The organism is Flavobacterium tibetense (genome assembly GCF_003293845.1).
Taxonomy (GTDB): Bacteria; Bacteroidota; Bacteroidia; order Flavobacteriales; family Flavobacteriaceae; genus Flavobacterium; species Flavobacterium tibetense.
This window is the reverse complement of the sequence record NZ_QLST01000001.1, coordinates 1-230,686: the sequence shown is the minus strand read 5'-3', so window position 1 is coordinate 230,686 and position 230,686 is coordinate 1. Positions and strand designations below refer to the sequence as shown.

The 230,686-nt window shown below is 32.7% G+C and carries 221 protein-coding genes and 2 tRNA genes (1 of these 223 cut by a window edge); 87 read left to right on the top strand and 136 right to left on the bottom strand.

What is annotated here, in order from left to right:
- From DPN68_RS01120 to DPN68_RS01095, 6 genes are all read right to left on the bottom strand, one after another.
- Nucleotides 1-2,514, bottom strand: the 5' portion of a protein-coding gene (locus tag DPN68_RS01120) for a VPS10 domain-containing protein (protein ID WP_113987740.1). The gene continues 2,187 nt to the left of window position 1, outside the view; the window shows 2,514 of its 4,701 coding nt (coding positions 1-2,514); it begins with the start codon at nt 2,512-2,514; its stop codon lies off the left edge, out of view.
- Between the two features lie 179 nt (nt 2,515-2,693).
- On the bottom strand, nt 2,694-2,975 hold the full coding sequence (locus tag DPN68_RS01115; protein ID WP_113987739.1) for a F0F1 ATP synthase subunit epsilon: 282 nt from the start codon (nt 2,973-2,975) through the stop codon (nt 2,694-2,696).
- A 72-nt stretch (nt 2,976-3,047) separates the two neighbouring features.
- Nucleotides 3,048-4,559, bottom strand: a complete 1,512-nt coding sequence (gene atpD, locus DPN68_RS01110) for a F0F1 ATP synthase subunit beta (RefSeq protein ID WP_113987738.1) — start codon at nt 4,557-4,559, stop codon at nt 3,048-3,050.
- Between the two features lie 151 nt (nt 4,560-4,710).
- On the bottom strand, nt 4,711-6,558 hold the full coding sequence (glmS, locus tag DPN68_RS01105; RefSeq protein WP_113987737.1) for a glutamine--fructose-6-phosphate transaminase (isomerizing): 1,848 nt from the start codon (nt 6,556-6,558) through the stop codon (nt 4,711-4,713).
- A gap of 6 nt (nt 6,559-6,564) precedes the next feature.
- The gene (locus tag DPN68_RS01100; RefSeq protein WP_113987736.1) at nt 6,565-8,223 is read right to left on the bottom strand and encodes a DUF4270 domain-containing protein; all 1,659 of its coding nucleotides are present in this window, start codon (nt 8,221-8,223) and stop codon (nt 6,565-6,567) included.
- Nucleotides 8,224-8,229: 6 nt separating this feature from the next.
- Nucleotides 8,230-9,036 (bottom strand): glycogen/starch synthase, encoded by an 807-nt coding sequence (locus DPN68_RS01095; RefSeq protein ID WP_113987735.1) that lies wholly within the window; start codon nt 9,034-9,036, stop codon nt 8,230-8,232.
- Nucleotides 9,037-9,144: 108 nt separating this feature from the next.
- Between DPN68_RS01095 and panC the strand changes: the two genes are divergently transcribed.
- From panC to radA, 5 genes are read left to right on the top strand one after another with little or no spacing between them, the layout of a single operon-like run.
- Nucleotides 9,145-9,993: a pantoate--beta-alanine ligase gene (gene panC / locus DPN68_RS01090; RefSeq protein ID WP_113987734.1), complete on the top strand. Its 849-nt coding sequence runs from the start codon at nt 9,145-9,147 to the stop codon at nt 9,991-9,993.
- A gap of 13 nt (nt 9,994-10,006) precedes the next feature.
- Nucleotides 10,007-10,357 (top strand): aspartate 1-decarboxylase, encoded by a 351-nt coding sequence (panD, locus tag DPN68_RS01085; protein WP_113987733.1) that lies wholly within the window; start codon nt 10,007-10,009, stop codon nt 10,355-10,357.
- A gap of 1 nt (nt 10,358) precedes the next feature.
- Complete coding sequence (locus DPN68_RS01080) at nt 10,359-11,327, top strand: lysylphosphatidylglycerol synthase transmembrane domain-containing protein (protein WP_113987732.1); 969 nt, start codon at nt 10,359-10,361, stop codon at nt 11,325-11,327.
- Nucleotides 11,328-11,360: 33 nt separating this feature from the next.
- Complete coding sequence (locus tag DPN68_RS01075) at nt 11,361-12,581, top strand: alpha/beta hydrolase (protein ID WP_113987731.1); 1,221 nt, start codon at nt 11,361-11,363, stop codon at nt 12,579-12,581.
- A 7-nt stretch (nt 12,582-12,588) separates the two neighbouring features.
- Entirely contained in the window at nt 12,589-13,950 is a 1,362-nt protein-coding gene (gene radA, locus DPN68_RS01070; protein ID WP_113987730.1) for a DNA repair protein RadA, read from the top strand.
- 134 nt (nt 13,951-14,084) lie between these two features.
- On the opposite strand, the gene DPN68_RS01065 is transcribed toward radA, so the two are convergent.
- From DPN68_RS01065 to DPN68_RS01045, 5 genes are all read right to left on the bottom strand, one after another.
- Nucleotides 14,085-14,678 carry a hypothetical protein gene (locus DPN68_RS01065; RefSeq protein WP_113987729.1) on the bottom strand — a complete coding sequence of 198 codons (594 nt, stop codon included), beginning with the start codon at nt 14,676-14,678 and terminating at the stop codon, nt 14,085-14,087.
- 172 nt (nt 14,679-14,850) lie between these two features.
- Nucleotides 14,851-15,891 (bottom strand): aldo/keto reductase, encoded by a 1,041-nt coding sequence (locus DPN68_RS01060; protein ID WP_113987728.1) that lies wholly within the window; start codon nt 15,889-15,891, stop codon nt 14,851-14,853.
- Nucleotides 15,892-19,158 (bottom strand): AsmA-like C-terminal region-containing protein, encoded by a 3,267-nt coding sequence (locus DPN68_RS01055; RefSeq protein WP_157958485.1) that lies wholly within the window; start codon nt 19,156-19,158, stop codon nt 15,892-15,894.
- A 33-nt stretch (nt 19,159-19,191) separates the two neighbouring features.
- The gene (locus DPN68_RS01050; protein WP_113987859.1) at nt 19,192-20,157 is read right to left on the bottom strand and encodes an OmpA family protein; all 966 of its coding nucleotides are present in this window, start codon (nt 20,155-20,157) and stop codon (nt 19,192-19,194) included.
- Between the two features lie 65 nt (nt 20,158-20,222).
- Nucleotides 20,223-20,984: an exodeoxyribonuclease III gene (locus tag DPN68_RS01045; protein WP_113987726.1), complete on the bottom strand. Its 762-nt coding sequence runs from the start codon at nt 20,982-20,984 to the stop codon at nt 20,223-20,225.
- 191 nt (nt 20,985-21,175) lie between these two features.
- Here DPN68_RS01045 and DPN68_RS01040 point away from each other — a divergent pair, with 191 nt between their 5' ends.
- Nucleotides 21,176-22,966: a GNAT family N-acyltransferase gene (locus DPN68_RS01040; protein ID WP_113987725.1), complete on the top strand. Its 1,791-nt coding sequence runs from the start codon at nt 21,176-21,178 to the stop codon at nt 22,964-22,966.
- A 136-nt stretch (nt 22,967-23,102) separates the two neighbouring features.
- Here the strand turns inward: DPN68_RS01040 and DPN68_RS01035 are convergent, their stop codons facing one another.
- The 12 genes from DPN68_RS01035 to serS all read right to left on the bottom strand — a co-directional run bounded on the left by DPN68_RS01035 (nt 23,103) and on the right by serS (nt 33,184).
- Nucleotides 23,103-23,768 carry a DUF3885 domain-containing protein gene (locus DPN68_RS01035; protein WP_113987724.1) on the bottom strand — a complete coding sequence of 222 codons (666 nt, stop codon included), beginning with the start codon at nt 23,766-23,768 and terminating at the stop codon, nt 23,103-23,105.
- 40 nt (nt 23,769-23,808) lie between these two features.
- Nucleotides 23,809-24,600, bottom strand: coding sequence for a M48 family metallopeptidase (locus DPN68_RS01030; protein WP_113987723.1), 792 nt, complete (start codon nt 24,598-24,600; stop codon nt 23,809-23,811).
- A complete protein-coding gene (locus tag DPN68_RS01025) occupies nt 24,584-25,030 on the bottom strand; it encodes a hypothetical protein (protein ID WP_113987722.1) in 447 nt (148 codons plus the stop codon). Before DPN68_RS01025 ends, DPN68_RS01030 begins: the two co-directional genes overlap by 17 nt.
- On the bottom strand, nt 25,027-25,440 hold the full coding sequence (locus DPN68_RS01020) for a DUF2752 domain-containing protein (RefSeq protein ID WP_113987721.1): 414 nt from the start codon (nt 25,438-25,440) through the stop codon (nt 25,027-25,029). The genes DPN68_RS01025 and DPN68_RS01020 overlap by 4 nt, the downstream gene beginning before the upstream one ends.
- Nucleotides 25,441-25,442: 2 nt before the next feature.
- Entirely contained in the window at nt 25,443-25,784 is a 342-nt protein-coding gene (locus DPN68_RS01015) for a TM2 domain-containing protein (protein ID WP_113987720.1), read from the bottom strand.
- A gap of 96 nt (nt 25,785-25,880) precedes the next feature.
- The gene (locus DPN68_RS01010; RefSeq protein ID WP_113987719.1) at nt 25,881-26,834 is read right to left on the bottom strand and encodes a 2-hydroxyacid dehydrogenase; all 954 of its coding nucleotides are present in this window, start codon (nt 26,832-26,834) and stop codon (nt 25,881-25,883) included.
- Nucleotides 26,835-26,865: 31 nt separating this feature from the next.
- Nucleotides 26,866-28,218, bottom strand: coding sequence for a magnesium transporter (mgtE, locus tag DPN68_RS01005; protein ID WP_113987718.1), 1,353 nt, complete (start codon nt 28,216-28,218; stop codon nt 26,866-26,868).
- On the bottom strand, nt 28,208-28,987 hold the full coding sequence (gene rsmA / locus DPN68_RS01000) for a 16S rRNA (adenine(1518)-N(6)/adenine(1519)-N(6))-dimethyltransferase RsmA (protein WP_113987717.1): 780 nt from the start codon (nt 28,985-28,987) through the stop codon (nt 28,208-28,210). Before rsmA ends, mgtE begins: the two co-directional genes overlap by 11 nt.
- A gap of 95 nt (nt 28,988-29,082) precedes the next feature.
- Nucleotides 29,083-29,409 (bottom strand): DUF4286 family protein, encoded by a 327-nt coding sequence (locus DPN68_RS00995; RefSeq protein WP_113987716.1) that lies wholly within the window; start codon nt 29,407-29,409, stop codon nt 29,083-29,085.
- A 15-nt stretch (nt 29,410-29,424) separates the two neighbouring features.
- Nucleotides 29,425-31,197: a tetratricopeptide repeat protein gene (locus tag DPN68_RS00990; RefSeq protein WP_113987715.1), complete on the bottom strand. Its 1,773-nt coding sequence runs from the start codon at nt 31,195-31,197 to the stop codon at nt 29,425-29,427.
- A 95-nt stretch (nt 31,198-31,292) separates the two neighbouring features.
- Nucleotides 31,293-31,811 carry a DMP19 family protein gene (locus DPN68_RS00985; RefSeq protein WP_113987714.1) on the bottom strand — a complete coding sequence of 173 codons (519 nt, stop codon included), beginning with the start codon at nt 31,809-31,811 and terminating at the stop codon, nt 31,293-31,295.
- Between the two features lie 101 nt (nt 31,812-31,912).
- Nucleotides 31,913-33,184: a serine--tRNA ligase gene (gene serS / locus DPN68_RS00980; protein WP_113987713.1), complete on the bottom strand. Its 1,272-nt coding sequence runs from the start codon at nt 33,182-33,184 to the stop codon at nt 31,913-31,915.
- Nucleotides 33,185-33,338: 154 nt separating this feature from the next.
- Between serS and DPN68_RS00975 the strand changes: the two genes are divergently transcribed.
- The 9 genes from DPN68_RS00975 (at nt 33,339) to DPN68_RS00935 (ending at nt 40,861) form a co-directional block, all read left to right on the top strand.
- Nucleotides 33,339-35,267, top strand: a complete 1,929-nt coding sequence (locus tag DPN68_RS00975; RefSeq protein ID WP_113987712.1) for a M1 family aminopeptidase — start codon at nt 33,339-33,341, stop codon at nt 35,265-35,267.
- A 70-nt stretch (nt 35,268-35,337) separates the two neighbouring features.
- Nucleotides 35,338-36,663 (top strand): RIP metalloprotease RseP, encoded by a 1,326-nt coding sequence (rseP, locus tag DPN68_RS00970; RefSeq protein ID WP_239986979.1) that lies wholly within the window; start codon nt 35,338-35,340, stop codon nt 36,661-36,663.
- A gap of 117 nt (nt 36,664-36,780) precedes the next feature.
- A tRNA-Asn gene (locus DPN68_RS00965) sits at nt 36,781-36,854 on the top strand.
- Nucleotides 36,855-36,913: 59 nt separating this feature from the next.
- The gene (locus DPN68_RS00960; protein WP_113987710.1) at nt 36,914-37,207 is read left to right on the top strand and encodes a GIY-YIG nuclease family protein; all 294 of its coding nucleotides are present in this window, start codon (nt 36,914-36,916) and stop codon (nt 37,205-37,207) included.
- 171 nt (nt 37,208-37,378) lie between these two features.
- Nucleotides 37,379-38,668, top strand: coding sequence for an NAD-dependent succinate-semialdehyde dehydrogenase (locus tag DPN68_RS00955; RefSeq protein ID WP_113987709.1), 1,290 nt, complete (start codon nt 37,379-37,381; stop codon nt 38,666-38,668).
- Nucleotides 38,669-38,742: 74 nt separating this feature from the next.
- Nucleotides 38,743-39,165 carry an endonuclease domain-containing protein gene (locus DPN68_RS00950; RefSeq protein WP_113987708.1) on the top strand — a complete coding sequence of 141 codons (423 nt, stop codon included), beginning with the start codon at nt 38,743-38,745 and terminating at the stop codon, nt 39,163-39,165.
- 63 nt (nt 39,166-39,228) lie between these two features.
- A complete protein-coding gene (locus DPN68_RS00945; RefSeq protein WP_113987707.1) occupies nt 39,229-39,726 on the top strand; it encodes a nuclear transport factor 2 family protein in 498 nt (165 codons plus the stop codon).
- Nucleotides 39,727-39,823: 97 nt separating this feature from the next.
- Complete coding sequence (locus DPN68_RS00940) at nt 39,824-40,261, top strand: hypothetical protein (RefSeq protein ID WP_113987706.1); 438 nt, start codon at nt 39,824-39,826, stop codon at nt 40,259-40,261.
- An 18-nt stretch (nt 40,262-40,279) separates the two neighbouring features.
- Entirely contained in the window at nt 40,280-40,861 is a 582-nt protein-coding gene (locus DPN68_RS00935) for a globin family protein (RefSeq protein WP_113987705.1), read from the top strand.
- Nucleotides 40,862-40,910: 49 nt separating this feature from the next.
- Here the strand turns inward: DPN68_RS00935 and DPN68_RS00930 are convergent, their stop codons facing one another.
- On the bottom strand, nt 40,911-41,867 hold the full coding sequence (locus DPN68_RS00930) for an NAD-dependent epimerase/dehydratase family protein (RefSeq protein ID WP_113987704.1): 957 nt from the start codon (nt 41,865-41,867) through the stop codon (nt 40,911-40,913).
- Between the two features lie 162 nt (nt 41,868-42,029).
- On the opposite strand from DPN68_RS00930, the gene DPN68_RS00925 reads away from it, so the two are divergent.
- From DPN68_RS00925 to DPN68_RS00910, 4 genes are all read left to right on the top strand, one after another.
- Nucleotides 42,030-42,662 carry a hypothetical protein gene (locus DPN68_RS00925; protein WP_113987703.1) on the top strand — a complete coding sequence of 211 codons (633 nt, stop codon included), beginning with the start codon at nt 42,030-42,032 and terminating at the stop codon, nt 42,660-42,662.
- Nucleotides 42,663-42,719: 57 nt separating this feature from the next.
- Nucleotides 42,720-46,019, top strand: coding sequence for a transcription-repair coupling factor (gene mfd, locus DPN68_RS00920; RefSeq protein ID WP_239986984.1), 3,300 nt, complete (start codon nt 42,720-42,722; stop codon nt 46,017-46,019).
- 64 nt (nt 46,020-46,083) lie between these two features.
- Nucleotides 46,084-46,602, top strand: a complete 519-nt coding sequence (locus tag DPN68_RS00915; RefSeq protein ID WP_113987701.1) for a hypothetical protein — start codon at nt 46,084-46,086, stop codon at nt 46,600-46,602.
- A gap of 29 nt (nt 46,603-46,631) precedes the next feature.
- On the top strand, nt 46,632-46,961 hold the full coding sequence (locus DPN68_RS00910) for a hypothetical protein (RefSeq protein WP_113987700.1): 330 nt from the start codon (nt 46,632-46,634) through the stop codon (nt 46,959-46,961).
- 297 nt (nt 46,962-47,258) lie between these two features.
- On the opposite strand, the gene DPN68_RS00905 is transcribed toward DPN68_RS00910, so the two are convergent.
- The 7 genes from DPN68_RS00905 to DPN68_RS00875 form a co-directional block, all read right to left on the bottom strand.
- Entirely contained in the window at nt 47,259-48,494 is a 1,236-nt protein-coding gene (locus DPN68_RS00905; protein WP_113987858.1) for a murein hydrolase activator EnvC family protein, read from the bottom strand.
- A 13-nt stretch (nt 48,495-48,507) separates the two neighbouring features.
- The gene (locus tag DPN68_RS00900) at nt 48,508-49,284 is read right to left on the bottom strand and encodes a DUF4292 domain-containing protein (protein WP_113987699.1); all 777 of its coding nucleotides are present in this window, start codon (nt 49,282-49,284) and stop codon (nt 48,508-48,510) included.
- A gap of 1 nt (nt 49,285) precedes the next feature.
- Complete coding sequence (locus DPN68_RS00895; protein ID WP_113987698.1) at nt 49,286-50,635, bottom strand: tetratricopeptide repeat protein; 1,350 nt, start codon at nt 50,633-50,635, stop codon at nt 49,286-49,288.
- Between the two features lie 24 nt (nt 50,636-50,659).
- Nucleotides 50,660-51,670, bottom strand: a complete 1,011-nt coding sequence (locus DPN68_RS00890; protein ID WP_113987697.1) for a sugar nucleotidyltransferase — start codon at nt 51,668-51,670, stop codon at nt 50,660-50,662.
- A gap of 136 nt (nt 51,671-51,806) precedes the next feature.
- Nucleotides 51,807-52,241, bottom strand: coding sequence for a dUTP diphosphatase (dut, locus tag DPN68_RS00885; protein WP_113987696.1), 435 nt, complete (start codon nt 52,239-52,241; stop codon nt 51,807-51,809).
- Nucleotides 52,241-53,695: a lipopolysaccharide biosynthesis protein gene (locus DPN68_RS00880; RefSeq protein ID WP_113987695.1), complete on the bottom strand. Its 1,455-nt coding sequence runs from the start codon at nt 53,693-53,695 to the stop codon at nt 52,241-52,243. Before DPN68_RS00880 ends, dut begins: the two co-directional genes overlap by 1 nt.
- 29 nt (nt 53,696-53,724) lie before the next feature.
- Nucleotides 53,725-54,189, bottom strand: a complete 465-nt coding sequence (locus DPN68_RS00875) for a hypothetical protein (RefSeq protein WP_113987694.1) — start codon at nt 54,187-54,189, stop codon at nt 53,725-53,727.
- Nucleotides 54,190-54,254: 65 nt separating this feature from the next.
- Between DPN68_RS00875 and DPN68_RS00870 the strand changes: the two genes are divergently transcribed.
- Entirely contained in the window at nt 54,255-56,381 is a 2,127-nt protein-coding gene (locus DPN68_RS00870) for a prolyl oligopeptidase family serine peptidase (RefSeq protein ID WP_113987693.1), read from the top strand.
- On the opposite strand, the gene DPN68_RS00865 is transcribed toward DPN68_RS00870, so the two are convergent.
- From DPN68_RS00865 to DPN68_RS00795, 15 genes are all read right to left on the bottom strand, one after another.
- Complete coding sequence (locus DPN68_RS00865) at nt 56,378-56,806, bottom strand: GNAT family N-acetyltransferase (RefSeq protein WP_113987692.1); 429 nt, start codon at nt 56,804-56,806, stop codon at nt 56,378-56,380. The genes DPN68_RS00870 and DPN68_RS00865 overlap by 4 nt on opposite strands.
- Nucleotide 56,807: 1 nt before the next feature.
- Entirely contained in the window at nt 56,808-59,150 is a 2,343-nt protein-coding gene (locus tag DPN68_RS00860; protein WP_113987857.1) for a S9 family peptidase, read from the bottom strand.
- A gap of 85 nt (nt 59,151-59,235) precedes the next feature.
- Nucleotides 59,236-60,096: an ATP synthase F1 subunit gamma gene (atpG, locus tag DPN68_RS00855; protein ID WP_113987691.1), complete on the bottom strand. Its 861-nt coding sequence runs from the start codon at nt 60,094-60,096 to the stop codon at nt 59,236-59,238.
- Between the two features lie 76 nt (nt 60,097-60,172).
- Entirely contained in the window at nt 60,173-61,747 is a 1,575-nt protein-coding gene (gene atpA / locus DPN68_RS00850; RefSeq protein ID WP_113987690.1) for a F0F1 ATP synthase subunit alpha, read from the bottom strand.
- 38 nt (nt 61,748-61,785) lie between these two features.
- Complete coding sequence (gene atpH, locus DPN68_RS00845) at nt 61,786-62,319, bottom strand: ATP synthase F1 subunit delta (protein WP_113987689.1); 534 nt, start codon at nt 62,317-62,319, stop codon at nt 61,786-61,788.
- Nucleotides 62,320-62,321: 2 nt separating this feature from the next.
- Entirely contained in the window at nt 62,322-62,822 is a 501-nt protein-coding gene (locus tag DPN68_RS00840) for a F0F1 ATP synthase subunit B (protein ID WP_113987688.1), read from the bottom strand.
- A gap of 89 nt (nt 62,823-62,911) precedes the next feature.
- Nucleotides 62,912-63,106 (bottom strand): hypothetical protein, encoded by a 195-nt coding sequence (locus DPN68_RS00835; protein ID WP_113987687.1) that lies wholly within the window; start codon nt 63,104-63,106, stop codon nt 62,912-62,914.
- Between the two features lie 41 nt (nt 63,107-63,147).
- Nucleotides 63,148-64,305: a F0F1 ATP synthase subunit A gene (gene atpB / locus DPN68_RS00830; protein WP_113987856.1), complete on the bottom strand. Its 1,158-nt coding sequence runs from the start codon at nt 64,303-64,305 to the stop codon at nt 63,148-63,150.
- A 117-nt stretch (nt 64,306-64,422) separates the two neighbouring features.
- A complete protein-coding gene (locus DPN68_RS00825; RefSeq protein WP_113987686.1) occupies nt 64,423-64,827 on the bottom strand; it encodes a hypothetical protein in 405 nt (134 codons plus the stop codon).
- Nucleotides 64,808-65,035: an AtpZ/AtpI family protein gene (locus DPN68_RS00820; protein WP_113987685.1), complete on the bottom strand. Its 228-nt coding sequence runs from the start codon at nt 65,033-65,035 to the stop codon at nt 64,808-64,810. The genes DPN68_RS00825 and DPN68_RS00820 overlap by 20 nt, the downstream gene beginning before the upstream one ends.
- The gene (locus DPN68_RS00815) at nt 65,010-65,402 is read right to left on the bottom strand and encodes a bactofilin family protein (protein WP_113987684.1); all 393 of its coding nucleotides are present in this window, start codon (nt 65,400-65,402) and stop codon (nt 65,010-65,012) included. Before DPN68_RS00815 ends, DPN68_RS00820 begins: the two co-directional genes overlap by 26 nt.
- Before the next feature lie 16 nt (nt 65,403-65,418).
- Entirely contained in the window at nt 65,419-68,055 is a 2,637-nt protein-coding gene (gene porW / locus DPN68_RS00810; RefSeq protein WP_239986976.1) for a type IX secretion system periplasmic lipoprotein PorW/SprE, read from the bottom strand.
- Nucleotides 68,056-68,160: 105 nt separating this feature from the next.
- Entirely contained in the window at nt 68,161-68,826 is a 666-nt protein-coding gene (locus DPN68_RS00805; protein WP_113987683.1) for an aspartate kinase, read from the bottom strand.
- 61 nt (nt 68,827-68,887) lie between these two features.
- Nucleotides 68,888-69,247 carry a YraN family protein gene (locus DPN68_RS00800; RefSeq protein WP_113987682.1) on the bottom strand — a complete coding sequence of 120 codons (360 nt, stop codon included), beginning with the start codon at nt 69,245-69,247 and terminating at the stop codon, nt 68,888-68,890.
- Between the two features lie 73 nt (nt 69,248-69,320).
- A complete protein-coding gene (locus DPN68_RS00795; RefSeq protein ID WP_113987681.1) occupies nt 69,321-70,217 on the bottom strand; it encodes a S66 peptidase family protein in 897 nt (298 codons plus the stop codon).
- Between the two features lie 212 nt (nt 70,218-70,429).
- Between DPN68_RS00795 and DPN68_RS00790 the strand changes: the two genes are divergently transcribed.
- The 7 genes from DPN68_RS00790 (at nt 70,430) to DPN68_RS00760 (ending at nt 76,139) form a co-directional block, all read left to right on the top strand.
- On the top strand, nt 70,430-70,849 hold the full coding sequence (locus tag DPN68_RS00790; protein WP_317047756.1) for a GxxExxY protein: 420 nt from the start codon (nt 70,430-70,432) through the stop codon (nt 70,847-70,849).
- Nucleotides 70,850-70,936: 87 nt separating this feature from the next.
- On the top strand, nt 70,937-72,994 hold the full coding sequence (metG, locus tag DPN68_RS00785; RefSeq protein ID WP_113987680.1) for a methionine--tRNA ligase: 2,058 nt from the start codon (nt 70,937-70,939) through the stop codon (nt 72,992-72,994).
- Between the two features lie 69 nt (nt 72,995-73,063).
- Nucleotides 73,064-73,747: an HAD family hydrolase gene (locus DPN68_RS00780; RefSeq protein WP_113987679.1), complete on the top strand. Its 684-nt coding sequence runs from the start codon at nt 73,064-73,066 to the stop codon at nt 73,745-73,747.
- A 59-nt stretch (nt 73,748-73,806) separates the two neighbouring features.
- A complete protein-coding gene (locus DPN68_RS00775) occupies nt 73,807-74,325 on the top strand; it encodes a ferritin (protein ID WP_113987678.1) in 519 nt (172 codons plus the stop codon).
- 57 nt (nt 74,326-74,382) lie between these two features.
- Complete coding sequence (locus DPN68_RS00770; protein ID WP_113987677.1) at nt 74,383-74,565, top strand: hypothetical protein; 183 nt, start codon at nt 74,383-74,385, stop codon at nt 74,563-74,565.
- Nucleotides 74,566-74,612: 47 nt separating this feature from the next.
- Complete coding sequence (locus DPN68_RS00765; protein WP_113987676.1) at nt 74,613-75,236, top strand: chloramphenicol acetyltransferase; 624 nt, start codon at nt 74,613-74,615, stop codon at nt 75,234-75,236.
- Nucleotides 75,237-76,139, top strand: a complete 903-nt coding sequence (locus DPN68_RS00760) for a histone deacetylase family protein (protein WP_113987675.1) — start codon at nt 75,237-75,239, stop codon at nt 76,137-76,139.
- 34 nt (nt 76,140-76,173) lie between these two features.
- Here the strand turns inward: DPN68_RS00760 and DPN68_RS00755 are convergent, their stop codons facing one another.
- From DPN68_RS00755 to DPN68_RS00740, 4 genes are all read right to left on the bottom strand, one after another.
- Entirely contained in the window at nt 76,174-76,611 is a 438-nt protein-coding gene (locus DPN68_RS00755) for an HRDC domain-containing protein (protein WP_113987674.1), read from the bottom strand.
- Between the two features lie 7 nt (nt 76,612-76,618).
- Nucleotides 76,619-76,942: a single-stranded DNA-binding protein gene (locus tag DPN68_RS00750; protein WP_113987673.1), complete on the bottom strand. Its 324-nt coding sequence runs from the start codon at nt 76,940-76,942 to the stop codon at nt 76,619-76,621.
- A gap of 114 nt (nt 76,943-77,056) precedes the next feature.
- Complete coding sequence (locus tag DPN68_RS00745) at nt 77,057-77,377, bottom strand: single-stranded DNA-binding protein (RefSeq protein WP_113987672.1); 321 nt, start codon at nt 77,375-77,377, stop codon at nt 77,057-77,059.
- 78 nt (nt 77,378-77,455) lie between these two features.
- Nucleotides 77,456-77,824 (bottom strand): four helix bundle protein, encoded by a 369-nt coding sequence (locus tag DPN68_RS00740; protein ID WP_113987853.1) that lies wholly within the window; start codon nt 77,822-77,824, stop codon nt 77,456-77,458.
- Between the two features lie 188 nt (nt 77,825-78,012).
- Here DPN68_RS00740 and DPN68_RS00735 point away from each other — a divergent pair, with 188 nt between their 5' ends.
- Genes DPN68_RS00735 through DPN68_RS00700 form a run of 8 tightly spaced genes read left to right on the top strand, consistent with a single transcriptional unit; the run spans nt 78,013 to nt 85,144 of the window.
- A complete protein-coding gene (locus DPN68_RS00735) occupies nt 78,013-79,539 on the top strand; it encodes a carbon-nitrogen hydrolase family protein (RefSeq protein WP_113987852.1) in 1,527 nt (508 codons plus the stop codon).
- On the top strand, nt 79,540-80,025 hold the full coding sequence (locus DPN68_RS00730) for a DUF6265 family protein (RefSeq protein WP_113987671.1): 486 nt from the start codon (nt 79,540-79,542) through the stop codon (nt 80,023-80,025).
- A gap of 2 nt (nt 80,026-80,027) precedes the next feature.
- Entirely contained in the window at nt 80,028-80,495 is a 468-nt protein-coding gene (locus DPN68_RS00725; protein WP_113987670.1) for a hypothetical protein, read from the top strand.
- A gap of 11 nt (nt 80,496-80,506) precedes the next feature.
- A complete protein-coding gene (locus tag DPN68_RS00720; RefSeq protein WP_113987669.1) occupies nt 80,507-81,649 on the top strand; it encodes a hypothetical protein in 1,143 nt (380 codons plus the stop codon).
- The gene (locus tag DPN68_RS00715) at nt 81,642-81,992 is read left to right on the top strand and encodes a hypothetical protein (RefSeq protein WP_113987668.1); all 351 of its coding nucleotides are present in this window, start codon (nt 81,642-81,644) and stop codon (nt 81,990-81,992) included. Before DPN68_RS00720 ends, DPN68_RS00715 begins: the two co-directional genes overlap by 8 nt.
- 8 nt (nt 81,993-82,000) lie before the next feature.
- Nucleotides 82,001-83,392: a hypothetical protein gene (locus tag DPN68_RS00710; protein WP_113987667.1), complete on the top strand. Its 1,392-nt coding sequence runs from the start codon at nt 82,001-82,003 to the stop codon at nt 83,390-83,392.
- Nucleotides 83,385-84,218 carry an SDR family oxidoreductase gene (locus DPN68_RS00705; RefSeq protein ID WP_113987666.1) on the top strand — a complete coding sequence of 278 codons (834 nt, stop codon included), beginning with the start codon at nt 83,385-83,387 and terminating at the stop codon, nt 84,216-84,218. The genes DPN68_RS00710 and DPN68_RS00705 overlap by 8 nt, the downstream gene beginning before the upstream one ends.
- A gap of 2 nt (nt 84,219-84,220) precedes the next feature.
- Nucleotides 84,221-85,144 carry a DMT family transporter gene (locus DPN68_RS00700; protein ID WP_113987665.1) on the top strand — a complete coding sequence of 308 codons (924 nt, stop codon included), beginning with the start codon at nt 84,221-84,223 and terminating at the stop codon, nt 85,142-85,144.
- Between the two features lie 4 nt (nt 85,145-85,148).
- Here DPN68_RS00700 and dprA read toward each other — a convergent pair whose 3' ends face one another.
- The 9 genes from dprA to hemA all read right to left on the bottom strand — a co-directional run bounded on the left by dprA (nt 85,149) and on the right by hemA (nt 95,059).
- A complete protein-coding gene (dprA, locus tag DPN68_RS00695; protein WP_113987664.1) occupies nt 85,149-86,261 on the bottom strand; it encodes a DNA-processing protein DprA in 1,113 nt (370 codons plus the stop codon).
- A gap of 347 nt (nt 86,262-86,608) precedes the next feature.
- Nucleotides 86,609-87,598: a porphobilinogen synthase gene (gene hemB, locus DPN68_RS00690; protein ID WP_113987663.1), complete on the bottom strand. Its 990-nt coding sequence runs from the start codon at nt 87,596-87,598 to the stop codon at nt 86,609-86,611.
- Between the two features lie 114 nt (nt 87,599-87,712).
- Nucleotides 87,713-88,621 carry an oxygen-dependent coproporphyrinogen oxidase gene (gene hemF / locus DPN68_RS00685; protein ID WP_113987662.1) on the bottom strand — a complete coding sequence of 303 codons (909 nt, stop codon included), beginning with the start codon at nt 88,619-88,621 and terminating at the stop codon, nt 87,713-87,715.
- A 63-nt stretch (nt 88,622-88,684) separates the two neighbouring features.
- Nucleotides 88,685-89,710: a uroporphyrinogen decarboxylase gene (hemE, locus tag DPN68_RS00680; protein ID WP_113987661.1), complete on the bottom strand. Its 1,026-nt coding sequence runs from the start codon at nt 89,708-89,710 to the stop codon at nt 88,685-88,687.
- 52 nt (nt 89,711-89,762) lie between these two features.
- Entirely contained in the window at nt 89,763-90,416 is a 654-nt protein-coding gene (locus DPN68_RS00675) for a uroporphyrinogen-III synthase (RefSeq protein WP_113987660.1), read from the bottom strand.
- Nucleotides 90,417-91,124, bottom strand: a complete 708-nt coding sequence (locus DPN68_RS00670) for a potassium channel family protein (RefSeq protein ID WP_113987659.1) — start codon at nt 91,122-91,124, stop codon at nt 90,417-90,419.
- Between the two features lie 10 nt (nt 91,125-91,134).
- The gene (locus tag DPN68_RS00665) at nt 91,135-92,877 is read right to left on the bottom strand and encodes a TrkH family potassium uptake protein (RefSeq protein WP_113987658.1); all 1,743 of its coding nucleotides are present in this window, start codon (nt 92,875-92,877) and stop codon (nt 91,135-91,137) included.
- 9 nt (nt 92,878-92,886) lie between these two features.
- Nucleotides 92,887-93,804 carry a hydroxymethylbilane synthase gene (hemC, locus tag DPN68_RS00660; protein WP_113987657.1) on the bottom strand — a complete coding sequence of 306 codons (918 nt, stop codon included), beginning with the start codon at nt 93,802-93,804 and terminating at the stop codon, nt 92,887-92,889.
- A complete protein-coding gene (gene hemA, locus DPN68_RS00655) occupies nt 93,797-95,059 on the bottom strand; it encodes a glutamyl-tRNA reductase (protein WP_113987656.1) in 1,263 nt (420 codons plus the stop codon). The genes hemC and hemA overlap by 8 nt, the downstream gene beginning before the upstream one ends.
- 230 nt (nt 95,060-95,289) lie before the next feature.
- Here hemA and DPN68_RS00650 point away from each other — a divergent pair, with 230 nt between their 5' ends.
- Complete coding sequence (locus tag DPN68_RS00650) at nt 95,290-96,162, top strand: AraC family transcriptional regulator (protein ID WP_113987655.1); 873 nt, start codon at nt 95,290-95,292, stop codon at nt 96,160-96,162.
- A gap of 4 nt (nt 96,163-96,166) precedes the next feature.
- Here DPN68_RS00650 and DPN68_RS00645 read toward each other — a convergent pair whose 3' ends face one another.
- The 3 genes from DPN68_RS00645 to DPN68_RS00635 are packed head-to-tail and all read right to left on the bottom strand — an operon-like array spanning nt 96,167 to nt 98,542.
- Nucleotides 96,167-96,994: a hypothetical protein gene (locus DPN68_RS00645; protein ID WP_113987654.1), complete on the bottom strand. Its 828-nt coding sequence runs from the start codon at nt 96,992-96,994 to the stop codon at nt 96,167-96,169.
- A 22-nt stretch (nt 96,995-97,016) separates the two neighbouring features.
- Complete coding sequence (locus DPN68_RS00640; protein WP_113987653.1) at nt 97,017-97,805, bottom strand: hypothetical protein; 789 nt, start codon at nt 97,803-97,805, stop codon at nt 97,017-97,019.
- Nucleotides 97,806-97,819: 14 nt separating this feature from the next.
- The gene (locus DPN68_RS00635) at nt 97,820-98,542 is read right to left on the bottom strand and encodes a hypothetical protein (protein WP_113987652.1); all 723 of its coding nucleotides are present in this window, start codon (nt 98,540-98,542) and stop codon (nt 97,820-97,822) included.
- Between the two features lie 215 nt (nt 98,543-98,757).
- On the opposite strand from DPN68_RS00635, the gene hemH reads away from it, so the two are divergent.
- From hemH to DPN68_RS00615, 4 genes are all read left to right on the top strand, one after another.
- Nucleotides 98,758-99,774: a ferrochelatase gene (gene hemH, locus DPN68_RS00630; RefSeq protein WP_113987651.1), complete on the top strand. Its 1,017-nt coding sequence runs from the start codon at nt 98,758-98,760 to the stop codon at nt 99,772-99,774.
- A gap of 74 nt (nt 99,775-99,848) precedes the next feature.
- Entirely contained in the window at nt 99,849-100,385 is a 537-nt protein-coding gene (locus tag DPN68_RS00625; RefSeq protein WP_113987650.1) for a CopD family protein, read from the top strand.
- Between the two features lie 116 nt (nt 100,386-100,501).
- Complete coding sequence (locus DPN68_RS00620; protein ID WP_239986974.1) at nt 100,502-101,971, top strand: sensor histidine kinase; 1,470 nt, start codon at nt 100,502-100,504, stop codon at nt 101,969-101,971.
- A gap of 88 nt (nt 101,972-102,059) precedes the next feature.
- Nucleotides 102,060-102,836 (top strand): enoyl-CoA hydratase/isomerase family protein, encoded by a 777-nt coding sequence (locus tag DPN68_RS00615; protein ID WP_113987649.1) that lies wholly within the window; start codon nt 102,060-102,062, stop codon nt 102,834-102,836.
- A 55-nt stretch (nt 102,837-102,891) separates the two neighbouring features.
- Here the strand turns inward: DPN68_RS00615 and DPN68_RS00610 are convergent, their stop codons facing one another.
- From DPN68_RS00610 to DPN68_RS00585, 6 genes are all read right to left on the bottom strand, one after another.
- On the bottom strand, nt 102,892-103,536 hold the full coding sequence (locus DPN68_RS00610) for an HD domain-containing protein (protein ID WP_113987648.1): 645 nt from the start codon (nt 103,534-103,536) through the stop codon (nt 102,892-102,894).
- A gap of 123 nt (nt 103,537-103,659) precedes the next feature.
- Nucleotides 103,660-104,658, bottom strand: a complete 999-nt coding sequence (locus DPN68_RS00605; RefSeq protein WP_113987647.1) for an acyl-ACP desaturase — start codon at nt 104,656-104,658, stop codon at nt 103,660-103,662.
- Nucleotides 104,659-104,664: 6 nt separating this feature from the next.
- Nucleotides 104,665-105,399, bottom strand: a complete 735-nt coding sequence (locus DPN68_RS00600) for a lysophospholipid acyltransferase family protein (protein ID WP_113987646.1) — start codon at nt 105,397-105,399, stop codon at nt 104,665-104,667.
- A gap of 89 nt (nt 105,400-105,488) precedes the next feature.
- On the bottom strand, nt 105,489-105,899 hold the full coding sequence (locus DPN68_RS00595; RefSeq protein WP_113987645.1) for a BrxA/BrxB family bacilliredoxin: 411 nt from the start codon (nt 105,897-105,899) through the stop codon (nt 105,489-105,491).
- Between the two features lie 100 nt (nt 105,900-105,999).
- A complete protein-coding gene (locus DPN68_RS00590) occupies nt 106,000-107,163 on the bottom strand; it encodes a lycopene cyclase family protein (protein ID WP_113987644.1) in 1,164 nt (387 codons plus the stop codon).
- Between the two features lie 42 nt (nt 107,164-107,205).
- Entirely contained in the window at nt 107,206-109,503 is a 2,298-nt protein-coding gene (locus DPN68_RS00585; protein WP_113987643.1) for a TonB-dependent receptor, read from the bottom strand.
- Between the two features lie 84 nt (nt 109,504-109,587).
- Here DPN68_RS00585 and DPN68_RS00580 point away from each other — a divergent pair, with 84 nt between their 5' ends.
- Both DPN68_RS00580 and DPN68_RS00575 read left to right on the top strand, forming a co-directional pair.
- Nucleotides 109,588-110,235 carry a metal-dependent transcriptional regulator gene (locus DPN68_RS00580; protein ID WP_113987642.1) on the top strand — a complete coding sequence of 216 codons (648 nt, stop codon included), beginning with the start codon at nt 109,588-109,590 and terminating at the stop codon, nt 110,233-110,235.
- A 2-nt stretch (nt 110,236-110,237) separates the two neighbouring features.
- Entirely contained in the window at nt 110,238-111,056 is an 819-nt protein-coding gene (locus DPN68_RS00575; protein WP_113987641.1) for a ZIP family metal transporter, read from the top strand.
- Here DPN68_RS00575 and DPN68_RS00570 read toward each other — a convergent pair.
- From DPN68_RS00570 to DPN68_RS00550, 5 genes are all read right to left on the bottom strand, one after another.
- Complete coding sequence (locus tag DPN68_RS00570) at nt 111,053-111,178, bottom strand: FeoB-associated Cys-rich membrane protein (protein WP_113987640.1); 126 nt, start codon at nt 111,176-111,178, stop codon at nt 111,053-111,055. The two genes, DPN68_RS00575 and DPN68_RS00570, sit on opposite strands and share 4 nt — an antisense overlap.
- A gap of 65 nt (nt 111,179-111,243) precedes the next feature.
- Entirely contained in the window at nt 111,244-113,469 is a 2,226-nt protein-coding gene (locus DPN68_RS00565) for a TonB-dependent receptor family protein (RefSeq protein ID WP_113987639.1), read from the bottom strand.
- A gap of 85 nt (nt 113,470-113,554) precedes the next feature.
- Nucleotides 113,555-115,663 carry a ferrous iron transport protein B gene (feoB, locus tag DPN68_RS00560; RefSeq protein ID WP_113987638.1) on the bottom strand — a complete coding sequence of 703 codons (2,109 nt, stop codon included), beginning with the start codon at nt 115,661-115,663 and terminating at the stop codon, nt 113,555-113,557.
- A gap of 8 nt (nt 115,664-115,671) precedes the next feature.
- Entirely contained in the window at nt 115,672-115,902 is a 231-nt protein-coding gene (locus DPN68_RS00555) for a FeoA family protein (RefSeq protein ID WP_113987637.1), read from the bottom strand.
- Between the two features lie 75 nt (nt 115,903-115,977).
- Nucleotides 115,978-116,643, bottom strand: a complete 666-nt coding sequence (locus DPN68_RS00550) for an SCO family protein (RefSeq protein WP_113987850.1) — start codon at nt 116,641-116,643, stop codon at nt 115,978-115,980.
- A gap of 112 nt (nt 116,644-116,755) precedes the next feature.
- On the opposite strand from DPN68_RS00550, the gene DPN68_RS00545 reads away from it, so the two are divergent.
- The 3 genes from DPN68_RS00545 to DPN68_RS00535 all read left to right on the top strand — a co-directional run bounded on the left by DPN68_RS00545 (nt 116,756) and on the right by DPN68_RS00535 (nt 123,010).
- A complete protein-coding gene (locus DPN68_RS00545) occupies nt 116,756-120,142 on the top strand; it encodes a T9SS type A sorting domain-containing protein (RefSeq protein ID WP_113987849.1) in 3,387 nt (1,128 codons plus the stop codon).
- Nucleotides 120,143-120,207: 65 nt separating this feature from the next.
- Nucleotides 120,208-122,289, top strand: coding sequence for a M13 family metallopeptidase (locus tag DPN68_RS00540; protein ID WP_113987636.1), 2,082 nt, complete (start codon nt 120,208-120,210; stop codon nt 122,287-122,289).
- A gap of 73 nt (nt 122,290-122,362) precedes the next feature.
- Nucleotides 122,363-123,010, top strand: coding sequence for a hypothetical protein (locus DPN68_RS00535; RefSeq protein ID WP_113987635.1), 648 nt, complete (start codon nt 122,363-122,365; stop codon nt 123,008-123,010).
- A gap of 92 nt (nt 123,011-123,102) precedes the next feature.
- On the opposite strand, the gene trpS is transcribed toward DPN68_RS00535, so the two are convergent.
- Nucleotides 123,103-124,071 (bottom strand): tryptophan--tRNA ligase, encoded by a 969-nt coding sequence (gene trpS / locus DPN68_RS00530; RefSeq protein ID WP_113987634.1) that lies wholly within the window; start codon nt 124,069-124,071, stop codon nt 123,103-123,105.
- 183 nt (nt 124,072-124,254) lie between these two features.
- Between trpS and DPN68_RS00525 the strand changes: the two genes are divergently transcribed.
- Nucleotides 124,255-124,989 (top strand): lysophospholipid acyltransferase family protein, encoded by a 735-nt coding sequence (locus DPN68_RS00525; protein WP_113987633.1) that lies wholly within the window; start codon nt 124,255-124,257, stop codon nt 124,987-124,989.
- An 89-nt stretch (nt 124,990-125,078) separates the two neighbouring features.
- Here the strand turns inward: DPN68_RS00525 and DPN68_RS00520 are convergent, their stop codons facing one another.
- The 4 genes from DPN68_RS00520 to recA form a co-directional block, all read right to left on the bottom strand.
- The gene (locus DPN68_RS00520) at nt 125,079-126,599 is read right to left on the bottom strand and encodes a hypothetical protein (RefSeq protein WP_113987632.1); all 1,521 of its coding nucleotides are present in this window, start codon (nt 126,597-126,599) and stop codon (nt 125,079-125,081) included.
- The gene (locus DPN68_RS00515; protein WP_113987631.1) at nt 126,596-127,138 is read right to left on the bottom strand and encodes an RNA polymerase sigma factor; all 543 of its coding nucleotides are present in this window, start codon (nt 127,136-127,138) and stop codon (nt 126,596-126,598) included. The genes DPN68_RS00520 and DPN68_RS00515 overlap by 4 nt, the downstream gene beginning before the upstream one ends.
- Nucleotides 127,139-127,151: 13 nt before the next feature.
- Nucleotides 127,152-127,559: a hypothetical protein gene (locus DPN68_RS00510; protein WP_113987630.1), complete on the bottom strand. Its 408-nt coding sequence runs from the start codon at nt 127,557-127,559 to the stop codon at nt 127,152-127,154.
- A gap of 92 nt (nt 127,560-127,651) precedes the next feature.
- The gene (recA, locus tag DPN68_RS00505; protein ID WP_113987848.1) at nt 127,652-128,656 is read right to left on the bottom strand and encodes a recombinase RecA; all 1,005 of its coding nucleotides are present in this window, start codon (nt 128,654-128,656) and stop codon (nt 127,652-127,654) included.
- Between the two features lie 187 nt (nt 128,657-128,843).
- Between recA and trhO the strand changes: the two genes are divergently transcribed.
- The 10 genes from trhO to DPN68_RS00455 all read left to right on the top strand — a co-directional run bounded on the left by trhO (nt 128,844) and on the right by DPN68_RS00455 (nt 138,651).
- Nucleotides 128,844-130,202, top strand: a complete 1,359-nt coding sequence (gene trhO, locus DPN68_RS00500) for an oxygen-dependent tRNA uridine(34) hydroxylase TrhO (RefSeq protein ID WP_113987629.1) — start codon at nt 128,844-128,846, stop codon at nt 130,200-130,202.
- The gene (locus tag DPN68_RS00495; RefSeq protein ID WP_113987628.1) at nt 130,202-131,443 is read left to right on the top strand and encodes a peptidase U32 family protein; all 1,242 of its coding nucleotides are present in this window, start codon (nt 130,202-130,204) and stop codon (nt 131,441-131,443) included. The genes trhO and DPN68_RS00495 overlap by 1 nt, the downstream gene beginning before the upstream one ends.
- Nucleotides 131,443-131,673, top strand: a complete 231-nt coding sequence (locus DPN68_RS00490) for a ferredoxin (RefSeq protein WP_113987627.1) — start codon at nt 131,443-131,445, stop codon at nt 131,671-131,673. Before DPN68_RS00495 ends, DPN68_RS00490 begins: the two co-directional genes overlap by 1 nt.
- Before the next feature lie 179 nt (nt 131,674-131,852).
- Nucleotides 131,853-133,022: a PSP1 domain-containing protein gene (locus tag DPN68_RS00485; protein ID WP_113987626.1), complete on the top strand. Its 1,170-nt coding sequence runs from the start codon at nt 131,853-131,855 to the stop codon at nt 133,020-133,022.
- Nucleotides 133,003-133,494 (top strand): gliding motility lipoprotein GldH, encoded by a 492-nt coding sequence (locus DPN68_RS00480; RefSeq protein WP_113987625.1) that lies wholly within the window; start codon nt 133,003-133,005, stop codon nt 133,492-133,494. The genes DPN68_RS00485 and DPN68_RS00480 overlap by 20 nt, the downstream gene beginning before the upstream one ends.
- 3 nt (nt 133,495-133,497) lie before the next feature.
- On the top strand, nt 133,498-135,792 hold the full coding sequence (locus tag DPN68_RS00475) for a penicillin-binding protein 1A (protein ID WP_113987624.1): 2,295 nt from the start codon (nt 133,498-133,500) through the stop codon (nt 135,790-135,792).
- 4 nt (nt 135,793-135,796) lie between these two features.
- Entirely contained in the window at nt 135,797-136,498 is a 702-nt protein-coding gene (locus DPN68_RS00470; RefSeq protein ID WP_113987623.1) for a CoA transferase subunit A, read from the top strand.
- 2 nt (nt 136,499-136,500) lie between these two features.
- Nucleotides 136,501-137,160, top strand: coding sequence for a CoA transferase subunit B (locus DPN68_RS00465; RefSeq protein ID WP_113987622.1), 660 nt, complete (start codon nt 136,501-136,503; stop codon nt 137,158-137,160).
- A 70-nt stretch (nt 137,161-137,230) separates the two neighbouring features.
- Nucleotides 137,231-138,397 carry a class I SAM-dependent rRNA methyltransferase gene (locus DPN68_RS00460; RefSeq protein WP_113987621.1) on the top strand — a complete coding sequence of 389 codons (1,167 nt, stop codon included), beginning with the start codon at nt 137,231-137,233 and terminating at the stop codon, nt 138,395-138,397.
- 11 nt (nt 138,398-138,408) lie between these two features.
- Nucleotides 138,409-138,651 carry a hypothetical protein gene (locus tag DPN68_RS00455; RefSeq protein ID WP_113987620.1) on the top strand — a complete coding sequence of 81 codons (243 nt, stop codon included), beginning with the start codon at nt 138,409-138,411 and terminating at the stop codon, nt 138,649-138,651.
- A gap of 301 nt (nt 138,652-138,952) precedes the next feature.
- On the opposite strand, the gene DPN68_RS00450 is transcribed toward DPN68_RS00455, so the two are convergent.
- Together DPN68_RS00450 and DPN68_RS00440 are read right to left on the bottom strand one after the other, a co-directional pair.
- Nucleotides 138,953-140,554, bottom strand: a complete 1,602-nt coding sequence (locus tag DPN68_RS00450; RefSeq protein WP_113987619.1) for a fumarate hydratase — start codon at nt 140,552-140,554, stop codon at nt 138,953-138,955.
- 283 nt (nt 140,555-140,837) lie between these two features.
- Nucleotides 140,838-142,277, bottom strand: a complete 1,440-nt coding sequence (locus DPN68_RS00440) for a nucleoside recognition domain-containing protein (protein WP_113987617.1) — start codon at nt 142,275-142,277, stop codon at nt 140,838-140,840.
- Between the two features lie 190 nt (nt 142,278-142,467).
- Here DPN68_RS00440 and DPN68_RS00435 point away from each other — a divergent pair, with 190 nt between their 5' ends.
- A complete protein-coding gene (locus DPN68_RS00435) occupies nt 142,468-145,422 on the top strand; it encodes a S8 family serine peptidase (protein WP_162298386.1) in 2,955 nt (984 codons plus the stop codon).
- 46 nt (nt 145,423-145,468) lie between these two features.
- On the opposite strand, the gene DPN68_RS00430 is transcribed toward DPN68_RS00435, so the two are convergent.
- The 5 genes from DPN68_RS00430 to DPN68_RS00410 form a co-directional block, all read right to left on the bottom strand.
- Nucleotides 145,469-146,182 carry a 3'-5' exonuclease gene (locus DPN68_RS00430; protein WP_113987615.1) on the bottom strand — a complete coding sequence of 238 codons (714 nt, stop codon included), beginning with the start codon at nt 146,180-146,182 and terminating at the stop codon, nt 145,469-145,471.
- Between the two features lie 83 nt (nt 146,183-146,265).
- Nucleotides 146,266-146,556, bottom strand: a complete 291-nt coding sequence (locus DPN68_RS00425; protein ID WP_133256546.1) for a hypothetical protein — start codon at nt 146,554-146,556, stop codon at nt 146,266-146,268.
- Nucleotides 146,557-146,567: 11 nt separating this feature from the next.
- Entirely contained in the window at nt 146,568-147,725 is a 1,158-nt protein-coding gene (locus tag DPN68_RS00420) for a serine hydrolase domain-containing protein (RefSeq protein ID WP_113987613.1), read from the bottom strand.
- A 62-nt stretch (nt 147,726-147,787) separates the two neighbouring features.
- Nucleotides 147,788-148,258, bottom strand: coding sequence for a methylated-DNA--[protein]-cysteine S-methyltransferase (locus DPN68_RS00415; RefSeq protein ID WP_113987612.1), 471 nt, complete (start codon nt 148,256-148,258; stop codon nt 147,788-147,790).
- Between the two features lie 94 nt (nt 148,259-148,352).
- Nucleotides 148,353-148,811, bottom strand: a complete 459-nt coding sequence (locus tag DPN68_RS00410; RefSeq protein WP_113987611.1) for a DUF1573 domain-containing protein — start codon at nt 148,809-148,811, stop codon at nt 148,353-148,355.
- A gap of 128 nt (nt 148,812-148,939) precedes the next feature.
- On the opposite strand from DPN68_RS00410, the gene DPN68_RS00405 reads away from it, so the two are divergent.
- Together DPN68_RS00405 and DPN68_RS00400 are read left to right on the top strand one after the other, a co-directional pair.
- The gene (locus DPN68_RS00405; protein ID WP_113987610.1) at nt 148,940-150,205 is read left to right on the top strand and encodes a sensor histidine kinase; all 1,266 of its coding nucleotides are present in this window, start codon (nt 148,940-148,942) and stop codon (nt 150,203-150,205) included.
- Nucleotides 150,198-150,887, top strand: coding sequence for a response regulator transcription factor (locus tag DPN68_RS00400; RefSeq protein ID WP_113987609.1), 690 nt, complete (start codon nt 150,198-150,200; stop codon nt 150,885-150,887). The genes DPN68_RS00405 and DPN68_RS00400 overlap by 8 nt, the downstream gene beginning before the upstream one ends.
- On the opposite strand, the gene DPN68_RS00395 is transcribed toward DPN68_RS00400, so the two are convergent.
- On the bottom strand, nt 150,884-151,276 hold the full coding sequence (locus tag DPN68_RS00395; RefSeq protein ID WP_113987608.1) for a c-type cytochrome: 393 nt from the start codon (nt 151,274-151,276) through the stop codon (nt 150,884-150,886). The two genes, DPN68_RS00400 and DPN68_RS00395, sit on opposite strands and share 4 nt — an antisense overlap.
- A 143-nt stretch (nt 151,277-151,419) precedes the next feature.
- Here DPN68_RS00395 and DPN68_RS00390 point away from each other — a divergent pair, with 143 nt between their 5' ends.
- Entirely contained in the window at nt 151,420-152,349 is a 930-nt protein-coding gene (locus tag DPN68_RS00390; protein ID WP_113987607.1) for an HU domain-containing protein, read from the top strand.
- Nucleotides 152,350-152,427: 78 nt separating this feature from the next.
- On the top strand, nt 152,428-152,940 hold the full coding sequence (locus DPN68_RS00385) for an acyl-CoA thioesterase (protein WP_113987606.1): 513 nt from the start codon (nt 152,428-152,430) through the stop codon (nt 152,938-152,940).
- 38 nt (nt 152,941-152,978) lie between these two features.
- Here DPN68_RS00385 and DPN68_RS00380 read toward each other — a convergent pair whose 3' ends face one another.
- The 3 genes from DPN68_RS00380 to DPN68_RS00370 all read right to left on the bottom strand — a co-directional run bounded on the left by DPN68_RS00380 (nt 152,979) and on the right by DPN68_RS00370 (nt 154,637).
- Nucleotides 152,979-153,683 carry a hypothetical protein gene (locus tag DPN68_RS00380; RefSeq protein ID WP_239986973.1) on the bottom strand — a complete coding sequence of 235 codons (705 nt, stop codon included), beginning with the start codon at nt 153,681-153,683 and terminating at the stop codon, nt 152,979-152,981.
- Nucleotides 153,680-154,180: a hypothetical protein gene (locus DPN68_RS00375; protein ID WP_133256545.1), complete on the bottom strand. Its 501-nt coding sequence runs from the start codon at nt 154,178-154,180 to the stop codon at nt 153,680-153,682. The genes DPN68_RS00380 and DPN68_RS00375 overlap by 4 nt, the downstream gene beginning before the upstream one ends.
- 121 nt (nt 154,181-154,301) lie before the next feature.
- Nucleotides 154,302-154,637, bottom strand: coding sequence for a PadR family transcriptional regulator (locus DPN68_RS00370; protein WP_113987603.1), 336 nt, complete (start codon nt 154,635-154,637; stop codon nt 154,302-154,304).
- A gap of 493 nt (nt 154,638-155,130) precedes the next feature.
- Between DPN68_RS00370 and DPN68_RS00365 the strand changes: the two genes are divergently transcribed.
- A complete protein-coding gene (locus tag DPN68_RS00365) occupies nt 155,131-156,183 on the top strand; it encodes a ferredoxin--NADP reductase (protein ID WP_113987602.1) in 1,053 nt (350 codons plus the stop codon).
- A gap of 40 nt (nt 156,184-156,223) precedes the next feature.
- Here the strand turns inward: DPN68_RS00365 and DPN68_RS00360 are convergent, their stop codons facing one another.
- Together DPN68_RS00360 and DPN68_RS00355 are read right to left on the bottom strand one after the other, a co-directional pair.
- Complete coding sequence (locus DPN68_RS00360) at nt 156,224-157,219, bottom strand: glycosyltransferase family 9 protein (RefSeq protein ID WP_113987601.1); 996 nt, start codon at nt 157,217-157,219, stop codon at nt 156,224-156,226.
- A gap of 51 nt (nt 157,220-157,270) precedes the next feature.
- Nucleotides 157,271-157,876: a DUF4254 domain-containing protein gene (locus DPN68_RS00355; protein ID WP_113987600.1), complete on the bottom strand. Its 606-nt coding sequence runs from the start codon at nt 157,874-157,876 to the stop codon at nt 157,271-157,273.
- A gap of 73 nt (nt 157,877-157,949) precedes the next feature.
- Here DPN68_RS00355 and upp point away from each other — a divergent pair, with 73 nt between their 5' ends.
- Entirely contained in the window at nt 157,950-158,603 is a 654-nt protein-coding gene (upp, locus tag DPN68_RS00350; protein ID WP_113987599.1) for a uracil phosphoribosyltransferase, read from the top strand.
- Here upp and DPN68_RS00345 read toward each other — a convergent pair.
- Nucleotides 158,598-159,527 carry a DUF6427 family protein gene (locus DPN68_RS00345; RefSeq protein WP_113987598.1) on the bottom strand — a complete coding sequence of 310 codons (930 nt, stop codon included), beginning with the start codon at nt 159,525-159,527 and terminating at the stop codon, nt 158,598-158,600. The genes upp and DPN68_RS00345 overlap by 6 nt on opposite strands.
- A gap of 46 nt (nt 159,528-159,573) precedes the next feature.
- Between DPN68_RS00345 and DPN68_RS00340 the strand changes: the two genes are divergently transcribed.
- Entirely contained in the window at nt 159,574-159,804 is a 231-nt protein-coding gene (locus DPN68_RS00340; protein ID WP_113987597.1) for a DUF6341 family protein, read from the top strand.
- Nucleotides 159,805-159,823: 19 nt separating this feature from the next.
- On the opposite strand, the gene purD is transcribed toward DPN68_RS00340, so the two are convergent.
- The gene (gene purD, locus DPN68_RS00335; RefSeq protein ID WP_113987596.1) at nt 159,824-161,095 is read right to left on the bottom strand and encodes a phosphoribosylamine--glycine ligase; all 1,272 of its coding nucleotides are present in this window, start codon (nt 161,093-161,095) and stop codon (nt 159,824-159,826) included.
- Nucleotides 161,096-161,207: 112 nt separating this feature from the next.
- On the opposite strand from purD, the gene DPN68_RS00330 reads away from it, so the two are divergent.
- Entirely contained in the window at nt 161,208-162,518 is a 1,311-nt protein-coding gene (locus DPN68_RS00330; RefSeq protein ID WP_113987595.1) for a phenylacetate--CoA ligase family protein, read from the top strand.
- A gap of 121 nt (nt 162,519-162,639) precedes the next feature.
- On the opposite strand, the gene DPN68_RS00325 is transcribed toward DPN68_RS00330, so the two are convergent.
- Genes DPN68_RS00325 through DPN68_RS00300 form a run of 6 tightly spaced genes read right to left on the bottom strand, consistent with a single transcriptional unit; the run spans nt 162,640 to nt 169,266 of the window.
- On the bottom strand, nt 162,640-163,392 hold the full coding sequence (locus DPN68_RS00325) for a glycosyltransferase family 2 protein (RefSeq protein ID WP_113987594.1): 753 nt from the start codon (nt 163,390-163,392) through the stop codon (nt 162,640-162,642).
- Nucleotides 163,392-164,744, bottom strand: a complete 1,353-nt coding sequence (locus DPN68_RS00320) for an exopolysaccharide biosynthesis polyprenyl glycosylphosphotransferase (RefSeq protein ID WP_113987593.1) — start codon at nt 164,742-164,744, stop codon at nt 163,392-163,394. The genes DPN68_RS00325 and DPN68_RS00320 overlap by 1 nt, the downstream gene beginning before the upstream one ends.
- Nucleotides 164,745-165,728 (bottom strand): UDP-glucuronic acid decarboxylase family protein, encoded by a 984-nt coding sequence (locus DPN68_RS00315; RefSeq protein WP_113987592.1) that lies wholly within the window; start codon nt 165,726-165,728, stop codon nt 164,745-164,747.
- A complete protein-coding gene (locus tag DPN68_RS00310; protein WP_113987591.1) occupies nt 165,725-167,065 on the bottom strand; it encodes an O-antigen ligase family protein in 1,341 nt (446 codons plus the stop codon). The genes DPN68_RS00315 and DPN68_RS00310 overlap by 4 nt, the downstream gene beginning before the upstream one ends.
- On the bottom strand, nt 167,007-168,113 hold the full coding sequence (locus DPN68_RS00305) for a DUF1972 domain-containing protein (RefSeq protein WP_113987590.1): 1,107 nt from the start codon (nt 168,111-168,113) through the stop codon (nt 167,007-167,009). The genes DPN68_RS00310 and DPN68_RS00305 overlap by 59 nt, the downstream gene beginning before the upstream one ends.
- A gap of 52 nt (nt 168,114-168,165) precedes the next feature.
- On the bottom strand, nt 168,166-169,266 hold the full coding sequence (locus DPN68_RS00300) for a glycosyltransferase family 4 protein (RefSeq protein ID WP_113987589.1): 1,101 nt from the start codon (nt 169,264-169,266) through the stop codon (nt 168,166-168,168).
- A gap of 73 nt (nt 169,267-169,339) precedes the next feature.
- Here DPN68_RS00300 and wecB point away from each other — a divergent pair, with 73 nt between their 5' ends.
- Nucleotides 169,340-170,461 carry a non-hydrolyzing UDP-N-acetylglucosamine 2-epimerase gene (gene wecB, locus DPN68_RS00295; protein WP_113987588.1) on the top strand — a complete coding sequence of 374 codons (1,122 nt, stop codon included), beginning with the start codon at nt 169,340-169,342 and terminating at the stop codon, nt 170,459-170,461.
- Here wecB and DPN68_RS00290 read toward each other — a convergent pair.
- The 18 genes from DPN68_RS00290 to DPN68_RS00205 form a co-directional block, all read right to left on the bottom strand.
- The gene (locus DPN68_RS00290; protein ID WP_157958484.1) at nt 170,433-171,515 is read right to left on the bottom strand and encodes an O-antigen ligase family protein; all 1,083 of its coding nucleotides are present in this window, start codon (nt 171,513-171,515) and stop codon (nt 170,433-170,435) included. The genes wecB and DPN68_RS00290 overlap by 29 nt on opposite strands.
- A 171-nt stretch (nt 171,516-171,686) precedes the next feature.
- Complete coding sequence (locus DPN68_RS00285; RefSeq protein WP_113987586.1) at nt 171,687-172,502, bottom strand: glycosyltransferase family 2 protein; 816 nt, start codon at nt 172,500-172,502, stop codon at nt 171,687-171,689.
- A complete protein-coding gene (locus DPN68_RS00280; RefSeq protein WP_113987585.1) occupies nt 172,503-173,777 on the bottom strand; it encodes a flippase in 1,275 nt (424 codons plus the stop codon).
- A gap of 61 nt (nt 173,778-173,838) precedes the next feature.
- Nucleotides 173,839-174,372 carry a hypothetical protein gene (locus tag DPN68_RS00275; RefSeq protein ID WP_113987584.1) on the bottom strand — a complete coding sequence of 178 codons (534 nt, stop codon included), beginning with the start codon at nt 174,370-174,372 and terminating at the stop codon, nt 173,839-173,841.
- A 24-nt stretch (nt 174,373-174,396) separates the two neighbouring features.
- Nucleotides 174,397-175,059 carry a class I SAM-dependent methyltransferase gene (locus DPN68_RS00270; RefSeq protein WP_113987583.1) on the bottom strand — a complete coding sequence of 221 codons (663 nt, stop codon included), beginning with the start codon at nt 175,057-175,059 and terminating at the stop codon, nt 174,397-174,399.
- 6 nt (nt 175,060-175,065) lie between these two features.
- The gene (locus DPN68_RS00265) at nt 175,066-176,922 is read right to left on the bottom strand and encodes a glycosyltransferase family 39 protein (RefSeq protein ID WP_113987582.1); all 1,857 of its coding nucleotides are present in this window, start codon (nt 176,920-176,922) and stop codon (nt 175,066-175,068) included.
- Nucleotides 176,919-177,887: a glycosyltransferase gene (locus tag DPN68_RS00260; RefSeq protein WP_113987581.1), complete on the bottom strand. Its 969-nt coding sequence runs from the start codon at nt 177,885-177,887 to the stop codon at nt 176,919-176,921. The genes DPN68_RS00265 and DPN68_RS00260 overlap by 4 nt, the downstream gene beginning before the upstream one ends.
- A gap of 3 nt (nt 177,888-177,890) precedes the next feature.
- Nucleotides 177,891-178,652, bottom strand: a complete 762-nt coding sequence (locus DPN68_RS00255; protein ID WP_113987580.1) for a GIN domain-containing protein — start codon at nt 178,650-178,652, stop codon at nt 177,891-177,893.
- Between the two features lie 35 nt (nt 178,653-178,687).
- A complete protein-coding gene (locus tag DPN68_RS00250; protein ID WP_113987579.1) occupies nt 178,688-179,794 on the bottom strand; it encodes an acyloxyacyl hydrolase in 1,107 nt (368 codons plus the stop codon).
- 3 nt (nt 179,795-179,797) lie between these two features.
- Entirely contained in the window at nt 179,798-180,673 is an 876-nt protein-coding gene (gene rfbD / locus DPN68_RS00245) for a dTDP-4-dehydrorhamnose reductase (protein ID WP_113987578.1), read from the bottom strand.
- On the bottom strand, nt 180,667-181,218 hold the full coding sequence (gene rfbC / locus DPN68_RS00240; RefSeq protein ID WP_113987577.1) for a dTDP-4-dehydrorhamnose 3,5-epimerase: 552 nt from the start codon (nt 181,216-181,218) through the stop codon (nt 180,667-180,669). The genes rfbD and rfbC overlap by 7 nt, the downstream gene beginning before the upstream one ends.
- Before the next feature lies 1 nt (nt 181,219).
- Nucleotides 181,220-182,080, bottom strand: coding sequence for a glucose-1-phosphate thymidylyltransferase RfbA (rfbA, locus tag DPN68_RS00235; RefSeq protein WP_113987576.1), 861 nt, complete (start codon nt 182,078-182,080; stop codon nt 181,220-181,222).
- Nucleotides 182,081-182,163: 83 nt separating this feature from the next.
- A complete protein-coding gene (gene rfbB, locus DPN68_RS00230) occupies nt 182,164-183,180 on the bottom strand; it encodes a dTDP-glucose 4,6-dehydratase (RefSeq protein WP_113987575.1) in 1,017 nt (338 codons plus the stop codon).
- 5 nt (nt 183,181-183,185) lie between these two features.
- Nucleotides 183,186-184,151, bottom strand: a complete 966-nt coding sequence (locus tag DPN68_RS00225) for a hypothetical protein (RefSeq protein WP_113987574.1) — start codon at nt 184,149-184,151, stop codon at nt 183,186-183,188.
- 6 nt (nt 184,152-184,157) lie between these two features.
- Nucleotides 184,158-185,849 (bottom strand): DUF6909 family protein, encoded by a 1,692-nt coding sequence (locus tag DPN68_RS00220; protein ID WP_113987573.1) that lies wholly within the window; start codon nt 185,847-185,849, stop codon nt 184,158-184,160.
- Between the two features lie 44 nt (nt 185,850-185,893).
- Nucleotides 185,894-186,715 (bottom strand): carboxypeptidase-like regulatory domain-containing protein, encoded by an 822-nt coding sequence (locus DPN68_RS00215; RefSeq protein WP_113987572.1) that lies wholly within the window; start codon nt 186,713-186,715, stop codon nt 185,894-185,896.
- Nucleotides 186,716-186,763: 48 nt separating this feature from the next.
- Nucleotides 186,764-188,269 (bottom strand): GH3 auxin-responsive promoter family protein, encoded by a 1,506-nt coding sequence (locus tag DPN68_RS00210; protein WP_113987571.1) that lies wholly within the window; start codon nt 188,267-188,269, stop codon nt 186,764-186,766.
- Nucleotide 188,270: 1 nt separating this feature from the next.
- On the bottom strand, nt 188,271-189,140 hold the full coding sequence (locus DPN68_RS00205; RefSeq protein ID WP_113987570.1) for a murein hydrolase activator EnvC family protein: 870 nt from the start codon (nt 189,138-189,140) through the stop codon (nt 188,271-188,273).
- A gap of 129 nt (nt 189,141-189,269) precedes the next feature.
- On the opposite strand from DPN68_RS00205, the gene tatA reads away from it, so the two are divergent.
- On the top strand, nt 189,270-189,470 hold the full coding sequence (gene tatA, locus DPN68_RS00200; RefSeq protein ID WP_113987569.1) for a twin-arginine translocase TatA/TatE family subunit: 201 nt from the start codon (nt 189,270-189,272) through the stop codon (nt 189,468-189,470).
- An 83-nt stretch (nt 189,471-189,553) separates the two neighbouring features.
- Here the strand turns inward: tatA and DPN68_RS00195 are convergent, their stop codons facing one another.
- Entirely contained in the window at nt 189,554-191,680 is a 2,127-nt protein-coding gene (locus DPN68_RS00195; protein ID WP_113987568.1) for a Tex family protein, read from the bottom strand.
- 103 nt (nt 191,681-191,783) lie between these two features.
- Here DPN68_RS00195 and DPN68_RS00190 point away from each other — a divergent pair, with 103 nt between their 5' ends.
- Nucleotides 191,784-192,059, top strand: coding sequence for a DUF1294 domain-containing protein (locus tag DPN68_RS00190; RefSeq protein ID WP_113987567.1), 276 nt, complete (start codon nt 191,784-191,786; stop codon nt 192,057-192,059).
- On the opposite strand, the gene DPN68_RS00185 is transcribed toward DPN68_RS00190, so the two are convergent.
- The 3 genes from DPN68_RS00185 to rpiB all read right to left on the bottom strand — a co-directional run bounded on the left by DPN68_RS00185 (nt 192,024) and on the right by rpiB (nt 194,304).
- Nucleotides 192,024-192,851, bottom strand: a complete 828-nt coding sequence (locus DPN68_RS00185) for an NAD(P)H-hydrate dehydratase (protein WP_113987566.1) — start codon at nt 192,849-192,851, stop codon at nt 192,024-192,026. The two genes, DPN68_RS00190 and DPN68_RS00185, sit on opposite strands and share 36 nt — an antisense overlap.
- Before the next feature lie 32 nt (nt 192,852-192,883).
- Nucleotides 192,884-193,786, bottom strand: a complete 903-nt coding sequence (locus DPN68_RS00180) for a cation diffusion facilitator family transporter (protein ID WP_113987565.1) — start codon at nt 193,784-193,786, stop codon at nt 192,884-192,886.
- 86 nt (nt 193,787-193,872) lie between these two features.
- Nucleotides 193,873-194,304 (bottom strand): ribose 5-phosphate isomerase B, encoded by a 432-nt coding sequence (rpiB, locus tag DPN68_RS00175; protein WP_113987564.1) that lies wholly within the window; start codon nt 194,302-194,304, stop codon nt 193,873-193,875.
- Nucleotides 194,305-194,392: 88 nt separating this feature from the next.
- Here rpiB and DPN68_RS00170 point away from each other — a divergent pair, with 88 nt between their 5' ends.
- Complete coding sequence (locus DPN68_RS00170) at nt 194,393-194,917, top strand: DUF1905 domain-containing protein (protein WP_113987563.1); 525 nt, start codon at nt 194,393-194,395, stop codon at nt 194,915-194,917.
- A gap of 540 nt (nt 194,918-195,457) precedes the next feature.
- Here the strand turns inward: DPN68_RS00170 and DPN68_RS00165 are convergent.
- Both DPN68_RS00165 and DPN68_RS00160 read right to left on the bottom strand, forming a co-directional pair.
- Entirely contained in the window at nt 195,458-195,697 is a 240-nt protein-coding gene (locus DPN68_RS00165) for a putative signal transducing protein (RefSeq protein ID WP_113987562.1), read from the bottom strand.
- A 47-nt stretch (nt 195,698-195,744) separates the two neighbouring features.
- A complete protein-coding gene (locus DPN68_RS00160) occupies nt 195,745-195,981 on the bottom strand; it encodes a DUF2007 domain-containing protein (RefSeq protein ID WP_113987561.1) in 237 nt (78 codons plus the stop codon).
- A gap of 124 nt (nt 195,982-196,105) precedes the next feature.
- On the opposite strand from DPN68_RS00160, the gene rnr reads away from it, so the two are divergent.
- The 5 genes from rnr (at nt 196,106) to DPN68_RS00135 (ending at nt 200,951) form a co-directional block, all read left to right on the top strand.
- Complete coding sequence (rnr, locus tag DPN68_RS00155; protein ID WP_113987560.1) at nt 196,106-198,283, top strand: ribonuclease R; 2,178 nt, start codon at nt 196,106-196,108, stop codon at nt 198,281-198,283.
- Nucleotides 198,284-198,370: 87 nt separating this feature from the next.
- On the top strand, nt 198,371-199,039 hold the full coding sequence (locus tag DPN68_RS00150; RefSeq protein ID WP_113987559.1) for a head GIN domain-containing protein: 669 nt from the start codon (nt 198,371-198,373) through the stop codon (nt 199,037-199,039).
- A gap of 72 nt (nt 199,040-199,111) precedes the next feature.
- The gene (locus DPN68_RS00145) at nt 199,112-199,807 is read left to right on the top strand and encodes a LysE family translocator (RefSeq protein WP_113987558.1); all 696 of its coding nucleotides are present in this window, start codon (nt 199,112-199,114) and stop codon (nt 199,805-199,807) included.
- A gap of 11 nt (nt 199,808-199,818) precedes the next feature.
- Nucleotides 199,819-200,304 carry a barstar family protein gene (locus DPN68_RS00140; protein ID WP_113987557.1) on the top strand — a complete coding sequence of 162 codons (486 nt, stop codon included), beginning with the start codon at nt 199,819-199,821 and terminating at the stop codon, nt 200,302-200,304.
- Nucleotides 200,305-200,315: 11 nt separating this feature from the next.
- Nucleotides 200,316-200,951 carry a GldM family protein gene (locus tag DPN68_RS00135; RefSeq protein ID WP_113987556.1) on the top strand — a complete coding sequence of 212 codons (636 nt, stop codon included), beginning with the start codon at nt 200,316-200,318 and terminating at the stop codon, nt 200,949-200,951.
- 147 nt (nt 200,952-201,098) lie between these two features.
- Here DPN68_RS00135 and DPN68_RS00130 read toward each other — a convergent pair.
- Together DPN68_RS00130 and folB are read right to left on the bottom strand one after the other, a co-directional pair.
- Nucleotides 201,099-201,169: transfer RNA gene (locus DPN68_RS00130), tRNA-Cys, on the bottom strand.
- A 161-nt stretch (nt 201,170-201,330) separates the two neighbouring features.
- Nucleotides 201,331-201,690 carry a dihydroneopterin aldolase gene (gene folB, locus DPN68_RS00125; protein ID WP_113987555.1) on the bottom strand — a complete coding sequence of 120 codons (360 nt, stop codon included), beginning with the start codon at nt 201,688-201,690 and terminating at the stop codon, nt 201,331-201,333.
- Between the two features lie 118 nt (nt 201,691-201,808).
- Here folB and DPN68_RS00120 point away from each other — a divergent pair, with 118 nt between their 5' ends.
- Nucleotides 201,809-203,491: a glutamine--tRNA ligase/YqeY domain fusion protein gene (locus tag DPN68_RS00120; RefSeq protein WP_113987554.1), complete on the top strand. Its 1,683-nt coding sequence runs from the start codon at nt 201,809-201,811 to the stop codon at nt 203,489-203,491.
- Between the two features lie 441 nt (nt 203,492-203,932).
- On the opposite strand, the gene DPN68_RS00115 is transcribed toward DPN68_RS00120, so the two are convergent.
- From DPN68_RS00115 to DPN68_RS00105, 3 genes are all read right to left on the bottom strand, one after another.
- Nucleotides 203,933-204,127, bottom strand: coding sequence for a hypothetical protein (locus tag DPN68_RS00115; protein ID WP_113987553.1), 195 nt, complete (start codon nt 204,125-204,127; stop codon nt 203,933-203,935).
- Between the two features lie 50 nt (nt 204,128-204,177).
- Nucleotides 204,178-204,363, bottom strand: coding sequence for a Thivi_2564 family membrane protein (locus DPN68_RS00110; RefSeq protein ID WP_113987552.1), 186 nt, complete (start codon nt 204,361-204,363; stop codon nt 204,178-204,180).
- A 170-nt stretch (nt 204,364-204,533) separates the two neighbouring features.
- On the bottom strand, nt 204,534-205,508 hold the full coding sequence (locus DPN68_RS00105) for an SPFH domain-containing protein (protein ID WP_113987551.1): 975 nt from the start codon (nt 205,506-205,508) through the stop codon (nt 204,534-204,536).
- Between the two features lie 264 nt (nt 205,509-205,772).
- On the opposite strand from DPN68_RS00105, the gene DPN68_RS00100 reads away from it, so the two are divergent.
- Both DPN68_RS00100 and DPN68_RS00095 read left to right on the top strand, forming a co-directional pair.
- Nucleotides 205,773-206,414 (top strand): PorT family protein, encoded by a 642-nt coding sequence (locus tag DPN68_RS00100; RefSeq protein ID WP_113987550.1) that lies wholly within the window; start codon nt 205,773-205,775, stop codon nt 206,412-206,414.
- Nucleotides 206,415-206,510: 96 nt separating this feature from the next.
- Nucleotides 206,511-207,476: a hypothetical protein gene (locus DPN68_RS00095; RefSeq protein WP_113987549.1), complete on the top strand. Its 966-nt coding sequence runs from the start codon at nt 206,511-206,513 to the stop codon at nt 207,474-207,476.
- Nucleotides 207,477-207,510: 34 nt separating this feature from the next.
- On the opposite strand, the gene gltX is transcribed toward DPN68_RS00095, so the two are convergent.
- A complete protein-coding gene (gltX, locus tag DPN68_RS00090) occupies nt 207,511-209,007 on the bottom strand; it encodes a glutamate--tRNA ligase (RefSeq protein ID WP_113987548.1) in 1,497 nt (498 codons plus the stop codon).
- A gap of 326 nt (nt 209,008-209,333) precedes the next feature.
- Between gltX and DPN68_RS00085 the strand changes: the two genes are divergently transcribed.
- The 6 genes from DPN68_RS00085 to DPN68_RS00060 all read left to right on the top strand — a co-directional run bounded on the left by DPN68_RS00085 (nt 209,334) and on the right by DPN68_RS00060 (nt 219,335).
- Nucleotides 209,334-212,654 carry a hypothetical protein gene (locus DPN68_RS00085; RefSeq protein WP_113987547.1) on the top strand — a complete coding sequence of 1,107 codons (3,321 nt, stop codon included), beginning with the start codon at nt 209,334-209,336 and terminating at the stop codon, nt 212,652-212,654.
- On the top strand, nt 212,647-213,066 hold the full coding sequence (gene ybeY / locus DPN68_RS00080; protein ID WP_113987546.1) for an rRNA maturation RNase YbeY: 420 nt from the start codon (nt 212,647-212,649) through the stop codon (nt 213,064-213,066). The genes DPN68_RS00085 and ybeY overlap by 8 nt, the downstream gene beginning before the upstream one ends.
- Before the next feature lie 56 nt (nt 213,067-213,122).
- The gene (gene mnmG, locus DPN68_RS00075; RefSeq protein WP_113987545.1) at nt 213,123-214,994 is read left to right on the top strand and encodes a tRNA uridine-5-carboxymethylaminomethyl(34) synthesis enzyme MnmG; all 1,872 of its coding nucleotides are present in this window, start codon (nt 213,123-213,125) and stop codon (nt 214,992-214,994) included.
- Between the two features lie 133 nt (nt 214,995-215,127).
- Entirely contained in the window at nt 215,128-215,976 is an 849-nt protein-coding gene (locus tag DPN68_RS00070) for a class I SAM-dependent methyltransferase (RefSeq protein WP_113987544.1), read from the top strand.
- A gap of 235 nt (nt 215,977-216,211) precedes the next feature.
- A complete protein-coding gene (locus tag DPN68_RS00065; protein WP_113987543.1) occupies nt 216,212-216,796 on the top strand; it encodes an OmpH family outer membrane protein in 585 nt (194 codons plus the stop codon).
- 259 nt (nt 216,797-217,055) lie between these two features.
- Entirely contained in the window at nt 217,056-219,335 is a 2,280-nt protein-coding gene (locus DPN68_RS00060; RefSeq protein ID WP_113987542.1) for a helix-turn-helix domain-containing protein, read from the top strand.
- A 26-nt stretch (nt 219,336-219,361) separates the two neighbouring features.
- On the opposite strand, the gene DPN68_RS00055 is transcribed toward DPN68_RS00060, so the two are convergent.
- Both DPN68_RS00055 and DPN68_RS00050 read right to left on the bottom strand, forming a co-directional pair.
- Nucleotides 219,362-219,745 carry a DoxX family protein gene (locus DPN68_RS00055; protein WP_317047752.1) on the bottom strand — a complete coding sequence of 128 codons (384 nt, stop codon included), beginning with the start codon at nt 219,743-219,745 and terminating at the stop codon, nt 219,362-219,364.
- Nucleotides 219,746-219,747: 2 nt separating this feature from the next.
- Nucleotides 219,748-220,896, bottom strand: a complete 1,149-nt coding sequence (locus DPN68_RS00050) for a DNA polymerase III subunit (RefSeq protein WP_113987541.1) — start codon at nt 220,894-220,896, stop codon at nt 219,748-219,750.
- Nucleotides 220,897-221,051: 155 nt separating this feature from the next.
- Between DPN68_RS00050 and DPN68_RS00045 the strand changes: the two genes are divergently transcribed.
- From DPN68_RS00045 to DPN68_RS00030, 4 genes are all read left to right on the top strand, one after another.
- Complete coding sequence (locus DPN68_RS00045) at nt 221,052-222,239, top strand: phosphoglycerate kinase (RefSeq protein ID WP_113987540.1); 1,188 nt, start codon at nt 221,052-221,054, stop codon at nt 222,237-222,239.
- Between the two features lie 58 nt (nt 222,240-222,297).
- A complete protein-coding gene (locus DPN68_RS00040; protein WP_113987539.1) occupies nt 222,298-223,800 on the top strand; it encodes a lytic transglycosylase domain-containing protein in 1,503 nt (500 codons plus the stop codon).
- A 10-nt stretch (nt 223,801-223,810) separates the two neighbouring features.
- Complete coding sequence (locus DPN68_RS00035) at nt 223,811-224,791, top strand: DUF4837 family protein (protein WP_113987846.1); 981 nt, start codon at nt 223,811-223,813, stop codon at nt 224,789-224,791.
- Between the two features lie 85 nt (nt 224,792-224,876).
- The gene (locus DPN68_RS00030) at nt 224,877-225,320 is read left to right on the top strand and encodes a GNAT family N-acetyltransferase (protein ID WP_113987538.1); all 444 of its coding nucleotides are present in this window, start codon (nt 224,877-224,879) and stop codon (nt 225,318-225,320) included.
- A gap of 216 nt (nt 225,321-225,536) precedes the next feature.
- On the opposite strand, the gene DPN68_RS00025 is transcribed toward DPN68_RS00030, so the two are convergent.
- The 5 genes from DPN68_RS00025 to DPN68_RS00005 form a co-directional block, all read right to left on the bottom strand.
- The gene (locus tag DPN68_RS00025; protein WP_113987537.1) at nt 225,537-228,197 is read right to left on the bottom strand and encodes a TonB-dependent receptor; all 2,661 of its coding nucleotides are present in this window, start codon (nt 228,195-228,197) and stop codon (nt 225,537-225,539) included.
- A gap of 40 nt (nt 228,198-228,237) precedes the next feature.
- Nucleotides 228,238-228,939, bottom strand: coding sequence for a GLPGLI family protein (locus DPN68_RS00020; protein ID WP_113987536.1), 702 nt, complete (start codon nt 228,937-228,939; stop codon nt 228,238-228,240).
- A 51-nt stretch (nt 228,940-228,990) separates the two neighbouring features.
- On the bottom strand, nt 228,991-229,248 hold the full coding sequence (locus tag DPN68_RS00015) for a hypothetical protein (RefSeq protein WP_113987535.1): 258 nt from the start codon (nt 229,246-229,248) through the stop codon (nt 228,991-228,993).
- A 201-nt stretch (nt 229,249-229,449) separates the two neighbouring features.
- The gene (locus DPN68_RS00010) at nt 229,450-230,166 is read right to left on the bottom strand and encodes a GLPGLI family protein (protein WP_113987534.1); all 717 of its coding nucleotides are present in this window, start codon (nt 230,164-230,166) and stop codon (nt 229,450-229,452) included.
- A 45-nt stretch (nt 230,167-230,211) separates the two neighbouring features.
- Nucleotides 230,212-230,466 (bottom strand): hypothetical protein, encoded by a 255-nt coding sequence (locus DPN68_RS00005; RefSeq protein WP_113987533.1) that lies wholly within the window; start codon nt 230,464-230,466, stop codon nt 230,212-230,214.
- Between the last annotated feature and the right edge of the window lie 220 nt (nt 230,467-230,686).

Here is a 230,686-nt window from a genome sequence, read left to right as displayed (position 1 = left end):
TAATTGAATTGTATAATTCCCTGAAGCAGTAAAGTTAACTTCTGGATTAGGCGAGTTTGCATTCGTTCCATTTGCATAACTAAAAGTACTTGGAGTAATTGTCCAAGTCCATGAAGTTGGTGAGAAATTAGAATTATCTGTAATTGGTATAATATTATCAATACAACCAACGGTGTTCTTCACATCGAAACAAGCTACTGGCGCCACATTTCCTGGATCTTTTAGATCAGAAACCCAAAGACCTTGTCCGTAAGTTGACGCATACAACTTACTATTACAATTAGTGGTATTGTAATGAATTTCTAATTCAGTAATTTCAACATTTGAAAGTGCATTAGAGTAACTTACCCAACCCGCTTGATTATTGTCTCTATAGTAAACTCCTACATCCATTCCCACGTACATTGCATTAACAGCGCTAGTTCTATCAATTACTATTGTATTTAGAGAAATATTAGGTAATGATGTTGAAAAATCAGTCCAACTTGTTCCACCATTTGTTGATCTATAAATTTTATTGCCTATTGCGATATATAAAATATCTGGATTGGTTGGATCAATTTCAATGTCTTTAACAATCCCTGATGCTGGTAAGGAACTAGTTAAATCTGTCCATGTTGGACTTGCTCCAAGAACATTTGTTGATTTATAAAATCTACTTGTAGCGTTTCTTGAAACATACATTACATTGCTATTTGAAGGAGCAATTGCCAAATCAACCATGTCTTGTGTACCTCCAAATGAAGATATTTGTGTCCAAGTGGTACCAACTCTAACATCTGTATTTCTCCAAATATTATCAAAACCTGCAAACATTGTATTTACATTGTTTGGATCTAATTTATATGGAGTAACCCATGCTCCTTGTTCAGGAATTGATCCCGCTATATTTCCTGAAAAAGTTACTCCTGCATTTGTAGATCTTCTAATATCCCCATAATATAATGCTCCATACATAAAATTATCATTGGTAGGATCAATTATACATTCCATTCCATCACCTCCAATTTCGGTTATAAAACTTGTACCTCTACTAACACCAGTTCCATTATCTTGGTACCCATTAATTACCAAATCATGCGTTTGTTGAGAAACCCCAATTTTATACACTTGAGCAATTGCTAAACCACTACTTACATCAACCCATTTAGCACCGCCATTTGCTGTGTAATATAATCCTCCATCATTTCCGTTGTATAATACATTGGTATGTGGAGAGAATTCCAAAGCATGTTGATCTGCGTGAACTGCTTCAATTCCACCTGAAGAACTTGTTGGAGCGACCCAATGTGATACACAAGTCATTGTAGTCCCACCATTTGTAGACTTCCACAAATTAACTCCTCCTGTATAAATAATATCAGCGTTAGTAGGATCGGCAACTAGTACCAAATCATACCAAGCTTGACTACCTGTTCCTGAACCATCAGTATTATATCCTAAAATATTGGGAGTTGTTGTTCTTGTTGAAAAGTTAGTTCCACTATCTGTAGATCTATAAATTCCTATTAAACCCGAAGAGCCACCTGCCAAAAGATAAACCCAATTTGGTTGGTTTGGAGAAACTGCAATTGCCATTCGTTGAGCAGTGGTAGGTAAAACACTAGCAATTTGAGTAAAAGTGGCACCTCCATCAATGGATTTATAAAATCTAGTACTTGATGCATAAATAGTATTTGAGTCTGTTGGATGAAAAGCAATATCTTTTGGATTTGTACCTAAAGATGCAGATTGAATCCAATTTGCACCTCCATCAATTGTTCTATAGATTCTTCCATTACTAGCTGCTGCAATTAATCTATTGGAATTCGTTGGATCCATCATAACTTCGTTCACAGTTATATTTCCCATTCCTGTATTTCTGGCGGTCCAAGTTTGTCCACCATCAGTACTTCTCCACACACCATATCCTGGTGCATCTCCTGCGTCTCTATCTCCTGTTCCTATATAAATAATATCTGGATTCGTGGGGTGAATCACAATACTTGAAACTCCTAAACGAATTAGTCCTGAAGACAATTCTCGCCAAGTCACACCATTATCTGTTGTTTTCCAAACACCTCCTGAGGGCGCACCTACAAAGATGATATTTGGGTCTATTGGATGAAATGCAATACAATTTAATCTCCCGTTTCCATTTAACTGCGTAGTACCATTGTATGGTAAAGCAGTTGGCCCTACCAATTGCCAATTGCCAGAACCAGTTGCGTATCTGTTAGCTGCATTTCTAGAAAGGTACTCTTGATATGCTTGTAATAAGCTTCCAGGCTTAGGAAAATCACCCTCTTGATCTACTCTTTGTGACCAATAGTATTCCCATCTTTTAAATTGCTTTATACCAATTCCTTTTGGAAATTGCTTTTGATCTTGAACATTTAGTTCATAATATTTATTAAAATCTTCAACAATATCATTAAAATTGTTTGACTGATCAAACATCATTGATTGCCAATTCTCCTGAGAAAATGAAAAAACTGAAAATAACAATAAGACTAAAAACTTGGCTACATTCATCTTTTATAGTTTTGAGGTTGGCCAAATGTAAATAATTATTAAAAAATAACATAAAATTTTATAAAGAAAATATATATTTAGATAAAAAACTGAAATTAAACAAAAAAGTCCTGCAAATTGCAGGACTTTTTATTGATAATTTTATTGTCTTAGTCAGCTAAAACGATAATTTTATTGTCTTAGTCAGCTAAAACGATAATTTTATTGTCTTTCATTTCTATTGTTCCCGAATTAATCGGTAACCAATAGGTTTGCTCATTCACTTTATTGAATTTAGAAACAAATTCTTTTTGAATTTTGATGTTCTGAGCATTTATTTTCACATTTCCCTTTGCTAATAACGACACGATAGGTGCGTGGTTATTTAACATTTGGAATTCACCATTAATCCCAGGAACAGCTACCGAAGTAACTTCTCCTTTAAATAATGTAGCTTCTGGTGATACTATTTCTAAAATCATTTCTTTTAGTTTTCAGTCTCAGTCTTCAGTCTCAGTTACTGCCAACTGCTACTGCTAACTGAACACTTGTTATTATGCCTCTGCTAACATTTTCTCTCCAGCTTTGATAGCATCTTCGATAGAACCTTTCAAGTTGAACGCTGCTTCTGGTAAGTGATCTAATTCACCGTCCATAATCATGTTAAATCCTTTGATGGTTTCTTTGATATCTACTAAAACCCCTGGAATTCCTGTAAACTGTTCTGCTACGTGGAAAGGTTGAGATAAGAAACGTTGCACACGACGTGCTCTTGATACTACTAATTTATCATCTTCTGATAATTCTTCCATGCCAAGGATAGCAATAATATCTTGTAATTCTTTGTAACGTTGTAAAATTTCTTTCACTCTTTGTGCGCAATTGTAGTGCTCTTTACCTAAAATTTCTGGTGTTAAGATACGAGAAGTAGAATCCAATGGATCTACTGCTGGGTAAATACCTAACTCAGCAATTTTACGAGACAATACAGTTGTAGCATCTAAGTGAGCAAAAGTTGTAGCTGGTGCAGGGTCAGTTAAGTCATCCGCAGGAACGTAAACCGCTTGTACCGATGTAATAGAACCTTTTTTAGTTGAAGTAATACGCTCTTGCATAGCTCCCATTTCAGTAGCTAATGTAGGTTGGTAACCTACCGCAGATGGCATACGACCTAATAAAGCCGATACTTCAGAACCTGCTTGTGTAAAACGGAAGATGTTGTCAACGAAGAAAAGAACATCTTTTCCTTGTCCGTCTCCAGCGCCATCACGGAAATACTCAGCAATTGTTAAACCAGATAAAGCTACACGAGCACGAGCTCCTGGTGGTTCATTCATCTGACCGAACACGAAAGTTGCTTTAGAATCTTTCATGATGTTTTTATCTACTTTAGATAAATCCCATCCTCCATTTTCCATAGAATGCATAAAATCATCACCATATTTGATAATTCCAGACTCTAACATCTCTCTTAAAAGGTCATTTCCTTCACGCGTTCTTTCACCTACTCCAGCGAAAACTGATAAACCTCCGTGACCTTTTGCAATATTATTAATCAACTCCTGAATCAATACGGTTTTACCTACTCCAGCACCACCGAAAAGACCAATTTTTCCTCCTTTTGCGTAAGGCTCAATTAAGTCGATTACTTTAATACCTGTAAACAAAACTTCTGTTGAAGTAGATAAATCTTCGAATTTTGGAGCTGGTCTGTGAATTGATAAACCATTTGATCCTGTTTTTGGTAAATCACCTAAACCGTCAATTGCATCACCAATTACATTAAATAAACGACCAAAAACTTCAGAACCAATTGGCATTTGAATAGGTGTTCCTAATGAAACTACTTCTTGACCTCTTGACAGACCATCAGTTGAATCCATAGAAATGGTTCTAACTGTGTCTTCTCCAATGTGAGATTGCACTTCTAATACTAATTTTGTTCCGTCTGCCTTAGTGATTTCTAATGAATCATAAATTTTCGGAAGTTCAGTATTTTCAGTGTTAAATACCACGTCAACAACTGGTCCGATAATTTTTGCAACTTTTCCTGTAACTTTAGACATTACTTATGTATTTATTTAATAGCTATTTAGTGTTGAAAAATAGATGTATTTTTTCGAGTGCAAAGATAGTTTTTTCTTGAACAATTTTGCAATTAAATTTTTGAATTTTTTGAAATAAAAAAGCGAAATAGTAAATTTCGCTTTTAAAATCTTATTCTACAGTAACCGATTTAGCCAAATTTCTTGGTTGATCCACATTACAACCACGTAGTACCGCTATATGGTAAGACAGTAATTGTAAAGGTATTGTAGTTAACAACGGAGTTAGCGCTTCAGTTGCTTCTGGTATTTCAATAACATGATCTGCCAATTCTTTTACTTGTGTATCCCCTTTAGTAACAACTGCAATAATTTTTCCGCTTCTAGATTTAATTTCTTGAATATTACTCACCACTTTATCATAATGCCCTTTGTTAGGCGCTATCACAATAACTGGCATGTGTTCGTCAATCAGAGCAATTGGTCCGTGTTTCATTTCTGCCGCTGGATATCCCTCAGCATGAATATATGAAATTTCTTTAAGCTTTAATGCTCCTTCCAAAGCTACGGGAAAGTTATATCCTCTTCCCAAATACAAACAATTTGTTGCATCTTTGTATATCTCCGCTATTTGCTTTGTAACATCATTTGTTAATAATGCTTCTTGTACTTTTTCTGGAATTAATTCTAATTCTAACAAATATCTTTGGTAATCAGAATTACTCATTGTTCCTTTTGCTTTAGCCAAACGAAGCGCTATGAGCGTTAGAATAGTAATTTGTGTAGTAAATGCTTTTGTTGATGCTACTCCAATTTCTGGCCCTGCATGTGTGTAAGCACCTGCATGAGTTTCTCTAGAAATAGATGAGCCAACTACGTTGCATACTCCAAACACAAATGCACCATTTTCCTTAGCTAATTTTATTGCAGCCAAAGTATCAGCAGTTTCTCCAGATTGTGAAATAGCAATTACCACATCATCTTTATTGATTATTGGATTTCTATATCTAAATTCGGATGCATATTCTACTTCAACTGGAATCCTTGAAAATTCTTCAATAATATATTCTGCTACCAAACCGGCATGCCATGAAGTTCCACACGCAACTATTAAAATTCGTTTTGCGTTTAAGAATTTTTCTAAATTATCGTCAACGCCAGACATCTTAATAATTCCATCATTAACTAAAAGTCTTCCTCTGTAAGTATCTTTTATTACGCTTGGCTGTTCGTAAATTTCCTTTAACATGAAATGGTCATAGCCACCTTTTTCAATTTGTTCCAAATTTAATTGGAGCTCTTGAATATAAGGATCAACTAATGAATCATCTTTTATTTTTCTTATTTTCAAAGGTTTATGCAATCGGACAATTGCCATTTCTTCATCTTCTAAATAAATAGCATTTGACGTATATTCAATAAACGGAGTTGCATCTGAGGCAATAAAAAATTCGTCTTCACCAATTCCTATTGCAAGTGGACTGCCTAAACGAGCAACTATTATTTCATCTGGATTTTCTTTGTCAAAAACCGCAATAGCATAAGCACCAACAACTTGATTTAAAGCTATCTGAACTGCTTTTCCTAGTTTGCAATTTTCTTTCTTTTTAACATCTTCAATTAGGTTAACCAATACTTCTGTATCGGTATCCGACTGAAAAATATAACCTCTTTTTATTAATTCCTTCTTTAATGGTTCATAATTTTCAATAATACCATTATGAATGATAACTAAATTTCCTGAATTTGAATAATGCGGATGAGAATTAACATCGTTTGGCACACCATGTGTAGCCCAACGCGTATGTCCTAAACCTATTTTCCCTACAAGTGTATTTTCTTTTTGAGCTTTAACCTCTAAATCCGAAACTTTTCCTTTGGTTTTTGATAATTTTAAATCGCATCCGTCGTACAAAACAATGCCTGCGCTATCATATCCTCTATATTCTAATCTGTGTAATCCTTTAATAATTACAGGATACGCATCTCTATGGCCTATATAACCTACAATTCCACACATACAATACTAGTTAGGTTTGGTGTAATAAATTTCTAGTTTCATTTTTTTCTCATCTGTGGTATTTGAACCAAACAATATTGTTCCTAATGGATTCATTACGTGAGAAACTGGCAATCTTGAAATCAATTGATCCGGACTACTTGAAGGCATAAAAACTGGAAGATTAAATGGATAACTTAGCGTTGAAAAATTTATATTATTTATATTTTCAGTAACAGCTATTCCTAATCTTATATTTTTCAGATCAACTTCATTTGTTCCGTTTATAATTTTATTTATATGATTTCTGATTTTAAATCTATACCTCACACCTTTCCCATCAGAATCAATTTCGATAATGCCTCCATGATTATTTTTATTTAATTTAGGATTAGCATTAGTTGAAATATCATCAATATAATCAATCAGTGGCCTTCTGTTATCTACATCATAAATAAAAATTCTTCTTGGCTCTTTTTGGTTTTGATTTTCAATATACAAAGTTAAAACCGCATCATTAATTAGCCAATTATTTAATCTTAGTTGATCTAATTCATCAGCAACTCCATTTCCATCAGTATCATTCTCTCCAAATAAATCAACAAATGCAACTGAACCATCTCCTCCTTTAATATATAGGTATTGATCTCCAGAACTAGGATTAGAACTTGTTAATGCAGTTTCATAATTTACGCTCCTAGTGAAATCAAAAAAATTAATTGTGTTACCTTTTAAATTTAATTTAAAACTATTTTTCTTGAGATCAGACGAGACATCCATTTTAGAGTGATATTGAATATCTATAAAACCTTTAGAAAAATCTAGTTGCGCCATCGCTCCAGTTTGTCCGGAATTTTGTTCAACCTGAAAATATAATCCTTTGAAAAACTCTTTAAAGTTGTTCTGATTAACTAAATCAGACGAGCTAGCTGATAAAATCTTATTGAAAAAGAAATCTTTATCTAAGTTTATCCACATTCCGGGCGCAAATCTTTCCTTAACAATTCTTTCTGCTTCAGGCACAATATTACCTTGATTATCAATATATTGCCCATTCCCATTAGTTTTATATATAATATGTTCTTGATTTGAAAAAACAAACTCTAAATTTTGAGCCAAATCAGATGAAGAATTTAATGGCAATCCGATTAAGTTGTTTTCAATTAAACTTTTTTCATTAGAAAAATATTTTTGAAACTCGCTAGGATCGTTTGCATCAAAATCTCTTATGTAATAACCACTTTCATAAATTTTCAAACTCATATTAGAATTTTGAAGACCATGAACAGAATCTAAAACAAAGGTATTTGCCTCATTACCTGAACCAACGGCTGTTAATTTACTAAAATAAGGAATGTATAAATAAACAGAATCATTAGTTTTTATTTCAATATCAATACCGAAACTTGGATTAGTATTCTCTAATTCCAATTGAGTTACAAAATTTGAAATGTTAGTGCCAAAATAAGAATCTTGATAGATTCCTAATGAATTTATTGGTAAATTATTAGACTGAACTGGACCAGTTGCTGCAGAGTAAGCTTTTAAATTTTGAACACTATACTTTTCAAACTCAAAATCACCATCTCCAATGATCTCTGAACCAATTGTATTGAAGTCTTTATCACAAGACAGCAATAATAAAATTGTACTTAAAACTACTATTTTCCCGAAAATTTTTCTCATAATCAATTAAATAACCTTTGTTCTTAAGAAATTTGTATACACTTCTTTTACTGTTTCTTTTGGCTCGAAAGGTAAAAAAGGTTTCCCTGAAGATTCTATATATTTTGTTAAAGTTGCAGTCAAATTATCAGACCCCATGATTATTGCATCTGAGTGATCAATAGTTAATTTCATCATGTTTTCGTATGTTGGAGACTCAACCACTTGTAAAATTGTTGCATCAATATTATCAAATTGCATCTTGTTTTTTAATTCCAAATCTATTGTGCCTTCAAAACCAGAATTATAAATGGATGTCACAATTTTAGTATCTGCAAAAATCCCTTCATTCTTATAATATTGCTTTAGATAAACAGGAAGTAAACTTGCCATCCAGCCGTGAACGTGTATTACATCTGGAACCCAATTTAATTTTTTCACTGTTTCTACTACTCCTTTTGCAAAAAAGATAGCTCTTTCATCGTTATCTGGATACAAAATTCCTTCTTCATCTGTAAAAGTTGCTTTTCTCTTGAAGTATTCATCATTGTCAATAAAATAAACCTGAATTCTTTCTTTTGGAATAGATGCCACTTTAATAATCAACGGCATATCCATGTCGTTTACTACCAAATTCATCCCCGACAAGCGAATAACTTCGTGTAATTGGTGTCTTCTCTCATTAATATTTCCATATCTTGGCATAAAAATACGAATTTGACCACCTAATTCGTTTATCATTTTTGGGAACTCATACGATTGTAGAGATACTTCATTTTCCGCTAAGTAAGGCACCACTTCAGATGATACATATAATATCCTCTTGTCTTCCATAATTCTTTTTGTTTATCTAATTGCATTTAAAAAACATGCAAAATTACAAAATTTTATGGACTTATTTATGAAAATAGTAAGTTTGCACCCTAAACAATACAAAATACTATGCTCATTTTTGATAACAAAGAAAGTTTGACCAACTTTTTAAGACCATTGCAAAGCCTAAATAAAACTACTGGTTTTGTTCCAACTATGGGCGCACTTCATGACGGACATTTATCGTTAATTAAAAATTCTCTAGACAAAAATCACGTTACAGTGGTAAGCATTTTTGTTAATCCAACGCAATTTAACAACGTTGAAGACCTAGAAAAATACCCAAGAACACTTGAAGCGGATGTTAAAAAAATCAAACAAATTAGTACTCAAGTTCTTGTCTACGCACCAACAGTTTCTGATATTTATCAAGAAAAAACTTCTTCCTCAAGTTTCTCTTTTGACGGATTAGAAAATCAAATGGAAGGCAAACACAGACCTGGACATTTTGATGGCGTAGGGACAATTGTAAAAAAATTATTCGAAATTGTAAATCCAACGAATGCTTATTTTGGAGAGAAAGATTTTCAGCAATTGCAAATCGTGAAAAAATTAGTTGAGAAAGAAAAAATGAATGTCGAAATAATTGGATGTCCTATTTTTAGAGAAGCAAATGGTTTAGCTATGAGTTCGAGAAACGAAAGACTTTCCAAAAGTGCTCGAGAACAATCAAGTTTTATCTACAAAACACTTCAAGCCGTTCAAGCAGATTTCAAAAAAAAGAGCCTAACAGAATTAAACGAATTTGTTAAAAATGCTTTTTCTGAACATCCAGAATTTAGTTTAGAATATTTTGAAATCGCAGAAGAATCAACACTTCTTCCCGCATTGGAAAAAGATAAAACAAAAAAATATCGTGCTTTTATCGCAATTTTTATTGAGAACATCAGATTAATTGATAATATTTCATTGAATTAATTACCTTTGCACCATGCATATTCAAGTAGTAAAATCGAAAATTCATAGAGTAACCGTAACGGGTGCCGATTTGAATTACATTGGTAGTATTACCATTGACGAAGCGCTTATGGAAGCTTCAAACATTATTGAGGGTGAAAAAGTTCAAATTGTGAACATAAACAATGGGGAACGTTTAGAAACGTATGCCATAAAAGGACCTAGAGATACTGGAGAAATCACCTTAAATGGTCCAGCCGCTAGAAAAGTTCACAGAGGCGATATCATCATCATCATTTCTTATGCTTCTATGGATTTTGAAGAAGCTAAAAAGTTCAAGCCAACATTAGTGTTTCCAAACGAAAAAGACAATTCGTTAACTTAGTTTGAAAAAGAAACTCAACAATATACTCAGCATCATACTCCCACTACTTTTGGGAGTATTTTTGATTATATACACTTACAATTCGTTTACCGAAGAACAAATTCAAAAAATGAAAAGTTACTTCGTAAACGCGAATTACTACTTTGTTTTTTTCTCTGGAGTTTTGGCTTTTATTGGTTATGTTTTAAGAGCTTATCGTTGGAAATACACATTAGAATACATTGGATATCCTTCTGATTTTAAATTTAATTTAGCAGCTGTAAGTATCGGTTATTTTTTGAATTTAACCATTCCGCGTTCAGGTGAAATTTCTCGCGCAGCACTTCTTACCAAATATAAAAATGTTCCTTTTGATAAAGGTTTTGGTACTATCATTTCTGAACGAATTGTAGATTTCATTATCCTATTGCTATTCATTTTTTCAGCAATTCTATTGGAATTTGCAACACTTAAAAACTTTCTACTAAAATATATTCCATTAAATAAATTGGTTTTCATTTTGGTATTGGGAATATTAATGGGAATCATTGGTTTGTATCTTTTAATTTATTCCAAAATAAAAATTATCGTAAAAATCAGAGAAAAAATTTCAGGCTTAACGGAAGGAATTTTAAGTGTTTTCAAAATGCCAAATAAATGGATTTTTTTAGGATACACTTTACTTATTTGGTTTACTTATGTCCTCATGTTTTACAGCGTAATTTTCGCTTTGGAAGAAACCAGAATCATTACTTTTAGTGCCGTTTTAGTGGCGTTTGTTATTGGAAGTTTAACCATAGCATTTACAAATGGTGGCTTTGGTTTTTTTCCTGTTTTGATTGCTGAAATCTTAGTTTTATACCAAATTCCAATTGAAGCTGGAAACGCTTTTGGATGGATTGTTTGGACATCTCAATTGGTCGTTACCATTGTCTTTGGCGGATTAGCATTTTTAATTTTACCAACTTTCACAAAAAAAGAAATTAATTAGTATATTGCTGTTCGAAAACTAAAACTTCATTTTATGAGAACCGCAGTATTTTTGTTTTTGAGTTTCCTTGCGCAACTTGGATTTTCTCAAGCAATTCCAGAATCAATCAATTCAAAAAAATTAGGTGAAGAACGTACATTCACGATTACTTTACCCGCGAACTACGAATCAAGTCCAGATAAAAAATATCCTACTTTATTAATTTTAGACGGAGAATATCTTGCAAGTCCGTTTCAGGGAATTCTAAAATATGGAAACTACTGGGATGACTTACCAGAAATGATTGTTATTGCAGTGAATCAAAACTATGGAGATAAACGTTTCCAAGACAGCGAATTTGACGAAACAGGTTTGCCGTCTGGAACTGGCGCCAACTTTTTTGAATTCATAGGTTTTGAATTATTACCCTATGTGGAAAAAAAATACCGCACACAACCATTCCGAATCATTGCTGGTCATGATACAACTGCAGGATTCTTAAATTTTTATTTATACAAAGACAATCCTGTTTTCAATGCTTACATTTCGTTAGCTCCAGAAATGGCTCCAGAAATGGAAAAAAGAATCGCAGAGCGTTTGGCAATTTTAACTAAACCCGTTTTTTATTACCAAGCTACTGGTGAAGGTGATTTGAAAGAGTTAAGAGAAAAAACAGCTGCTTTAGATCAAAATATTAAGGCAATTGGAAAGAAATCATTTAAATACCAATATGATGATTTTGTTGGCGCTACGCACTATTCTTTAGTGGCGCAAGCAATTCCGCAAGCGTTGTATTTTATTTTTGATGGTTACCAACCTATTTCAATGGTAGAATTCCAAGAAAAAATTGTAACATTAGACAAAGGTTACACCCAATATTTAATTGACAAATACAAAAATCTTGAGGAAAACTTAGGATTAAAAGTGCAACCTCGTTTAACTGATTTTAGAGCTATTGAAGCTGCTATCATGAAAAACAAGGCTTATCCTGAATTCCAAGAATTATCTAAATACGCCGAAAAACATTATCCTAAAACCACATTAAGTGTGTATCATCAAGCGATGTATTATGAAAAAATGGGTGAATTCAAAAAAGCAATCAAAGAATACCAAAAAGCTTTTACTAAAGAAGCCATCCGAGAACTTTCTAAAGATTTCATGTTAAATAAAGCCGATGCTTTAAAAGGCAAAAAAGATGATTCTAAAGTAGAAGAAATCGTAGTACCCGAAGTTGAAGAAGGTAGCGAAGAAAAGAAAGAAGGAGAAGAAGAATAAAAACGTAATGAGTAAAGTAAAAACATCTTTTTTTTGCCAAAATTGTGGCACACCATTTTCTAAATGGCAAGGACAATGTCACAACTGCAAACAGTGGAACACTATAGTTGAAGAAATTATTCAAAAAGAAGAAAAAGTATCTTGGAAATCGAATACTTCCGAAACCAAAAAAGCCGCAAAACCTTTACTTGTAAAAGAAATTGATAGCTCCGAAGAAGTTCGGTTAAACACTACTGATAACGAATTAAATAGAGTTTTGGGTGGCGGTCTAGTCCCTGGTTCGTTAACTTTATTAGGTGGCGAACCCGGAATTGGAAAAAGTACATTATTGTTGCAAATTTCTCTAAAATTACCTTATAAAACCCTTTATGTTTCAGGAGAAGAAAGTCAGAAACAAATTAAAATGCGCGCCGAACGCATTACTCCCAATGGAGACAATTGTTACATTTTAACCGAAACCAAAACCCAAAATATCTTCAGGCAAATTCAAGAAATTGAACCTGAAATTGTCATTATTGATTCCATTCAAACCTTACATACCGATTATATTGAATCTTCGGCTGGAAGTATTTCGCAAATCCGAGAATGTACAGCCGAGTTAATCAAATTTGCCAAAGAAAGTAATGTTCCTGTAATTTTGATTGGTCATATTACCAAAGATGGTACCATTGCTGGTCCAAAAATTTTGGAACATATGGTTGACACAGTTTTACAATTTGAAGGCGACAGAAATCACGTATATCGTATTCTACGTTCATTGAAAAACCGATTTGGCTCTACTGCCGAATTAGGAATTTATGAAATGCAAGGTTCCGGTTTACGTGAAGTTGATAATCCTTCGGAAATTTTAATTTCACACAAAGAAGAAGCACTTTCTGGAACTGCCATTGCCACTACTTTAGAAGGTATGCGTCCTTTGATGATTGAAATTCAAGCTTTGGTAAGCACCGCAGTTTATGGAACACCACAACGAAGCACAACAGGATACAACGCCAAACGATTGAACATGATTTTGGCAGTCTTAGAGAAAAGAGCTGGTTTCCGTTTAGGAACCAAAGACGTTTTCCTAAATGTTACTGGTGGCATTCAAGTAGATGATACGGCTATTGATTTAGCTGTGGTTGCTGCTATTTTATCTTCCAACGAAGATATTGCCATTCCAGAAGGATTTTGTTTTGCAGGTGAAGTAGGTTTATCGGGTGAAATTCGACCTGTGAATCGCATTGATCAACGCATTCAAGAAGCCGAAAAATTGGGTTTTACAACAATATTAGTTTCCAAACACAATAAAATTGCACTTCAAAAATCTAAAATTAATGTAGTTTTAGTTTCTAAAATTGAAGATGTAGTAAGTGAATTATTTGGATAAGAAGAAGGACCAATATGCAATTAATTAACAACCTGGACCACAAGTAGAAATTCGATTGAACTTTGAAAAGAAAATAATTTTAAAATAAATCTAAAAACCCTCATTTTTTTCAAACCGCTATTGGAAAATGGTTCTTATTTTTCATTTGTCCCATATTGTATACCACATACTTTAAAAAACTCTTTCAATAAGTCAAATTTCTGTATACATTCTTCTCCTAAGTTAATTTTATTATCATTTGTTCTATAATTTGAGCACTCAAAGCATATTTCAATAAAACCTATTATTTTGTTTTCATTATTATAGAATAAAATTGCGTTTCTTGGCATATAACAATTGATTGCTATTCTAAAATTTGATTCACTTTCATAACCATAATTAAAAATTATATCTGTAAGTTTTTCAATCTGTTGAAAATTTAGGACTTTAATTTCATCAAATTTATTTTCAATAATTGAATCTTTTTTTTCTACAAGTAAATTCAAATATTCTTGTAAATCTTCACCAACTACACCTTTTTCTTTGTTTCTATATGAAACAATTATGATTTGTGAAGTCAAATTATAAGGGAAGTTTGCTAGTCTTTTTTCTAACCTTATGCTTGTTTTTTTTGCACAATTTATCTTTTCAATTTCATCTTTATATTTCTTTTTCTTCACTTGAGAAAATGAAATATTGTGAGAACTGCCAATTATACATACTAATAAGATTCTTAATATAAATTTCATGATTTTTGATTATCTTTTTATCTGATTTTAATAATATCCCAGCCAACTTATTTGCTTTGTCAATTAAAGAAACTCAAAAAAAACTGAGTAAAACATTAAATTTCAATACTTTATTAGATTCCAAAAAAATTCCGGAATGACAAATTTGAAACTTCTAGTACAATCTCTTTTATTAAGGAGCTGGATTTGGAATTAACTCTTGTATTTTCTCAATTTCAGCTATAATTTCTTCATTTAACTGAATATCAAATGCAGCGATATTTTCTTTTAATTGTTCCATCGTTGTTGCTCCAATTATCGTTGATGTTACAAAATCTTGTTGATTCACAAAAGCCATAGCCATTTCGGTTAGTGTTAAGCCATTTTTTTCTGCTAATTCTTTATACAATTGGGTTGCTTTGAAACAATTTTCATTGGTATAACGCACAAAATTTCGGAACAAATCTAATCTGGAATTTTTGACAATTCCGTTTAAATGCTTGCCTGTTAAAAAACCAAAACCTAATGGTGAATACGCTAATAAACCTACATTTTCACGCATCGTCATTTCAGACAACCCAACTTCATACAAGCGATTTAACAACGAAAACGGGTTTTGAATGGTAGCAATTCTTGGTAAACCATGTTTTTCACTTTCTACCAAAAAACGCATAACACCCCATGGATTTTCATTGGAAACACCAATATGCTTGATTTTCCCTTCTTTAATTAATCCATCAAAAATGGTTAAAACTTCAAAAATATTGTCTTGCCAATTATCGTCTAATTTTTGAACACCTCTTTTTTGAAACATATTCATGACACGTTCTGGCCAATGCATTTGGTACAAATCAATATAATCCGTTTGTAAATTTTTTAAGCTTAAATCTACCGCTTCATGGATGCTTTTCTTTGAAAAATCTAAGGGTTGACGAATGTAATCTAACCCGCGGTTTGGTCCGGCAATTTTGGTAGCAATGACTAATTTTTCTCTTTCAGAAGCGCCAATTTTCTTAATCCAAGTACCAATATGTCTTTCTGTACTTCCAAAAATTTGTGCATTTCCTCCAATGGGATACATTTCAGCAGTATCAATAAAATTGATTCCTTGCGCAACGGCATAATCCAATTGTTCGTGAGCTTCAGATTCTGTGTTTTGGTTACCAAAAGTCATAGTACCAAGGCAAATGGTACTTACTTTTAGATTGGTGTTTGGTAAATTTGTGTATTTCATTTAATTGGCTGTTACTGTATTTTCTGTGGTTACTTCACTCGTATCGGTTTCTAAATTTTCAAATAGAAAAGTTTCATCTTTTACAAAGCCTTTTCCTTTTTTGAGGTCTTTATTTTTTTCCATAGAGATTTTGAAATTCGAAGGTGTTCCAGAAATTTTCAAATTCATATAATTCACTTTCTTATTTGGATCTTTATAAATGATTTCATCTTCTTGATCTGGATCAACAGCTTCTCGTTTTTTCCCGAAAAGCTTTTGGAAAGCAACATTGGTTACCATTTTGAGCGGAATTCGAAGGTAATATTCCATGTTCAAATCCATGTCTTGCGAACCAGAAAGTTCTATAAATCCAAGTGAGGAATTGACCACCATATTAGGTAAAATCAACTTTCCGTTTTCTAATTGCAAACGATTTTCTAGTTTATCAAATAAGATTTTGGATAAATTTTTGTCTTTAAAAAAATCGGCCATAGCATTCATTGGTCCAAAATTATCCAATCTTCCGTTATCGATAGCAATATCCATTTGTAAATTTGACTCGTCGATTCTTGGTGTTAAATCCGTATGTAATAGAATCTTTCCGGTAATTCTTCCCGTGAAAATACCGTGTAAATTTTCTGAAACCATTTTGTCTTGTCCAAAATTATCAAACTTAAACAATACTTGGTCTAAATTTACTTTTTGAATTTTTAAATCGGGGTTCAAATAAATGTGTTTTGGGTCTGAACCATTCAAATAGCCTTTAATATTCACCAAACCGCCAGCAGCATTGAATTGACAATCATCAAAATATACATAATGATTCTCTTTAACTCGCACTTTGGCATTTAAGGTTTTAATCAAATATTTATGGTAATTCAAATGACTAATTACCGCATCAATTTTCATGTTTTTAAACGGCAATTCAAACAAATTAAAGCCGCTGTCGTGATCTACCTTTTCTGTTGCATTTGCAGGTTTTTCTTGGTAACTAAACAACTCATCAAAATCTAAATAAGACGATTGAAAATTGAAATAATCGCCATTTTTCTTATAGGATTCATTCTTTTTTAAATGATATTTTCCGCTGAGTAAAAAGTTGCTTTTCCCAATTTTTCCTGAAAGTTTATTCAGTGTTAACACATTATTTTCGGCGTGAACATTTCCTTTGAATTGCTCGAATTTTACAGGATGAATTTTCATTTTTCCTTTGAACTCGTCCAAATAGAAATCCGTAGATTGCAGTGAATCTTTGTAATGAAGCGCTACTCTACCGTGTAATTTCAACTGTTTGATGTCTTCGTTTCGGTATTCTTCTGGAACAAAATTTTCGCCTTTATACGAGAACAAATCCTTAAAATGAATCACATTGGAAGTTAAATCAAATTCCATTTCGGTGTCGCCCATTTTTTTATCGGCTAACCACAAATTGTAATTTTTAATTTTTCCGTCGAAATGAAAATCGGTTGCATCAATTTCGCCATCAAATTTGGAAATAATAATATCGCTTTCTGTGATTTTAAGTAATCCATCAAAATCGTGAAAAGCGTGCGGATAATTTTCTAATTTGGCATAAAAATCTTGGATAAAATAACTTCCAATGGGTAATGATTTCGATTGTAAAAACGTATTAGCAGCACCTTTAAATGCCAAATCCAATTTTAAATTTCGGATTTTTTCATCGAAAGGTTTTTGTTTTATTGTATCAAAAGAAGTTAGTTCTTTGAAATCCAATAATTTTGATTTCATGTGAATTTCAGAAACCACTTCACCGTTGGTTTGATGAATTATAGCGGGAACATTATTGATTTTTCCGTCTAATTCAAGATTTGATTTTCCTAATTGCAAACGACAGTATTCCATTTTGAAATCATTGCCATCCATAGTTGCTTTTAGGTTCAAATTCTTAACTGGCAAATGGTAACTATCCGATTTAAAGTTTAAATTAGTAACCAATAATTCTGAAAAATACGCTTGATTGAGTTTTTCCAAGCTCTTTTCTGGTTGGGCTAAATCGATAATATCATGAAAATTCATGCTTAATTGCACGTTTCCTGTTAAATTGGATAAATCAGTCAAATTGAAAAACTTAGAAAGAAACTCCAAATCAAAATCAGAATCTAATTTCAAGTCAATTTCTGGTGAAACAAAGTTAATTACTTTTAAATTTCCTTTAAATTTTCCAGCTTCTGGTTTTGCAGTAAAATCAGTTAAGTAAAAAGCGCTGGTTTCTAAATTTCTTTTTTCGCCATTGGTAAAATAAGCGCTAAACGCCATTTCATCCAACTTTTTATGGGTAATAGTATTGTCGAAGAAACCATTTTTACAACCAAATTTTGCTTCAACAGCAGGAAGATTTCCATTTGAAGATTTTCCTTTGATTGTAGTTGAAAAGAAAATTTCGCCTTGGTTATCGTATTTTTCTAGAGTTGGAATTAAATCTTCTGGAGCAAACGCAATTAACAAATCGAAATTGGGTTTTTTGCCCGAAAATTCTAAATCCATATTGAAATCATCGTCAATATCGATACTTCCTTCCATACCAAAAAGTCCGTTCTCAAGTTTTACCGTAGAAGGTTCAAAATCTAACACATGCGTTTCCTTGTGAAAAGAAAAATCAGTAGCTATATCAAAATGTTTGTTTTTAACAAAAGTAGTGTCTTTATCTTTGATAATGTTGAATACAAAAGTAGCATCCAACCCCATTTTTATATACGTTTCGTCTTTCTTGAAACGAGTTTCTGCATTATTAATAAACGCTTCTAGAGTTAAGGTATCGGCTAAATTAGTTTTTAGAATATCTACATTTTTGATTTTGATTTTTTGTAAATCGATGTGAAATTCTTCTTCTAAATCTTCAACTTCTTTAACTGGTTCAAAAGCTTTTACGAGATTGAATGTATTGTCTTTGTATTGGGTAATATTGATTTTTCCATTGGCCAATTTAATCGTTTTAATGTCAAATTTTCCACGAATAATAGTCCACAAATCAAAACCAACATAAACGTCTTTTAGGTTGATTATAGGCTTTCCGTTAAGTTCTTTAGTTTCAAAAACCTGAAAATCCTTTAAATCGATGGAGATATAAGGAAAGTTTTCAAACGGTGAAATTTGTGTTCCCGAAAGTGCAATTTTTCCTTTAAAATCTTGGTTTGCTGTTGCCAATAATTCTTGAACAATAGCGTCCTTTTTGAACGTAATAACCAGCGTTATAATTATAAAAAGCAATAGAGGAATTCCTAAGAAAACCCCTATTGCTTTTTTCCACATTTTTTTATTCTTTACCATCTTCATTTCATTAAAATGTGCTTTGTTTTTCGATTACAATTCACCCATTAACTTGGTGATTTCGTCTAATTTTGGTGTTAAAATAATTTCAATTCTTCGGTTTTTAGCTTTTCCTTCAGCATTTGCATTATCAGCAATTGGTGAAAATTCTCCTCTACCAGCCGCTGTTAAATTCCTTTTATCAATTCCTTTGTTTTCAGAAAGAATATTTACAATTGCTGTTGCGCGTTTAGTGGATAAATCCCAGTTGTTTTCAACGCCACCACCAATGGTTCCCATGATTTTATCGTTATCTGTATGACCTTCAATTAGAACAGAAATTTCAGGATTTTGAGCCAAAACATCACCTAATGCTTTTACTGCTTTTTTTCCTTCAGTTCCTACAGTCCAACTTCCCGATTCAAATAACAATTTGTTTTCCATAGAAACATATACTTTTCCATTTCTTTGCTCAACTGTTAATCCTTTTCCTTCGAATGCATTTAAAGCTTTAGACAATGTGTCTTTTAACTTTTTCATTGCCGCTTCTTTATCAGCAATCATTTTTTCTAATTCTGTCAAACGATCTGAAGATGCTTGTAAATCGGCTTTCAATTTATTCAAACGTTCTTGTTCTGCATTTAGCGCTTTTTGTTTGCTTTCTAACTCCGCTAAAAGTTCACGATTTTTCTTCATGTTACTTTCCAATGCATCATTACTATTCTTTTCAAGTGCAGCATAAGAAGACTTTAAATTATCTAAACTCTTTTTAGTTGCCGCATAATCAGCAGCTAATTTATCGCGTTCTGCTTTTACTTTATCTAATTCGGTTTGTAGCGCATTTTTGTCTAATTCCAATTGATTTTTAGTTTTATTCAAATCTTCATTTTCATCAGCTAAATTGTTACGCTCTTTTTTTAAATCGGCATATTTACTTTCCAAATCTTGGTAAATCTTCTTAGAGACACATGATGTAGTTAATCCTAAAACTACACAAGCAAAGGCAATTTTTCTTATCATTTTATTGTTGTTTTTAATTTTTTGTAATTGATTTTCTGATTTTGAACTTGAATTTTGAACTTGTTTTACTCTATTTCCACATAAACCGGACAATGATCAGAATGTTTGGCTTCGGGCAAAATTAATGCTCTTTGTACTTTATCTTTTAAAGATTCTGTTGCCAAACAATAGTCGATTCTCCAACCTTTGTTGTTATTTCTAGCATTTGCTCTGTAACTCCACCAACTGTAATTGTGTGGTTCTTTGTTCAACATGCGAAACGTATCTACAAAACCACTTTTCATGAAACCATCAAGCCAAGCGCGTTCTTCAGGTAAAAACCCAGAAACTTTAGCATTTCTAATGGGATCATGAATATCTATTGCTTCATGACAAATGTTATAATCGCCACAAATAACCAAATTTGGAATCTCTTTTTTTAATTCATTTACATACGATTGAAAGTCATCCATGTATTGGAATTTATGTTCTAACCTATCAATATTTGTGCCAGAAGGCAAGTACAAACTCATTACAGAAAGCGAATCAAAGTCGGCACGTAAATTTCTTCCTTCAAAATCCATATGCTCAATTCCTGTTCCAAAAACTACATTTTTTGGTTCAATTTTAGACAAAATAGCTACACCGCTATATCCTTTTTTTTGAGCAGAAAAATAATATTGGTACGGATAACCCGCAGCTTCAATTTCTAATTTTGGAATTTGATCTTCGGTAGCTTTAATTTCTTGTAGACAAATTACATCTGGATTCGCTTGTTGTAACCAATCCAAAAAACCTTTGGTAATAGCCGCACGAATTCCGTTTACATTATAGGAAATTATCTTCATTTTTTGTTTTAGAGGTTTTGCTCAAATGTAGTAAAATCCATTTGAAATGAAAAATGCAATACCAGATATTTTTTAAGTTGCTAAAAACCAATAATTAACACCAAAATTCCTTAATTTTCTCGAAAGAACGAACAAAAACGCTGTGATAAATTAAATTTATTATCTTTGCTTTTAGCGTAAATTTAAAATAAATGGGATTAGTCACCGCCAAAGAAGTAGCAAAAGCTATCAATGCTGATAAATATGGTTTTCTAGGAACTTTTTCGGGCTGGTTACTGATGAAAGCGTTGAAAATATCGACACTGAACAAGATCTACAACCGAAACAAACACCTTGCTGAAGTTCCATTTTTGAATGCTATTTTAGACGAATTTCAGATTAAATTTGAAATTCCAGAAGAGGATTTGAAACGTTTGCCTAAAGATGGCGCTTATATTACTATTTCAAACCATCCATTAGGAGGAATTGACGGCATTTTGTTGTTGAAATTAATGCTAGAACGTGAACCCAATTTTAAAATCATTGCTAATTTCTTATTGCATCGTATTGAACCGATGAAACCGTACATTATGCCGGTAAATCCGTTTGAAAATCATAAAGATGCGAAATCTAGTGTTGTAGGTTTGAAAGAAACTTTACGTCATTTAAGTGATGGAAAACCATTGGGAATGTTTCCTGCTGGAGAAGTTTCTACCTATAAAGATGGTAAACTTGTGGTAGATAAACCTTGGGAAGAAGGTGCAATAAAAGTGATTAGAAAAGCCCAAGTTCCTGTTGTACCTATTTATTTTCATGCAAAAAACAGCAAGTTGTTTTACTTTTTATCTAAAATAAATGACACGCTGCGCACAGCTAAATTACCAAGCGAATTATTGACTCAGAAAAAACGCGTGATAAAAGTGCGTATTGGTAAACCAATTACAGTTGCCGAACAAAACGAATACCAAGACATTGAATCTTATGGCGATTTCTTGAGAAAGAAAACCTATATGTTATCTAACGCTTTTGAAGACGAAAGCAAAATAAATTTACCTAAATTATCTATTCCAAAGCCTCCAAAACAAATTGCTAAGCCTGCTAATCAGGAACAAATTTTGGAAGAAATGGCTTGTCTAAAACAAGGCGATTATCGTTTATTGCAAAGTAAAAATTATGAAGTTTATTTTGTTACAGCGGATAAAATTCCAAATATTTTACACGAAATTGGACGTTTGCGAGAAATAACCTTTAGAGAAGTGGGGGAAGGAACAAACGAATCTTTAGACTTAGACGCTTACGATAAATATTACCACCATATGTTTTTATGGGACGATGAAACCCAGTGCATTGCTGGCGCTTATCGTATGGGATTAGGTTCACACATTTATCCAAAATACGGAATTGACGGATTTTATTTGCATGAATTGTTTCGTTTTGAACCTGAATTGTATGACATGATGAGTAAATCCATTGAAATGGGTAGAGCCTTTATCATTAAAGAATACCAAATGAAACCAATGCCTTTGTTTTTACTTTGGAAAGGTATTGTTCACACTACATTGCATCATCCGGAACATAAATATTTAATTGGTGGTGTGAGTATTAGTAATCAGTTTTCAGATTTTTCTAAATCGCTGATGATTGAGTTTATGAAGTCGCACTATTATGATCCTTATATTGCGCAGTATGTACATCCGAAAAAAGAATACAAAGTAAAACTGAAAGATGCTGACAAAGACTTTGTTTTCAATGAAACGGAAGCAGATTTGAACAAGTTTGACAAAATTATTGACGAAGTAGAACCAGGCAATTTGCGTTTACCAGTTTTAATTAAAAAATACATCAAGCAAAATGCTCGAGTGGTTGCATTCAATGTAGATCCTTTATTTAATAATGCAGTTGATGGCTTAATGTACATCAAAATTGCTGATTTACCCGAAAGTACCGTTAAACCTGTAATGGAAGAATTTCAAGCAGAATTGGAGAGAAAAGAAAAAGGATAGTGTTTTAAAGTTAAAAACAATTTATCGATTTCATAGTGCTTTAATACTTTAGCACAAATAAAAATTGACAGAAATAAAGTTTGATTTAACTACTGAATAGCCAGTCTTTAGTAAGTACTGTTAAGTGTAGTTTTTATTATAATTGCTTAAAATGTTTTTCTATTTCTGGTCTGTGATACTCAACAATCCAATCATTTCTTTTTATATAAATATCCCTAATTTTGTCTGCTTTGTCGCTCCAAACATAACAACCTCTATCGTCGTACATTTGAAATGCTTTATCGGTTGTCGGGTTGAAAAAGAAAATTCTTTGATCTATACCTGGTTCAAAACCCATTTCTGTGTTTGCTATTCCTCTAAGAATATTTTTTATATTTATGTCCTCCACAGGAAGTTTTCCAATTATAATTCTGACTTCATTTTTCTCTATGACTTCATTATCGTTTTCGTCAGTTATTAAGTTTCGATTATTATTTTTCACTGTTTCCAATTGATTGTAGAATTTAACAAACCTGTCGTCTAAAAACTGTTTGTGTAAATAGTCGTTTGATGCATTGAAAATATTTTCGCATTGGTATTCATAAATTAAAATGAAAATTTCCTGTGTCGGGTCATTAAATATTTCTTTGAAAATTGTAAAAGCTCTTTCTGTTGACTGGTTTACTCTCTCAATTGTTCCATTTTCTTTCCCCTCACCAAGTTCAAACCTAATATGAACTTGCCCTCCGAGCGTATGTTCTAGTTCGATTTTGGAGTTTGGAAAAACTTTGTCAAAATATGCTTGTAATTCTTGTCTTAACATTTTGCTCTTGTTTTGTCTGTAGTCTTAAAATGGATTATAACTAATTGCTATCCTTTATTTTTTGTTTGAATTCCAACCAACTTTCCTTTGATAAAATAGTAGTGTTTTTAATCTTTTTCCCTTTCAAATAATTGAGAATGTACTTGGCTCTATCTTCTGATTCGGGATGTGTGGAAATCCAATAGGTGTATTTGTGTATTTCATTGTTCAATGATAATTCATACATAAAATCTGCAAATGGTCTTGGATCAATATTGGCGTTAATCATATAATTTACACTTTCCATATCGGCTTCTCTTTCTAAATTTCTGTCGTAAGCTGAAGATGATAATGTATGTAAAACTTCTTTAATCATGGTAGCATTGGCTCCTGTCATCGACATTAAAACCGAAAAACCAATCTCTTTCGAAAGCTTCTTCATTACGTGGTTTTTTTGCAAATGTGCAATTTCATGACCCAAAACACCTAATAAAGCTTGCTCATTTTTGCATTTCAAAATCAATCCAGTATAAACTACCAAATGATTGTCTGGCATAGCAAAAGCATTCACCTCATCCTTATCAATAATATGTACTTTCAAGCTATCGCGCTCTATAAAATTCTCTTTACATAATGGTGCCAAAAGTGAATCTAGTTTACTCACAATATCTTCATCATAAATTACATCTTCAGTAGCCTCAATTTGTTTCCAAATCAAATCGCCTATACTACTTTCTGTTTTCGATTTCACATTTTCGATTTTAAAAATTCGCACAAAATCAATTTGGGCTAATAAAATCCAAAGTCCAAAAAATAATACAATTATCAACAATCCTTTACTTAGTGCTTTCATTGGTTTTGCAAATTAAATTAGTAATATCAGCAAAGAAAAACAACTCAGCATGAATTCCTTTTCGTGTTCTTGATGCCAAAATTAACGTTGAAATAAATTCGGCTAAGTTAAAAAGCAACAAGGTAAACATGTAAGCAAAATAGTAATTGGTAGGGGTATCATCCATGAAAATTATTCCAATGGTCCACCAAAAACCCGCACTATTAAAGAAAAACAATCCTAATTGCGACAGTAAAGCCTGCGTACAATGCCATTTTACAAATGCCGTACTTTTTCTATTTCCTAGATAAAAGAAAAAAGTGGCTAATAAATTAAAAATCGGCAAAGGTAAACCAGCAATGGCAGCGACTAACGACATTAAATAACTGTTAGAAGCGCGCTCCATTTCGGAATCAACTGGTCGGTAATAAAATTTTTTATTTGCAATCATAATCCTTTTTTTATGTTCCAATACCAATTCAATAGCACTAAAATAACCAAAAAAACGGCTATCCATTTACGACTGATGAATTGTTCAGATTTTTTATAAAATTGAAAGAAAGTGTCTTTTTTTTGAATGTAATCAATACCAATCCAAATGGGCGCTATAATCATAATTAAAGCAACGAGAATTCCAAAAGGATTAATTAAAATTGAAGAAGAAAAATCGCCTTGAAACAAGTGCATCACTGCTCTAGTAGTTCCACAAGACGGACAAGGAACATTGGTTGTTTTTTTGAACAAACAAACTGTCATCTGACTAGTTTGAATTTCATTTTCATGATGTAATGAAAAAAACAACCAAATGTAGCCTACTAAACAAGCAACAAGTAAAAATTTGTATAACTTGTTTCTATTCATTATTAGTACATGAATGCACTATTGAATTTCTCCATGTTTTTCTCTTTGGTAGCACCTTGGATTAAAAACCAATCTACGATTGCCCAAATTCCCAAACCACCGCAAGTCAATAGCTTTCCAACACCCATTCCAGTATCTCCAATGTAGAATCTATCAATTCCGTATGCTCCAGCAAAAATTGAGATTAACAATGCCGTTGTTGGGTCTTTGTATTGAACCATTTGTAACATTGGCCATTTATCTTCGTCCATTGCTAATAATCTTTCTCTAATTGCGTTTAACTGATGTCCTTCGAAAAATTTTGAATTGGTCATCATGAACATGTCAACTTTTTGTGCTTCCATTTTTTGTTTAGTTTTTGGTTTATTTTGTAATTTAAAAAAAGCTAATTTAAACTTTTTTCATTTAATTAGTCGTAAAGTAAATGAAATGTTACAAGTTTACTTATACAAATGAAGAATTTTATCCACAATAGTTTGTGCCAATTTCTCATGGCTTTCGAATGCCCAACCTCCAATATGTGGCGTTAACAAGACATTATCCGCTTTTCGTAAGTATTCAAAAGCTTCGTTTTTAGTGTCTTCGTCAAACAAATTTTCGAATGATAATTTTTCGTATTCCAAAACATCTAATCCAGCACCAAGGATTTTTTTACTTTGCAATGCAACAACTAAATCGGAAGTTACGACGCATTTTCCTCTAGCTAAATTGAGTAACCAAAACGGTTTTTGGAAAGCATTAATAAAAGAAGTGTTTACCATTTTGTCTGTCAATGGCGTCCAAGGAACGTGCAAACTCAGCACGTCTGCTTTTTGTTGCAATTCTTGTAAAGGAACTTGTTTGGCATTGGCATCGGCTACATTGGGAAGAATATCGTAACACAACACTTCCACGTCAAAACCTTTTAATTTTTTAGCAAAAGCTTTTCCCATGTTGCCATAACCAATAATGCCAACTGTTTTTCCGTCTAATTCATGACCACGATTGGATTCGCGATTCCATTGACCACTTTTTACTTCTCTGTCTGCTTTATTTAAATTATTGAAAAGTGACAATAACATTCCTAAAGTTTGTTCACCAACAGCGTTACTATTTCCTTCTGGAGCAGAAATTAACTGAATGTTTTTGGAAATGGCATAATCATAATCAATACTTTCTAAACCAGCACCAACTCTAGCAATAAATTGCAAACTTGTAGCTTTATCAATGAAATTTTTGTCAATTTTAAACCGACTTCTGATGATAATTCCGTGGTAATTGGCAATTTTAGCTTCAATAGTTTCTTTTGAAGAAGTAAAATCGGCTTCATTTTGAAAACCTGCTGCTACTAATTGCTCCCACAACAAGTGATGATTGCTATCGATATGAAGTATTTTGATTGAATTTGGTTTCAAAAATTTAAATTTATGATAAGAAATAAGTTATTTAAAATCCTAAAATCACTTTAGCAATAGAAAAATATATTAAAATTCCGAAAATATCGTTGCTTGTTGTGATAAATGGTCCAGTCGCTAAAGCTGGATCAATGCCATATTTGTTTAATGTAATTGGAACAAAAGTACCAATGAGTGAAGCAATTACAATTACCGAGATTAATGCAATAGAAACTGTGATTCCAATAATATACTCAACACCAAGTAAGAAATGACTACCTAATAATAAAATAAGTGCTAAAATAAGTCCGTTTAACAAACTCAATTTCACTTCTTTAAACAATCGCTGCCAAACAGAACCACTCAGCGTATCATTTGCCAAACCTTGTACAATAATTGCGGAAGATTGTACTCCAACATTTCCAGCCATCGCAGCAATTAATGGAGTAAAGAAAAACAAAACTCCGTATTCTTCCATTGCACCTTCATAAAGACCGGAAACTTTTACCGCAATAAACCCACCTAACAAAGCCAAAACCAGCCAAGGTAATCTTGCTTTTGTAAGTTCTAAAATACTATCATCTGCTTCAACGTCTTGTGAGATACCCGCTGCTAATTGGTAATCTTTATCGGCTTCTTCTTTGATTACATCAATAATATCGTCAATGGTGATTCTTCCAACTAATCTTCCTAATTCATCAACTACAGGAATGGCTTCCAAGTCGTATTTTTGCATGATACGTGCTACCTCAACATCTTTGGTATCGACTTTTACATAATCTACTTTTGGAATATAGACATCACTAATTGGTGTTTTGGTAGAAGTTGTCAATAAATCTTTTAAGGAAAGTCGGCCTTTTAATCGGTTTTCGTCGTCAACAACATAAATGGAATGCACTCGAGTTACGTTTTCGGCTTGCAAACGCATTTCCTTTACACAAGTTAATACGTTCCAATTTTCATTTACTTTTACCAATTCTTTCGCCATCAAACCGCCAGCAGAATCTTCATCATAACGTAATAAGTCAACAATGTCTTTGGCGTGTTCCACATCTTCCAACTCCGAAATTACTTGCTCTTTTTTCTCTCTTGGCAATTCGGCAATAATATCGGCGGCGTCGTCAGTATTTAATTCGTCTAGCTCTTCTGCAATTTCTTTGGCAGATAATTTTCTTAGGATTTTTTCACGAACTTCTTCGTCTAATTCCAATAAAATTTCAGCTGTTTTCTCAGAATCTAAGGTATTAAAAACGTAATGAGCGTCAAACTCACTAAGTTCTTCCATAATTTCTGCGATATCAGCAAAGTGCATATCTTGAAGCAAGTGCAAAACGTCTTGCTCTTTGTTTTCCTGGATTAAAAGTTCCAGTTCTTTGATAAGTTCTTTACTGATTTTAAACTCCATCGGCAGCTATTTTTTGGGTTAATTCGATAAATTGCTCAACCGAAAGTTGTTCCGGACGCAGGTCAAAGATACTATCTTCTTTTAAATTATCAGAATGTATCATGCTTTTTAAGCTATTTCGCATGGTTTTCCTTCTTTGGTTAAAAGCTTGTTTTACCACTGCAAAAAACAATTTTTCATCACATGGCAACTGATAATTTGGTTTACGGATTAATCGCAACACACCTGATTTTACTTTTGGTGGCGGATTAAACACGTCTTCATTCACTGTAAATAAATATTCTGCTTCGTAAAAAGCTTGGGTTAAAACAGATAAAATTCCGTAAACTTTACTTCCTTTTTTTTCGCAAATGCGTTGAGCCACTTCTTTTTGAAACATTCCTGAAAACTCTGGAATTTGGTTTCGCATTTCAAGTGTTTTAAAAACAATTTGAGTTGATATGTTGTAGGGGAAATTCCCAATTATAGCAAACGGTTCTTGCTGAAAAACTTCGTTAATATTGTATTTCAAAAAATCCTTAGCAATAATGTGACCGTGTAGTTTTTGGTAGTTTTTTTCTAAATAATCTACCGATTCTGTATCGATTTCTACTACAAAAGTTTCTATTGGTTTTTCTAGTAAGTATTTGGTCAAAACACCCATTCCTGGACCAATTTCCAAAACTTTTTTGTAGCCGTTAAGCGTTAATGTGTCGGCTATGCGTTGGGCTACACTTTCATCGGTTAAGAAATGTTGGCCTAAGTGTTTTTTTGCTCTTACTGTCATTATTTAATTTAGAGGTTAGAAGTTAGAAATTAGATGTTAGAATTCTTGAAATACATCATTTGATTCTCCATTTTTTTTAAAAAAAGGCACCAAACGTTTTAATTTTCTACGTGAAAATGTTCGCTCAAAATTTCTAATTCGGTACGGAAAGCCAACATTTTATCAGCGAATAATTCCAAGCCTTCTTGGCGTAATCGTGGTGCGTGTTTTTCGTAATATTCTTCTAATTTGGCTCTAGAATCTGTGAAATATTGTATCGCATAAGTGGCGCCGCCCATTTCTTCTTCGACCATTACTTTTACCATTTTGGCATTTTTAAACAAACCTGTTGCCAGCACATCGCTAATGTGTTTTTGTTGCATCCAAGTTAGCCATTTGTCGTGCACACTTTCGTCTATGTTGATTGTAACGTTGTAAATAATCATGGTATAAATTTCGATTTATAAGTTAACATCACCGCGCAAAATTCGGTAATTAATTCTTGAATTGGTGAAATAAATGCTATCGGGATGGTTGAGCACCATTCGTTCGTAAAGTGGTTTCGCTTTTTCGGGTTGGTTCAGTTCAATTCTGTAAATTTCGGCTGAAAAATACAAAGCTTCATCTACAAAAATGCCATCGGCATGATCGGTTAAGATTTTGTTGTAATAATTCAGTGCCAAATCAAACTGTTTTTTTTGTTCGTAAATTTGGGCAATTCGCAATAGTGTGATGTCTTGAATGCTTTCACCTTTGTGTTTTTCTAAAATAGTCAAAAAGGCTTGAAGTGCTTCATCTTTTTTCTTTTGGTACAATTTCAAATCGGCTTTAGCAAATGCGGTTAAAGCAGTTTTAGTGCTATCTTCTACACTATTGTCTTGAATCAGCATAAACAACTCAATAGCATCATTAGCAATTAATAAACTCGACGATTGTTTCAGGTTTTTAACTTGTTGCAAGGTCCATTCGAAATCAGCTTTATAATAATTTGCTTTTGCCATTTTCATGCTGGCTTCGTGTGCTAATTCGTCGTTTTTCAAATTGTCTTCTACTTGCGCATAATACAAAATAGCTTGATTGAATTTTTCATCATACACCATAATATCTGCCAATTCCATTTTAACGGCTGCTGCTTCACGAAGATTTAAAGGTAATTCCAATGTTTTTTGCAATTGCTCAATCGCATTCTTTGGCTGGTTTCTATAAAAAGCTTCAAAGTTTGCTAACAACAATTGCAATTTCAATGAATACGGACTCACGCCAAATTTCTTTACCAATTCTTGTAATTCCAATTGAATTTGCGGATAGTCTTTTGCTGTTGCATTTTCAATTTTCATTTTCATTAAGAAATGATGTGCTTGCATTTGAAGTCCAACATCGCTAGTGTTTTCTAATACGAAAGCTAAAATGGTTTTTGCAGTTTCGTCTTGATTGTCTTCAATAGCCATTTGTGCTAAAGTTACAATTTCGTAGAAACTTTCAGGATTTCTTTTGTAAATAGCGCGCTCTTGAACAAAAGCTTTATCGTATTCTTTTTGTTGTACATAAAACCAACTCAAAAATTGGTTCCAAAAAATATCAGGTGTTTTTTGTGTTCGGATTAACAAAGTTTTTTTAACGTAGGCAGGAAAACTTTCATTGGCATTTTCCATTAAAAATCGGGATAAGAAACTTTGAACTGTTGGAACAAATTCAGGTTTAGCATAAGCGTAATCGAATAATTTATCAATCATTAATTCCACGTTGCCCATTTGCCCTTGTAACAACGCCATTTGGTAATCAAAATTTAGATTTGGATTGAATTTTTGTCCTAATTCATACGCTTTTAGTGCCCAATCTAACAAGGTTTTCTTTTCGAAATTGCTTCCCAATTGATACGCATAATTTGGTTCTTTTTGAATTTCGTCTAAGGCTAATTGGTAGAATTTATTGGCTTTTTCTTGTTGCTTTTGCAATTGATAAATATAGCCTTCTTCTACTAAATAAATTGGTCTTTTTAGTTTCGAATTTTGAGTGTTAATAAACGTAATAGCTTTGTCATATTGTTCCAATTGTTGGTAACAATGAAGTAATTTATCTTCATACAATCGCTTGTTTTTTTCGTATAATTCTTCATACAAAGTTACTGCTTTCTCGAATTCGCCTTTTTCGAAATAATCCAATGCCAATTCCTCATTTTGAGCCGAAACCCAAAACGAGAACAAACAACTGAAAAACAACAACAAACTTTTCATAATCTTTAAAACTTTCAGTCCGAAAGCAAAACTAAATTAATTAACAATTCTAAATCTTTAAAAATGAATTTCTATGAACAAAAAAACTTATTTTATTATTTAAATCGTTCAATATTATTTTTAACATAAGATAATACTAATTCACCAATGTTTTCATCATTACTGTAAAATTCATCTTCTAATAGCTTCCATTTTTCAGATACTTTTAAATCAATAGCAACTAAAATTTCTTGTCTTTTCTCGTTGTCTTTAGGAATCGGATTTTCGGGAAAATGACTGTAAGCTTCTTCAACTATTTTAGCGGTTTTAAATGCTCCAATCTTTTTCAAAGCTTCCAAAGCTTCGATAGCGTAATCTCCACTTGAATTAAAAAAATATTGGTCAAAACCTCCATTATTTATTTCCGCTTCCAAAATTTCTAAATAAAGAAAGTTTATTTCTTCTTCATTCAAATTTTCAAAATCATCGAATGGCTCTGTTTTCTTCCAAAGAATATCGTAAATTGTTAAAATAGATTCTGTTTGATCTTCAATTAATAAAGCTTTTTCTATTTCCGACATCTGATTACAATTGGTTAAAGTAAAAATGAATAAAATATAAATTATTTTTTTCAAGATTCTGCTCAATTTAATTTTGCAAACTATAACAAACAAATAATGTACTAAAGTAACACTTTTTAGTCTACTTTAGTACATCATTATAGTAAGATTAACTTTTAGTTGATAATATCAAATCCCGTATACGGACGCAATACTTCTGGAACCACAATTCCTTCTGGTGTTTGATAATTTTCTAAAATTCCGGCTAAAACTCTTGGTAAGGCTAGCGAACTTCCGTTTAGCGTGTGTGCTAATTGGTTTTTTCCTTCTTTATCTTTAAAACGCAATTTTAAACGGTTCGCTTGGAAAGTTTCAAAATTAGAAACCGAACTAATTTCTAACCAACGTTCTTGCGCAGTAGAATACACTTCAAAATCATACGTTAATGCTGAAGCAAAACTCATATCGCCACCGCATAAACGTAAAATTCTGTATGGTAATTTTAGTTCTTGTAAAATAGTTTTCACATGCTCTACCATTCCGTCTAAAGCTTCATATGATTTTTCTGGATGTTCGATACGAACAATTTCCACCTTATCGAATTGGTGCAAACGATTCAATCCGCGAACGTGAGCGCCATACGAACCCGCTTCACGACGGAAACACGGTGTATAACCCGTACAACAAACTGGCAAATCGCTTTCATTTAATAAAACATCTCTGAAAATATTGGTCACTGGAACTTCCGCCGTTGGAATCAAATACAAATTATCTTCACCTACGAAATACATTTGTCCTTCTTTATCAGGCAATTGTCCCGTTCCAAAACCTGATGCTTCGTTTACTAAATGTGGCACTTGGTATTCTTGGTAACCCGCTTCGGTATTTTTATCTAAGAAATACGTGATTAATGCACGTTGTAATTTGGCACCTTTTCCTTTATATACTGGAAAACCAGCTCCGGTAATTTTTACTCCCAATTCAAAATCAATCAAATCGTATTTTTTTGCCAATTCCCAATGCGGTAAAGCGCCATCAAATAATTTTGGGATATCACCTTCTTGAAAAACATTTAAATTTTCTTCAGGCGTTTTTCCTTCAGGAACAATTTCGGCTGGTAAATTCGGTAATTTGTATAATTCTTCTTGCAATTGATTGGCGTAAGCATTTAAAACTTCGGTCAGTTCTTTGTCTTTATCACGCAATTGCACTGATTTTTCTTTAAGAATTTCAGCTTTGGCTTTTTCGCCGCTTTTCATTAATTCACCAATGTCTTTGGATAGCTTATTGGATTCGGCTTTAATAGTATCTAATTCTACTTGCGTAGCGCGTCTTTTCTCGTCTAAATCAACTACTAATTCAATCAAAGTTGTGGCGTCCAAGTTTTTTTTGGCCAAACGTTTGATTACCTCCTCTTTGTTTTCTCTAATGTAAGCTATTTGTAACATAGTGTAAAAAATTTAAGTGGCAAATTTAAGCAATTTGAAACAAGTTCACCACAAAACCTCTTGAATTAATAAAAAATCGATTTTTAACTAAAAAACCATCAATAATTCTAAAATATTGCGCGTTTTTTATACATTAGCTAAATTTTTATCCCCAATGAAAAACCTTAACCTATTATTCATCCTTTTTATTTCGGTTTTTACCTACGCCCAAACCGAACAAGAGGATTTTGACCAATTGGTAGCAAGCGAAATGAGATCGTCTTCTGCCAACTATGAAGTCTTTGTAAATCCGAACACTTTAAATTATGATGTTACCTATCATGAATTACAATTTACAGTGAATCCAAATGTAACAACACCATACATTGATGGAATTGTAAAAACTACTTTTACCGCTCTTGACGACATGAATTCCATTGTTTTTGATATGGCAACACAGTTAGCTGTTAGCTCAGTGGTTATGAATGGAAGTAATCTAACGTACTCGCAAAGTAATTACCAATTATTTATTGATTTCCCAAGTACAATTACAACAGGAAATAATGCAACAGTTGAAATCACTTATGCTGGTGCTCCACCACAAGCCGAACAAGCCTTTACAAGAACTACTCACAACGGAACTCCAGTTATTTTTACTTTGTCTGAACCATTTGGAGCTAGAGATTGGTGGCCATGCAAACAAGATTTAAATGATAAAATTGATAATATAGACGTTTACATCACTTGCCCATCAACATATATTGGGGTATCAAATGGTTTATTGCTAAATTCTGTGACTTCTGGAGGCAATACAACGCGTCACTTTCAGCATAATTATCCGATTCCCGCTTATTTGATTTCGTTGAATGTGACCAATTATGTGACCTACAATATTCAAAGTGGTTTAGGAACAACAGAAAGTCCTTTTATTCCAATTATCAATTATTTGTATCCTGAAAGCAATACTACTACGGTCCAAAATGCTATCAATCAAACTATTCCCATTTTTAATATTTTCGAAGAAAAATTTGGTCCTTATCCTTACCGAAACGAAATTTATGGTCATGTTCAATTCAGTTATGGTGGCGGAATGGAACACGCTACAATGTCATCAATGGGTGGCTGGAGTCGCGGTTTGATTGCGCATGAATTAGGTCATCAATGGTTTGGAAACCAAGTAACTTGTGGTACTTGGAAAGATATTTGGTTAAACGAAGGCTTAACTGAATATACTGCCGGTATCGCTGTGGAAGAAATGGATGGACCAGCGGCTTTTGTAACTTGGAAAGCAAATAAAATTAACAACATCACATCTCAAACTGGCGGTGCTGTTTATTTAACAGATGCTGAAGCGCAAAATGTAGCTCGAATTTTCAGTAGCCGACTTTCCTACAACAAAGGTTCAATGGTTACACATATGTTGCGCTGGGTAATGGGTGACACCGCCTTTTTTCAAGCTTTAAAAAGCTATTTAAATGATAGCAACCTTTCTTATGGTTATGCCATTACAGATGATTTAGTAGCCCATTTGGAAGCAGAACACGGCGCAAGTTTAACAGAATTTTTTAATGATTGGTTATACAACCAAGGTTACCCTACTTATGATGTTCAAGCTCAAAACTTAGGTGCTGGACAAGTAAGAATTACTTTAAATCAAAACCAATCCCATCCAAGTGTTTCGTTTTTTGAAATGCCGGTTGAAATACGATTATCAGGTTCAGGCGGGCAAACACAAGATGTAGTCTTAAATCATACTTTTAGTGGTGAAGAATTTGTTGTTCCTATTGCTTTTACGGTAAGCAGTGTTACTTTTGACCCCAATCGACATATCATTTCAAGAAACAATACAACGACACTTTCCAATAACAGTTTTGAATTAGAAGAAAGCGTTTACTTGTATCCTAATCCAAGTAACGATTTGGTAACTATTCAAATGCCAACCAATATTTCAATTGAAAAAGTATCTTTTTATAATGCATTGGGACAAAACATACTAACTTCTGTAAACCAAAGCATAAGAACGAATTCAATAGCTAGCGGGATGTATTGGGTTAAAATTGAAACTAGCGAAGGTGTTATTCATAAAAATTTTATAAAAAAATAGTTCCCAAATAAAATAATGATAAAAAGTAAGGTGAAAACCTTACTTTTGTCGTTTAATTAAAATTGTAACAATGATTCAATTAGCACAAATACTTTTTATCCTTTCTGTTTTAGTTATTCTTCATGAATTTGGTCACTACATTACTGCGCGCATGTTTAAAGTTCGTGTGGAAAAATTTTACCTATTTATGGATGCTGGTTTTTCACTTTTGAAGAAAAAAATTGGACATACCGAATGGGGAATTGGATGGCTACCATTGGGCGGCTATGTAAAACTTTCAGGAATGATTGACGAAAGCATGGATACCGAACAAATGAAACAAGAAGCCCAACCATGGGAATTCCGTTCAAAACCGGCATGGCAACGATTGATTATTATGTTAGGTGGAATTATCGTAAATGTTTTGTTGGCATGGTTCATTTACACGGCAATGTATGCTACTGTTGGGAAAAAATACATTTCTACCAAAGTATTACAAGAAAACGGATTGGCATTTGGTGAAGTTGGTCAAAGTGTAGGATTCAAAAATGGCGACAAAATAGTTTCGGTTGATGGGAAATTCCAAGAAAACTTCAACCGTATGACAATGGATATTTTATTCAGTAGCGAAGTTAAAGTAGATAGAAACGGAGAAATTGTTGCTTTAAATTTAACTGATGAACAAATTGGAGAAATTATCAGTAGAGAAGGAAGAAACTTTGTTGCTGCGAGAACCATTGGAAGTGTAATTGATTCTGTAGCTCCTAAATCAAATGCAGAACAAGCAGGATTAAAAAAAGGAGATTCAATCGTTGCTATCAATGGGAAAACGCCTCGTTATTTTGATGAATTTACTGAAGTAGTTAAAGCTAATAAAAAAGGAACAATTTCATTGGTAATTTTAAGAGATAATGCTTTGGATACAATAACTAGTAGAGTATCTGAAGAAGGAACTATTGGAATAACTGTTCCTCAAAAAATTAAAGATGATTTTCTAGTGACCAACAAAATGTCTATTTCGGAAGCTATTCCAGCTGCTGTAAAAGAATCTTGGTCGATGATTGTTTATAATGTAAAAAGTTTTAAACTAATCTTACGTCCATCAACAGGAGCTTACAAACAAGTTAAGAGTCCAGTTGGGATTGCGCGCCAATTACCTGACGAATGGAATTGGGAATTCATTTGGAATTTCACTGCTTTATTCTCTATTGGTTTGGCGTTTATGAATCTATTACCAATACCTGGTTTAGATGGTGGTCATGCCCTATTTACCATTGCAGAAATGATTACTGGTAAAACTTTAAACGATAAAGCAGCAGGTTATGTTCAAACCGCTGGAATGATTATTTTACTGACACTGATGGCATTAACCTTTGGTAAGGATATCATTGAATTAGTCATCGATAAATTATTTTAATTTTTTTTACTATTTTATTTGCAGAAATAAAATTGTGTGTTATATTTGCACTCGCAAAAAGGGTCAAACCTTAGCGAAATAACAAAGACGTTCTTTTAAAAACAAAAATATACAGTTTCCTCCTTAGCTCAGTTGGTTAGAGCATCTGACTGTTAATCAGAGGGTCCTTGGTTCGAGCCCAAGAGGGGGAGCTTTTTAAAAGCCTTTACAGCAATGTAGAGGCTTTTTTTGTTTATATAATCTTATAATAATGGAATTTATAGTTTACATTCTTTATTCAAAAAAACTTAACAAAAATTACATCGGTTTTACTGAAAACCTTAATCAAAGATTAGACTTTCATTTAAATGATGAACAGAGTAGAAAGTTTACTCATAAAGCGGATGACTGGGAATTGATATTTTCAATCGAATGTGAATCAAAAAGTCAAGGTTTAGCCATTGAAAAACACATCAAAGCAATGAAAAGTAAGGTTTACATCGAAAACTTACTACGTTACCCTGAAATGAAATTAAAATTACTTGAAAAACATAAAAGCATCTGACTGTTAATCAGAGTCCCGATAGCTATCGGGATTGGTTCGAGCCCAATGCTTGTGCCGAAATATCGGCAAGGGGGAGCTTTTAAAAAGCCTTTACAGCAATGTAAAGGCTTTTTTGTTTTAACTACTTTTCCTAAAAAAAGTAGTATTTTTAGCTATTCAAAACACAACATAATGAATAGCACACTAGAAATAGCAAAAACTACACAAAAAACTTGGCAAGAAATTTCCATTTCTGAAAGAGTTAAGTGCCTCAAAAATCTTCAAACTATTTTACTTAAAAACAAGGAAACGTACGCTCGCTTAATAACAACAGAAATGCACAAACCCATAACGCAAGCCATTGCTGAAGTGGAGAAATGTACCTTACTATGTGATTATTATCTTCAAAATGCCGATTCGTTTCTGGAACCAAAAAAAATCAATACTAAAAATAGTGAAAGTTATGTTAGCTATGAACCTCTTGGTGTGATTTTAGGTGTGATGCCTTGGAATTTTCCGTTTTGGCAAGTTTTTCGTTTTGCTGTTCCAACTATTACTTCTGGAAATACAGTTGTAGTAAAACACGCTAGTAATGTTCCAAAGTGCGCTACAGTAATTCAAACTATTTTTGAAGAAGCTAGTTTTCCGAAAGGTTGCTACCAAAATTTACCTATTTCAAGTACTGAAGTTGCTAAAATTATTGCCAATCCAATCATTAAAGCCGTTTCTTTAACAGGAAGCGAACAAGCAGGAATTGCAGTAGCATCGGAAGCGGGAAAACATTTAAAAAAATGCGTGTTAGAATTGGGCGGAAATAATGCTTTTATAATCTTAGAAGATGCTAATCTTGAAAAAGCTGTTGGAATAGCCGTAAACGCTAGAATGCAAAATGCTGGACAAAGTTGTATTGCTGCCAAACGATTTCTAGTTCACGAATCAATTCATGATGCTTTTGTTTCCCAATTAAAAGCTGCCGTTGAAAAGCTAAAATCGGGAGATCCATTGAATAATGACACGCAAATTGGTTCATTGGCACGAGTTGATTTAGCGGAAGAATTAGAAATTCAAGTCGGAAAATCTATTGAAATGGGAGCCAAATTACTACTTGGAGGAAACAGAAACGAAGCTTTCTTTGAACCGACAATTCTAACCCAAGTAACTCCTGAAATGCCAGTTTTCAAGGAAGAAACTTTTGGACCAGTTGCAGCAATCACTTCGTTTAAGACGGTTGATGAAGCTATTAGTCTGAGTAATCAATCTGATTTTGGTTTAGGCGTTTCCATTTTCACTCGAAACATTGATTCTATTAAAACAAAAATTTCAGCTTTCAATGAAGGGGCGGTTTTTATTAACGAAATGGTTAAATCTGACCCAAGGTTACCTTTTGGAGGAATTAAAAAATCAGGTTACGGAAGAGAACTAGCCGAAGACGGCATCAAAGAATTTGTTAATGTAAAAACAGTTGTGATTAATAAATTATAATTTAGATGTTTCCCCTCCTTTGGAGGGGTGCCTGAAGGGCGGGGTGGTTTCATAGTTGAACTAAATCAAATATAATGCAAGAAGAAATCTTAACGACAATTCATAACATTCCAATTAAAAGAAACTTTATTTTAAATTTACCTTATAATCCTTCTCTAAAAGATAGAGCTAAGGCGCTTAGAAAAGCCGGTAATTTTTCTGAAGTTGTTTTTTGGAAAGAAGTAAGAAATAAATCGTTTTGGAATATTGATTTTGATAGACAAAGAATTATCGGAAATTACATTGTTGACTTGTATGTAAAAACACTTGGATTAGTTATTGAAATTGATGGAGAAATTCACAATTTTCAAGAAGATTATGACAAAAAAAGAGAATTGTTTCTCAAAAATTTAGGTTTAAGAATTTTTAGAATTTCTACAACAAAAATGAAATATGATACTGAAAACGTAATGAAAGAATTGGAACAATTCATTATTTCAGAATACAGAATAGAATAATTACCACCCCGCCTTTCAGGCACCCCTCGAAAGGAGGGGAAACAAAAAAATTCAAATAAAAACATGAAAAGAACATTCCTAATCCTACTAGCAACACTACTATTCTCCTGCAAACCTTGTGAGAAACAATTGCAATCAGAGAAACAAGTTATTAATTCCGTTTTAGATAATTGGCATGAAGCAGCAGCATCGGCTGACTTTGAAAACTATTTCAATCTCATGACTGACGATGCTATTTTCATTGGAACTGATGCTACAGAAAATTGGAATAAAACTGCATTTCAAGCCTACGCAAAACCGCATTTTGATAAAGGTAAAGCTTGGAGTTTCAAAGCTATTGAGCGAAATGTCTTTTTGGGCAACAATGGAAAAACGGCTTGGTTTGATGAATTATTGGATACACAAATGAAAATTTGCAGAGGTTCAGGTGTTTTGGTGAAAGTAAACGGGAAATGGAAAATCAAACATTATGTACTTTCCATGACTATTCCTAATGATGTTAGCAAAGAAGTCATTCAAATCAAAACAGAAATAGAAAATACCCTCATAAATAAAAAGTAAATTACTCAAATCCTGACTCGTTTCAGGATTTTTTTTGATTCTAAAAACCAAAATCCAATTGATTTCGTAAGTGTAGAAAACAAGAAAATCAAAAACTATGAGAATCAACAAAAAAATTAAAATCTTCTTGGGAAGTGTTTTTGGAATCTTCCTAGTATTATTCATCGTATTAGTGGTGCATATTGCTACTGCAAATCCTGTTCAAGTTGATAATGCAACCTTACAAATTAGCCGAATCGACTTTAAAGAACCTATTGATTCACTAAAAGCAAAAGAAATTCACCGCAATTTAAAAAGCATTCCAGGTGTCAAAACGGATAGATTAAATCCTGAAACTGGCATTTTAGTTTTTTTTCACGACAACCGAATTGCAGACTCAAAATCGATTTATGACCAATTAATTACCAAAGGAAATTATAATGCTGAACGCTTTCTAGTTTCGGAAGAAGTGGGCAAAAAACAAGTTTGTCCCGTAATGAACGAAGACAGCTTTAGTTATAAGTTTTCGAGAGGCATTCAACGAATTTTTAATTAATCCTTAAATATATTTACTATGAAAAAGTTTTCAACAATGGCACTATTTGCCTTATTCATTGGAACTGGTGCATTTTTTACATCATGTAGCGATGATGATGATGCAACACCACAAGAAATGTCGCTCTATCAAAAATTAGGAGGAACAACAATGGTTGCAGATCCAAATAATCCTGGACAAATGATTGAACAAGGGCGTCTTAGCTATCGTTCAGTTGTAGATTCAACCATTACATTAATCGTTAGCGATATTGTAGCTGATGCAAATGGAAATTTAGGTGAACATTTTGCACCAGTTATTTCAGAAGCATTAAGTGGAAACACAACGAATGTTGCTGTTTTGAGTAATAACTTAACCGATTTCTTCTCAGCCAATACTGGTGGAGGCGCAACAAACACTTATTCAGGTTTAAACATGGTTGCAGCTCACGATCCTGCACAAAATCCTAGAATGGGCAAAAAATCTAACAATGCAGAATACGACAAATTTATCGGTTATGTAGGTGCTGCTGCCGGATTAAATGGCGTAACAGACCCAGCTTTAATTGGTGAAGTTGTTGCTGTATTAGAGTCATTAAGAGCTCCTATTGTTCAGGAGTAAGTTTGTTTTTTGTTTTTTAATGAGAAACGCTCCTTCTTGGAGCGTTTTTCTATTTTTTATAAACATGAGTTTTTAAGTTTGTAAACATGTCTTCCGTCATATTTTCTATGGTGAAGTCATTTTGCCAACCCCAATCTGCTCTTGCATAAGAATCATCAATGCTTGCTGGCCAACTATCTGCAATTTTCTGACGAAAATCAGGATTGTAACCAATTGTGAAATCAGGATAATGTTTTTTGATTTCTTCCGCAATTTCTCTTGGTGTAAAACTCATCGCCGATAAATTATATGAAGAACGAATCTTAATTTGTTCTGCTGGCACTTGCATGATTCCAACAGTTGCTTTAATCGCATCGTCCATATACATCATGGGAAGTGCTGAGTTTTCAGATAAAAAACTAGTAAACTTTCCATCTAAAATGGCTTTGTGGTAAATATCAACAGCGTAATCAGTTGTTCCGCCTCCTGGTTCAGTGCTCCAACTAATCAAACCTGGATAACGAATACTTCTTACATCAACTCCATATTGCTTGAAATAGTATTCGCACCATCTTTCGCCTGTTTGTTTTGAAATCCCATAAACAGTTGATGGTTCCATTACGGTATATTGTGGTGTGTTTTCTCTTGGTGTTGTTGGTCCAAAAACCGCAATACTCGATGGCCAAAAGATTTTTTTAATCTTTCCTGCTTTAGCAATGTTTAAAACATGAAACAACGAATTCATATTCAAATCCCAAGCGAAGGCAGGGTTTTTCTCGGCTGTTGCAGACAATAAAGCTGCCATTAAATATACATCGGTAATTTCGTATTTTTCAATTAAATACTCGATTTGGTTGTAATCTAATGCATTTAAGACTTCGAAAATACCGTTTTTAACCACGTCATTTTCTAATTTTCGTATATCGGAAGCCACTACATTTTCAACGCCATAAGTTGCTCGTAGTTTAGCTGTTAATTCAGTTCCAATTTGCCCGCAAGCTCCAATGATTAAAACTTTTGTATCCATTTAGTAGGTTAATTTGATACGCAAATATAATATTTTCACTCCTACAATTGAACGTCTGAATTGTTTTTTAACTTCACCTTTTGAAATTGTTGTTAAGAATTTAACCAAAAGCGGGTTTCTTGCACAAACATTTGTATTTTTGTTCTTATTTTCAATTCCAAAATGAAACAATTACTCTATTTTATTCTCGCTTGTGTGCTTTTGGTAAGTTGCAATGATTTTGATGAGCAAGCCAAAGAAGCCGAAAAATTAGCGCAAAAAAACGAATTGGTTTTTCAAAATATTTCCAAAAAATGGAACTTCAACTTTCCGCAAGCCCAACCTGAAATCGAAAAAGTGTTACTTTCTTGGAACGAATGGCAACAGTTTCAAAAAGAAATGCAACAAAATCCAAAGACGTCCTTGTTGGCCTTCCAAATGAAAGTAAAAAATGTAAGCGGAAAAGCAGATACTTTGGTAGTAACTGTACCAGAAAAATACAATTCACCACAAGTGCGTAGTCGTTTAATTACCTTGAATACCAAAATTAAATCGTTAGATACTTTTATTCATTTACAAGATATTCCAGAAAAAAGAGTGATTCAATTGATTGAAGAAATCAACACAGAAATTAACGGTGTTTACAAACAATGGAACGAAATTGTAATCAAAGCTGCCATTCCAAAAGAAATTGGTGAAGACGAAATGATTCGTGCTTTGGACACTACAAGAAATGCTAATTCCAAATTAATGGAAGAAAAAATGGAATTAGATAGTCCAAATCCTCCAAAAAATAAAAGCAAACAACAAAAATAGCAATCTTTGAAGGCTTCTAATATTTCTCAAAAATACCAAAAAAACACTACGGTAAAACTGCTTAGTGATGCACTTGCGACTCGACCCAAACTTTTTGTTTCAGGTTTAGTAGGTTCTTCATTGTCATTTGTAATTGAAGCGGTTTTTCAAAAAACGGAACTTCCTATTTTATTACTTTTTAACGATAAGGAAGAAGCTGCTTACTATTTGAACGATTTGGAACAACTCATCAACGACCAAGATGTTTTGTTTTATCCAGGTTCTTATCGCCGACCGTATCAAATTGAAGAAACTGATAATGCGAATATTCTATTACGTGCCGAAGTTTTAAATCGAATCAATTCAAGAAAAAAACCAGCCATTATTGTTTCGTATACCGATGCTATTTTTGAAAAAGTAGTAACCCGAAAAGAATTGGAAAAAAACACGCTAAAACTTTCGGTTAACGAAGCGGTTTCTATCGATTTTATTAATGAAACTTTATTCGAATACAACTTCAAACGCGTAGATTTTGTAACAGAACCTGGCGAATTTTCGGTTCGTGGTGGAATTGTGGATGTGTTTTCCTTTTCCAATGATCATCCGTACCGCATTGAATTTTTTGGAAATGAAGTGGATAGCATTCGAAGTTTTGATGTGGAAACCCAACTTTCAGTTGAAAAACTAAAGAAAATCAGCATCATGCCGAATGTGGAAAACAAAATGCTACAAGAAAGCAGAGAAAGTTTCCTGAATTACATCAACGAAAAAACCGTTTTAGTCATTCAAAATACCGAATTACTAGGCAAAAATCTAAATAAATTATTCGATAAAGCTACTGAAGCTTTTGGAAAATTATCTTCCGATATCAAACATGCGCAACCTGAAGAATTGTTTCTGAATGAAGCCCAATTTCTGAAACGTGCTTTGGATTTTTCAGTAATTGAACTGAATAGCCCTATTTTTAAATCGGAGAAAACGTTTACTTTCCAAATTCAACCGCAGCCTTCTTTTAATAAGCAATTCGACTTATTGCTGAACAATTTAGGCGAAAATCATTTCAACGGAATTACCAATTATTTGTTTTGTTCCAATGAAAATCAGGCGAATCGTTTCCATGATATTTTCGAAGATATCGATGAAGAAAACCATGAAAGTATTCGTAAGCAATATAAGACATTGGTTTTTCCTTTATACCAAGGTTTTGTCGATTTAGAAAACCAAATTGCTTGTTATACCGACCATCAAATTTTTGAACGTTACCATAAATTTTCGATTAAAAACGGGTATTCCAAAAAGCAAACCATTACGCTAAAAGAACTGAATTCATTAACCGTAGGCGATTATGTAACGCATATTGATCATGGCATTGGAAAATTTGGCGGTTTACAAAAAATTGAAGTCGAAGGTAAAAAACAAGAAGCCATCAAACTAGTTTATGCCGATAACGATATTGTGTATGTGAGCATTCATTCGCTACATAAGATTTCGAAATACAACGGTAAAGACGGAACACCACCAAAAATATACAAACTAGGAAGTGGCGCTTGGAAAGCTTTAAAACAAAAAACCAAAGCACGAGTAAAACACATTGCGTTCAATCTGATTCAGTTGTATGCGAAACGTCGCTTGGATAAAGGTTTTGCCTTTGCTCCCGATAGTTATTTGCAAAAAGAATTAGAAAGTTCGTTCATTTATGAAGATACGCCAGACCAAATCACAGCCACACTCGATGTAAAAATGGATATGGAAAGCGATCGCCCGATGGATCGATTGGTTTGTGGTGATGTTGGTTTTGGAAAAACAGAAGTTGCCATTCGTGCTGCCTTTAAAGCCGTTGACAATAGCAAACAAGTAGCTATTTTAGTACCAACAACCATTTTAGCTTACCAACATTTCCGAACGTTTTCTGAGCGTTTGAAAGATATGCCAGTAAAAATTGATTACCTGAATCGTTTTAGAACAGCGAAACAAAAAGCGGCTATTTTGCAGGAATTGGAAGAAGGAAAATTGGATATTTTAATTGGTACGCATCAATTGGTGAATAAAAATGTAAAGTTCAAAGATTTGGGCTTATTGATAATTGACGAAGAACAGAAATTTGGTGTAAACGTAAAAGACAAACTCAAAGCTATCTCTACAACGGTTGATACATTGACCTTAACGGCTACTCCAATTCCTAGAACCTTACAATTTTCATTGATGGCGGCTCGGGATTTATCGGTAATTACAACGCCACCGCCTAATCGTTATCCAATTGAAACACAGGTGGTTGGTTTTAACGAAGAAATTATTCGCGATGCGATTTCTTATGAAATTGAGCGTGGCGGACAAGTGTATTTCATTAACAACCGCATTGAAAATATCAAAGAAGTTGCTGGAATGATTCAACGATTAGTGCCTAATGCAAAAGTAGGTATCGGTCATGGGCAACTTGACGGCAAGAAATTGGAAGAATTAATGTTGGCGTTTATGGAAGGTGAATTTGATGTTTTAGTAGCCACCACCATTATCGAAAGTGGTTTAGATGTTCCCAATGCGAATACGATTTTTATTAATAATGCCAATAACTTTGGATTGTCTGATTTGCACCAAATGCGGGGTCGTGTGGGAAGAAGTAACAAGAAAGCGTTCTGTTATTTCATTACACCGCCGTATTCTGCGATGACGGAAGAAGCTAGAAAACGTATTCAAGCCTTGACTCAATTTAGTGAATTGGGAAGTGGTTTTAATATTGCCATGAAAGATTTGGAAATTCGTGGTGCTGGGGATTTATTAGGTGGCGAACAAAGCGGTTTTATCAATGAAATTGGTTTTGAAACTTACCAAAAAATCATGAACGAAGCCATTGAAGAACTAAAAGAAAACGAGTTCAAAGACTTGTACCAAGACGAAAACGACAACGAAACTAAAGAATACGTAAAAGACCTGCAAATTGATACCGATTACGAAATTCTGTTCCCAGATGATTACATCAACAACATTACAGAACGCTTGAATTTGTACAATGAATTAAGCCAAATTAAAGACGAAGCTACTTTACAACAATTTGAACAAAAACTGATTGACCGCTTTGGTGCATTGCCAAAACCAGCAATTGCGTTACTAAATTCAGTTAGAATTAAATGGAAAGCAACGGCTATTGGTTTAGAAAAAGTGGTAATCAAACAAGGAAAAATGGTTGGTTATTTCATTAGCGACCAACAAAGTGATTTTTACCAAACCAGCCGATTTATGAAGGTATTACAGTTTGTACAACAAAACGGCAACCTCTGTAAAATGAAAGAGAAAGAAACCAAAAACGGCTTGCGTTTGTTATTGACTTTTGAGAATGTGAAAAGTATTAATAAGGCGTTGGAGTTGTTGGAGGGGATTTAGGGGTTTATATTAAGTTAAAAATCTTCAATCCTTATTAAGTTTATAAATTTATAAAGATATTACCATGTCAAATTCATTATACTTATTTAAATGTACAATAATTTTGAGTTTAACTATTTTATTTGGTTGCTCAAATAAAATTGAAAGTAAATCAATTAAGGAAGACACTATAAAAATTAACAATGATAGTTTAGTTCAAAAAACAGACACAATTATTGGATACATTGTCAAATATGATTTTGATAGAAACAATAATAAAAGACATGGAATTTTTGAATCATTTTTCTTTGAAAATGGGAAAGTTTTATCCAAAGCTTGTAAAGCAAATTATGAAAATGGAATTTTAAAAGGAAAATTGGAATTTTATGACGAAAGTGAAAAAATCATAACTAAATATGAAGATATAAAGTATGATGCTAAATCAAAAACTTACTCAGCAAAAATATTTGTTTATGACAAAAATTATAAACTTAAAGAAGAAGGGTTTGTAACAACAACAGATGAACTAGATTTTTCTCCGATTTTTGATGACGCAAGTTGTTGTTTTGATAAAATTAACTTGAGTGAATGGAAGTATTATTAAGATTTCACTATTGATTTATTGTAAAAAAAATGTTTGAAAACCTAAATAATTCAAAAAAAGTAAAAGTAACAACATATGTTTGCTTGGCATTTATTTCACTTTTTATTCTAGCCACTTTTGCTCAATATTATTCTATGAAATTAAAGCTTCAAAACCCCTTAATTCCTGAAGAATTAAAAGAAATGGTTGTAAATCCTTATCTAAAAAAGGGAATTGTTATGCTAGTAACTACTTTAGGTGTTTTAATTTTACAAAGTTTTAAAAAACATTTTTTTGCATTGTTAGTAGCTCTTGGAATAATTATATTTTTCCTGCTTTCAAAACACTACATTGGTGGATGGCATACTGAGATAAGTTAATGAAAAAAAACTCAAATTTCTCACAGCATTGTTAACGCCTTCAGACCTGACAGGTTTTTGAAACCTGTCAGGTCTCGTTCTAAAGAAAGTTTATTTATTTTGAAATAGATTGTGGGCACGGAATGCAATTCCGCGATATCGTTGTGATAATGAAAAAACAATATGAAAAGTGTTTTGAAGAAGATTGCGGGCACAGAATACAATTCTGCGCTATCGACCGAAAAGGTAAAAGCTAATTAAAAACAAAAAGACCTGACAGCTTAAAACTATCAGGTCTTTTCATTTAAACCTTAAAAACTACATATTTGCTAACCACAATTCTGGGTTTAAGGTGTCAACGTTTTGTGTGATTATAAACTTGATAATGGCTTTACCTGAAGCATCAGTGGCAATTCTACCTAGATTTTGCTTGAAAGAAACTTTATCACCAATTCTAACATTTACGGTTTCTAAATTTTGATAGATAGTAACAAAATCTCCATGTCGAACATAAACCATTTTTCTGTTTGTTCCTTTGATTAACTGAATTTGCAATACTTCGCCTTCAAAAACAGCTCTAGCATTACTACCACTTTCCGTTGCAATTTCAACACCACTATTATTAATGGTAAGATTTCTTTCCGTTGGATGCGGTCTAACGCCAAATTTATTGTACACATAGCCTTTTTCTACTGGCCAAGGCAACTTCCCTTTATTCGATTTGAAATTATCGGATACAATTTTTCCTTCTGGTGTTAACACAAATTTTGAACTTGCTGTTGCCGTTGGTGTTTTTACTCCTGTTTTTGCTGCGTTTTTACGGTTGGCTTCGGCAATGGCTTCGGCAAGTAATTTCTTTATTTGGGCATCAATTGCTTTAGCTTCTTTTTGTTTTTTGTTGATATCTGCCGCGTATTTTTTCTTATCTTTTTGAATCAGTTTTACCAGTTTTTCTTGTTCTTGCTTTTGGATTTCCAATTCTTTTTTCTCGGCTTCGCTTTCGGCTAATACTTTCTGCTTTTCTTTTTTTCCGGCTTCTAAACGCGTTACCGCTTGTTTCAAACTTTCTTGCTTTTCTTGAATTTCATCGCCTTGCATTTTTCTGAAGCCAGCATATTGCTTCATGTATTGAATGCGCTTGTAAGCTTGTAGGAAATTTTGGGAAGAAAGTACAAACATGACGCGACTTTGATCGTTTCTGCTTTTATAAGATTTTACAATCATTTTTGCGTAATCTTCTTTTAAAACATTTAGTTCGCGATTTAATTTATTGATTTCTAATTGGGTCAAATAAATATCGTCATCTAATAGACGCATTTGTTTCGCTGTTGTACTAATCAATTTTTCGCTTAATCGAATGCGTACTTTTTGCGCTGAAATTTCATTTAAAACCGATTTTTCCTTTTTAGTTTCGTTTTGCAATAATTTCTTGAAAGTAGCAATTTCCTTTTGAATCTGCTGCTTTTGCTCTTCTAATTGACGTTGCTTATCAGAAGGTTGCGCGATACCCAAAGTGAATGCTAATAAAAAAAGGAGTACGAAACTTTTATTCATTGTTACTTTCAAATTAATGCGATTTATTGATAGTTACTTCTTCAAATCCGTCTGGAATACTGAACGAATAACTTAATTTTTCGTCAAAGGTAATATTCTTATAGATTAAATCAATTTTTACTTCCTTTTCTTGTTGGGCATTGATGGAAATTTCATTAGGTAAAAACATGCCGTTCTGTTTTCCATGCGATGGATATTGAATTTCTAATTTACGGTTTTCGTTCTTTTGCGCGATAATAGCTTTCTTTATCAAGAAATTTGCTGCTTCAAAATAAAATTCTTTGGAAGTATTAGTTTTGCTTTTTTCGGTTAATTGGTATAAATTATTTTGAATTTTAGCCGTATATTGTCCTTTTGATAAATCATCGATGGCATTACCAATTAATAAATTTTGCAACTTTTGGAAATCCAAATCGGTTCCTAACCAATTACTCAATACATCAAAATTTCCTTCGAAATAGGTGTTGTTGATTTTCTCGTAGTAACTTACTTTTTCAGGAGTTATTTTGGCTTTGGCAACAGGAAAACCAAGTAATTTTACGTTAATCCAAATGATTTCATCTTTCTTGATGCGAATATCAGCCGAAACCGTTTGCATATTTTTTTCATCTCTGTATTTTGCCGTTGCACGAATGTTGAGCGATTCAAAATTTTTCTCATTATCGTAATGCGATTGAATTACTTTAGTGGCAGCCATTGCTTCATTAGCCGATAATTCCGCGACTCCTTTTTTGGCTTTACATCCTATTAAAACTATGGTAAGTACTACAAAAGCAGCTATTTTTTTCATTTTATTTCTTTTTGACTAAGAGTTCTGCTTTTTTCAAATACTCGTCTCTTTTTTTGGTGTTTTTGTTAGCATCGTGTGCTTGACTCAATTGAATTAAAAATTGGTATTCCAATTCTGGGTTTTCAATAACAAAATCCAAGCCAGTTTCTAAAATAGTAATCGCTTCTTTGTATTTAGCAGTTTTATTTAGTGCAAATCCTGCATAGTAATACAAATTGGCTTGTGTTGGAAAAAAATCAATAAATACTTTCGCACGATTGGCCACCGCATCATAGTCATTAGCATTTACAAAATTATCTAGCAAAAGTGTCATCGTTTCAAAATCATTTGGATTGTTCATCAACGATTTTTCTAGATACAAATTGGTTTGTTGCACGTTCTTTTTGTTGAAGAAAAACTTCCCAACTTCTTTAGCCACATCAATAGTTTTATCATCAACCAAATAATCAACCGCAGTGCTTAATTTATCGAAATAATTATTGGTCTTATTCACGTAAATGAGAAATTCATTCAACATACGATGTTTGATTTTGACATCAATTTTGGTGTTTCGAAATACTTTAAATAACGATTCTGAAGCTTTATCGCCTAGGTTTTCTTGCAAATAAAACTTGAACAAACTAATTTGCGCCCAATCCGAACTTGGAATTTCTTCTGCTAATTTTTGAGCCACTTCAAACGCTTTGTCTTCTTGATTGTTTCTGGAATAATACAACATCAAATCAATGTACAACTGTTCGTCTTGTGGATTATTTTTAATCGCTTGCTCTAATTCTTCTTTTTGGTTTTGCGAATTGATATTGGTATTTAATATTCGTAATTTGTAATATTCCATCATTTCTGATAAAACTGCTGTGCTTTCAATTTCTCTAATCACTTGAAGCGCTTTATCATGTTGGTTCGTATACATATACAAGGAAACCAAATCTTCCCGCATATTTACATCAAAAGCAACCAGTTTTTGAACAATCGGAATCGATTTTTGGAAGTTTTTGGTTTGGTAATAGACATCGTACAAACCGTTTAAGAACCAACGATTGGTTTTGTCTAAATCAACTGCTTTTTGAAAGGCAACTTCAGCTTCGTTATAGCGTTTTAAATCCAATAAATTTTTACCCAATTCATGATGAAAAACCGGATTTTTATCGTCTTTTTGAATACATTTCTCAATGGCAATTACTGCTTTGTCATAATTTTCGATAGCACGTTGTTTGAGCGCTTCATAAAAATCATTTTCCAAAGCATCATCAACAATAGCAATTTCATCTGGATTTTCTTGAGCATAGGTCGTGAATTGCATTCCAAAGGAAAACAACATTACAAATACAATTTGAATTATTTTTCTATTCATTTTCTGACCTATTTCAACTGTTTTTTACTCTAAAACCGAATAATCTCCAATACTAATATTGGTAAAATTACCATCAAAACTCGCGTGATTTCCTATCATGGCGTTGTCTAGTTTGGCGTTTTTGATAGTAGCATTGGTTTGGATTAAACTATTGGTAATCGTGCTATTTTCAACTTTACAATTATTTCCTAATGATACATTTGGTCCAATGGTACAATTTTTCAACACTACATTTTCACCAATATAACAAGGTGGAATTATCGTTGCATTTTCATTGGTAATAGAACTAGCCACTAAATTTTCTCCATCTTGATGCAAGAAACCTAACATTCTACCATTGGTTTCAACCGTAACATTTTTATTCCCGCAGTCCATCCATTCATCTACTTTACCTGGAACAAATTTCATGCCTTTTTCCATCATTTGTTTGATTCCGTCATTGATTTGGTATTCGCCACCGTGAATGATGTTGTTATCCAATACCAATTGCAATTCGTTTTTCAATACCGCAATGTCTTTGAAATAGTAAATTCCAATTACCGCCAAATCAGAAACGAATTCTTTTGGTTTTTCTACCAATTCAATGATTTCGCCATTGGCATTTAAGTTAACCACTCCAAAAGCTTCTGGTTGATCTACTTGTTTTACCCAAATTACGCTATCCGCTGAAGTATCCAAATCGAAATCCGCACGAATTAACGTATCCGCATAAGCGATTACCGCAGGCCCACTCAAAGAATCTTTAGCACACATAATCGCATGACCCGTTCCAAGAGCTTCATTTTGGTAATAAATAGTTCCTTTTGCTCCTAACTTTTCAGCAATCGCAATTAAATCAGTTTCTACTTGTTGGCCAAAGCTTTCATGAATTATAAACGCAACTTCATCAATTTTCTGATTTAAAACTTTCGCAATATCTTCTACCAAACGATGTACAATTGGTTTTCCCGCAATTGGAATTAATGGTTTTGGAATGGTTAATGTATGTGGGCGAAGACGTGAACCACGACCTGCCATTGGTACTATTATTTTCATTTACTATTTTTTTTTAAACGCAAAGCTCGCAAAGGTTTTTCGCAAAGTTCGCTACAATTATATTTTACTATTTTTTCTTAAGACTTCGACTTCGCTCAGTCTGACAATCTGAACACTAATTACTGAACACTGAATACTATTTCACACCTGTGCTTCCAAAACCGCCTTCTCCTCTTGAGGTTTCAGATAATTCGGTAACTTCTTGCCATTCGGCGCGTTCGTGTTTGGCGATGACTAATTGTGCGATGCGTTCTCCGTTCTCGATTACGAAAGGTTCATTGGATAAATTTACTAAAATTACGCCAATTTCTCCGCGATAATCAGCATCAACGGTTCCCGGTGAATTTAAAACTGTGATTCCTTTTTTAGCTGCCAAACCACTTCTTGGTCGCACTTGAGCTTCGTAACCAATGGGTAATTCAATGAATAAACCAGTTTTTACGATAGTTCTTTCCAAAGGGTTTAATGTGATGGGTTCGGTGATATTGGCACGTAAATCCATTCCAGCCGAAGCAATGGTTTCGTAGTTAGGTAATTCGTGCGTGGATTTATTGATTATTTTAATTTGCATTAGTTTCGTTTTAAAATTTTAGCAAAAAGTAATTTCTCGTTTCTGTAGACAAAGTAAGTAAAAAATACGATAGCGGCAATCCCAAAAACATAGGTTTCTCTTAAAATATCGACATAAAAAGACACAAAACTCAACGTAATGGAAAGTACTAAATAAGTCGCGATTTTCTTCTTTTCATACGGAATTGGATATTTCTTTTGACCCATTTGGTAGGAAATAAACATCATAGCGCCATAAGCTAAAATGGTAGCAATAGCCGAACCTACAAAGCCAATTTTTGGAATTAAAACAATATTGAACACCAAAGTTACAATAGCACCAACAATAGAGATATAAGCCCCGATTTTTGTTTTATCTATCAATTTGTACCAAACGGAAAGATTGGTGTAAATGCCTAAAAAGAAATTAGCCATAACAATCAGCGGAACTATATTCATGGCGTTCCAATATTCTTCTCTTGGCACCAAAATCACTTTCAATACATCCGCAAAAACAATAACGCCTAAAGCCATTAACGAACCGAAAATGACAAAATATTTGGTAATGGCAGCATACGTTTGAGCCGCATTTTCTTCTTTGGCATGACTAAAAAAGAACGGTTCAATTCCTAAAGTATAAGCGGTTCGGAACAAAACCATAAACATTCCAATTTTATAACAAGCGGAATACGCACCAATATCTGCCAATGGAACTTGTAACCATTCCAATAAAATTTTATCGAAATGTTCGTTGATAGCGAAAGCAATTCCAGCGATTAAAATTGGAAATCCGTAGCGAAGCATTTTCTTCCAAAGCACTACGTCAAATCGCCATTTCAGTTGAAAATAATCCGGTAAAAGCACGATTAAAGTAAACAAACTCGCAATGACATTGGAAATAAAAATGTATCCAATTTGAAAATCTTCAAGATAAATACCTTTTAAAATAGTGCCGTTGGTAGCTAATTTGGGTAAAAAAACTAAAAAGAAAATGTTCAACGATAAATTGATGGCAACATTTCCAATTTTGATAATCGCGTATTTCATTGGGCGACTTTCCGCACGTAATTTTGAAAATGGGATGATCACCAAAGCGTCTAATGCTAAAATCAAAATCGTGTAGAAAATATAATCTACATTTTTATTAGACCAAAGCGCAATTTGCTCTTGAAATAACAAACCTAAAACCAAGAACGAAATCGTAGAAACCAAAAGCGAAATCGTTGCTGTAGAAACTACATTTGTTTTTTGACTTTCGGAATTGTAAAAACGGAAAAAAGCGGTTTCCATTCCGTAAGACAACACCACATTGAAAAATACCAAATAAGAAAAAATAATGGAAACTTCACCCATTTTACTTTTATCAGCAAGATAATAAACATAAAGCGGATTGAGTAAAAAGCTCATTAACCTTGGCACTACTGTTGCCAAACCATAAATTGCTGTTTGTTTAAAAAGGCTTTTGTATAAACTCAAAATGGGATGTTTTTCTACAACAAAAATAGTTAATTCTTTGGTTTGTTCATCGATGGATAAGCCAACAAGGGTTTTTCAATTACATTATCGATTAACACTTCTTTTGTTTTGCCGTTTTCGTTGAAAAATAATCGCGCTTGATTCGGTTTTAGTCCAAAATCAGGTAACGGAGCTTCATTTCCGTATTCTTTGGAACCTTCCTCGTACAATTTCAATTGATTTACTTTGGTTCTGATGTAAGTTACATACAACAAATCGGAGTTCTTTTCAAAAACTGCTTCATACGTTTTAAATTGCACTTTTTCTAGTGAAGTTCCTTCTTCCAATGGTTTATTGAGTTCCACCATAAAATTAATCCCCGAACCGCCACCTTGAACACCAGCCACCCATTGTTCGTATGAAACTTCTTTAATGGTTTCTTTGGCTACTGTTTCTTTGGTACAATTGCAAGAAATGAAAAGTATCGAAACCAATACTAACGCTATTTTCTTCATAGTTATTCTTTTAGATATTTGATGAAATTCATTTTAATAAATAATCCTCAAATTACAACAAATATATGACCATTTTTAATAATTTTACGCTTTTAACATTCTTAAGTTCTCTAATGAAAATCATCCCTTTTTTAGTTGTTATTTTATCTACATCAATTCTGTTTTCACAAACCAAAAAAAACAACTCCGTTGAAATTACCAAATTTAATCATTCATTTGTTGATGAATATATCTGGCTAGAAGATGTTAATTCTAATTCTACAGAAGAATGGATTGAAAATCAAAACAATTCATCTAAAGAAGCTATTAATAAAACTGTGAAAAAACATGATTTTCTTTTTAAAATAAAGGATTATGATTATCTCTCTACCAATTCTTTACCTTTAAAAATTGGAAAATTTTATTATTCAAAATATCGATTACACAAAAACAAACCATCAGTTTTACATTTCAGAGAAAACTTAAATGATTCTCCTAAAGAATTAGTTGATCCATATAGGGTTTATAAAAGTGAAGATGTCTTGTTACTTGGTTATTATCCTTCCCGCAATTCAAAATTTTTGGCATATGAAGTAAGTAAAGACGGAAGTGACAAACACGAAATACGATTTGTTGATATTGCAAAACAAGAATATTTAGCAGATGTTTTGACAGATATTAAATTTTCAAACATTGCGTGGAAATATGATGAAGGCATCTTTTATAAAAAAAACACAAATAAAGTTTTCTTTGAGAAGGACTCAACTTTTCAATTATACTACCACAAAATAAACGATTCACAAACAAATGATAAATTAATTTTTGACACAACGGACTCTGAAAACAAATTTTCTTTTACTTCTCAAGATGACAAGTTGTTTTTAATTGAAAGTAATAAAAATGAAACTTTAAAAAATTATTATTACATCAATAAAACTGGAGATGATAATTTTGCCATAGTTCCTTTTATAAAGGATGATCCAAACTCTTTTGAATTTATAAAATATAGAAATGATTTTATTTACTGTCAAACAAAAAGTTTTCCTTGGGGATCTATAAGTAAATTCAATATTAATAACCCTGACGAAAAATCCATCGTAATTCCTCAAATATACAACCACCTTTTAATAAAAACTTATTTTTTAGATAAATTTATTGTGACAAAATATAAACATCTAGGTAAGTTTTATATAAACATAAATGATTTTGAAGGTAATTTCATTAGAAAATTTGAAGCACCATATGGGATGGACTTCACGATACGATTCTACAACAAAAAAACAGATGAATTATTTGTAACTTTCTATTCCCATACTATCTCTTATTTAAATTACCGTTTAAACATAAATACAGGGGAAAGTAAAATATACTTTAATGATTTTATCAGACCTAAACCAACATTATTCCCTTTTGATTATTTTACAACTAAAACAATTACATACAAAAGTAGGGATGGAAAAGATGTTCCAATCACAATCATTCATAAGAAAAATATAAATCTAGATGGAAACAACCCAACATTATTAAAAGCTTACGGTGGTTTTGGATTAATTAGTTCTCCTAATTATGATACTGGTTTATTACATTTTCTAGAAAAAGGTGGCGTATATGCTTATGCTGAAATAAGAGGTGGCGGGGATAAAGGAACCAATTGGCACAAAAATGGAAGTGGAAAAAACAAAATGAACTCATTTAATGATTTTGTAGACGCTGCGGAATTTTTGATTTCTGAAAAATACACCTCTGCTAACAAACTTGCAATAACAGGGAGTTCCCATGGCGGACTAGTTGTAGGTGTTGCAATTACTCAAAGGCCTGATTTATTTAAAGTGGCCATTCCTGTAGTAGGTGTTTTTGATATGTACAATTTTGACAAATATACAGTAGGAAAATATCATTTAGATGAATTTGGAGATCCAAATATCAAAGAAGATTTCGAACAGATAATGAAATACTCTCCACTTCACAACATAAAAGAAGATATTAATTATCCAACTACTTTAGTTATAACATCCAGAAATGATGATAGAGTTCCTCCTATTCATTCCTATAAATTTGTTGCAAAACTGCAAAATAGAACGTCTCAAAAAAATCCAATTTATCTTCAGGTTGTGGATAAAGCAGGACATTATGGAAATATTTCAAACTATAAAAACCAAGTTAGTGAATCAGCAGAATTTTATAGTTTTATATGGGAACATTTAAACAATTAGGGCTTTAAATATTTGACAAAATGAAACCCTTTTGGTACAAAACCATGATTGAAATAGAATTTTTGTGCACCAAAGTTGGTCGTGTAAGCATCTAAAGCCATCATGTTGCAATCGTTTGCAATAGCAATATCGTTGAGTGTATTGGTTAATAAACTTCCAATGCCTTTCGAACGGAAATCAGGATGCACTATTACATTATCGAGTTCCAAATATCTGCCACACCACAACTTTACGCCAATCCAAAACCCGGAAAGTCCAATAGTTTTTCCCTCTAAAGTTACGATTAATTGTTTATAATTGTGTGGAATCATGCTTAAAAGTAACGATTCGTATATTTCCAAAGTAAATTCGGGATACAATTGTTGGATAATGGGCAATTGTTCCAACATCTGTTCTTTGGTAGTAAGTTCTGTAATTTGGTACATCTTATTTTTCTAGTAAAGTTTCGTTGAACAAATCTAAAATTCTTTGGTATTCATCTACCCAAGAATAGGTTTTTTGAAAGCCGTGCGCTTCCACTGGATAAACGGCTAAATCCCAATTTTTCTTACCCAATTCAATAAAACGCTGCGACAAGCGAACGATATCTTGAAATTGTACGTTATCATCGACCATTCCATGAAGCATCAATAGTCTATCTTGTAGGTTATTTGCGAAATAAATAGGCGAACTTTTTTGGTAAGCCAATGGATCAGTTTCAGGGAAATTTAGAATATTGGAAGTATAACCTTGATTGTAATGCGCCCAATCTGTAACTGCTCGCAAAGCCGCTCCCGATTTGAATTCGCCAGGTTTTGTAAGTAAAGCCATTAAAGTGATGAATCCGCCATAAGAACCGCCGTAAATCCCTACTCTATTGGTGTCAATTCCTAGTTTTTCAACCAAATATTTTTTTCCGTCCAAATGATCCTGTAAATCTAATCCGCCCATGTGACGATAGATTCCGGTTCTAAAATCACGACCATAACCATCACTTGCACGGTAATCGATATCTAAGACTGTGTAGCCCAAATCGGTCAACAAATGATGAAACATGAACTCTCTGTGATACGTGCTCCAGTAATTGTGAGCGTTTTGCAAATAACCCGCGCCATGAACAAAAATGACAGCGGCTTTGTTCTTGTTTCCTTTTTTGGGTTCGTACAATCGAGCGTAAATCGTTTTTCCATCTTGAGCGGTGAACGTTACTACTTCTGGTGTTTGCCACTGGTATTGCTGGAACTCTTTGGTAGTAGAAAATGTAATTTGTTGCAACTTGGCATTGGGTTTATTTTCGGCAGAAAACAATTCCCAAGGTTTATTTTTGAACGAATAACGCACTAAAAACGATTTTTCATCAGGTGCAATTTCTACTTCGTAAGCGCCGTCATTGGTAAAAATTCCAGTCATTTTTTTGGAAGCGATATCCAATTTATAAAAACTTCTGTTTCCAGGATGCGTTGTAGTTGTGGTTAAATAAAACGACTTTTTATCGTTTGAAAGTTGGGTATTTCTTACTTCCCAATTTCCTGAAGTTAGTGCGGTTTTCTTCTTCGAATTTAAGTCCAAAGTATACAAATGCGAAAATCCAGTAACTTCTGATTGAAAATAAATGGTGTTCGAATTGATGAAACCCAATGTTCCATTTCCAAAACCGTAACTTGGAATTCCAGGTCCGCCAATCCATGCCTCGTCGTGTTGATGATCTAATTCGGTGATTTCTCCTGATTCTAAATCCAATTGTACAATCCAACGGTGTTTGTTGTCCATGCTGCGAAGTTCCATTACGGCATTTTTAGCGTCGTCGCTATAAACTGGACTTTGCATGATTACTTGTTGCGGTTTTGCTTCTTTATCTTTCAGGTTTTCGTAGTCTTGATAGTATTTGGGAAGCGATTGAATTCCTGATAATTTACTAAAATCATCATAGTAAACCGTATCTTTTGCTACATTAAAAATCCCGAATTTATGTTCGCTCAAGTTTTTATCTGAAACTTTTGCTCTGGCTTTTCTGCTTTCTGTGAAACCGTCTTTAGTGATGAACTGTTCCACATTCGTTGACGTTTGACTAGGGTAATCTGATAAACGAAAGGTTACGAACTTTCCATTTGGCGCTGCTTTTATAGCTTCCAATGAAGAATTGTTATAGAAAATCTCTTTTGGTTGCTTTTCTTGACTGCCTTCTGATTTTTGTTTGTACCAATTCGTTCTCGCTTCTTGTTCGTTTACGAAAAGGAACAATTCTTTTTGTTGGCTTTCTAGGAAATTCGGTGTTTCTTCTTTCTTTGCGCTTTCCTTTCCTGATTTGAAATTGGTCAATTGGATAATTTCGAAGTCTTTGGTATTCAACTGATACAAATTGCTTTTTATTTCCAAAAATAGCACGTTAGGATTCGTACTTCTTTCTACTCTAGAAATGCGTTCATTGGATTTCCAAATGGGTTTTTCTTTTTTGGTTGCTTTATTATAAACGTACAAATTGCCTTGTTTCAAAAAATAAACTTCTGCAAATTGCTTTTGATTGGTATAAAAATCTTGGGTAAAAAGGAAATCATTTGGCGCTAATTTTGGTACTTTGGTATTGGTATTCCATGTATAAGTTGACGCACCAATTTCGTTATTGGGATTCCAATCAAAAAGTATGGTTGTGCCATCAATGGCAAAACGTTGATTTGATGGTTGCTGACCAATAAATTCATTGCCAGCCATTATTTTTTCTAGTGATAAGGTTTGTTGCGCAGTTGCTGAAAAGGAAATAAACGAAACAAAAAGACAGAATAGTAATCGCATGTTTTTTGGAATTGAATAAAAGCAAATGTACCAAAAAAAAATGTCACGCAAAACGTGACATTTAGTTAAGATATTGTTATAGAAATTACCCATTCAAAGCTTCTGCTCCACCAACAATTTCTAAGATTTCTCCAGTAATTGCTGCTTGACGTGCTTTGTTATACGTTAATTTCAATTGATTTCTCAATTCTGTTGCGTTATCTGTTGCTTTGTGCATAGCTGTCATACGTGCTCCGTGTTCTGAAGCAAATGAGTCGCGAACGGCTTTGTATAATTGTGTTTTTAATGATTTTGGAATCAATGTTAACACAATTTCTTCTTTTGAAGGTTCAAAAATGTAATCAGATGCTACACCTTCTGAAGCTTCAATTGGCGCTAAAGGTAAAAATTGTTCTGTTTGAATAATTTGAGTTGCCGCATTTTTGAATTGGTTGTATACAATTTCAATTCTATCGTACTCACCATCAACAAACAAACGAGTTAAAGCTTCTGCAATTTTAGCTACATTATCGAAAGTTAAGTCTTCATAAATATCGCTACGATTGGCAATAACATCATTGGTTTTCAATAAAATGTCATTTGCTTTTTTACCAATTGCAAAAACCCCAACGGTTTTACCAGCGTAAACATTTTCAGTTAAGTTTTTAACTTGCTTGATGATATTGGTATTAAACGCACCACACAAACCTCTGTTAGAAGCAATGGCCACGATTAATACTTTTTTAACTTCTCTTTGTTCTGTATATTTTGCAGCAAAATCACCTTCTAAAGAAGCGCTCAAACCTTGAATTAACTCTGTTAATTTCTCAGAATAAGGTCGCATAGCAGTAATTGCATCTTGTGCTTTTTTCAATTTAGCAGCAGATACCATTTTCATCGCCGATGTAATTTGCATCGTCGACTGCACGGAACTAATCCTATTTCTAATTTCCTTTAAGTTTGCCATTATTGCAGTATTAAGATTCAAGTATTAAGTACAAAGACATCTTAATTCTTCATACTTAATACTTAATACTATTTAATTAATATTTTGCAGAAACTTCTTTTGCTGCTTTTTCTAAAACTTCAGTAATTGAATCATCAAATTTACCAGATTTTAAAGCATCTAAAGTGTCTCTATGTTTTGCATTTAAGTAAGCCAAGAAATCTTTTTCGAATTCTTTTACTTTCTCAACAGGAACTTTTCTCAACAAGTTTTTAGAACCTGCGTAGATAATTGCAACTTGGTCTTCTACAGTATATGGGTCGTTAACCGCTTGTTTTAAGATTTCCACGTTACGTTTTCCTTTTTCAATTACGTTAAGTGTAACGGCATCTAAATCAGAACCAAATTTAGCAAACGCTTCTAATTCGCGGTATTGTGCTTGGTCTAATTTTAATGTACCCGCTACTTTTTTCATTGATTTAATTTGCGCGTTACCTCCAACACGAGATACTGAAATACCTACGTTGATAGCAGGACGAACTCCAGAGTTGAATAAATCACCATCTAAGAAGATTTGTCCGTCAGTAATCGAAATTACGTTTGTTGGGATATAAGCAGAAACGTCACCCGCTTGCGTTTCGATAATTGGTAAAGCAGTTAATGAACCACCACCTTTTACGATTGGACGTAATGAATCTGGTAAATCGTTCATATCTTTAGCGATATCATCATCAGCAATAACTTTAGCTGCTCTTTCTAATAATCTTGAGTGTAAGTAGAATACGTCTCCAGGATAAGCTTCACGTCCTGGTGGTCTTCTTAACAATAACGATACTTCACGATAAGCAACCGCTTGTTTCGATAAATCATCATAAATGATTAATGCAGGACGACCTGTATCACGGAAATATTCTCCAATAGATGCGCCAGCAAATGGAGCATAAACTTGCATTGCAGCAGGATCAGAAGCATTTGCAGCAACAATAACCGTGTAAGCCATAGCGCCTTTTTCTTCTAATGTTTTAGCAATAGCAGCTACAGTAGACGCTTTTTGTCCAACTGCAACATATATACAGAATACTGGTTTACCAGCATCGTAAAATTCTTTTTGATTTAAGATGGTATCAATACAAACGGTAGTTTTACCTGTTTGACGGTCACCAATAACCAACTCACGTTGTCCTCTACCAACTGGAATCATAGCATCAACTGCCTTAATACCGGTTTGTAATGGCTCGTTTACTGGCTGACGGAAGATAACTCCAGGCGCTTTTCTTTCCAATGGCATCTCGTATAATTCACCACCAATAGGTCCTTTACCATCGATAGGGTTTCCTAAAGTATCAACAACACGACCTACGATTTGCTCACCTACTTTTAACGAAGCGATACGTTGTGTTCTTTTTACATTTGAACCTTCTCTGATTCCAGTTGATGGTCCTAATAATACAACCCCAACGTTATCTTCTTCCAAGTTAAGAACGATTGCTTCTAATCCGTTATCGAATTGTACTAATTCACCATATTGTGCATTAGATAATCCGTGAACACGTGCGATTCCGTCACCAACTTGAAGTACTGTTCCAACTTCTTCTAAAGTAGCACCAGATTGAAAATCTGATAATTGCTTTTTTAATATTGCTGATATTTCAGCAGGTTTAATTTCAGCCATTTTAATTTATAATTTTAATCCCACAGGATTTATTATGATTAATTACTAAATTCTCTTTTTAATTGTTGCAATCTGTTTGTTACAGATGCATTGTATTGTTTGTCTCCGATTCTTAAAATAAATCCACCAATAATAGCTGGATCTACAATGTTTTCAAGAGTTATAGTTTTGCTAGAAAAAGTAGCCACTTTTGCTAATACTTGCTTTTCTAATTCTTGAGTCATAGGAACTGCCGTAGTAACTACCGCTGTTTCCACATTATTTAACTCATTAAATAAGCCATTATATTGTGTAGCTATTGCTTCTAAAATTTCAAATCTTCTGTTTTCTTGAAGCAATTGAAATAAACGCTTTGTTTCATTTTGTGACGTAGCAAAAACTTCTAAAGTTGCTGCAAGTTTTGCAGCTCCTTTAATAACTGGACTAGTTAAAAAATCTTTCAATTCTTTATTGTCTTTAACCGATGATGCTATTAAAAGCATATCAGTGTTAACACTAGCTGCGTTATTGTTTTCTTGCGCAATGTCAAGAATAGCTTTAGCATATCGTATAGCTGCTCTAGTTCCTGTCATGATTAGTTTAATTTAGCGTCATTCAACATTGTAGCAACCAATTTCGATTGCGCCTCTTTGTCTGCTAATTCGCTTTTTAAAATCTTTTCAGCAATATCAATTGACAATGTAGAAACATGAGATTTTAATTCTACCATAGCTGCGTTTTTCTCACTTTCAATAGTAGCTTTCGCTTGTGCAATCATTTTTTCACCTTGAACTTGCGCTTCAGATTTAGCATCGGCAATCATTTTTTCTTTGATTTCACGCGCTTCTTTAATCATTGCATCTCTTTCTACACGAGCTTCATCCAATAATTTTTGATTGTCTGCTTTTAAGTTTAATAACTCTTTTCTAGCAATTTCAGCAGAAACTAATGCATCTGCAATACCCGATTCACGAGCTTCTAAAGCAGCCATAATTGGTTTCCAAGCAAACTTTGCCAACAAAACAATTAAAACAATAAGAATGATTGCTTGCCAAAAGAACAAACCAAACGAAAAATCATTAATTAACTTATCCATATCTTAAATTTATTCTTGAATCTTTTTAACTAAAAATTGTTTAATTAACATACGTTACAACCAACCGTTGCAACGTATGTGTAATTTAATTATGCTCCTAAGATTAAAGCACCAAATGCTAAACCTTCTAAAAGAGCTCCGATGATAATCATCGCAGTTTGGATTTTACCCGCAGCTTCTGGCTGACGAGCAATAGCGTCCATTGCTGAACCACCGATTTTACCTAAACCTAATCCACCTCCGATTACGATTAAACCTGCTCCTACTAAATTTGGAATTGTCATGATAATTGATTTATATAATTAAACAAAATTTATTCTTTTTATTAATGGTGATCATCGTGATGATGCTCTTCCACAGCCATTCCGATAAATAACGACGACAACATAGTGAAAATAAATGCCTGTAAAAATGCTACTAACAACTCAATTACAGAGATAAACAAAGTTAGTACAAATGAAATACCGATACTTCCACCTACTGATAGTTGCTGTTGAAACAAAAACACAATAGCAATTAATCCCATAACCACCGCGTGACCTGCTGTAATATTAGCAAACAAACGAATCATCAACGAGAATGGTTTTGTAAACATTCCTAAAATCTCAATTGGCATTAAAACAATTTTCATTGGAACAGGAACTCCTGGCATCCAAAAAATATGCTTCCAATAATCTTTATTACCACTGAATTGTGTTACAAAGAAAGTAAACAATGCCAAACACATAGTAACCGCAATATTACCTGTTACGTTGATTCCCATTGGAGTTAAGCCTAATAAGTTTAACAACCAAATTAAGAAAAACACCGTTAACAAATAAGGCATGAATTTTTTGTATTTTTTCTCACCAATATTTGGACGAGCAATTTCATCACGAACATATAATACTAATGGTTCTAAAACTCTACTAAATCCTGTTGGAATTGTATTAGCGCCACCTTTTTTGAATTTTCTAGCGTAACCAACAAACATTACAAACAACAAAACACACGCAATCAATAAACCTACTACATTTTTAGTAATAGAAAAGTCTAAAGGTTTTGCATTTGTTGGGTGATGCGCTTCATCGTATTCGATTGTTCCTAAAGCATCTGTTTTATAAATCTTACCGTGATATAATTTGTAATAATTTCCATCAACCTCTGCAATGGTTTCACCATGATGAAATTTTGAAGAAGAGAAAACTTTTAAACCATTATCATATATAATTACTGGCAAAGAAAAACCATAATGCTTTCCTGTTTCCTCATCTGAGAAAAAAGTAAAGTCATGAGAATCTTGTAAGTGATGTTCAATGTAAGCATTAATTTTTTCTTTCTTGCTTTGTGGTTCTTGTGCATGATGTGCATCAACTTCGCTTTCCTGAGCTACTGTTGTAGCCATTTGCAAGCTGTCAGTTTCTGAATTGGCAAAACTAAATAAAGGTGCGAACGCTAAAGCGCAAGCAAGAATTACAGGAAGAGATTTTCTTAAAAATACCATATCTTTATTGTATGTAATTTTTATGGTCGTTAAAATTTTTTGCAAAAGTACAACTTTAATTAATATAGCAAGTTTTAAAAAATATTTTTTTTGCTATTTCATTCAATTTTCAAAGTTTTAGTTTTTTTTATTCAAAATTTGAGCGGTCAAATACACGTCTATTGCTAAAAAAGTAAGAAAATAAATAAAAAAGTTGTTTTTTTCAAATTGACTAGAAGCTGTTTTTAATTCCAAAGCTGGAGCAATAAAAATATAAGCGGCAATTACTTTCACGGTCATAATTCCCAAAAAGACATATCCAATTTGGTCTTTTGCCTTTTTTTGAATGATTAAATTCAATAGCAGAATTACACTACTAGAAATGGCGAAAAAAGAGAACGTTTGATAAAACGTATAATATGCACTTTTCCACTTTTCTTCTAAGGAAAATACGGCTTCTAATAAAAGAATATTTCCGTAAACGAATACCAACAATAAAAGTAGCTGAAATACAATGGGAATTTTATTTAGATTTATCTTCATTTTTATTAATCTGATTGAGTTGTTTAATCACGTAATACATGGCTACCACAACTCCTAATAAGGTAAAAGCTTGTTCACAGAAGGATAATTGGTATTTTTTATCTAACCAAACACCTAAAAAATGAAACAAATAAATAACCAAACCCATTTGAATAGGAATCGTTATCAAAGACAACCATTTGTTATGCTGTCTTTTCGGATTTGTCATTGGTTAATGGAATTAATTGCGATTTCATTGCGCAAGTTGCTTCAAAAACAGCCCCAGGTTCAATGGCTAATTTATTAGTTTGCACTTCACCTTTGATAACTGCTTTAGATTTCACACTCAACAACTCTGCGATTTGTAATTTTCCAGTAAATTTCCCTTCGATATCTAAGTTTTTACAAGTAATATCGCCTTGAACTTCACCAGATGGACCAATAACTAATTTTCCGCTTGACGTGTAATTACCAACTAAAATTCCGTCTAATCGAAAATCAGCTTTGGAATTGATGTCTCCAGTTATTATGGTTCCTTCAACTATTCTGTTGGTTGTTCCAAATTGGGGTTCTTTGGGTTTAGCTTTATCAAACATAGTAGTAGTTTTTGGGTTATTTTTTGTTTAATTTTTTCCAATCATCAAATTGCTTTTTCATTTGTATGACTTTATAGTCTTCGGCACTTATAATATAAACCTCATCTTTTACTTTGTAATTCTTGTATTCTCTCAACAAGGTTAAAGCTGAAAAAGCCGTACCGTCATCAATAAAACCGTGTAAAACAATGAAATCTTTATTAATAGTATATAAATCTTCTGATATTTTTAATTCTCTTCGTTGGCTATCTTTCAAATATAAGTTTAATTTTTCAACTAGCTGTTTTTTGTCTTTTTCGTTCAAATTTTCTTTTGGAAAAACCAATTTCCATGACGAAACTTCTGTTGCTCCTAATTGAAGTGCTTCGATAGCGGGAATTTCCTTTGTCAACATGATTTCGGCTTGCTTTCCTTCTGGTTTATTGGGATAATTTACTGCTACCCAATTTAATGCCGCTTTGTATTCGTCTAAACCATTTAATCTTCCAATGGCTGCCGCTCGCAACATTTCGAATTTTGGCAACATTTCATCTCCAAAATATTGTTCGATTCGGACGGTAACTTCTTCAAAAACTTCTTTTACTTTGTTTTCCTGCAACGATTTATACAATCGATTATAGACCAAATCGGGACTTTCATTATCAGAAACACTCAATTGCGGGTGTTGAATGATTTGCGCATAACGACTATCGGGATATTCATTCAAAATTTGCTCTTTATACATTTTAGCTTTTGAAGGATCAATGATTTCGTAAATTTTGAATAAATTGTATTTCGTTGGTAAAACCAATTTTTCTTCCGGTTTGTTTTTAAGCAATTGCTCAAATCGATTAGCGGCTAATTGGTATTCTTTGAATTTCTCTTTATAGATTAACCCCAATTGATAATAAGCTAAATTTCTATCAATTCCCAAACTATCAATTACATTTGTATCTGTTGGAATTTGAGTCAAATAATAATCAACATTATAAAGTGGATTTTCAACTATATCTTCTTTATCATCCGTATCATCTAAATCATTTTCATTAGCATCCATAGCCGAAAAAGTATTTTTAGTACTTGCCGCTACTCTCCAATTTTCAACCAACTGGCGATTGCCCCATTTGGAAATAAATTCTCTTTTCCCATAATTAACGGTCACTGGATTATAAAAATAAAAAGCGCTTTGATTTGCATTCTTTGGCCCTGATTGCGGTTTATCTAAAGGAACAATGTCGGCAGACTGCGATAAAATTTTACCTGGCGGTATGTTTCCTCCAGTTGGTGGATTGATTCCGCCTGGAGAAGTGTTGGCTAAAATGTTCGCTTCTTTTTCTGCTTTTTCTTTAGCTAATCTTTCTTTTTCTGCATCTTGAATTTTTAATTTTTCAATATAATTTTCAAAATACATTATTCTGGCTTTATCATTCATTGCAACAATACTTAGAATACTGTCGTTAGCTTTGGCTATTTCTTCGTATTTGATAACTTCTTCAAGATTGTCGCGCTTCTTTTTAATTTGGCGGTATTCTCTAGTTCTTTCATTCAATCTTAATAATGTACTGTCGTAATACATTCCAGCTTTTTTGTATTCCGCATTATCAAAATGGATTTCTCCTAAATTTCTATAATTAGAAGAAATTAAATAACCGTCATTAGTAAAGGATTTTATGGATTTATTGTAGTATTTTTTCGCTTGTTCATCCAAATTCATCTTGTCGTAAAATAAGCCTTTTTGATGATACAGTACATCTAGAAAAGGTCTGTTCTCTCTATCTGCAATAAGCTCATTAAATTTCGTTGAAAATGCCAAAGTATCACCATTATTATAATCGAACTGTGCAGCTTGTTTGGCATGAGCATGAATTACATAACGTCTTGGCGCTTTTCTATTCATGTCAATTACTTGTTGGTATGCAACAAAAGCGCTGTCATTGTATGCAAAAGACTCGTAAAGTTGACCTAAAATGAAAAGATAACGCGCTCTTTCTTCTTTTGACTTTGTTGCTTCTTTTGCAATCTTGATAGTTGCAATAGCACTATCGTTTGATCCTGTATTAATATAAGCTTGCGTAAGCATTGCATTAGCATCTGCTAAATCTTGTCCGTCAATTTGATTATTATCTAGTAATCGTTTTAAATTTTTGATGGCTACATCATTATTTTCCAAACGAATATTTACTTTTTCACGCCAAACTTTAGCGTGATAAATTTTATCACTTTGTGGATATTTATAAAGAATATAGTTTAAAGCTTCTAACGCAGGAATAAATCGGTTATCATAATATCTAGCCTTACCTAACAACAAATAAGCCTCATCCATTTGCGGATTTTTTTCATTTCCAGCAATGTTCATGGAATGTTTTTGAATGGCTTTAACTGCTTTGTCTTCTGCTCGTTTGAAGTTTGGATTTTTGGCTTCCCCTGGTAATAAATTTTCTTCAACATCAGGCATCCGTTCCACTGGTAGGATTTCCCAAAAATTATCTTTGTAAGTAGCAACTAAATCCACAACACCAGCATCTAGCGCTTCATATCCATTGAATAAGACATTATATTCGGTGGTTACGGCATGGAAATTTCTATTCACAAAACGGTCTTTCTTGACAGAACACGCTATCAAAAAGAATAAAAATCCTAAAATTAGGATGTATTTTAAAGTATTGTTTTTCAAAGTAAAAACGCTTTTTTATAGTAACTAAAAAACTGCTCTTTTAGTATAAAGTGTGGTAAAAATACGTTTCTTTTTTTGATGAGAAAAAATTTAGCAACTTTTTTGTTAATCTTCAATATTCTTGAGGTCTTTTATAACCTTAAAGGCAATATCAATTTGGTTGTCGTGAACAATTACTGTAAACTCATTTGTTGTAGAAATAACTTCATGTACAATTACTCCTTCCCAAGCAAGACATTGAAAAATGTAATAAAAAACTCCTGGAATTGTAATATTAACGTTTGGTAATTTTACAGTAATTGAAGATAAATTCCCTACCTTATGAGTCAGTTTTTCACTTTTAAAAATCTCATCAACAACGGTAGAAATCGAAGAACTAACTATTATATTTGTTTCATTTACTCCTCTTGAAGAAGTGTAAAACAAGTCTTGGTCTTTATTAATTTCCGCCAACAAACGCGCTTGATTTTCAAGAAGTGTTGGTGAAATAACAAATGCAAAATCAACTAAAGAAGAACGAACCGTAATTTCTCCAATATTCTTCAATACTTTTGAAATCTTATAATTGATTTTAAAATCTAATTCTTCTGACAACCTCTTAAGCGCCATAACAACAGCGCCTTGCTTCACATCCTTACCCAAATCTTTTTCAATTTCAGGCATCATGATTCTAGCTAATGATGTTAAATTTATTATTCCTTGTGCTATGGAATTTAGTAAAAACGGCTTTGATTTGATGTATTGTTCAACAACAGAAGAAATGGTTTTCATGCAATTTTAAATTAATTTCGACAAAGATAAAAACAAAAAAACAAAATGTTATAAATTTAACTTAAAAATAATAAAAAGCCTCTTCAATGTGCTCAATGTTAAAATTTGTACTTTCTTTATGAATTGCAATAATATCAAAACGAACTTCAACATCTAAATCGTTTTGAACCACATATTCGTCAATTGCTTTTAGCAGCAATTTAATCTTTTTTGGTTTAACAAAATCTTGAGGCAAACCAAATTCTATACTTGAACGCGTTTTTACCTCAACAACGGCTAAAACTCCATTTTTTTGAGCAATAATATCGATTTCGGCTTTGTCAAAAACCCAATTTGTTTCTAAGATTTCATAACCATTTTTTTCTAAGAAATCTATCGCCAATTCTTCTCCAAGTTTTCCTAAATCGTTGTGTTCTGCCATGATTTAAATTCCAAAAATTAAATTCCAAATTCCAAAAATCCTAGTTGACAATTGAAATTTATAATATTGTGATTTAATCAAATTTCAATTTGATTTCTTTTTCATTCACTTCAAAATCTACTTTTTTTCCAAAAATCAGAGTTCGGTTGTCTTTTTGGTGTCCGGCTGGAAATTCGAAGGCAATTGGAATGTTATACTCTTTGGCAATTTCAGTAATTATTTGCACTTCATTTTGCCCAAATGGAATTTCGTTATCGTGCATATCGGTCATACTTCCCACAATAATTCCTTTAACCTTTTCAAAATAACCGTTGCGTTTTAAATTGTACATCATTCTGTCGATGTGATACAAATATTCATCCAAATCTTCAATAAAAAGAATTTTTCCATCTGTATCAATCGAAGATTTTGAACCCAATAAACTATATAAAATAGAAATATTTCCTCCAACCAATTCACCTGAAGCTTTTCCTTTTATATCATACAATTTTGATGGAATTGTATATGAAATAGCTTCTCCAAAAAGTGCTTTTCGCAAGGTTTCTTTTACTTCTTCTGGAGCTTTTGGAACCGTAAACGGCATAATCGAATGCAAAGTCGCCACGCGTTCCACATTCAATTGACTGTGCAAAACCGTAACATCAGAAAATCCCATAATCCATTTGGGATGCTTTTTGAATTTGGTGAAATCTAATGAATCAATTATTCGAACCGTTCCATAACCGCCTCGCGCGCACCAAATTGCTTTGATATTCTCATCATCCAACATTTCTTGAAAATCGGCAATTCTTTCAGCATCGGTTCCACCAAGTTGGCAGCTATCTAAACCTATGGTTCTGCCTAATTTGGCTTTCAACCCCCAAGATGCTAATAATGCGATAGCAGGTTTTGCATCATCAGGAAAAAATTTACGAGCGGTACAAACTAGAGCAACGGTGTCGCCTTTTTTTAGATAAGGTGGAATTTTCATTTTCTTTTGTGAATATGAATTTAGGGTTAAAAAGTATTATAACGAAGTATCGAATCATACCAATTAGTAAACTTCATTCAAAAATACATAAAAACAATTCAAAAATTCGAGATTTCAGGGTTAATGAATTATTTTTGTTTGAAGTTAGAACCAAAATATCTTCAAAAATAATTTTTGCTTTCTAAATTAACATATCAGTTGTTCAAAATTTAATGCAAAGTTTAGAAGTTTTTCGCAAAGTTAAAAAAGGAAAAATGACAGAAAATGAAATCTCAAATAAAGTTATTGGAATTGCCATTGAAGTTCATAATGCATTAGGTCCAGGTTTACTTGAAAACACTTATAAAGAATGTCTATATTACAAGCTTATAAAGGCAGGATTTAAAGTTGATAAAGAAAAATCAATTCCATTGATTTTCGAAGATGTAAAACTAGATTGCGGTTACAGAATTGACTTACTAGTAGAAGATAAACTGGTTTTAGAATTAAAAAGTGTTGAAGAACTTTCTGAACTTCATTTTGCTCAAACTTTGACTTATTTGAGGCTTGGCAACTTTAAATTGGGCTTACTTTTAAACTTTAATTCCGTTCTTTTAAAAGAAGGTATCAGACGAGTTGTGAATAAATTATAATTTTCACGACATTTGCACTTTAAAACTTAAAATTTCTTTGCAAAGCTTTGCGAAAAACTTAGCGTCTTTGCGTTAAAATAAAAAATTATGTTAGAAAATCCGAAAAGATATACGATTACTGCGGCTTTACCTTATACCAATGGACCAATCCACATTGGACATTTAGCAGGTGTTTATGTTCCATCTGATATTTATGCGAGATATTTGCGTTTACAAGGAAAAGATGTGGCTTTCATTTGTGGAAGCGACGAACACGGTGTGGCCATTTCCATGAAAGCTAAAAAAGAAGGGATTACGCCTCAACAAGTAATTGATAAATATGACGGAATTATTCGTCAATCATTTTTAGATTTCGGAATTTCTTTTGATAATTATTCAAGAACTTCTGCAGAGATTCATCATAAAACGGCCTCAGAATTTTTCAAAAAATTATACGATAACGGAGATTTCATTGAAGAAACTACCGAACAATTATACGACGCAAAAGCGGACCAATTTTTAGCTGATCGTTTTGTAACTGGAACTTGCCCAAAATGCGACAATCCAGAAGCATACGGCGACCAATGTGAAAAATGTGGCTCTACTTTAAACGCTACTGATTTAATTAATCCAAAATCAACCATTACAGGAGAAACTCCAATTCTAAAATCAACAAAACACTGGTTTTTACCTTTAAATCGTTACGAATCTTTTTTAAAAGAATGGATTTTGGAAGGTCATAAAAACGATTGGAAACCGAATGTTTACGGACAAGTAAAATCGTGGGTTGATGGTGGTTTAGAGCCAAGAGCCGTAACACGTGATTTAGATTGGGGAATTGATGTTCCTGTAGAAGGTGCGGAAGGAAAAAAATTATATGTTTGGTTTGATGCGCCAATTGGCTACATTTCATCTACCAAAGAATGGGCAGCTCGCGAAGGAAAAGATTGGGAACCATATTGGAAAGATGCCGACACAAAATTGGTTCACTTCATTGGAAAAGATAATATCGTGTTCCATTGCATCATTTTCCCAGCGATGTTAAAAGCTGAAGGAAGTTATATTTTACCCGATAATATTCCAGCAAATGAATTTTTAAATTTGGAAGGAAACAAATTATCGACTTCTAAAAACTGGGCGGTTTGGTTGCACGAATATTTGCAAGATTTCCCAGAAAAACAAGATTCGTTGCGTTATGCATTAACTGCGAATGCTCCAGAAACCAAAGACAACGACTTTACTTGGAAAGATTTTCAAGCGAGAAATAATAACGAATTAGCTGCTATTTTTGGAAATTTCATCAATCGTGTTGTGGTGTTAACCAATAAATATTACAACGGAATTATTCCAGCTCCATACGAATTTTCTGAAGTTGACGAACAAACATTAGTGGAATTAAAAGCCTATCCGGCTGTAATTTCTAGTTCAATTGAACGTTACCGATTTAGAGAAGCATTAGGTGAATTGATGAACGTTGCCCGTTTAGGAAACAAATATTTAGCAGATGAAGAACCTTGGAAAATGGTGAAAGAAAATCCAGCAAGAGTGCAAACTCAAATGTATGTAGCATTACAAATTGCTTCTGCTTTAGCTATACTTTCTGAACCGTTTTTGCCTTTTACATCTTCCAAATTATGTAAAATATTAAATATTAAAGTCAACAATTGGAATTTGGCTTTTGAAAATTGGAATTTAACCAAAGCTGGTCACCAAATTGGTCAAGCCGAAATTCTGTTTGCCCAAATTGAAGATGCCGAAATCCAAAAACAATTAGACAAATTAGAAGCAACTAAAACCGCCAATAAAGTGGAAAACGCAAAAACTGAACCGCAAAAAGAAATCATTACTTTCGAAGATTTTGCCAAAGTAGATTTACGAATTGGAACCATCATTGAAGCGGAAAAAATGCCAAAAGCGAATAAACTTTTAATTTTAAAAGTAGATACAGGAATTGATGTTAGAACCATCGTTTCTGGAATTGCAGAGCATTTTACACCGGAAGAAGTAATTGGAAAACGCGTAACCGTTTTAGTAAACTTAGCACCAAGAGCTTTACGTGGTGTGGAAAGCGAAGGCATGTTGTTATTAACGAACAACGCCGAAGGTAAATTGGTTTTCGTAAATCCTGATGCGGAAGGCGTTATTAATGGCGCGATGATATCCTAAAAATAACCGCAGATTCGCAGATTAAAAAAAATTGAAAAAATCTGTGAATCTGCGGTAAAAACAACAACTATGACTCCAAAAATAATCGCTTTCGACGCAGACGACACTCTATGGCACAACGAACCTTATTTTGATGAGGCACAAGAACGCTTTTGTGCTTTATTTCAAGATTATGCTTCTAGTCAGGAGATTTTGGGTTTGATTTTGAATCATCAGGTGAAAAATTTGCCTTTGTATGGTTTTGGAATCAAAGCGTTTACGTTGTCAATGATTGAAACCGCTTTGCAATTGACGAATCATCAAATTTCGGGAAAAGGAATTGAGCAAATTATAGCCATTGGAAAAGATTTATTGCAAAAACCTGTAGAATTGTTGCCCAATGTAGAATCGGTTTTGCAACAATTAAAAGGAAAATACAAATTAGTTGTAGCTACCAAAGGCGATTTAAAAGACCAACATCGTAAGTTACACGATTCAGGAATTGGTCACTATTTTCATCATATTGAAGTATTGAGCGATAAAACCGAATTGGATTACGAAAAAATGTTGGGTCGTTTGGAATGCCATGCTGAAGATTTTCTAATGATTGGAAATTCCTTGAAATCTGATGTTTTACCTGTGTTGAACATTGGTGGTCATGCGATTCATATTCCGTATCACACGACTTGGGAATACGAAAAAATCGATTTCGAAATTCAGCATAAAAACTTCAAAGCGTTAACTAATATTGAAACACTATTAACAATATTATAAGAATTATCATTCGTTGAAATAATTATAATTTCATAACTTTACATCAAAACGAAAAAATTATGTTGACAAAAAATATTTTAGACGCTTTAAATAAGCAAATTAGAATAGAAGCCGAATCTTCACAAATTTATTTATCAATGGCTTGTTGGGCTGAAATTCAAGGATTAGAAGGTGTAGCTCAATTTATGTACAATCAATCGGATGAAGAACGTGCGCACATGTTGAAATTAGTAAAATATGTAAACGAAAGAGGCGGTCATGCCGAAATCACGGATTTGAAAGCTCCGAAAACCAAATTCGGAACTTTTAAAGAAATGTTTGAAGAATTGTACCAACACGAATTATTTGTATCAAACTCAATTAACGAATTGGTGCACATTACTTTAGGCGAAAGAGATTATTCTACGCACAATTTCTTACAATGGTATGTTGCAGAACAAATTGAAGAAGAAGCACAAGCCAAAACTATCTTAGATAAAATCAATTTGATTGGAGAAGATCGTGGTGGATTGTATTTATTTGACCGTGATATCCAACAATTATCGGTTACAAGTTCGATTGCGATAAATCCGCAGTAATTTTTATTTAGAATATTTAAAAATAATATTATCTTTGCAGAGTCAAATGAATTTCTGATGAGCAAAGAAGAAAAAAAGAAGGACAAAAAGAAAAAGAAGAAAAAGAAAAAGGAACTTCTTTTAACTGAAATAAAAATTGCAGAAAACTGCAAATCAAAATGTTGTGGCAAATTTGAAAAAGGCGAACACAAACGCTGCAAACGTTGCCCAATGTTTGATTTAATAAAAAAAGCATCCTAAACCTTCTCCTAAACCGAGAAGGTTTTTTAATTTCAAATAGTAAAATATTGAAAACTGAAATAAATATTAGTACTTGGAATAGAAAAGAACATTTTGAATTCTTTTCAGCATTTGACGAACCTTTTTTTGGTATAACAACACCTATTGATTGTACAATTGCGAAAAAAAAAGCTAAAGCAATTCAAATTCCTTTTTTTGTTTATTACTTACATAAAACTTTAGCAGCGATTAATGCGGTAGAAAATTTTCGTTTACGAATTGAAAACAAAAAAGTCTATTTGTATGATGAAATTGATGCTTCTGCTACCATCATGCGAGAAGACAAAACTTTCGGTTTTTCGTTTATGAAATTTCATGAAGACATTCAGGAATTCAATAAAATAGCTCAGAAAGAAATCGAAAGAATGCAATCCACTACTGGAATTTTTACTAGAGAATATCCTGAAAATATCATTCATTTTTCGGCGGTTCCTTGGATTAATTTTACAGGTTTAACCCATTCAAGAAATTTTAAAATCGAAGATAGTTGTCCTAAAATTTCCTTTGGTAAAATGATTGAAGAAAACGGAAAGAAAACCATGTCGTTAGCGGTTTTAGCACATCATGGATTAGTTGATGGATATCATATGGGATTGTTTGTGGATGAATTGCAGAAATTAATGAATTCGTAAATGTTTCCCATCGCCTTTCATCCTATTTTTAAACATCCATTGCCTGAAGGACATCGCTTTCCGATGTTGAAATACGAGTTGTTACCGCAACAACTTCTTCATGAAGGGATTACTCAAAAAAGTGATTTTTTTGAACCTGAAATCGCTCTAATCGAAAATGTTTTATCCGTTCATACTAAAGAATATGTTTCTGATTTATTGCGGTTGACTTTGGAACCAAAAGCAGCCAGAAAAATTGGCTTTCCACTTTCCAAAGAATTAGTTGAAAGAGAATTGAGAATTGCACAAGGAACCATCATAGGCGCTGAAAAAGCATTTGAAACCAAAGTAGCTTTTAACATTGCCGGCGGAACGCATCATGCTTATTCTAATCGTGGTGAAGCGTTTTGTTTGTTGAATGACCAAGCCATAGCAGCCCAATATTTGTTAGACAAAAAACTAGTAAAAAAAGTCTTAATCATTGATTTGGATGTGCATCAAGGCAACGGAACGGCAGAAATTTTTCAGAAAAATGACAAAGTCTTTACTTTTTCAACCCATGGAAAATCGAATTATCCGTTCAAAAAAGAAACTTCTGATTTAGATATTGCCTTTGATGATAACACTTCAGATGATGAATTTCTAAAAACGATTTCTACTTTTATACCAAAGTTAATAGAACAACAAAAACCTGATTTCATTTTCTATTTAGCAGGAGTTGATATTTTGGCTTCTGATAAATTAGGAAAATTAGGTTGCTCTATCGACGGTTGCAAAAAAAGAGATGAAATTGTTTTCCAAAATTGCAATCGTTACCAAATCCCAGTTCAAGTGAGTATGGGTGGCGGTTATTCTCCAGAAATAAAAACAATTATTGATGCGCATGCTAATACCTATCGCGCTGCGAAAGACATTTTGTTTTAAATAAAAACCACCAACTTTCGCTGGTGGTCTTTTCTCAAACGGCATTCAAAATAGCTAAAATATCTTCTCCAAATCGGTCTGCTTTTTGTTTTCCGAAACCTTTAATTTGTTGTAATTCATCTAAGTTGCTTGGCTTATACATCGCTAAATCGATTAATTCTGAATTGTGACAAATCATATATTTCTTTAGTTTCAAAGCTTCTGATTTTTCGTTTCTCCACTGATTCAAATAACCGTAAACTTGTTTGTCTTTCGAATTCAAATCTTCGTAAGATTTTCGTTCTAATCGCTCTGGCTTTTGTTGCTCTTCTGATTCATAATGAACAATAACAGACCAATGTGCTTCTTCACCTTCAACAAATTGTGTACTCGATTTTTTAAACGTTACCGAATTCAAAAAAGCATTCAATTGTTGTTGGTCGTACTCCAAAAATGCAGCATCCAAACGGATTGAAAATACGCTAACTTGCATAACATTCTTATTTACTGATTAACAAAATTTCATTCGCAAGCACTTCTGTAATAAAACGCTTGTTTCCGTCTTTGTCGTCGTAACTTCTGTGTGTCAATTTTCCTTCGATAGCAATTTCTTTGCCTTTGGTAACAAATCGCTCGATGATATCAGCTGTTTTGCCCCAAGCAGTTACTCGGTGCCATTGCGTTTGTTCTACTTTGTCACCGTTTTCTTTGTAATACACTTCATTTGTAGCAATACTAATGTTAGCTAATTTTTTTCCTCCTTCAAGGTTTTTGATTTCTGGTTCTTGACCAACGTGTCCGATTAATTGTACTGAGTTTTTCATGGCGTGTAAATATTTAATGTTAATTGAATTTTTTGGAACACAGATTTATAAAATTGGAATAATTTAAAAAATCTATGTATTGAACTTGATTTTTGTATTTGATCTTGAACTTGATTACTTACTTAATAAAACTAATTCATTCGCAACAACTTCTGTGATATATCGTTTGTTTCCTTCTTTGTCGTCGTAACTTCTGTGGGTTAGTTTTCCTTCTAAAGCTACGTGAGTGCCTTTGGTTAACAATTTTTCTACGATGTCAACTGTCTTTCCCCAAGCGGAAACGCGGTGCCATTCGGTTTGTTCTACTTTTTCACCTTTGGCGTTTGTGTAATTTTCATTTGTAGCGATGGTGAAGTTAGCTACTCTTCCAGATTCTAAGTTTTTGATTTCTGGTTCTTGACCTACATGTCCGATTAATTGTACTCTGTTTTTCATGGCGTGTAAATATTTAATGTTAATAATTATGTTACTTTTTTAGTCTCAGTCTCAGTTTTCAGTCTCAGGGATTTAATTTTATGATTTACAACCGAATTTTGTTGGATTTAAAATCATATAATTAATTATTCTACCAATTTCTTCTGACTTATTTACCAAATCAATATATTGTGACTTTGATAAATAATTACATTCTAAAGCAAAATCTAACCAAACTGAAGTTTCAGAATTTTCTCCGTCTGAATCAGTAAGCTTACTTATAAAATGGTTTATATATCTTCTTTTTCTGTAAGCTTCTGCAATATTAGCACATACACTTCTTGATGATCTTCTAACTTGATCTGTTAATGCATATTTTTCTTCTTTTGGAAATGAATCAGATACTTTTTTAATTTCCATAGCTAATGAAAAAGCTTTTTGATAGGCTAATAATTTTTTGAAATCCATTCTTTTTAATTTTTCTGAAAACTGTGACTGAAAACTGTGACTCATCATTCGTTTCATTTCGACAGTGCAAAGATGTGGCAAGAAAAAAACGATATTCGGTATTTAGCCATTTAATTTCGGTTGTAAATATTTGTAAGCGTTTGCAAACGGAAAATATTTTTACTATATTTGTTGAAAATCAATTATATATGCCAAATACAATTAACAAAGTAGAATTACGAAATCTTCACATCGAAGATTACAAAGAATTGAAAAAATCCATGATTGAAGCCTATCCTGAAATGATAGATTCGTATTGGAAAGAAGAACATATTGAAAAATTATTGGAACTTTTCCCAGAAGGGCAATTGGTAATTGTTGCCGATGGCGTGGTGGTAGGTTCCGCACTTTCTATATTGGTTACTGAAGATTTTGCCTTTAAAACCAAAACGTATAAATCTATTACAGGAAACTATACTTTTTCAACTCATAATCCTGATGGCGAAGTGCTTTATGGAATTGATGTTTTTATTAATCCCAATTATCGCGGCTTGCGTTTGGGTCGACGTTTGTATGATTCCCGAAAAGAATTATGCGAACAACTCAATTTAAAATCCATAATTTTTGCTGGTAGAATTCCAAATTATGGAAAATATGCCAATGAAATCAACCCAAAACAATACATTGAAAAAGTCAAGCGTAAAGAAATTTATGATCCGGTTTTATCGTTTCAATTAAGCAATGATTTTCATGAAGTTCGTGTACTCAAAAACTATTTGGAAGACGATAAAGAATCGCAAGAATACGCGGTTTTATTGGAATGGAATAACATTTATTATGAAGACAATCCAAAATTAATCAATGCCGAAAAAAGTATTGTTCGTTTAGGTTTAGTCCAATGGCAAATGCGTTCGTTAGGAAATTTAGAGGAGTTTTTTGAACAAGCCGAATTTTTCGTAGATGCGGTTTCTGGTTATGGAAGTGATTTTGCTTTATTCCCAGAATTATTTATTGCGCCTTTAATGGCCGATTACAACCATCTTTCGGAGGCAGAAGCCATCAAGGAATTAGCCAAATACACGGATACTATTAGAAAGAAAATGCAAGAGTTCGCAATTTCTTATAACATCAATATCATTACGGGAAGTATGCCGTATTTGGAAGACGGACACGTTTATAACGTAGGTTTTTTATGTCGAAGAGATGGAACACACGAAATGTATCGCAAAATTCACATCACACCGAATGAAATTTTTTATTGGGGAATTACAGGTGGCGAAACCATTCAAACTTTTGATACCGATTGTGGAAAAATTGGAATTGTAATTTGTTATGATGTAGAGTTTCCTGAACTTTCTCGTTTAATGGCAGATCAAGGCATGAATATATTGTTTGTGCCGTTTTTAACGGATACCCAAAATGGTTATACTCGTGTGAAACATTGTGCACAAGCGCGTGCTATTGAAAACGAATGCTATGTTGCCATTGCAGGTTGTGTTGGAAATTTACCAAAAGTAAACAACATGGATATCCAGTATGCGCAAGCGGCGGTTTTTACGCCTTCTGATTTTGCTTTTCCAAGTAATGGAATCAAAGCCGAAGCCACTCCAAATACTGAAATGACTTTAATTGTGGATGTTGACATTGATTTATTAAAAGAACTCCACGAGCATGGAAGCGTGAGAACTATGAAAGATCGAAGACATGATTTGTACCAATTAAAAAAATTAAAATAAATGAAAAAATTGCTTTTAGTACTGCTTTTGATTCTTGGAAACACTTTCAGTAACGCACAAAATACTCTGAATTATAACGATGAGAAAGGTTCGCCAAAAGCTACTTTACAAGATGTAAAATGGATTGTGGGCAATTGGACAGGCGAAGCTTTAGGCGGTATTTGTCAGGAAACGTGGAGCGAACCCATTGGAAATACCATGATGTTCAGTTTCAAATTAGTTGTCGATGGAAAAGTAGCTTTTTATGAATTGGGACACATTATTGAAAAAGACAAAACCCTTTTATTGCAACTCAAGCATTTTGATGGCGAATTGAAAGGTTGGGAAAAAGCAGAAGTAAGCGAGAATTTTAGATTAGTAAAAATCACACCAACACACGTGTATTTCGACAAATTTACGTTTGAGAAAATTTCGGATAACGAAATCAACATTTACGTGGTTTTTGAAGAAAGTGGAAAGGAAATGACGTTTAATTTTAAGAAGTAAAGATGAAATACATCGTAATACTATTTCTATCTAATTGTTTAATTCATGCTCAAAATGTGGCGGAACATTTCAAAACAAGACAATTTGAAGTGGCTATTTTTCCAGAATCGAGCAATGAAATAATGCAACAAAATAGATTTACCCCAACAAAAGAAGAGATAATAAAAGCTGAAAATGCATTAAAATTTAAACTAAAATTCTTGAACAATCCTCTGATGAATCAATCCCGTTCGCCTATTATTCACAAGAATTTAAAAAAATATAAAAGACAATACTTTGGTTATATAAATGAAAAAGACGAAAAAATTCTTTATATAAATTCACTTTGGAGTAAATCACTTAAAAAAAACCATTGGTATTGGTTGAATGAAATAATTTGGATTTCTGATGGAGGAAGTTATTATTGGAACATTGAATATAATTTAGAAACCGAAGAATTAGAAAATTTAAAAGTTAATGGATACGCTTAAAAAACACTAATATGAGTAAAATTTTCCTTTATATTTTTTTCATCTATTCAATATTTTCATTCGGTCAAAACGAAAATTTGAATCAAATTTATGTGGATTGGGAAAACCCAAAAAACTTTGAAAAATACAATGTAAAAAAGGTTACCGTTTATTCCAAAGAAATAAAAAAGAATGGAAAAATTAAAAGAGATAGCTTGCTTCTAGCTAAATACGAATACGATAAAAGCAAAGACATGATAAAAGGAATAAATCATTACTTAATTGTTATGTTTCATAGAGGAGAAAGTCAGCTAAAGTTTTATAATTTTAAAAATCAATATTTCTCAGATTCATTAATTGTAAAAAAAGAAAATAAAGAAATCCCAAAGGTTACCAAAGATAAAATTGTAAATAATTCTTTTGTAGAATTATATAAATATGACAATTTAAACAGACTTATCTCTGATAAAAAATATTCTGAAGAAAACGAATATAATTTGTCAAAAAAAGACACTACAGCACATTACAGAAGTATTTCTTATCCCAAAACAACAGAATATGAATATGACTTTAAAAGCAGATTGATAAAACAATACATCACAAGGGATAGTTCTGAATATTATATTAATTTAAAAAACTACAATAGCATTTCAGAATCTAAAAATTGTTCTTATTGTGAAGAAAAATATTTGGACCAAGAAAGGAAATATGATGATAGTAACCTTTTAGAATGGACAACATATACTTATAAAAAAGAAAAGCATACCAAGAGAAATTATTTTTACGATGAAAATCAAAATCTAGGAAAACAAATTGATTCAACAGGATGGTATCTAGGTAAACCTTCTTTATCTTCAATTAAAGAGATTAGATATGATGACAATATCAAAATCGAAATTCAAACAAATTTTAACGATGATTCTTATTTCAAAAAAGAAACTAAAAAATTTGACAATAATCAATTAGTTTATGAATTATTAGAAGCTAAATATCCTGAATATAATGTTGAAACTACTTTAACATACTCTAGAAATTCAATCAAAAAAACGACAAATAGATTTAAAAACGGAATAACCGTTGAAGAATACTTATTTAATAAAAATGGACTTTTAATTGAACAGAAAACCTATTTGAGTGAAATTCTAATCGAATATAAAAAATACTACTATGAGTAAAACCTGTTTAGAATGTGGCGATAAAATCATAGGTCGCGAAGACAAAAAGTTTTGTTCGGATGGCTGCCGCAATGCGTACAACAACAAAATGAACAAAGATCAGAACAATCTGATGCGCAACATTAACAACAAATTGCGTAAAAATTACCGCATTTTGTGTGAACTCAACCCGGAAGACAAAGGAAAAACCACAAAAACCAAATTACTAAGCAAAGGCTTCGATTTTGAGTTTTTCACGAGCATGTTACAAACCAAAACGGGTAACACCTATTTCTTTTTATACGACCAAGGCTATCGCGCTTTGGAAGATGATTTTTATATGTTGGTGAAGAAAGATAGTTAAGAAGATAGATGAAAGAAGAAAGAGAAACGATATCATTTAGAGAAAAATTAGCTATTTCAAAATTTAGGCTTTGGGGTGGATTTATAGTTTCAATACTATTAAGTTTGAGCTTATATTTATTTTTTGTTACCTGTCGTGACTTTACTCGATTATTAACGTTTACTTCCAATTATAATTTTCTAGAATTGAATTCTAACGAATTGATTTTCTATAATTTGTTTTATGCAATTTTATCTTTACTCGTAGGACTATCATATTTTTTAAAAATAGCTTTTGATAAAAATAAAAACATTTATGAAAAGCGCATTCAATTTAAAAGAAAAAAAATTGTTCACGACCAAAATATATTAACTTGGTTTTTCTTATTTTGGTTTATTAGAACTGCAGGATTAACTGCATTTCTCTACATGAATTTAAATACGGATTATCCAATAGATTTCTACTATGATTTAAACTTCTATTCCGATTATAAATATTTATTTATTCTAATACTTCTTGTTTTATTTCTTCAATCGTGGCAAGGATTAGGTTTAACCATTAGCAATAATTCCAAATACTTGATTGGTTCTTTTATATTGATTTCTGTTTTAGCTTTTGGATTTACCAAAATTAATTTGATCAATTTTGAAAGTTATTTTAATAAGCAACATGCCCAAAATCAATACATTAAAGAAAATATCGAGTTGCCAAAAATTCATTTTACAGAATCACTATCTTTAAGAAATAAAGAATTAGAAATCTTTGTTTCAAAAAAAGGTGAAATTTACTTTTCTGGAGAAAAAAGAAATTTAAGTGAAATAAAAAAAATATTACTTGAAGCCAATAGCAATGCTTATTATTATCATAACTTTAATTCATTTGTACAGCTTAATATTGATGAAAACACTTCATTAAAACATATATATAAATTAAAAGAAATTATTACTAATTATACTGATTTTAAAATTGCATATTCTGCTTATCCAGAAAAATTATTACTCTCAAAAACATACTATCAAGATAAATCTGAAGGTGTTTTTGAAGGAAGTGAAGTTGGATATTTTGAAAATGAAATTATTTTAGAACTAACTAATGAAGATGTATTGTTGGTAAATAATAGCGTATATAGTAGTCAAGAAATTGCTGATTTAATTAGCAAGCTTATTTTAAAAAACAAAAATTATAGGATAACTTTTATACTTAAAAAAAACGCATTATTCTCTGATTATATAAAATTGCTTTCTTATGCCAGAGAAGGATATTTTAAAGCTGTTTCTTTATTAGCTAAAGAACAAGATATTGATTCTTATTTTATTTATTATGAATCTGAAAATATTCTAAATTTTAAGACTGTTGATATAGACGATGCTGAAATTATAGATAAATTAAAAATCCAACTTTTAAATTTTGAGGATGAATAAAATCTCCATACTCGGCTGCGGTTGGCTCGGATTACCATTAGCCAAATCATTACTTTCAAAAAGTTACGAAGTAAAAGGTTCTACGACTTCGGAAAGTAAATTAGAAGTGTTGAAAAATGCTGGGATTTTGCCTTTCCAAATTCAATTAGAAGAAAATCAAATCATTGGAACTATTGAAGATTTTCTGAAAGAAACCGATGTTTTAGTGATTGATATTCCACCTGGATTGAGAAGAGACTTCTCGACTTCGCTCGAAATGACATTCGTAAATAAGATAAAAACATTAATTGCAATCATAGAAAAATCAGAAATTCAGAAAGTCATTTTTGTGAGTTCAACTTCTGTTTATGGTGATAGTTTTCCAATTGTAGAAATTACAGAAGAAACAAAACCAAATCCTGATACCGAAAGTGGTAAACAATTAGTCATTGCCGAAACACTTTTACAATCGAATTCGCATTTTAAAACTACCGTAATTCGTTTTGGCGGTTTGCTTGGCGATGATCGTCATCCAGTGAAATTTTTGGCAGGAAGAACCAATGTTGAAAATCCAGATGCGCCGGTGAATATGATTGAAAGAGAAGATTGTATTGGAATTATAGAAAGGGCTCTCGACTTCGCTCGAGATGACAATTGGAAATGGAACCAAACCTTCAACGCTGTTGCACCTCAACATCCAACTCGCAAGGAATATTATCACAAAAAAGCTCAAATTCTGAATTTACCATTGCCTATCTTTGCCGAAAATTTGGAATCGAAAGGTAAAATTATTTCCAGTAAAAAAGTGGAAACCATTTTAGGTTATTCGTTTCAAAAAGAAATTTAGCAATGGCGTATTTTAGCGTATTTCACAACTACATCAAGCAAAAGAAAAATGCAATTGGCTTACCCATTTTGGCATTAATTTGGATCAGCTTTTTCTGGGGAACTACTTGGATTGCTTCCAAAGAAGGTGTCAAACACATGCCACCAATGCAATTAGTCGCGATTCGTCAACTTTTTGGTGGTTTGATTTATTTACTTTATTTCTTAATCAAAAAACATCCTTGGCCAAACAAGCGACAATGGCGAAATATTCTTGTTTTAAGTGTATTGAATTTCATGCTGAGTAACGGTTTGAGTACTTGGGGCGTGAAATACATTTCTAGTGGTTTAGGCGCCATTATTGGTTCTATTTTTCCGCTTTGGATTGTGATTATTAGTTTGTTTCGCGGACAAAAAACGTCTTGGAAAGCAGTTGTGGGATTGATTGTCGCTTTTGGTGGAATTTGCGTGATTTTCTACGATTACCTCAACGATTTCTTACAACCTGAATTCCGATTTGGAATTTTACTTTCGGTAATTGCTACGTTTACTTGGGCGTTGTCTTCGATTTATATCAAAGAAAACAAGACAAATTTCAATCCGTATTTTAGTTTGGGATTGCAGATGTTGATTTCGAGCGTTGTAATTTCGAGCGTAATTGGGTTTAATGGCACTTCGGTTCCATTGAGTGAAATTCCAGCAATTTCTTGGTGGTCGATTGGTTATTTAGTGGTTTTTGGTTCGGTGTTGACGTTTATTGCGTTTATTTATGCTTTAGAAAACTTACCAACAGAAATCAGCAGTTTGTATGCGTACATCAATCCCATGGTGGCGTTGTTTTTTGGTTATTTACTATTTAATGAACCTTTAACTACTGCAATTATCATTGGTGGAGCCATAACTATTATTGGACTTTATTTAGTGAATCGAGCTATTAAGAAGAAATGACAAACTAAACCACTTCAAAAACTTTCCCCGGCAATGGCTTAACAACACCTTTCAATTCCATATTCAATAGAATAGAGGAAATTTTAAAAATGGGTAAATCGCAATCTAAAGCAATGATATCCATGAGTTCTTTGCCTTTGGTTTGTAAATAATTGTAGATTTTTTGTTCGTCTTCGCTTAAGGTTACAAAAAGTTGTTTCTGAATGGCTTTATTTTCAACAGTAGTTTTGTTCTTAATATCCCAATTGAGTAAATAAATCAAATCGGCTGCCGAAGTGATCATTTGGGCACGTTGGGTTTTAATCAAATTGTTGCATCCTTGACTGTATTTATCCGTTGCTCTTCCGGGAACGGCAAAAACTTCTCGGTTGTAATCATTGGCAATTTCGGCTGTAATTAAAGAACCACCGCGTTCGGCACTTTCAACTACAATGGTTGCCTCGCTAATTCCAGCCACAATGCGATTGCGTTTGACGAAATTTTCTCTATCGGGTTTAGAATACGTCCAAAATTCTGTCAGGAAACCGCCATTTTCTTGCATTTTTGCCATGTGCTTTTTGTGGGTTTTAGGATAAATTTGGTTCAATCCGTGGGCTAAAACGCCAACGGTTTGCAGATTTAAATCCATCGCTGCTTGATGTGCCACAATATCAACGCCGTAAGCAAAACCACTGACAATAATTGGGTTTAATGGTGCTAATTCTTCCAATAGTTTTTTGGTAAAATCCGTTCCATAAGTGGTTATTTGTCTCGTGCCAACAATACTAATGATTTTGGAATTATTCCAATTCACATTTCCTGATTGAAACAATAACAATGGCGCATCATGACAATTTTTGAGTCGGTCTGGATACTCGTTGCATTGGAAGGAAAAAACATTGATGTCTTCCTTTTCTAAAAATAAAATTTCAGATTCAGCTTGTTCGAAACCGTCTTTTTTGTGAAGATTGGCAATGGTTGATTTTCCAATACCATCAATTTTGGCTAATTCGGTTTTTTTCGCTTGGAAAATAGCTTCGGGAGAACCGAAATGTTGCAGTAATTTTTTTGCGGTAATATTCCCAATTCCTTCTACTTGTTGCAACGCAAGCAAATAGAACAAGTCGTTCTGTGTCATGGCGTGTAATTTAATTTTGGCGTTTATTGATGTGACAAATATAGAATATAATTCTATAAAATAAATGATAATTGTTCAAAAATCATTTAAAACGGGGTCGCTCCTATGGAGCTTTAATGAACTAAAATTATTTTTTCTATAAACAGTACGCTCCTAACGGAGCTTTTTCTAATAAAAAAAGTAGTCCTTCTGGAAAAACTTTAGTCCCATAGGGACGATATGTTTGTAAAAAAAGTAATCACCCTGAAAACAAGCTCCATCGGAGCGACCTAACACTAATAAAGAAAATAAAAAAATGCCACGAATTTCCATTGGAATAAAAAATTCGCAGCAAATTATAAGGTGTTTTATTTCAACAATTTCACAATGTCTTTTGCAAAATACGAAGCAATAATATCAGCTCCTGCTCTTTTGATAGCGGTAGTTTGTTCTAGCATAATCGCGTCGTGATCTAACCAACCTCTTTCAGCAGCGGCTTTAATCATGGCATATTCACCAGAAACTTGGTAAACCGCAACAGGAACTTCGCTCATGTTTTTGATTTCTCTAACGATATCCAAATAGGCAATTCCTGGTTTTACCATCACAATATCCGCGCCTTCTTCAATATCCATTCGGGTTTCTCTGACGGCTTCTGTACGGTTGTGGTAGTCCATTTGGTAGGTTTTTTTGTCTTTTGGCACTTCTTGCATATCCACCGGAGCAGAATTCAACGCATCACGAAAAGGGCCATAATGAGCCGAAGCATATTTGGCACTATAACTCATGATTCCCGTATTGAAAAACCCATTGTTTTCCAAAGTTTCTCGCATTTCCAAAATTCGGCCGTCCATCATATCGCTTGGTGCCACGAAATCCGCTCCAGCTTGGGCATGAGAAAGCGCCATTTGAGCTAAAACTGCCGAAGTTTCATCGTTTAAAATTTGTCCATGACCAATGATTCCATCGTGACCAAAAGACGAGTACGGATCCAAAGCTACATCCGTCATCACAATCATTTCTGGAACAGCATTTTTGATGGTTTTTACGGCGCGTTGCATTAATCCATTGGCATTTAAGGCTTCGGTTCCTTTATTATCTTTCAAATTATCTGGCACTTTTACAAATACCAAAACCGATTTCAAACCCATTGCCCAAAGTTCTTTTACTTCTTGTTCCAATAAATCCAAACTGTAACGGAAATAATTGGGCATAGAAGGAATTTCTTCTTTCACACCTTTGCCTTCTACAACAAATAAAGGCACTAAAAAGTCGTTCGGACTTAAAACGGTTTCACGAACTAAAGAACGAATGCTTTCGTTAGTTCTTAATCGACGATTTCTACGTAATGGAAACATATTTAGCCCCCTAACCCCCAAAAGGGGAATTCCTACTAGGGGTCAATAGGATTTTAGTTAAAATATTTTATTAAATTATCAATTTTTTTGCGTTTAATGTTCCCTTTTTTGATATTAAAGGGCTATCCAATCAATTGGTTTTGCTAATACTTTCAATAATTTTTCTTCTTCGCTGTTTGGTTCTGGATGATGGTCGTACACCCATTGTACATGTGGCGGTAAACTCATCAAGATGCTTTCGATTCTTCCGTTGGTTTTTAATCCAAATAAAGTTCCTTTATCGTGAACCAAATTGAATTCCACATAACGACCACGACGAATTTCTTGCCAAGTTCTTTGTGATTCCGTATAAGATAAATCTTTTCTTCTTTCTACTATTGGAACATAAGCTTGTAAGAATGAATTCCCAACTTCTGTCACAAAATTATACCAATTTTCCATTTTCATGGTTTCGATTTCTTTTAAATAATCAAAAAACAAACCACCAATTCCTCTTGCTTCATTTCGGTGGGCGTTCCAAAAATATTCATCACATTTCTTTTTGTAATTGGGATAAAACTCTGGATTGTGTTTGTCGCAAGCGGTTTTACAGGTTTGGTGAAAATGTTTCGCATCTTCTTCAAACAGATAATACGGTGTTAAATCTTGTCCGCCACCAAACCATTGGTTGATGATTTCACCATTTTCATTGTACATTTCAAAATAACGCCAATTCGCATGAACCGTTGGCACCATTGGATTTTTGGGATGAATCACCAAACTTAATCCGCAAGCGAAAAAGTCTGCTTCTCCTACACCAAACATTTTTTGCATCGTATCAGGTAATTTGCCATGAACGGCTGAAATGTTCACGCCACCTTTTTCAAAAACAGTTCCGTTTTCAATGACACGTGTGCGACCGCCACCGCCTTCTGGTCGTTCCCATAAATCTTCTCGAAATTTGGTACCGCCGTCAATGTCCTCTAATCCTTTACAGATTTGATCTTGTAGGTTTTGTATGTATTGGTAGAATTTGTTTTTCATATTAATCAGTTTTCAGTCGCAGTTTTCAGTCGCAGTTCATCTGTAAACTGAGACTGAGACTGCCTACTTCTTATACTCCTTCACCGCTTCCACAAATGCCTTAGCATGATCAACAGGAATATTTGGTAAAATTCCGTGACCTAGGTTTACAATGTATTTGTCTTTTCCGAATTCGTCAATCATTTCGTGAACCATTTTTTTGATGGTTGGAATAGGCGATAACAAACGACTTGGATCGAAATTTCCTTGTAACGTAATGTTGCCACCAGTTAAATAACGGGCGTTTCTTGGCGAACACGTCCAATCTACTCCTAAAGCTGATGCTTTTGATTTTGCCATGTCGTTCAAAGCAAACCAACATCCTTTTCCAAATACGATAACTTCTGTTTCTTCAGCTAAAGCTTCTACAATCTGGTTAATGTATTGCCATGAAAATTCTTGATAATCAACTGGAGAAAGCATGCCGCCCCAAGAATCAAAAATTTGAATTGCATTACAACCTGCTTTCACTTTTTCTTTTAAGTATAAAATCGTGGTATCGGTGATTTTTTGTAATAAGATATGTGCTGCGACTGGATTTGAAAAGCAAAATCCTTTAGCAGTATCAAAACTTTTTGAGCCTTTTCCTTCAACGGCATAACAGAAAATTGTCCATGGTGAACCTGCGAAACCAATTAATGGCACTTCGTTGTCCAACATTTCTTTGGTCAATTTAATGGCATCAAAAACATAACCTAAAGTTTCATTCACATCTGGAACAAATACTTTTTCTACATCTTGTGACGTTCGGATTGGATTGGGAATTATTGGGCCTAAATTGTCTTTCAATTCTACGTGAATTCCCATAGCTCTTGGTACTACCAAAATATCTGAGAATAAAATTGCAGCATCTGGTTTTACAATACGAATCGGTTGCACGGTGATTTCTGCTGCTAATTCTGGCGTTTCGCAACGGGTGAAAAAATCGTATTTGTCGCGTAACGCTCTGAATTCTGGTAAATATCTTCCGGCTTGACGCATCATCCAAACTGGCGGGCGTTCAACTGTTTCTCCTTTTAAGGCTCTTAAAAATAAATCGTTCTTTAACATGTTTTTTTGTTTTTCAGACCTGACAAGTTTCAAAAACCTGTTAGGCTTGGTTTCATTTATAAAATTTTATTACTTCATCAATTACATTTTCCACCGTTGGTTTTGATGCAATTAGTATATTTTTTGTTCTACTTTCTAATGCTTTAGCAGTTGTGGTTCCAATGCAAAAACAAGTTTCATTTTTTAGTTCGTTTTTTTCTAGAAAACTTGCGATGGCTGACGGACTAAAAAACAAGATGCCATCAAAATTTCCTGAAATGGTTTTCGAATGCGTTTCGGTTTCATATACGATAACTTCTTCAAAAGCGATTTGATTTTCCTTGAAATAATTTGGAATTGTATTTCTTCGGATGTTGCCACAGAAAAAAGTAAATGTTTTTCCTTTATATTTTTGGTCAATAATTCCAATTAAATCTTCTGCATAATCAGCAGTTTCATCCACTTGAAATCCTTTTTTTTCTATGAACGTTTTGGTTTTAGTTCCAACGCAAATAATGGTTTTGTTTTCTAAAATTTCGCGTTTTTGTTTCCAAACACTTTTTACTCCATTTTTACTTGTGAAAACAACAACTTCATGATTTTTTTCAACTGAAAATGCTGTTTTTTTGGTTCGAATGAAATTGTGTTCAATAAGCTGAAAATCGCCATCAGGAAACTTATTTCTTTGTTTCTTTGTTAACTTTTTTGTGACGATTACAATTGACATTTATTTTCTAATTTCTTGTTCTTCTTGATCCTGGCAATAAAATTCGATATCGCGATTGTTTCCGTACACTACTAAAATGTCGTTTTCTTCGATTTTAGTTTCGGGTGTTGGTCTTCCAATGGATTCTTTTACTGTTGATTTCTTTCCAATTAAATTGCGCTTTTCTCGTTTTCTGATGATGGTAATTAGCGTTAAATGGTATTTATCAATGGTGTCTAATTCTTGTAATGTTTTACCAAAGAATTCGGGTTTTGCTAGTACTTCAGAAATAGTAAAATTATTATCTAATTGGTAATTTTCCAATGTTGATTTGAAGTTGATTTGCTTCGTTAACCTATCCGCACTATCTTGCTCTGGATGAATGATGCTGTAAATTCCCATGGCTTCCAAAACCGTATCGTGAATAGGCGACAACGCGCGACTAATAATCTTTACATCAGATAATTTCTTGATAATAGCTGTGGTGATTATCGCTGCTCCTTCATTTTCCCCAATGGCAACCACTACTTTGTCCGCATCTTTTAAAGGAACTGCTTCATAGGCTAGTTCATTGGTAGAATCCATACAAATGGCATGAGAAATCTTATCTTTAACAAGATTTACTTTTTCCATGTTTTTGTCGATTCCAATAACTTCATTGCCGGTTTCTGTCAAACTCAAAGAGAGCGACATTCCGAAATTTCCTAAACCAAAAACAATGACTTTCATTTTTCTTAAATTAGTTAATTAAAATATTTTCTTTTGGGTACTCATAAAATTGGTGGTTCATTTGACGCAACAAACCAATCATTAAATTGAGCATTCCTATTCTTCCAATAAACATAGTTGCAATAAGAACATATTTACTTGGATTGGTTAATGTAGGTGTAAAATTTAAACTTAGACCAACCGTACTATATGCTGAGAAACATTCAAAAACGACAGTTAAAACGGGAGTTCCTTCAGGCTCAAAAATTAATAGCGCCATTATTGAAATTCCAATTACAATTAATGAAATGCACAAAATGGCAAACGCTCTTGAAGTTGATTCGCTAGAGATTCTTCTTCCTAAAAGTTGAATGCGACTTTTTCCGCTAGCAACTGCAAAGATATTTAACGTAGCCAAAGCAAAAGTACTGGTTTTTACACCACCACCAGTTGATGCAGGCGATGCACCAATCCACATTAAAAATATTACGAATAATAATGAAGGAACGGTCATTTCTGCAAAATCAATAACATTGAAACCAGCAGTTCTTGGTGTAACTGAATTAAATGCTGCATTAGTGATTTTTCCAAAAAAAGTATCATGAATCAATAGTGTGTTGTTGTATTCTGATATAAATAAAAATATGAAACCACTTATTAATAATATAATTGTAGTGTAAATCACAATTCGAGTATTTAGAGTAATGATTCTAATATCTTTATGAATTCTTGTTTTATCAAAAAATTCTAAAACATACGTTTTGATGTATTGGTAGAAATTGAAAACAATATTATGTCCTAAACCACCAAAAATTACTAAAGTCATAATTATCCATTGGAAATAATAATGAAATCGAATACTTTCATCGTACAATCCAGAGGAAAATATGGAAAATCCAGCGTTACAAAAAGCGGAAACACCATGAAAAATGGAGAAAAATACTTTGTCTTCAATGGCATCATTTCCAATAATTGAAGAATAAATAAATAGTGCCCCAACAATTTCTACACCAAGAGTAAAAATAACCACATTTAATGCTGCTCTAAAAACATCTTTTAAGCCATCATGTGCAATAAAATCTCGGGTATTTAAGCTTTCTTTAAACGAAGAACTTCCTCTAAAGAAAAAGGCGAAAAAAGAGGTAAAAGTTAGAATTCCAATACCGCCTAATTGGAAAAGCGCTAAAATAATGGATTGACCAACGAAAGTAAAGTCGGTTGCTGTATCTACAACGGTTAAACCCGTAACACAAACAGCACTCGTTGAAGTAAATAATGCATTGGTAAAAGTAATTCCATTAGTAGTAGCACTTGGCAGCATCAATAAAAAAGCACCCGATAATGCTAAAATTAAAAAACTACCTACGAATACAATTGCGGGATTAAAATAGATATCATAAATATGTCTAACCAATACCATTAAGCGAAGGAGAAAGTAAAAAATTAAACCACCTTCAAAAATAGGTTTGATTTGTTGTAAAATATAATGCCAACTAAAATCTCTATTAAAATAAGTTACAATTGCTGAACTTGTGAAAATTCCAATTAGAATAATAAAATTTACTAATGCTACTTTCTTATTGCTTTTGTATTTGTACACAAAGAACTTAAATGCATTAAATGCTAATAATCCCAAAGAAAGCACCATAAGTCCAATGACGTGAGGAGAATTATAGTTTTCTTCAAAGTCGAATCCGAAGTCAAAAACGATAAAAAGCAAAACAATTATATCAAAAAAGCGATAGATATAATTGAGTAACGATTCTTTTTCCATGATTTTGGGTTACTTTTTCAAGTCGTGACGAATAGCTTCCATGAGTTGCTTTCCACCGTTGGTTAAAATTGCCTCGGCACATTCTTTCCCGAAGTCTTTATAACTAACAAAATTACAACTTTTTTTAATTTCAAGCTCTTGTTTTCCGTCTAATGAATGTAAAACACCTTGAAAATCAATTTGATTGTCTTTGATTTGAGCCAAAGCACCAATTGGAGCCGTACAACCACCTTCTAAAGTACGTAAAAATTGGCGTTCAATATGCGTACAAATTTCGGTTTCTTGATGGTTTAGTTTGGCAACCGCTTCGGTTGAAAAGGAATCGTTTTCTAATGTTACTACAACCATTGCGCCTTGAGCTGGCGCTGGCGTCATCCAGTCTAAAGTGATGTAATTTTCAGGTTTTAAGTTGATGCGTTCTAATCCAGCGGCTGCGAAAATGGCTCCGTTCCAATCGCTATCGTTTAGTTTTTGCATTCTAGTATTTACATTTCCTCTTAAATCTACGACTTGATGGTTTGGGTATTTATGCAACCATTGCGCTTGGCGACGCAAACTTCCGGTAGCGATAGTTCCATTGGAAGTTAAAAAATCTAGATTTCCTTTGTGAACCAATAAATCATGAACATTGGCGCGTTCTAAAACGGCAGATTGAATGATTCCAATTGGTAAAGCCGTAGGAACATCTTTCATGGAATGTACTGCAATATCCACTTTTCCAGCTAGCATAGCAATATCTAGTGTTTTTGTGAAAATTCCTGTAATTCCTAGTTCGTAAAGGGGTTTGTCAAGAATAATATCACCTTCAGATTTTACGGCAACAATTTCAGTTGTATAACCTAAATCATTTAGTTTTTTTTCTACGGTATGGGCTTGCCAAAGGGCTAATTCGCTGTCACGAGTACCAATGCGGATAACTTTACTCATTACTTGTAGCGGTTTCTAATTGGAAAATTTTCTCAATCCATTCAATGCTCTCATCTACCATAGTTTCATCATCTTTCAAGTGATTGGCGAAGTGATTGGTGATTTTTTGAATAATTCTTGCACTGATTAATTCGGCTTGTTCTTCATCAAAATTAGATATTTTCTTTCTTTGAAAGTTTAATTCGCCTTCTTTTATGGAATTTAATTTTGCTTTTAAGGCGTGAATGGTTGGTGCAAATTTTCTTTGTTTGGTCCAAGCCATAAATTCCTCCATAATTTCTTCAATAATGGCTTCTGCAGCTGGAATATGTTTTTTTCTGTTTTCTAAAGTTTCATCTGTAATTTGTGCCAATTGATCCATGTGAACTAACGTAACACCTTCAATCAATTCTACATTATTATGAACGTTCTTTGGAATGGATAAATCCAAAATCAACAAAGGTTTTTTCAGATTTAAAATATCTTTATCAACCGTTGGATTTTGTGCTCCAGTAGCCACAATTACGACATCTGCTTTTTGAATTTCTAGTTGTAAATCCGTGTAATCTTTAACAATTACGTGCAATTTTCTAGCTAAACGTTCTGCTTTATCTTTGGTACGATTGATTAACGTGATGTGTTCGTGTTTGGTGTGTTTTACTAAATTTTCACAAGTATTTCTACCTATTTTACCTGTTCCAAAAAGTAAAATATTTTTATCAGCAATGTTTTCTACATTTTGAAAAATATAACGAACAGCAGCAAATGAAACTGAAGTGGCACCAGAAGAAATATCCGTTTCGGTTTTAATTTTTTTACTTGCTTGAATAACTGCGTTTACTAATCTTTCTAGAAAATTGTTGGTTAATTTATGCTCTTTGCTTAGTAAAAAGGCATTTTTTATTTGACTGATGATTTCAAAATCACCTAAAATTTGACTGTCCAAACCCGTTCCTACACGAAACATGTGCGAAACAGCTTCTTTATTTTTGTAAACGAATGCTATTTTTTGAAAATCTTCAACAGTACCGTTACTGTTTTCACAAAGTAATTTGATAAGTTGAAATGGATGTTGGGCAAAACCGTAAATTTCAGTTCTGTTACAAGTTGAGGTAACAATTAAACTTTCTAAACCTTCTTGTTTAGCTTGTAGTAATAAGTTACTTTTGGCTTGTTCATCCAAACTGAATCTTCCTCTCATTTCGGCATCGGCTTTTTTATAGCTGAGACCAACTACATAAAAAGTGGGATGCTTCGCAAACGTACTGTTTTCCATATTTTCAACTCTACCTAAAAAGTTAAACAAAATTATAATTTCCAATTCTATTAAAATAACGCTCAAAGGACTTTTTGTGTCGGTTGCCGTTTTTTTAAACTAAAAACAACATTTGAACATTATTTACACTAAATTTGTACTAATATCAATGCTTTCGAAAGTCTTTGTTTAGAACAATTCTAAATAAATAACTTCCAATTGATTTCTACTATTTACGAAAAAATATCGCTATGGGTTCTCTAGAAGAAATAAAAATTGAACAAGATTTTACTTTAATTCGTTTTCAAAACGATTCAAATGAAACGCAACGTTTTGAAAAACAGGTAAAAACGGGATTAATTCAGTTCCATTTCAATGTGAAAGGAAAAGGGAAATTTATTTTCAATAATGGCAATTATGCCTTGGATTTGAATGAAGAAAAGTCGCTTTTACTTTACAATCCGCAAAAAGAATTGCCTTTGCATTTAGAAGTGGCTCCAAAGTCTTGGATTATTTCGGTCTTAATTTCCATCAAAAAATTCCATGCTTTATTTTCTTCCGATGCAGAAACTATTCCGTTTTTAAGCGCAGATAATTTGGAACGCAAATATTACGGAGAAGAAGATATTAGCCCTTCCATGGCGATTGTTTTGAATCAAATTTTTCATTACAACCAAAATTCATCGATTAAAAACCTGTATTTAAAAGGAAAAGGCTACGAATTATTGAGTCTGTATTTCAATAGAAATGAAGATCCAAATGCCGAACATTGTCCGTTTTTAATAGATGAAGAAAATGTTTCTAAAATTAAACGTGCCAAAGAAATCATAATTTCAAGAATGGCCGAACCGCCAGGATTACAAGAATTAGCGGATGAAGTAGGATTAAATTTAAAAAAGTTAAAAGTGGGCTTTAAGCAAATTTATGGAGATAGTGTTTACAGCTATTTATTTGATTACAAAATGGAATACGCCCGCCGATTACTCGATAGTGGTTCGCACAATGTAAATGAAGTAGGTTTAAAAATTGGTTACAGTACTGCTAGTCATTTCATTGCGGCTTTCAAGAAAAAATATGGAACCACACCAAAAAAGTATTTGATGAATTTAAATATTTCAAGTTAACGATTTAAAAATAGTAAGCAATTATTTGCACTTCATCATTTTCAACACCTAAATACATTTTAATAGCTCCAGTAGCGTTGGTATCACCAACTTCTAACTGGGCTGCAAACATTGGCGTGTAAGTTCCTGGACCAAGAACAACATAATCTGAAGCAGTATTTCTGTAGTTTCTCCATTCGCCTTCTCTGCCTTCGGAATTATTGTAAATTTGCCCATTTACAGCAATCATTCCTGCAACTTCACTACAATTTGAGGTTATACAAAGTGCTCCGCCATTAATTGGGTTACCAAAAAAATCATTAATTACAGGTTCGCCTAAATAGTTGTCTCTTCTAAAGTACATTCCAGTTTGAATTACACGCGCTCTAAAATCGTCTATTCTTGAAATTGGTGTTACATTTTTACCAACATTCCAAGACACGGAATAATTTACTTCAATTATTGCTGGTTGCGTTAATGTAAATGATGCAGCCAAACCCAGTGTTGGTATTCCAGCTTGACTAAATCCTTGTCCTTCTCCTGTTTGAAGAATTAATGAAGTTGGGTTTTGAACATCTAAAAGATAGTTTTCTGAATCGAAAATGAGTTGTACATTGTCTGAAGCTTCACCCAAAACTAAGTCGCCTAAGTGATTTACAAAAACCTTTGTTGTATTGGTTCCTCCTAAATTATTAACATTATTCACTTCGTTGAGTCCGTTTATTCTAATATTAGACGTTGAACCTGCCACATGCAATTCTTCTTGTGGGTTATTGGTATTAACTCCAACTTGAGCAAAAGCAAATGTAGTTGAAATTATATATAATGCTGAGATTTTTTTAACTGTATTCATAACGTGTTGGGGGAATTAAGTATTAGTTAAAAAGTCTAATTTTCAAGTAGTCATTGGCGCCACCAAATCCAATACTTGTAAATGTATTTGGAGGATCATTTACTACTCCAAAAAAGTATAACGTATGAGAGCCTGCAGGAAGATTTACATAGCCTTGACTGTTCATGTTTGGATAACCTCTTGTACCACCAGCATCTGAAGCATAATATTGTCCTTTAACACCATACATTTGGGCAAGTTCGGCTGGAGACAAACCGTCGCTATCAATATCAACACAAAAATAGGATTGAATAACACGTGTTTTTCCATCTGTAATAAAAGTTGAATGAGGCGGAACTGCTAAATTGGTTCCAGAAAAGTATAATGAAATGGCATATTTCACTTCTACCATAGAATTGGTAGGAACATTTATTGTTACGGTTTGAATTAAACCTGTTGTACTTTCGTTTGTCAAATCACTATTAATTACTACACCATATCTATCAAAAGGAGCAGCAAGTCCTAATGGATTATTTGGAATGAAATTTGGAGTATCTGCCAAAAAATTTAAAGGCAAGACATAACCAGTTCCTCCAGAAGTATAACCCGCGGGTTGTAATGTAAAGTTTCCAGATTCTGTTACAAAAACAGGAGTTAATCGTGTTGGTCCTGAGTTTAACGGATTGTTTATTTCGTCTAAACCTTCAATTCTAATGGTTGATGTATTGGCTCCTAAATGTAACGTTTCTTGTGGAGCAGTTGTGCCAATCCCAACTTGTCCATAAGTTGAAAAACTTGTTGCACATAAAAGTAAAAGTATAGTTCTTTTCATGGGAGTTTGGGGGATTAGTTAACTTTATACATTAATGAATCATGACCTCTACCAAAAACCACGCAAGTTGCCTTTCCAGTATTTGGAGCACTATTTGTTAGACCAGAAGAAACTTCTCCATGTAAACTTATAGTATGCGTTCCGGCAGTAGGAATAACAATGTAGGATGATGACATATTATAAAGTTCACCACTCACATCATTGGTTGCAGAGCTAGTAAAGCATTTTGAAGCATGACCATATTTTCTTGTTCCACTGTTCAAACGAAAATAAGTGTTAATTCTTCTAGCAAGTTTGTCTGTCAATTTGTTTTCTGAAACATTTTCAAAAACTTCAAAACTTAAAGTGTATTTAACTAATACAATTGTTGGACGAGAAGTTGTAATAGTGAAGTTTAAAATTTCACCATCAGCTATTCCATCATTGTCTCCGTTTAGCAAAATAATTGTTGAATTTGGAACAGAAACAAATGCGTCACTACCATCGCTATTCACAGCACCAGAATTTCTAAGAGTTAAACTCCCTAGGTTGTCAACATACAATGGATAGGTGTTTGTAGCCCCTAAATTGTAACTATTATTAGTTTCATTTAAACCTTCAACTCTAACTGTACTAGTAGGCGAACCTAAGTGTAAAGCTTGTTGCGGTAGAGTTTCGTTGATGCCAACTCCTTGAACTTGGCAAATAGCAGTTGATGAAACAACTAAAAAAGCTAAGTTTACGTAGTGATTTCCCATACCTTTAAGATTTAAATTAATAATAATTCAACGTTTCGATTACTAAATTAAGAATTATTTAATAATAAAAAAATTTAATTGTTAATAATTATATAATTTTAACAAATTATCGATAAAAAGTGTAATTTTTAAGACTAAAGGGTTAATTAATTGTAATTCATAACACATTGTGTTTTGTAAAATTTATGTAGTATTTTTGAAAAAAAAAAGAAGACATGAAAAAAGGAGTACTATTAGTAAACTTAGGTTCGCCAGAAAGTCCAACAGCAAAAGACGTTAAGCCTTACTTAGATGAGTTTTTAATGGATAAATATGTAATTGACGTTCCTTTTTTACTACGAGCATTATTAGTTCGCGGAATTATTTTACAAACAAGACCAAAAAAATCAGCTGAAGCCTATGCAAGAATTTGGACTGACGAAGGTTCGCCTTTAATTGTTATTTCAAAAAAAATGCATCAAAAAGTAGAGCAAATGGTTGATGTTCCTGTTGCTTTAGCCATGCGTTATGGAACTATGACCATTCTAAAAGGATTGCAAGAATTAAAAGATCAAGGCGTAACAGAAGTAATGCTTTTTCCTTTGTATCCTCAGCATGCAATGGCTTCAACCACAACTATTTTAGTTTTGGCAGAAGAATTACGTAAAGAACATTTCCCAGAAATGACATTCACTATTGTACCGGCATTTTACAACAAGCCTGATTTTATTCAAGCGTTAGCAAATTCTATTAAAAAGCATTTAGAAGGATTTGATTACGATCATTTGTTGTTTTCCTACCACGGAATTCCAAAACGTCATATTCGTAAAACAGATGTAACCAAATCACATTGTAAAATTGATGGATCTTGTTGTAACACGCCTTCACCAGCTCACGAATTTTGTTACCGTCACCAATGTTTTGAAACCACAAAACAAGTGGTTAAACTTTTAGGCATACCAGAAGAAAAATACAGCCAAACATTCCAATCGCGTTTAGCGGGAGACAAATGGTTAACTCCATATACTGATGTTGAAATTAACAAAATGCCTGAAAAAGGAATTAAGAAATTAGCGGTTGTAACGCCAGCTTTCGTTGCCGATTGTTTAGAAACATTGGAAGAAATTGCGATGGAAGCTAACGAGCAATTTTTACATCATGGTGGCGAAGAATTTATGGCAATTCCATGTTTAAATGATGAAGATGAATGGTGTGGCGTGGTGGCAAATTGGGTTAAGGATTGGAGTAAATAAATTGTTTCAAGTTTCAGGTTTCAAGTTCATAGAGCGGTAAACAACCTGAAACTTGAAACTTGAAACTAAAAAAAATGGAACTTTACAACTACATAAAATCACTACATCTAATCTTTGTAATCACTTGGTTTGCAGGGTTATTTTATATTGTTCGTTTGTTTGTGTATCATGCCGAAGCAACGCAAAAACCGCAACCCGAACAAGATATTTTAATCAAACAATACCAATTAATGGAATACCGATTATGGTACATTATTACTTGGCCAAGTGCGATTTTAGCAAGTATTTTTGCCTTTTGGTTGTTGCATATCAATCCGGAATGGCTCAATCAACCTTGGATGCAAGTAAAATTAGGTTTCGTGGTTTTGTTGTATGCCTATCAAGCTAAATGTCATCAGATTTTTAAACAATTACAGCAAAATGAAGTAAAACACAGTTCAAATTTTTTCCGAATTTGGAACGAAGGAGCCACCTTAATTTTATTTGCTGTAGTTTTTTTAGTAATTTTAAAAAATGCAATCAATTGGATTTTTGGAGTAATTGGGATTGTTCTTTTCTCCATCTTATTGATGTTGGGATACAAATTATACAAACGAATTAGAGAAAAATAAGCAGCTAATCCAGCTATACGTTACAAGTTTTTTGCAAAAAATGGGTTTTTCTACTAACAAAAACATCATTTTTTCACAAAAAAGCTTTTCACTACTATCTGGGCTAAACATACAAAATGGACAGAATATTCAATTTAAAAAACCTTTCATTACGTGTAAGAATATTTCTTTCTATGATATTCTTGACCATTTTTGCTTCCATATTAATTGCTGCGGTTTCTATTTATCAATTTCGTCAAGAGGCAAAAGAATACCATCAAGACCGCTTGGAACGTAAAGAAAATGCAATTGTAGAGCATATTAATTATGTCATACAAAATACCACATATCCTGTTAGTACCGAAAATTTATCCAACATTTTCAAAGATAGAATCCATGAATTAGCTGATATTCACAGCATGGAAATCAACTTTTTCGATTTACAAGGGAAATTGATTATTTCATCAAAAGCAGGTTTCAAACAAGACAGTATAAAGCCTTTAATTGATATTCCAACATTAAAAATTCTACAATCCACACTAGAAAAGCGCTATGTGGCTTTTGAAAAAATTGACGGACAACAATTTAGAAGTTCGTATACTTATATTAAAGATGTAAAATTCAAACCTTTAGCTATTTTAAACTTACCTTATCAGGAAGATACTACTTTTTACGACAGTGAATTACAAAGCTTCTTGATTCGATTTACTCAAGTTTATACTTTAATGTTTTTAATCGCAATTGTTTTATCTTACTTTTTGTCTAGTTACATTACGAAATCGTTGAAAATTATTAGTGATAAAATCAGTGAAACAAATATCAACCAACAAAACCAAAAAATTGTATTACAAGAAGGAAGTAGAGAGATTAATTTACTAGTAGCCTCTTACAATAAAATGGTTGACGAACTTCAAGAAAGTGCCACAAAATTAGCCCAAAGCGAAAGAGAACAAGCTTGGCGCGAAATGGCAAAACAAGTAGCGCATGAAATTAAAAATCCGTTAACACCTATGCGTTTAACGGTACAAAGTTTTCAAAGAAAATTTGATATTTCCGATCCTAATATCAAACAAAAACTAGATGATTTTTCATCCACATTAATACAACAAATCGACACGATGACTTCTGTTGCAAGTGCATTTTCCAATTTTGCTACTATGCCAGCCCAACAAAACGAAACCCTAAATGTGGTTAAAATAGTGAAATTGGCATTGGAAATTTTTAACGAAGATTACATCCAATTTTCAGCATTGGAAGATGAAATTATTGCCAAATTAGACAGAACCCAGTTGATACGTGTGATTACAAATTTGGTTAAAAACGCTATTCAAGCCATACCAGAAGAGCAAGAAAACAAAGTGGTTTTTGTAACCGTTTTTAGAGAATTAGGCAGTGTAAAAATTGAAGTAAAAGACAACGGAAAAGGAGTTCCCATTGAAAATAAAGATCATATTTTTGAACCTAAATTTACTACTAAAACTAGTGGCATGGGATTAGGCTTATCCATCATCAAAAAAATCATTGAAAATTACAACGGAACCATTACTTTTGAATCTGAAATAGGTGTTGGAACCACATTTTTAGTGAGTTTCCCTATTTCGGAATAAAAAATCAAGTTCAAGATCAAAAGTCAAATTCAAAAATCAAGTTCAACATCCGAATATCAGAAAATCCGAATATCTAAAATCACAAATCATGGAAAATATTTTAATTGAAAAACACGAAAACATAGCCGTTATAACCATCAACAGACCAACAAAATTAAACGCATTAAACAAAGCTACGATTCAAGAATTACACGATGGCTTCAAAGCTTTAAACGAAGATAAATCCGTAAAAGCAATTATTGTAACTGGAAGTGGTGAAAAAGCATTCGTAGCTGGTGCAGATATTTCGGAATTTGCTCACTTTTCTGTAGAAGAAGGTGGAAAACTAGCTGCTTTAGGTCAAGAATTATTGTTTGACTTTGTTCAAAATTTAAGCACACCAGTAATTGCTGCTGTAAATGGTTTCGCTCTTGGTGGCGGATTGGAATTAGCGATGTCGTGTCATTTTAGAGTAGCTTCTGACAATGCGAAAATGGGATTACCAGAAGTAACTTTAGGAGTAATTCCGGGTTATGGTGGAACGCAACGTTTAGCACAATTAGTTGGTAAAGGCAGAGCTATGGAAATGATTATGACCGCTGGAATGATTGACGCAGAAACGGCCAAAAATTACGGATTAGTAAACCACGTAGTTCCACAAGTTGAATTACTAGAATTTGCTAAAGGAATTGCTTCAAAAATTACTAAAAATTCAAGTGTTGCGATTGCCAAAGCGATTCAAGCGGTTAATGCCAATTATATAGACGGTGTAAACGGTTACCAAGTAGAAATTGAAAACTTCGGAGCTTGTTTTGGAACAGAAGATTTTAAAGAGGGAACAACTGCATTTTTAGAAAAACGTAAAGCAGAATTTCCTGGGAAGTAATCTAATTACTAAAAACAAATCCCTAAGATTTGGTACTGAAAACTGTGACTGCTCACTAAACTTCCCCATCCCATTCCGCATAAAATTGAGCCAAGAAATGCACCATGAAATCATGGCGTTTTTTGGCTATTTTTTTACCCGTTTCGGTGTTCATTTTGTCTTTTAAAAGCAAAAGTTTTTCGTAGAAATGATTCAGTGTTGGCGCTTCGTTGTTTTTATATTCGTCTTTACTCATATTCAATTTTGGCTGAATATTGGGGTTGTATAACGGACGATTTTTGAAACCACCATAATTAAACGTGCGAGCAATTCCAATGGCACCAATGGCATCTAATCTATCCGCATCTTGCACAATTTCTAATTCTTTTGAATTGAATTTCTTTTCGAAATTTCCGCCTTTAAATGACATATTTTCAATAATAGCAATTACATGTAAAATGATTTCTTCCGAAATATTTTGAGATTCCAAAAACTCACGAGCTATTTTTGGACCAATGGTTTCATCGCCACTATGAAATTTAGAATCTGCAATATCGTGTAGTAATGCCGCTAATTTCACCACTATTACATCACAATCTTCCTCTTTTGCAATTAAAAGCGCATTTTTGTACACCCGTTCTATGTGAAACCAATCATGTCCGCCTTCTGCATGAGCTAATTGTTCTTTTACGAATAAAATAGTGGTATCAATTATTGTCATTGGTAATGATATAAAAAATTCCAATCTTGTTTAAAATTGGAATTTAGAATTTATTTTTAACCACAAAGGGCACAAAGTTTTGTTTCAAGTTGTTAACTGCGACTGTGACTAATTTTCGGAATGTTATCTAATTAAAGCTGGTTGCACCCATTTGAAAAGTTGCCCTTCAGCAGGAACTGCCATTCTTTCCGAAATTTTTGCCATACGAGCGGGTAATTTCATTAAGTAATCACGTGCTTTTTCGGCTTCATCGGTAAGATTACCAATTTTATCAATTTCCCATTTCTCATTCAATTTCTGAAGAATATCAACGTAATCCATTGCGGTATATACACCTAATCGCTGAGCAGATTCAGAGAACTTTTCAAATGCGGTTCCAATGCTTTCTCCTGATTCTCTAATTAAATGAGCTGGCATCGTAATTTTTTTCTTCATCATGTATTGAAACGACAACATCATTTCGCTTGGATCTACTTCAAAAATACGTTTTACAAATTCGCTGTAAGCCAAATGATGACGCATTTCGTCTCCAGCAATTAAGTTGCACATTTTGAATAATTTTTTATCACCAAATTTCTTTGCTAATTGCGCCACACGATTATGCGAAACATAAGTAGCTAATTCTTGAAAACTAGTAAAAACAAAATTCTTGTAAGGATCTCTACCTGTTCCTGGATCAAAACCATCGTTAATTAAATGGTGTGTGGTAATTTCAACTTCACGCATATTTACTCTTCCAGAAAGGTATAAGTACTTGTTTAAAACATCACCGTGGCGGTTTTCTTCGCCAGTCCAATGGCGCAACCATTTAGCCCAACCGTTATCGCCATTTTCGCCTTTTTGAGCCACACCTTCCACATCCATTAACCAGGTTTCGTAGGTTGGTAAAGCTTCTTCAGTAATGGTATCACCAACTAAAGTAACCCAAAAATCATATGGTAAATCTTTGGCAATTTCACGAAGTTCTGTAACTTCTTCAATGAAATTTTCATTTTCAGAATTTGGGAGTAAATCGGTAGGTTGCCAGATTTTTTCCACAGGAATTAAGAATTCTTCCATAAAGTGATCCACTTTCTTTTCCAAGAATTGCATGACTTCTAAACGGACATTTTGTATAGACATGGGATATTATTTTTTTAAATTTTCTGTAACTGATTTTTCAGTTTTTTCAAACAATTCTTCGAAAGTGTAATCGGAAACTTTTAAAGCGGAGTGTATTTCAAAAACCAATTTATTTCCTAAACCAAGCGGAAATTGTCCAAATTTAGTCATTTTCCACGAATTATGAATACTAATAGGAACAAAATATGCATCCGGAGCAAACTTGTGCAACATTTTTAATCCGTTGATAGAAAATGGTTTAGGAACTCCAGTTTTGCTTCGCGTACCTTCTGGGAAGATAACTACTGAGTAGTTATTGGTGTTAATATATTCGGCTACTTTTTTGATTTCTGTCAAAGATTGTTTCGGGTCTTTTCTATTTATTAAAGCAGAACCTCCATGACGCAAATTATAGGAAACACTTGGAATTCCTTTTCCTAATTCAATCTTGCTAATGAATTTGGGATGATTGCTTCTCATGAACCAAATAAATGGCGGAATGTCATATAAACTTTGGTGATTGGCCACAAAAACTACGGGAACATTTTGTGGAATATTTTCTTTTCCAATAAATTGATATCTTGTTCCAAGAATATGCGTTGTTCGTACTAAAAACCAGTTTAAAATCGCAACACTCCATCGGTGTGCATTGTATCCAAAAATATTAAAACAAATCCATTGGATAGGATGAAATACTACTAACCAAAACAAAAAAGTTAAGTAATACAAGAATGAAAGCGGATAGGAAATAAGTTTCTCCATAAATTTCTAACCAAATTTTCGACAAAAGTACGTGATAAATAAAAAAAACCACCAATTTCTTGATGGTTTCTGTATGCTAGCATACTATTTTAACAATGTTCGTTATACGCATCTTGAAGATTTTCAGCAATTAGTTCTGCTGGTCTTCCTTCAATGTGATGACGCTCTAACATATGTACAATTTCACCATTCTTGAATAACGCCATACTTGGTGATGATGGAGGAAAAGGAAACATGTGTTCTCTTGCTTTATCAACCGCTTCTTTGTCAACACCAGCAAAAACCGTAACTAAATGATTAGGTTTTTTTGCACCGTTCAAACTCATTTTTGCTCCTGGTCTAGCGTTTCTTGCCGCACAACCACAAACTGAATTAATTACTACTAATGTAGTTCCTTCTTTAGCTAAAACAGCATCAACATCTGCTGCTGTATATAATTCTTGAAAACCAGCTTCCGTTAATTCGGCTTTCATTGGTTTTACCATTTCTTCTGGATACATAACTATTTATGATTTTAGATTGTTATTTTTTTGAATGATACAAAGATAAATAGAATTCTTGTGTTGGAATAATTTCGAATGATAAAGATTTGTTATAATGCTATAAATGGAACATTCTTCCAAACAAAGCTTTAACAAACAATATTTTCGGGCAACGCCAAATCACTTGCAAATCTTCTAAAAAAGAAGTTTCTTCATCTAAAAACTTAAAAATTACTGTTGAATTTCCTTCTTTAAACATCGAAGAAAAGATTTTGGAACCCAATTCATTTTTCGAACTTAAAATATCCAACAACAATAAATCATAGAACCAAAATTTATCTTTTTTATGAAATCTTTTAAAATCTGTCTTATCGAGCGAAGTCGAGATGTTTTTTTCTAAAAATTCAACTAAAGCCTTTGATTTTTTGTAAGCATTCTTAAAAGTATAACCCGTACTGGCTTTCGTCCAACCGCCAGCTGAACCTATGTTTATGATGTTTTTTGTATTGTGTTTCCAAAAAGGATAGCAAGTCATTGGAATATTACCTTGTTCTTTTTCGATAACTTCGTATTCGGTTATCCCGAGATTTTCAATATATTTCTGAATTTCAGCTTCGTATTCTTCTTTTGGAAGTAAATTTTTTGAAAATAAGGTGTATTCCAATAAGGCTTCGTTTTCTGATGTTGGTAATACATACATAAATCGTGTATTCCCTTTTTGTTCCACTGAAAAATCCATGAAAGTAGCGCAATTGGGAGTAAAAACATCTTCTTTACTTTTGATAAACCAACCCACAAAATGTTGATGAATTAAAGGGAATTTGGTTTGTGTAGTAACAACTTTAGGATTGTAAATTGAATTGAATATTTTGTTACAAGTGAACGATTCTTGTTCTGTTTTTACAATGCAATGATTCCCTAGTTCGGTAAAATCAACTACTTTCTGATTTAGAAAATGAATGTTTTTATGTTCAGCAATTTTCTTGAAAACCAGTTCATAAAAATCCAAACCATTAATTTTTTTGTATTGATACGGAGTTAATTCTAAAACACGATTAAATTTTTCATTAGCAAAAATGGCTTGATTCCATTTTTTTGAAACGATTTCTTCAAACAAATTGTCTTCGTCCCAAAAACACCAGGTTCTATCGTTTACTTTTTTTGCATTTTCATCAATAAGTAAAATGGATTTATCTTTAAACTTTCCAGATAAAACCATTTCATAAATGGTCATCAAAGCAGATAATCCTGAACCTGTGAAAATGTAATCAAAATGTTGCATAGTGTTTCGATGAGTCACAAAGAAACAAAAAGCTTTTCTTTTTTACAGCAAATCAGTTCCTAATTTTAAGCCAATGAAAATGGTTCGTGGTCGTGACGGACCGTAAATATAACTAGCATCTCGATTGATTCCTAAATCGAAATCGCGTTGATAACTGTTCAATATATTTTGAATTCCTCCAGAAACTTCTAATTGTAAAGCATTGGAAATAGAAAAAACATAAGCTGATTTCCAATTGATTTCGTAGAAACTTCTTGTTTTTTCTAACTTGTCATTGGCAATAAATCCTGCATAATGTGGTGTAAACATGCTTCCTGTATAAATGAACGAAAGATTATTTTGGAAGTGTTTTTTTGGTGCGTAAGTCGCTATGAAATTTCCGTAAAGGTTAGGCGAACGAAAGAAATTGCGATTGGAATTGGCCACATTTTCGCTCCATTGAATGGCTTCATCATAAACCGCTTTTTGAATTGTAGCTCCTGATTGTATTTGCCATTTTTCGCCAATTGCATATTTTCCTTCCAAATTTACTCCAAAAACATTCGCGCCTTTTCCGTTTCTTTTTTCCCAAAGCGTTTCTTCAATTTGTTCCAATACGAACGGATTTTGCAATCGCGTGTAAAACAATTCAAAAGTAACTCCCATTTCTGAAGTCAAATTAGCTTTAGAATAATCAAAAGACGTCAAAAAGGAATGCGAAGTTTCGGATTGTAAATTATCTGCTAAAACTACTAACGCTACTTCTCCAGCGGCAATTCTGGCGTGAATATCTTCTGAAAACACTTGTGGCGCTCGAAAACCTTTGGCATAACTGCTTCGCCATTGTAAATTTTCTTTGATGTTATACAAAACAGTTGCTCTCGGATTTATCATTACGGTTTCTTCGGCAGCATTGTGAAAATCGGCACGTAATCCGCCCAAGACTTTCAACTTTTGATTCACTTGCCATTCTTGTTGGGCGTAAATTCCTAAAATATTCAAGGTTTGATTCACAAATGCGTTGAAACCTGGTTTTTCATCCACCATTGCTTCTGATTTGAATTCAGAACCTAAAGTCAACGAACCCGATCCGTTCAGAAATTTTTCTTGTTTGTTGTTCCATTGCGCTCCAGCGATGAAGGTTTTTACTTCGGTATTACCAAAACCTTTCAAACTTTCTTCTAAATCGATGTTTCCAAAATCGTCATCCGCTCTTCCACCGTAGAAATTATCGTTTTTGGATTGTTGGGCATTGGCATAAACGGAATATTTGTTTTTGTCATTGGTATAACTTTCAAAAGTTAAGCCAGCGCCAATAGTTTTCGATGCAATTTGTTCGGTGATATACGCTTCAAAAGGTTGCAGATTAAAGTTGTTTTCGCCACCACGTCTGAATTCAGAAATCGAATGGAAATCGGCAGTAATTTTGGTATTGATACTAGGTTTGTAAAATGATTTTAAACCAAAAGTTTGGTTTTCCATTGCGGTTATTTCGGTAAAATTGTCGCCATTGGCATCAAAAGCCTTTCGGTTACGTTGCATTCCAAAAAATTGCAATCCCGAGTTCAAATCGTCACTTACTACGGTTCCATTAACAGTTGTGGCTTTATCAGGTGTTTTTCCATCGATTAGACCAAGATAGTTGTTGATTTCGAACGAACTTTTGATAGGTTCTTTGGTAATAATATTGATTGTTCCAGCAATCGCATTTGAACCGTATAAAGACGAACCACCACCACGAACCACTTCAACACGCTCAATCATATTGGCTGGAATTTGGTCCAAACCATAAACGCCATTCAAAGCAGAAAATATAGGGCGACTATCCAATAAAATTTGCGAATAAGCACCATCTAAACCGTTCATTCGTACTTGGGTGAAACCGCAGTTCTGGCAGTTGGTTTCCATGCGCAATCCAGGTTGAAAGTTCAAACCTTCTGATAAGCTGATGGCTTGCACTTTTTGTAAAGTTTCGCTATTGGTAACTGTAACAATCATTGGAGCTTCGGTTCTTTTTTGCATGCCACGAGTTGCTGAAACCACTACCTGATTTAAACCCAAAATACTTTCTTCCAAATTAAAATCGACATGCAATTTTTGATTAGGAACCACGGTGATGGTTTTTTCTGTTGGTTTAAATCCAATGACATTGACTTGAACTTGATACGTTCCGGGTTCGAGTTCGATTTTGTATTTACCGTTTTCATCAGATGAAGTTCCAATGGTGGTATTTTTAATGAAAACATTCGCAAATGGAATGCCTTCGTTTTTACTTAACACATGTCCAGATAACGTGGCTTTTTCTTGTCCGAATGAAAATTGGAACAAGAAAAACAGTGCCAAAGCAATTTTTTTATTCATTGTAAAAATAAATTTAGACAAAACTAAAAATAATTTTTGTAAGTTCGTAATTTATTTTGCTATCTTTGGTAAAAATTTAACACAATGACCATTTCAGAGGAAAATTATTTAAAAGTAATTTATCACGTATCATTAGTAGCGCCAAAAGGAGTTAGTACCAATGCCATTGCGGGAATGTTAGATACCAAAGCTTCATCGGTTACTGATATGTTGAAGAAATTAGCTGATAAAAATTTGGTCAGTTACCAAAAGTATCAAGGTGTTACATTGACTGATGAAGGTTTGCATAAAGCCAAAATGATTGTGAGAAAGCATCGTTTGTGGGAAGTTTTTTTGGTAGAAAAATTACAATTTTCTTGGGATGAAGTGCATGAAATTGCCGAAGAATTAGAACATATTCAATCGGAACCTTTGATTGATAAATTGGATGCGTTTTTAGGATTTCCGGCATTTGATCCACATGGTGATCCTATTCCAAATGCGAAAGGCATCATTAATAAAGTGGAAAAAGAATTACTCTCGGAAGCCAATTTGAACCAAATGTATACTTGTGTTGGAGTGAAAGATTCTTCTACGGAGTTTTTACAATATTTAGATAAACAGCAAATTGCATTAGGTTCTACAATAAAAATTCTAGAAAAAGAGCCGTTTGATGAAACATTACTAGTGGAAATCAATGGAAAAAAGCTTACTATTTCCAATAAAATAGCTACAAATCTATACATTCGATAATTATGTTTGAATCTATAATTAGTTTTTTTGAAAGCATTGATCCTATTTTGGCTGCTTTATTGGCTACTACTTTTACTTGGTTATTAACGGCATTTGGTGCTTCGTTTGTTTTCTTTTTTAAGACCATGAATCGTATGGTTTTAGATGGCATGCTAGGTTTTACAGGTGGTGTAATGGTAGCTGCGAGTTATTGGAGTTTACTAGCGCCAGCTATAGAAATGAGCGAAGGTGAAGGTTTTGTAAAAGTTTTTCCTGCGGCTGTTGGGTTTTTATTAGGTGCTCTTTTTCTTTTTGGATTAGATAAAACGTTACCCCATTTACATATTAATTTTAAAGAATCGGAAGGAATTAAATCGCCATGGCAAAAAACTACTTTGTTGGTGTTAGCGATAACCTTGCACAACATTCCTGAAGGTTTAGCGGTTGGCGTTTTGTTTGGTGGAGTTGCGGCTGGAATTCCTGAAGCTTCGATTGCTGGTGCGGTTACGTTAGCCATTGGAATTGGGATTCAAAATTTTCCTGAAGGAATAGCGGTTTCCATGCCGTTACGTAGAATGGGAATGAGTCGTTGGAAAAGCTTTATGTATGGACAATCCTCTGCTATTGTGGAACCGATTGCTGGTGTAATTGGCGCTGTTGCTGTAACTTTCTTTACGCCTTTATTGCCTTATGCTTTGGCTTTTGCCGCTGGCGCGATGATATTTGTAGTAGTGGAAGAAGTAATTCCAGAAACCCAACAAGATAAAAACACGGATATTGCCACGTTAGGATTCATTGGTGGATTTATTGTGATGATGAGTTTGGATGTGGCTTTGGGCTAATGACAACCACAATCCGTATCACAACCGTTTTTCTTTTTTTTCTTTGGAATGAAAAATTTGTTTACCAAAAACGCTACGGCAAGGAATACAATGATGTAAGCTAAAATTTGTTGGAAATTCATACTTCAAAAATACAAAAAGCAACCACACTGGGTTGCTTTTTTAACTTTAAACTAACACATGACGATTAAAACTGTGCCATAATTCCAACAGAAGCACTAAATGGCATTCCTGGACGTAAACCTGATGGAACTCTAGATACTAAATACGTAGTATCAAATAAGTTGTTTACTCCACCAGTTAAGCTTAAATATTTGTTGTATTTGTATTTGGCATTTAAATCAACAATAGTATTGTTTGGAACAGCAAATTCATTTGGAATATTTCCTCTTCCAGCTTCTGTTCTAAATTCTCCGTTGAATCTTACGGCTGCATTTACTTCAAATTTATTGTGCTCTAAAGTAACTGAACCGTTGAATTGGTGTTTAGAAATATAAGGAATTTCATCTCCTTTTGAAATTGTTCCCCAACCACCAGTGCTACCGAAATCGTTTCTGAATTCTGTATCAGTTAATGTGTAACCAAAAGAAATTGGTAATCTGAATTTTCCACCTTCATTTAATACTTGGTAGTTCAATTGCAATTCAATTCCTTTTACATGAGCTTCACCAGCATTGAACTGATCTAATGTTCCTGAACCACCACTTGCTGCTAAATCACTTCCTAGCAAATTTGAATAGTTGTTGAAATACCCAACTACTTCACCTGAAAGTTTTCCATATGCGAAACGAGTTCCTAATTCATAGTTGATGCTTCTTTCGGTATCTGTTCCTGGTGTGTTTGTTGGCGGTGCAAATCCTTTGTGAACGCCACCATAGAATGATAAATAGTTGTTAATCTTATAATTAGCGCCAACTCCTGGCAACCATACTTTCGCATGATTATCTCTTTCAACTATATTACCTCCAGTTCTTGTTGGGTCAGCTGTTCCATAGTTTTTGTTATACAAATCAATAGATTCCATACGAATACCTGGAGTTACCGTTAATCCGTTGTATTTCAATTTGTAGATAGCATGTAAAGCTAGAGCTTCTGCAAAGGCAATTCTGTTGTCTTGTGTTCCTGGAACACCACTGCTTGTTAAGACCATAGTTCCATTTTGCATAACATAACCGTCGTTCCATTGGAAGCGATCTTCACTATCTTTGTGGTAACGAATTCCTAATTCCAAATCGTGAAATACTTCACCTGTTAAGAAATGAAAATCAAATTTAGTTTGAATTCCTTGCGACATATACGCTCTATTGTTAGCCCTTACTCGTAATGCGTTATTTGGAGAATCTGTTGCGCCAGTTAAATAATCGTAAGCTACTTGATTAGCTATTGGATCAACTAAAATGGCGTCTAATCCTAAGTTTGTACTACCTACTCTAACATCTTGTAGTTTGTACCAATTTCTACTGAATGCATTTCTATAAGCTGTAGTAGTAATGCTAAAATAATCGCTTGTTTTAAAAGTGTGTGTCAAGGCAAAATGGTTGTTTTTAGTAGTGATGTTATCTACTTCAGAACCAGCGTATCTTCTGTTTGGATTTGCTCTGAAATCAGCTTCTGTTAAACCTAAATAAGTTTCGTCAGCATCTTCGTCGGCATATTGGAATTTAAACTGTAACGAGTTGTAAAACTTGCTTCCTTTTTTAGATTGCACCATGAATTTTCCTAAGAAATCGTTCTTGTTGAAACCTGTGTTTTGTCCGTTTGGCAATTCTTTAAAACCATCTGTTGATAGATTCATATATTGGATTACAGCACCAACAGTTTCATTTGAGGCACCAACAGTTGCTAGTTTTCTACTAGTGTTGAAACTTCCATAATCGGCAATTACACTTCCGCTAACTTTTGTTGGAATTGGAGCAGAAACAAAGTTGATAGTTCCACCCGTTGTAAATGGACCGTATTGAATTTGGCTACTTCCTTTTAAGATTTCTACAGCGCTCATTCTAGCAACCGATGGTACATAATAAGCCGCTGGAGCAGAGTACGGAGCTGGAGCAATTAAAACATTGTCTTCCATTAAAGTAATTTTCGCACTTCTTTCAGGATTAGTTCCTCTTAAACTGATGTTTGGACGCAAACCAAAACCATCTTCTTCATACACATTTACTCCAGTTACCGAACGTAACACACGGTTAATGTCTGTAAAATTAAATTTTTGTAAATCTTCTGTTGAAATGTACGATGCTGAACCTGTTTTGTTTGCTGCTTCGAATTTACTTCCAATGATTTGGTTGGCTGAAATAACTACTTCTTTAAGTTGTCTAACACTGTCAGTAGTAGTTTCTGATTCTTGTTTGTCTTGGGCAATAACGCAAGTACTTAGTAATAAACCAGCGCTAATAAATATATGCTTCATTTTATTTAGATTAATTCTACGGAGCAAAAATATATATTAGTTTTTATTTAGACAAATTATAAATAGAAATATTTTGACGAAAATTTTATTTTAACAATTGATAAGCTATCAAAGAAACTACGTAAGCAAATCCGCTCATGATAACCAATTGATAAGCAGGCCATTTCCAAGAATTGGTTTCTTTTTTTACAATAGCCAAAGTCGAGATACATTGCATCGCAAAAGCATAAAAAAGCAGTAAAGAAATACCCGTTGCGAAATTAAATATCTTTTTTCCAGTAACAGGATGAACTTCTGAAGCCATTTTATTCTTAATGGTTTCCTCATCTTCACCTGAACTTCCCACGCTATAAATGGTAGCTAAAGTTCCAACGAAAACTTCTCTTGCAGCAAAAGAACCTATAATTGCTATCCCAATTTTCCAATCGTAACCTAAAGGTGCAATTACGGGTTCAATAGTTTTTCCAAGAACACCAATATATGAGTTTTCTAGTCGGTAAGCATTGATGGCATCTTCCAAAGCTTCTTCGTCAATAGTTGTGTTTTCTGCTTGAAATTGGGTTGTTACTATGGTTTCGGCGTTTTTGAAATCATCTCCATAACCGTGTGAACCTAGAAACCATAAAATAATAGATAATGCTAAAATGATTTTTCCAGCCCCAAAAACAAAAGCTTTGGTTTTTTCAATAACATTAATTGCTACATTGCGAAATAGTGGCACTTTATAACTCGGCATTTCTACTACAAAATACGATTTGTGTTTCATTTTCAGTATTTTGTTCATCAAATAAGCTGAAAAAATAGCCATTCCAAAACCTAGCAAATACAAAATCATTAAACTTAATCCTTGTAAACTGAAAATTCCTACAACTCTAGTTTTTGGAATAATAAGTTCAATCAAAATAGCGTAAACGGGAAGTCGGGCGGAACATGTTGTGAAAGGCGTGACTAAAATCGTAATCAATCGTTCTTTCCAATTTTCAATATTTCGCGCACTCATAATCGCCGGAATGGCACAAGCTGTTCCCGAAATTAATGGCACCACACTTTTTCCAGACAAACCAAAACGACGCATGATTTTATCCATTAAGAAAACCACGCGACTCATATAACCGCTTTCTTCCAAAACAGAAATAAACAAGAATAAAAAAGCAATTTGAGGAATGAAAATCACAATACCACCAATTCCAGGGATAACGCCTTCGGTAATTAAATTAGTTAATTCTCCAGCGGGTAAATTTTGTTTGGCATACGAACTCAAATTGGCAAATGATTGATCAATAAATTCCATTGGAATACTACTCCAGTCGAATAACAATTGGAAAATCAAGAGTAAAATTCCGAAGAAAATGACATAACCAAAAATTTTATGCGTTAAAACAGCATCTAATTTCGCTCTGAAATCGGTTGCTTTTGATGTATCAATTTTTTGACCAACTTTTAGCGTGTCATTGATAAATTGGTAACGTTTGATAGTTTCTTTTTGTTGCAATCGCTTCAATTCGGCATGTGATTTTGTGAAATTACTTTCAATTTCTTTTCGGTCCAAATTCAAGAAATTTACATCTTGCGTAATCACTAACCAAAGTTTGTACAGCAATTGGTCAGGAAAAGTTTTTCGCAACTTATCGAAATATTCTGGGTCAATGGAAGAAGCATTCAAGCAAGGTTCGGTTGACATTTGGTTGTAATTTAATAACAATTCTTTCAACTCTTTAATTCCTGTTTTTTTTCTGGAACTTACCAATGCTATTTTGGTTTTCAGTTCTCTTTCAAGCGTTGGAATATCAAATTCAATGCCTTTTAATGCCATTCTATCTGCCATATTGATGACTAAAATAGTTGGAATTTCAAGGTCTTTGATTTGGGTAAAAAGGAGTAAATTTCGTTTTAAATTTTCCACTTCGGTTACAACAACGGCAACATCTGGGAAATCCGAATCGTTTTTATTTAGTAATAATTCAATTACCACATTTTCATCAATAGAACTCGCATTTAAACTATAAGTTCCAGGTAAATCGATGATTTTTGCTTTGGTATTTTCGTCAAGCGTACAAAATCCTTGTTTTTTTTCAACGGTAATTCCTGGGTAATTTCCCACTTGCTGATTTAAACCTGTTAACTGATTGAAAACAGAAGTTTTTCCCACATTAGGATTCCCAATTAAAGCAACTTTTATGGTAGAATTTGGCATGTTACGATTTATTTTTCGAGAGTCACTTGAATTTCATTTGCCGTTTCTTTTCGAATAGCCACATGAGAATCGTTGATGTTAAAATAATAAGGATCTCCTAATGGCGCAATTTGCAAAAGTTCCACAGCATTACCAGGAAGACAACCCATTTCTAATAATTTCAATGGAATTTCTTCAATGTTTACTTCAGTAATTGTGGCTTTTTGGCCTTTTTTAAGTTCAGTTAGCGCTATGTTCACCTTATTTAGATTGAATTAAAACACAAAAGTAGGTATTATTTTAGTTATGAAAATGATAAATATCAGAAAGTAGAATTATTTTTGGTCAAGAAATCGAATATCTTCCAATAATTTTTTGACTTCTTCCAAATTGGTTCCATCATAAAATCCTCTGATTCTTCTTTTTTGGTCTACCAAAACAAAGTTTTCAGTATGCACCATGTCGTATAACTCGGAAGGATTTCCCGTTTTAACAACCAAATAAGATGTTCTTGCCATATAGAAAATATCTTTTATATCGCCAGTAACCATATTCCATTTGTGGTCTAAAACACCTTTCGTTTCAGCATAAGCTTTTAAAACAGGAACACTATCAATATCTGGAGTTACGGTGTGTGATAGCAGCATCACATTGGGCATATTTTTGATTTCATTTTGCAACCAAACCATATTGTCGGTCATAATCGGACAAATGGTTGGACAAGTAGTAAAGAAAAAATCAGCTACATAAATTTTGCCTTCGTAGTCTTTCTCGGTGATAGTTTTTCCGTTTTGGTTTACAAATTTGTAATCGGCAACCGTGTGATTGTATCCTATGTGTTGAATGGTAGTGTCAACTAATTCAGGATTTACATCTCGAGGAGTGAAAATTGGTAATGTTTTTTTGGGTTGTAATAAAGTATAAATACCTGAGAAAATAAATACAGATAATACACTCATTACAATTAGGAAGATTTTGTATTTTTTTAGGAAGGACAGCATTTTTATTTGCAAAAATAGACAAACAAAAGCAAACATATTTTTTATAAAATGTTAAAATTCAAATTGTTATTTTATTTATATTTGCTTTTCCAGTCCCTAAACCTAAATGTTTATGAAATTAAATTACCTAATTATTAGCTTGTTAAGTTGTTTATTTGGATTTTCACAGTTTAATTCATCTGCTCCTTGGATGGAAGAAATTAATTCAAAAAGGAAAGGAGAAGAATTAACTATTCATGAGATATCAGCTGCTTTTAATTCTTATTGGGAAACCAGAGATAGAACGGTTAGAGGTTCAGGTCATAATCCATACAAGCGTTGGGAATATCATTGGACAAATAAAGTTAACGAACAAGGTTATTTAATTTCTCCTGAAGAACTATGGGCTGCATGGAATCAAAAGAATGCTTCAAAGCAATCGCGTAATACAACTTTTGCAACTCCTCCAAGTAATTGGCAGCCTGTTGGGCCATTTAGTCATACCAATACGGGTTCTTGGTCTTCTGGTCAAGGAAGAGTGAATATTGTTGCGGTTGATCCATCAAATTCTAATACTCTATATTTAGGTGCTCCAGCTGGAGGAATTTGGAAATCTACTGATGCCGGCATAAATTGGAATCCTTTATCTGATTATTTGCCTCAAATTGGAGTCTCTGGAATTGCAATCGATCATACAAACTCAAACGTAATTTATATTGCTACTGGTGATAAAGACGCATTAGATTCTTATTCTATTGGAGTTTTGAAATCTACGGATGGAGGAATTACTTGGAACACAACTGGTTTAACATTAACTGGAACCAATAGAAGAGCAGGTGATATTATTATGCACCCAACTAACAACCAAATTTTATGGTGCGCCACGAGTATTGGTTTGTATAAAACGACCAATGCTGGAGCCAACTGGACAGTTGTACAAACTGGAAATTTTTCACAAGGAAACATTAGATTGAAACCAAATGATCCAAATACTGTTTACGCAGTTACAACAAATACGTTTTTTAGATCTACAAATGGCGGAGATTCTTTTACAATAGTTTCTACTGGTTTACCAGCATCTTCTGGAAGATTAGTTATGGATGTTACACCAGCAAATGCTGATTATGTTTATGTTTTGAGTGCAGGTACTTCACCAAATTTTTCTTATCAAGGTGTATTTAGATCAACGGATAGTGGAAATTCATTTGTTTCAAGAAACACTACAACGAATGTTTTAGAATCTTCCCAAGCATGGTTTGATTTAGCAATTGCAGTATCTGATGTTAATGCAGAAGAGGTTTATACTGGCTGTTTAAATGTTTGGAAATCTACTAATGGCGGAACTAATTTTACAAGATTAAATAGCTGGAGTGCTCCAGCAAGTCCTTCTTACCCTCATGCAGATATTCATTATTTAGGATTTCAAGCAGGAAAGTTTTACTGTGGAAGTGATGGTGGTATTTATGTTTCACAAAATGGAGGTGCTAATTTTACCGACTTAACTGAAACCGCTCAAATTAGTCAGTATTATAAAATTGCCGTTTCTAAACAATCTGCTGGGAATATGGTTGGCGGTTTGCAAGACAACGGTGGTTATGCATACAGTGGAGGTGCATGGAAAAATTATTATGGTGCTGATGGAATGGATACTGCCATTGACCCAAATAATCAAAACCTATATTATGGATTCATTCAATTTGGGGGAACTTTATATATTTCAAATAATGGAGGAAATTCTAGAACAGGCTCTGTATCGTCTCCTGCTTCTGAAAACGGGAATTGGGTTACTCCTTTAGTTTCAAATAGTGTAGGTGAAATTTTTGCAGGTTATCAATATTTGTATATTTTGAATAGTAATGCTTGGCAACAACAAAGTAGTACTCCAGTTGGTTCCGGAAATATTGACTATATAGAAATTGACCCAACAGATGACAACACCATTTATGTCTCTAATGGTTCTGGTTTGTATAAAAGTACAGACAGAGGAATAAATTTCAATTTAATCTATACCGCTCACGCAGCTATTTCCTCCATTGAAGTCAATCACACCAATAATCAAATTGTATACTTAACAACAGCTGGAACTGGAGGACGTGTATTAAAATCTATAAATGGAGGAATTGCGTTCACAAATATTACTACTGGAATTCCAAATATTGGTAAGAACATTATAGTTCACCAACCTCAACATTCCGATAATCCTTTGTATGTTGGAACTAGTTTAGGAGTTTATTATTTAGATGATACCATGACTACGTGGGAGGTGTTTGACACTAATCTACCCAATGTTTCCGTTGAAGATTTAGAAATCAATGTTGAAGATGCAAAACTTATTGCCGCAACTTATGGTCGTGGTGTTTGGCAAACCGATATTCCAGTTCAATTAGCTTCAGACGACATTAAAATAATGCAAATTCAAGCGGTAGGAGCATTAATTGATTGTGGAAATGTTACCCCTCAAATTGAAGTAAAAAATAATGGCGTAAATACAATAAACGCGGTTGACGTTTCTTACACAATAGATGGCACAACAAATTCATTTACATGGAACGGAACAATTACTTCAACAAATACAGCAATAATTGATTTACCGGAATTAACTTTAAACAGAGGTGTTTATGAGCTAAATGTAACTTCAACAATTCCAAACGATGCTTTTGCTTCCAATAATTCACTATCCAAGACTATTTTTGTTAATGATAATGGAACAATTGGTGTGGTAAATCCGTTTACAAATACTACTGATGCATTAATTTCTTATAACGATGGAAGCCTATCAACTTCGCAATGGGTTAGAGGAATACGTTCTGGAGGTTCCATGGATTCTGCAGGAAATACGGTTTATACTACTAATTTATCTGGTAATTATCCAGATAACAGAAAGTCTTATTTGGTATCACAATGTTATAATTTGTCTAATGTTATTAACCCACAAATTAGCTTTTCGATGAAATTTGATTTGGAGTTAAATTGGGATGTTATTTATGTGGAATATTCTACAGATTTTGGTGCCAATTGGTCAGTTTTAGGAACTGCTGGCGCAGGTTGGTATAACAGCAGCAGAACGCCTGGAAGTGATTGTTATAATTGTCCAGGTGCTCAATGGACAGGAGCGAATACAACAAACAACACATATTCTTATCCATTGAACGTTCTCAATAGCGAAACAAATGTGATTTTTAGATTTGTATTTCATTCGGATGAATCAGTTAACAGACCAGGTATAAATATTGATAATTTCCTAATTAATGGAACATTGTCTTCTCAGAATTTTGAATTGCAAAATGTAGTGGTTTACCCAAACCCTTCTAAAGGAATTTTTAATATTTCATTAGGTAATTTAAAACCAGAAACTATCGAAGTGTATGATGTAATGGGTAAATTAATTATGAAGAAAAATGCAATTTCAGTTACCAATTTTCAAACGAATATTGATTTAAGTGCAGTTGCTCAAGGTATTTACTTTATTAAAATTAGTGCCAACGGACAAAATAGTGTTAAACGTATTGTTAAAGAATAGTTTTAGTTTTTAATACGTATAACAAAAAGTTATATTTGTATAAACCCTTAAAAAATTACCAAAAAATGAAAAGAAAAATCATTAATGGAGGTTTGTTTGTGGCTACTTTTGCTTTGGCTCTTTATGGCTGTAAATCGCAAAATGAAGTTGTTACAACTACTCCTTCCGTACAAAAAGGAATTGGAATAAACACCAATTTTATGGATAAATCCGTAAATCCTGCTGACGATTTTAACCGTTTCGTAAATGGAACTTGGCTAGATAAAACCGAAATCCCAGCCGACAGAACGCGTTGGGGAAGTTTTGACGAGCTTCGTAAAAATACCGACGACGATGTAATGGCTATTTTGAAAGAAGCCATAAACGACAAAACCATCGATCCAAATTCTGACCAAGCAAAAGCAATTAGTTTGTACAAATCTGTTTTGGATACTGTAAACAGAAACAAACAAGGAATTGAACCTTTAAAACCTTATCTAGCTAAAATTAATGCGGTTAAAAATGCCAATGAATTAGTAGCATTATTAGCCGAAATGGAACCCGAAATGGGATTAGGCTTCTTTGGAAGTTACATTGGTGCGGATGCTAAAAACAGCAACAAAAACGTAATTTATGTGGGAACTGGAAGTCTAGGTTTACCAGATAGAGATTATTACGTTTCTGATGCGCCAGATAACAAAGAAAAACGCGAAAAATATGTAGCTCATGTGACCAGAATGCTACAATTCATCGGTGAAAATGAAGCTACTGCAAATGCCAATGCAAAGAAAATTTTAGCTTTAGAAACTAAAATGTCAATAGCTACTTTAGATCGTGTTGAGCGTAGAGATAGAAGAAAAACCTACAATCCAATGAGTTTTGCTGATTTACAAAAATTAGCTCCAACCGTAAAATGGGATTCTTATTTTCAGACTGTTGGCATTGGAAAAGTAGATTCATTGGTAGTATCACAACCCAAATATTTACAAGCAGTTGAAACTATTTTGAAAGACAACCAAGTAGAAGATTGGAAAGCGTATATGCGTTGGACTGCTTTAAGAGGTTCGGCAGGATTATTATCAACCGATATTGAAAATGCTAATTTTGATTTCTACGGAAAAACCTTAACTGGAGCAGTAAAACAACGCCCAGCGGAAGAAAGAGCTTTAGCAACGGTTAATGGAAGATTAGGTGAAGCACTAGGAAAGCTTTATGTAGCAAAAAAATTCCCGCCAGAAGCAAAAGAAAAAGCACAAGCTATGATTGCTAACGTGATGAAAGCTTTCGATAACAGAATCGATAACTTACCTTGGATGACCAAAGCCACTAAGGAAAATGCTAAAATAAAATTGAATAAATTCCGAGTGAAAATTGGATATCCTGATAAATGGAAAGACTACTCTGCTTTAACAATGAAGTCGCCAGAACAAGGCGGAACCTATTTTGAAAATTCAAGAATGTATGCAAGATGGAGTCACAAGAAAAACATTGAAAAAATCGGAAAACCAGTTGATAAAGAAGAATGGGGAATGGCGCCTCAAACGGTAAATGCGTATTTCAGTCCAACAAACAACGAAATTGTATTCCCAGCGGCAATTCTTCAACCTCCTTTCTATGATTACAAAGCAGATGAAGCAGTAAATTATGGTGGAATTGGAGCAGTAATTGGTCACGAAATTTCACACGGATTTGATGATTCAGGTTCTAGATATAATGCTGATGGAAATTTAGTAAACTGGTGGAGTGATGAAGATTTGAAACAATTCACTACATTAGGAAGTGCCTTAGCGGATCAATATTCAGCTTTAGAGCCATTACCTGGAATTTTTGTTGATGGAAAATTTACTTTAGGAGAAAATATTGGAGATTTAGGTGGTGTTAACGCTGCATTTGACGGATTACAAATCTATTTGAAAGAAAATGGAAACCCAGGTTTAATCGACGGATTTACTCCTGACCAACGCTTCTTTATTTCTTGGGCAACCATTTGGAGAAGTAAAATGCGTGATGAAGCGATTAAAAATCAAGTAAAGACTGACCCACATTCACCAGGAATGTACCGTGCTTATGTGCCGTTACAAAATGTGGAAGCGTTCTACAAAGCGTTCAACATTCAACCTAATAACGGAATGTATTTAAAACCAGAAGATCGAGTGAAAATTTGGTAAAACAACCACAACAAAACCTGTAAGAATCCAAACTTACAGGTTTTGTTGGCTTTATTTTTGATTACGTATTGGCATGAAAAACTGTTTTACACTTTTATTAATTTCAATTCTATTACTTTCTTGCACAGAGAAAGAAAAAACCTATGAAGCATTAGAAGCAGAAGTTTTGTGTGATGTGTTGCCGGAAGTGATACCCGAGATTGGAAGTTTATTTATTCCACCGCCTCCACCACCGCCCGATAGTCTTCGAAATGAAGATTATAAAGCTTCTTCTAATGACGAATTTTTTAAATTAGTTAGTGCTGAAAAAGAGAAAACAAAAAAGTTAGCAAAACAAAAATATAAGTATAGAATTGGAATTATTGACACTCTTAGAGGAATTGATTTCAGGTATTATAAAAATGTGTTTCCAAAACATTTTAATGATTTTAAACCAATTTTTGACACAATTGATTTCAGACAAATAAATAAAAATGAAGTTAAAAATTCAACTTTATTAATAAACCTTTACAGTTCAGAATTTTTACCTCATTTAACAAGCAATCACAATCACGATGAACATACAATTGTTTCGATTTCAAGAGTAGTTATTAATAAGACTAAAGACAAAGCATTTTTTAATTTAACTAAAGGAGGTTGTGTCGTATATAATTTTAAAATAGTCTCGATAAGAAAAAATGACAAATGGATTTTAAAAGGAATAATAAAGGATGATTATTAGAAGTTGAAAGTATTTCAATTTTAATTAAAAACCTCAAAACTTAGACATCTAAACTTTGAGGTTTTATTTTGTATTTTAAACTTTACACTTTCTTAATATCCCAACTTCTCTCGAACTCTTTTCAAAACACCATTAGCTACAGCACTTGCTTTTGTTGCTCCTTCTAATAATAACTTATCTACTTCTTCCAAGTTGTTGATGTAGTAATTGTATTTTTCTCTTTCGGTGGCAAATTTTTCTACAATTAATTCGAATAACGCTTGTTTTGCATGACCGTAACCGTAACCACCAGCCAAATAATTTTGCTTCATAGTTGCCACAGCTTCTGGAGTTGCCAATAAACGATACAAAGCAAAACAATTACACGAATCAGGATTTTTTGGATCTTCTAATGGCGTGCTATCGGTTTGGATGCCCATGATTTGCTTGCGCAATGACTTATCGTCAACGAAAATATTGATGAAGTTATTACGTGATTTGCTCATTTTTTGTCCGTCTGTTCCTGGAATAATCATGACATTGTCGTCAATTTTTGCTTCTGGCAACACAAAAGTTTCGCCCATTTGGTGGTTGAATCTTGACGCTACATCACGCGTGATTTCCAAATGTTGTAATTGGTCTTTTCCAACGGGAACAAATTCGGCATCGTACAATAAAATATCCGCAGCCATTAGCATTGGATAAGTAAACAAACCAGCGTTTACATCCTCTAATCTATCGGCTTTATCTTTGAACGAATGCGCTAACGTTAACCTTTGGTAAGGAAAAAAACAACTCAAATACCAGGATAATTCCGCTGTTTGAGGAACATCTGATTGGCGATAAAACGTTACTTTTTTAGTATCTAAACCACAAGCCAACCAAGCAGCTGCAACGCTATACGTGTTTTGTCTCAATTCTGCTCCATTTTTGACTTGCGTAATCGAATGCAAATCAGCAATGAATAAAAAAGACTCGTTTTTAGGATTATTTGCCATTTCGATTGCTGGTAAAATTGCTCCTAATAAATTTCCTAAATGTGGTGTTCCTGTACTTTGTACTCCAGTTAAAATTTTTGCCATGGTTGTTTTTTAACGCAAAGCAGCAAAGTTATTTCGCAAGGCTTCGCAAAGTTTTAAGTGTTATTCTGAATTGCAAATGTAAAGCAAAAAGTAGAAAGTTTAAAGTACAAAGTGTGAAGTGTGTAGTAGTAGTTCTAAGTATTATTAAATTGCTTACTTTTGAAAAACAAACAAATCTGATTCATGAAATTTTTAAAATATCCTATCACCTTTTTTTATCGTATTTGGTTTTATCTTTTGGTTTTACTTCCGATTATAGTTTTAGCTCCAATTTTATTGGTTTTGGTAATTTCGGAAAAAACGTATCCACAATTTTATAAAGTGGCTCGTTTTTGGGCAAAATTTGTACTTTGGGGAATGGGATTTTATTATAGAATAGATTGGGATGAAAAGCTAGAAAAAGGTCAAAGTTATATGTTGATTGCCAATCACACTTCGATGACAGACATTATGTTGATGTTGGTCGTGGTAAAAAACAATCCGTTTGTTTTTGTGGGAAAAAAAGAATTAGCAAAGATTCCGATTTTTGGATTTTTTTATAAACGGGTTTGTATTTTAGTTGATAGAAGCAGTAGCAAAAGTAGATATAAAGTCTTTGAATTGGCTCAACAACGCTTGCATCAAGGATTGAGTATTTGTATTTTTCCAGAAGGTGGCGTTCCCGACGATGAGAGCGTTATTTTAGATCAATTTAAAGATGGTGCTTTTCGATTGGCAATTGAACATCAAATCCCGATTGTTCCTATGAGTTTTATTGATAACAAAAAACGTTTTTCGTTTACTTTTTTTAGTGGAAAACCCGGTAGAATGCGTGTTAAGGTTCATCCGTTTATCACAACAAAAGGTTTAACATTGGAAGATAAAAACCAAATAAAAGAACAAGCAAGAAATGTTATTTTAAAAGATTTGAAGTATTAAAAATAAAAAAGTCCTTGGCAATTAAGGACTTTTTTTTGTTTCGGAACAAACCGATAACTTAACTAAATAAGCTTAACCAACAAAGCTTATTAAAATTGATAACTTATACCAGAATACAAACCAATAAAATAGGGTTTGAAATTACCGGCATTTTCACTAAAGGGATTGATTTGGTATTTAAGCATAGGCTGGAAATTAGCATTGAATGATTTCCAAAACGTATATTTAAAACCCAAACCGAAGTTACTACTGAAATGTAATTCGTTTAAGTTGTTTGCTTTACCTATTTCAATTTGCACGCCTTCCGCTACAAGGGAAACAGAGTTGTCATTTAAAAATAAAGTACTCATACCCCCAATTAATGAAATCCCAAATTTCTTGTCTAGTACTTTATAAATCAACTCCATAGGCACTTCAATATAACTTATATTTTGTCTCAAAGAACCTATATTTTCTTCTTTAAAATTTCCTACATCGGTCATTAACCCAGGACTTGAAAACTTGGATTTCAAGACTACATTTGAATAACTTGAACTCGTTGTGATATATGAAGACGAATTATCAATATTCCTTAAAGACATGTCATAAATTACTTCATTTGTGTCATATCCAAAAGCTAAAGAATTTACTCCTGATCGTAACGTTATTCTATTAGATAACTCATAAGAAGCTCCTACTCCATAACTAGTTGAATTTACAAAGCTTTTAGAATTTTCCATAAATTGCTCCCCAAGTGATGAGCCACGAGAAACAGTATTAAAATAAATAGGCGATACTTGGGAACTTATCGCCCATTTACTTGTGTTTTCTTTTTCATTAGCATTCTTCCCAAGTTCTTTTTCTTTTAACAATTTTTCTAACGGATTAATATCTTCAGAAATCTGAACCAAAACAATACTATCTTGTGAAACAGTTTCGTCTACAAAAACCAAAACCTGATTTGTAAAACTAGAATCTCTATTTTGATTGTTATTAATTTTAGAAATATTATTTTCAGATAAATTATCAATTAAAAAAGTTGATTCTATAGCATTTTTATTTGAACCTAATTTTGCTTCTTTGTGTTTTTTATTAGTATTAGAAGTTGAAACTATTATGTTGTCCTTATTTGAAACAGAACTGCTTATTTTATTAAAAGTAGCTTTGTTAACATGGTGTTTTTTATTATTTAATTTTCTGTTTGCGCTTTTTTGATTATCATCTCTTGAAACAATTATAGCATTTTTTTGATTTGTTTCTAAAATTTCAACTAAGCCTTTTTCGTTAGATTGTTTTTTTGTGTCAAAAACTAGAACTTCTTCTTCGTAATCATTAGTTTCTTTAGTTTTTTCATTTGACTTTAAACTATTAATCTCTAGCGAAATGTTTTTCTCATCATTAGGATTATCTTGTTCGCTTTCATTGATTAGAAAATTAAAAGACAAATAACTGAGTAAGACAAAAGATGCAGCAACACCAGAAAATTGATACCAGAAAGGAACTATTCTTCTTTTTTGTTTGTCTTTTTTTAACTTATTAGCAATCAAATTCCAAGAATCTTCAGGCGGAAGAACTTCAAAATCTTTGAATTTCTCTTGAAATAATCTTTCTATGTTTTTATTCTCTTTCATTTACTTTTTTTTACCTCTAAGGTATTGTTGAGTTCAATTTTACTTTTTAGAATAGCCTTTGCTCTTGCTAAATTTGATTTTGATGTTCCAATTGAAATTGCTAACATGTCAGCAATCTCCTTATGTGAATATCCATCTAAAACGTATAAATTAAAGACCAAGCGATAACGATCAGGCAATTCTTGAATGATTTTAGTTAAAAACTCAATACTTATTAAATCATCATCAATTTCAATCTCTTCATCGGCTGGAATTTTCTCTGAAACAATTTCAAAAACACTTTGTTTTCTGTATTGTTGTAAAACATAATTGATTACAATTCGTTTAGCCCAGCCTTCAAAAGAACCAATTCTGTTAAATTGCTTTATTTTGTCAAAAATGATTAAAAAACTCTCTTGTAAATTATCTTTAGCTTCTTCATGATTACGTGAATACTTTAAACACACGGAAAACAATTTAGGCGCTAGTAAGCGATAAATTTGCTCTTGTGCTTTAGTGTTATTTTTGCAGCATTCATGTATAAGTTGCTCAAGATTCAAGATGAAATTTTATTTAGTTTACAACAGGAATTTCATATTCTAGAAAAACATATTCTCCATTGTCGTTGATTCCATTCCAAAATTTAAAAATATAACTACCATTACTTGTAACATAAAATTGAAACGTTTCCTCAACCAAAACCTCATTTGTAGGAACACAAGAAGATCTTTCTCTATAAAGATTCCTTACTGCAAAAGTTCTTTCGTTTAAATAACTATCATAATGAACTCCATCACTTGCATAACATGATGTTGGTTTATAATATCTATAGGTAATTTCATAGGTTTGCCCCAACTGAAACTGATCAGGAACCTCAACAGATTCAATTGGTAAAAGTGTTAGTCTAAAATTAGCGTCTTCATTCACACTACATGAAGATAAAATAAAAAATAAACCTAAAATTGCTACTATTTTTTTCATTTGTTCTAACTTGGTTTAATTTAAAGATTCAAAAAAACACAAAAGGTTGCGTTAAGGTATAAAAAAATCCCGAAATTTTTCGGGATTCATTGTTATGCGTTATTTTCTTTTATGGTTTCTTTGATTTTTTGTTCCAATTCATCCATCAATTCTGGATTGTCTTTTATCAAAGCTTTAACAGCATCTCTTCCTTGTCCTAATTTGGTTTCACCATAACTGAACCAAGAACCGCTTTTCTTTATAATTTCAAATTCTACTGCTAAGTCTAATACTTCACCTACTTTTGAAATTCCTTCACCATACATTACATCAAATTCTGCCGTTCTAAACGGTGGTGCTACTTTGTTTTTAACGACTTTTACTTTGGTTCTATTTCCAATAACATTATCTCCATCTTTGATTTGAGTAGACTTACGAATGTCAATACGAACCGAAGCATAAAATTTCAATGCATTTCCACCAGTTGTTGTTTCTGGACTTCCAAACATCACTCCAATTTTATCACGTAATTGGTTAATAAAAAACACGGTACAGTTCGTTTTGTGAATGGTTCCTGTTAATTTTCTCAACGCTTGCGACATCAAACGTGCGTGTAACCCCATTTTAGAATCACCCATATCACCTTCAATTTCACTTTTTGGCGTTAAAGCAGCAACTGAGTCAATTACCACAATATCAACCGCTCCCGAACGGATTAAACTTTCGGCAATTTCTAATGCTTGTTCACCGTTATCCGGTTGTGAAATGATTAAATTGTCGATATCGATACCTAATTTCTCAGCATAAAAACGATCAAATGCGTGTTCCGCATCAATAAATGCTGCGATTCCTCCTGCCTTTTGAGCTTCTGCTATGGCGTGTAATGTTAACGTAGTTTTACCTGACGATTCTGGTCCGTAGATTTCAATAATCCTTCCTCTTGGATAACCATTTACACCTAGGGCTAAATCAATTCCCAATGAACCCGAAGGAATAGCTTCAACTTCTTCAACAGCGCTATCGCCCAGTTTCATTACCGTTCCTTTTCCGTACGTTTTGTCAAGTTTGTCTAATGTTAGTTGTAAGGCTTTTAATTTTGCTTCTTTGTCTGAACTCATAATATTTGGCTTTAAATTGATTACAATTCTTTTCTGTAAAAATACATTTTTTTTCAATTGCTCCAAAAATTGTTAATATGTTTTCTATCCTTTTTAAATATTTGATTTTTAATCAATTTTATTACCTTTGCCCTCGAATTCTTCCATTTAGAATTCATAACATATTTCTCACTTAAACGTTTATAGCATGCAACTGTACAACACCTTAAGCGCAGAAGAAAGAAAAGAGCTAATTGATTTAGCAGGTAAACAACGATTAACCTTGTCTTTCTATGCGTATGCCAAAATTGAAGATCCCAAAAAATTTCGCGACGATTTATTTATCGAATGGAACAAACTTGATGCTCTTGGTCGAACTTATGTAGCCAAAGAAGGAATCAATGCTCAAATGAGTGTTCCAGCAGAAAACTTTGAAGCTTTTCGCGAAACTTTAGAAGCGTATGATTTCATGCGTGGCATTCGTTTGAATGTAGCCGTAGAACATGATGATCATTCGTTTTTAAAACTAACCGTAAAAGTTCGTGATAAAATTGTAGCCGATGGTTTGAACGATGAAACTTTTGACGTAACCAATATCGGTGTGCATTTAAAAGCCAAAGAGTTTAACCAAATATTAGAAGACCCAAACACCATTGTAGTAGATTTCAGGAATCACTACGAAAGTGAAATTGGTCATTTTAAAGGCGCAATCACTCCTGATGTTGAAACTTTTCGTGAATCGTTACCAATTATCAACGAGCAATTAAAAGATTTTAAAGAAGATAAAAACTTGGTGATGTATTGCACTGGCGGAATTCGTTGCGAGAAGGCATCAGCTTATTTCAAACACCAAGGTTTTAAAAATGTATTCCAATTGGAAGGCGGAATTATCAATTATGCCAAGCAAATCAAAGAAGAAAACTTGGAAAGCAAATTCATCGGAAAGAACTTCGTTTTTGACCACAGATTAGGTGAAAGAATTACCGATGATATCGTTTCGCAATGCCACCAATGTGGAAAACCGTGCGATAATCATACCAATTGTCTGAACGACGGTTGCCATTTATTGTTCATTCAATGTGACGAATGTAAAGCCGCAATGGAAAATTGTTGTTCTACCGAATGTTTAGAAATCACGCATTTACCATTAGCCGAGCAAGTAAAATTACGTCGTGGAAAACAAGTCGGAAATAAAGTATTCAGAAAAGGAAAATCAGAAAATTTGAAATTCAAACATTCAGGAGAATTGTCTGACAAACCTTTGGCTGTAGTTGAGAAAACGAAAGACATTCGTCAGAAAATAAAAGTAAAAAAAGTGTTACTTGGTAAAGCCGAACATTATTATGTAAAAGCACAAGTGGGACTTTTCGTTATAGAAAATCAAGAATTAAATGTTGGTGATAAAATTTTAATTTCTGGACCAACAACTGGAAACCAAGAATTAGTTTTAGAAAAAATGTTAGTAAACGGAAGTGAAAATTCATCTGCGAAAGTTGGAGATAAAGTAACTTTTGAAGTGCCTTTCCGAGTACGATTATCTGATAAATTATTTAAAATTATTAGCTAATGACAACTTCGGGAAGGATAGAATTAATGGCACCTGCAGGAAATTTCGAATCCATGCAAGCGGCATTAGACAATGGTTGCGATTCCATTTATTTTGGTGTGGAGCAATTGAATATGCGCGCTCGTGCAACAGTAAATTTCGTTTTAGACGATTTACCAGAAATTGCCCGTCGTTGCAACGAAAAAAACGTTAGAACTTATCTAACATTAAATACGATTATTTACGATCATGACTTGTCGATTGTAAAAACACTTTTAACCAAAGCCAAAGAAGCTGGAATCACAGCCGTTATCGCATCGGACCAAGCGGTGATTATGACAGCTCGCACAATGGGAATGGAAGTGCATATTTCTACGCAATTGAATGTAACTAATATTGAAACGGTAAAATTTTACGCGATGTTTGCAGATACGATTGTATTGTCTCGCGAGTTGAGTTTACGTCAAGTGAAAAAAATCACCGATGATATTGAAAAAGAGCAAATAAAAGGGCCAAGTGGTAATTTGGTAGAAATTGAAATCTTTGGTCACGGCGCTTTGTGTATGGCGGTTTCAGGAAAATGTTATTTGAGTTTACATTCGCATAATTCATCTGCCAATCGTGGTGCTTGCAAACAAAATTGCCGTAAAAAATATACCGTAATTGACCAAGAATCAGGTTTTGAAATTGAAATCGATAACGAATACATGATGTCGCCAAAAGATTTATGTACGTTAGATTTTCTTGATCAAGTAATTGATTCCGGAATCAAAGTTCTAAAAATTGAAGGTCGTGGACGAGCAGCTGATTATGTGGCAACGGTTATCAAAACCTATCGCGAAGCTATCGATTCGTATTACGAAGGAACGTTTACGAAAGAAAAAATCAATACTTGGATGGAAGCTTTGGCAACCGTTTATAATCGTGGTTTTTGGAGCGGTTATTATTTGGGACAAAAATTAGGCGAATGGTCAGATAACCCAGGTTCTAATGCCACTCAGAAAAAAGTATATGTTGGTAAAGGAGTGCATTATTTTCCTAAATCAAGCATAGCCGAATTCAAAATCGAAGCTTACGATATCAAAAAAGGCGATAAAATTTTAATTACAGGTCCGTCAACTGGAGCGCAAGAATTAATTTTAGAAGATTTTTTCGTGAATGATGCCACTTCTGAAAAAGCAACCAAAGGAGATAGTTGTACTTTAAAAGTGCCTTTCCGCATTCGTTTATCGGACAAAATGTATAAAATTGTTGAAAACTAATGGTCATTATTACGCTTCAAAGAGATAAATGCATTGGGTGTAATTACTGTGTGGAAATGGCACCTGCACAATTTCAAATGTCAAAAAAAGACGGAAAATCAGTATTAATAAAATCGGTTGACGCCAAAGGGTTTCACACTTTAAAATCAGCAGACCACACTATTGTAGAAAATTGTGAATTGGCTGCAAAAGCTTGTCCGGTGCATATTATTACTGTAAAAGAAACCTAATTTTTTGTTTTACAATACTATAAACCAACCTATTTCGTTTTTAAATGAAATAGGTTTTTGTTTTTGCTGAAGTTTGCAATCTAAAGCGTAAACCTTTAGTAAAAAAATAATATCTTTACACACAAAAACATTTTAGAAACGTAGTCCGCTTTTCGGACAATCAACATATATTTGAAATTATGGCATGTACAAATTGTTCCACAGGAACCACAGATGGAGTTCCAAAAGGATGTAATAATAATGGGAGTTGTGGCACCGGAAGCTGCAATAAATTAACGGTTTTTGATTGGTTAGCCAATATGTCTTTACCAAGCGGTCAAGAGCCTTTCGACTGTGTAGAAGTTCGATTCAAAAACGGAAGAAAAGAATTTTTTAGAAATACCGAAAAATTATCGTTGTCAATTGGTGACATTGTAGCTACTGAGGCTTCTCCAGGACACGATGTGGGAATTATAAGTTTGGCTGGTGAATTGGTAAAAATTCAAATGAAGAAAAAAGCAGTGGATCATTTGGGCGAATTACCAAAAGTCTACAGAAAAGCTTCTCAAAAAGATATTGATATTTGGAGTACCGCAAGAAATAAAGAAGAAACCATAAAAGTTAAAGCAAGAGAAATAGCCATAGCTCTAAAATTGGAAATGAAAATTTCTGATGTGGAAGTGCAAGGTGACAATTCGAAAGTTACTTTTTATTATACGGCGAACGAACGTGTGGATTTCCGTCAATTGATTAAAGATTTTGCGCGCGAATTCAGCACAAGAATTGAAATGAAACAAGTAGGTTTCCGTCAAGAAGCTGCTCGTTTGGGTGGAATTGGTTCTTGTGGAAGAGAGTTATGTTGTTCCACTTGGTTAACTGATTTTAGAAGTGTGAATACTGCGGCAGCTCGTTACCAACAATTATCGCTTAATCCACAAAAATTAGCCGGACAATGTGGTAAATTAAAATGTTGTTTGAATTATGAATTGGATACGTATTTGGATGCGCTGAAAGATTTTCCAAGTATGGACACCAAATTACATACCGACAAAGGAACAGCCGTTTGCCAAAAAGTGGATATTTTTAAAGAGCTAATGTGGTTTTCTTATGAAAATCAATCGGCACTTTGGCATGTATTAACGGTAAGCCAAGTGAAGGAAATTTTAGCAGAAAACAAGCAAAGTAGAAAGATAGCTGCAATTGAAGATTATGCGGTTGAAATAACAAAAGAAATTGAAAAGAATTTCCAAAATGCGGTTGGTCAAGACAGCTTAACACGTTTTGACAAGCCAAAAGGAAAACCAAATAAAAACAAAAAACGTCGCAAACCCGCTACAATTAATAAAAAAAATGCGCCTAAAAAAGAGTGATTTATTATTTGCAATAGGAATTTCATTGCTGTTTATTTCCTGCGATGAAAAACGTGTATTCGATGAATATCGAAAACTAGATGGTTCCTGGAAAAAAAAGGATGCTGTTCAATTTGTTTTTGAACAAAACGACACCATCAATCCTTATAATTTGTTTTTGAATATTAGAAACAATAATGATTATCCGTACAACAATTTATATGTAATTGTGGCGCTTACGCAACCAGATAGTTTGGTAAAAATAGATACATTAGAATACGACATGGCTTTTCCTGATGGAAAACTAATGGGCGAAGGTTTTTCAGATGTGAAAGAAAGTAAATTGTGGTACCAAGAAAATTTTAAATTCAATAAAGCGGGAACTTACTCGGTAAAAATATCGCAAGCTTTAAGAAAAACAGGAGATGTTTCAGGCGATTTGGAATTAAACGGAGTAACAGAAGTAGGTTTTAGAATCGAAAAAACAAACTAATTTATGGCAACAAAAAAAACAGAAAATACCAACTTTTCTAAGCAAGTTCGTTGGTTTTGGAAAGCATTTGTTTACAGTATAATTGGTATAATCCTTTTATTTTTATTTGCTTCTTGGGGATTATTTGGAGAAATGCCAAGTTTTGAAAAACTAGAAAATCCAGATTCTAATATTGCCACAGAAATTATCTCTTCTGATGGAGAAATTATTGGTAAATTTTATGCCGAAAACCGTGTACCTGTTAAATTCGATGACCTTCCAGAACATTTAGTTAACGCTTTAATTGCTACTGAAGACGAACGTTTTTACGAGCATTCAGGAATTGACGCTCGTGGAACTTTACGCGCAGTAGTGAAACTAGGAAAAGGTGGAGGAGCAAGTACCGTTTCACAGCAATTGGCAAAAAACTTGTTTCATGGTGCAGATGGCTCAAAAAACATTGTTTACCGTGTCATTCAAAAAATAAAAGAATGGATTATTGCTGTTCGTTTAGAACGTCAATATACCAAAAAGGAGATCATTGCTATGTATTTCAATGAAGTGGATTTTGTTAATGGTGCAGTAGGAATTCGTTCGGCATCTAAAATCTATTTTAACAAAGAACCTAAAGATTTAACTATAGAAGAAGCAGCTGTTTTCGTTGGGATGTTAAAGAATCCTTCTTTGTATAATCCAGCAAGGGAGAAGAGAAAAGAAAAGGTTTTCAACAGAAGAAATACGGTTTATGATCAAATGGTTAAAAACGGATTTCTTACCGAAGCTGAAAAAGAACAATTAAAAGTAAAACCAGTTGTTTTAGATTTTAAACCCGAAAGTCATAGTCAAGGGAGTGCTACCTATTTTAGAGAATACTTGAGAGACTTCATGAAAAAATGGGTGAAAGAAAACAAAAAAGAAGACGGAACAGAATATGATATTTATCGTGATGGTTTAAAAATATACACAACCATTGATTCTAAAATGCAACAATATGCGGAAGAAGCTGTTCAAGAGCATTTAACATTATTACAGGCAAAATTCTTCGATTTAGCTAAAGGAAGAAAAAACGCTCCTTTTGTAAATATTTCTGATGCAGAAACTGAATCTATTATTTCAAGAGCGATGAAAGCTTCTGAAAGATGGCGTTTATTGAAAGATGAAGGAAAATCAGAAGAAGAAATCATCAAATCTTTTGAAGTAAAAAGAAATATGAAGATCTTTACTTGGAAAGGCGAAAGAGACACGATAATGACTCCTAGAGATTCTATCATTTACTACAAACACTTTTTACAAACTGGTATGATGGCTATGGAACCACAAACGGGACATATCAAAGTTTGGGTTGGCGGAATCGATTACAAATATTTCCAATACGATCACGTGGGTCAAGGAGCACGACAAGTCGGTTCTACTTTCAAACCTTTTGTGTATGCCACTGCTATTGAACAATTAGGAATGTCACCATGTGATTCCATTATTGACGCGCCGTTTACTATGCCAAAAGGAAAATGGAATATTGATGCTGCTTGGTCACCCAGAAACTCCACTGGTGAATTTAAAGGGATGGTTACCATGAAAAATGCGCTTGCCAACTCCATAAATACCGTTTCAGCAAAATTAATGGACAGAGTTGGACCTAATGCAGTAATTGATTTAGCCAAAGAATTAGGAGTTACTACAAAAATTCCAGAACAACCTGCAATTGCACTTGGTGCAGTAGATATTACTGTAAGTGAAATGGTGGGTGCTTTTAGTACATTTGCTAATCAAGGAGTATTTATAAAACCTTCATTTATCACTAAAATTGTAGATAAAAACGGTGTAGTACTGCAGCAATTCATTCCTGAAAGTAAAGATGTAATGAATAAAGATGTTGCTTACGCAATCGTAAAATTATTAGAAGGTGTAACCGAATCAGGAACTGGTCAACGTTTGCGCTGGGGTGGTGTTAGTGGTTTAACCCAATACAAATATTCATTCTCCAACCCAATTGCTGGTAAAACTGGAACATCTCAAAACAATTCCGATGGATGGTTTATTGGAATGGTTCCCAATTTAGCCACTGGAATTTGGGTAGGAAATGATGATAGGGCTGCACATTTTAGACAAACTCTTTACGGACAAGGAGCTACAATGGCATTACCTATTTGGGGACTTTTCATGCAAAAATGTTATAACGATGAAACCTTAACGGTATCCAAACAAGCTTTTGAAAGACCGGAAAAAATAAATATTCAAGTGGATTGTTGGAAACCAATAGAAAAAGATTCTATTGATGAAGACCAACCCGATTTAGATCAATTTGACTTTAAACCATAAAAAAATGATTTCTAGAAAAGTAAATAACGTACAAGAAGCTTTAGACGGAATTCAAGACGGAATGACTATCATGCTTGGTGGTTTCGGATTGTGTGGTATTCCTGAAAATAGTATTGCTGAATTGGTACGTAAAAATGTAACCAACTTAACTTGTATTTCAAACAACGCTGGAGTTGACGATTTTGGTTTGGGATTACTATTGCAAAAACGTCAAATCAAAAAAATGATTTCTTCTTACGTAGGAGAAAATGCAGAATTCGAACGTCAAATGCTTTCAGGCGAATTGGAAGTAGAACTAACGCCACAAGGAACATTGGCAGAAAAATGCAGAGCAGCTCAAGCGGGAATTCCGGCTTTCTTTACACCTGCAGGTTACGGAACTGAAGTAGCTGAAGGAAAAGAGGTGCGAGAATTCAATGGAAAAATGCACGTTTTAGAATACGCTTTCAAAGCTGATTTCTCCATTGTAAAAGCATGGAAAGGCGACGAAGCAGGAAACTTAATTTTCAAAGGAACCGCTCGTAATTTCAATGCACCAATGGCGGGAGCAGCTAAAATTACGATTGCCGAAGTAGAAGAACTAGTTCCAGCAGGAACATTAGATCCAAACGAAATTCACATCCCAGGAATTATGGTAAACCATATTTTTCAAGGTGAGAAATTTGAAAAAAGAATTGAGCAAAGAACTGTTAGACAAAGAAGTTAATCATGGCATTAGATAAAAATCAAATCGCAAAACGAATTGCACAAGAAGTAAAAGATGGTTACTATGTAAACTTAGGAATCGGAATACCTACTTTAGTTGCCAATTATGTTCGCACGGATATTTCGGTAGAATTTCAATCGGAAAATGGAGTTTTAGGAATGGGTCCGTTTCCTTTCGAAGGAGAAGAAGATGCTGACATTATCAACGCTGGAAAACAAACCATTACGACTTTACCTGGAGCAAGTTTCTTTGATTCGGCTTTTAGTTTTGGAATGATTCGTGCCCAAAAAGTAGATTTAACAATTCTTGGTGCCATGGAAGTTTCTGAAAATGGCGATATTGCCAACTGGAAAATCCCAGGAAAAATGGTAAAAGGAATGGGTGGTGCAATGGATTTAGTAGCTTCAGCTGAAAATATTATCGTAGCTATGATGCATGTGAATAAAGCTGGCGAATCAAAAATTCTTAAAAAATGTTCGCTTCCACTAACTGGAGTTGGTTGTGTGAAAAAAGTAGTAACTGAATTAGCGGTACTTGAAGTAACTCCAAAAGGTTTCAAATTGTTAGAAAGAGCGCCAGGCGTTTCAGTGCAAGACATCATCAAAGCAACAGAGGCGGAATTAATTATTGAAGGAGAAATTCCAGAAATGAAAATCGATTAATAAAAGAGTTTATAATTTTAAACCTGACGGGTTTCAGAGACCTGTCAGGTTTTTATATATTTTAAAGAAAATGAGTTTACCAAAAGTAATTCTAAAATCAGGTAAAGAAAAATCTATACAACGTCGTCATCCTTGGATTTTCAGTGGCGCGGTTTATGGCGTGAGTCGCGAAATAAACGATGGTGAAGTGGTAGATGTAGTTGATTCGAAAAACCAACATTTAGGAACAGGATATTTTAGTGATAAAGGAAGTATCGTAGTTCGTATTTTGACTTTCGGCGATGAAACTTTTTCTGAAAACTTTTGGAACAAAAAATTACAATCCGCTTGGGAATTACGTTTGAAAATATTGAATCTAGAAGTAACCAATGCGTTCCGTGTCATTCACGGAGAAGGCGATGGCATTTCGGGATTAATTATTGATTACTACGATAAAAATTGGGTAATTCAAGCACACTCAACAGGTGTTTTTCTTCAAATGGAGCAAATCGCTGAAGCTATAAAATCAAATTTTCCAGACTATTGCGAAACCATTTATTGCAAAAGCTCAGGAACTTTACCGAACACAGGAACCGATTATTTCTTATTTGGAAACAAAGCAGAAGCGGTTGCTAGAGAGAACAATATTTTGTTTTCAGTAAATTGGGTAGAAGGTCAAAAAACAGGTTTCTTCTTAGACCAACGCGAAAACCGTAAATTATTAGGCGAATTCTCAAAAGGCAAAAAAGTACTAAACACCTTTTGTTACACAGGCGGATTTTCCATTTACGCCATGAGTGCTGGAGCCGAATTAGTAACTTCGGTAGATATTTCTCAAAAAGCCGTGGATTTAGCCGCCAGTAATATGGAGTTAAATTATCCAAATGCCAATCATAAGGCAGTAGCTGATGATGTGTTCAACTTCATGAAAGAAAACCACCAAATTTATGATGTGATTGTATTGGATCCGCCAGCATTTGCAAAAAGTATCAAAAGCAAGCACACCGCAACGCAAGCCTACAAACGTTTAAATATAGCAGGATTAAAAGCCTTAGCACCAAACGGAATTTTATTCACGTTCTCGTGTTCTCAAGTTATTGACGATGTTTTATTTTACAACACTGTTGCAGCAGCAGCCATAGAAACGGGAAGAAACATTAGAGTTTTACACAAATTAGAACAAGGACCCGATCACCCAACAAATATTTATCATCCAGAAGGTCATTATTTGAAAGGATTGGTTTTGTTTGTGGAGTAAAGTATTGTATAATGATTTTTCAACTTAAATTTTCAGAATATAATGTTTTATCTAATGGAGCGGATGGTGGACATTATTATTTATCAGCAGAAATACTATATAAAGGAATAAAAAGGAAAATTATTGTGCTTTTTGATAACAAATCAGATGAAGTACAATTATTAGAAAAGAAAGAAATTTTGGTAACTGGTAATTTAACTGATGAAGGTTTAGATCAGACATTAATTATGACAAATTCTATAATCATCAAATAAAAAACCTGCAAGTCTTTCCACTCACAGGTTTGTCTATTTTCTAACTTCTAATCTCTATTTTCTTCAACTAAAGATTCATAAAAAAGTCACTTCCTTTATCATCCGTAATAATAAAAGCTGGGAAATTTTTCATAAATATAATTTACTGTGGTTTAAACCCTAAAAAATTATAATATTTTGTGGTTTATAAAAATACTTCATTTAATTCCTTAACAGATTTATAAAATTAAATAAGCAAAAAACCTGCAAGTCTTTCAACTTACAGGTTTGTCTTAATACTTAATTCTTCAATCTTAATACTCTACAGATTCATAAAAAAGTCATTCCCTTTATCATCCGTAATAATAAAAGCAGGGAAATCTTTTACTTCAATTTTTCTTACTGCTTCCATTCCTAATTCTGGGAAATCTACTACTTCAACCGATAAGATGTTTTCTTTAGCTAAAATTGCAGCAGGTCCACCAATCGAACCTAAATAGAATCCGCCGTATTTGTTGCACGCATCCATAACTTGTTTGCTTCGGTTTCCTTTGGCTAACATAATCATGCTTCCGCCAGCCGCTTGGAATTCGTCTACATAAACGTCCATTCTTCCTGCGGTGGTTGGTCCAAAACTTCCTGATGGCATTCCTTCTGGAGTTTTCGCTGGTCCTGCATAATAAACTGGATGGTTTTTGAAATACTCTGGCATTGGTTTTCCAGCATCTAATAATTCTTTGATTTTGGCATGCGCAATATCTCGAGCTACAATCACGGTTCCGTTTAATTTCAAACGTGTTTTGATTGGATATTTCGTTAATTCTGCCAAGATTTCAGCCATTGGACGGTTTAAATCAACTTCAATAGCTGGCTCTAAATGTGGTGCCACTTCTGGTAAAAATTGTTTTGGATTGGTTTCTAATTGCTCCAAGAAAATTCCATCTTTGGTAATTTTTCCTTTAATATTTCTATCCGCCGAACAAGAAACACCTAATCCAACCGGACAAGAAGCCGCATGTCGAGGCAAACGAATCACACGAACATCATGCACAAAATATTTCCCACCAAATTGAGCGCCAATTCCACTTTCATGGCAGATTTGTTTCACTTTTTCTTCCCATTCCAAATCGCGAAACGCTTGACCGGCCATATTTCCAGTGGTTGGCAAATGATCGTAATAACCCGCTGATGCTTTTTTAACAGCCGCTAAATTAGCTTCCGCAGAAGTTCCACCAATAACCAAAGCCAAATGATAAGGCGGACAAGCCGATGTTCCTAAATCTTTGATTTTCGTTTTTACAAATTCTGTCATTGATTTTTCATTCAATAACGATTTGGTTTGTTGGTATAAAAATGTTTTGTTTGCCGAGCCGCCGCCTTTTGCTAAAAACAAAAATTCATACGATGCTCCTTTTTTGGCATAAATATCAATTTGCGCTGGAAGATTCGAACCTGAATTCTTTTCTTCAAACATCGAAATAGGCACAATTTGCGAATAACGTAAGTTTTTCTTTTGGTACGTATTGAAAATTCCTCGAGATAAACATTCTGCATCATCAGCACCCGTGAACACATTTTCCCCTTTTTTCGCCATTACGATAGCCGTTCCAGTATCTTGACAAGAAGGCAATTGACCTTCAACGGCAACGGCAGCATTTTGTAATAAATTATAAGCTACAAATCGGTCGTTATCGGTTGCTTCAGGATCATCAATGATGTTTTGCAAACTTTGTAAATGTTTGGTTCGCAACATAAAGGATACATCAAACATTGCTTCTTCAGCTAGTAATTCTAGACCTTTTGGATCAACTACTAAAATTTCTCTATCGCCTAATTGCTCAACTTTTACGTAATCGGAAGTTAATTTTTTGTATGGTGTATCGTCTTTAAGAATGGGATACGGGTCTTGGTATATAAAGTCCATAATGTTGTTTGTTTTGAAGGGTAAAGTTAAGGATTTTTGTTTTTTTAAACCTCAAGATTTTAATAATCTTGTATGTTTAGTTTACAAAATAAATGATTAATCCTATTAGAACTAAAAAAACTATAAAACCAATTCTAGTATTCCAATTCTCCTTCCTAATTTCACTTATTGGTTTTTTACCTAAATTAAACATCCATTTAATTGATATACCAATCCATTTGAATGAACTGTAAAAGATTTCTTGACCTATCCCAACAAAAATATCTTCAAAAAAACTCATCTCTTAAAAAAACCAACTAGCTACTAAAACCGCTGTAATTACACAAATTAAATCTACTAAAAGCATCATTCCTAAAGTATAACGCGTATTTTTAATATTTACCGAACCAAAATAAACGGCAATAACATAGAAAGTGGTTTCGGCGCTACATTGGAAAATACAACTTAGTCTTCCTGTGAAGGAATCAGGCCCGTAAGTTCGCATGGCGTCAATCATAAAACCTCGAGAACCACCTGAACTAAAAGGACGCAGCATAGCAACAGGAAGCGAATCTGTAATCTCTTTAGCAACACCCATATGAGAAAACACAAAGGAAATTCCATGTGTAATCATTTCAAACAAACCGCTATTTCTAAACAACGAAATCGCAACAAGCATTCCCAATACATAAGGAAAAATCTTTACTCCAGTTTGTAAACCATTATTGGCTCCTGTTACAAAGGCATCAAATATGGTAGTTTTACTAGCTACGAATTTCTTTTCGTTAATAAATGAAAATACCAAGGTAAAACCAATAATAAATACCAACATCAATCCAGATAAATTGGAAGTAAAATGATTTTTTCCAATTAAATCCAAACTATTCACGTAAAATAATAATCCAACAATTCCACCAATAACCGTCATTAAAGCAACAACTAAGGAAGCACTTTTAAAATTGATACGTTGTTTGATTCCTACCAAAATAAAAGCAGCAATAGTTCCAATGAATGAAGTAATAATACAAGGCAACATGACATCCGCTGGATTAGCAGCATTTTCAGCTGCTCTGTAACCAATAATTGATGTTGGAATTAAAGTTAAACCAGCAGCATGCAAACACATAAACATGATTTGTGCATCACTAGCTTTGTCTTTATCGGGATTAATTTCTTGCAAACTTTGCATCGCTTTTAAACCAAATGGTGTTGCAGCTGAGTCTAATCCTAAGAAATTGGCAGCAAAATTTAAAGTCATATAGGAAATCGACTCATGATTCTTTGGAACCGAAGGAAATACTTTTGAAAAAGCCGGACTCAATTTAGTTGCCAATCGCTCAGCAGCACCAGAAATTATAAGCAATTCCATGAGACCACAGAAAAAAGCTAAATAGGCTATTAATGGAAGAATAATATCAAACAAACTGCTTTTACATGTTGGCAACAAACCATCAGAGGCTTGCACACCACTATAAATCTTAACCGACTGATTTTTGTAGACGTAAGTGGTGTCAGCATCAGAAGTCACTTGGTTCAAAACAAAAGTCTTTTCAGGCGATTTTTGAATACTATCTTGAATAAAAGCGGGAAGATTTTGCAAATATTGTTCGTCTACTTGCATGGGATCCCCTTTTTTCCCGTTCAAAACATAATCGATAGAATAGTTGTAAGAAGTAAAAAGTCCTCCAACAATAAACACAATTGATGACACAAAAATGGCCAACCAAAATCTACTTAAAACCATGGGTTGTTGTTTTTTTCGTAAATATAAATTTATAGAAATTAAAAAGCTATTAATTAATTATTTTATAAAGCAAAAAAGTTAAAAAATATTTTTTTTTGTTAATTTATTGTTTTTTTTGAATTGTTTAGCGCAATATTTAATAAAAAAAATATATTTTTGATTTTTAATTTATTAATACCCAATGTCTAACATGAAAAACAAACTACTTTTAGTATCTGTTTTACTTGCAATTACAAATTTTGGTTTTTCTCAAAACCAAAAACAGTCTGCTGAAATTGTAAAAAATTATGATGTTGAAGCTATTCAACAAAAAATAATTGAAGTAAATTCGAGAGAAAAGAAAGAGAGACAAATCGCTCTTGAAACTGCGAAGAAAAATGGTTGGCCGATTATTATTCAACATGAGGATGGTTCTTTTGAAGAGATTTACAAAATAACTAAATTAGGTTTTCCTTTGTACAGAAAAACAGATAATGTTGCCGCTGCAATATCTACAAGGACTAATTATTTGAATTCTGGGGGAGGTTTAGGCTTAACTTTAGACGGTCAAAACATGATTGCTCGTGTTTGGGATGGAGGAACTGTAAGAAGATCACATAGTGGATTTGGCGGTCGTGTAGTTACCGTTGATGATGAATTTGGGACAACTTATAGTCAACATGCCACTCACGTTGCGGGAACTGTAATTGCTTCTCCGTGGAGTGCTGGTTCGGCTAATATCAAAGGTATGGCTCCAGTAGCCAATGCACGAACTTTTAACTGGACTGATGACGAATCTGAAGCTTTATCAGAATCGCTGCTTGGAATGTTAGTCTCTAACCATTCATATGGTGTCCCAGTTACAAATGGAGGTAATACATTACCTGCTTGGTATATTGGTAGTTATGTTGAAGATTCAAGAGCATGGGATGAAATTGCATATTTATCACCTTATTATTTACCTGTTTTTTCAGCAGGAAATGATGGAAATAATAACAATAATGCTGACCCAGTTGCTTTTGGGTTTGATAAATTAGTAGGAAATAAAGTTTCTAAAAATGTACTTACTATTGCTAATGCACAAGATGCTACAATTAATGCAAACGGCACATTAAATAATGTATTAATCAATTCTTCAAGTAGTCAAGGTCCTACTGATGACCGAAGAATTAAACCAGATATTACTGGAAACGGAACCGGAGTGACATCTCTGAGTAGTGGTAGTAATACTCAAACCGCAAGTTTATCTGGTACATCTATGGCGGCACCGAACGTTACTGGTACACTATTAATATTACAGCAATACCACAACCAGTTATATAATTACTTTATGAAAGCTGCTACTTTGAAAGGTCTAGTTTGTCATACTGCTGATGATGCTGGTGATTTAGGTCCAGACCCAATTTTTGGATGGGGATTATTAAATGCTAAAAAAGCAGCCGAGACCTTAAGAGATAACGGATTAAATTCATGGGTTTCGGAAAACACTCTAAATCAAGGAGGTTCTTTTACCATGACAGTTACATCAAACGGGGGAGCAACAAATCCATTAATTGCATCTATTTCTTGGACTGATTTGCCAGGAGAAGCAAATAATGGTCAACGCTTAGAACCTAATGACACTTTTAGATCTCTAATTAATGATTTAGATATTCGAATCACAAAAGATGGAACAACTTATTTCCCTTGGAAATTACAACTTGATCCTAATGAAGGAGCTATTAGAAATGGTGATAACAATGTAGATAATATTGAGGTTGTTAAGATAGACAACCCCGTTGCTGGAGATTATACTATTACAATTACTCATAAAGGAACTTTAGTTACAGGAAAACAAGACTATTCTTTAGTTATTACAGGTATTGCATCATCGTTTGCCATTACTTCAACATCTGATGATTTAATTAAATGTTCAAATGAAACTGCAACATATACTTTTAATCACAAGCAAACGGGTATTGGAACAACAAATTTCAGTCCCGTAGGGATACCAGCAGGAGCAAATGCTACTATAACTCCTTTAAGCCTAAGTGCTGATGGTTTAGTAACACTTACAATAACTAACTTAAGTGGTGCAAATCCAGGAGACTATAATGTTGGAATATTAGGCAATAATGGAACTGAAACGGAAACAAGATCTAAAAAATTAAAAATCTATGGTAGCACTTTTCAACCATTAAACTTAACTAGCCCAACAAATGGATTTAATGGGGCGTCTACTATTGTTAATTTAGATTGGGAAAATGACGTAAATGCAGAAAGTTATACTGTTCAGCTATCTACTAGCCCAACATTTATTCCAATAATAATACAACAGAATACAAACAACTCAAACTTATTGGTTTCTGGCTTACAACAAGAAACGACATACTATTGGAGAGTTAATCCGTCGAATAGATGTGGTTCAGGTAACTTTAATGACGCTTCTATATATTCTTTTACAACAGGTATTTTATCTTGTGGAAATGTTTTTACAGCAACTGACTTCTCTGACGCGACGGTAGCGACGGTAGCAAATTCTAGCGCTAGTGTTCCTATTGAAATTACAGGTGGATTAACTATTGGTGAACTTCGAGTTACCTTAGAAATGACCCATACTTGGGTGCAAGATATGACTATTACTTTAAGAGGCCCTGCTACAATAGGAAGTCCTGTAATAACTCTTCTTAGAGAAGCTTGTACTGAACAAGACGATATAAATTGTGTGTTTGTTGACTCAGGAAGTGAACCTCAATGTGCCACAACACCGCCAGCAATTTTCGACTTGATTGCTCCTGTTGAAAGCTTGAGTAATCTCAATGGTCTTAATGCAGATGGAATATGGACTCTTTTAATTGACGACCCTTATAATGGAGATGGAGGAACAGTTTCTAATTTTAGAATTGAAGTTTGTAATATTACCCTTAACACTCCTTCAAATGCATTAAACTCATTAAAAATTTACCCAAATCCTTCTAAAGGAATCATCAATGTTAATCTTGGTGAAAATTTAACGGGAGAAACTACTTATGTGTTATATGATGTTCAAGGAAGAATTGTAATGAATAAAAAATCTAATACTACGATGGAAACATTAAATGTTGAAAATGTAAGTAATGGTGTTTATTTATTATCAATTGAAAATGGTGCTGCAAAAACAACACAGAAAATCATAATCAACAAATAAGATTATAATAAGTAAAAAAAAGGGGTTCCAATTGGAATCCCTTTTTTTATACGTGAATAATTTCATCTTCTACTAACAAATCTTCCCGTCTTAGCCGAAGGAAAACTTGAGCCACAGCAATTACATCTTTCTCACAATAGGTAATAATTCTGTCAATATCATTTTGGATGTAAAATACTTTGGCAACTTCACTTCCGTCAATGTCATCTTTAGGCGAAGGAACACCTAAAACTTTAGTCAATAATTTTAAAGACGTAAAATGTTTGTAATCACCAAATTTCCACAATTCTAAAGTATCCAAATGGGGTACTTCCCAAGGTTTTTTTCCAAATAAATTTAGTTTGTCTGGCAAAGCAATACCGTTAATAATCATTCGTCTGGCAATAAACGGAATATCAAATTCCTTTGCGTTGTGTCCGCAAAGTAAATGTTGGGCGCCATTAAAGTGGGTATTCAATAAATTCGAAAAATCTTGTAAAATCTTCTTTTCTTCACCCCAAAAACTAGTAACTCTAAAGTTTCTGATGTCTGCTTTATTTGTAAAATAACCCACAGAAATTGTAATGATTTTTCCAAATTCAGCCCAAATTCCAGCTCTTTCGTAGAAATCTTCAGCAGTAACTTCATCCCGTCTTTGGTATTGGGTTTTTTGTTCCCAAAGTTTTTTGGTTTCATCATCCATTCCCATGTAACTGTTGTATTCTGGAACGGTTTCTATGTCTAAAAATAGAATGTTGTTTAGATTAATTTTTTCTATCATTTTTACAAGTTTATAGTTGATGGTTAATTGTTTATTGTTTGTATCAAGTTTTACTTAGTCTAATTCAGAAAATTTTCCAAAAGTTATATGATATTCATTTTCATTGCAAAAAGAAATATTAAAATAAAGACAAAGACAAAAAAGAGTAAAAATCGAATGTTGTATTTTTTTAGTTTTTGTTTCTTTTCATTTCTAATTTGATTTTTTAATTCATTTAGCTCATTTGGAGATAAATTTGTGTTTATCTCTAATGTGGTTTTGGATTTTGAATTAACCAATGCTGTTTTCTTTGAAAAAAATTTTTCTTTTGAGGCAACTTTCTTTTGCTCACTCATTCTTTCTCGATTCTTGAATGCTGAAAAATTCCCGTTCATAATTTCAATATTTATTTTCTCATTTTCAACATCTCATAAGCTTCTTCCACATAAACATATAAATCATCACTATGCGGATCTGATTCCGTTTGCAATCCTTTTATATGTCCTAATCGCACAATAATTAAGTCATCTTCTGGAATCACAATTACAAATTGCCCTAAATGACCGCGCATGTAATACAAATCTTTTCCTAAAAAATTATGCAACCACCAACCATAACCATATTCTGGACTTTCGGCAAATCTCGGTGTTGTACACTTTTTAACGAATGTGCTGTCTAATAATTGTTTTCCATTCCAATTCCCATTATTTAAATACAATTTTCCAAAACGGGCAAAATCTCTAGCGTTACTTGAAATACAACAGTACGCTTTTTCAATTCCGTCTGATTCGTGATCCAATTGCCAAAGTGCTTCGTTTTCAGCTCCCATTGGTTGCCAAAAATGTGCTGAAACATAGTCTGATAAATATTGTCCGGTAGCTTTTTCTACGCACATGGCCAATAATTGTGTTGCACCACTAAGATACTTAAATGATTTTCCAGGTTTTTCATTGATTTCTAAATCTAGAATTACGCCTTTCAAATCATCATGAAAATACGCTTTGGTTACAATAGAAAACGGACTGTAATAACGTTCGTCCCAACTCAATCCAGATGCCATTGAAGATAAATCGCCAACAGTAACTTCATTAGCAAACTTTCCTTTTAATTCAGGAAAAAAATCAGTTACTTTTTGATCTAAACTTTTAATTTTTCCTTGCATTATTGCTTTTCCCATTGCCATTGTAACGATACTTTTGGCCATTGAAAAGGAATTGGATTTCGAATTTTGATCAAAACCATCAAAATAGCTTTCATGCCATATACTATCGTTCTTAATAATTACATAAGCAATGGTTTGTAATTCTTGATGGGTTTTTTCTAATGTTTCAGTAGCGGAAACAGTATTGTAATCTTTTGCCATTGCCCAAGGTTGTGCTACTCCTTTCTCGATTTTTCGGTTAGGAAACTCTTTATAGTCTTCTAGAAAAGCAGTTGTATATCCTTTAAAATAAATGGTTCTGACAGCTCGAAGTAAATAATCAACATCAAAGATGTACATCAAAACAACAAGACTTATTAAAACTATAGCAAACCATTTGAAGGTTTTTTTGAAGATTTTCATGTTTAATTTTAAAAATGATTATTATAAAAATAAGAAAAAGTTGTTTGGTTTTGACACAAAAATTAAAATAAACTTTCTTGTTTAACAGGATTTTCATGTTCCAATAACCATTTTTTACGCCACAATCCCCCTGCATAACCCGTAAGTGAACCATCTGACCCAATAACTCTGTGACAAGGAACAACAATCCACAATGGATTTTTGCCGTTTGCAGAGGCGACTGCTCTTATTGCTTTTACATCACCTATTTTCTTTGAAAGTGCTAAATAAGAAATTGTCTTTCCATATGGTATTGTCAATAAAACTTTCCAAACTTTTTGTTGAAATTCAGTTCCTAAAGGATTTATTTTAAAAGTAAATGCAGTCCTTTTCCCTTCAAAATATTCATGGATTTGTTCTACTGCAACTTTCAATTCTTTTGGAATAGTATCTGACTCTAGATTATCATCTAAAATAATAATTTCTCTAATTCCTTTTTCATCTCCTGTTAGTTTTACAATACCCAATGGGGTTTTTATAAAAGCGTCTATCATATTGTAAAAATATTAATAATTATTAGCTTTTGGAAATAAAAAAACCACCTGAAATTAGGTGGCTTTAATAGAATTAATAAGAAACTCTTGAATATTATTTTAGTAATACCGATTTTTGTTGGCTATCTTCTGTTTTAACATTCCCTTTAATGAATAAAATTTTAGGAGCTGCATTAGCTTCGCTAGTAGTTACTGTAACGGTTTTGTTAAATGCTCCAGGAGCTGCTGCATTATAAGTTGCTTCAACTACTCCTTTTTCCCCTGGTTTAATAGGCGTTTTTGTATAGTTTGTAGCTGTACAACCACATGCTGGTTTTACATTTGTAATTAAAATAGTCTCTTTAGAAGTATTTACAAACGAAAATTCGTAAGAAACTGGCTTCCCTTTTTCTAAATCACCAAAGTCATGCGTGTCTTTTTCCCACTTAGCAGCAGAAGTTGTAGATGGTAAATTCACTTGCATTTTTGCTGTTTGAGGTTTGTCTTCTACTTTTTGTGCAAATGAAAATGCTGACACAAATAATGCTAATACAGTTAATTTTAATGCTTTCATATTTTATTTTTTTAGTTTTAATGATAATGATATCACAAATATAAAAAAACTAATAGTAAATTTGTTGTTAATCAATCGTCAATGATTGTTAACTAGTTGTTAACGGTTATTAAGAACAATTCAAATAAATGAAGTTTAGTAAATTAAATAGCGTGATTCTAGCAGGATTAATAGCCATTATAGGAGTAATTATAATGCAATTGTTTTTGTTAAATCAAGCCTATACTTTTGAGAAAAAGGAATCAGAAGCCAAGATATTTTATGCTTTACAAGATGTTGTTGAAAAAATTCATAGAGATAATAACACGTTGTTGCCCTCAGCAAATCATGTCAGAAAAGTAAATGACAGCTATTTTATTGCCAATGTTAACGATGTTTTTGAAAACAACATTTTAGAGCATTATTTAAAGAATGAATTTGCTAAAGTCAAGCTCGACTTAGATTTTGAATATGCCATTTACAATTGCGCAACAGATGAGATGGTTTATGGAAATTATATTGCTGCCGATGGAAAACCAAAGAAAAAATGCGAAAATTGTTTTACTAAAAACTCAGACTTAACATATTATTTTGCCGTTCGATTTCCCAAGTTACAATTAAGTTATTTTAGTAGCTTACAGCAATATTGGTTGTTCACATTGGTGTTATTTGGTGTGCTAATCATATATGTTTATTCCGTTTTGTTGATGCTGAAGCAAAAACATTACACCGATTTGCAACGTGACTTCATCAACAACATGACACACGAATTCAAAACACCACTTTCTTCGATTTTAATTGCTTCCAAATACGCGAGTTCGCAAGATGAAATCACCAAAAACCCCAAATTAAGTCGCTATTTAAATATCATCATTGAGCAAAGCAATAAGTTGAACCAACATATCGAACAAATTTTATCATTGGCCAAAGTAGAAAGTAGCCAAATTCAATTGCAATTAGAAAAAATCAATTGGTTGAAAACTATTGAATTGGTTGAAGAAAATATTGCATTGAAATACCCTAAAAAAGCAGTCATTTCATACGAAAACAAAGCAATCACTATTCTTGCTGATCGCTTTCATTTTTACAACATTATATACAATGTCATTGAAAATGCAGTAAAATATGCCAATGAAAAGCCAGAAATTGAAATAAGTTGGAAAGAAAATCAAAGTAATTATGAATTGCAATTTTTAGACAACGGACAAGGGATTCCAGAAAAAGATTTGCCTTTTATTTTTGATAAATTCTACCGAGTTTCAAGAGAAGACAATAAGGAAATCGAAGGTTTTGGCATTGGTTTATCGTATGTGAAAAAAATATGTCAATTGCACCATTGGAACGTAACAATTGCCAATACATCAAACGGATTACAAATTACTATTCGAATACCAAAAAAAGATATTTATGAGTAAAAAACGCATTCTTTATGTTGAAGACGATGAAACTTTGGCATTTTTAACCGCTGATAATTTAGAACAACATTTTGAAGTGGTTCATTGTGCCAATGGGAAAGCTGGTTTTGAACTATTTTGCCAAGAAACTTTCGATTTGTGCGTGCTCGATATCATGTTGCCTGATATGGATGGTTTCGAAATTGCCACTGAAATCAGAAAACGCAACGAAGAAATTCCGATTATTTTTCTTTCTGCCAAAACCTTAAAAGAAGACCGCATCAAAGGTTTAAAATTAGGTGCCGATGATTATTTGGTGAAACCCTATTCTATTGAAGAACTCATTTTAAAAATCGAAATTTTCCTGAATAGAAGTCAAAAAAACATAGAAAAAACCCAGAAATCATATACCATTGGAAGTTTTGCTTTTGAACCAGAAAATTACCAATTAACCAACAGTAAAGAACAAATTACCTTAACAGAAAGAGAATCGGCTTTATTGTTATTATTTATTGAAAATACCAACACCGTGTTGAAAAGAGAAAAAATATTGACTTCACTTTGGGGCAACGACGATTATTTTTCAGGAAGAAGTTTGGATGTTTTTATTTCCCGTTTACGAAAAATATTCAAAGAGGAAACCCACGTGAGAATTGAAAATATTCCTCGTGTAGGCTTCAAATTAGTTATAGAAAATTCTTAATTAAAGCTGTAAAAATAAGCTTCAAGCGCCTGTAATTCTTCGTCTGACATGTTTTTGGTAATAGAAAAATTGGTTTTCATTACTTCATATTGAGACGGGTCTACAATGGGTTCGCCTTCACCTTTAAGAAATTTTACCATATTGGCATTTTTCTCTTTATAAATTTTGGAAATTTCACTGATAGATGGACCAATAACTTTCACATCGGGTTTATGGCACGCCACACAAGTTCCTTTGCCTTCAAAAAGTTCTTTTCCTTTGGTAACTATGGGATTTTCGGTAGTTTCTGGCGTTTCCTGTTTACCAAAAAACTCTTGCTCTTTTTCTTTTCCACAACTTAAAAACAGAACAAAAGTGAGCGCAAAAACTAAATTTTGTAATCGTAACATGATGATGTTTTTTTAATATACCAAAGGTACTAAGTCTTTGGCAATCAAAACCTGATATTTATCAATTTTTAAGAATTGTAAATTGTTAATAAAATTTGTTGATAAAATTTTGAAATCGCTATTGATTCGCTAACTTTGTTCTTATGATGATTGAAAAATACATATCGGATTTATTGTATCGTTACCAATGTGTTACGGTTCCTAACTTTGGTGCTTTTATAGCAGAAAATATTTCGGCACAAGTAAAAGGAAGCGCAAGTACGTTTTTGCCTCCACAAAAAGTAATTTCTTTCAATACCAACATTAAGAACAATGATGGTTTATTGGCGAATCATATTGCCACTAACGAAAAAATTAGCTACGAGAAAGCAATGAATAAAATTGCGAATCAAGTGGCTATTTGGAATGCACAATTAATTGCTCTAGAAACTATTGCATTAAAAAATATTGGGAATTTACATTTAAATGGAGAATCAAATGTTGTTTTTGAACCCACAAATACAGTAAACTTTTTAACCAGTGCTTTTGGTTTAAGCGCTTTTGTACAACCTGAAATAAAAAGAGAAGTTTACAAACAACAAGTGGAAGCTTTGGAAGAAAAAGCACCAATTGTCTTTACACCAGAAAGAAAGAAAAATTACAACTTTGTAAAATATGCAGCGGTAATTACGTTGTTTTTAGCTGGTGGCTTTTATGGTGGAAAAACCTATTATGATAACCAAATAGAAACACAAACACTATTGGTTCAAAAACAAGTACAAGAAAAAGTACAAGAGCAAATTCAACAGGCTACTTTTTTTATTGATGCTCCTGAGGCTATGATTGAATTGCCTGTAAAAGAAGAGAAATTCCCATATCATTTAATTGCTGCTGCTTTTAGAAGTGAAGAAAATGCAGAAAAAGCATTTCAAATGCTAAAAGAACAAGGATATAAAGCAGTAAAACTTGAAAAAAATAAGCACGATTTGATTCCTGTGGCTTATGGAAGTTACAAAACTTTAGAAGAAGCACAAGAAGTCAAAAATAAATTACACCAAGAAGATACAATTGAAGCTTGGTTGCTAATCGAATAAGTAAAGAATCCCAATTTTTGGGATTTTTTTATGTCTTGAATTTTTAAACACTTCCTATCTTTGCAAAAAATAAACAACATGCAACCAAAATATCCTTCTGATTCGGTAACTACATTAACCGATTTAGTTTTACCAGGCGAAACCAATCCGTTAAACAACTTATTTGGAGGTGAATTATTAGCGAGAATGGACAGAGCCGCAAGTATCGCCGCAAGAAGACATTCAAGAAGAATTACCGTTACGGCTTCTGTAAACCACGTAGCTTTTAATAGAGCCATTCCGTTAGGAAGTGTTGTGACTGTTGAAGCCAAAGTTTCTAGAACGTTCAATTCGTCTATGGAAATCTTTATTGATGTTTGGACAGAAGATAGAGAATCAGGTATTCGTACCAAAGCTAATGAAGCCATTTACACCTTTGTAGCTGTTGACGAAACTGGCAGACCAGTTCCTGTTCCACCCATCGAACCACAAACTGAATTAGAAAAAGAACGCTACGAAGCCGCATTAAGAAGAAAACAATTAAGCTTAGTACTTGCTGGAAAAATGAAAGCCAGCGAAGCAACCGAGTTAAAAGCGCTGTTTGCGGAATAATATAAAAAAAACCTACTGTGAAAAGTAGGTTTTTTCGTTTAGTTTGCATTTTCTAAAGCATATTCTGGATACGTTTCTTTTAGATATTCTTCTGCTTTTGATGGAATGATTACCAAAATAATGTATTCGCACAACGCCATGGAGACGAAAAGCAAACTAAAGAATGCGGCTTTTAATATTCCAATATTTTGAGAGAAATCAGTATGAATTAATACATAAAAAGGAATATAACTTAATCCGGCAAAAGAACTGTGACCAAAAATGATGTCTTTAAACAACCATTTCTTTCCCGTTGTTTTGTATTCTATTTTGTTTTTTCTGGATTGGTAAAACAAACTAATCCAAAAGGTAATTAATACCAACATAAATAGAGTAGTAATCAGAATTTCAACTTGTGAATAATTTCTGAAAATTAAGAAAAGTAATACCGTTGAAAATAACGTGATAACAATTTTTGGAATCGTAAAAAATTCCTTAAAATGCTTCCAAACCAATTTGCTGTAACGTTTTTGTAATGCCAATTGTCTTTTCTCCACTACATTCATAAACCCAAAAACACCAAACTTCTTAAACTCTATTTGCAACGCATCTTCAAAAGAAATTTTCGGATTTTCCTGCCATTGTGCTTCAATTGAATTCGCTAAATGATCTACTAACTCGGTTTGTAAATCGTACCATTCTACGTAATGTTGGCGCGTGAATTGGTATAAGCGGTCTATTTGTTCTGAAGTTAGTTTCATCATACAAACTGTTTTTTGTAAGTATTGAATTTATAAACTTGCTTTGTGAAATATATAAGATAAGCTATTAATAAATAACTAAACATTGTTATTGTAAATACAGAAGGCGTTTCATTATTTCGTTGGTTCAAAAAAAACATTTGCAAATAATAAAATACGTTTAATAACCCAAATATTTTCTCAATCATATAAAATCTTTGCTTTAAAACAACCCGAAAATAAACGATTTTAAAAATTGCCAGAGAAATTAAAATCACAAATAAAAAATCTTTAAAGGTGAATGATTCTGAAAAATAATTAGCAACCTCAACATTTTTATAGAATACATAAATTGAAACACCAATTAAAATCATAATGGGTTGTAGTAAAAACTTCAAAAAATTTAACAATATATCTTTTGAAAAACCTGGCCATAATTTATTTCCTTTTAAAATTTCTCTTTTATTCACCACCATATAACTTTTAAAAGCCTCATAAAAATCAATATTTTCGGCTTCCATTTTTTGTTCTACTGCGGTTGCAACGTGGTCGAGCATTTCCATACGAATGTCGTAGTAAATGACATTGCTGTTTTTTAAGTAGCTGTCTATGAATTGGATGTTTTCTGCTGTCAACTTCATTTTAATAACTCAATTTAGGATTTACAATGGTTTGTATATTTTTGATGAATTCTTCTAATTCGGCTAAACGGTTTACGTTTTCTGTTGTGCCTTTTTCAGTAAGTTTGTAGTACTTTCTTAAGCGATTGTCTACTTTCTCTACCTCAACATCTAATAAACCATCAGCTTCTAATTTATGCAAAGCAGGATACAAAGCGCCTTCAGTAATGTTCAATTCGCCTTTGGTAATTTCTTTTACTTTCTGCGTAATTTCGTAACCATACATTCTGCCTTGTTCTTCTAAAAGCTTCATAATGATGGTGTTCAAACTGCCTTTATATAATTGTGAATTTTTCATAAGCCTCCCTAAATCCCTCCAAAAGTGGGACTTCTTTAAATTGATGATTAAATTTCAAAACAAATATATACATAATTTTCTTATGCATAACATTCTTAAGTATTTTTTTAAATTCAAGAACAAGGACAAAATCAAAAATCAAGGGCAATTGTTTTCGCTTCGCTCAAAAGTTTGCCTACTTTGTAGGAGATTCCTAGCAAGCGCGGAAAGACAAAATCAAGTGCAAGTGCAAGTTCAAAAATCAAGTTCAAAATCAAGTTCAAACAAAAAAGTCTAAGTCAGAAAAATAAACCATAAAAGCCATAGAAGAATATAAAAAGCATAACTTGTATTACTCTATAAGTTCATTAAAGATTATAACTATTTCAATAATTTTATCAATCTGTGTTCCAAAAATCAGAAAATCCGAAAATCCGAAAATCCGAAAATCTATTTTCTAAATTCTTTCTTCTATTTTCTTGATAAATAGTATTTTTGTAAAAAATAAAATCACATGTCATCATTTTATAAATTAAGCATTAAAGAAATCATCAAAGAAACGGCCGATGCGGTTTCAATTCTTTTTAATGTTCCCGACGAATTAAAATCGTATTACCAATTCGTAGCTGGACAATACGTAAACTTAAAAATTACGCTTGACGGACAAGAAATTAGAAGAGCGTATTCGATTTGTTCTTCTCCAAAAAGCGGCGAATTACGAATTGCCGTTAAAGCAGTAAAAAACGGATTCTTCTCTAAATTTGCTAATGAAAAATTAGCCGTTGGAAACGTAATCGAAGTGGGAACTCCAGAAGGAAAATTCACTTTCGAACCAAAGACAGATCGTCAAAAAAATTACGCAGCTTTTGTAGCTGGTAGCGGAATTACTCCAGTTTTTTCAATTTTAAAAACCGTTTTAGAAGAAGAACCAAATAGTACTTTTGTGTTGGTTTACGGAAATAAATCTGAAAATGAAACTATTTTTCACAACCAATTACATGATTTGCAATTGCAATATGTTGGCCGCTTGTTTGTGCAATATGTGTATAGTCAATCAACTGCTGATACTGCTTTGTTTGGTAGAATTGATAAGTCAACTGTAAATTTCATCTTGAAAAACAAGCATGCCGAAATGAATTTTTCAAAATTCTATTTGTGTGGTCCTGAAGAGATGATTAATCTAGTTTCCGATACATTAAAAGAAAACAATATTTCCGATTCGGATATTAAATTTGAACTATTTTCCGCTTCTTCCAATGAAAACGAAAGTGCAGGAAGTTTGGAAGGTCATACCAAGATTTCAATCCTTGTTGATGATGAAGAAACCTCTTTCGAAATGAGTCAAAAGCAAACCATTTTGGAAGCCGCTTTGAAGCAAGGTTTAGATGTTCCATATTCTTGTCAAGGTGGAATTTGTAGCAGTTGTATTTGTAAAATTACTGAAGGTGCAGTAGAATTAAAGAAAAATCAAATTTTAACCGATGGAGAAATTGCCGAAGGTTTGACTTTAGCTTGTCAAGCTTATCCAACGACGGCAAGTATAAAAATTAATTTTGATGATGTTTAATTAGAAAATCCAATCAAAAAATTTCAAATTCCAATTTTATTTAGGTAAGATTGGAATTTATTTTTTCAATAACTTGGGCTGGCAAAATCGATTGCATCGCATCCTCATAACCTTCTACTTTTTTATTCCCATAGATAGAAGTTGGTAATAATGGATATTTCTCTCTATCTGAAGTCAAACAAAAATCATCCGGTTGATTGAATGGTTTGAAACCCGCAAAAGGATGCGTGGCGCCCCAAAGTGTAATGACTTTCACGCCCAACATCGCAGCAATATGCGCATTTCCAGAATCCATGGAAAGCATGATGTCTAAATTAGAAATGACTTCTAATTCTTTTTTGAACTTTAGTTTTCCAGCCAAAACGATTACATTTTCATGTTGGTTTTGTAATTGATTTAGAAATTGAATTTCTTTCTCGCCTCCACCAAATAAGAAGATTTTTTGGTTTTTATTTTCAGCCAAACCATCAATTACTTGCTGCATTAAATCGATTGGATAGACTTTGCTTTCGTATTGTGCAAAAGGTGCAATTCCAATCCAATTTTGGTTTTTTGTTCCTGTGATTGAAAAAATTTCTTCAGATAAAATCGCTTTTTCTGGGAATAACGGATTCGATAAATCAATAGAAAATCCGAGTTGTTTGAACGTATCAACATGTCTTTCCACCATCGATTTTACAGGAGCAAAAACTTTATTGGTTAAACTAGTTAACGCTTTCTTTTCGGCTCTTCCTTTATCGGTTGCAGCTACTTTTTTTCCGCTTAAAACGAATAAGGCTCGAACGACTTTAGAACGAAGTACATTGTGTAAATCGGCAACAACATCAATATTCAAGTTTCGCAAATCGGAAAATAATCGAAGTAAACCTAAAAAACCTTTGTGTCGTTCTTTCAAATCAACTCCAAAGAAATTCACATTTGGAATGCCGTCAAAAAAAGGGTGAAAAAAGGGTCGAGAAACTACTGTTATTTTCACATTAGGATGTTGCAAAACTAAGGCTCTCAACACAGGAACCGTCATCGCGACATCACCCATGGCTGAGAGCCTTATTACCAATATGTGTTTTGGTTTAGATAGCAAAGATGACTATTTTTTATTCTGATACAACACTGGATTTAACTCCTCGTCGTTGTACATTTTCATTTGTTTGTATACTTTCATGTATTTGTCGCCCGCCTCAATATCTTCAATTAATTGACTGATGGATGTAAACATGTCGTTTTTTTGGTCTAACAATACATTCAATTTTTCTTGACATTTTGCTCTGTGTTCTGCCGTAGCTTCAGCACGAGTTGCCTCTTCGTTCATGTGGTAAATTTTCAAAGCTAAAATCGATAAGCGGTCAATTGCCCATGCTGGACTTTCGGTGTTGATTTTTGCAGTTGGTTTTACTTGAACGTCTTTATATTTGTTTAAGAAATAGCTGTCGATATATTCCACCATATCCGTACGAACTTGGTTTGAAGCATCAATTTTACGTTTCAAATCTAGAGCTGCAACTGGATCAATATTTGGATCACGAACGATATCTTCATAATGCCACTGAACGGTATCTACCCAATTTTTTGCAAACAACAAATGTTCAATTGTTCCTTTTTCATAAGGATTTACAACCAGTTGATACACATCGTCAATAATGTGATACGTTTTGATACTTTCTTCAAAAATGGGAAATGCAAATTCAGCAAACATAATATTCGTATTTAAGTGATTACAAAAATAAGGTTTTTTTGTACTTTTAGCCTGAAATTTAAAAGAAAATCCAATGCATATTCATTATATCTCTGAACAAAACAGCATTCTCAATCATTTTTTGGCGCAAATTCGTGATGTGAATATCCAAAATGACAGCATGCGTTTTAGAAAAAACATTGAGCGAATTGGAGAAATAATGGCCTATGAACTAAGTAAAACTTTGGATTATAAAAGCATTGATGTGCAAACGCCACTTGGCATTAAACACACCACAACCATTGCTGAACCTGTGGTTTTATGTTCGATTCTTCGTGCTGGTTTGGCTTTACATCAAGGTTTTATGAGCTTTTTTGATAATGCTGAAAACGGATTTGTTTCGGCTTACCGTCATCATTACAACAACGATGATCAATTTGAAATTTTGGTAGAATATCAAGCAGCGCCATCATTTGAAGGAAAAAATCTGATTTTAATTGATCCAATGTTAGCCACTGGACAATCATTAGTAGCAGTTTTACACAAACTACATTTGGAACAAAAACCAAAAGAAATTCACATTGCAGTTGTTATAGCAACTCCAGAAGGAATTGAATTCTTAGAGAAAAATGTTCCTTCAACTTGTCATTTGTGGGTTGCTGCTTTAGATGAAAAATTAAACAAACACAATTACATTGTTCCAGGTTTAGGTGATGCCGGAGATTTAGCCTACGGAATCAAACTATAACGATGAGACGAAAAACACTAAAGCAAAAACAACTAAAGTAATTAGTGTAATCTCTTTCAGTAATTTGGTTTCTAAACTCTCGACAAAATTAGCGCCCATTATAGCTAATGGTGCAAAACTAAATGCTAAACAACTGTTGTTTTTTTCTGCCGAAAGCACATAAATTAAAACTCCCAAGAGAAAAGAAAACAACACTTTTTTAAAGGAAGATTGCATGTTTAAAGGTTTGCTTCCAATAGTTAATAATTGGTTCGCAAAAAACAAAAAAGCAATTGATGCAAATACGGCTAAAGCTATATTTTGGTATATGGTTTCAAAGTAAGAAAATTCAAAACTAATAAACGACTGACTACTAAGGTGATTCCATATAAAATTATCCGTTAAAAGGTTTGCTCCAAGAAATAAAACAGCTACGGCAAAAGCAGCGACAAAAGGAATTAGCCAGTTTTTAAAATCTCTAGAACCGTGAAGAATTACAGAAACAAAAACCAAAACAATATAAACAATACTCCAAAAATGAAACAAAGCCGCAATTAGAATCCAAAAGGAAGCATCAAATAATTTTTCTTTTGGTGCAATCATAGATTTCAAAGAAATTAATCTTCGTAAGGCCAATAAAAGGAAAAAATTGGCAATTAAAATCTCCTTGTTTTTGAAAGTAGAAGGAAAAAAAAGCAAGAAAATCAAAAACAAAAGCACCGCATAATTGTCATTCTTGGTCAGTGTGTTTTTTAGAGAAATAAAGTTGACCAAAGCGCAAGAAATCAGTAACAAAACAATTTCCACAAACAACAACGTCATTCCTTTTGCAGAAAAAGTAATGGTTTGATTCGAAAAAGAATACAAAACATAACATAGCAACAGGGAAATTCCTATAATTACATAATTAAATGGTCTTGTTTTACTAAAAACACTTGCTATCATCCGAATATTTTATATTTTTGTGGTGTAAATATAATACTTTATCAAAATGAAATCATTTTTTGAAGGAATTGCTAGTCTATTTGTAGATTTTTTATTCAAACCTTTTGATGCATTAAGAGAATTGGAATTGACTAATTGGTGGTCAGCTAATTTTATGAATTGGATTTTTATCCTTATTTGTGCTGGCGCAATGGTTTATTGGATCAAACAATTAAACATTTTTAAAGCAAACAACGAAGACGAGCAAGATACAACTGCGCATTCGTTTTTAAAATAATTGTAATTGGAAAGGATTTTTACAAATCCTTTCCAATATCTCTTCTAAAATACATCTTATCAAATTGTAGTTTTGCTATACTTTGATAAGATTTTTTTATGGCTTCTTGAAAGTCATTTCCGTATGAAGTTACCGCAATAACTCGACCTCCATTTGTAACAACTTTACCGTTTTCTAATTTTGTTCCCGCATGAAATGGAATTGAATCCGTAATGTTTTCCAATCCAAAAATCTCTTTTCCTTTTTCATAATCCTCTGGATAACCACCTGAAACTACCATAATAGTTGTAGCAGCTCTTTCATCAATTTCCAATGTGATTTTCTCTAATTCTTGATTTCCGATTGCTTCAAAAATTTCAACTAAATCACTTTTTAATCTAGGCATCACTACTTCCGTTTCAGGATCGCCCATTCGTACATTGTATTCAATAACCATTGGTTCACCTTTCACGTTGATTAATCCAATAAATACAAATCCTTTATATTCGATCCCGTCTTTTTGTAAACCTGCGATGGTTGGTTTTACAATTCGAGTTTCAATTTTTTCTAATAAAACAGCATCCGCAAATGGAACAGGAGAAACCGCGCCCATTCCGCCTGTGTTTAATCCTGTATCACCTTCTCCAATTCTTTTGTAATCTTTTGCTGTTGGTAATACTTTGTATGATTTTCCGTCAGTTAAAACGAAACAGCTTAATTCAATTCCGTCTAAAAATTCTTCGATGACTACTTTTGAACTTGCCTGTCCAAATTTAGCGCCAACCAACATATTTCGTAATTCGGTTTTAGCTTCTTCTAAATCGGATAAAATTAAAACACCTTTTCCAGCAGCTAATCCGTCTGCTTTTAAAACGTATGGTGGCTCTAAAGTTTCTAAAAATTGGTAACCTTGCTCCACAGTTTCTTTGGTGAAACTTTCGTAACGAGCGGTTGGAATATTGTGTTTTACTAAAAATTCTTTGGCAAATTCTTTACTTCCTTCCAATTGTGCACCAACTTTTGATGGTCCGATTACTGGAATATGATTAATTTCAGCATCATTTTTGAAAAAATCATAAATTCCTAAAACCAATGGATCTTCTGGTCCAACGACAACCATTTCTACTTTTTCTCGTAAAACAAAAACCTTAACCGCGTCAAAATCATTCGGATTTAAATCCACATTTTTTGCGATGGTTGCTGTTCCTGCATTTCCAGGCGCAACAAAAAGAGAAGTGCATTTTGAAGATTGAAGCATTTTCCAAGCCAGTGCGTGTTCGCGACCGCCAGAACCAAGTAGTAAAATAGTCATTTTGTGTGTTGTTATGTTGTTTGGCAAAAGTACTATTTCTTAAGAAGAAAGAAAAAAGAAAAAAGAAGAAAGATTATTTTCAGATTTATTACTTTTGGATAAATTCCAACGAATGTTCAACTTGTTTCATCTTTCTTTAAAATTAAGCGGTTTTCCTATTGCGAAAGCTCAAGCTGATTTTGAGAAAATTCTACAAATTTCTGAAACAGATTATCCCGATTATCTCGAAACTAAAAAACGAGAAATTGTGGAATTTCATTTGAAAAATAACACTTTTTATCAGAGTTTAGTTGGAAAAGAAACTTTTGACAATTGGAACGATTTACCCGTTCTAACAAAAAAAGATTTACAAAAACCTTTAAAAGACCGACTATCCAAAGGTTATTCAGAAAAAAGCGTTTTCGTAAATAAAACCTCGGGTTCGAGTGGTGATCCGTTTGTTTTTGCTAAAGATAAAGAAGCACATGCGATTACTTGGGCTTCGATTATTTATCGTTTTGGTTGGTATGGAGTTGATTTTAATTCGTCGTATCAAGCGCGATTTTATGGAATTCCGTTGGATTTTATTGGGTACAGAAAAGAGCGTTTGAAAGACTTTTTAAGCAAAAGATATCGTTTTCCGATTTTTGATTTATCGGATAAAGTTTTAGACGGTGTTTTGGAACATTTTAAAACCAAAAAATTCGATTACATCAATGGTTACACAAGTTCAATCGTGCTCTTTGGAAAATATTTACAAGCGCGAAATCTCATTTTAACCGATGTTTGTCCGTCGTTGAAAGTTTGTATGGTGACATCGGAAATGTTGTTTGTAGAAGACAAAATCTTGCTTGAAAAACATTTAGGAATTCCTGTTGTCAATGAATATGGTGCTTCGGAATTGGATTTAATTGCCTTTCAAAATCCGAAAGACGAATGGCAAGTGAATTCGGAAACTTTATTTGTAGAAATTTTGGATGAAAATAATCAACCCGTTCCGTATGGAAAAGAAGGAAAAGTGGTGATTACTTCGTTGTATAACAAAGCGCATCCGTTTATTCGTTATGAAATTGGCGATGTTGGAATTTTGGATGAAAAAAGCACATTGAAAAAACCAATCCTTAAAAAATTAATTGGACGAACCAGCGATGTGGCACTTTTGCCAAGTGGAAAAAAATCGCCTGGATTAACGTTTTACTACGTAACCAAAAGCATTATTGAAGACGACGGAAATGTAAAAGAATTCATTGTACGCCAAACGAAATTAGATAGTTTTGAGATTGATTATGTGAGTTCAGTGGAATTAACTTTGGAACAAATTCAGGAAATTGAAAAAGCAATTGCCAAATATTTAGAACCGGGATTGTATTTTACTTACAATAGAAAAGTTGTTTTGGAACGCACAAAACGAGGAAAGTTGAAGCAGTTTCAATCGATGCTTTGAATCAAGTTACACAGAGTTTCGCGAAGTTAAACACAAAGTGTTTTTTTAAACTTTACGAATCTACGGTTAAAACCTTGTGCTCTTTGAGCCTTCCTTGTGTTCTTTGTGGTAAAAAAAGAAACTAATTTCTATACTTCATAAAACCGCGATACATCCAATGTAACATATAATAAGCAGATTGAAAAACATTCAATTTTTCAACTTCTCTATAAAACTGCCATTGGTATTTAATCAAATCCGATTTTTTTCTGGAAAGTGAATTTTCTCTGATTCTGTAAATCGCTTGTGTTTCTTGGATTCCATGTGCGAATGGAATCGCTTTTAAATAGTTCAACCACAATCCCATGTCTTGACGTTTTCGGATTAATGGCATATATTTTTTACCTAATTTTTTTATATCTAAAAAAGCAGTCAAACAACTTATGGAATTCGATTTTAGAATATCGGTATAGGAAACTTTATGTGGCACAATAAAATCGGAATACACAAATTCTAGTTCTTCATTTGCTCTTCTGTAAGATGAAAATACAAAAGGAATTCCGGTTTCCTGAATGGTTTTGATGTTGTTTTCTATAAATGTTGGAAACCAAATATCATCCGCATCTATGAATGTCATGTAATCTCCTGATGCTTTTTCAATTGCGGTATTTCGAGCTACAGCTGGACCAGAATTTTGACTTAACTTATGAAATTGAATGCGATTATCGTTTTGGATTATAGCTAAAACCACACTTTCTGTTTTATCAGAAGAACCATCATCTACAATAATCATTTCCCAATTTTGGTAGGTTTGATTTTGCACTGACTGTATCGTTTCAGCAATAAATTTGGCTGAATTATAAGAAGGTGTAATTATGGAAACTAAAGCGCTCATTAGTAGGCTTTCTTCTCCCCTTTAATTGCGTTAATAATTGTGATAAAAATAATTTTAATGTCTAGTAAAATCGACCAATTTTCAAGATAAAAAATGTCGTATTTAACTCGGTTTATAATATCGCGTTCACTTTCAACTTCACCTCTAAAGCCGTTCGTTTGAGCTAAACCTGTAATTCCAGGTTTAATAAAATGCCTTACCATGAATTTGTCTACACTTTTTGCATACATTTCCGTATGACTTACCATGTGAGGTCGTGGTCCTACAACAGACATATCACCCAAAAGCACATTGAAAAACTGTGGTAATTCATCGATACTGGTTTTTCTCATAAACCTTCCAATTTTAGTAATTCTTGGATCGTTTTTTTGTACTTGTTCCAAATCAGCAATTGGATTCAAATGCATGGAACGGAATTTGAAACAGTTAAACTCTTCATAATTCAAACCATTTCTTTTTTGTTTAAAAAAAGTTGGTCCTTTTGATTCTAATCGAATAATTAGAGCTAAAATTGGTGTCAACCAAGAAAGTAAAAATACTATTATTACTAATGAAAAAACAATGTCAAAAAATCGTTTTAACCGTTTATTAACCTCTTTATCTAATGGAATGGTTCGTAAAGAAATAATTGGGATATACTCGTAATACTCAACTGCTAAATTTCTTAATAAAGTGTTTTTACTATCTGGCAAAAACTTTACCGTCTTTAAACTATTATCAGCAAAATTGATTAAATCATTGATTTCATTGTTTGTCAACACATTGATTGAAGCGTAAACTTCGTCAATCTTATTATCAACCACATAAATTTTGCTATCAAGCAATTCTTGCTTTTTATTTGATTTTAAATCGAAAACACGTACTAAATTGTATCCATAGTCTGGGTTAGTAGTAAAAAATTCGCTTAACTCCTCTACACTTTTTCCACTTCCAACTATAATTACATTTCGGTGGTTTCCTCCATAGAGAATTCGGTATTTTTTTAGTAAAAAGAAAATTGAAAATTTCACAAATCCAACTAAAAGAAAAGACCATAAAATATAAAAACCCACCTCATCTACGGTTACATACTTATATTTAAAACCAACATATGCAAAAGTGATTAAACTAATGAATGTAAATTGTTTTAATAATTTGCCTAAAATTTCAATTCCTTTACTGTAGCGAAACACTTCATAATAGCCCGAGTAATAAGAAATAACCAACCAAAAAAAGGAAACAAGTAAATGATAGCCAAAATTACTCATAGCCGATCGCATACAAATTACAATCAACAGATTCAGTATTACTAAATCTAAGAAAATTTGTATCGGTCGAATATAAACTGAATATCTACCTGTTTTTGGTGCCAATTAATGAATATATTTAGTGAAATCTTTATGTTCTTCTTTTGCTAATTCTTCTGGAGATAACGATTTGAAATAATCATAGGTTATTTTCATTCCTTCTTCACGAGATACTTTTGCTTCCCAACCTAAAATTTCTTTAGCTTTTGTAGTATCAGGCTGACGTTGCATTGGATCATTCATTGGTAAGGGATGATACACCACTTTTTGATTGGTTCCAGTAAGCTTGATAATTTCTTCAGCAAAATCCTTTATCGTAATTTCATCTGGATTACCAATATTTACTGGTAAATGATAATCCGAATGTAACAATCTGAAAATCCCTTCTACTTGGTCGTCAACGTAACAGAAAGAACGGGTTTGGCTTCCATCACCAAAAATAGTTAAATCTTCACCTCGAAGTGCTTGTCCAATGAATGCCGGAATTACACGACCATCATTTAATCGCATTCTAGGCCCGTAGGTGTTAAAAATTCGCACAATTCTAGTTTCTACACCATGAAAGGTATGATACGCCATAGTAATTGACTCTTGAAAACGTTTGGCTTCATCATAAACTCCTCTTGGACCAATCGTATTTACATTTCCATAGTATTCTTCCGTTTGTGGATGCACCAATGGATCTCCATACACTTCAGAAGTTGACGCAATAAGAATTCTTGCTTTTTTTACTCGAGCTAAACCTAATAAATTATGCGTTCCCAATGAACCTACTTTTAAAGTTTGGATAGGAATTTTCAAATAATCGATTGGACTTGCTGGTGAGGCGAAGTGCAAAATATAATCTAATTTACCAGGAACATGAACAAACTTAGTAATATCATGGTGGTAAAACTCGAAATTTTGAAGTTTAAAAAGATGCTCAATATTTTTTAAATCGCCAGTAATAAGATTGTCCATTCCGATAACGAAATAACCTTCTTTAATAAATCTATCACACAAATGCGAACCTAAAAAACCAGCAGCTCCTGTAATTAATATTCTTTTCATTTTAATTTTTTTTCTAATTTTGAAGTGCTTTCTGCATTAAACAAACCATATAAAAGCATAAAAAACAAAACACCTCTTTGTCTCCACAAGAAAGATTCTGTCAAAAATAAGCTTATCATTAAAACTGCAAAAGCAATATGCATAAAATCTTTAGTGCTGAATGCTTTTTTTGTGTTTAAATACAAAATAAGCAACAATAACAAGAAACCTATTACGCCTAACTCTGCAAAATTTTGCACATATTGATTGTGAAAATTAAAAGTCCCGTAACCTGGATATAAGTTATATTGTTTTTCTTTTTCTAATAGTTTATTTAAAGAAGCGTTTAATCCAAATCCTTTCCAAAATATATTATCTTCCTCTAAAAATTCTGTAAACATTCTAAGTTGGTATACGCGAAAAGAAGTGCCAGGGAAAAAATCATTGTGCGTAAATGATTCGTTATTCCAAGCTTCATAAATACTAATGTTGTTTACTCCTACTTCATTATTTACCGTTATATTATGAGAAAGGCTTTTCTCAGTATTACTTGTGAATTCTATTAAAAAACGTTCTTTTATTTTACTGAAAGATAAAATTCCGCCTAAAACTAGTAGTAAAAGTGTTAAATTTCTTAAACGAAGTCGATTGGCAATTTTGGTATAGAAAAAAACCTGAATTAAAATAAGTAGAACAAAAACGAGAATAATATTTTTTGATGCTAATAAAATTACAAACACAAACATTAAAATACTTACTACTTGTTCCCATTTTGTTTTTTGCTCTTTGATGAAAAAGTAAAAAAATGCAATTGCAACATAAACCGAAACGTGAATTGCGTTTAATAATCGTGGCACTAACCCAGAATCGGTATCATTATCGGGTCCATGATAGAAGAATACGCTTGTCTCTTTAGTTATCAAAAATCGGATCAAAGCACGAATTAAAAAAAACAGAACGTAAACCAACATTGCGTAACTATAATATTTTAAAATCTTATTCTTTTGCTCTTTAGTAAAAGCAGGAAGTAACATGAAAGCTATTGGAATGAGTAATAAGGAAATCTCTTTTGGTAAAGCGCTAAGGGTTCGCTTTAGGTCAATAGACCAAAAACAGGAAATACTCATCCAAGTAAACAATACAATTGGAAACAAATAAATTAAGGATAATGTAATCTTACTTTTTCTAATGTAAAGAAGTGATGAAACAAAAAAAACACCTAATAAAACATTGTTTAACGCCATAGAAATTGGCAATGTAACCAACAATAATATAAAAGGAATAAACGCCTTATTTTGTTTATTTTCTTCTAGAAAATCCTTCCAAACATTGTTTAAAAAGCTGTAAATATTGTTCATTTATTTTCTCCCAATTAAAAGTTGAAGCTATGGAATCGTAGTTATTTGCTACGAATTGCAAGTTATCACTTTTTTTAATTGAATTTAAGATTTTTTTAACCTCATCTGCATTGGAAAAATAATACGCGTTTTCTTTTAAAACTCCTTTATTAAAATCATTGTTATGAGCTGCAATTAAAGCATTTGACGCCATGGCTTCTAATAATGATGGATTGGTTCCCCCAACGGTATGCCCGTGAAAATAGAGATTAGAATAATAGCGTAAATTATTCAAGTGGTCTAGATTGTAAACTGCTCCTAAAAAGCGAATATGTGAAAATGCTTCAAATTTGTTTTTTAGATAAGATCCGTATTTGGTATTGTAATTACCGATGACTAAAATAGGTGTTTTATTTTCTGAAAGCGTTACGCCTTCTAATACCATATCCAAATTATTTTCCGGCTCAAATCGAGCCATAATCATGTTGAAGTTTTCTGGTTCAACCTGATATTCCTTTAAAATTTCGGGATTGGGATTGTCAAAATTATGAGCTCCGTAAGCAATATATGTGCTTTCTTTTTGATACTTTTCTTTGATATATTTCTGAATTCCAATTGAATCTGCAATTAAATAATCACTCTTTTTTACAGCTAAACTTTCCGCTATTTGAAGTGCTTTTTGTACTTTTTTAGAATATTTGGTTCGTTTCCACTCCAATCCATCCATATTCGTAATCACAATTGCATTTTTGGGATGCAACGAAAACCAAACCGAACTACTCGTATAACCTAATTGAAGAATTATATCAAAATCTCTTTTTCTAGCGTCTAAGATGCAATTTAAATCATAGAAAAACTGTCCAGCAGTTCCTATTTTAATTTCAGGATCATAACAATGAACAATTTGAACGCCTTTGAAATTCTTTTCTTTATAGGGATGTGTATGGGAATTATAAACGGAAACCTCATGACCACAAGATGCAGCATAAGTAGCAAAAAATTCGGCAAATTGCTCAAAACCACCGTAATGATTAGGGATTCCTCGAGTTCCTAAAATTCCAATTTTCATTTAGCTATTTTTAACAGTAGCAAATATAGAATTTATAATAAAGAATATATATTCATTTAACTATTAATTGATAGGCCTCTGCTGTCTTTTCCGCCGTTTTTTCCCAAGTATAGTGCTTTAATATTTTTTCTTTTAATTTTGTATTAAAAGGTGATTTAAATGCTTTATCAATTGCGTTTCTAATACTATTAACATCATCTGGTTCACAATAGTAAGCATAATCTTCAAAATAATCTTCGGTGTCTCCTTTTTTAGTAACTACTATGTTGCATCCCATTACAGCGGCTTCCAAAGATGACAATCCTGGCGTTTCCATCCAACTAGGTAGGACGTGAACCTTTGCAACACTATATAAATCTTTTAAATCGGAATGATGTATTGCTCCAAGGAAAAAAACATTATCTCCAGCTTCTTGATGAACTAAATCAACATATTTTTTTTGATTCAGGGATTCTTTACCAACTAAAACCAGCTTATAATTAGTATTTCTTACTGCTTTAACTAAGTTTAGAGTAGATTTTCTGCCTTCTATTCTAGCAGCACAAACAATACAATCTTTAAATTTTTCATATTGATTATTTTTATTTTCAACCTCTGAGAAAATAGATTTATCAACAGCATTTGGAATTGCTACGTATTTAAAGTTTTTAAGGTTAAATTCTGATTGAACCCTTTTCATTTCAGAATCAGAATTGGGTAAAAAAACATCAACATTATCAACAATCTCTTTCATTAAGCCGTAATAACCTTTATAAAGCATCTTAATTACTCCTTTATGAAATCTTTTTTCAAAAAAATGTTTAACAATTACTTTTATGTATCCTATTTGATAAGGAGTTAAAATGTTGGCTAATTTTTGAAATAAACCACCCCTTGCTTTTCTTTCAAACTCTGTATATAAACCATAAATTGTTGAAAGCGCTATTTTTTTGCCTTGTTTTCTTGCGTTTAGCATTTGAAGGTAAATATCCTGTGGCTCCATCAAATTAAAAAGATGTACCATATCGTAATTTGATAAATCAGGATTAAATTCTAATGATATATCAACTGAAACTCCTAGTTTTTCTAGAAACTCTTTAGTCTTTTCCATTTGTACTAAATCTCCACCTGGAGCCGTATACAAATTGGTTCTTGTTTGAAAAAGGATTCTCATTTTAAGCAATTATGATTGCAAATATAGTTTTTATTAATAGTTTTACATTTTTAATGCTGATATTTTAATTACGATGAAAAGAATCCTTTTTCTTTTTGGTACTCGACCAGAGGCCATAAAAATGGCACCACTAATCCATACATTTAAAAATGACACAAGTTACTGTGTAAAAGTTGGTGTTACTGCTCAGCACAGAGAAATGCTAGATCAGGTGATTCGTTTTTTTAATATTGAGGTAGATTACGATTTGAATATTATGAAGCCTAATCAAACTTTACCACAATTAACTTCTGACTTGATTTCAAAAATCACTAATGAAATTCTTCTTGAAGAGTCATTTGACTATATTTTTGTACAAGGAGATACAACCACTGTTTTAGCCGCTTCATTAGCCGCTTTTTATCAGAAAATTAAAGTAATTCATATAGAAGCGGGCTTAAGAAGTCATGATATTTATTCCCCTTTTCCAGAAGAAATGAATAGGCTAATGGCTTCAAGAATAGCTAACATTCATTTTTGTCCAACCCCACTAGCTGAAAAAAATCTAAAAGAAGAAAACTGTAAAGAAAATGTTTTTGTTGTGGGAAATACAGTTATAGATGCCCTATTCATGGGACTTGAAAAAATAAAAAATAAAGGATATGAAAAACAGCTTTTAACAAAATATAATTTCATTAACTTTTCAAAAAAAATTATATTAGTAACTTGCCATAGGAGAGAAAACTTCGGCAAACCCTTCAATGAAATTTGTGATGCCCTTCTTGAAATTGCTTCTAAAGAAAAAAATAATGTAGAAATAATATTTCCTGTACACCTAAACCCTAATATTTTAGAAATTGCTCATAAAAAACTAATTGCTACTAATATTAAATTAATTACTCCTCTTGAATATCCTGAACTTATTTGGATGATGAATAAAAGTTATTTAATTATAACTGATTCTGGGGGTATTCAAGAAGAAGCTCCAAGTTTGGGTAAACCCGTTATTGTTATGAGAAATGTAACTGAAAGAATTGAAGGAATTGAATCGGGTAATGCAATTCTAGTAGGACATAACTTTAACTTGATTGTAGAAAAAACAATTGACTTATTAAAAAATAAAGATCATTATGATTTAATGACTTCTGTTCAAAATCCATATGGTGATGGAACTACAAGTGAAAAAATTAAATTTGTCCTTTCTTCTTTGAATTAAAAACTAATAATCCGCCTAGTATAAAAACAAAAACATCCCTATTATTAAACAAACCTGTTATTGTTAAAGTCGTAATTAGGTATATTATGCCGATTGCAGAAATAAATACAGTCTCAAAAACTTCTTTCTTATATATTTCTTTATAAAGTGATATTAAGAAAAAGAAATAAATTAACAACCCAATAAAACCTGTTTTGTATAACACATAAACATAACCGTTGTGCAGCTCTGATATATATTTCATTCCTTTTTTTTCACCATCTAAAGGTGCTTTAAACTTAAGATTCACCAAAGAACCAAACCCTGTCCCTATTATATAGCTTATGGGCTTGTCTTCCATTAATACAAGAGCCCTTTTTGCCTCATAACCTCTCCAATGATCCCATAAATCTTTATGGTTTTCTCTGTCAATCTTTGTGTTAAATAGTTCTGATGGTGCAATTTTAACTTTATATAGAAAAGATTCGATACCAGCTTTGTTTCTGTCGATTTTTACTGAAAAAAGATACGCATAGAACAGCCCAATTGCAACCATAAATACTAAAATAATTTTCAACCCTTTCAAATTAAATTTAGTATAACCAAAAATTGAAAAAATGAATACAAATGAAACTAAAAACATCGTTCTCGAAAGGTACAATGAACATGAGAGAATTAATACTAATAAGTATATTTTATTACATTTTAAATCAATGTTTTTTTTATAAATCTTTTTAAATCCAACCAAAAAAAACAAACTCGTTAATTCGAGAAAATTATCTCTTGAGAACTCTCTTAACGAATTTACCGACCCTGTTGATAAATCTGCAAAAAATATTAGAATAATGAAATGAATAATAGCAGAAATAAACCCAGCCAATATCACATTTTTAATGAACAATAAATCATTATCTATTTTTTTATAAAATAAATAGCCTATTAAAATTCCTAAAACTGGTTTTAAAAAGTGAAAAAAATCTTTAATTATTTGAGATTTATCATATTCATTAATAATAGTACCTATAAATCCAACAAACAACAAAATTAATAATGGAACTGCTTTTTTGAAATACAATTTGGGGATCTTTTTAAACTCAAAAAAAAAGTACAAAATTATCACAGCTAATTGAAAAAACAGATTTATTTTAAATGAAGGTAAATATAGTTGTAATAACAAAACAACTATAAACAACCTAGAATAAAACAAATTTTTATTAATCTTCATAAGATAATCTGTAATTAATTTTTAAGCCTTAATAAAAAATTTCTCTTTTACTTTTTTTACCACAGAATTTAGGTTTAAAAGCGAAATTAAGATTAAATATTCTATCCCCTTTTTATGCTTTTTTAAATATATTTTGTAACCTTTTACAATTAATGGATTCTTTTTGGTATTAAAACCCACATAATGAATATAATTTAATCTTGACATAAAAACCCTCTTTAAGCCTAATTTTTCTATTCTTTTACAAAAATCTACATCCTCAACATACATAAAATAATCTTCATCAAAACCTCCAACACGTGAATATGTTTCCCTTAATAATAATAAAAAAGACCCACCCAACCAGTCTACCTCGTAGTAATCTTTTGAAAATTTACCTGCTTTAAACTCATAACCCATTAGAAACATGTTTTTAAACCTAAACATGTTCTTGTAGTTTGGGAAAATTCCAGAGGCTGGAATGTATTTTTTTTTTGCATTTAACATATTTATACCAATAACCCCAATCGTTTTATCTTGTTCTAGTAACTCTAGAGCAGATTCTATTCTATTTAACAAAATTGTGTCATTATTAAAAAGCAAAAGATACTTACCTTTTGCGTATTTCACAGCCTGATTATTTCCTTTAGCAAAACCATAATTTATTTTTGATTCGATTAATTTTACTTCTGGATAGTTCTCTTTAATAAAAGTACAACTTTCATCACGTGAATCATTATCTAAAATAATAATTTCATACAAAATAGCATCCAACTTTTCTTCCAAAGAATCCAAACAATTCTTTAAAAATTGTAAACCGTTATAATTTACTATTACGACTGATAATTGTAATTCCATTTAAAATAAAGTATAAAAACCTAGTTTTTTTCTTATATAATAAATACAAAGTGAATTTATAACTACATTAGAAATTAAACTAGCGATAGCGGCACCATTAATTCCATACAATGGAATTAATATATAATTCAATGTGATATTAATAAAAAAACTAAATAATGTGATATTTCTCAATAATACTTGATGGTTAGTCATGTTTAATATTTGATCTACATTACCCGCAATTGCGCTAAACAAAATACCTAAAGATATAATAATTAATGTAGAACTACCAGAAATGACATCGTCGCCAAAAAATGATAAAATAAATTTGCTGCCTAAAATTAAAATTAAAATTAACGGAATAGTTAAAATAGAAATTAGTCTTGTTGAATTTTGAATTAACTTTTTCAATTCTTGCATGTCTTCATTTCCATATAATTCGGCAATTCTAGGTGTAATTATTGTACTCACAGACACAATTACTAAAAAGCCAACACTGCCTATTTTGTAGGCAATGTTATAAACACCTACTTGTTCTTCACTAGTCATTATCCCAAGCATTATTACATCTGTCCAATTCAAAAGATATAATAAAAGTCCACTAAACAACATTGGAGAAGCTGTTTTTATTAACGCTTTTGTTGAAATAATATGGGGTGTTTTATGTATTTTTGACTCATATATAAAAATAAATTCTAAAAAAACTATCAAAACTATTGAAAAAGTAAAAGCTAAAAAAGTATAATAATCTGTTTTTCCAATGTAATAAAAAAGTATTAATAAAAGTATTAATAAAAGATTTGGCAAAACAAACATAAAAATGTTGTAAGCTAAAAAATTTTTAATTGAGATGAAATAATATAAAAAAAGCTCGTGTAGTATAAAAAAAGGTATTGTAAAAGCAACTATTTCAAAATAACTTGTCAATTCTACTGTGTCAAACCATTTAACAGAAATAAAACCAGCATTTAAATACAATAAAACAAACGGAATTATTGAAAAAAAAAGTGTTACTTTAACTCCTTTGAATAATAACTTTTTTGCTTCTATTTGACTTAAACTCCTATTCCCTATTAACACAATTAATGTATTTGGAATGCCTAATGCAAAAATCATAGCTATGGCTTGAGAAATAGTAAAAATTAAAGCATAACTACCATAATTAGCGACTCCAAATAGTCGAGAAATTAATAAAACAATTAAAAAAGAAGTTCCTAAACCAAAAACACGAAACAAAAAATTGGTTCCTGAAGAAGATATTAATTTTTTTAAATTTGGGTTGAATAACTTCATTTTTATAAAAATAAAAAAAGTTACCAATTGAGGCAACTTTTCAATTTATTTTATTTTCAATTTATTTTACAATTTTTTCTATTTCTTCTCTCAAGTTACTTTGAGGATATAGAAGTGGATCATAGATTGTTGCTTTTCCTTTGTTTGGAGTTAAAGTAGATGTAGTTTTGTCATAATTCAATTGCTCTCCTATTACAAAGTTTCTTAAAATTAAAGTATCTTTTAACTCATACGATTTGTCATAGTAACTCATTTTAAAGCTATTTAATTTCATTGCTGACTGATTTTCATTATTCCCTAAATCCAGTCTAATATTTGAAGGAATAACGTCTTCTGGCAAATTAAATATAATATCTTGAGGTTCTAAAGAGCCTTTTACAGAAACCCATAGTGACTTGTTTTCATCAAAATCTTGATTTGATCCATCAATGTAAAAAATCTGAAAATTATCATCTTGACTTACAACCATATTTAGTGTAACATCAAATGTTTTTGATTTTTCTTCAGACTCAATCTGATTATCTGTTTTTTCTTTTTTACAAGAAACAAATACTATTGTAAATAGTAAATATGGAAGTATAAATTTTGAGTTCATTTCTTTATTTTTTTTTTTACAAAATTATACTTTTTTTGACTTAAAAAAATATTGATACGAAAAAAATTCTTCAAAAATACCCAATGTTAACTTGTTGATTATCTTTGTAATAGAATTTCCTTTGTAATTTTTTATAGCCCCTACTTCTAAAAGTGTTTTAAATCCAGAATTTTCCAACAGTTCTTTTATGTTTTTTCTGCAATAAAAACGCAAATGTGTTGAGTCAAAAATTCCACTCTCTTCATAACCAAAATCTCCATTAATAAATATTTTTTTCAATGCCGAATAATGTCTAATATTTGGCATACTAACTATTATTATTCCATCATCTTTTAAATACTTACGAACTTTATTTAGAACATTTTTAGGTTCAATTAAATGCTCTAAAACATCTGGCAATAAAATTAAATCAAAATAACCATAATATTCTGGAAAATCAATACGCTCAATATCATCAAAAATGAAACGATCAAGATTTTTGTAATTTTCTTTATTTTCTTTATCTTCAAAAATGTCAACTCCAACAACCTCTGAAGCTATTCCTTTACTTTTAATATAAAATAGTGTTTCTCCATAAGCCGCTCCAATTTCCATAACTTTTAAATTTGTTTGACTTTCATCTAGAAGATTCACTAAATCGTATCTTATGTTTGAGAAATATGATGTTGATTTATCTTTATAATTCATGTTTACTTATTTTTCAATTTCCTTATCTGTAATTATTAATCCTTCTTTTCTAGTTTCTTTATTTTGTAAAAAAATTGCAATTTTATATTTTCCTTCATCTAAATTGCTGATGTCTAGGTTAGATTGAAAACCAGAATGATCAATACTATATGAACTATTAAAATACTTTGTCACATCAGGTCTATTAACCTTTTGAGTATTTAAACGTAATGCTGATGTGGTTTCTTCTTTTACTAAAACAATATTAATTACCGTTTTTAAAGATTCTTGATTCTCAAAATAAGCCCAACCACTTACTTTTAAGTTATCATTATCAAACTCGAAGTTTTCAATGTTAAAAATAAATAAATCGCCATTAATTTGTTTTATTTCTTTGTAACTTGAGATATCTATTGTTTTTGGAACGTCTTTCAATAAAATGAAATGTTTGGTCCATGCTTGAAAAGCATCATAATTATTTTCTATATAAAAATGTTTGTTTAAAAAATCTAAAGTTTCATCATTTGGATTAAATTCTCTTCCATGCCCGTCTAAATACCAAAAGGGTTTTATTTTAGTAGAATCAGAATACATTTCTGTGACAAACAAATCTAGTGTTTTCCCAATAATTTCTTGATTTTTAGATTCATTATTAAAAAAATAAGGTAAATACCAATCCAAACTACTTACAACAGGTTCTAATTTATCATTGTTCTCTTTAATAAACGAAGTCGCTTCTCTAAATTGAGCTTTAAATACTCCATTATAGTAATTCTTAACTACAAAAATATCAACTAATGAAATAACAAGAAATAAAATTAATAAACCCATTTGTATAATTTTATTTTTAAATTGTTGTAAACCAATAGATAATAACAAAACAATTGCAGGTAAAACAACGATAAAATACCTACTAATAATCATTGGTGTTGACAAATAAGAACGGACTAATGGTATTAAAATTGTAATTACTGTCCAAGATATTAAAATTAAGAAAGCAAAAACTTCTTTATCTTTAACTACTCTTTCATAAGAGATTGGAAAATCTTTCACTTTTGATATTTTGATAAAATAGAAAAATAGAAAAACCCCAATAAAACAAAGTATCAATTCTGAATTTCCAAAAAACTCTCTAAAAACCAATGTATAAGCATCAATTGTTGGAGCGGGAATCCAAAATTCTTTAATTTCAGTTACTTTAATAAATATTTTAATAGCTGGAATAAACAAAATAAACACTAAAATTCCTGCTAAAAAAGAATTTATAAAAAATGTTTTCTTATTCGTTTTTTCAGAAAGAATTAGAAATATTAATAATATAAAACATTGTGTAAAAAGCGTAAAAAGACCAAAAAAATGACTATTAATCATTAAACCAGCAAAAAGACCATAAAGTAAGGCATTCTTAATATTTGGCTTTTTAAGATATATAATCAATTTATAAAAAGAAAAAATTGTGAATAGTGTTAATAAAATATATGGTCTAGCTTCTTGAGAATAATACAAATGAAAGTAATTGACTCCTAAAATAAATGCCGATATTAAGCCTACTCGTTTATTTACTAATTCTTTACCTAGAAGATAAATTGAATATAAACTAAATACCCCTAACAAAGCTGAAAATGTTCTCGCAACAAAAATTGTATACCCAAAAATTTTGAAAATAAAATAAAGTAAATAAAAATAAAGAGGTGGCATTTGCTCTCCTGATGCTATAGCGCCATATAAATCAAAAAAAGAAATATCTGGATTTGATTCATTTAAAGTATGAATCTCGTCTAACCAAGGGCTTTGAAAATCAATATGATAAAATCTTAATATTGAACCTAATACTAGTATTATTAAGAGCCAATAATTATTTTTTAAGCTATTTATTATATTCATTTTTCTATTCTATTAATATTAATCTCTTCAATAAAATCTTTATAAACTTTAGGGTTAGGAGCACTGATGTTTTTTCTTGAACTTAATTGTAACAAAAGCACAATCAACGTAACAGAAAACAATTGTAAAATTATGCCTGATATAATTAAAATCAAGCTTGAAGCCCAACCTGGAATGGCATTATCTGTAAATAATTTTTGATACAGAATAAATAAAACTGAAACAAAACAAATTCCAATTCCATAAAGCGAATATCTTAAAATTCGTAAAGACAGGAAATCAAAATATACTGCAATAGAGCTTAAACCGTGAATGATTAAGCTATTAAAGTTCATTTTTGAGACACCTTTATATCGTTTTCCTCTATCTAACTGAACCATATCAAATGGAATTTTAGACTGAATAATTCCTCCTGAATAATGATTCCATATATTGTTTTGATGTACTACTTTAGAGAGTAATTTTTTGGGTATAATACTAAAGTTTCCAAAACTTATCTTTTGTCCAGTTAAAAAATAAAATAAGTATTTATAAAAGAAATAACCCGTTTTAAAAAACACAGATTCTTGACGTTTTTTACGTTGAGCAAAGATAATTTTCTTTTCTTGTTCTTGTTCTGCTTTGTTGATTAATTCCTTGATATCTTGAGGCTTGTCTTCTCCATCACTATCCATGACTACTACAAAATCATAATCGGAAACTTCATTATAAATATATTGTAAACCAACAGCAATCGCTCTTTGATGTCCAATATTTATTTTTAGATTTAAAATAGAAATAGGAATATCTATAAAGCTAAAATCTTTAGATAAATCTTCTGTAGAGCCGTCATTAACAGCTACAATAAAAAAATTATAATTAGTGAATTGTTGTCTAATTTTAGTAACTTCTTGAAGTAAAATGGTAAAACTTTCCCAGTCGTTAAAAACTGGAGTCAGACAATATATGTTTTTATTTTGACTCATTATCTAATATATTAATCTCCCTGTAAAAACTTCCTCCACATCAACAACTGGAGGTACATTTTTTAAAATAACATTTCCCGTTGAAAAAATAGTTCCTTCTATTTTTGCCACAGGAAAAACAATCATATCATTAGAACCTCTTTGGAATATTTTTATATTTTCAGCATGTAAATCTTCTCCATAAAATCTTCCGTTTCCAAAATAGAAATTCAAAAGCATTTCTTCGCATTGTCCGCTTACATAAAAATTTGAAGTACTATTACTTTCAACAACCAATTGACCATTAGCAACTTGGATATAAAAATCACCAGTTCCAGCACCATCTCCATCATCTTCAATAGAAAATAATCTTATGATAGGTGAATGTAAAAGACCATTAGATTGTATTTTTTGTTCGGTTTTACAATACAATTCTAATTCTTGAATTAAAGGTAAAATTGAACCGTTTGGAACCGTCACATAAACCACCGTCTGCCCATAATCCCTAGCAATATTGCAAGTAGAATTATCTTTAGCCACTAACATATCGCCTTGTAATGAAACATCAATATTGTCTATAATTTTATCGTTAGTTACAATTTTTACTTCGTAATTTGGACCTTCTTTAATTACTAGTCCAACACCATCATAAACTTTCACTTTAGTAAAACCTTCCAATGGAAACACTTGCGTTACCGAATTTCCGTTTCCTTTGAAACAGTCTTCAGAAATCCCGCAGCCTCCTATTAGAATTAGTAGTAGAAAATAGAATACGTAATTTTTCATATTTAGATTTCTCGACTTCGCTCGAATTGACAAATTTACAATCTTATTCCTAATGTAGCTTCTATAGCTTCCGCTCTGGCTCCATGTGTTTTTAAACCAACTCCAATAAACCAATTTTGGTAAAGATAATATTTCATTCCCAATCTTTGGTAAATATCAATTTCATAGTCAAAGGGCTTGTACACGTAATAACCTAATTGTGTTTCAACCGAAAGCTTGTTTATAAACAATTCGTGACCCACAAATAACCCAATTCTTCTGTAATCCGTTCTGGGTGTTGTGTACGATTCATGATCTTCTGGAAAAGCAACAGAAACAAATTTAATGTATTCTTCAAGATAGCGCGAAAAGAAAACATCGGTTCCCACTTGTAACGCGCTTTTTCTTCCAATACGCTTATCGGCATACAAACCAATATGATAAAACTGTTTTTGTCCCAAATGCGGCACTGGACCTTCAGAAATTCCTGTTCTAAATGCAATATTGTATTTAATTCGTTCTTTGTAAGTATCTTTTGATGGCAACGAATCAACTATAAATTCTCGTTCTTCATCAAAATTATAATTCAAACCAACATTAAATGTAAACGTATTGATACCGCTGTTGGGTGCTTTAAATCTACCGTTGGAAAAATGGGTTAGCATAAAACCAGCCTGAATTCCAACTTTATCTAAAATATTTTGTTTTTGGTATTGCAATAAAAAATAGTTGTTATCTAAAATTTTAGTACCAAAGGCGTTGTTCTTATTGTTGGTTTCTTTATCATACGGATTTGTGGTTATACCAAAACCTTGCGAAACACGAAATAACAAATGACGATTAAGAAAATAGAAATTATAATGCAATCCAAAAGCATGATTTGCTCCCAAATATTGATTCTTAAAATCGATATAATGATACGAAATCCCATAATCAGGATAATTGTATGCTTGGTGCCATTCTTTTTCACCAAAAGTTTTCCAATTGTAACTTAATAAAAAACCATCGGGATGTCCTGATATTAAATGACTTACATAATTGGCGTGTTTGTAGATATTTCCTCTGAAAACTTGAACATCTAGATAGGATGTTTGCTTTTCTTTTTCTTGTGAGAAAGAAGCAACGAAATAAAACAAACATACAACCAAGCCGACTTTTTTCATTTTCTACAGCAATTCTAAGCATTTTTTTAAACTGGTCTTCCAATCTGCAATTGCGATGGGAAAAGTAGTCTTTATTTTTGATTTGTCCAAAACGCTGAATGTGGGTCTTTTTGCCAGTGTTGGATAAGCTGATGTGGGAATGGGTTGTAAATCTATTGAAATTCCTTTTTGATGAAATATTTCTTTTGCAAAATCATACCAAGAACATACGCCTTCGTTTGAAAAATTGTAAATTCCAAAAAATGATGGGTGATGGGTGATGGGTGATTGGATAATTGTAAGTAAAACCTCTGCTAAATCAACAGCATTTGTTGGAGTTCCTATCTGGTCATTAACAACCGACAGGCTATCGCGTTCTGAAGCCAATCGTAACATGGTTTTCATGAAGTTATTAGCAAATTGGGAATACACCCAAGAAGTTCGTACAATGAAATGTTTCTCCCAACTTTTTTGAATAGCCAATTCACCATCTAATTTGGTTTGTCCGTAAATGCTTTGTGGATTTGGGATATCGGTTTCTTTATACCCAGTTGTCAAACTGAGCGAAGTCGAAGTACCGTCAAAAATAAAATCAGTTGAAATATGAAGTAAGATGGTATCAAATTCTTTACAAACCTTTGCCAAATTTTCAGCGCCAACAGCATTAATTAAATGGGCTTTTTCGGATTCACTTTCGGCTTTATCAACAGCTGTATAAGCCGCTGTGTTAATACAAAATTGAGGTTTATATTTTGAAAAAACAGTTTGACAACTTTCGAGATTGGTAATGTCCATTTCTTGAAAATCGGTATACACAAACTGAATGTTGGGATATTTATTAGCAATAAACTGAATGGATTGCCCTAATTGACCATTGGCTCCTGTAACTAAAACTACCATACTTTTTTAGCATTTTCAAGATTAGGTAAAACTTGGTCTTTTTCTGAAATTAATAATTCTTCCAAAGGAAAATCCCAATTAATATTAACAGTTTCATCGTTGTAAATTAAACCGCCTTCGCTTTCTTTGTTGTAGAAGTTATCACATTTATAAAAAAAAGTTGCTGTTTCACTTAATACTAGAAAGCCATGAGCAAAACCTCTTGGTACAAAAAACTGTGTTTGATTTTCTCCCGAAAGTAAAACAGCTTCATATTGTCCATATGTTTCTGAATTGGGACGTAAATCAACCGCTACATCCAAAACTTCACCCTGTAAAACACGAACTAACTTTGCTTGCGCATGTTCGCCACATTGGTAATGCAATCCTCTCAAAACACCTCGAGTTGAAAACGATTGGTTATCCTGAACAAAAGTCACTTTTTGTCCAATTCCTTCTTGAAAAGTCTTTTCATTAAAGCTTTCCATGAAGTAACCACGATCGTCTTTTATTATTTTTGGTTCAAGGATAAAACATCCTTTTAGTTTGGTTTCTGTAAATGTCATTTTAGCTCACTAAACTCATTAAATGTTTTCCGTAACCACTTTTTAATAACGGCTCAGCTAAAGATTTTAATTGATTAGCATCAATGAAGCCCATTTTGTAGGCCGCTTCTTCAATAGCACCAATTTTCAAACCTTGACGCTCTTCGATAACTTCAACAAATTGTCCGGCTTGCATTAGCGATTGGAACGTTCCTGTATCTAACCAAGCAGTTCCTCTATCCAAAATACTTACTTGTAATTTACCGCGTTTCAAATATTCTTTATTCACATCAGTAATTTCTAATTCACCACGGTGACTTGGTTTGATATTGGCAGCAATTTCTAAAACATCATTGTCATAAAAATAAATACCTGGAACAGCATAGTTTGATTTGGGTTGAGCTGGCTTTTCTTCAATAGACAACACTTTTCCGTCTTTATCAAAATCTACTACGCCATAACGTTCTGGATCATGAACATGATACGCATAGATAATTCCACCATCTGGATTATTATTAGCTTGTAACAATTCGGCTAAACCTGTTCCATAGAAAATATTATCTCCTAAAATTAAAGCCACTTTGTCGTTTCCAACAAATTCTTTGCCAATGATAAAAGCTTCTGCTAATCCATTGGGATGTTCTTGAACAGCATATTCAAATCGGCAACCTAATTTTGTTCCATCGCCCAATAATTGACGAAATAGAGGTAAATCATGAGGCGTTGAAATAATTAAAATCTCACGAATTCCTGCCCACATCAAGGTCGATAATGGGTAATAAATCATAGGTTTATCATAAATTGGCATTAACTGCTTACTCACCGCTAATGTTAATGGGTGTAAACGCGTGCCTGAACCTCCTGCTAATATAATTCCTTTCATTTCTATTATTAATAAGTAGGTAGATACTTCATAGATATCCCGAACATGTCCCGTACATATCCCATATAAACCTTAGATATTGTTTATTTATTTTTAAACTTTTCTAAATACCAACGAACCGTTTTTAAAATACCTGATTCGAAATTTTCATCGGCTTTCCAACCTAATCCAGTTTCAATCTTTGTTGCATCGATTGCATAGCGTAAATCATGACCTGGTCTATCTTTCACGAAGGTAATTTGCTCCTTATAACTTCCTGATTCTTTTGGCTTCATTTCGTCTAAAATGGCACAAACTTTATCTACTATGTATAAATTATTACGTTCGTTTCTCCCTCCAATATTATATGTTTCTCCCGATTTTCCTTTTTTGAAAGCTAGTTCAATTCCTTTGCAATGATCTAAAACGTATAGCCAATCACGCACATTTTTTCCATCACCATAAATAGGAATACTTTCTCCTGAAATTGCTTTACGAATAATCGTTGGAATTAACTTTTCATCGTGTTGCTTTGGTCCGTAATTGTTTGAACAGTTTGTTGTAACTACATTCATTCCGTAGGTGTGAAAATAACTTCTTACAATCATATCTGAACCCGCTTTTGAAGCAGAATATGGACTATTAGGTGCATAAGGAGTGGTCTCTTCAAACAAACCAGTTTCGCCTAAAGTTCCGTAAACCTCATCGGTTGAAACATGGTGAAAACGTGCATTTTCAAATCCAGCATTGTATTGGTTTGGTGCCGACATCCAAAGTTTTCTAGCGGTGTCTAATAAATTAAAAGTGCCTAAAACATTCGTTTTAATGAAAGCTTCTGGTCCCGAAATCGAATTATCTACATGACTTTCTGCGGCAAAGTGAATTACATCGTGAAATTGGTGTTTTTGGAATAACTCTTCAATAAAATTTCTATTACAAATATCCCCTTTAATAAATGTATATCTTGGATGATTTTCAACTTCTTTTACATTGCCCAAATTTCCTGCATAAGTTAATAAATCCAAATTTACCAAATGATAATCTGGATTGTTTTCTATAAAATAAGGCACGAAATTAGATCCTATAAAGCCTGCGCCGCCTGTTACTAAAATATGTTTCATTATTGTTAACCTCGCTTTTGTAATTGCTTTTTATAAAAACCTTTAAACCAATGGAATAACAAGAACATAAAAACAAGTAAAATTGGTAATACCAATTTTAGTTTTCCGTTTGTTCCTTTAGTATTAATAATATTAGTTGTTACACTAATATCTTTGATTACCTTATCGTTATTGATTAAACGGAGTTTAAAATCACCTTGTTCAGTTACTAAACCATCTTTCGTTTTGATAATATCATTCAAGTTGTTATTCTCATTGTAATAAACCAAACTTGAACTTTTTTGATTACCAGATGATGCTTTAGAAAAATCATTCAACAAGGAGTTAATTTGAGCAATAGTACTATCATTTGCTCTCATTTTCACAGCTGTGTTTTCCAAATATTGTTGTTTAACAATATTGAAATACTCTGAATCATTCAAATACGTCAATAAAGGTTTAACCAATGCGTCTTCTGAAATCGTTTTACTAGTTGAAAATTTAATTAAATGAAAAGGATAGTTTTTACTTGTAATTTCATCTTTTACAATTTTATCTAAACTTCCATCTTCAGCCATTAATTTTATTAAATCAAAATTTTCTTGCTTACTAGTGATAAATTTATACAAATCAATAACAGGCTCAATTTCGATTTTACCCAATTTTTTCACATTTTTAATTCCAAGATTGGAAATAAAAACAGTGTCATTCTCTTTCTTTTTTGCCTCCAATAAATTCACTTTGGCATACAAATAATCAACACTTCCAAAGTTTGGCGACACAATAATTTCATGATTGTAGGTTTTTGAGCTTTTATCTAAAAAATAACCCACACCAACCCCAATAACCAATAAAATAATTATGATTATACTATTTTTAATTAAAAAGAAAAGAAAGTCAAAAAACTTATCTACTAAATTGGAAAAAAAACCACCAATTTTTGAAAAAACTTGACCTAAATCAATTTCTTGATCTTGTGAATTTGAACTCATGAGCAATTAGTTTGTGTTGAAAATTTGTTCTAATATTTTAATTGTAATCAAATACGTTGGTTTCACTCCAGTTGTTCCTAAACCGCCTGATGCTAAAGTGCTTCCAGTTTCTAATGGATTATCCGAAGCATAATAAGCGTATCTAACTTTTACATCTGGATTGATACTTTTTCTAATTTTAGAGGCCGATTGAATCGCTTTTTGATAATAGGCTCCTTCCATTTCTAAACCAATAGCACCCCAAGTAGATTCGTGGAAAAACTTCAACAAATCTCTGTTTTGAAGCGATGTTCCAAGAACTGTAATCATTGGTCCAGAAAAAACGGGAATTCCATTTCCTTCAAACATTGCTGCGGTTAATTCGTTATCAAACGGATAATTATCAGCTGTTCCTTCGTTCACGTGTGCGCATGGTATCATAATATCGCCTTTTCCGCCTTCTAAAATTCCAGCTTTACCCATTATGGAAACTGATTCTACGTTTAAGAAAATTTTGTTTTTCTTTTCTACTTTATATGGTTTCAATAATTCATCAATGGTTTCAAAAGCTTGTTCACCAAAAGCATAATCCATTACAATTAAAACGGGATTCTCTTTGGCTAACTTAGCACTAGCAAAAATAGTTTTACTAAAATCAATTTTGGCTGTATCAAAAATTTGAACGTCGATATTAGTTCCTGACGTATCAGGTAACGAAATCATTCCTTGCGATAACGCAACTTCTTCCACTTTCTTGCGTAAATCTTTATTTGCAGAACTACTTAAATCTTCAAATATTTGAAATTCAGGGGTATTCTTATATTTTTTTCCTAAAACGGGTTCAGCAAACAACGAATTCATTACACTGTGCATATTCGCACTAATGATGTGAATAGGGCGTTCAATTAAGTTGTTTTTTAATAAAACATCTTTAATGGTGGTTGCCCAAATATCGCCATAAATGTGATGGCCTAATCGTTCTCTTAAAATTGGACTGAATGTAATCGTTCTTTTGTTATTGTCGACTACTTCTTCAATAGCTAATTTTCCTATCCAATAAATAACATGTAAAAATCGGTCTGGCGCTTCAGCTGTAGCAAAATCATCGTAAATATCTTGCACCTCAGCAAACGTTCTTCCTAACACATTTGCCGCATGAGAAATAGCTTTTTCACGTTCAATTAAAGGTAACTTTTTCGTTTGTTTAGCTGCGGCTTCTAATTTTTGCCAATCGCGAGAAACAGCTCCTTCATCATCAATTAAAACTCTATCTTTAATTTTGTGCGATTCAATGAAAATAAACGTCAAATGCGTTAAAATATCATAAATATCCGAACGACCACGTGTGATTTCCACGTTCATTTGTTCGTCATCGATACGGTAACAATTTCTTCTTCTTTTTGGAGGAACAATCGCTTTAAAGTGCGAATTGGAATAGCCTTCATCAGAAGTTAAGTTGATGTAGCGGCATTCTTCAATTCCAATAGGTAAACGTTCAATTACGTATAAAAGTCCGTTTAGTTCTACTTTTTCTTCAGCGATAGAACCGTAAATTTCTGGTCGAAGCTGTAATAAAGCTTCACGTAAAGTTTCTCCTGAAACACCCATTGGTTTATAGAAACCTCTGTTGAATAAATGTCTCATGGTAATGTACAGTCGTTCAATAGCTGCTGACGACTCTTGCGCTCTAGAACGCGAAATGTTTTTAATGTCCTTCATTAATATATATGTTTATCTAACCTGCGAAGGTACGATTTTTATTTTTAGTTTGATAAAATCAGGTAAATTGCTGGCTCGTTGAAACGCATTTTCTCTTTTACGTCTGCCGATTCATTTTCCATTTTATTCCATTTTCCACCTGAAAAAGTGAAAAGAAAATCACGTTCCACAAAATTGTATAAAATATACGGTTGGTATTTGGTTCCCAATTTATTTCGCTCAATTAGAAGTCTTTCAAATGAAGCAAAAACTCCATTTTCAGGCATGGATAAATTGTGTTCCGAAACATCAATCGAGTGTTTTAAAACACCTTTTTTGATGGTAACCAAGAGTTCTTTGGGCAATAATTCATTTCCGGGAAAACCGTTTTCATCCACTTCATACAAATGAATTTTTACTAAGGCATCTTCAATTTTAGAATCCGTGTAAACCGTGATTTTTTGAATGAATTTTGTTTTCGCGTAACTGGATTGATACGGAAAAAACTTGGCGTTCATTTTTGGTCCGTTATCAAAAGCTTGTTTGATGGTATTTGGTGTTTTCCCAATTTCTACGAATTTTGTTGCTTTCTTATTGATCAAAACTACTTCTTTTAAATTCATGGTAGTTTCACTCAATAGCACCGTCATGTTTTCTTTAGCTGCTAGGTATTTTCTTTGGTAGCCCAAAACAGAGAAAACCAAATTTTTGCCCGCAGAAGTTTGAATTTCGAAAGTTCCATTAGCTTCTGAAGTAGTTCCGATAGCTTCATTCTCTACCCAAATATTCACATACGGAATGGGTTCGCCAGAAATACTGTCTTTGACCACGCCTTTGATTTGGGCAGAAAGGGAAAATGAGATAAAAAAGAAAAAAAATTTGTACATATTCATAAGATATAAAAACACCCCTAAAGTCCCCTCAAGGGGACAATCCTACAATTGACTATTTGTAAAAAAATCCGCAATCTTTCTATCATTTGAAAGTCTTGGTAATTTATTTTGTCCACCTAATTTTCCTATGGATTTCATGTATTCTTGGAAACCGTTTTTTGGAACTTTGGTAATCACTAAGGTTCGTAGTACATTTCCAACAATTAAATCATCGTAATACACATTTTGTTTGCGCATGGCAGCATCAATTTTTAACGCAAAATCTTCTAGATTATTGGATTCTTCCGAAACTTCGGAGTCAAATTCTATGAACCATTCGTGATACGGCAAACCTTCTTTTGGTGTGATTTGTGGTGCTACGGTGAATTCATTTACTCGAATATCCGTTCCTTCCATCGCTTCTTGTAAAGCAGCTTCAACTTCTTTACCAATAACGTGTTCTCCAAAAGCAGAAATATAATGCTTGATTCTTCCCGAAACGATTACTCGATACGGTTTTAAACTCGTAAATTGAATAGTATCGCCAATATTATAAGCCCAAAGTCCAGCATTGGTAGAAATAATTAAAACGTAATTTACGCCTATTTCCACTTCGCCTATTGTATAACGTTTTGGATTTTCATTGAAAAATTCGTCTGCTTTAATGAATTCGTAGAAAATTCCGGAATTCAATAACAGTAACATTCCTTTTTCTTTCTGCGAATCTTGGTAAGCAAAAAATCCTTCAGAAGCTGGAAACAATTCAATGGAATCGACTTTTCTTCCTATTAAATTTTCAAATTTGGCGCGATAAGGTTCGTAATTCACGCCGCCATAAATGAATAAGTTGAAGTTTTTGAAGATTTCGCCAACAGGTTTATTCGCTTTTGCGGAAAGTTTCTCAAAATACATTTGCACCCAAGACGGAATTCCAGAAATCACCGACATATTTTCATTGATGGTTTCTTCTACAATGGCATTGACTTTGGTTTCCCAATCTTCAATACAATTGGTTTCCCAACTCGGCATGCGGTTTTTTTGAAGGTATTTTGGAACAAAATGTGCTACAATTCCTGATAATCTTCCCAATTTTACTCCGTTTTTTTCTTCCAAAATTGGGCTTCCTTGCAAGAAAATCATTTTTCCTGAAACAAAATCAGCTTTTCCCGTTTCGTGAATATAACTTAAAATCGCATTTCTAGCCGCCTGAATGTGAAACGGCATCGATTCTTTAGTCAATGGAATATATTTAGCACCCGATGTCGTTCCAGAAGTTTTAGCAAAATATAAAGGTTTTCCTTTCCAAAGTACATTTTCTTTGCCTTTTACGACCAAATCAACATAGGATTTCAAACCTTCATAATCACGAATTGGCACTTTTTGAACAAAGTCAGCATGTGTTTTTATGGAACTAAAATCGTGGTCTTTTCCAAATTGCGTTTGAGCTGCTTCTTTGATTAAAGATTCAAAGACTTTTTGTTGGGTTTCCACTGGATTATTGGCCCATTTTTGTGTTTTGTTGTGAATGTAATGAGCAAAAATTTTAGCTGCAATTGCTTTTATCGACATCTTATTCGAAGTTTATAAATTGGGTTGGATCAATTGGGAAACCGTCTTTCCAAAGCTCAAAATGAAGCGTGATATTACTTTCCACGGTAGCGCTATTTCCACCAGACAATGCAATTACTTCACCTGATTTTACGGTATCGCCTTGTTTTTTTGTAATCGAAGCAGCGTTTTTGTAAACCGATAAAATAGCTTCTTGATGGCGCACAATAATTACATAACCATTGGTTGGTGTCCAATCCGCAAAAACGATGGTTCCTGTCGCAACGGCTTTAATTGGCGTGTTGTTCATCACCGCTAATTTTACGGCTAAATGTTTATTTTTGGCACTATATTTTTCAATGATTTTCCCTTGAACTGGTGGAAAAAGTACAAAACTTACTTTTGGCTTTGCCGATTCAAAAACGTTGTATTTGTCTTCTTGAATTACTTTATCACGCAATTCTTTTTCGGTTGCTGAGGCATCGACTGGTAAATCTAATTGTTGTTGTTCTGAAGCAATGAGTGAATCCTTATTGAATTTAGCATATTCTAAATCGCCTGTTAATACTTTTTTGATAGACGAAATATACGCGTTGTTATTTTTCACAACTTTTTCCAAAGAATCGGATTTGATGGCTAATTCCAAGGCGTCTTGTTTTAATTTGGTAGAAGCATAACCTGGAATATATTCGCGAAGCGGTGTAAAAGCAATAATATATGTAGTGAAAAAGATAATCAAAATGGCACCCAATCCAAACACCACAAAGACGTTCATTAAGGTTAATTTCAACGAAAAAGTTTCTTCAAAGGTATCTTCGTTTAGAATAACCAAACGTCTTTTGTTAAGGAGTTTTCTCCATAAAATGTTACTTTTTCTTCTCTTTTTAGCCATTGGAATGGATTTTAATGTTACAAATATAAGAAATACCCTAACGAGCCAAGGAGAAACTAAATAATAAATCGTTAAAAAATAAGCAATTGGTAAAATCTTTATATCTTTGCAGTATTAATTATTGAAATCATGAATGCATTAGCAATATTTTTAGGAATGATTGGTGTGCCACAAATTATTTTAATTGTGGTGATTGTATTGTTACTTTTTGGTGGAAAGAAAATTCCAGAATTAATGAAAGGTTTAGGAAGCGGTATTAAAGAATTTAAAAACGCAGCTAAAGACGATCAACCAGCAGATTCTAAAAAAGAAGAAGAAACTAAAGAGTAATTCTTTTAGAATATTCCAAAATAAAAAATTCCAAATTCCAATTTTTAAAAGTTGGAGTTTGGAATTTTGTTTTTTTTACACGATTATAAAATCATCGTCAACTGAATTCTCTTTCTAGCTTCGTCAACCTCAACTAATTTTACTTGTACGTGTTGGTGCATTTTTACTACTTCGTTTACATCAGAAACATAGCCTTCTTTTAATTGCGAAATGTGTACCAAACCACTTTCTTTGATTCCAACATCTACGAAACAACCAAAAGCGGTAATATTATTTACGATTCCTGGTAAAATCATGCCTGTTCGTAAATCTTTTATAGTTTTTACATTTGGGTCAAATTCGAAAATTTTTGCGGCTTTTCTTGGATCTAATCCTGGTTTTTCTAACTCTTTTAAAATGTCTTTCAACGTTAAAATTCCGATTTCGGATGTGATGTAATTTTCTGGTTTTATTTGAGCAATTTTTTCTTTGTTGGCGATTAATTCATTGGTTTTTATGCCTAAATCTTTCGCCATTTTTTCTACAATTGGATACGCTTCTGGATGAACAGCCGAGTTATCCAACGGATTTTTCCCATCGCGAATTCTGATGAAAGCGGCTGCTTGTTGATACGCTTTTTCACCTAAACGCGGTACTTTTTTCAATTGCTTTCTATCTTCAAAAGGGCCGTTTTCCGAACGATAAGCAACGATATTTTCCGCCATTTTTTCACCAATTCCAGAAACATAACTCAACAACGATTTACTAGCGGTATTAATGTTAATCCCAACGGAATTCACGCAACTCATTACGGTGCTATCCAATGCTGATTGTAATTTGGTTTGGTCTACATCGTGTTGATATTGTCCAACACCGATAGATTTTGGATCAATTTTTACCAATTCGGCCAATGGATCAGAAAGGCGTCTTCCAATAGAAACTGAACCACGAACGGTAACATCATAATTTGGAAATTCTTCACGCGCAATTTTACTCGCAGAATACACCGATGCTCCCGCTTCAGAAACCACAAAAACTTGGACTGGTTTGTCAAAAGCGATTTTTTTAATGAAAAATTCCGTTTCACGAGAAGCGGTTCCGTTTCCAATAGAAATGGCTTCAATATTGTATGCGTTCACCATCGAACGGATTTTTTTCATCGCCATAGTGGTATCGTTTTGTGGTGCGTGAGGATAAATGGTTTCGTTGTTCAATAAATCGCCTTTTTCATCCAAGCAAACCACTTTACAACCGGTTCGGTAACCTGGGTCGATGGCTAAAATTCGTTTTTCACCTAATGGTGGCGCTAACAACAACTGACGTAAATTTTCGGAAAACACATCAATCGCTTTGATATCGGCTTTTGCTTTTGCTTCTTGTAACGTTTCGTTCGAAATGGCTGGTTCTAACAAACGTTTGTAGCTGTCTTTAATCGCTAATTCTAAATGCTTAGTTGCATCCGAATTTTTATTTTTGATGATATTTTCTTCGATAAAATCTAAGGCTTCTTCTTTTTCGATTGCGACATTAAGTTTCACAAAACCTTCTGCTTCGGCACGCAACATGGCTAACAAACGATGCGATGGTGCTTTGGAAATAGGTTCTGCCCAATCGAAATATTGGGAAAATTTTTGAGCCGCTTCATCGTCTTTTTTAGTTTTAACGACTTTAGTTGTGATTTCAGCTTTTCGTTGGAACAAGCGACGTAAATTTTTACGAATAAAGATGTTTTCATTAATCCATTCGGCAATGATATCGCGAGCGCCTTGTAACGCTTCGTCTTCGTTTTTAACGTTTGTATTCAAATATTTCGAGGCTAAAAACTCAATATCATCATTTTTTTGACTCATGATAATTTTCGCCAACGGTTCTAATCCGTTTTCACGAGCGACATCAGCTTTGGTTTTTTTCTTCTTTTTGTAGGGTAAATAGAAATCTTCCAATTCTTGTAAATCAAAACTGTTTTCAATTTTGGATTTCAATTCAGGAGAAAGCGCATTTTGCTCATCGATTGCTTTTAAAATGCTTTCTTTTCTCTTGATAATTTCATCAAATTGTTTGCTTAATTTCGAAATGGCTTCGATTTGCACCTCATCTAAATTTCCGGTTTGATCTTTTCGGTAACGCGAAATAAACGGAATCGTACAATCTTCTGAAAGTAATTTTATAGTAGCTTCAATGCTTTTTGGAGCAATGTTGGTTTGGTTTTGAATGAAATTTATGTTGGTCATTATATTTTTATTTAACGCAAAGATGCAAAGGTTTTCGCAAAGTTTATAAAGTATTTAATTGATCGTTTATTCAATTTTTTTAATTTTATAAAAATATATTAAAATGAATAAAGCCTTAATATGCTTTTTTATTGTCATTAATATTATAACATTTTTAGTTTTTGGATATGATAAATGGTTGGCTAAAAATAATAGAAAACGTATTTCTGAATTCAATTTACTTTTATTAGCTGGAGTTGGTGGGAATATTGGAGGGTTATTAGGAATGAATTTTTTCAAACACAAAACCAATAAGTTTTCTTTTATTTTGGTTTTCTATAGTATTTTGATACTTCAAATTGTTTTATTGTATTTCGGAATTCAAATGTTTAAAAGCTAACCCGATATTGGCAATAACATCGGTTATTAACATGCTTTCTTCGCTTTGCGATTGAAGTGTGATATCCGCTGCTAGTCCATGAAGATAAACTCCTAAGATACTAGCATGTATTGGTTCGTAACCTTGTGCTAAAAACGAAGTAATCATTCCGGTTAACGCATCACCAGAACCGCCTTTTGCTAGACCTGAATTTCCGGTGGTGTTTTCAAAAGTTTGAATTCCGTCAGTGATAAACGTTTTGTGTCCTTTTAAAACAATCACACAATTTAAATCTTTCGCTTTTTGAATCGCTATATTTCTTCTTTCAAATTCAGAATGATGTTCACCAAACAATCGGTCAAATTCTTTTGGATGTGGCGTTAAAACAAATGGAAAATTAAAGTTTTTCCAATCGATTTTATATTTCGCTATTACATTCAAAGCATCAGCATCAAAAACAACTGGAAGTTTATTTTCGTACAATTCGTAAATATATTGCAGACTGATTTCACCCACACCAATTCCGGGACCAATTCCAATGGCTTGATACGGTGATAAATCGTTCATCACACAAGAATTGGCATACATCGCTTCGGGAATAGAATTGAAAAGAACACTTTTGTTTTCAGGGTAAAAAGCAACTGTTAATAATACAACACCCGAACGCAAACAAGCTTTGGAAGCTATAATAGCTGCTCCCATTTTATTTTCACTACCAGCAATTAATAAGGCATGTCCGTGCGAACCTTTGTGTGAATGAAGTTGTCTTTTTTTATAAAGATTTTGGATGGAAGGTAAATCAAGTAATTGCATTAGAATTTATTTTATTCTAAAGTTACTAAAAATTAATCTTGAACGATAAAATCTTTTGGATCTTCTTTTTTAAATTCAGGTTGAATCGTAATGTGATTGATACCAAATTTTTCAAAAACCAAAAGTTCAATTTTACTTAACAAAGCATCAAATTCGGTTAAAGTAAAATCTTCCGAACATTCTAAATGCGCTTCTAAATGAATTTCTTCTTCATTCAAATGCCAAATATGAATATGATGCAATTTTCCAACACCAGAAATTTTATGAACTTCACGAACCACTTCCTTTATATCAATACCTTCTGGAGTAAAAAGCATCAACATTTTTGTGGATTTTTTTATTAAATCTGAACCAACTATTATTAAATAAACAGCAATTAAAATAGTCATGACACTATCTACCCAAAACCAACCGTAAAATTTCATTAACAAACCACCAACTAAAACCGCTACTGATGCCATCATATCAGTAAATAAATGTAGATAAGCAGATTTCATGTTTAAGTTATGGTCGGCGTCTTTTTTTAATAGAATAACCGAAAATCCATTCACTAAAATTCCGAGTAAAGCCAACCAAATAACTAAATTAGACTCAATCTCTTGAGGTTTGAAAAATCGTTCAATAGCGCCATAAATCAAAATGAAAGCTACAATAATTAAAGTAGCAGCATTTACAAAAGCGGCTAATAATTCGGAACGTTTTAAACCAAAAGTTTGATTGATTGTAGCTTTTCTTCTTGATAATTTATGAGCAACTAAACTAAAAATTAAAGAAAGTACATCTGAAAAATTATGTAAAGCATCTGAAATTAATGCTAAACTTCCAGATACAATTCCACCTACAATTTGAGCAATCGTAATTACTACATTGAGTACAATGGAAATCAATAAATTGGTTCCTTTTACTTCATGTTTATGAATATGGACTTGGCTCATTATTATTAGATATTCAGCTATTGGATGTTTGAAAGATAAGGATTTTTCATCTGAGAATCTAGTATCAGAAAATCCACCATCTACAATTATTTACAAGCAATTTTATTTACTCGATTGGCATGTCGTCCACCTTCAAATGGCGTTGTTAAAAAAGCATCAACCATTTCAACTGCTTGTTGAATTGAAGTATATCTTGCTGGAATACTTAAAATATTAGCATCATTATGTTGGCGCGCTAATTGTGCAATTTCTTTTGTCCAGCATAAAGCCGCACGAATATCTTGGTGTTTATTAGCTGTCATAGCAATTCCGTTTCCAGAACCACAAATTACAATTCCTAAATCGGCTTTTTTACTTTCTACATCATACGCTACTGGATGACCAAAATCAGGATAATCTACACTTTCGAAGGAATCCGTTCCATGATTGATAACGGTATGTCCTTTTTCTTCTAAATAAGCTACAATAGCTTTTTTGTAATCTGGACCAGCGTGGTCGTTTCCTATTGAAATTTTCATATTGTTAGTTGTGTTGTTAATTATATTATACAAAAGTAATCATTTGTTGTTTTATAATAAATTAGCTTTGTGTATAAAAACAACTAAAATGAAATTTCAAGCAAAAATTAACTCTTTTGGAGAAAATAATTTAGGTCATGGTCCGTATATAGAAATTCCAAAAGAAGTTTATAATGAACTACTACCAAATACTATAGACAAGCGCATAAAATGTACACTAAATAATTTGACAACTATTAGTAGAGCTATGGCTCCGAAAGGAAATTTTAATTACATTTTGTTAAATAAAGACGTTTTAAAAGAAATAAAAGTAACAATTGGTGATATTGTTTTAGTTGAGCTGCAACCTGATAAATCTAAATACGGAATGCCTATTTCAGAAGAAATGGAAGAAGTTTTATTTAGCGATCCTGATGGAAGTGATTTATTTCATAGATTAACTCCTGGTGTACAACGAACTTTAATTCATGTTATTAGTAAGTATAAAAGTTCTAACTTAAAAATAGAAAGAAGCTTTGTTATTCTAGAACATTTAAAAAAGAACAAAGGAAAACTAGATTTTAAACTTTTACAGGAAGATTTTAAAAACCAACGAAACAATATGAAATTTTAAGGTAAATCATTAAAAATCAATAAAGTATTCAATTTTATACAATGAATTTTATTATATGTTAATTAAATAATCTAATTCCTTGATATTCAGTTAATCTTAAATTAACATTAATTGTTAACAACTTTAGATAGAAAATAAGAAGTTTTTTAAAGTTGGTAGAAAAAAAATTGTAATGCAAAATTGCTTTTAAAAAATCAAGATTAGTTATCGATTTTTATTTTAAATTTATGAGTAGTTTATAGTCTAGTTATTAACAAAAAAGTAAGAGGAAGTTATTTACAATTTTAATAAAAAATTAGAATTCAACAACTGTTGATAACTATAGTAAGACTAATCTAAAATAGTTACATTTCAACTCATTAAGAAAAATTGATATTGTTAATTACATTGTATAAATTAACATAACTTTTATAAATAGCTTTTCATTAAAAACTTATACTACATATTAACACGCTATAATAACCATCATTAATTTAAATTTAATTAAAAAATATTTTTGTTGTTTTTAATAAATGTTGAAAACTTTAAACTTTTAATAAATCAAACTATTTTTAAATGATCACTTTCATTTAAGTTTTGAAGAATTTTTTTTACAGTTTCTAAATCATTAGGATGTACTTTTAATTTAATTCCACCGTAAGCTATTGTTGCAAATGGATCAATTCCAACGATAGTTTCATTTTCAAAAAAATACGCTATTCCTTCTTGTTCCAATAAATTTCTTAGAATTAAAGTTTCATGTTGAAAATTAAAAACAGCTGCCGTAATAAAATCTTTCATAACGTTAAAAAAAAAAGGATTTACATAAGTAAACCCTTTATAATTAATTAATCAATTAAAAATTTTTCTTTCTTTAATTCTTTCAGAATTTTTTTAACTTCTTTTACGTCTTTTTCTTCTACTTTTAAAAGAATATTTCCAAAACCAATACTTTGTAAAGGATCGACAGAAACCACCGTTTCATCTTGAATAATGTATGGAATTTTTTTTCGTTCCAAAACACTTCTTAAATTCATGGTTTCTCTTTGATTGTTAAAAATTGCTACTACTACAAAATCATTCATGTCTTTTTCATTTTTTCGTTATATTACAAATATACGAAAAGTTATTTTTTCATTAAAACTTCTCTTCAATTCCTATTAACTTATAACAATTTCGTAACTTTCAGCAATAATTAGAAAAGAGACAATGAGTAAGAAACCAAAAAGATTAGGAAATAAACCAAAAGATTTTACTGCACAAATATTTAAAATACTTTCAAAAGAACCTTCTAAATCATTTAATTACAAACAAATAGCAGCTGCTTTAGAATTAAATGACACCAAAAGTAGAAATGAAATTATCCGTGATTTAAAAATTTTAAAAGCACAAGATAAAATTCATGAAACCGAAATTGGTAAATATCAAATTATATCTAAAGCTGAATATTATGAAGGAGTTGTAGATATGACTTCACGTAAAACAGGTTATTTTGTTTGCGACGAATTAGAAGACGATGTTTTTATTCCATTTATTAATTTAAATCATGCTTTAGATGGCGATAAAGTAAAAGCTTATATTTATAACAGAAGAAGTTCGCGCCGACCAGAAGCGGAAGTTTTAGAAGTTCTAGAAAGAAAAAAATCAGAATTTGTTGGTGTAATTGATATTCAAAAAAACTTTGCTTTTGTAAGCACAGCCAATGCTAAAATGTATACCGATATTTTTATTCCAAAAAATAAAATTGGTGATGCCGAACACGGTGATGTAGTTTTAGTAACTTTAGAAGATTGGCCTAAAAAAGCGGATTCTCCTTTTGGTTCCGTAATAAAAGTATTAGGTAAACCAGGCGAACACAATACAGAAATTCATGCGATTTTAGCTGAATATGGTTTACCGTATGATTTTCCAATTGAAGTAGAAGCGTATGCAAATAAAATTGATACTTCAATAACAGAAGAAGAAATTGCTAAACGTCGCGATATGCGTGATGTTTTAACATTTACGATTGATCCAAAAGACGCTAAAGATTTTGATGATGCTTTATCTTTCCAAGTATTAGAAAACGGAAATTATGAAATTGGAGTTCATATTGCCGATGTTTCGCATTATTTACAAGAAGGAACTATTTTAGATGAAGAAGCTTATAATAGAGCAAATTCAGTTTATTTAGTAGATAGAGTTGTTCCAATGTTACCTGAAGTTCTATCCAATTTTGCTTGTTCACTTCGTCCTAATGAAGAAAAATATACGTTTTCTGCTGTTTTTCAATTGAATGATAAAGCGGAAGTAGTTGATTCTTGGTTTGGAAGAACAGTAACGTATTCAGATCAACGTTTTGCGTATGAAGAAGCACAAAATATCATAGAAACAAAATCAGATAAAATTCCAGCCGAAATTTCATTAACTGGAAACGAATATAGTGTTCCAAAACCAATTGTAGAAGCTACTCTAAAAATGGATGAATTGGCTAAAATTCTTAGAAGAAAAAGAATGGCTGCTGGCGCAATTTCATTTGATAAAGTAGAAGTGAAATTTCATTTGAATGAAAATGCAGAACCTGTTGGTGTGTATTTCAAACAAAGTAAAGATGCGAATCATTTGATTGAAGAATTCATGTTGTTAGCGAACAGAAAAGTAGCAGAATTCATTGGAAAACAAAAGAAAACATTTATTTACAGAATTCACGATGAACCAAATGAAGACAAATTAATCAATCTTCAAACCATAATTGCTAAGTTTGGTTATTCTATCAATTTCAAATCAAAAAATGATATTTCAAGTTCATTAAATAATTTATTAGCAGAAGTTCAAGGTAAAAAAGAACAAAATTTAGTAGACACTTTAACTATTCGTAGTATGAGTAAAGCAGCTTATTCTACTGAAAATATTGGTCACTACGGCTTAGCATTTGATTATTATAGTCATTTTACGTCACCTATTCGTCGTTATCCTGATGTTATGGCACACCGTTTGTTGCAACATTATTTAGATGGAGGAAAAAGTGCAAGTGAAGAAGATTACGAAGCCAAATGTTTGCATTCTTCTCAAATGGAATATTTAGCTGCTCAAGCCGAAAGAGATTCTGTGAAATACATGCAAGTGAAATACATGCAAGATCACAAAGACCAAGAGTTTTTAGGTGTTATTTCTGGTGTTACCGAATGGGGAATTTACGTAGAAATCATCGAAAACAAATGCGAAGGAATGGTTAGAATTCGTGAAATTAGAGATGATTATTATACGTTTGATGACAAACAATATGCTTTAGTTGGTGAGGTTTCTAAAAACATCATACAATTAGGCGATGAAGTTTACGTTAAAGTAAAAAATGCCGATTTAGTAAAAAAACAATTGGATTTTCATTATTTAAGAAAAAACGTGTAGAATCGTAACATGTTACGATTCCTATGATGAAATAATTAATTTTCCTGCAAGGTTTTTAAAACCTTGTAGGTGTTAAATAAATAAAAAATGAAAAAAATAATTTATAGTTTATTGTTAATCAGTTCAATAGCTTTTTCCCAAACCGAAAAAAATGTCGGTGATTTTACCAAAGTTTCTTCCTTTGATAAAATTGACGTTCAATTAATTCCATCCAATGAAAATAAAGTTATTTTACAAGGAAAAGAGGCGGATCAAGTGGAATTGGTAAATAAAAACGGCGAATTAAAAATCAGAATGCCTTTTGGAAAATTACTAAAAGGCGATGACATTTCAGCAACCGTTTATTATAAAAAATTAGACGCAGTTGAAGCTAATGAAGGCAGTAGAATTGCTTCGAAAGAAGAAATAAAAGCAATCAATTTTGATATCATTTGTAAAGAAGGTTCAGAAATAAAATTACTAAATTTACAAGCGAGTAGATTGCAAGTACGAACATCAGCTGGAAGTATCGTTACTGTTAAAGGTTCGGTTAAAAACCAAGATATTTTATCTAATTCTGGCGGCAAATACGACGGACAAGATTGTGTAACCGAACAAACTGTAGTTACTGTAAACGCTGGCGGAATAGCTCATGTAAACGCGACAGATTTAGTAGATGCTAAAACCAGAGCGGGTGGCGAAATCAGAATCTACGGCAAACCAAAACAAATCAACGAAAAGAAAATCGCTGGCGGAACTATTGAACAAGTGAAATAATAGTTGGTAGTGCTCAGTTTTTAGTTGGCAGATTTTTCATAACTTCGTATTTTAAACTTTTAACTTCGTACTTTGTACTTACAAGACATACTTACCGCAATTCCATGGGGACTTTTGTTAGCTTTTTCAATTGGTCCTGGTTTTTTTGTTTTATTAGAAACCAGTATTACCAAAGGTTTTAGAGCGGCTTTTACTTTTGACTTAGGAATTGTTTTTAGCGATGTTATTTTTATACTTATCGCTTACTTAAGTACCAATCAACTATTAGAACAACTTAAGGATAGTCCAACACTTTTTGTTATTGGAGGAATTATTATGTTGGCTTACGGATTAATTTCATTTATTCTATTAAAACGAAATTTCCAAAAACAAACCGAAATCATTAAAGACGATGATAATATTCCAAAAAACAACTATTTCGCTTTATTTTTCAGAGGATTTTTATTAAATTTCATCAACATTGGTGTTCTAGGTTTTTGGATGATGATTATCATTACCTACGGCCCACAAATGGAAATGGATACCTCAAGAATTGCTGTTTTCTTCGCCGCAATTTTAGTTTTTTATTTATTGTTTGATGTGGCTAAAATCTTGTTAGCAAAGCAATTAAAACACAAACTAATACCGCAAAACATTTACAAAATTAAGCGTGTAATTAGTATGATTATCTTAATTTTTGGATTGTTTTTTATTCTCCAAGGTTTCTTCCCAAAAGAAAAAGAAATGATTACCAATAAGTTTTTACCAAATACTTCGGTTGAAGAATAATCGTAATCATCATGAAAAATTCTGAAGGAAAAGATATAGAAATTCTTAAAAATGGGCCTATTTGTAAGTATTTTAAAACCAATGTTTTAAATGAAGATTTGATTTGGTTTCAAAATAATAAGTTCGAAATCATAGATATGAATTTAAGTAATTGGACAAAACATAATTTTCATAAGAAATTAAAAGAGTCATTACATTTTCCTGATTATTATGGTGAAAATTTAGACGCTTTCAATGATTGTTTATTAGATATGATTGATACCAATTTTAAAGGATTAATTTTAGTTTTTAGACATTTTGATGATTTTTACAAAGAAGATAGACAAAATTCAGAAGCAATTCTTGACATCATTTCAAAACAATCTAGAAATTGGCTTCTATATGGAAAAAAATTAATTGTTTTATTACATTCCAAAGATTCAGAAATAGATTTCCCTGAACTTGGCGGAATTAGTCCTCATTGGAATTCTTCTGAATGGTTTAATTCGGATAGATAAATTAGTTAATCATGAAACACATTTTATTCCTTTTATTTTCACTATCAATTTTTGCTCAAGACACAATTCCAGCATCTAAAAGCGTTATTGCTTTAGATAAAATGAATGTGGTTTACAGAGGAATTACAAATCCAATTTCAATTGCTGTAAACGATGCAAAATCTTATAAAATTTATGGAAATGGAGTTAATAAAAACCAAGACGGAAAATATACTTTAGCACCTGGAATTGGTTTAATTGCAAAGGTTTTTGTTGAGATTACTAACTTCGATGACTCAATAATCATTGAAGAACATGAGTTTAAAATAGAAAATTTACATGCTCCCTTTGTTAAAATTGAAGATAGAAGTTGCATAAATTGTATTTTAAAAATTTCTAAAAATGATTTATCAAACGCAACAATTACAGCTCATATTCCAAATTTAAAATTCGAAATCAAATTTCCTAGAGTAATAAGTTTTGATATAGAATTTTCTAATAAAAAAACAATTACTGTAAATGGAAATATATTTCCAAAAGAGATTTTAAATAAATTAAAGAACAATTCCAAAGTTAAAATTTTCAATATTAAACTTGAAAATGATTCTGTAATTAGAAGTATTAAAGTCAATGGAATTGAACTATTGATTCTTGATGATAAGAAATAGCAATCTTCTAAAAATTATTCATAAAAAAACCTCCTAATTTCTTAGAAGGTTTTAGAGGCATCGCCCGGAATTTCTTTAATTAATTTTTTAGATTCTTTACAGAATGACCAAAAAAAAAAAGAGCTACTATTTCTAGTAACTCTTTAGAGGCATCGCCCGGATTCGAACCGGGGTAGACGGTTTTGCAGACCGCTGCCTAGCCGCTCGGCCACGACGCCATTTGTTGAACGGACTGCAAATGTATAGAAAAAGTTTAAAGTTTAAAAGTTTAAAGTTTAAAAGTTTACCATTTTGCTGTATTTTTTATTTCAATCATGAACAAAAAAATCAATTATAAACGTAATTTTTTAACTGCCAACTAATTACTGAACACTGCCAACTAATTTCTAAATTCTTCCATTTCAATCGTAACCGCTTCTACATCACCACCAATAGGCGGATTTAACTTAGAAACCGCTAATTTTATGCGTGAAATCGATGGAATTTCAGCAAATGTTCTCACTATGATGCGTTGGGCAACGTGTTCTAATAATTTGGAACGAATCGCCATTTCTTCTACCACAATTTTATTTAACAACACATAATCTACCGTATCAGCTAAATCATCGGTTTGTGAAGATTTACGTAAATCAGTTTTAATTTCTAAGTCTACACGATAATCTGAACCAATTTTTCCTTCTTCAACCAAACATCCGTGATAGGAGAAGGTTCTTATATTTTGTAATTTAATAGTTCCCATAAATTTTTAGTTCAAAGTTTCAAGTTCAAAGTTACTACCTTTTTATCTCATTTTTTAATGAACTTTAAACTTTAAACTTTAAACATTTTCTATCTTTGCACAAAAGATAGAGAAAACAATGTCAACAGAAGAAAAATCATTGAATTTTATAGAACAAATCATTGAAGAAGATTTAAAAAATGGTTTGTCATCAGATAAATTACGTTTCCGTTTTCCACCAGAACCTAATGGTTATTTGCATGTGGGTCATGCCAGTGCTATTTGTTTAAATTTTGGTTTGGGAATTGATTACAATGCGCCAGTTAACCTACGTTTCGACGATACCAATCCATCTAAAGAAGAACAAGAATATGTTGATGCTATCAAGCGCGATGTAGAATGGTTAGGTTTCAAATGGGATAAAGAATGTTATGCTTCGGATTATTTCCAACAATTGTATGATTGGGCAGTGGAATTAATCAAAAATGGTAAAGCTTACGTCGATAATCAGTCGTCGGAAGAAATGGCAAAGCAAAAAGGAACGCCAACCCAACCTGGAACTAATAGTCCCAATAGAGATCGTTCTATTGAAGAAAATTTAGACTTATTCGAAAGAATGAAAAACGGCGAGTTTCCTAATGGAAGTTACGTTTTACGTGCCAAAATTTCAATGGGCGCGAACAATATGTTAATGCGTGATCCTATTATTTATCGCATTATGCATGCGCATCACCACAGAACAGGAAACGATTGGTGTATTTATCCAATGTACGACTGGGCTCATGGAGAAAGTGATTATTTAGAGCAAATTTCGCATTCGTTTTGTACGTTAGAGTTTTTGCCGCATCGCGAATTGTACGATTGGTTTTTGAACCAAATATATGATGAAAATAAAGTACGTCCAAAACAAAGAGAATTTGCACGTAGAAATTTATCGCATACTGTAGTTTCTAAACGAAAATTATTGCAATTAGTTGAAGAAAAACACGTTACAGGTTGGGATGATCCAAGAATGTCAACCATTTCTGGAATGAGAAGACGCGGTTATACACCAGCTTCCATTCGAAATTTCGCTAATACCATTGGAATTGCAAAGCGTGATAATTTAATTGATGTTTCGCTTTTAGAATTCTGCGTTCGTGAAGATTTGAATAAAATTGCACCTCGAGTAATGGCGGTTTTAGATCCAGTGAAATTGGTAATTACCAATTATCCAGAAGGTCAAGAAGAATGGTTAGAAGCTGAAAATAATCCAGAAGAAGAAGTGATGACTTTCAGAAAAGTGCCATTTTCTAAAGAATTATATATTGAAAGAGAAGATTTTCAAGAAGAAGCACATAAGAAATTTTTCCGATTGACTTTAGGAACTGAAGTGCGTTTGAAAAATGCGTACATCATTAAAGGAGAATCAGTTGTAAAAGATGAAACTGGAAAAATTACCGAAATTCACGTTACTTATGATGTAGATTCTAAATCGGGTAGCGGAACAGAGGCTAGTCAAAGAAAAGTAAAAGGAACGATTCATTGGGTTTCAACAGCTCATGCCAAAGAAGCAGAAGTTAGAATTTACGATAGATTATTTACCAATGAAAGTCCAGATAAAGACAAAGAAGTTGATTTTAAAGAATTTATCAATCCAAATTCGTTAAAAGTAATTACTGGTTTTGTAGAACCAAGTTTAGTTACTGCCAAAGAATTAGATCATTTTCAATTCCAACGTTTAGGTTATTTCTGTGTGGATAGAGATTCAACAGCTGAAAAATTAGTTTTCAATAAAACAGTGGGATTAAGAGATACTTGGGCGAAAATCAGTACTCAGTAGACAGTCGCAATTTTCAGCTTAAAATTTTTTGTCTTGCTGAATTTATTTACTTCGTCAATTCGCAAGCTCGGGTCAGCATCCAAATTTATATTTAAAAACCTGCAAGAAAAAAATCTTGCAGGTTTTTTATTTATCAGAATTTGTAATTATAAATTTAGTTTTAATTGGTTTTTATAATAATTGTTAAAAACTATTATAATTTGATTTTTGATAACTATAAACTTTAAAAAACTGCTTTTATATTTTAATTTTAAGAAAATAATAATTTCCGCCAAGGTGTTTTTACATATAAGTACGTAAAAATGTCTGAAATCGCTTTATTTTGATTTTAGCCTTTTTTAGGTTTTATTTTCTTTATAATTTCAAATTCGATAAATTTTTTTTCAACTATTTTTAGTAGAATAGATTTAGATACGATTAAAAACACACCAATGTTTTATTTTATGCTTCGTCTTTAGTTGTGCGAACTAAATTGATTCCCGAAACAAAAAATACAAGACCTAAAATTCCATAAGTAGCTAGCATTTTAATATTTTGATTCGATTCGCCATTGTTTACAAATAGCACAGCTGCATATATAAGTCCAACTATTCCAAGGATAGTAAGTATTGCGCCAAAAATTCTTTTTAAATTCATTTGATGATTATTTAATGTTGATTCTGAAACGGTGTAAATTTGTTAATCTTTTAAACCTTGTAACTAGTAAGTTGACTTAAAATACCAAAAGCTTTTAGTAACCAAATAACAACCACAACCAATACAATGATGTTGACTATTTTTTTAATTTTGCCATCCATTGGTATAAAATTATTTACAAGCCAAAGAAGAAAACCTACAATTATTAATGTGATTAAAATATTGATTAACGGCATAATAGTTTATATTAAATTAGTAAAACAAAGTTCATTTAATTCTGATTATAAACATTATACATTTTAATTCATTTATTATATAATTCATTTGTTTCAATTAAAACCAATAAAAAAACCACCAATATTGCTATTGATGGTTTCTTCTAATCTTGTAAATTTAAAATCGAAATTTATTCTTCACTTTCTTTTGTACCTCCAAAAGCATCTTTTGTACTACTTCCTTTTACTCTTTTTGTACTATTCGCTTTTTTCATTGCTTCACCCACTTGGTTACTTGCAGTAAAACTAGCTACCATATTATTCAACATTTCACTTCCTGCTTGAGGCGAATTTGGTAATAAGATTAAGTTAGAGTTAGCATCAGCACCAATCGCTTGTAACGTATCATAATGTTGCGTCACCACAATTAAAGCCGAAGCTTCTTGCGAGTTAATCCCCACTTTATTCAATACATCAACAGATTCTACTAAACCACGAGCAATTTCTCTTCTTTGGTCTGCAATACCTTGACCTTGTAATCTTTTACTTTCTGCTTCTGCTTTTGCTTTGGCAACAATTCTAATTCTTCCTGCTTCTGCTTCGTACTCCGCAGCTGTTTTTTCACGATCTGCTGCATTAATACGGTTCATTGCATTTTTTACTTGAATATCTGGATCAATATCCGTAATTAATGTATTAATGATATCATAACCGTAAGAGGACATTGCAACGTTTAATTCGCGTTTAACGGCAACGGCAATATCATCTTTTCTTTCAAAAACGTCATCCAACTTTAATTTTGGAACTTCAGCACGTACTACGTCAAATACATAAGAAGTAATTTGATCGTGCGGATATTCTAATTTATAAAATGCTTCATACACTTTATCTTGTAATACTTTAAATTGTACCGAAACTTTCAACTTTACAAACACATTGTCTTTGGTTTTGGTTTCAATGATTACATCTAATTGCTGAATTTTCAAATTAACTCTTCCAGCAATTCTATCAATTACAGGAATTTTTAATTGTAACCCTGAAGTTCTAGTACTTGCATACTTTCCAAAACGCTCAACAATAGCTGATGTTTGTTGTTTAACTGTAAAAAACGAACTCAGTAAAATAAAGAGTCCAACGACTAAAATAATAATTAATAATGGTGGCATGGTTATAATTTTAAATTGATTACTATTATTATACGCTTTTTTAAGTGAAAAGTTACAAAATTCATTTTATTAAGTTTACTTTTGGCGCTTCTTTTAATTTAAAAACTAGTTTAACCTCATAGAAACATAGATTTTTAAACGGAAAAAATTAAGGTATTTTATTAAAGATAGATAACATAGTTGCTATGTAAAGTGCAATCTATGGTAAACTCTTACAATCATAAAACCTATGTTTCTATGTGGTTTATTATTTAAAAATAGTATATGAGAAAATTAATTTTTTTATTTTGTATGATTTCAACAGTTGCAATAGCGCAACATGGTCATAAAGACAGCAATCACATTGGAATTTCTGCCGGAGTTTCACAATTGAGTTTGTTTTCTGACCAATTCAACGCAACTCCTGGACAAGGTTTTATTGGTGGATTTTCATTAAGAGGAAATTATTACAACAATTGGCAAGCGGTTTACGGCATGCATTTTTCCCAAAGCACTTTTTCATTAGAATCTGTTACCAATAAAGAAATTGATTTTACGATGGAAGCGGTTCAAATTTATTTTTGTTTCAGTTACAGAGTAATAGAAAACCATTTGAATTTAGAAATTGGTCCTGTTTTGCAAGTAAATGGCAAACTTAAAATTGATAAAGAAGACGAATTAGCCTTACTAAAAGATAGTCCATTAGTAACCGCAAATGATCTAACCGATATCACAAAAATCAACGGAAACCTTTATGCCGGTCTAACTGCTGGAATCAAACACGTGCGTTTCCATGTAAGTTACCAATACGGTTTCAACAACATCATGAATAACTTAAATAAAAACAACGATCTAAAAACCTTAAACGGAGAAAAGTTTAAAGGAAACATCGGTTTATTAAGCGCTATGATTACGGTTTATTTGTAAGAAAAAAATTTTTAATTTTTTTTTAAAAAAAAATCGCCCCGAAAGCTCAAATATAAAATATTTGAGCTTTCTTGTTTAACAACTAAATTATTATTTATGAAAACACTTTTTAGTTCTATCTTATTATTATTGGTTACTATTTCTTCTGCTCAATTTAAACTCCCTAAGAAAACAGATTGGGAAATTGCAAATACTAAACCTATAATTGTATTACAATTAGATGAAAATGATAAAAATGCGGCAAATTTTAATCCCTATATTAAGAAATATGTAGAAGAAGTTTTTGGAGCGTCAAGAATTGAAAAATACTTAACAGAAAAAGAGTTTAATAAGTTTATTAAAGGTAATAAAGAGAAATATAATTTTATTGGCTTTAAATATAATACAAAAGCACCCTTTACTTATACAAATATATTTTTTGGCATTTGCGGAAAAGCTTTTATGATAAATAGTGGATATTTAATGACTTATAATTATAATTATGATGCAAAAAAATCGACTTTTTTCAAAACTAAGTTTCAATTAATTTCTGAAGCTGATATAAAATTCGCATTGACTACATTTAAAAATACTATTGATAATGCAATGAATTTTGAAAATGATGATTTTTCTATGAGTGAAGGGATGAAATATTCTAAAGAAGCAACTTTAAAGTCAATGAATCCTAATGCAAGTAAATTGAGTAATCTTACTTTATTAATTGATAAAGAAATGTTTAGTGAAGATTATATAAAACAATTTAAGTCAGAATATAAACATAAATATGAATTTGTTGATAGAGTAAGAATTGAAAAGGCAATTTTAGATAATGAAAAAGGTTATGCGTTTGTTTATGAGCATTTTAAACCTATGGCTGGCAAAAGATCAGATGAGTTCGTTGAATATAGATATTATACAATATTGTATTATATTTATTCATCTGAAAATTACGAACAATTATTTTTTTATGTTCCAAAATCTGTTGGAGGTAGTCCTTTTGCAATTCGCATTGGAGGAGTCAAAAAGGATGAAATGGTTGGAAAAGATGAATATGTAAAAAGATTAAATAGTGTTATTGAATAAACCAAAAAGCCTCTGAATTTCAGAGGCTTTTCTTTTATAAACTAGCTATTGCTTTTTCTATTCTTTTCACCGTTTCGGTTTTTCCTATCATTTCGATAATGTCAAATAAATGTGGGCCTTTTAATGCCCCTACTAAACTCAATCGTAACGGTTGCATTATTTTTCCCATTCCAATTTCGTTAGCTGTCATCCAATTTTTCAATTCTGTTTCAATAGTAACCGAACTAAAATCTTCCATTTTATTCAATTCAGAAATCACTTGTTGCATTAATTCTGGTGTTTCTTCTTTCCAGTTTTTAGCTGCTTTTTCATCATATGAAGTTGGAGCTTCAAAGAAATAATCCGCTAAATCCCAAAATTCTGTTACGAAATTCGCTCTTTCTTTAATCATTCCCACAATTCTTGTCAAATCGAGCGTAGTCGAGACTCCACGTTTTTCTAAATCTTCAGCAAAACTTAAAGCTAACTCCTCATCACTTTTCCCTATTAAATACTGATGATTAAACCATTTGTTTTTCTCTGGGTCAAACTTCGCTCCTGCTTTGTGAATGCGGTTCAAATCAAATTTTTGTACCAATTCTTCTAAGGAGAAAATCTCTTGTTCGGTTCCATCATTCCAACCTAATAAAGCCAAAAAGTTAATCACCGCTTCTGGGAAAAATCCGTTTTCTCTATATCCTGAAGAAGTTCCTTCTTCTGTTCTCCATTCCAAAGGAAATACTGGGAATCCCATTTTATCGCCATCACGTTTGGATAATTTTCCGTTTCCAATTGGTTTTAAAATCAAGGGTAAATGCGCAAATTCTGGTGCATTCCAACCAAATGCTTTGTATAATAAAACATGTAATGGTAAACTTGGCAACCATTCTTCACCACGAATTACATGTGAAGTTTCCATCAAATGGTCATCCACAATATTCGCTAAATGGTACGTTGGCATTCCATCTGATTTGAATAATACTTTATCATCTAATAAATTCGTATCAAATTTAATGTCACCACGAATGATGTCTTTTAATTCTAAAATTTCATTCACAGGCGTTTTAAAACGGATAACATACTGTTCGCCAGCTGCAATTCGTTCTGCTACTTTTTCACGTGAAACTGTCAACGAGTTATCCAATTGTTCTCTAACCGAATGATTGTAAATAAACGTTTTTCCATTTGCTTCTGCTTCTTTTCGCATCGCATCTAAACTTTCAGCGGTATCAAAAGCATAATACGCCCAACCTGAATTAATCAATTGGTCCGCGTATTGTTGGTACATCGCTTTACGTTCACTTTGACGATAAGGTCCAAATTTTTCATTTTTTCCAACGGTTTCATCTGGCGCAATTCCTAACCATTCCAAAGCTTCAAAAATATAAGCTTCGGCTCCAGGAACAAAACGCGTTTGATCGGTATCTTCAATTCGTAAATAGAAAGTACCACCATGTTTTTTGGCAAATAAATAATTGAATAAAGCGGTACGAACACCACCAATATGCAACGGTCCAGTTGGACTAGGTGCAAATCTTACTCTTACTGACATTTCATTAAATTTTGTACAAAGATAATTAGAAGTTAGAAGTTGGAAGTCAGAAGTTTCAAAAACTTATCTTTTTAATCTGTTTTATAATAGTTTTTACCACATAGAAACATATGTTTTTTTAGAGTTCTTCATAACCCTTGTCGGATTCACATAGAATCACTATGATTTCTATTGTCAGTGTAACGCCTTTTACATATTTAATTTACTATGTTTCTATGTGGTTTTAATTTTTCTCATTTTTTAAAGTGTTAACTTTCACTAAAACCTATTGACTTATCAGCTAAGATGTTGTAATTTTATCGGTTATAAACAAAGTATTAACAATTTTGGAAGCAAAACATATCATTTACACCAAATTAGAAGCTTTTATTAAAAAGTTTTATACCAATGAAATCATAAGAGGAAGCTTATTGTTCATTGGAATAGGTTTGTTGTATTTTATTTTCACCTTACTTGTGGAACATTTTTTATGGCTTTCCACTAGCGGAAGAACATTTTTGTTTTGGTTGTTTGTTGCGGTGGAATTGTTTTTATTGAGTCGATTTATTTTATTTCCGCTTTTCAAATTATTCAAATTGCAAAAAGGAATTGGTTATTCTGAAGCTTCCGCTATCATTGGAAACCATTTTTCTGAAGTGAATGATAAGTTGTTGAACTTTTTACAATTGGCTTCCAAAAATGAAGATTCCGAATTATTATTGGCTTCTATTGAACAAAAAGCAAATGCATTAGAACCTATTCCATTCTCAAATGCGATTAATTTTGCTAAGAACAAGAAGTTTTTGCCTTATGCTTTAGCGCCTATTATTTTATTTCTGATTTTCTTCGCCACTGGAAATTCTACTATAATTTCTTCTAGTTTTGATCGTGTGGTAAATTATCAAACACAATACATTCCGCCAGCGCCTTTTCAGTTTGTGATTTTGAATAAGAATTTGGTTGCCCAACAAAATCAATCTTTCTTATTACAAGTGAAAACCGAAGGAAAAGTAATTCCTGAAAACATCAGTATAGTTCTAGGTAACGAGCGTTATTTCTTAGAAAAAGCACCAAACGGAACTTACGAATATGTTTTCGATGCCATTACAAAAAACACATCGTTTGTTTTGCAAGCCAATGCTGTGGTTTCACCAACATACGAACTTCAAGTAAAAGCCACTCCAACGATTTCCAATTTCAAAATGCACTTAAATTATCCGTCGCACATTGGAAAGAAATCAGAAACTATTTTTGGTTCTGGAAATGCTATTATTCCTGAAGGAACTGTTATTTCATGGTCAATTGAAGCACAAGCAACATCCAATGTTGCTTTCATCGTTGGTGAAAATAGCGCTCCGTTTTCTAAAAGTGAGAATGTCTTTGGAATTTCAAGAAAAATCAAAGATAATTTGGCTTATGAAATTGCTACTTCCAACGCTAATTTTGTTAATCATGAACGTTTGGGTTACCAAATTTCTGTTATCAAAGATCAATTTCCAGTTATCACAACGCAATTGGCTCCTGATAGTTTGAAAGTTAAAAACAAAGTAGTTATTGGTCAAGTTTCTGATGATTATGGTTTGTCAAAACTACAAGTGGTTTATTACCCAACAAATAATCCAAATACCGTTAAAAAAGCTAATTTGACATTGAAGAATCAAACGGTGGATCAATTTGTTTATACTTTTCCAAATAGTTTGCAATTGGAACCAGGTTTGGCTTACGATTATTACTTCGAAGTGTTTGACAATGATATAGTTAATAATTACAAAAGCACTAAATCGTCTGTTTTTTCTCATTATGAAATGACAAATTCGCAAAAAGAAGACAAACAACTACAAGAACAAAACGAAAACATCAACAGCATTGAAAAATCTATTAAAACTCAAGAAAAACAATTAGCTGAAATTGATAAATTACAAAAGTTAAACAAAGAGAAATCGAGTTTGGATTATAAAGATTCCAAAAAAGTAGAAGATTTCATCAACCGTCAAAAACAACAAGATGAGATGATGAAAGAATTTCGTAAAAAACTTTCGGATAATTTGGAAGAATTCAAACCTACAAATGAAGATAAAGATAAAGAAGAATTACTGCGTCGTTTAGAAGAATCAGAAAAACAAGCAGAGAAAAACGAAAAGCTTTTGAAAGAACTGGAGGAGCTTTCTAAGAAATTAGAAAAAGACCAACTCTTCGACAAAATGGATAAGATGAAGCAAAACGCTAAATCGCAAAACAAAAATTTAGAGCAATTGGTAGAATTAACCAAGCGTTTTTATGTGGAAAAGAAAGCAGAACAAATCGCTGATAAATTAGATAAATTAGCTGAAAAACAAGAAAAATTAGCAGAAGATTCTAAAAATAATTCCAAAGAAAATCAAGAGAAAATCACCGATGAATTCAAAGACATTCAAAAAGAGCTTGATCAATTAGACAAAGATAACAAAGATTTAAAAGCACCGCTAGACATTCCAAATGATAAAAACGAGCAGAAAGATATCGAGCAAGATATGAATAAAGCTAGTGAGCAACTACAAAAACAAAATCAGGAATCTGCGAAACCCAAACAAAAGTCTGCAGCCAAAAAGATGAAGGAAATGAGTCAATCAATGGCTTCTTCTATGATGGCTGGCGACATGCAACAGATGGAAGAAGATGCTAAAGCTTTACGTCAAATTTTGGATAATTTAGTTGCTTTTTCTTTTGATGAAGAGAAGTTAATTGGTACTACCAAAAGTTTGCAATCGCGTTCGCTTCAATTTAATGCCGTTTTAAAGCAACAGCAGAATTTAAAAAATCAATTCAAACATGTTGATGATAGCCTGTTTGCCGTTGCCATGCGTAATCCTATGATTTCTGAAATTATTTTAAATGAAGTTGGTGAAATTCATTATAACATGGATAAAAGTTTGGAAACCTTGGCGGATAATAATATTTCTAAAGGAGCTTCACACCAACAATATGTTTTAACTTCTGCCAATAAATTAGCTGATTTTCTTTCCAATGTGCAAAGCCAAATGCAAATGCAAATGTCGGGTTCAGGTCAAGGAAAACCTCAAAAAGGAAAAGGTCAAGGAAAAGGAATGCAATTGCCGGATATCATTAAATCACAAGAAGAATTGGGTGAGAAAATGAAAGAAGGTATGAAACCAGGTAAAGATGGTGACAAGGGTAAAGAAGGAGATAAAGGAAAAGATTCTAAAGGAAAATCGGGTGAACAAGGAAAATCGGGTGAAGATGGGGAAAACGGTTCTGAAGGAAATGCTGGTAAAGTTTTAGAGATTTTGAAAGAGCAAAGACAATTGCGTGATGCACTTCAAAAAGCATTAGAAAAGGAAGGATTATCAGGAATTGGTCAGAATGCTATGAACCAAATGAAAGACATTGAAAAGCAATTAATCAATAAAGGTTTTAAAAACGAAACCTTGCAAAAGATGTTGAATTTAAAACATGAGTTATTGAAATTAGAAAAAGCGATTCAACAACAAGGAGAAGATAATAAACGAAAATCGAATGCTAACAGAGAAAACTTTCAAGGCACTACTGCTCCACTTTCTAATGAACTAAAAGAATATTTGAACAGTATTGAAATATTAAATAGACAAAGCTTACCTTTGCAGCCCAATTTTAATCAGAAAGTACAAAATTATTTTAAAGGCAATGATTAGTTTTAATTACGAAACCGATTTCGAACTGGATAATGAATCGCAATACGAAGAATGGATTTCTCGAATAATTGAGTCGGAAGGATTTGATGACGGTGAAATCAACTACATCTTTTGTGACGATGAATATCTTCATAAAATAAATGTAGAGTATTTAAATCACGATACACTAACCGATATTATCAGCTTCGATTACACAGTAGGAAATTTAATACAGGGTGATATTTTTGTTTCTGTTGAGCGTGTTCGTGAAAACGCTGATGATTTCAAGGTTTCTTTTGATGAAGAATTGCGCCGCGTACTATCACATGGTGTTTTGCATTATTGCGGTTACAAAGATAAATCTGAAAAAGATGAAGCTTTAATGCGCGCTAAAGAAGAAGAGAAAATGCAAATGTTTCACGTGGAACATTAAGCTAATATACTAGAAATTTTTTTAAATGTTTCACGTGGAACATAATAATAAGAATAATGTTTTTAAATCAATATGATGTAATTGTTGTTGGTGCTGGGCATGCCGGTTGTGAAGCTGCTGCTGCTGCCGCTAACATGGGGTGTTCCACTTTGTTGGTGACCATGAATTTACAAAACATCGCGCAGATGTCTTGCAATCCGGCTATGGGCGGAATTGCAAAAGGTCAAATCGTTCGTGAGATTGATGCCTTGGGTGGTTATTCAGGAATTGTTTCTGACAGAACCGCTATCCAATTTAAAATGTTGAACAAATCCAAAGGTCCAGCGATGTGGTCGCCAAGAGTGCAATCGGATAGAATGAAGTTCGCTGAAGAATGGCGAAACATGTTGGAGGCAACTCCTAATTTAGATTTCTACCAAGAAATGGTTTCGGGAATTTTGTCTGAAAACGGAAAGATTGTAGGTGTTCGAACTTCACTTGGAATTGAGATAAAAGGAAAGACAGTTGTGCTTACTAATGGAACATTCTTAAATGGATTGATTCATATTGGTGATAAACAATTTGGTGGTGGTCGCGCAGGAGAAAGTGCTTCTTTTGGAATTACAGAAGATTTGGCTAAATTAGGTTTTGAGTCAGGCAGAATGAAAACGGGAACACCTCCAAGAGTAGATGGTCGCTCGTTAGATTTTTCTAAAATGGAAGAACAACCTGGAGATGTTAAACCTGAGAAGTTTTCTTATTCCAATGTGACTTCGCCTTTGACTACACAACGCTCTTGTTGGATGTCATATACATCTCTTCAAGTTCATGATATTTTACGTGAAGGTTTTGATAGAAGTCCAATGTTCAACGGAAGAATACAAAGTATTGGTCCAAGATATTGTCCGTCTATTGAAGACAAGATTAATCGATTTGCGGATAAGGAACGCCATCAGTTGTTCGTTGAACCAGAAGGTTGGACAACTTGCGAATATTATATCAACGGTTTTTCAACTTCGCTACCAGAAGATGTTCAGTTTAAAGCTTTACGTTCCGTTGCTGGATTTGAGAATGTAAAATTCTTCCGTCCGGGTTATGCTATTGAATATGATTACTTCCCTCCTACGCAATTGCAACATACATTAGAAACCAAATTAATTGACGGTTTGTATTTCGCTGGACAAATTAACGGAACTACAGGATACGAAGAAGCGGCTTCTCAAGGTTTAATGGCTGGAATTAATGCAGCTTTAAAAGTGCAAGAAAAAGCACCGTTTGTTTTAAAACGTGATGAAGCTTACATCGGAGTTTTAATTGACGATTTAATTACCAAAGGAACAGAAGAGCCTTATCGTATGTTTACTTCTCGAGCCGAATACAGAACGTTATTACGTCAAGATAATGCCGACTTTAGATTAACACCAAAAGGATATGAAATTGGTTTAGCTAAAGAAGATCGTTTACGAAGAATGGAAGAAAAACTTTCGAAATCGGAAGCGATGGTCACTTTCTTCAGAGAAACAAGTTTGAAACCAGAAGAAGCGAATCCAATTTTAGAAGCCAAAGGTTCTTCGTTAATGTCACAACCCGATAAAATGTTTAAAGTCTTTTCTCGTCCGCAATTGGATTTGGAAGATTTTATTAAATTTAAAAAAGTGGCGACTTACATCGAAGAAAATCATTTGGATCAAGAAATTGTAGAGCAAGCCGAAATTCAAGTGAAGTATTCAGGTTATATTGAAAAGGAAAAAAGTCACGCGGATAAATTGACACGTTTAGAAGATGTAATTATTCCAGAAAACTTTAATTTTGATAAGATTCAATCCATCTCCATTGAAGCCAAACAGAAATTAAATAAAATTAGACCAAGAACCATTGCACAAGCATCAAGAATCAGCGGAGTTTCTCCAAGCGATGTTTCGGTGTTGTTAATCTATATGGGAAGATAGTCTTAGTTTTCAGTCTCAGTTTTCAGTTTTCATTTATCTGCGACTGAATACTGCGACTGTCAACTGGATATGTTTCACGTGAAACAATTCAGTCAACCCTACTAAAATAAGCCATTGGCATAAAATTTTACAAATGATTTTTTTAGAAGACAAAAAATTTATTACCGTTAAAGATTTTTCAGTTTCTGGAGAATCTTTTTCTTTATTGCATAACGAGGCTTACGATTTGCTTAAAACGCATCCACAACCTTCGTTAGAAAGTTTACCTAGTTATTACGAAAGCGAAGATTATATTTCGCACACCGATGGCAAAAGAACGCTTTTTGAAAAAATGTATCATTTAGTAAAAAGCAATGCAATAAAAAGCAAAGTCAAATTAATTAACCAATGGCATCCTGAAAAAGGCACACTTTTAGATATTGGTGCTGGAACAGGCGATTTTTTATTGGAAGCTAAAAAACAAAATTGGATTACAACAGGAATTGAACCTAATGACAAAGCAAAACAAATTGCCATTCAAAAAGGAGTTTCTTTTGGAACCAATTTAGAAGAATTGGCAGACGAAAGTTTTGATGTAATTTCCATGTGGCATGTTTTAGAACACGTGCCAAATTTGGAAGAACATATTGCAACACTAAAACGTTTGTTGAAATCTAACGGAACAATTATTATTGCTGTTCCCAATTTCAAATCCTACGATGCTAAATACTATAAGGAGTTTTGGGCAGCTTATGATGTGCCCCGACATTTATGGCATTTTTCAAAAACAGCGATTAGAAAATTATTTGCTGATCAAAACATGCAACTGAAAAAAGTAAAACCCATGTGGTTTGATAGTTTTTATGTGGCACTTTTATCTGAAAAATACAAAAATGGGAAAATGAACTTTGTCAAAGGATTTTTTATTGGATTGGTATCAAATATATCTGGTTTAGTAAAAAAAGAATTTTCATCACATATTTACATCATAAAAAAGCAGTAAAAATCATTTTAAAGCGATTTAAAGGCTTTTTAATCTATTAAATATATCAAAACCTTTCTGATTTTTGATTTTCATTTAAATCTAATGTATTTAAGTTGTTTTAAATAGTTGAAAATTATAATTAAAATTAGTTTTAATAAATAAATCTTATACTTTAATTTTTCAGTTTATTTGCTACTTCACAAGGAATTACTATTTTTACAAAAATTTAAAAAACACATTTACACATACACTAATGAAAAAAGCACTTTTAATTTTAGGAATTGCGTTAGCAACTATTTCATGTAACAAAGAAACCGCTTCAGCTGAAGGAGCAAAAACGGCTTATATTGATACAGCAACTTTGATGGAGAAATATGATAAGTTTAAAGATGAAGAGGAAAAATTTAAAGTGAAATCTTTAGAAATGGGAAGACCTTTAGAAACTAAACTAAAGAATTTCCAGTACGAAGCACAAAACTTCCAAAGCAACGCAGAAGTAAAAGGAATGGCTTGGGCGCAACAAAAAGGTGCTGAATTACAACGTCGTGAGCAAGAATTGCAAATGGAACAAAACGCTTTGTTACGCCAAATCCAAGTTGAAAGTGACAGTATTAGAAGCGAAATCGTAAAATCAATGAAGGATTTTATCAAAGATTACGGTAAAAAGAACGGTTACGATTATATCTATGGTACTGGCGACGCTGCAACAGTTTTGTATGCTAAAGAAAACTATGATATCACAGAAGAAATTCTAAAATTATTAAATGAAGAATTCCAAGCATCTAAAGGTAAAGAAACTTCTAAAGAAGAACCAAAAAAAGAAGAAACTAAGAAGTAATTCTTAATTTTAAATACCAATGAAGTCCTGTTGAAAAGCAGGACTTTTTTATTCCCAATAAATGCTATATATTTGTTATACCGTTTTTGTTTTGAAATTACTGTAAAAGAAAATGATGATTTTTTTCTTTATACAACATAGAAAAATAAAGCATAGCCATAGCTACGTTTTCTTTTTATAGGGAAGTAGAAAGGAAAAAAGGGCGTTTTATTGCAGTAATTTCAGAGCAAAATCGGTATTATTATTAAATTTACGCCACATGGAATCACTATCAGCCGCAGCAACTTACACGCTTCGATTTATTAATCAAACCAATAAATCCATTTTCTTAACCGGTAAAGCCGGAACTGGAAAAACAACGCTTTTAAAAGAAATTATCGCCACAACACACAAAAATACGGTAGTTGTAGCACCAACAGGAATCGCCGCGCTAAATGCTGGTGGTGTTACTATTCATTCGCTTTTTCAATTGCCTTTTGCCGCTTTTTTACCTGATAATAAGGAACTTCCCAATTTTTCACCAACCTATAAATTTGAAAATCGCAATTCTTTAGGTCGGCATTTTAAGATGAATAACGTGAAACGTGCCGTTATTCGAAACATGGAATTGCTTATCATTGATGAAGTTTCTATGCTTCGTGCCGATGTTTTAGACGCCATCGATTTTATGATGCGAAAAGTGCGAAGAATTGAAAAACCTTTTGGTGGTGTCCAAGTTTTATTTATAGGAGATTTATTACAATTACCACCAGTAGTCAAAAATGAAGAATGGGATGTTTTGAAAAAGTATTACCGGGGCATGTTCTTTTTTCATTCGCACGTGATGCAACAATTTCCACCGTTGTACATAGAATTAGATAAAATTTTTCGCCAAACGGATGCCGAATTCATCGATGTGTTGAATAATTTGCGTTATAACAAAATTACTTCCAATGATGTCCAACTTCTAAATCAATTCGTTCAACCTAATTTTGATTTGAAAACCAATAAAGGTTACATCATCTTAACCACGCACAATACCAAAGCGGATACTACAAACGCAAAGTCATTGGAAGATTTAAAAGGAAAAGAATTTTCTTATTTTCCTGAAATTACTGGAGAATTTCCAGATAAAATTTATCCATTAGACGAACAACTTCGACTAAAAGTGGGCGCTCAAATCATGTTTATCAAAAACGATTTAAACTTCGATAAACAGTTTTACAACGGAAAAATGGGTGTTATTCATTCGCTTTCGGAAAAAGAAATTTTCGTGAATTTTCCAGAAGAAAACAAAACCATTGAAGTAGAACGCTACGAATGGCAAAATATCCGTTATAAAGTGGATGAGAACACAAAGGAAGTCACAGAAGAAGTCATTGGAACGTTTGTCCACTACCCTATTAAATTAGCTTGGGCAATTACCGTTCATAAAAGTCAAGGCTTAACGTTCGACAAAGCAGCGCTCGATGTGTCGCAAGTTTTCGCTCCTGGCCAAGCCTATGTGGCTTTATCACGTTTGCGTTCGTTAAAAGGGCTAATTTTGCTTTCTCCGCTTCGAATGAATGGCATTTCTAGCGATGAAGAAGTATTGAGTTATGCTGAAAACAAAGCAACAGAAGAAATTCTTAAAAACGAATTAACGGTTGAAACTTTACAATTTTGGCTACATTCATTATTCAATGCATTTGATTTCAAGCAGTTAGTTCAAGAATGGCGCAATCATATTTTTAGTTATAAATCCGAAGCACCGAAATCGCCAAAAACTAAGCACGAAAAATGGGCTATAGAACAACACGATAAAATAGCTACAATAGCAGAACCTTCAATCAAGTTCTTGCAACAATTGCATAAAATTTTCAACGAAACCGAACTTCAACCTGAATTTGTAAAACAGAGATGTGATGCCGCTTACGATTATTTTTTTAAGATTTTAGATGAAATAACCGAAGAGTTGTTGCTTAAAATTGAAGAAGTGAAACGTACCAAAAAAGTAAAAACTTTCCATGATGAATTATTGGAATTGGAAGATTTACAAATTAAAGCCATTTTACAACTGAAAAAGGTGAAATTACTCACACAAATTATTGTTGAAGGCAAAGAAATTTCAAAGAAAAATCTAATTTCGGAAGATGCTAACGTGTATAAAATCAATAAATTAGTAAAAGTTTCAGAGCGATTTAAAGCGATTAGTAATTCATTAGTTGAAGATGAGGATGATGTTTCGTATTATTACGAACCTAAAAAGAAGAAAACCAAAGAACCTAAAAAATCTACCATCGAAGATACCTTGGAACTTTGGAAACAAAACCTAACCATTTATGAAATTGCCAAAGAAAGAAAACTAACACCACAAACCATTTTCAATCATTTTAGCAAATTAATCCAAATGGAAATTGTTCAACTTTCCGAAATTTTACCCGAAGACAAAGTGAAGGAATTGGAAGTAGCGTTCCAAGATTACAAAGGCGAAAGTTTAGGCGAATTGAAAGAAATTCACGGAGATAAATTCTCATGGGATGAACTGCGATTGTACAAAGCGAGTTTGGTGAAGAAATAAAATTTTCAATCGTTTCACGTGAAAAATCACAACCAATACACCAAAACAACCGCTGGAATAAAATAAATAACCAATGTTCTAGCACCGTCATAATCTTTCGCAATGCGTTGACCAAAAAGCAAAGCTAACAAAGTTAAACAAGAAAAAACAGCGGCATACCAAGCAATTTTACTAGTAGGTTTTAGTGCCAATTCAATAATTCCTGAAACACAAAAAACGCCAGTAATTATTTCCATTACTAAAACCAAAATCAAGCAGATTTTCAAATACTTAACCACAAAAGTATTGGCAAAATGCGATTGCAACCAAGTCATAGTTCCGTTCCAATCGGTCAACTTTTCAAAGCTGGAATACAAAAAAGTAATGGCTAACAACAGCAAAATCAAGATTGGAGCGGCATTCGTCATCATAACTAACTTTTTTTGTGAATCAATCGGGTTAATTTTATGGATAAATCGGTTAAAATTAATTTACTATTTCCGTTGCGTTCTATGTGATAAATAGCATCATCAAGTTCTTTGTAAATCTCCATGATGTTGCCACCATCCACAAAAGGCGCAAATTTTTCTAACTGAAAATTACTGGTTTTTGGTTCAAAATAAACCAATTGATTCACTTGATAATTCTGTAACATCGCTTGTCTAAAAAACTGAATGCAATAATGCAAAAACTGCTTTTGAACTTCTCTTCCTAAACTGGCAATTTTTTCACTCCAAGCAATCAAATCGTGAATAGCTGCAGCATTTCCTTTGGCTTTGAACGCGCTTCTTACCCACTCTATAAACCATTCTTCAAACGGATAATCGTCTTCATCTTTCAAAAACAGCTGAATGGCTTTATTGAAATTCCCTTCGCTTTGATGCGCAATTCGATGGGCTAATTTTTCTTCACATTGGTATTTATCTTGTAACCCAATGGCAATTTCACTTTCACTTAATCCAATGAAATCCAACACTTGACAGCGCGACAAAATCGTTTGTAAAATCGCATCTTTACTTTCAGCAATTAAAATGAAAATCGTTTTGCTTGGTGGTTCTTCTAGTAATTTCAGTAATTTGTTGGCAGCTTGTGTATTCATTTTTTCTGCCATCCAAATAATCATCACTTTATAACCACCTTCAAATGCTTTTAACGATAAAGATTTATTGATTTCAGCCGCTTCATGAACACTAATGTTGCCTTGCTTTTTTTCAATTCCAATTTTTTGCAACCAATCAAACAATCCAGCGTATGGATTTTCAGCAAGAAATTCGCGCCATTCCGTTAAAAAATTAGAACTTACAGGATGACTTTTTACATCTTCCGTTCCAGCAACCGGAAAAGCAAAATGCAAATCAGGATGCGATACCTGTTCAAATTTCAAATTACAACTGCTATTTCCAGTATTATTTTCACCTGAATTTTGGCATAAAATATACTGAGCATAAGCAATGGCCATGGGTAATGTACCACAACCTTCTGGACCTACGAAAAGTTGCGCATGAGCAATTCTACCCAAATCAGCACTTCTTTTGAGGTGATTTTTAATGTGTTCTTGACCTAAAATTTCTTGAAAAAGCATAGCACAAACCTAATTAAAAAATCCCAAAAATGACTGATTTTCATTTGAAAATTAAAAAGAAAATCGATTAAAAATTTCATAAATATGACTTTTATTATAAAATTTTAAAACACAATAATTTATATTTGCAATCCTTACTTAACAATTACACAACAATGAAAACACTTAACGATTTTAATTTCAACCAAAAGAAAGCGATTATTCGCGTTGATTTTAACGTGCCGCTTGATGAAAATTTTAGCGTAACTGATGCTACTAGAATTGAAGCAGCAAAGCCAACGATTACCAAAATTTTACAAGACGGCGGAAGTGTTATTTTGATGAGTCATTTGGGAAGACCAAAAGGCGTTGAAGCCAAATATTCCTTACAACATATTGTAGCAAAAACCGAAGAAATTTTAGGTCAAAAAGTGCATTTTGTATCAGATTGTATTGGTGAAGTAGCTGAAAATGCTGCCAAAAATTTACAATCAGGCGAAATTCTATTATTGGAAAATCTTCGTTTTTATGCCGAAGAAGAAAAAGGCGATGTAGCTTTTGCTGAAAAATTAGCCAAATTAGGCGATATTTATGTAAACGATGCTTTTGGAACAGCTCACCGAGCACACGCTTCTACAACTATAATTGCTCAATTTTTCAATGACGCAAAATGTTTTGGTTATCTACTTGCCAAAGAAATTGAAAGTATTGAAAAAGTATTGAAAAATTCGGAAAAACCAGTAGTTGCTATTTTGGGCGGAAGTAAAGTTTCTTCCAAAATCACGGTAATTGAAAATATTTTAGACAAAGTGAACCACATGATAATTGGTGGTGGAATGACGTTTACTTTCGTAAAAGCTTTGGGAGGAAACATCGGAAATTCAATTTGTGAAGATGATAAACTAGAATTGGCAATCGAAATTTTGAAAAAAGCCAAAGAAAAAGGCGTTCAAATTCACATTCCAGTTGATGTTGTTGCGGCTGACGCTTTTTCTAACGATGCCAATACACAAATTGTTGATGTAAAACAAATTCCTGATGGTTGGCAAGGATTGGATGTTGGTCCAAAATCATTAGAAATCATCAGAAGAATCATTTTAGATTCCAAAACTATTTTATGGAACGGTCCATTAGGTGTTTTTGAAATGGAAAAATTTGCTAACGGAACCATTAAATTAGGTGATTTCATTGCTGAATCTACTGCAAACGGAGCGTTTTCGCTTGTTGGTGGTGGTGATAGTGTTGCTGCAGTAAAGCAATTTGGTTTTGAGCCAAAAATGAGCTACGTTTCTACTGGTGGCGGCGCTATGTTAGAAATGTTAGAAGGAAGAACTTTGCCAGGAATAGCGGCAATTTTAGAATAAACACAATAAAAAACAATTTTCTTAGTTATACTAAGTTAAGCCCCTGAAATACAAAGACATGAAAAAATTAATTCTAATTCTAACGGCAAGTTTACTTTCTTCTTCCGTATGGTCGCAAGAAAGTGACGTGATAGAAACCAATATAGCTTTACCTAAATTATCGTATTTGGATTCTTTGAAAGCTACTTTTATTAATCACAATACAAGTAATTGTATCGATGAACGCTGGATGGCAGAATTGAGCAATGATGAAATTTTTCAGGAAATGCTTTCTGATGTAATGACAACCAATATTGATTCTTTGGTAACCTATGATTTGTCAACAGATGTTTTAAAAAGCAGATTGGCAAAATTGGATGCAAAATCGCCATTCAATGTAGAATATACACCTGGATTAGAAAATTTAATCAAAACTTTTTTAAAGAAACGAAAAACGTCATTTGAGCGCTTAATGGCTATTTCAGAATATTACTTTCCCATGTTTGAAGAGCATTTGGCTAAGTACAATGTGCCATTGGAAATCAAATATTTAGCTATTGTAGAATCTGCTTTGAATCCAAAAGCGAAATCTCGAGTGGGCGCAACAGGTTTATGGCAATTTATGTATCCAACAGGAAAACAATTCAACTTAGAAGTGAATTCGTATGTAGATGAACGCTATGATCCATTGAAAGCAACAGAAGCGGCATGCCAATATTTATCAAGTTTATACACGATTTTTGGCGATTGGAGTTTGGTTCTAGCTTCTTACAATGCTGGACCAGGAAACGTTTCCAAAGCGATTCGTCGTTCGGGCGGAAGTCAGAATTATTGGAATATTCGTAGAAATTTACCACAAGAAACGGCTAATTATGTTCCTGCTTTTTTAGCAACTTTGTACATTTACGAATACACAAAAGAACACGGATTACAACCCAAAAAAGCGCCAATGACGTATTTTGAAACGGATACTATTGCGGTAAAAAAACGCATTACATTCCAACAAGTTTCAGAATTGTTAGATATTCCTGTTTCACAAATTGAATTTTTAAATCCAATTTATAAATTGAACGTAGTTCCTTTTGATGTTGCTAAACCGCATTATTTGCGTTTACCAAAAAATAAAATTGGGTTATTCGTTTCCAATGAAGAAAAGGTTTATGCTTACGTAGACTACCAAGAAAATTTAAAAGAAAAACCGTATCACAGTTCTATAGTAGCAACAGTTAGCAATTCAGATTCACAATCTACAGTTGTTTATCATAAAATTCGTTCTGGTGAAAGCCTGGGTTTAATAGCGAGTAAATATAAAACGACTATCTCTAGCCTTAGAAAATGGAATAATATTAAAGGAAATAATATTCAAGCAGGAAAAACTTTAAAAGTTTATGGTGCCTCTGCTCCAGTAGTTCAAAACACGCCAAAAGCTAGTAATAGTGGGTATTATACGGTAAAAAGTGGCGACTCATTATTCTCTATTGCAAGACAATTTCCCGGAGTTTCTGTCGAAAATTTGAAAAAATGGAACGATATTAGCGGTGATGCTATACAACCCGGAATGAAATTAAAAACCAATGGATAAAATTCTAGTCATGAAAAAGTTTGTATTGGCATTAGTTGCTGTAACTCTTTTCGCTTCTTGTAAGGATTCTGAAGCGGATAAGAAAGCTATTTTACCTGAATCCAATGCTAAAATTAATCACGTTTCTATCATTGCTGATGAAATGATTTGGAATGGAGAAATAGGGGATAGTATTCGTAAAAAATTTGCCGCACCTGTTGATGGTTTGCTGCAAGAAGAACCATTATTCAATTTAAACCAATATCCAACCCGAGTTTTTGAGGGATTTGTTAGAAAAAGTCGCAATGTGGTTATTGTTAGTAAAGGTGAAAAAACAGGATTCAATTTCAAAAAAGATGAGTTTGCCAAACCGCAAAACGTATTTTACATTTCAGGAAAAACCAATGTCGAAATTTTAGCTTTATTGGAAGAAAGAGCTCCAGAAATGATTGCTACAATCAAAGCTTCTGAAATCAAAGAAAACCAAAAGAGAATTAAAAAAGCGCTTATTAGTGATTCTAAAATAAAAGAACAATTTGGTATTAGTTTGAATATTGGTCATGGTTATAAATATGATATGGTTCAAGAAAATTTCTTATGGATTCGTAAAGAGTTTTCATCGGGTTACAACAGTATTTTGGTATATGATGTGCCATTAGATGTAATTGATAAAGGGGAAAATACCATTGGAAACATCATTGCCATGCGCGATTCAATTGGAAAGCAATTCATTCACGGTGTTTTACCGAACACTTGGATGATTACGGAAGAAGCTTATGCACCGTATTTATTTGATGTAACGATTGCGGGCAAAAAAACATACGAAACCAAAGGGGCTTGGGAATTAAAAAACGATTTCATGGCAGGAACATTTGTTAATTATGCCATTCGTGATGAGAAAAACCAACGCTATTTAATCTTAGAAGGTTTCACTTTCAATCCTTCAAAAGCCAAACGTGATTTGATGTTTGAGTTAGAAGCAATTATTAAATCGGTAAAATTCTTGAAATAATTTTTAGGTTATAGGTAATTGGTAATAGGTTTCATAATTTATTACCAAAAACCCATCACCTATCACCCACCACCTATCACTTATCATGATTCAATTCCAAATAAAGCGATTTAATGAACTTTCCATAACCGAGTTGTATGAAATACTACAATTGCGCTCAGAAGTCTTTGTAGTGGAGCAAAATTGCGTTTATCAAGACATTGACGGGAAAGATAAGAAAGCGTTACATGTTTTAGGTTACTTCAATGACGAATTAGTAGCTTATTCCCGATTATTTGACAAAGGATACTATTTTGAAGAAGCCTCAATTGGTCGCGTGGTGGTGAGCCCGAAATTCCGAGATAAAAAATTTGGACATGATTTGATGCGCGTTTCTATTGCTGCAATAAAAGATGATTTCAACCAAACTGCCATCACGATTTCAGCTCAGGAATATTTGAAAAAATTCTACGAATCACACGGGTTTGTACAAACCAGCGAAATGTATTTGGAAGATGATATTCCACATATTGAGATGAAGCGTTCTTAGTCAGCAGTCGCAGTTTTCAGTCGCAGTTGAAACGCGGATTTTCACAAATTTCTTCTTCACAAACTTGTCACGCTGTTAAGCGTTTTTTTAACCACAAGGAATATTAAAAAGGCACGAAGTTCACAAAGTTATTTGATTTTCAGATAATTGGAATTTTTTATTGAACACTGATGACTCAGATTTTTCTGCGACTGAAAACTGTGACTGTGAACTTTTTTAAAGCTTATAACTCACGCTCAACATTACAATTCTTGGTAAAATGAATGTTGTGGTGTTTGAAATCATGAAGTCAGAAAAACTGTTGTTGATTTTTACGCCATTGTTCAAGAAATTTTGTGCGGATAATTCAAATCTAAAAGGGTTATTTTTCTTTTGGTAGCTTAAAAACGCGTTGGCAATACTGAAATCGGTTTTTTGGTTGTTACTGTCTTCGTTGTAGGTAATTTGGTAATCGGTTTTGAAGTTAAAATGCTTTAAAAAATCGATATCTAAATCCAATCCAATTCTATCTGAAGTTAAACTAGATTGCGTCAATCCTGAAAACTGACTGAACGATTTGTTATAACTCACACTTGCTCCAGGCCATTTTTTGTTTGCCGTTCGTACTCTTACACCAATGCTTTGATTGTTTCTGTCGTTTGTTGTTGTAGTGTTATTCACCGTTTGTACATAGTTGAACCAACTCAAATTCGCATTCAAACTCGCTCTGAATTTGTGAATTCTTTTTTCAATGGTTCCTGTCGCGCGCCAATTGGTTTCAGGATTATCGGTGATGGTTGGTGTGGTAAATTGGTCAATGCCTAAAAGTTCCACATCGTTTCTTATGGTTCTTACTTTTTTGTTGAAACTGGCATTGGCAAAGATCATTAAACCACGATACATACTGGTTTTGTTGTAGCGTAAAACAGCACTGTGAAAACGCTCATTTCTAAGTAACGCATTTCCTCTAAAAACCGAATTATAATTTTGCAAGGTAAATCGTTCCAATAACTGAGAAGCTTCGGGAAACGTATTTGATAATTGGTAATCGAATTTCAAACTTTCGGATTGGTTGAATTCGTATTCGCTATGCCATTTGGGTTCCAATAAATGGGTTGTAATTTTGTAATCATTGGTTACTTGTTGGGTTTCCAAATAGAAAAAATGCGAATACAACGCTGGTTTGTTGACCCATTTCCCTATTTTAAATTTGTATTCCAAACCAACGAAGAAGTCATTTAAAAAATAATTCATGTTGTTACCAAAACCATTTTCCGCAAAATCGTTTATCGTGCCATTGGTTAGGAATTGCTTTTCGGAAATATCCAGTTTTGTAGTACCAAAATTATTTCCAATGTTGGTATACAAATGATTGAAATTATTGACAATCCAATAATGTTTAAACAACGCATCAATGGAATTATTCTGTACTTTTTTGATTTGCTGAATGTTATAAAACGAATCATTTTCCAATGGAATTAATCCGGTTAAAAATTCCGTATCGGTAAGCCAAGTGTTTTGTGGTTTGTTGTTGTCGTAGCTTTGGTTAACCACTAAAGTAGTGGTGTGTTTGTTGTTGATTTGCTTGTGCCATTCTACAAATTGCTTGATTTGAATGTTGTCAATTTCATTCAAAGTTTCAAAAGAAATAGCATTGCCATCACGAACCGAATTAAGCATACTACTGTTGTCGTTGTTGCTCGCTTGAAATTGGCCGTTATAAAACATTTTTGCTTTTTTGTTAGGCGAATAGTTCAGTTTGATGTTTCCAATACCTAAAACCGCTCTATTTTCCGCTGTATTGGTGCGTTGTTCAAAGGTGAACGCATTGTTTTGCAAGTATTCGATTTGACTTTCTCGTAAAGTAGTAGTGAAAAGCTTTGAAAAAATACCAAAACCTTCTACATCAAGTTTAGAATTGATTTCTCTACGAAAGTTGATGGCGCTAAATTGTGATTTATTTTCTAAAACATCGGTATTATCTGAAGCAAAAGAGTATAAATTAGTCAATTGTCTTCTGCCTGAAATAAAACTGCTTGCGCCACCTTGAAAACGCATCATGTCTTCAAAGGAAAAGGTGCGTTTGCCAATGTTGTTGAGGTCGCCAATGAAACTAACATTGGTTTTTGGTGCATAATAAAACAAAGCAGCATGACCAAGATAAAATCCATTATCATCAACTACTTCTGCACCAGCTTCAATATCACCAAAGATAAACTTCTTTTTTTCTTCTTTCAACTTGATGTTCATAGCCAAATCATCAGAATCAGAGACTTGTTTAAGAAAACCTACTTCGTTGAAATTATCAAGAACTTCTACTTTATCAACGGCATCAGCAGGAATATTTTCTACGCCTAATTTGGTACCACCACCAAAAAACGATTTACCTTCGACTAAAAACTTGGTTACTTTTTTACCTTGAACGGTAACGCCTCCGTTTTTATCTACTTCAACGCCGGGTAGTTTTTCTAGTTGCTCTTTGAGTTTGCGTTCGTTTCCTGTGGTAAACGCTTTAACATCATAAATTAGCGTATCTTTTTTTACTACAACGGGTTGGTAATCATACGTAATGGTAATTTCTTTGAGTTCCTGACCGGTTTCTGCTAATTTAAAATGGTGTTCTTTTTGTGTAAAATTAGCAGGAAGATTTAAAATTTCTTCTTGAAAACCTAAGTAAGAAACACGCACTTCATACGGGACATCTTTTTCAAGTTCTAACTTATACCGACCCAGATGATCGGCAATAGCAAATTTTAAGCCTTGTTTTTCTAGTAAAGGTTTAGCAATAACATTAGCATTTTGCAACGGATTACCCAATGTATCTTTCACCGTACCAATTAAAGTTTGGGAAAAAGAAAGAATGGGGAAAAGTAAGAAAAGGATTAGGGATTTTGGCATTTAGAATTGTGATTTTTAGGATTTTTTCTTATTAACAATACTAAAATCCTGATCTTGGTAATTTTAAAAATAAATTTTGATATTCTTGATGAGAAATTTTTATTCCTTTTTTAGGGATTTGAATATTTTCTGAAGGTGTTTTTAATTCAATTTTTACAGCTCCAAAGACATTGTTTCTTTCTTGTAATTCTAATATCATTCCGGGTAAACCACCATAACCAGCAGGACCATATTGATATGGAATTTCAGGACAGTACCAAGCAATTACTGGATGAATAAACGTGCCCTTAGAATTAATTACAATATATTCAGTTGTAGCTTTAAAGCAGGTGTATTTGTCAATTTTTTTGGATTCATTCGTTAAGTTCCATTTCTTTTCAATTGGTTCTACTATTAAATATTGATTTTCTTTAAATGCACCTTCTGCATTATTCTGATAAATACTATCTTTATAAACTATAATTTTTTTTCGACATCTACTCATATTTAGAGCACCTTTTGCGTTTTTTCCATCTAATTCGGTTAATTGGGTGTTTTCAAACTTTGCAATAGTATCTCTAAAAATTAAACGGAAATTTAAATATTTTGCTCCTTCCATATCTTCTCTATACATTTTGCCAATAACTTCGTTATTCAGTAATTGTTTATCCTCAAGAATTTTAAAATTATAAGTTATAGTATTATTTTGACTATTACTATAATTAAAATAAAGAAAAAATACAAGTATGGTATATGCTTTCATTTACATTGTTTTAAACAACCCAAGAATCTCTTGGGTTGTTGTATTAAAAGATTATTCTAAAGTGACTTTTTTTGTTTTACCAATACAAACATTGTAAACTTCAAGACCTTTTTCATATGCTTCTTCAACTGTCCAACCTGCCGCTTCATAAACATCCATAGTATCGTTAGCTAATTTGTCACAGTCAGTTGTCATAAAACTTTTAGCAATTACTTTTCTGTTTGTTTCAACTTTTTCATTAATCTCATTCGCCATACCAGCAAATGAGAATGCTACTAGTACAACTGCACTAAAAATCATTTTTTTCATAAATTCTTAAAATTAATACTTTGTTTTTGGTATACCAAGGGCGAATTTGGTATAAAAAATTTCAAAAACAAAATATCGGTTTCACATTTAACTAAAAGTATAGAAAAACTATACCATATGTTTTTTTAAAAAAATAACAGGGGATAGTAGGAAAAGGGATTTTGGCATTTAGAATTGCGAGTTTTCTTTTAGATTTTCTAATTAATTGGTTTCTCTAATGATACTCTGTCTTTTTTTAATTTCTTCATCTGTAAACTCCTCTCCTTCATTAGGTACTTGTATAGAAAGGGGATTATTAAAAAATTCAATTTTTTCTACAATGTAACCTTTATTTTTTTCAGACAATTCAAAAATCATTCCAGGTAACCCACTATAACGAATTGGTCCATAATTAAATGGAATTTCAGGACAATACCAAGCTACTATTTTCCATGGAAATTCTCTGCCTTTCCATTTTTGGATATAGGTGTAAGTAGCTTTGTAACACAAATATCCATTTATAATTTTTGATTCATTTTTTAATTCCCAATTAATAAAATTTGCTTCTCTTTTTTTTAAGATAGTACCAAAATTGTAGTGCAATTCTTCAACTAAAAGATTCTCTTTTTTATTTATATAGATTTTATCATACCCATAAAACAAACTTGTAACATACTTTTTGGTTGAAACATCTTCTGCATCAGAAATCATACTTTCAGACAAATAAAATATAGATTCATCTTTATTGAAGTCTAGTGAGAAGCGCAATAGTTTTGCCATCATTTCTTCATCTATTTTTTCTTGATAAAGCATTCTGTTGTTTGCTTTTAATTCTTCAGTAGCCTCAGTTTCTGAAAAAAAAGATTTATAGGTTACTCTGCCGTTATTTTGAGCGAATGTTATTGATATTGCAGAAATAAAAAAGATAAATATTTTCATTTTAATATTTTAAGTAAAAGCTATCCGAAGATAGCTTTTGTTGATTTATACAGCTGTTATGCTCTTTTTTTTGATTAATCCTGCGAATTCAGCTTCACATCCATTAGATGTTCTGCACGCATCAACATTTCTCATCCATGTTTGATTTGTTCTATCACTTCCGTCATCTAATGAATCAGCATAAGCATAACAATGATCACAATTTACCAATTCTGTTTCATCAATTAGTTTTTTATCCTCAATTTCATTCGCCATTCCAGCAAATGAAAACGCTACTAGTGCTACTGCACTAAAAATCATTTTTTTACTCACGAATTATTATTGTTTTTTTGGTGTTCGTGAATCTTCGATTTCATAAATTCTTTAAATTTTTAAAATTAATATTTTGTTTTTGGTTAACCAAGGGCGAATTTGGTATAAAAAATTTCAAAAACAAAATTTCCATTTCACATTTAACTTGGAAAAAACGGTCAAATTGACCACCACTTTCCAGTCTAAATTGACCACCGATTTCGGTGCA

Excerpts from the sequence above, each read along its gene's own strand:
- DPN68_RS00580 (WP_113987642.1), top strand. The coding sequence starts at position 109,588 with ATGACCATTTCAGAGGAAAATTATTTAAAAGTAATTTATCACGTATCA.
- radA (WP_113987730.1), top strand. The coding sequence starts at position 12,589 with ATGAGTAAAGTAAAAACATCTTTTTTTTGCCAAAATTGTGGCACACCA.
- DPN68_RS00775 (WP_113987678.1), top strand. The coding sequence starts at position 73,807 with ATGTTGACAAAAAATATTTTAGACGCTTTAAATAAGCAAATTAGAATA.
- DPN68_RS00440 (WP_113987617.1), bottom strand. The coding sequence starts at position 142,277 with ATGGTTTTAAGTAGATTTTGGTTGGCCATTTTTGTGTCATCAATTGTG.
- ybeY (WP_113987546.1), top strand. The coding sequence starts at position 212,647 with ATGATTAGTTTTAATTACGAAACCGATTTCGAACTGGATAATGAATCG.
- DPN68_RS00205 (WP_113987570.1), bottom strand. The coding sequence starts at position 189,140 with ATGGCTAAAAAGAGAAGAAAAAGTAACATTTTATGGAGAAAACTCCTT.
- DPN68_RS00950 (WP_113987708.1), top strand. The coding sequence starts at position 38,743 with ATGCAAGAAGAAATCTTAACGACAATTCATAACATTCCAATTAAAAGA.
- DPN68_RS00325 (WP_113987594.1), bottom strand. The coding sequence starts at position 163,392 with ATGAGCGCTTTAGTTTCCATAATTACACCTTCTTATAATTCAGCCAAA.
- DPN68_RS00610 (WP_113987648.1), bottom strand. The coding sequence starts at position 103,536 with ATGACAATAATTGATACCACTATTTTATTCGTAAAAGAACAATTAGCT.
- DPN68_RS00760 (WP_113987675.1), top strand. The coding sequence starts at position 75,237 with ATGTTTCCCATCGCCTTTCATCCTATTTTTAAACATCCATTGCCTGAA.
- DPN68_RS00705 (WP_113987666.1), top strand. The coding sequence starts at position 83,385 with ATGAATAAAATCTCCATACTCGGCTGCGGTTGGCTCGGATTACCATTA.
- DPN68_RS00930 (WP_113987704.1), bottom strand. The coding sequence starts at position 41,867 with ATGGATACAAAAGTTTTAATCATTGGAGCTTGCGGGCAAATTGGAACT.
- DPN68_RS00925 (WP_113987703.1), top strand. The coding sequence starts at position 42,030 with ATGAAACAATTACTCTATTTTATTCTCGCTTGTGTGCTTTTGGTAAGT.
- DPN68_RS00730 (WP_113987671.1), top strand. The coding sequence starts at position 79,540 with ATGAAAAAATTGCTTTTAGTACTGCTTTTGATTCTTGGAAACACTTTC.
- DPN68_RS00410 (WP_113987611.1), bottom strand. The coding sequence starts at position 148,811 with ATGAAAGCATTAAAATTAACTGTATTAGCATTATTTGTGTCAGCATTT.
- DPN68_RS00115 (WP_113987553.1), bottom strand. The coding sequence starts at position 204,127 with ATGAATTTAAAAAGAATTTTTGGCGCAATACTTACTATCCTTGGAATA.
- rpiB (WP_113987564.1), bottom strand. The coding sequence starts at position 194,304 with ATGAAAATTTCAATAGGAAACGACCACGCTGGTCCAGATTACAAAAAA.
- DPN68_RS00720 (WP_113987669.1), top strand. The coding sequence starts at position 80,507 with ATGAGTAAAATTTTCCTTTATATTTTTTTCATCTATTCAATATTTTCA.
- DPN68_RS00055 (WP_317047752.1), bottom strand. The coding sequence starts at position 219,745 with ATGATGACGAATGCCGCTCCAATCTTGATTTTGCTGTTGTTAGCCATT.
- DPN68_RS00990 (WP_113987715.1), bottom strand. The coding sequence starts at position 31,197 with ATGAAAAGTTTGTTGTTGTTTTTCAGTTGTTTGTTCTCGTTTTGGGTT.
- DPN68_RS00645 (WP_113987654.1), bottom strand. The coding sequence starts at position 96,994 with ATGAATACAGTTAAAAAAATCTCAGCATTATATATAATTTCAACTACA.
- trhO (WP_113987629.1), top strand. The coding sequence starts at position 128,844 with ATGCAACTGTACAACACCTTAAGCGCAGAAGAAAGAAAAGAGCTAATT.
- trpS (WP_113987634.1), bottom strand. The coding sequence starts at position 124,071 with ATGGCAAAAATTTTAACTGGAGTACAAAGTACAGGAACACCACATTTA.
- wecB (WP_113987588.1), top strand. The coding sequence starts at position 169,340 with ATGAAAAGAATCCTTTTTCTTTTTGGTACTCGACCAGAGGCCATAAAA.
- DPN68_RS00895 (WP_113987698.1), bottom strand. The coding sequence starts at position 50,635 with ATGAATAGAAAAATAATTCAAATTGTATTTGTAATGTTGTTTTCCTTT.
- DPN68_RS00905 (WP_113987858.1), bottom strand. The coding sequence starts at position 48,494 with ATGAATAAAAGTTTCGTACTCCTTTTTTTATTAGCATTCACTTTGGGT.
- DPN68_RS00475 (WP_113987624.1), top strand. The coding sequence starts at position 133,498 with ATGGCAACAAAAAAAACAGAAAATACCAACTTTTCTAAGCAAGTTCGT.
- DPN68_RS00755 (WP_113987674.1), bottom strand. The coding sequence starts at position 76,611 with ATGCAAGTTAGCGTATTTTCAATCCGTTTGGATGCTGCATTTTTGGAG.
- DPN68_RS00190 (WP_113987567.1), top strand. The coding sequence starts at position 191,784 with ATGAATAAAGCCTTAATATGCTTTTTTATTGTCATTAATATTATAACA.
- DPN68_RS00160 (WP_113987561.1), bottom strand. The coding sequence starts at position 195,981 with ATGAATGATTTTGTAGTAGTAGCAATTTTTAACAATCAAAGAGAAACC.
- DPN68_RS00770 (WP_113987677.1), top strand. The coding sequence starts at position 74,383 with ATGAGCAAAGAAGAAAAAAAGAAGGACAAAAAGAAAAAGAAGAAAAAG.
- DPN68_RS00270 (WP_113987583.1), bottom strand. The coding sequence starts at position 175,059 with ATGAATTATAAAGATAAATCAACATCATATTTCTCAAACATAAGATAC.
- DPN68_RS00105 (WP_113987551.1), bottom strand. The coding sequence starts at position 205,508 with ATGCCACCATTATTAATTATTATTTTAGTCGTTGGACTCTTTATTTTA.
- DPN68_RS00215 (WP_113987572.1), bottom strand. The coding sequence starts at position 186,715 with ATGTACAAATTTTTTTTCTTTTTTATCTCATTTTCCCTTTCTGCCCAA.
- DPN68_RS00450 (WP_113987619.1), bottom strand. The coding sequence starts at position 140,554 with ATGGACTTTATATACCAAGACCCGTATCCCATTCTTAAAGACGATACA.
- mnmG (WP_113987545.1), top strand. The coding sequence starts at position 213,123 with ATGTTTTTAAATCAATATGATGTAATTGTTGTTGGTGCTGGGCATGCC.
- DPN68_RS00595 (WP_113987645.1), bottom strand. The coding sequence starts at position 105,899 with ATGTATCCAGAAGAAATGGTAAAACCAATGAAAGCCGAATTAACGGAA.
- DPN68_RS01035 (WP_113987724.1), bottom strand. The coding sequence starts at position 23,768 with ATGTTAAGACAAGAATTACAAGCATATTTTGACAAAGTTTTTCCAAAC.
- DPN68_RS00565 (WP_113987639.1), bottom strand. The coding sequence starts at position 113,469 with ATGAAGCATATATTTATTAGCGCTGGTTTATTACTAAGTACTTGCGTT.
- DPN68_RS01040 (WP_113987725.1), top strand. The coding sequence starts at position 21,176 with ATGGGATTAGTCACCGCCAAAGAAGTAGCAAAAGCTATCAATGCTGAT.
- DPN68_RS00005 (WP_113987533.1), bottom strand. The coding sequence starts at position 230,466 with ATGATTTTTAGTGCAGTAGCACTAGTAGCGTTTTCATTTGCTGGAATG.
- DPN68_RS00875 (WP_113987694.1), bottom strand. The coding sequence starts at position 54,189 with ATGAAGAAAATAGCGTTAGTATTGGTTTCGATACTTTTCATTTCTTGC.
- DPN68_RS00070 (WP_113987544.1), top strand. The coding sequence starts at position 215,128 with ATGATTTTTTTAGAAGACAAAAAATTTATTACCGTTAAAGATTTTTCA.
- DPN68_RS01075 (WP_113987731.1), top strand. The coding sequence starts at position 11,361 with ATGAGAACCGCAGTATTTTTGTTTTTGAGTTTCCTTGCGCAACTTGGA.
- DPN68_RS00890 (WP_113987697.1), bottom strand. The coding sequence starts at position 51,670 with ATGAAAATAATAGTACCAATGGCAGGTCGTGGTTCACGTCTTCGCCCA.
- DPN68_RS00675 (WP_113987660.1), bottom strand. The coding sequence starts at position 90,416 with ATGTCAATTGTAATCGTCACAAAAAAGTTAACAAAGAAACAAAGAAAT.
- DPN68_RS00910 (WP_113987700.1), top strand. The coding sequence starts at position 46,632 with ATGTTTGAAAACCTAAATAATTCAAAAAAAGTAAAAGTAACAACATAT.
- purD (WP_113987596.1), bottom strand. The coding sequence starts at position 161,095 with ATGACTATTTTACTACTTGGTTCTGGCGGTCGCGAACACGCACTGGCT.
- DPN68_RS00805 (WP_113987683.1), bottom strand. The coding sequence starts at position 68,826 with ATGAAAACCATTTCTTCTGTTGTTGAACAATACATCAAATCAAAGCCG.
- DPN68_RS00860 (WP_113987857.1), bottom strand. The coding sequence starts at position 59,150 with ATGCGATTACTATTCTGTCTTTTTGTTTCGTTTATTTCCTTTTCAGCA.
- DPN68_RS00285 (WP_113987586.1), bottom strand. The coding sequence starts at position 172,502 with ATGGAATTACAATTATCAGTCGTAATAGTAAATTATAACGGTTTACAA.
- DPN68_RS00665 (WP_113987658.1), bottom strand. The coding sequence starts at position 92,877 with ATGGAAAAAGAATCGTTACTCAATTATATCTATCGCTTTTTTGATATA.
- DPN68_RS00370 (WP_113987603.1), bottom strand. The coding sequence starts at position 154,637 with ATGAAAAATTCACAATTATATAAAGGCAGTTTGAACACCATCATTATG.
- atpB (WP_113987856.1), bottom strand. The coding sequence starts at position 64,305 with ATGGTATTTTTAAGAAAATCTCTTCCTGTAATTCTTGCTTGCGCTTTA.
- DPN68_RS00140 (WP_113987557.1), top strand. The coding sequence starts at position 199,819 with ATGAAAAATTCTGAAGGAAAAGATATAGAAATTCTTAAAAATGGGCCT.
- DPN68_RS00490 (WP_113987627.1), top strand. The coding sequence starts at position 131,443 with ATGGTCATTATTACGCTTCAAAGAGATAAATGCATTGGGTGTAATTAC.
- DPN68_RS00015 (WP_113987535.1), bottom strand. The coding sequence starts at position 229,248 with ATGAAAAAAATGATTTTTAGTGCAGTTGTACTAGTAGCATTCTCATTT.
- DPN68_RS00615 (WP_113987649.1), top strand. The coding sequence starts at position 102,060 with ATGGAAAATATTTTAATTGAAAAACACGAAAACATAGCCGTTATAACC.
- DPN68_RS00435 (WP_162298386.1), top strand. The coding sequence starts at position 142,468 with ATGAAAAACAAACTACTTTTAGTATCTGTTTTACTTGCAATTACAAAT.
- DPN68_RS00535 (WP_113987635.1), top strand. The coding sequence starts at position 122,363 with ATGAAAAACTGTTTTACACTTTTATTAATTTCAATTCTATTACTTTCT.
- DPN68_RS00600 (WP_113987646.1), bottom strand. The coding sequence starts at position 105,399 with ATGGAGAAACTTATTTCCTATCCGCTTTCATTCTTGTATTACTTAACT.
- DPN68_RS00715 (WP_113987668.1), top strand. The coding sequence starts at position 81,642 with ATGAGTAAAACCTGTTTAGAATGTGGCGATAAAATCATAGGTCGCGAA.
- panC (WP_113987734.1), top strand. The coding sequence starts at position 9,145 with ATGCTCATTTTTGATAACAAAGAAAGTTTGACCAACTTTTTAAGACCA.
- DPN68_RS00430 (WP_113987615.1), bottom strand. The coding sequence starts at position 146,182 with ATGATAGAAAAAATTAATCTAAACAACATTCTATTTTTAGACATAGAA.
- rfbD (WP_113987578.1), bottom strand. The coding sequence starts at position 180,673 with ATGGTAGTTTTAGTTACAGGAGCCAATGGTCAATTAGGGCAATCCATT.
- gltX (WP_113987548.1), bottom strand. The coding sequence starts at position 209,007 with ATGTCAGTAAGAGTAAGATTTGCACCTAGTCCAACTGGACCGTTGCAT.
- DPN68_RS00315 (WP_113987592.1), bottom strand. The coding sequence starts at position 165,728 with ATGAAAAGAATATTAATTACAGGAGCTGCTGGTTTTTTAGGTTCGCAT.
- DPN68_RS00635 (WP_113987652.1), bottom strand. The coding sequence starts at position 98,542 with ATGGGAAATCACTACGTAAACTTAGCTTTTTTAGTTGTTTCATCAACT.
- DPN68_RS00120 (WP_113987554.1), top strand. The coding sequence starts at position 201,809 with ATGTCAACAGAAGAAAAATCATTGAATTTTATAGAACAAATCATTGAA.
- DPN68_RS00170 (WP_113987563.1), top strand. The coding sequence starts at position 194,393 with ATGAAATTTCAAGCAAAAATTAACTCTTTTGGAGAAAATAATTTAGGT.
- DPN68_RS00045 (WP_113987540.1), top strand. The coding sequence starts at position 221,052 with ATGAAAACACTTAACGATTTTAATTTCAACCAAAAGAAAGCGATTATT.
- DPN68_RS00065 (WP_113987543.1), top strand. The coding sequence starts at position 216,212 with ATGAAAAAAGCACTTTTAATTTTAGGAATTGCGTTAGCAACTATTTCA.
- DPN68_RS00465 (WP_113987622.1), top strand. The coding sequence starts at position 136,501 with ATGGCATTAGATAAAAATCAAATCGCAAAACGAATTGCACAAGAAGTA.
- DPN68_RS00605 (WP_113987647.1), bottom strand. The coding sequence starts at position 104,658 with ATGTCTATACAAAATGTCCGTTTAGAAGTCATGCAATTCTTGGAAAAG.
- DPN68_RS00220 (WP_113987573.1), bottom strand. The coding sequence starts at position 185,849 with ATGAAGGACATTAAAAACATTTCGCGTTCTAGAGCGCAAGAGTCGTCA.
- rseP (WP_239986979.1), top strand. The coding sequence starts at position 35,338 with ATGATTCAATTAGCACAAATACTTTTTATCCTTTCTGTTTTAGTTATT.
- DPN68_RS00955 (WP_113987709.1), top strand. The coding sequence starts at position 37,379 with ATGAATAGCACACTAGAAATAGCAAAAACTACACAAAAAACTTGGCAA.
- DPN68_RS00060 (WP_113987542.1), top strand. The coding sequence starts at position 217,056 with ATGGAATCACTATCAGCCGCAGCAACTTACACGCTTCGATTTATTAAT.
- hemB (WP_113987663.1), bottom strand. The coding sequence starts at position 87,598 with ATGTTTCCATTACGTAGAAATCGTCGATTAAGAACTAACGAAAGCATT.
- DPN68_RS00960 (WP_113987710.1), top strand. The coding sequence starts at position 36,914 with ATGGAATTTATAGTTTACATTCTTTATTCAAAAAAACTTAACAAAAAT.
- atpA (WP_113987690.1), bottom strand. The coding sequence starts at position 61,747 with ATGGCTGAAATTAAACCTGCTGAAATATCAGCAATATTAAAAAAGCAA.
- DPN68_RS00900 (WP_113987699.1), bottom strand. The coding sequence starts at position 49,284 with ATGAAAAAAATAGCTGCTTTTGTAGTACTTACCATAGTTTTAATAGGA.
- DPN68_RS00700 (WP_113987665.1), top strand. The coding sequence starts at position 84,221 with ATGGCGTATTTTAGCGTATTTCACAACTACATCAAGCAAAAGAAAAAT.
- DPN68_RS00025 (WP_113987537.1), bottom strand. The coding sequence starts at position 228,197 with ATGCCAAAATCCCTAATCCTTTTCTTACTTTTCCCCATTCTTTCTTTT.
- DPN68_RS00545 (WP_113987849.1), top strand. The coding sequence starts at position 116,756 with ATGAAATTAAATTACCTAATTATTAGCTTGTTAAGTTGTTTATTTGGA.
- DPN68_RS00100 (WP_113987550.1), top strand. The coding sequence starts at position 205,773 with ATGAGAAAATTAATTTTTTTATTTTGTATGATTTCAACAGTTGCAATA.
- DPN68_RS00625 (WP_113987650.1), top strand. The coding sequence starts at position 99,849 with ATGGAACTTTACAACTACATAAAATCACTACATCTAATCTTTGTAATC.
- DPN68_RS00275 (WP_113987584.1), bottom strand. The coding sequence starts at position 174,372 with ATGAACTCAAAATTTATACTTCCATATTTACTATTTACAATAGTATTT.
- serS (WP_113987713.1), bottom strand. The coding sequence starts at position 33,184 with ATGTTACAAATAGCTTACATTAGAGAAAACAAAGAGGAGGTAATCAAA.
- DPN68_RS01050 (WP_113987859.1), bottom strand. The coding sequence starts at position 20,157 with ATGATAAGAAAAATTGCCTTTGCTTGTGTAGTTTTAGGATTAACTACA.
- DPN68_RS00640 (WP_113987653.1), bottom strand. The coding sequence starts at position 97,805 with ATGAAAAGAACTATACTTTTACTTTTATGTGCAACAAGTTTTTCAACT.
- DPN68_RS00010 (WP_113987534.1), bottom strand. The coding sequence starts at position 230,166 with ATGAAAATATTTATCTTTTTTATTTCTGCAATATCAATAACATTCGCT.
- DPN68_RS00455 (WP_113987620.1), top strand. The coding sequence starts at position 138,409 with ATGATTTTTCAACTTAAATTTTCAGAATATAATGTTTTATCTAATGGA.
- DPN68_RS00280 (WP_113987585.1), bottom strand. The coding sequence starts at position 173,777 with ATGAAGTTATTCAACCCAAATTTAAAAAAATTAATATCTTCTTCAGGA.
- DPN68_RS00745 (WP_113987672.1), bottom strand. The coding sequence starts at position 77,377 with ATGAAAAACAGAGTACAATTAATCGGACATGTAGGTCAAGAACCAGAA.
- rfbB (WP_113987575.1), bottom strand. The coding sequence starts at position 183,180 with ATGAAACATATTTTAGTAACAGGCGGCGCAGGCTTTATAGGATCTAAT.
- DPN68_RS00820 (WP_113987685.1), bottom strand. The coding sequence starts at position 65,035 with ATGACAAATCCGAAAAGACAGCATAACAAATGGTTGTCTTTGATAACG.
- DPN68_RS00815 (WP_113987684.1), bottom strand. The coding sequence starts at position 65,402 with ATGTTTGATAAAGCTAAACCCAAAGAACCCCAATTTGGAACAACCAAC.
- DPN68_RS00510 (WP_113987630.1), bottom strand. The coding sequence starts at position 127,559 with ATGAAAAAAATAGTAGCAATTTTAGGTTTATTTTTTATTTTATCTTCA.
- DPN68_RS00795 (WP_113987681.1), bottom strand. The coding sequence starts at position 70,217 with ATGAAAATTCCACCTTATCTAAAAAAAGGCGACACCGTTGCTCTAGTT.
- DPN68_RS00150 (WP_113987559.1), top strand. The coding sequence starts at position 198,371 with ATGAAAAAAATAATTTATAGTTTATTGTTAATCAGTTCAATAGCTTTT.
- DPN68_RS00345 (WP_113987598.1), bottom strand. The coding sequence starts at position 159,527 with ATGATAGCAAGTGTTTTTAGTAAAACAAGACCATTTAATTATGTAATT.
- DPN68_RS01060 (WP_113987728.1), bottom strand. The coding sequence starts at position 15,891 with ATGAAATACACAAATTTACCAAACACCAATCTAAAAGTAAGTACCATT.
- hemC (WP_113987657.1), bottom strand. The coding sequence starts at position 93,804 with ATGAGTAAAGTTATCCGCATTGGTACTCGTGACAGCGAATTAGCCCTT.
- DPN68_RS00050 (WP_113987541.1), bottom strand. The coding sequence starts at position 220,896 with ATGCTTTTTCAAGAAATTTTAGGTCAAGAACACATTAAAAATCACCTC.
- rfbA (WP_113987576.1), bottom strand. The coding sequence starts at position 182,080 with ATGAAAGGAATTATATTAGCAGGAGGTTCAGGCACGCGTTTACACCCA.
- atpH (WP_113987689.1), bottom strand. The coding sequence starts at position 62,319 with ATGACAGGAACTAGAGCAGCTATACGATATGCTAAAGCTATTCTTGAC.
- DPN68_RS00750 (WP_113987673.1), bottom strand. The coding sequence starts at position 76,942 with ATGAAAAACTCAGTACAATTAATCGGACACGTTGGTCAAGAACCAGAA.
- DPN68_RS00360 (WP_113987601.1), bottom strand. The coding sequence starts at position 157,219 with ATGGGTGATGTCGCGATGACGGTTCCTGTGTTGAGAGCCTTAGTTTTG.
- DPN68_RS00525 (WP_113987633.1), top strand. The coding sequence starts at position 124,255 with ATGAAATTTTTAAAATATCCTATCACCTTTTTTTATCGTATTTGGTTT.
- dut (WP_113987696.1), bottom strand. The coding sequence starts at position 52,241 with ATGCAAATTAAAATAATCAATAAATCCACGCACGAATTACCTAACTAC.
- DPN68_RS00520 (WP_113987632.1), bottom strand. The coding sequence starts at position 126,599 with ATGAAAGAGAATAAAAACATAGAAAGATTATTTCAAGAGAAATTCAAA.
- DPN68_RS00495 (WP_113987628.1), top strand. The coding sequence starts at position 130,202 with ATGACAACTTCGGGAAGGATAGAATTAATGGCACCTGCAGGAAATTTC.
- DPN68_RS00940 (WP_113987706.1), top strand. The coding sequence starts at position 39,824 with ATGAGAATCAACAAAAAAATTAAAATCTTCTTGGGAAGTGTTTTTGGA.
- DPN68_RS00165 (WP_113987562.1), bottom strand. The coding sequence starts at position 195,697 with ATGAAAGATTTTATTACGGCAGCTGTTTTTAATTTTCAACATGAAACT.
- DPN68_RS00305 (WP_113987590.1), bottom strand. The coding sequence starts at position 168,113 with ATGAAAATTGGAATTTTAGGAACTCGAGGAATCCCTAATCATTACGGT.
- DPN68_RS00400 (WP_113987609.1), top strand. The coding sequence starts at position 150,198 with ATGAGTAAAAAACGCATTCTTTATGTTGAAGACGATGAAACTTTGGCA.
- DPN68_RS00250 (WP_113987579.1), bottom strand. The coding sequence starts at position 179,794 with ATGAAAAAAGTCGGCTTGGTTGTATGTTTGTTTTATTTCGTTGCTTCT.
- DPN68_RS00420 (WP_113987613.1), bottom strand. The coding sequence starts at position 147,725 with ATGAAAATCTTCAAAAAAACCTTCAAATGGTTTGCTATAGTTTTAATA.
- DPN68_RS01100 (WP_113987736.1), bottom strand. The coding sequence starts at position 8,223 with ATGAGAAAAATTTTCGGGAAAATAGTAGTTTTAAGTACAATTTTATTA.
- DPN68_RS00385 (WP_113987606.1), top strand. The coding sequence starts at position 152,428 with ATGCAACCAAAATATCCTTCTGATTCGGTAACTACATTAACCGATTTA.
- DPN68_RS00355 (WP_113987600.1), bottom strand. The coding sequence starts at position 157,876 with ATGTTTGCTGAATTTGCATTTCCCATTTTTGAAGAAAGTATCAAAACG.
- DPN68_RS00380 (WP_239986973.1), bottom strand. The coding sequence starts at position 153,683 with ATGATGAAACTAACTTCAGAACAAATAGACCGCTTATACCAATTCACG.
- DPN68_RS00790 (WP_317047756.1), top strand. The coding sequence starts at position 70,430 with ATGCAAAGTTTAGAAGTTTTTCGCAAAGTTAAAAAAGGAAAAATGACA.
- DPN68_RS00035 (WP_113987846.1), top strand. The coding sequence starts at position 223,811 with ATGAAAAAGTTTGTATTGGCATTAGTTGCTGTAACTCTTTTCGCTTCT.
- DPN68_RS00095 (WP_113987549.1), top strand. The coding sequence starts at position 206,511 with ATGAAAACACTTTTTAGTTCTATCTTATTATTATTGGTTACTATTTCT.
- DPN68_RS01020 (WP_113987721.1), bottom strand. The coding sequence starts at position 25,440 with ATGAATAGAAACAAGTTATACAAATTTTTACTTGTTGCTTGTTTAGTA.
- DPN68_RS00110 (WP_113987552.1), bottom strand. The coding sequence starts at position 204,363 with ATGCCGTTAATCAATATTTTAATCACATTAATAATTGTAGGTTTTCTT.
- glmS (WP_113987737.1), bottom strand. The coding sequence starts at position 6,558 with ATGTGTGGAATTGTAGGTTATATAGGCCATAGAGATGCGTATCCTGTA.
- DPN68_RS00975 (WP_113987712.1), top strand. The coding sequence starts at position 33,339 with ATGAAAAACCTTAACCTATTATTCATCCTTTTTATTTCGGTTTTTACC.
- DPN68_RS00300 (WP_113987589.1), bottom strand. The coding sequence starts at position 169,266 with ATGAGAATCCTTTTTCAAACAAGAACCAATTTGTATACGGCTCCAGGT.
- DPN68_RS00710 (WP_113987667.1), top strand. The coding sequence starts at position 82,001 with ATGAAAGAAGAAAGAGAAACGATATCATTTAGAGAAAAATTAGCTATT.
- DPN68_RS00310 (WP_113987591.1), bottom strand. The coding sequence starts at position 167,065 with ATGAACAATATTTACAGCTTTTTAAACAATGTTTGGAAGGATTTTCTA.
- DPN68_RS00865 (WP_113987692.1), bottom strand. The coding sequence starts at position 56,806 with ATGTACCAAATTACAGAACTTACTACCAAAGAACAGATGTTGGAACAA.
- DPN68_RS00485 (WP_113987626.1), top strand. The coding sequence starts at position 131,853 with ATGGCATGTACAAATTGTTCCACAGGAACCACAGATGGAGTTCCAAAA.
- upp (WP_113987599.1), top strand. The coding sequence starts at position 157,950 with ATGCATATTCATTATATCTCTGAACAAAACAGCATTCTCAATCATTTT.
- DPN68_RS00365 (WP_113987602.1), top strand. The coding sequence starts at position 155,131 with ATGTCATCATTTTATAAATTAAGCATTAAAGAAATCATCAAAGAAACG.
- DPN68_RS00395 (WP_113987608.1), bottom strand. The coding sequence starts at position 151,276 with ATGTTACGATTACAAAATTTAGTTTTTGCGCTCACTTTTGTTCTGTTT.
- DPN68_RS01055 (WP_157958485.1), bottom strand. The coding sequence starts at position 19,158 with ATGGTAAAGAATAAAAAAATGTGGAAAAAAGCAATAGGGGTTTTCTTA.
- DPN68_RS01015 (WP_113987720.1), bottom strand. The coding sequence starts at position 25,784 with ATGGAAGCACAAAAAGTTGACATGTTCATGATGACCAATTCAAAATTT.
- DPN68_RS00995 (WP_113987716.1), bottom strand. The coding sequence starts at position 29,409 with ATGATTATTTACAACGTTACAATCAACATAGACGAAAGTGTGCACGAC.
- DPN68_RS00255 (WP_113987580.1), bottom strand. The coding sequence starts at position 178,652 with ATGAAAAATTACGTATTCTATTTTCTACTACTAATTCTAATAGGAGGC.
- DPN68_RS00135 (WP_113987556.1), top strand. The coding sequence starts at position 200,316 with ATGAAACACATTTTATTCCTTTTATTTTCACTATCAATTTTTGCTCAA.
- DPN68_RS00780 (WP_113987679.1), top strand. The coding sequence starts at position 73,064 with ATGACTCCAAAAATAATCGCTTTCGACGCAGACGACACTCTATGGCAC.
- DPN68_RS00590 (WP_113987644.1), bottom strand. The coding sequence starts at position 107,163 with ATGCAACATTTTGATTACATTTTCACAGGTTCAGGATTATCTGCTTTG.
- DPN68_RS00265 (WP_113987582.1), bottom strand. The coding sequence starts at position 176,922 with ATGAATATAATAAATAGCTTAAAAAATAATTATTGGCTCTTAATAATA.
- DPN68_RS00460 (WP_113987621.1), top strand. The coding sequence starts at position 137,231 with ATGAGTTTACCAAAAGTAATTCTAAAATCAGGTAAAGAAAAATCTATA.
- DPN68_RS00040 (WP_113987539.1), top strand. The coding sequence starts at position 222,298 with ATGAAAAAATTAATTCTAATTCTAACGGCAAGTTTACTTTCTTCTTCC.
- DPN68_RS00225 (WP_113987574.1), bottom strand. The coding sequence starts at position 184,151 with ATGAGTTCAAATTCACAAGATCAAGAAATTGATTTAGGTCAAGTTTTT.
- DPN68_RS01045 (WP_113987726.1), bottom strand. The coding sequence starts at position 20,984 with ATGAAGATAATTTCCTATAATGTAAACGGAATTCGTGCGGCTATTACC.
- DPN68_RS00575 (WP_113987641.1), top strand. The coding sequence starts at position 110,238 with ATGTTTGAATCTATAATTAGTTTTTTTGAAAGCATTGATCCTATTTTG.
- DPN68_RS00550 (WP_113987850.1), bottom strand. The coding sequence starts at position 116,643 with ATGCTGTCCTTCCTAAAAAAATACAAAATCTTCCTAATTGTAATGAGT.
- DPN68_RS00540 (WP_113987636.1), top strand. The coding sequence starts at position 120,208 with ATGAAAAGAAAAATCATTAATGGAGGTTTGTTTGTGGCTACTTTTGCT.
- DPN68_RS00585 (WP_113987643.1), bottom strand. The coding sequence starts at position 109,503 with ATGAATAAAAAAATTGCTTTGGCACTGTTTTTCTTGTTCCAATTTTCA.
- DPN68_RS01065 (WP_113987729.1), bottom strand. The coding sequence starts at position 14,678 with ATGAAATTTATATTAAGAATCTTATTAGTATGTATAATTGGCAGTTCT.
- mgtE (WP_113987718.1), bottom strand. The coding sequence starts at position 28,218 with ATGGAGTTTAAAATCAGTAAAGAACTTATCAAAGAACTGGAACTTTTA.
- DPN68_RS00425 (WP_133256546.1), bottom strand. The coding sequence starts at position 146,556 with ATGAACGGGAATTTTTCAGCATTCAAGAATCGAGAAAGAATGAGTGAG.
- DPN68_RS00340 (WP_113987597.1), top strand. The coding sequence starts at position 159,574 with ATGAAATCATTTTTTGAAGGAATTGCTAGTCTATTTGTAGATTTTTTA.
- DPN68_RS00480 (WP_113987625.1), top strand. The coding sequence starts at position 133,003 with ATGCGCCTAAAAAAGAGTGATTTATTATTTGCAATAGGAATTTCATTG.
- DPN68_RS00180 (WP_113987565.1), bottom strand. The coding sequence starts at position 193,786 with ATGAGCCAAGTCCATATTCATAAACATGAAGTAAAAGGAACCAATTTA.
- DPN68_RS00570 (WP_113987640.1), bottom strand. The coding sequence starts at position 111,178 with ATGAATTTCCAACAAATTTTAGCTTACATCATTGTATTCCTTGCCGTA.
- metG (WP_113987680.1), top strand. The coding sequence starts at position 70,937 with ATGTTAGAAAATCCGAAAAGATATACGATTACTGCGGCTTTACCTTAT.
- DPN68_RS00735 (WP_113987852.1), top strand. The coding sequence starts at position 78,013 with ATGCCAAATACAATTAACAAAGTAGAATTACGAAATCTTCACATCGAA.
- DPN68_RS00390 (WP_113987607.1), top strand. The coding sequence starts at position 151,420 with ATGATGATTGAAAAATACATATCGGATTTATTGTATCGTTACCAATGT.
- DPN68_RS00210 (WP_113987571.1), bottom strand. The coding sequence starts at position 188,269 with ATGTCGATAAAAGCAATTGCAGCTAAAATTTTTGCTCATTACATTCAC.
- DPN68_RS00840 (WP_113987688.1), bottom strand. The coding sequence starts at position 62,822 with ATGGATAAGTTAATTAATGATTTTTCGTTTGGTTTGTTCTTTTGGCAA.
- hemF (WP_113987662.1), bottom strand. The coding sequence starts at position 88,621 with ATGAAAAACAAATTCTACCAATACATACAAAACCTACAAGATCAAATC.
- folB (WP_113987555.1), bottom strand. The coding sequence starts at position 201,690 with ATGGGAACTATTAAATTACAAAATATAAGAACCTTCTCCTATCACGGA.
- DPN68_RS01095 (WP_113987735.1), bottom strand. The coding sequence starts at position 9,036 with ATGGAAGACAAGAGGATATTATATGTATCATCTGAAGTGGTGCCTTAC.
- tatA (WP_113987569.1), top strand. The coding sequence starts at position 189,270 with ATGAATGCATTAGCAATATTTTTAGGAATGATTGGTGTGCCACAAATT.
- DPN68_RS01030 (WP_113987723.1), bottom strand. The coding sequence starts at position 24,600 with ATGAAAGCACTAAGTAAAGGATTGTTGATAATTGTATTATTTTTTGGA.
- DPN68_RS00740 (WP_113987853.1), bottom strand. The coding sequence starts at position 77,824 with ATGGATTTCAAAAAATTATTAGCCTATCAAAAAGCTTTTTCATTAGCT.
- DPN68_RS01115 (WP_113987739.1), bottom strand. The coding sequence starts at position 2,975 with ATGATTTTAGAAATAGTATCACCAGAAGCTACATTATTTAAAGGAGAA.
- DPN68_RS00800 (WP_113987682.1), bottom strand. The coding sequence starts at position 69,247 with ATGGCAGAACACAACGATTTAGGAAAACTTGGAGAAGAATTGGCGATA.
- hemA (WP_113987656.1), bottom strand. The coding sequence starts at position 95,059 with ATGGAAAACAGTACGTTTGCGAAGCATCCCACTTTTTATGTAGTTGGT.
- DPN68_RS00650 (WP_113987655.1), top strand. The coding sequence starts at position 95,290 with ATGGGTTCTCTAGAAGAAATAAAAATTGAACAAGATTTTACTTTAATT.
- DPN68_RS00330 (WP_113987595.1), top strand. The coding sequence starts at position 161,208 with ATGTTCAACTTGTTTCATCTTTCTTTAAAATTAAGCGGTTTTCCTATT.
- DPN68_RS00945 (WP_113987707.1), top strand. The coding sequence starts at position 39,229 with ATGAAAAGAACATTCCTAATCCTACTAGCAACACTACTATTCTCCTGC.
- DPN68_RS00375 (WP_133256545.1), bottom strand. The coding sequence starts at position 154,180 with ATGGAAGCCGAAAATATTGATTTTTATGAGGCTTTTAAAAGTTATATG.
- panD (WP_113987733.1), top strand. The coding sequence starts at position 10,007 with ATGCATATTCAAGTAGTAAAATCGAAAATTCATAGAGTAACCGTAACG.
- dprA (WP_113987664.1), bottom strand. The coding sequence starts at position 86,261 with ATGACACAGAACGACTTGTTCTATTTGCTTGCGTTGCAACAAGTAGAA.
- rnr (WP_113987560.1), top strand. The coding sequence starts at position 196,106 with ATGAGTAAGAAACCAAAAAGATTAGGAAATAAACCAAAAGATTTTACT.
- DPN68_RS00020 (WP_113987536.1), bottom strand. The coding sequence starts at position 228,939 with ATGAAAGCATATACCATACTTGTATTTTTTCTTTATTTTAATTATAGT.
- DPN68_RS00670 (WP_113987659.1), bottom strand. The coding sequence starts at position 91,124 with ATGAAAGTCATTGTTTTTGGTTTAGGAAATTTCGGAATGTCGCTCTCT.
- feoB (WP_113987638.1), bottom strand. The coding sequence starts at position 115,663 with ATGCCAAATTCTACCATAAAAGTTGCTTTAATTGGGAATCCTAATGTG.
- atpD (WP_113987738.1), bottom strand. The coding sequence starts at position 4,559 with ATGTCTAAAGTTACAGGAAAAGTTGCAAAAATTATCGGACCAGTTGTT.
- DPN68_RS00935 (WP_113987705.1), top strand. The coding sequence starts at position 40,280 with ATGAAAAAGTTTTCAACAATGGCACTATTTGCCTTATTCATTGGAACT.
- atpG (WP_113987691.1), bottom strand. The coding sequence starts at position 60,096 with ATGGCAAACTTAAAGGAAATTAGAAATAGGATTAGTTCCGTGCAGTCG.
- DPN68_RS00470 (WP_113987623.1), top strand. The coding sequence starts at position 135,797 with ATGATTTCTAGAAAAGTAAATAACGTACAAGAAGCTTTAGACGGAATT.
- DPN68_RS00030 (WP_113987538.1), top strand. The coding sequence starts at position 224,877 with ATGATTCAATTCCAAATAAAGCGATTTAATGAACTTTCCATAACCGAG.
- recA (WP_113987848.1), bottom strand. The coding sequence starts at position 128,656 with ATGAGTTCAGACAAAGAAGCAAAATTAAAAGCCTTACAACTAACATTA.
- DPN68_RS00260 (WP_113987581.1), bottom strand. The coding sequence starts at position 177,887 with ATGAGTCAAAATAAAAACATATATTGTCTGACTCCAGTTTTTAACGAC.
- hemE (WP_113987661.1), bottom strand. The coding sequence starts at position 89,710 with ATGTTAAAGAACGATTTATTTTTAAGAGCCTTAAAAGGAGAAACAGTT.
- DPN68_RS00870 (WP_113987693.1), top strand. The coding sequence starts at position 54,255 with ATGACCATTTTTAATAATTTTACGCTTTTAACATTCTTAAGTTCTCTA.
- rfbC (WP_113987577.1), bottom strand. The coding sequence starts at position 181,218 with ATGACATTTACAGAAACCAAACTAAAAGGATGTTTTATCCTTGAACCA.
- DPN68_RS00405 (WP_113987610.1), top strand. The coding sequence starts at position 148,940 with ATGAAGTTTAGTAAATTAAATAGCGTGATTCTAGCAGGATTAATAGCC.
- DPN68_RS01025 (WP_113987722.1), bottom strand. The coding sequence starts at position 25,030 with ATGATTGCAAATAAAAAATTTTATTACCGACCAGTTGATTCCGAAATG.
- DPN68_RS00620 (WP_239986974.1), top strand. The coding sequence starts at position 100,502 with ATGGACAGAATATTCAATTTAAAAAACCTTTCATTACGTGTAAGAATA.
- DPN68_RS00195 (WP_113987568.1), bottom strand. The coding sequence starts at position 191,680 with ATGACCAACATAAATTTCATTCAAAACCAAACCAACATTGCTCCAAAA.
- DPN68_RS00915 (WP_113987701.1), top strand. The coding sequence starts at position 46,084 with ATGTCAAATTCATTATACTTATTTAAATGTACAATAATTTTGAGTTTA.
- DPN68_RS00725 (WP_113987670.1), top strand. The coding sequence starts at position 80,028 with ATGAAATACATCGTAATACTATTTCTATCTAATTGTTTAATTCATGCT.
- DPN68_RS00835 (WP_113987687.1), bottom strand. The coding sequence starts at position 63,106 with ATGACAATTCCAAATTTAGTAGGAGCAGGTTTAATCGTAATCGGAGGT.
- DPN68_RS00185 (WP_113987566.1), bottom strand. The coding sequence starts at position 192,851 with ATGCAATTACTTGATTTACCTTCCATCCAAAATCTTTATAAAAAAAGA.
- hemH (WP_113987651.1), top strand. The coding sequence starts at position 98,758 with ATGAAAAAAGGAGTACTATTAGTAAACTTAGGTTCGCCAGAAAGTCCA.
- DPN68_RS00415 (WP_113987612.1), bottom strand. The coding sequence starts at position 148,258 with ATGATAGACGCTTTTATAAAAACCCCATTGGGTATTGTAAAACTAACA.
- DPN68_RS00825 (WP_113987686.1), bottom strand. The coding sequence starts at position 64,827 with ATGAAGATAAATCTAAATAAAATTCCCATTGTATTTCAGCTACTTTTA.